Annotated in this window: 192 protein-coding genes, 2 tRNA genes, 3 rRNA genes, 4 pseudogenes and 1 riboswitch (1 of these 202 running past the window's edge); of the genes and pseudogenes, 119 read left to right on the top strand and 82 right to left on the bottom strand. The window is 72.8% G+C overall.

Annotated features, from left to right (window positions below; all coding sequences use genetic code 11):
• The first annotated feature begins 182 nt into the window (after positions 1–182).
• A complete protein-coding gene (locus tag CRP52_RS13760; protein WP_257032462.1) occupies positions 183–1,463 on the top strand; it encodes an extracellular solute-binding protein in 1,281 nt (426 codons plus the stop codon).
• A gap of 28 nt (positions 1,464–1,491) precedes the next feature.
• Here CRP52_RS13760 and CRP52_RS13755 read toward each other — a convergent pair whose 3' ends face one another.
• Positions 1,492–1,854, bottom strand: coding sequence for a cupin domain-containing protein (locus CRP52_RS13755; protein WP_097236670.1), 363 nt, complete (start codon positions 1,852–1,854; stop codon positions 1,492–1,494).
• Between the two features lie 67 nt (positions 1,855–1,921).
• Between CRP52_RS13755 and CRP52_RS13750 the strand changes: the two genes are divergently transcribed.
• Together CRP52_RS13750 and otsB are read left to right on the top strand one after the other, a co-directional pair.
• Positions 1,922–2,185 carry a DUF3263 domain-containing protein gene (locus CRP52_RS13750; protein WP_097240064.1) on the top strand — a complete coding sequence of 88 codons (264 nt, stop codon included), beginning with the start codon at positions 1,922–1,924 and terminating at the stop codon, positions 2,183–2,185.
• A gap of 56 nt (positions 2,186–2,241) precedes the next feature.
• The gene (gene otsB, locus CRP52_RS13745; protein ID WP_306458914.1) at positions 2,242–3,066 is read left to right on the top strand and encodes a trehalose-phosphatase; all 825 of its coding nucleotides are present in this window, start codon (positions 2,242–2,244) and stop codon (positions 3,064–3,066) included.
• Here the strand turns inward: otsB and CRP52_RS13740 are convergent.
• Positions 3,053–4,537: an alpha,alpha-trehalose-phosphate synthase (UDP-forming) gene (locus CRP52_RS13740; RefSeq protein WP_097236668.1), complete on the bottom strand. Its 1,485-nt coding sequence runs from the start codon at positions 4,535–4,537 to the stop codon at positions 3,053–3,055. The genes otsB and CRP52_RS13740 overlap by 14 nt on opposite strands.
• 38 nt (positions 4,538–4,575) lie before the next feature.
• A complete protein-coding gene (locus CRP52_RS13735; RefSeq protein WP_097236667.1) occupies positions 4,576–5,580 on the bottom strand; it encodes a glucosyl-3-phosphoglycerate synthase in 1,005 nt (334 codons plus the stop codon).
• A 148-nt stretch (positions 5,581–5,728) separates the two neighbouring features.
• A riboswitch (SAM riboswitch) is annotated at positions 5,729–5,864 on the top strand.
• Positions 5,865–5,881: 17 nt separating this feature from the next.
• Here CRP52_RS13735 and thrC point away from each other — a divergent pair.
• The 5 genes from thrC (at position 5,882) to CRP52_RS13710 (ending at position 10,694) form a co-directional block, all read left to right on the top strand.
• Positions 5,882–7,162: a threonine synthase gene (gene thrC, locus CRP52_RS13730; RefSeq protein WP_097236666.1), complete on the top strand. Its 1,281-nt coding sequence runs from the start codon at positions 5,882–5,884 to the stop codon at positions 7,160–7,162.
• A 59-nt stretch (positions 7,163–7,221) separates the two neighbouring features.
• On the top strand, positions 7,222–7,500 hold the full coding sequence (locus tag CRP52_RS13725) for a MoaD/ThiS family protein (protein WP_097236665.1): 279 nt from the start codon (positions 7,222–7,224) through the stop codon (positions 7,498–7,500).
• A 540-nt stretch (positions 7,501–8,040) separates the two neighbouring features.
• Positions 8,041–8,244, top strand: a complete 204-nt coding sequence (locus CRP52_RS13720) for a cold-shock protein (RefSeq protein WP_030057071.1) — start codon at positions 8,041–8,043, stop codon at positions 8,242–8,244.
• A 372-nt stretch (positions 8,245–8,616) separates the two neighbouring features.
• Positions 8,617–10,239, top strand: a complete 1,623-nt coding sequence (gene groL, locus CRP52_RS13715) for a chaperonin GroEL (RefSeq protein WP_097236664.1) — start codon at positions 8,617–8,619, stop codon at positions 10,237–10,239.
• A 98-nt stretch (positions 10,240–10,337) separates the two neighbouring features.
• A complete protein-coding gene (locus CRP52_RS13710; protein WP_097236663.1) occupies positions 10,338–10,694 on the top strand; it encodes a hypothetical protein in 357 nt (118 codons plus the stop codon).
• Here CRP52_RS13710 and CRP52_RS13705 read toward each other — a convergent pair.
• Positions 10,691–11,359 carry an HD domain-containing protein gene (locus CRP52_RS13705; protein ID WP_257032461.1) on the bottom strand — a complete coding sequence of 223 codons (669 nt, stop codon included), beginning with the start codon at positions 11,357–11,359 and terminating at the stop codon, positions 10,691–10,693. The genes CRP52_RS13710 and CRP52_RS13705 overlap by 4 nt on opposite strands.
• Positions 11,360–11,426: 67 nt before the next feature.
• On the opposite strand from CRP52_RS13705, the pseudogene CRP52_RS13700 reads away from it, so the two are divergent.
• Together CRP52_RS13700 and CRP52_RS13695 are read left to right on the top strand one after the other, a co-directional pair.
• Positions 11,427–11,735 (top strand): annotated as a pseudogene (locus tag CRP52_RS13700) (PadR family transcriptional regulator); the annotation flags it as partial.
• A 1,177-nt stretch (positions 11,736–12,912) separates the two neighbouring features.
• Positions 12,913–13,599, top strand: coding sequence for a copper homeostasis protein CutC (locus CRP52_RS13695; RefSeq protein WP_097236662.1), 687 nt, complete (start codon positions 12,913–12,915; stop codon positions 13,597–13,599).
• A gap of 50 nt (positions 13,600–13,649) precedes the next feature.
• On the opposite strand, the gene CRP52_RS13690 is transcribed toward CRP52_RS13695, so the two are convergent.
• Positions 13,650–15,734 (bottom strand): HelD family protein, encoded by a 2,085-nt coding sequence (locus CRP52_RS13690; RefSeq protein WP_257032460.1) that lies wholly within the window; start codon positions 15,732–15,734, stop codon positions 13,650–13,652.
• Positions 15,735–16,025: 291 nt separating this feature from the next.
• On the opposite strand from CRP52_RS13690, the gene CRP52_RS38185 reads away from it, so the two are divergent.
• The gene (locus CRP52_RS38185) at positions 16,026–16,187 is read left to right on the top strand and encodes a hypothetical protein (RefSeq protein WP_179852790.1); all 162 of its coding nucleotides are present in this window, start codon (positions 16,026–16,028) and stop codon (positions 16,185–16,187) included.
• Between the two features lie 6 nt (positions 16,188–16,193).
• Here CRP52_RS38185 and CRP52_RS13685 read toward each other — a convergent pair whose 3' ends face one another.
• Positions 16,194–17,831, bottom strand: a complete 1,638-nt coding sequence (locus CRP52_RS13685) for a DNA repair helicase XPB (protein ID WP_097236661.1) — start codon at positions 17,829–17,831, stop codon at positions 16,194–16,196.
• 82 nt (positions 17,832–17,913) lie between these two features.
• Positions 17,914–18,318, bottom strand: coding sequence for a hypothetical protein (locus CRP52_RS13680; protein WP_097236660.1), 405 nt, complete (start codon positions 18,316–18,318; stop codon positions 17,914–17,916).
• Between the two features lie 106 nt (positions 18,319–18,424).
• Here CRP52_RS13680 and CRP52_RS13675 point away from each other — a divergent pair, with 106 nt between their 5' ends.
• Positions 18,425–18,676 (top strand): hypothetical protein, encoded by a 252-nt coding sequence (locus CRP52_RS13675; protein ID WP_097236659.1) that lies wholly within the window; start codon positions 18,425–18,427, stop codon positions 18,674–18,676.
• 16 nt (positions 18,677–18,692) lie between these two features.
• Here the strand turns inward: CRP52_RS13675 and CRP52_RS13670 are convergent, their stop codons facing one another.
• Positions 18,693–21,194, bottom strand: a complete 2,502-nt coding sequence (locus CRP52_RS13670) for a helicase C-terminal domain-containing protein (RefSeq protein ID WP_097236658.1) — start codon at positions 21,192–21,194, stop codon at positions 18,693–18,695.
• A gap of 172 nt (positions 21,195–21,366) precedes the next feature.
• Here CRP52_RS13670 and CRP52_RS13665 point away from each other — a divergent pair, with 172 nt between their 5' ends.
• A complete protein-coding gene (locus CRP52_RS13665) occupies positions 21,367–22,374 on the top strand; it encodes a hypothetical protein (protein ID WP_143685733.1) in 1,008 nt (335 codons plus the stop codon).
• A gap of 212 nt (positions 22,375–22,586) precedes the next feature.
• Here CRP52_RS13665 and CRP52_RS13660 read toward each other — a convergent pair whose 3' ends face one another.
• Entirely contained in the window at positions 22,587–23,237 is a 651-nt protein-coding gene (locus CRP52_RS13660; protein WP_097236656.1) for a TetR/AcrR family transcriptional regulator, read from the bottom strand.
• 100 nt (positions 23,238–23,337) lie between these two features.
• Here CRP52_RS13660 and CRP52_RS13655 point away from each other — a divergent pair, with 100 nt between their 5' ends.
• Together CRP52_RS13655 and CRP52_RS13650 are read left to right on the top strand one after the other, a co-directional pair.
• Entirely contained in the window at positions 23,338–23,997 is a 660-nt protein-coding gene (locus tag CRP52_RS13655) for a hypothetical protein (protein WP_097236655.1), read from the top strand.
• Positions 23,998–24,168: 171 nt separating this feature from the next.
• The gene (locus CRP52_RS13650; protein WP_179852789.1) at positions 24,169–25,218 is read left to right on the top strand and encodes a fatty acid desaturase family protein; all 1,050 of its coding nucleotides are present in this window, start codon (positions 24,169–24,171) and stop codon (positions 25,216–25,218) included.
• Between the two features lie 139 nt (positions 25,219–25,357).
• On the opposite strand, the gene CRP52_RS13645 is transcribed toward CRP52_RS13650, so the two are convergent.
• Positions 25,358–25,726, bottom strand: a complete 369-nt coding sequence (locus tag CRP52_RS13645) for a nuclear transport factor 2 family protein (protein ID WP_097236653.1) — start codon at positions 25,724–25,726, stop codon at positions 25,358–25,360.
• A gap of 70 nt (positions 25,727–25,796) precedes the next feature.
• Between CRP52_RS13645 and CRP52_RS13640 the strand changes: the two genes are divergently transcribed.
• Complete coding sequence (locus CRP52_RS13640; protein ID WP_097236652.1) at positions 25,797–26,672, top strand: LysR family transcriptional regulator; 876 nt, start codon at positions 25,797–25,799, stop codon at positions 26,670–26,672.
• A 73-nt stretch (positions 26,673–26,745) separates the two neighbouring features.
• Positions 26,746–27,168 carry a nuclear transport factor 2 family protein gene (locus CRP52_RS13635; protein ID WP_097236651.1) on the top strand — a complete coding sequence of 141 codons (423 nt, stop codon included), beginning with the start codon at positions 26,746–26,748 and terminating at the stop codon, positions 27,166–27,168.
• Here the strand turns inward: CRP52_RS13635 and CRP52_RS13630 are convergent.
• From CRP52_RS13630 to CRP52_RS13610, 5 genes are all read right to left on the bottom strand, one after another.
• Positions 27,141–27,845, bottom strand: coding sequence for a VC0807 family protein (locus CRP52_RS13630; RefSeq protein ID WP_097236650.1), 705 nt, complete (start codon positions 27,843–27,845; stop codon positions 27,141–27,143). The genes CRP52_RS13635 and CRP52_RS13630 overlap by 28 nt on opposite strands.
• Positions 27,846–27,991: 146 nt before the next feature.
• Entirely contained in the window at positions 27,992–28,966 is a 975-nt protein-coding gene (locus tag CRP52_RS13625) for an ABC transporter substrate-binding protein (protein ID WP_097236649.1), read from the bottom strand.
• Between the two features lie 145 nt (positions 28,967–29,111).
• Positions 29,112–29,951: an ABC transporter ATP-binding protein gene (locus tag CRP52_RS13620; protein WP_097236648.1), complete on the bottom strand. Its 840-nt coding sequence runs from the start codon at positions 29,949–29,951 to the stop codon at positions 29,112–29,114.
• Positions 29,948–31,018, bottom strand: coding sequence for a FecCD family ABC transporter permease (locus tag CRP52_RS13615; RefSeq protein WP_097236647.1), 1,071 nt, complete (start codon positions 31,016–31,018; stop codon positions 29,948–29,950). Before CRP52_RS13615 ends, CRP52_RS13620 begins: the two co-directional genes overlap by 4 nt.
• The gene (locus CRP52_RS13610; RefSeq protein ID WP_097236646.1) at positions 31,015–32,052 is read right to left on the bottom strand and encodes a FecCD family ABC transporter permease; all 1,038 of its coding nucleotides are present in this window, start codon (positions 32,050–32,052) and stop codon (positions 31,015–31,017) included. Before CRP52_RS13610 ends, CRP52_RS13615 begins: the two co-directional genes overlap by 4 nt.
• Positions 32,053–32,151: 99 nt before the next feature.
• On the opposite strand from CRP52_RS13610, the gene CRP52_RS13605 reads away from it, so the two are divergent.
• The gene (locus tag CRP52_RS13605) at positions 32,152–32,787 is read left to right on the top strand and encodes an HAD family hydrolase (protein WP_097236645.1); all 636 of its coding nucleotides are present in this window, start codon (positions 32,152–32,154) and stop codon (positions 32,785–32,787) included.
• An 18-nt stretch (positions 32,788–32,805) separates the two neighbouring features.
• Here the strand turns inward: CRP52_RS13605 and CRP52_RS13600 are convergent, their stop codons facing one another.
• Entirely contained in the window at positions 32,806–33,036 is a 231-nt protein-coding gene (locus CRP52_RS13600) for a hypothetical protein (RefSeq protein ID WP_097236644.1), read from the bottom strand.
• A 471-nt stretch (positions 33,037–33,507) separates the two neighbouring features.
• On the opposite strand from CRP52_RS13600, the gene CRP52_RS40485 reads away from it, so the two are divergent.
• Entirely contained in the window at positions 33,508–33,891 is a 384-nt protein-coding gene (locus CRP52_RS40485; protein ID WP_030057101.1) for a cold-shock protein, read from the top strand.
• Between the two features lie 28 nt (positions 33,892–33,919).
• Here CRP52_RS40485 and CRP52_RS13590 read toward each other — a convergent pair whose 3' ends face one another.
• The 4 genes from CRP52_RS13590 to CRP52_RS13575 all read right to left on the bottom strand — a co-directional run bounded on the left by CRP52_RS13590 (position 33,920) and on the right by CRP52_RS13575 (position 37,509).
• Positions 33,920–34,774, bottom strand: a complete 855-nt coding sequence (locus CRP52_RS13590) for a 1,4-dihydroxy-6-naphthoate synthase (RefSeq protein WP_097236643.1) — start codon at positions 34,772–34,774, stop codon at positions 33,920–33,922.
• On the bottom strand, positions 34,767–35,543 hold the full coding sequence (locus CRP52_RS13585; protein ID WP_097236642.1) for a futalosine hydrolase: 777 nt from the start codon (positions 35,541–35,543) through the stop codon (positions 34,767–34,769). Before CRP52_RS13585 ends, CRP52_RS13590 begins: the two co-directional genes overlap by 8 nt.
• 10 nt (positions 35,544–35,553) lie before the next feature.
• Positions 35,554–36,084, bottom strand: a complete 531-nt coding sequence (locus CRP52_RS13580; RefSeq protein ID WP_097236641.1) for a hypothetical protein — start codon at positions 36,082–36,084, stop codon at positions 35,554–35,556.
• Positions 36,085–36,156: 72 nt separating this feature from the next.
• A complete protein-coding gene (locus tag CRP52_RS13575) occupies positions 36,157–37,509 on the bottom strand; it encodes an MFS transporter (RefSeq protein ID WP_373560557.1) in 1,353 nt (450 codons plus the stop codon).
• Between the two features lie 595 nt (positions 37,510–38,104).
• On the opposite strand from CRP52_RS13575, the gene CRP52_RS13570 reads away from it, so the two are divergent.
• A complete protein-coding gene (locus CRP52_RS13570) occupies positions 38,105–38,986 on the top strand; it encodes a DUF3027 domain-containing protein (RefSeq protein WP_097236640.1) in 882 nt (293 codons plus the stop codon).
• A gap of 157 nt (positions 38,987–39,143) precedes the next feature.
• A complete protein-coding gene (locus tag CRP52_RS13565; RefSeq protein WP_097236639.1) occupies positions 39,144–42,440 on the top strand; it encodes a sacsin N-terminal ATP-binding-like domain-containing protein in 3,297 nt (1,098 codons plus the stop codon).
• 3 nt (positions 42,441–42,443) lie between these two features.
• Here CRP52_RS13565 and CRP52_RS13560 read toward each other — a convergent pair whose 3' ends face one another.
• The 3 genes from CRP52_RS13560 to CRP52_RS13550 all read right to left on the bottom strand — a co-directional run bounded on the left by CRP52_RS13560 (position 42,444) and on the right by CRP52_RS13550 (position 45,598).
• Positions 42,444–42,704 (bottom strand): hypothetical protein, encoded by a 261-nt coding sequence (locus tag CRP52_RS13560; protein WP_097236638.1) that lies wholly within the window; start codon positions 42,702–42,704, stop codon positions 42,444–42,446.
• Positions 42,705–42,774: 70 nt separating this feature from the next.
• Positions 42,775–45,234 carry an HAD-IC family P-type ATPase gene (locus CRP52_RS13555; protein ID WP_097236637.1) on the bottom strand — a complete coding sequence of 820 codons (2,460 nt, stop codon included), beginning with the start codon at positions 45,232–45,234 and terminating at the stop codon, positions 42,775–42,777.
• 52 nt (positions 45,235–45,286) lie between these two features.
• Complete coding sequence (locus CRP52_RS13550; RefSeq protein ID WP_097236636.1) at positions 45,287–45,598, bottom strand: DUF2530 domain-containing protein; 312 nt, start codon at positions 45,596–45,598, stop codon at positions 45,287–45,289.
• Positions 45,599–45,838: 240 nt separating this feature from the next.
• On the opposite strand from CRP52_RS13550, the gene CRP52_RS13545 reads away from it, so the two are divergent.
• Positions 45,839–47,299, top strand: a complete 1,461-nt coding sequence (locus CRP52_RS13545; RefSeq protein WP_097236635.1) for an NCS2 family permease — start codon at positions 45,839–45,841, stop codon at positions 47,297–47,299.
• A gap of 89 nt (positions 47,300–47,388) precedes the next feature.
• On the opposite strand, the gene CRP52_RS13540 is transcribed toward CRP52_RS13545, so the two are convergent.
• Positions 47,389–47,838, bottom strand: a complete 450-nt coding sequence (locus CRP52_RS13540) for a VOC family protein (protein WP_097236634.1) — start codon at positions 47,836–47,838, stop codon at positions 47,389–47,391.
• A 132-nt stretch (positions 47,839–47,970) separates the two neighbouring features.
• On the opposite strand from CRP52_RS13540, the gene CRP52_RS13535 reads away from it, so the two are divergent.
• Together CRP52_RS13535 and CRP52_RS13530 are read left to right on the top strand one after the other, a co-directional pair.
• Positions 47,971–48,894 carry a DUF4231 domain-containing protein gene (locus CRP52_RS13535; RefSeq protein ID WP_097236633.1) on the top strand — a complete coding sequence of 308 codons (924 nt, stop codon included), beginning with the start codon at positions 47,971–47,973 and terminating at the stop codon, positions 48,892–48,894.
• 246 nt (positions 48,895–49,140) lie between these two features.
• Positions 49,141–50,853 (top strand): hydrogenase maturation protein, encoded by a 1,713-nt coding sequence (locus tag CRP52_RS13530; protein WP_097236632.1) that lies wholly within the window; start codon positions 49,141–49,143, stop codon positions 50,851–50,853.
• Between the two features lie 93 nt (positions 50,854–50,946).
• Here the strand turns inward: CRP52_RS13530 and CRP52_RS13525 are convergent, their stop codons facing one another.
• Together CRP52_RS13525 and CRP52_RS13520 are read right to left on the bottom strand one after the other, a co-directional pair.
• Positions 50,947–51,804, bottom strand: coding sequence for an MHYT domain-containing protein (locus tag CRP52_RS13525; RefSeq protein ID WP_097236631.1), 858 nt, complete (start codon positions 51,802–51,804; stop codon positions 50,947–50,949).
• Between the two features lie 293 nt (positions 51,805–52,097).
• Complete coding sequence (locus tag CRP52_RS13520) at positions 52,098–52,547, bottom strand: VOC family protein (RefSeq protein WP_179852788.1); 450 nt, start codon at positions 52,545–52,547, stop codon at positions 52,098–52,100.
• 141 nt (positions 52,548–52,688) lie between these two features.
• On the opposite strand from CRP52_RS13520, the gene CRP52_RS13515 reads away from it, so the two are divergent.
• Both CRP52_RS13515 and CRP52_RS13510 read left to right on the top strand, forming a co-directional pair.
• The gene (locus tag CRP52_RS13515) at positions 52,689–53,123 is read left to right on the top strand and encodes a MarR family winged helix-turn-helix transcriptional regulator (protein ID WP_030235202.1); all 435 of its coding nucleotides are present in this window, start codon (positions 52,689–52,691) and stop codon (positions 53,121–53,123) included.
• A 122-nt stretch (positions 53,124–53,245) separates the two neighbouring features.
• Positions 53,246–54,874 (top strand): MFS transporter, encoded by a 1,629-nt coding sequence (locus CRP52_RS13510; RefSeq protein ID WP_373560487.1) that lies wholly within the window; start codon positions 53,246–53,248, stop codon positions 54,872–54,874.
• A 57-nt stretch (positions 54,875–54,931) separates the two neighbouring features.
• On the opposite strand, the gene CRP52_RS13505 is transcribed toward CRP52_RS13510, so the two are convergent.
• A complete protein-coding gene (locus tag CRP52_RS13505) occupies positions 54,932–55,516 on the bottom strand; it encodes a GNAT family N-acetyltransferase (RefSeq protein ID WP_179852787.1) in 585 nt (194 codons plus the stop codon).
• 53 nt (positions 55,517–55,569) lie between these two features.
• On the opposite strand from CRP52_RS13505, the gene thpR reads away from it, so the two are divergent.
• Entirely contained in the window at positions 55,570–56,160 is a 591-nt protein-coding gene (thpR, locus tag CRP52_RS13500; protein WP_097236630.1) for an RNA 2',3'-cyclic phosphodiesterase, read from the top strand.
• A gap of 54 nt (positions 56,161–56,214) precedes the next feature.
• Here the strand turns inward: thpR and CRP52_RS13495 are convergent, their stop codons facing one another.
• The 3 genes from CRP52_RS13495 to CRP52_RS13485 form a co-directional block, all read right to left on the bottom strand.
• Positions 56,215–57,474 carry a hypothetical protein gene (locus CRP52_RS13495; protein WP_097236629.1) on the bottom strand — a complete coding sequence of 420 codons (1,260 nt, stop codon included), beginning with the start codon at positions 57,472–57,474 and terminating at the stop codon, positions 56,215–56,217.
• A 399-nt stretch (positions 57,475–57,873) separates the two neighbouring features.
• Complete coding sequence (serC, locus tag CRP52_RS13490; protein ID WP_097236628.1) at positions 57,874–58,992, bottom strand: phosphoserine transaminase; 1,119 nt, start codon at positions 58,990–58,992, stop codon at positions 57,874–57,876.
• 176 nt (positions 58,993–59,168) lie between these two features.
• A complete protein-coding gene (locus CRP52_RS13485; RefSeq protein WP_097236627.1) occupies positions 59,169–60,269 on the bottom strand; it encodes a citrate synthase 2 in 1,101 nt (366 codons plus the stop codon).
• Positions 60,270–60,708: 439 nt separating this feature from the next.
• On the opposite strand from CRP52_RS13485, the gene pdxH reads away from it, so the two are divergent.
• The 9 genes from pdxH (at position 60,709) to CRP52_RS13440 (ending at position 73,867) form a co-directional block, all read left to right on the top strand.
• On the top strand, positions 60,709–61,341 hold the full coding sequence (gene pdxH, locus CRP52_RS13480) for a pyridoxamine 5'-phosphate oxidase (protein ID WP_097240057.1): 633 nt from the start codon (positions 60,709–60,711) through the stop codon (positions 61,339–61,341).
• A gap of 199 nt (positions 61,342–61,540) precedes the next feature.
• Positions 61,541–61,732, top strand: a complete 192-nt coding sequence (fxsA, locus tag CRP52_RS13475) for an FxSxx-COOH cyclophane-containing RiPP peptide (RefSeq protein ID WP_030057125.1) — start codon at positions 61,541–61,543, stop codon at positions 61,730–61,732.
• Positions 61,733–61,974: 242 nt separating this feature from the next.
• Positions 61,975–63,369, top strand: a complete 1,395-nt coding sequence (locus CRP52_RS13470) for a TIR-like protein FxsC (protein WP_097236625.1) — start codon at positions 61,975–61,977, stop codon at positions 63,367–63,369.
• Entirely contained in the window at positions 63,359–67,372 is a 4,014-nt protein-coding gene (fxsT, locus tag CRP52_RS13465; RefSeq protein ID WP_097236624.1) for an FxSxx-COOH system tetratricopeptide repeat protein, read from the top strand. The genes CRP52_RS13470 and fxsT (CRP52_RS13465) overlap by 11 nt, the downstream gene beginning before the upstream one ends.
• Before the next feature lie 79 nt (positions 67,373–67,451).
• Positions 67,452–68,711, top strand: coding sequence for an FxsB family cyclophane-forming radical SAM/SPASM peptide maturase (locus tag CRP52_RS13460; protein WP_097236623.1), 1,260 nt, complete (start codon positions 67,452–67,454; stop codon positions 68,709–68,711).
• A 149-nt stretch (positions 68,712–68,860) separates the two neighbouring features.
• The gene (locus CRP52_RS13455) at positions 68,861–69,925 is read left to right on the top strand and encodes an aKG-HExxH-type peptide beta-hydroxylase (RefSeq protein ID WP_179852786.1); all 1,065 of its coding nucleotides are present in this window, start codon (positions 68,861–68,863) and stop codon (positions 69,923–69,925) included.
• A gap of 324 nt (positions 69,926–70,249) precedes the next feature.
• Complete coding sequence (locus tag CRP52_RS13450; RefSeq protein WP_097236621.1) at positions 70,250–70,435, top strand: hypothetical protein; 186 nt, start codon at positions 70,250–70,252, stop codon at positions 70,433–70,435.
• 63 nt (positions 70,436–70,498) lie between these two features.
• The gene (locus CRP52_RS13445; protein WP_097236620.1) at positions 70,499–72,919 is read left to right on the top strand and encodes an FxsB family cyclophane-forming radical SAM/SPASM peptide maturase; all 2,421 of its coding nucleotides are present in this window, start codon (positions 70,499–70,501) and stop codon (positions 72,917–72,919) included.
• A 228-nt stretch (positions 72,920–73,147) separates the two neighbouring features.
• Positions 73,148–73,867: an aminoglycoside N(3)-acetyltransferase gene (locus tag CRP52_RS13440; RefSeq protein ID WP_257032458.1), complete on the top strand. Its 720-nt coding sequence runs from the start codon at positions 73,148–73,150 to the stop codon at positions 73,865–73,867.
• Between the two features lie 73 nt (positions 73,868–73,940).
• On the opposite strand, the gene CRP52_RS13435 is transcribed toward CRP52_RS13440, so the two are convergent.
• The 3 genes from CRP52_RS13435 to CRP52_RS13425 all read right to left on the bottom strand — a co-directional run bounded on the left by CRP52_RS13435 (position 73,941) and on the right by CRP52_RS13425 (position 75,853).
• Entirely contained in the window at positions 73,941–74,714 is a 774-nt protein-coding gene (locus tag CRP52_RS13435; protein WP_097236618.1) for an alpha/beta fold hydrolase, read from the bottom strand.
• A gap of 34 nt (positions 74,715–74,748) precedes the next feature.
• Complete coding sequence (locus CRP52_RS13430; protein ID WP_097240056.1) at positions 74,749–75,414, bottom strand: DUF4097 family beta strand repeat-containing protein; 666 nt, start codon at positions 75,412–75,414, stop codon at positions 74,749–74,751.
• Between the two features lie 244 nt (positions 75,415–75,658).
• Positions 75,659–75,853 carry a DUF397 domain-containing protein gene (locus CRP52_RS13425; protein ID WP_257032457.1) on the bottom strand — a complete coding sequence of 65 codons (195 nt, stop codon included), beginning with the start codon at positions 75,851–75,853 and terminating at the stop codon, positions 75,659–75,661.
• 201 nt (positions 75,854–76,054) lie between these two features.
• Between CRP52_RS13425 and CRP52_RS13420 the strand changes: the two genes are divergently transcribed.
• Genes CRP52_RS13420 through CRP52_RS13410 form a run of 3 tightly spaced genes read left to right on the top strand, consistent with a single transcriptional unit; the run spans position 76,055 to position 82,572 of the window.
• On the top strand, positions 76,055–77,530 hold the full coding sequence (locus tag CRP52_RS13420; protein ID WP_143685729.1) for a TIR-like protein FxsC: 1,476 nt from the start codon (positions 76,055–76,057) through the stop codon (positions 77,528–77,530).
• Positions 77,527–81,534, top strand: coding sequence for an FxSxx-COOH system tetratricopeptide repeat protein (gene fxsT, locus CRP52_RS13415; protein WP_097236616.1), 4,008 nt, complete (start codon positions 77,527–77,529; stop codon positions 81,532–81,534). The genes CRP52_RS13420 and fxsT (CRP52_RS13415) overlap by 4 nt, the downstream gene beginning before the upstream one ends.
• Before the next feature lie 45 nt (positions 81,535–81,579).
• Positions 81,580–82,572, top strand: a complete 993-nt coding sequence (locus tag CRP52_RS13410; protein ID WP_097236615.1) for a 2-hydroxyacid dehydrogenase — start codon at positions 81,580–81,582, stop codon at positions 82,570–82,572.
• A gap of 36 nt (positions 82,573–82,608) precedes the next feature.
• Here CRP52_RS13410 and CRP52_RS13405 read toward each other — a convergent pair whose 3' ends face one another.
• The 3 genes from CRP52_RS13405 to CRP52_RS13395 form a co-directional block, all read right to left on the bottom strand.
• A complete protein-coding gene (locus CRP52_RS13405; protein WP_097236614.1) occupies positions 82,609–83,463 on the bottom strand; it encodes an alpha/beta fold hydrolase in 855 nt (284 codons plus the stop codon).
• Between the two features lie 23 nt (positions 83,464–83,486).
• Positions 83,487–84,422, bottom strand: coding sequence for a DUF4231 domain-containing protein (locus CRP52_RS13400; RefSeq protein WP_179852785.1), 936 nt, complete (start codon positions 84,420–84,422; stop codon positions 83,487–83,489).
• A gap of 218 nt (positions 84,423–84,640) precedes the next feature.
• Complete coding sequence (locus CRP52_RS13395; protein WP_097236612.1) at positions 84,641–85,405, bottom strand: sugar isomerase domain-containing protein; 765 nt, start codon at positions 85,403–85,405, stop codon at positions 84,641–84,643.
• A gap of 221 nt (positions 85,406–85,626) precedes the next feature.
• Here CRP52_RS13395 and CRP52_RS13390 point away from each other — a divergent pair, with 221 nt between their 5' ends.
• Positions 85,627–86,319, top strand: coding sequence for a metal-dependent transcriptional regulator (locus CRP52_RS13390; RefSeq protein WP_097236611.1), 693 nt, complete (start codon positions 85,627–85,629; stop codon positions 86,317–86,319).
• Between the two features lie 427 nt (positions 86,320–86,746).
• Here the strand turns inward: CRP52_RS13390 and CRP52_RS13385 are convergent, their stop codons facing one another.
• Positions 86,747–87,457: a bifunctional DNA primase/polymerase gene (locus CRP52_RS13385; RefSeq protein ID WP_097236610.1), complete on the bottom strand. Its 711-nt coding sequence runs from the start codon at positions 87,455–87,457 to the stop codon at positions 86,747–86,749.
• A gap of 306 nt (positions 87,458–87,763) precedes the next feature.
• Here CRP52_RS13385 and CRP52_RS13380 point away from each other — a divergent pair, with 306 nt between their 5' ends.
• Together CRP52_RS13380 and CRP52_RS13375 are read left to right on the top strand one after the other, a co-directional pair.
• Positions 87,764–89,140 (top strand): transcriptional regulator, encoded by a 1,377-nt coding sequence (locus tag CRP52_RS13380; protein ID WP_097236609.1) that lies wholly within the window; start codon positions 87,764–87,766, stop codon positions 89,138–89,140.
• A 209-nt stretch (positions 89,141–89,349) separates the two neighbouring features.
• A complete protein-coding gene (locus tag CRP52_RS13375) occupies positions 89,350–90,543 on the top strand; it encodes a hypothetical protein (RefSeq protein WP_097236608.1) in 1,194 nt (397 codons plus the stop codon).
• Between the two features lie 37 nt (positions 90,544–90,580).
• Here the strand turns inward: CRP52_RS13375 and CRP52_RS13370 are convergent, their stop codons facing one another.
• Positions 90,581–91,879 (bottom strand): ABC transporter substrate-binding protein, encoded by a 1,299-nt coding sequence (locus CRP52_RS13370; protein WP_097236607.1) that lies wholly within the window; start codon positions 91,877–91,879, stop codon positions 90,581–90,583.
• A 255-nt stretch (positions 91,880–92,134) separates the two neighbouring features.
• Between CRP52_RS13370 and CRP52_RS13365 the strand changes: the two genes are divergently transcribed.
• Both CRP52_RS13365 and purU read left to right on the top strand, forming a co-directional pair.
• A complete protein-coding gene (locus tag CRP52_RS13365) occupies positions 92,135–92,569 on the top strand; it encodes an SCO4402 family protein (protein WP_257032456.1) in 435 nt (144 codons plus the stop codon).
• Positions 92,570–92,685: 116 nt separating this feature from the next.
• Complete coding sequence (purU, locus tag CRP52_RS13360; protein WP_257032455.1) at positions 92,686–93,552, top strand: formyltetrahydrofolate deformylase; 867 nt, start codon at positions 92,686–92,688, stop codon at positions 93,550–93,552.
• 35 nt (positions 93,553–93,587) lie between these two features.
• On the opposite strand, the gene CRP52_RS40480 is transcribed toward purU, so the two are convergent.
• Together CRP52_RS40480 and CRP52_RS13350 are read right to left on the bottom strand one after the other, a co-directional pair.
• Positions 93,588–94,856, bottom strand: a complete 1,269-nt coding sequence (locus CRP52_RS40480) for a zf-HC2 domain-containing protein (RefSeq protein ID WP_097236605.1) — start codon at positions 94,854–94,856, stop codon at positions 93,588–93,590.
• Positions 94,853–95,473 carry a sigma-70 family RNA polymerase sigma factor gene (locus tag CRP52_RS13350; RefSeq protein WP_097236604.1) on the bottom strand — a complete coding sequence of 207 codons (621 nt, stop codon included), beginning with the start codon at positions 95,471–95,473 and terminating at the stop codon, positions 94,853–94,855. The genes CRP52_RS40480 and CRP52_RS13350 overlap by 4 nt, the downstream gene beginning before the upstream one ends.
• A 641-nt stretch (positions 95,474–96,114) precedes the next feature.
• Here CRP52_RS13350 and CRP52_RS13345 point away from each other — a divergent pair.
• Complete coding sequence (locus tag CRP52_RS13345; RefSeq protein WP_097236603.1) at positions 96,115–96,588, top strand: ATP-binding protein; 474 nt, start codon at positions 96,115–96,117, stop codon at positions 96,586–96,588.
• 423 nt (positions 96,589–97,011) lie between these two features.
• On the opposite strand, the gene CRP52_RS13340 is transcribed toward CRP52_RS13345, so the two are convergent.
• Positions 97,012–97,983 (bottom strand): GlxA family transcriptional regulator, encoded by a 972-nt coding sequence (locus CRP52_RS13340; RefSeq protein WP_097236602.1) that lies wholly within the window; start codon positions 97,981–97,983, stop codon positions 97,012–97,014.
• A gap of 120 nt (positions 97,984–98,103) precedes the next feature.
• Here CRP52_RS13340 and CRP52_RS13335 point away from each other — a divergent pair, with 120 nt between their 5' ends.
• From CRP52_RS13335 to CRP52_RS13320, 4 genes are all read left to right on the top strand, one after another.
• Entirely contained in the window at positions 98,104–99,498 is a 1,395-nt protein-coding gene (locus CRP52_RS13335; protein WP_097236601.1) for an MFS transporter, read from the top strand.
• A gap of 10 nt (positions 99,499–99,508) precedes the next feature.
• Positions 99,509–100,033: a GNAT family N-acetyltransferase gene (locus tag CRP52_RS13330; RefSeq protein ID WP_097236600.1), complete on the top strand. Its 525-nt coding sequence runs from the start codon at positions 99,509–99,511 to the stop codon at positions 100,031–100,033.
• Positions 100,034–100,208: 175 nt separating this feature from the next.
• Positions 100,209–100,553, top strand: coding sequence for a DUF4229 domain-containing protein (locus tag CRP52_RS13325; protein WP_257032454.1), 345 nt, complete (start codon positions 100,209–100,211; stop codon positions 100,551–100,553).
• A 44-nt stretch (positions 100,554–100,597) separates the two neighbouring features.
• Positions 100,598–101,701, top strand: a complete 1,104-nt coding sequence (locus CRP52_RS13320; RefSeq protein ID WP_097236598.1) for a LacI family DNA-binding transcriptional regulator — start codon at positions 100,598–100,600, stop codon at positions 101,699–101,701.
• A 238-nt stretch (positions 101,702–101,939) separates the two neighbouring features.
• Here the strand turns inward: CRP52_RS13320 and CRP52_RS13315 are convergent, their stop codons facing one another.
• Positions 101,940–103,151: an MFS transporter gene (locus tag CRP52_RS13315; protein WP_097236597.1), complete on the bottom strand. Its 1,212-nt coding sequence runs from the start codon at positions 103,149–103,151 to the stop codon at positions 101,940–101,942.
• Between the two features lie 441 nt (positions 103,152–103,592).
• Here CRP52_RS13315 and CRP52_RS13310 point away from each other — a divergent pair, with 441 nt between their 5' ends.
• Positions 103,593–104,924: a dicarboxylate/amino acid:cation symporter gene (locus tag CRP52_RS13310; RefSeq protein ID WP_097236596.1), complete on the top strand. Its 1,332-nt coding sequence runs from the start codon at positions 103,593–103,595 to the stop codon at positions 104,922–104,924.
• A 236-nt stretch (positions 104,925–105,160) separates the two neighbouring features.
• Here the strand turns inward: CRP52_RS13310 and CRP52_RS13305 are convergent, their stop codons facing one another.
• Positions 105,161–105,364, bottom strand: coding sequence for a cold-shock protein (locus tag CRP52_RS13305; RefSeq protein ID WP_097236595.1), 204 nt, complete (start codon positions 105,362–105,364; stop codon positions 105,161–105,163).
• A gap of 375 nt (positions 105,365–105,739) precedes the next feature.
• On the opposite strand from CRP52_RS13305, the gene CRP52_RS13300 reads away from it, so the two are divergent.
• From CRP52_RS13300 to CRP52_RS13275, 6 genes are all read left to right on the top strand, one after another.
• Positions 105,740–106,714, top strand: coding sequence for a menaquinone biosynthetic enzyme MqnA/MqnD family protein (locus CRP52_RS13300; protein WP_097236594.1), 975 nt, complete (start codon positions 105,740–105,742; stop codon positions 106,712–106,714).
• A 227-nt stretch (positions 106,715–106,941) separates the two neighbouring features.
• The gene (gene mqnC / locus CRP52_RS13295) at positions 106,942–108,162 is read left to right on the top strand and encodes a cyclic dehypoxanthinyl futalosine synthase (protein ID WP_097236593.1); all 1,221 of its coding nucleotides are present in this window, start codon (positions 106,942–106,944) and stop codon (positions 108,160–108,162) included.
• A gap of 58 nt (positions 108,163–108,220) precedes the next feature.
• Positions 108,221–108,886, top strand: coding sequence for an amidohydrolase family protein (locus CRP52_RS13290; protein ID WP_097236592.1), 666 nt, complete (start codon positions 108,221–108,223; stop codon positions 108,884–108,886).
• A gap of 233 nt (positions 108,887–109,119) precedes the next feature.
• The gene (locus CRP52_RS13285; protein WP_097236591.1) at positions 109,120–109,707 is read left to right on the top strand and encodes a hypothetical protein; all 588 of its coding nucleotides are present in this window, start codon (positions 109,120–109,122) and stop codon (positions 109,705–109,707) included.
• A 128-nt stretch (positions 109,708–109,835) separates the two neighbouring features.
• Positions 109,836–110,531 carry a demethylmenaquinone methyltransferase gene (locus CRP52_RS13280; RefSeq protein ID WP_097236590.1) on the top strand — a complete coding sequence of 232 codons (696 nt, stop codon included), beginning with the start codon at positions 109,836–109,838 and terminating at the stop codon, positions 110,529–110,531.
• Positions 110,532–110,652: 121 nt separating this feature from the next.
• A complete protein-coding gene (locus tag CRP52_RS13275; RefSeq protein ID WP_107474895.1) occupies positions 110,653–111,963 on the top strand; it encodes a geranylgeranyl reductase family protein in 1,311 nt (436 codons plus the stop codon).
• Here the strand turns inward: CRP52_RS13275 and CRP52_RS13270 are convergent.
• The 3 genes from CRP52_RS13270 to CRP52_RS13260 form a co-directional block, all read right to left on the bottom strand.
• Positions 111,960–112,367 carry a MazG-like family protein gene (locus tag CRP52_RS13270; protein ID WP_257032453.1) on the bottom strand — a complete coding sequence of 136 codons (408 nt, stop codon included), beginning with the start codon at positions 112,365–112,367 and terminating at the stop codon, positions 111,960–111,962. The genes CRP52_RS13275 and CRP52_RS13270 overlap by 4 nt on opposite strands.
• Positions 112,368–112,513: 146 nt before the next feature.
• Positions 112,514–113,227, bottom strand: a complete 714-nt coding sequence (locus tag CRP52_RS13265) for a peptidylprolyl isomerase (protein ID WP_257032452.1) — start codon at positions 113,225–113,227, stop codon at positions 112,514–112,516.
• A gap of 101 nt (positions 113,228–113,328) precedes the next feature.
• On the bottom strand, positions 113,329–114,072 hold the full coding sequence (locus tag CRP52_RS13260; RefSeq protein ID WP_257032451.1) for a TetR/AcrR family transcriptional regulator: 744 nt from the start codon (positions 114,070–114,072) through the stop codon (positions 113,329–113,331).
• A 94-nt stretch (positions 114,073–114,166) separates the two neighbouring features.
• Between CRP52_RS13260 and CRP52_RS13255 the strand changes: the two are divergent.
• Together CRP52_RS13255 and CRP52_RS13250 are read left to right on the top strand one after the other, a co-directional pair.
• Positions 114,167–114,831, top strand: a pseudogene (locus CRP52_RS13255) (CatB-related O-acetyltransferase).
• Between the two features lie 257 nt (positions 114,832–115,088).
• On the top strand, positions 115,089–116,084 hold the full coding sequence (locus CRP52_RS13250; protein WP_097236587.1) for a DMT family transporter: 996 nt from the start codon (positions 115,089–115,091) through the stop codon (positions 116,082–116,084).
• Positions 116,085–116,093: 9 nt separating this feature from the next.
• Here the strand turns inward: CRP52_RS13250 and CRP52_RS13245 are convergent, their stop codons facing one another.
• Positions 116,094–116,690, bottom strand: coding sequence for a hypothetical protein (locus tag CRP52_RS13245; protein ID WP_257032450.1), 597 nt, complete (start codon positions 116,688–116,690; stop codon positions 116,094–116,096).
• 202 nt (positions 116,691–116,892) lie between these two features.
• Here CRP52_RS13245 and CRP52_RS13240 point away from each other — a divergent pair, with 202 nt between their 5' ends.
• From CRP52_RS13240 to CRP52_RS13145, 20 genes are all read left to right on the top strand, one after another.
• A complete protein-coding gene (locus CRP52_RS13240; protein WP_143685727.1) occupies positions 116,893–117,957 on the top strand; it encodes a sensor histidine kinase in 1,065 nt (354 codons plus the stop codon).
• 42 nt (positions 117,958–117,999) lie between these two features.
• Positions 118,000–118,746: a response regulator gene (locus CRP52_RS13235; protein WP_097236585.1), complete on the top strand. Its 747-nt coding sequence runs from the start codon at positions 118,000–118,002 to the stop codon at positions 118,744–118,746.
• 488 nt (positions 118,747–119,234) lie between these two features.
• Positions 119,235–119,594, top strand: a complete 360-nt coding sequence (locus tag CRP52_RS13230) for an NADH-quinone oxidoreductase subunit A (protein WP_030060100.1) — start codon at positions 119,235–119,237, stop codon at positions 119,592–119,594.
• Positions 119,595–119,720: 126 nt separating this feature from the next.
• Positions 119,721–120,275, top strand: coding sequence for a NuoB/complex I 20 kDa subunit family protein (locus CRP52_RS13225; RefSeq protein ID WP_097236584.1), 555 nt, complete (start codon positions 119,721–119,723; stop codon positions 120,273–120,275).
• On the top strand, positions 120,272–120,985 hold the full coding sequence (locus tag CRP52_RS13220) for an NADH-quinone oxidoreductase subunit C (RefSeq protein WP_097236583.1): 714 nt from the start codon (positions 120,272–120,274) through the stop codon (positions 120,983–120,985). The genes CRP52_RS13225 and CRP52_RS13220 overlap by 4 nt, the downstream gene beginning before the upstream one ends.
• On the top strand, positions 120,985–122,325 hold the full coding sequence (locus tag CRP52_RS13215; RefSeq protein ID WP_097236582.1) for an NADH-quinone oxidoreductase subunit D: 1,341 nt from the start codon (positions 120,985–120,987) through the stop codon (positions 122,323–122,325). The genes CRP52_RS13220 and CRP52_RS13215 overlap by 1 nt, the downstream gene beginning before the upstream one ends.
• Before the next feature lie 17 nt (positions 122,326–122,342).
• Positions 122,343–123,122 carry an NADH-quinone oxidoreductase subunit NuoE gene (gene nuoE, locus CRP52_RS13210; protein ID WP_097240051.1) on the top strand — a complete coding sequence of 260 codons (780 nt, stop codon included), beginning with the start codon at positions 122,343–122,345 and terminating at the stop codon, positions 123,120–123,122.
• Positions 123,122–124,483 carry an NADH-quinone oxidoreductase subunit NuoF gene (gene nuoF / locus CRP52_RS13205; RefSeq protein WP_097236581.1) on the top strand — a complete coding sequence of 454 codons (1,362 nt, stop codon included), beginning with the start codon at positions 123,122–123,124 and terminating at the stop codon, positions 124,481–124,483. Before nuoE ends, nuoF begins: the two co-directional genes overlap by 1 nt.
• Entirely contained in the window at positions 124,480–127,065 is a 2,586-nt protein-coding gene (locus CRP52_RS13200; protein ID WP_097236580.1) for an NADH-quinone oxidoreductase subunit G, read from the top strand. Before nuoF ends, CRP52_RS13200 begins: the two co-directional genes overlap by 4 nt.
• Positions 127,062–128,393, top strand: coding sequence for an NADH-quinone oxidoreductase subunit NuoH (gene nuoH / locus CRP52_RS13195; RefSeq protein ID WP_097236579.1), 1,332 nt, complete (start codon positions 127,062–127,064; stop codon positions 128,391–128,393). Before CRP52_RS13200 ends, nuoH begins: the two co-directional genes overlap by 4 nt.
• A gap of 6 nt (positions 128,394–128,399) precedes the next feature.
• On the top strand, positions 128,400–129,065 hold the full coding sequence (nuoI, locus tag CRP52_RS13190) for an NADH-quinone oxidoreductase subunit NuoI (RefSeq protein ID WP_257032449.1): 666 nt from the start codon (positions 128,400–128,402) through the stop codon (positions 129,063–129,065).
• Complete coding sequence (locus CRP52_RS13185; protein WP_097236578.1) at positions 129,062–129,946, top strand: NADH-quinone oxidoreductase subunit J; 885 nt, start codon at positions 129,062–129,064, stop codon at positions 129,944–129,946. The genes nuoI and CRP52_RS13185 overlap by 4 nt, the downstream gene beginning before the upstream one ends.
• The gene (nuoK, locus tag CRP52_RS13180) at positions 129,943–130,242 is read left to right on the top strand and encodes an NADH-quinone oxidoreductase subunit NuoK (RefSeq protein WP_030060110.1); all 300 of its coding nucleotides are present in this window, start codon (positions 129,943–129,945) and stop codon (positions 130,240–130,242) included. Before CRP52_RS13185 ends, nuoK begins: the two co-directional genes overlap by 4 nt.
• Before the next feature lie 14 nt (positions 130,243–130,256).
• On the top strand, positions 130,257–132,152 hold the full coding sequence (nuoL, locus tag CRP52_RS13175) for an NADH-quinone oxidoreductase subunit L (protein ID WP_097236577.1): 1,896 nt from the start codon (positions 130,257–130,259) through the stop codon (positions 132,150–132,152).
• A gap of 55 nt (positions 132,153–132,207) precedes the next feature.
• Positions 132,208–133,857 carry an NADH-quinone oxidoreductase subunit M gene (locus tag CRP52_RS13170; protein WP_097236576.1) on the top strand — a complete coding sequence of 550 codons (1,650 nt, stop codon included), beginning with the start codon at positions 132,208–132,210 and terminating at the stop codon, positions 133,855–133,857.
• The gene (gene nuoN / locus CRP52_RS13165; protein WP_097236575.1) at positions 133,854–135,491 is read left to right on the top strand and encodes an NADH-quinone oxidoreductase subunit NuoN; all 1,638 of its coding nucleotides are present in this window, start codon (positions 133,854–133,856) and stop codon (positions 135,489–135,491) included. The genes CRP52_RS13170 and nuoN overlap by 4 nt, the downstream gene beginning before the upstream one ends.
• A 243-nt stretch (positions 135,492–135,734) precedes the next feature.
• Entirely contained in the window at positions 135,735–136,745 is a 1,011-nt protein-coding gene (locus CRP52_RS13160) for a polyprenyl synthetase family protein (protein WP_097240049.1), read from the top strand.
• A gap of 117 nt (positions 136,746–136,862) precedes the next feature.
• The gene (locus CRP52_RS13155) at positions 136,863–137,525 is read left to right on the top strand and encodes a response regulator transcription factor (protein ID WP_030060117.1); all 663 of its coding nucleotides are present in this window, start codon (positions 136,863–136,865) and stop codon (positions 137,523–137,525) included.
• Positions 137,526–137,747: 222 nt separating this feature from the next.
• Positions 137,748–139,754 (top strand): 2-oxoacid:acceptor oxidoreductase subunit alpha, encoded by a 2,007-nt coding sequence (locus CRP52_RS13150; protein ID WP_097236574.1) that lies wholly within the window; start codon positions 137,748–137,750, stop codon positions 139,752–139,754.
• Positions 139,751–140,806, top strand: coding sequence for a 2-oxoacid:ferredoxin oxidoreductase subunit beta (locus tag CRP52_RS13145; RefSeq protein ID WP_097236573.1), 1,056 nt, complete (start codon positions 139,751–139,753; stop codon positions 140,804–140,806). Before CRP52_RS13150 ends, CRP52_RS13145 begins: the two co-directional genes overlap by 4 nt.
• A gap of 126 nt (positions 140,807–140,932) precedes the next feature.
• Here the strand turns inward: CRP52_RS13145 and CRP52_RS13140 are convergent, their stop codons facing one another.
• Complete coding sequence (locus tag CRP52_RS13140) at positions 140,933–141,313, bottom strand: VOC family protein (protein ID WP_097236572.1); 381 nt, start codon at positions 141,311–141,313, stop codon at positions 140,933–140,935.
• Between the two features lie 192 nt (positions 141,314–141,505).
• On the opposite strand from CRP52_RS13140, the gene CRP52_RS13135 reads away from it, so the two are divergent.
• Genes CRP52_RS13135 through CRP52_RS13120 form a run of 4 tightly spaced genes read left to right on the top strand, consistent with a single transcriptional unit; the run spans position 141,506 to position 144,538 of the window.
• Positions 141,506–141,802 (top strand): type VII secretion target, encoded by a 297-nt coding sequence (locus CRP52_RS13135; RefSeq protein ID WP_097236571.1) that lies wholly within the window; start codon positions 141,506–141,508, stop codon positions 141,800–141,802.
• Positions 141,803–141,826: 24 nt separating this feature from the next.
• Positions 141,827–143,419 carry a DUF2515 family protein gene (locus CRP52_RS13130; RefSeq protein ID WP_097236570.1) on the top strand — a complete coding sequence of 531 codons (1,593 nt, stop codon included), beginning with the start codon at positions 141,827–141,829 and terminating at the stop codon, positions 143,417–143,419.
• Positions 143,416–144,042, top strand: a complete 627-nt coding sequence (locus CRP52_RS13125) for a hypothetical protein (RefSeq protein WP_097236569.1) — start codon at positions 143,416–143,418, stop codon at positions 144,040–144,042. The genes CRP52_RS13130 and CRP52_RS13125 overlap by 4 nt, the downstream gene beginning before the upstream one ends.
• Before the next feature lie 13 nt (positions 144,043–144,055).
• Complete coding sequence (locus CRP52_RS13120) at positions 144,056–144,538, top strand: hypothetical protein (RefSeq protein WP_097236568.1); 483 nt, start codon at positions 144,056–144,058, stop codon at positions 144,536–144,538.
• 85 nt (positions 144,539–144,623) lie between these two features.
• Here the strand turns inward: CRP52_RS13120 and CRP52_RS13115 are convergent, their stop codons facing one another.
• Positions 144,624–146,333: an LCP family protein gene (locus CRP52_RS13115; RefSeq protein WP_097236567.1), complete on the bottom strand. Its 1,710-nt coding sequence runs from the start codon at positions 146,331–146,333 to the stop codon at positions 144,624–144,626.
• Positions 146,326–146,676, bottom strand: a complete 351-nt coding sequence (locus CRP52_RS13110; RefSeq protein WP_097236566.1) for a DUF6542 domain-containing protein — start codon at positions 146,674–146,676, stop codon at positions 146,326–146,328. Before CRP52_RS13110 ends, CRP52_RS13115 begins: the two co-directional genes overlap by 8 nt.
• Before the next feature lie 518 nt (positions 146,677–147,194).
• On the opposite strand from CRP52_RS13110, the gene CRP52_RS40475 reads away from it, so the two are divergent.
• Complete coding sequence (locus CRP52_RS40475; RefSeq protein ID WP_306458858.1) at positions 147,195–147,842, top strand: TetR/AcrR family transcriptional regulator; 648 nt, start codon at positions 147,195–147,197, stop codon at positions 147,840–147,842.
• A gap of 106 nt (positions 147,843–147,948) precedes the next feature.
• Here CRP52_RS40475 and CRP52_RS13100 read toward each other — a convergent pair whose 3' ends face one another.
• From CRP52_RS13100 to CRP52_RS13075, 6 genes are all read right to left on the bottom strand, one after another.
• Positions 147,949–148,653 (bottom strand): hypothetical protein, encoded by a 705-nt coding sequence (locus CRP52_RS13100; RefSeq protein ID WP_097236565.1) that lies wholly within the window; start codon positions 148,651–148,653, stop codon positions 147,949–147,951.
• Between the two features lie 186 nt (positions 148,654–148,839).
• Entirely contained in the window at positions 148,840–149,643 is an 804-nt protein-coding gene (locus tag CRP52_RS13095) for a GNAT family N-acetyltransferase (protein WP_097236564.1), read from the bottom strand.
• Between the two features lie 67 nt (positions 149,644–149,710).
• A complete protein-coding gene (locus CRP52_RS13090; protein WP_097236563.1) occupies positions 149,711–150,292 on the bottom strand; it encodes an RICIN domain-containing protein in 582 nt (193 codons plus the stop codon).
• Between the two features lie 66 nt (positions 150,293–150,358).
• Positions 150,359–151,228 carry a peptidoglycan-binding protein gene (locus tag CRP52_RS13085; protein WP_097236562.1) on the bottom strand — a complete coding sequence of 290 codons (870 nt, stop codon included), beginning with the start codon at positions 151,226–151,228 and terminating at the stop codon, positions 150,359–150,361.
• A 70-nt stretch (positions 151,229–151,298) separates the two neighbouring features.
• Positions 151,299–152,198: a CAP domain-containing protein gene (locus CRP52_RS13080; RefSeq protein WP_097236561.1), complete on the bottom strand. Its 900-nt coding sequence runs from the start codon at positions 152,196–152,198 to the stop codon at positions 151,299–151,301.
• A gap of 157 nt (positions 152,199–152,355) precedes the next feature.
• Positions 152,356–155,319 carry an AfsR/SARP family transcriptional regulator gene (locus CRP52_RS13075; protein ID WP_097236560.1) on the bottom strand — a complete coding sequence of 988 codons (2,964 nt, stop codon included), beginning with the start codon at positions 155,317–155,319 and terminating at the stop codon, positions 152,356–152,358.
• A gap of 140 nt (positions 155,320–155,459) precedes the next feature.
• Between CRP52_RS13075 and CRP52_RS36950 the strand changes: the two genes are divergently transcribed.
• Entirely contained in the window at positions 155,460–156,899 is a 1,440-nt protein-coding gene (locus CRP52_RS36950; RefSeq protein WP_179852784.1) for an AfsR/SARP family transcriptional regulator, read from the top strand.
• Positions 156,900–156,961: 62 nt separating this feature from the next.
• Here the strand turns inward: CRP52_RS36950 and CRP52_RS13065 are convergent, their stop codons facing one another.
• A complete protein-coding gene (locus CRP52_RS13065) occupies positions 156,962–157,411 on the bottom strand; it encodes a hypothetical protein (protein ID WP_179852783.1) in 450 nt (149 codons plus the stop codon).
• A 709-nt stretch (positions 157,412–158,120) separates the two neighbouring features.
• On the opposite strand from CRP52_RS13065, the gene CRP52_RS13055 reads away from it, so the two are divergent.
• From CRP52_RS13055 to rrf, 3 genes are all read left to right on the top strand, one after another.
• A 16S ribosomal RNA gene (locus tag CRP52_RS13055) occupies positions 158,121–159,644 on the top strand.
• A 275-nt stretch (positions 159,645–159,919) separates the two neighbouring features.
• Positions 159,920–163,039, top strand: a 23S ribosomal RNA gene (locus tag CRP52_RS13050).
• A 71-nt stretch (positions 163,040–163,110) separates the two neighbouring features.
• Positions 163,111–163,227: ribosomal RNA gene (rrf, locus tag CRP52_RS13045) — 5S ribosomal RNA — on the top strand.
• The 16S, 23S and 5S rRNA genes sit together here, the layout of an rRNA operon.
• Positions 163,228–163,617: 390 nt before the next feature.
• Here the strand turns inward: rrf and CRP52_RS13040 are convergent.
• Together CRP52_RS13040 and CRP52_RS13035 are read right to left on the bottom strand one after the other, a co-directional pair.
• Positions 163,618–164,625, bottom strand: a complete 1,008-nt coding sequence (locus CRP52_RS13040) for a hypothetical protein (RefSeq protein WP_143685723.1) — start codon at positions 164,623–164,625, stop codon at positions 163,618–163,620.
• Between the two features lie 37 nt (positions 164,626–164,662).
• On the bottom strand, positions 164,663–165,670 hold the full coding sequence (locus CRP52_RS13035; RefSeq protein WP_143685721.1) for a hypothetical protein: 1,008 nt from the start codon (positions 165,668–165,670) through the stop codon (positions 164,663–164,665).
• Between the two features lie 221 nt (positions 165,671–165,891).
• Between CRP52_RS13035 and CRP52_RS13030 the strand changes: the two genes are divergently transcribed.
• The 4 genes and pseudogenes from CRP52_RS13030 to CRP52_RS13020 all read left to right on the top strand — a co-directional run bounded on the left by CRP52_RS13030 (position 165,892) and on the right by CRP52_RS13020 (position 168,019).
• Positions 165,892–166,830, top strand: coding sequence for an alpha/beta hydrolase (locus CRP52_RS13030; RefSeq protein ID WP_097236555.1), 939 nt, complete (start codon positions 165,892–165,894; stop codon positions 166,828–166,830).
• Between the two features lie 10 nt (positions 166,831–166,840).
• A pseudogene (locus tag CRP52_RS39505) lies at positions 166,841–166,957 on the top strand (HTH domain-containing protein); the annotation flags it as partial.
• Positions 166,958–167,171: 214 nt separating this feature from the next.
• Positions 167,172–167,564 (top strand): helix-turn-helix transcriptional regulator, encoded by a 393-nt coding sequence (locus CRP52_RS39500; protein WP_257032448.1) that lies wholly within the window; start codon positions 167,172–167,174, stop codon positions 167,562–167,564.
• Positions 167,565–167,569: 5 nt separating this feature from the next.
• The gene (locus CRP52_RS13020; protein ID WP_097236554.1) at positions 167,570–168,019 is read left to right on the top strand and encodes a hypothetical protein; all 450 of its coding nucleotides are present in this window, start codon (positions 167,570–167,572) and stop codon (positions 168,017–168,019) included.
• A gap of 160 nt (positions 168,020–168,179) precedes the next feature.
• Here the strand turns inward: CRP52_RS13020 and CRP52_RS13015 are convergent, their stop codons facing one another.
• From CRP52_RS13015 to CRP52_RS13005, 3 genes are all read right to left on the bottom strand, one after another.
• Positions 168,180–168,695, bottom strand: coding sequence for a DinB family protein (locus tag CRP52_RS13015; protein WP_257032446.1), 516 nt, complete (start codon positions 168,693–168,695; stop codon positions 168,180–168,182).
• Between the two features lie 161 nt (positions 168,696–168,856).
• Positions 168,857–169,528 carry a DsbA family oxidoreductase gene (locus CRP52_RS13010; RefSeq protein WP_097236552.1) on the bottom strand — a complete coding sequence of 224 codons (672 nt, stop codon included), beginning with the start codon at positions 169,526–169,528 and terminating at the stop codon, positions 168,857–168,859.
• A 195-nt stretch (positions 169,529–169,723) separates the two neighbouring features.
• Positions 169,724–170,473: a DUF6215 domain-containing protein gene (locus tag CRP52_RS13005; RefSeq protein ID WP_097236551.1), complete on the bottom strand. Its 750-nt coding sequence runs from the start codon at positions 170,471–170,473 to the stop codon at positions 169,724–169,726.
• Between the two features lie 373 nt (positions 170,474–170,846).
• Here CRP52_RS13005 and CRP52_RS13000 point away from each other — a divergent pair, with 373 nt between their 5' ends.
• Positions 170,847–172,799 carry a hypothetical protein gene (locus CRP52_RS13000; protein WP_097236550.1) on the top strand — a complete coding sequence of 651 codons (1,953 nt, stop codon included), beginning with the start codon at positions 170,847–170,849 and terminating at the stop codon, positions 172,797–172,799.
• Positions 172,800–172,829: 30 nt separating this feature from the next.
• Here the strand turns inward: CRP52_RS13000 and CRP52_RS12995 are convergent, their stop codons facing one another.
• A complete protein-coding gene (locus CRP52_RS12995; protein ID WP_097236549.1) occupies positions 172,830–173,054 on the bottom strand; it encodes a DUF6011 domain-containing protein in 225 nt (74 codons plus the stop codon).
• A gap of 97 nt (positions 173,055–173,151) precedes the next feature.
• On the opposite strand from CRP52_RS12995, the gene CRP52_RS12990 reads away from it, so the two are divergent.
• Complete coding sequence (locus CRP52_RS12990) at positions 173,152–173,919, top strand: TetR/AcrR family transcriptional regulator (RefSeq protein ID WP_097236548.1); 768 nt, start codon at positions 173,152–173,154, stop codon at positions 173,917–173,919.
• Here the strand turns inward: CRP52_RS12990 and CRP52_RS12985 are convergent.
• Positions 173,906–174,322 (bottom strand): winged helix-turn-helix transcriptional regulator, encoded by a 417-nt coding sequence (locus CRP52_RS12985; protein ID WP_097236547.1) that lies wholly within the window; start codon positions 174,320–174,322, stop codon positions 173,906–173,908. The genes CRP52_RS12990 and CRP52_RS12985 overlap by 14 nt on opposite strands.
• Positions 174,323–174,428: 106 nt before the next feature.
• Here CRP52_RS12985 and CRP52_RS12980 point away from each other — a divergent pair, with 106 nt between their 5' ends.
• Together CRP52_RS12980 and rarD are read left to right on the top strand one after the other, a co-directional pair.
• A complete protein-coding gene (locus tag CRP52_RS12980; RefSeq protein ID WP_097236546.1) occupies positions 174,429–175,283 on the top strand; it encodes an SDR family oxidoreductase in 855 nt (284 codons plus the stop codon).
• Positions 175,284–175,465: 182 nt separating this feature from the next.
• Positions 175,466–176,443: an EamA family transporter RarD gene (rarD, locus tag CRP52_RS12975; protein ID WP_097236545.1), complete on the top strand. Its 978-nt coding sequence runs from the start codon at positions 175,466–175,468 to the stop codon at positions 176,441–176,443.
• Positions 176,444–176,449: 6 nt separating this feature from the next.
• On the opposite strand, the gene CRP52_RS12970 is transcribed toward rarD, so the two are convergent.
• The 3 genes from CRP52_RS12970 to CRP52_RS12960 are packed head-to-tail and all read right to left on the bottom strand — an operon-like array spanning position 176,450 to position 179,624.
• Positions 176,450–177,325 (bottom strand): ABC transporter permease, encoded by an 876-nt coding sequence (locus tag CRP52_RS12970; protein ID WP_097236544.1) that lies wholly within the window; start codon positions 177,323–177,325, stop codon positions 176,450–176,452.
• Positions 177,312–178,376 carry an ABC transporter ATP-binding protein gene (locus tag CRP52_RS12965; protein ID WP_097236543.1) on the bottom strand — a complete coding sequence of 355 codons (1,065 nt, stop codon included), beginning with the start codon at positions 178,374–178,376 and terminating at the stop codon, positions 177,312–177,314. The genes CRP52_RS12970 and CRP52_RS12965 overlap by 14 nt, the downstream gene beginning before the upstream one ends.
• 3 nt (positions 178,377–178,379) lie before the next feature.
• Positions 178,380–179,624 carry a LolA family protein gene (locus tag CRP52_RS12960; protein WP_097236542.1) on the bottom strand — a complete coding sequence of 415 codons (1,245 nt, stop codon included), beginning with the start codon at positions 179,622–179,624 and terminating at the stop codon, positions 178,380–178,382.
• A 181-nt stretch (positions 179,625–179,805) separates the two neighbouring features.
• Between CRP52_RS12960 and CRP52_RS12955 the strand changes: the two genes are divergently transcribed.
• Together CRP52_RS12955 and CRP52_RS12950 are read left to right on the top strand one after the other, a co-directional pair.
• Positions 179,806–182,412 carry a bifunctional FO biosynthesis protein CofGH gene (locus tag CRP52_RS12955; protein WP_257032445.1) on the top strand — a complete coding sequence of 869 codons (2,607 nt, stop codon included), beginning with the start codon at positions 179,806–179,808 and terminating at the stop codon, positions 182,410–182,412.
• A gap of 174 nt (positions 182,413–182,586) precedes the next feature.
• Positions 182,587–183,702, top strand: coding sequence for an ADP-ribosylglycohydrolase family protein (locus CRP52_RS12950; protein ID WP_097236540.1), 1,116 nt, complete (start codon positions 182,587–182,589; stop codon positions 183,700–183,702).
• A gap of 130 nt (positions 183,703–183,832) precedes the next feature.
• Here the strand turns inward: CRP52_RS12950 and CRP52_RS12945 are convergent, their stop codons facing one another.
• From CRP52_RS12945 to CRP52_RS12935, 3 genes are all read right to left on the bottom strand, one after another.
• Positions 183,833–184,042 carry a DUF397 domain-containing protein gene (locus tag CRP52_RS12945; protein ID WP_097236539.1) on the bottom strand — a complete coding sequence of 70 codons (210 nt, stop codon included), beginning with the start codon at positions 184,040–184,042 and terminating at the stop codon, positions 183,833–183,835.
• Positions 184,039–184,905, bottom strand: a complete 867-nt coding sequence (locus CRP52_RS12940) for a helix-turn-helix domain-containing protein (RefSeq protein ID WP_097236538.1) — start codon at positions 184,903–184,905, stop codon at positions 184,039–184,041. The genes CRP52_RS12945 and CRP52_RS12940 overlap by 4 nt, the downstream gene beginning before the upstream one ends.
• 608 nt (positions 184,906–185,513) lie before the next feature.
• On the bottom strand, positions 185,514–186,254 hold the full coding sequence (locus CRP52_RS12935) for a GOLPH3/VPS74 family protein (RefSeq protein WP_097236537.1): 741 nt from the start codon (positions 186,252–186,254) through the stop codon (positions 185,514–185,516).
• Positions 186,255–186,864: 610 nt separating this feature from the next.
• Between CRP52_RS12935 and CRP52_RS12930 the strand changes: the two genes are divergently transcribed.
• Positions 186,865–188,781 carry a D-alanyl-D-alanine carboxypeptidase family protein gene (locus tag CRP52_RS12930; protein WP_373560556.1) on the top strand — a complete coding sequence of 639 codons (1,917 nt, stop codon included), beginning with the start codon at positions 186,865–186,867 and terminating at the stop codon, positions 188,779–188,781.
• 124 nt (positions 188,782–188,905) lie between these two features.
• Here CRP52_RS12930 and CRP52_RS12925 read toward each other — a convergent pair whose 3' ends face one another.
• Complete coding sequence (locus CRP52_RS12925; RefSeq protein WP_097236535.1) at positions 188,906–190,441, bottom strand: glycosyltransferase family 39 protein; 1,536 nt, start codon at positions 190,439–190,441, stop codon at positions 188,906–188,908.
• A 206-nt stretch (positions 190,442–190,647) separates the two neighbouring features.
• On the opposite strand from CRP52_RS12925, the gene CRP52_RS12920 reads away from it, so the two are divergent.
• Positions 190,648–190,720 (top strand) — tRNA-Arg (locus tag CRP52_RS12920).
• A gap of 263 nt (positions 190,721–190,983) precedes the next feature.
• Positions 190,984–193,482: an FtsX-like permease family protein gene (locus CRP52_RS12915; protein WP_101948185.1), complete on the top strand. Its 2,499-nt coding sequence runs from the start codon at positions 190,984–190,986 to the stop codon at positions 193,480–193,482.
• A gap of 37 nt (positions 193,483–193,519) precedes the next feature.
• On the opposite strand, the gene CRP52_RS12910 is transcribed toward CRP52_RS12915, so the two are convergent.
• Complete coding sequence (locus CRP52_RS12910; protein ID WP_097236533.1) at positions 193,520–194,395, bottom strand: carbon-nitrogen hydrolase family protein; 876 nt, start codon at positions 194,393–194,395, stop codon at positions 193,520–193,522.
• A 91-nt stretch (positions 194,396–194,486) separates the two neighbouring features.
• Positions 194,487–195,341 carry a phosphatase PAP2 family protein gene (locus tag CRP52_RS12905; RefSeq protein WP_097236532.1) on the bottom strand — a complete coding sequence of 285 codons (855 nt, stop codon included), beginning with the start codon at positions 195,339–195,341 and terminating at the stop codon, positions 194,487–194,489.
• A gap of 421 nt (positions 195,342–195,762) precedes the next feature.
• On the opposite strand from CRP52_RS12905, the gene CRP52_RS12900 reads away from it, so the two are divergent.
• Both CRP52_RS12900 and CRP52_RS12895 read left to right on the top strand, forming a co-directional pair.
• Positions 195,763–196,734: a sigma-70 family RNA polymerase sigma factor gene (locus tag CRP52_RS12900; RefSeq protein ID WP_097236531.1), complete on the top strand. Its 972-nt coding sequence runs from the start codon at positions 195,763–195,765 to the stop codon at positions 196,732–196,734.
• A gap of 189 nt (positions 196,735–196,923) precedes the next feature.
• On the top strand, positions 196,924–197,145 hold the full coding sequence (locus CRP52_RS12895; protein ID WP_257032444.1) for a hypothetical protein: 222 nt from the start codon (positions 196,924–196,926) through the stop codon (positions 197,143–197,145).
• 51 nt (positions 197,146–197,196) lie between these two features.
• On the opposite strand, the gene mscL is transcribed toward CRP52_RS12895, so the two are convergent.
• From mscL to CRP52_RS12870, 5 genes and pseudogenes are all read right to left on the bottom strand, one after another.
• Positions 197,197–197,616 (bottom strand): large conductance mechanosensitive channel protein MscL, encoded by a 420-nt coding sequence (gene mscL / locus CRP52_RS12890; RefSeq protein ID WP_097236530.1) that lies wholly within the window; start codon positions 197,614–197,616, stop codon positions 197,197–197,199.
• 30 nt (positions 197,617–197,646) lie between these two features.
• Positions 197,647–197,919 (bottom strand): hypothetical protein, encoded by a 273-nt coding sequence (locus tag CRP52_RS12885; RefSeq protein WP_097236529.1) that lies wholly within the window; start codon positions 197,917–197,919, stop codon positions 197,647–197,649.
• Positions 197,920–198,206: 287 nt separating this feature from the next.
• On the bottom strand, positions 198,207–198,512 hold the full coding sequence (locus CRP52_RS12880; protein ID WP_097236528.1) for an FmdB family zinc ribbon protein: 306 nt from the start codon (positions 198,510–198,512) through the stop codon (positions 198,207–198,209).
• Positions 198,513–198,672: 160 nt separating this feature from the next.
• Positions 198,673–200,069: pseudogene (locus tag CRP52_RS12875) on the bottom strand (MFS transporter).
• 332 nt (positions 200,070–200,401) lie between these two features.
• Positions 200,402–201,886 (bottom strand): potassium/proton antiporter, encoded by a 1,485-nt coding sequence (locus CRP52_RS12870; RefSeq protein ID WP_097236527.1) that lies wholly within the window; start codon positions 201,884–201,886, stop codon positions 200,402–200,404.
• A gap of 239 nt (positions 201,887–202,125) precedes the next feature.
• Between CRP52_RS12870 and CRP52_RS12865 the strand changes: the two genes are divergently transcribed.
• Complete coding sequence (locus tag CRP52_RS12865) at positions 202,126–204,843, top strand: penicillin acylase family protein (protein WP_097236526.1); 2,718 nt, start codon at positions 202,126–202,128, stop codon at positions 204,841–204,843.
• 47 nt (positions 204,844–204,890) lie between these two features.
• Here CRP52_RS12865 and CRP52_RS12860 read toward each other — a convergent pair whose 3' ends face one another.
• Positions 204,891–205,475 carry a 5-formyltetrahydrofolate cyclo-ligase gene (locus CRP52_RS12860; RefSeq protein ID WP_097236525.1) on the bottom strand — a complete coding sequence of 195 codons (585 nt, stop codon included), beginning with the start codon at positions 205,473–205,475 and terminating at the stop codon, positions 204,891–204,893.
• Positions 205,476–205,537: 62 nt separating this feature from the next.
• Here CRP52_RS12860 and CRP52_RS12855 point away from each other — a divergent pair, with 62 nt between their 5' ends.
• The 10 genes from CRP52_RS12855 (at position 205,538) to CRP52_RS12810 (ending at position 215,145) form a co-directional block, all read left to right on the top strand.
• The gene (locus tag CRP52_RS12855) at positions 205,538–206,449 is read left to right on the top strand and encodes a GGDEF domain-containing protein (protein WP_179852782.1); all 912 of its coding nucleotides are present in this window, start codon (positions 205,538–205,540) and stop codon (positions 206,447–206,449) included.
• A 51-nt stretch (positions 206,450–206,500) separates the two neighbouring features.
• Complete coding sequence (galU, locus tag CRP52_RS12850; RefSeq protein WP_097236524.1) at positions 206,501–207,421, top strand: UTP--glucose-1-phosphate uridylyltransferase GalU; 921 nt, start codon at positions 206,501–206,503, stop codon at positions 207,419–207,421.
• A 25-nt stretch (positions 207,422–207,446) separates the two neighbouring features.
• Positions 207,447–208,784 (top strand): molybdotransferase-like divisome protein Glp, encoded by a 1,338-nt coding sequence (gene glp, locus CRP52_RS12845; RefSeq protein ID WP_097236523.1) that lies wholly within the window; start codon positions 207,447–207,449, stop codon positions 208,782–208,784.
• 149 nt (positions 208,785–208,933) lie between these two features.
• Positions 208,934–209,374: a cyclic pyranopterin monophosphate synthase MoaC gene (gene moaC, locus CRP52_RS12840; RefSeq protein WP_097240045.1), complete on the top strand. Its 441-nt coding sequence runs from the start codon at positions 208,934–208,936 to the stop codon at positions 209,372–209,374.
• 73 nt (positions 209,375–209,447) lie between these two features.
• Positions 209,448–209,966 carry a MogA/MoaB family molybdenum cofactor biosynthesis protein gene (locus tag CRP52_RS12835; RefSeq protein WP_097236522.1) on the top strand — a complete coding sequence of 173 codons (519 nt, stop codon included), beginning with the start codon at positions 209,448–209,450 and terminating at the stop codon, positions 209,964–209,966.
• Complete coding sequence (locus tag CRP52_RS12830; RefSeq protein ID WP_097236521.1) at positions 209,963–210,589, top strand: GNAT family N-acetyltransferase; 627 nt, start codon at positions 209,963–209,965, stop codon at positions 210,587–210,589. Before CRP52_RS12835 ends, CRP52_RS12830 begins: the two co-directional genes overlap by 4 nt.
• Before the next feature lie 150 nt (positions 210,590–210,739).
• Positions 210,740–211,747 carry a divisome protein SepX/GlpR gene (gene sepX / locus CRP52_RS12825; RefSeq protein ID WP_097236520.1) on the top strand — a complete coding sequence of 336 codons (1,008 nt, stop codon included), beginning with the start codon at positions 210,740–210,742 and terminating at the stop codon, positions 211,745–211,747.
• 82 nt (positions 211,748–211,829) lie between these two features.
• Positions 211,830–211,903, top strand: a tRNA-Ala gene (locus CRP52_RS12820).
• A 232-nt stretch (positions 211,904–212,135) separates the two neighbouring features.
• Positions 212,136–213,446: a glycosyltransferase 87 family protein gene (locus CRP52_RS12815; protein WP_257032442.1), complete on the top strand. Its 1,311-nt coding sequence runs from the start codon at positions 212,136–212,138 to the stop codon at positions 213,444–213,446.
• A 79-nt stretch (positions 213,447–213,525) separates the two neighbouring features.
• Positions 213,526–215,145, top strand: a complete 1,620-nt coding sequence (locus CRP52_RS12810; RefSeq protein ID WP_097236519.1) for a DUF2079 domain-containing protein — start codon at positions 213,526–213,528, stop codon at positions 215,143–215,145.
• 72 nt (positions 215,146–215,217) lie between these two features.
• On the opposite strand, the gene CRP52_RS12805 is transcribed toward CRP52_RS12810, so the two are convergent.
• Together CRP52_RS12805 and CRP52_RS12800 are read right to left on the bottom strand one after the other, a co-directional pair.
• Entirely contained in the window at positions 215,218–216,090 is an 873-nt protein-coding gene (locus tag CRP52_RS12805) for a peptidase (RefSeq protein WP_218893085.1), read from the bottom strand.
• 2 nt (positions 216,091–216,092) lie between these two features.
• Positions 216,093–217,433 (bottom strand): VWA domain-containing protein, encoded by a 1,341-nt coding sequence (locus tag CRP52_RS12800; protein WP_373560486.1) that lies wholly within the window; start codon positions 217,431–217,433, stop codon positions 216,093–216,095.
• 166 nt (positions 217,434–217,599) lie between these two features.
• Between CRP52_RS12800 and CRP52_RS12795 the strand changes: the two genes are divergently transcribed.
• From CRP52_RS12795 to CRP52_RS12770, 6 genes are all read left to right on the top strand, one after another.
• Entirely contained in the window at positions 217,600–218,547 is a 948-nt protein-coding gene (locus tag CRP52_RS12795; RefSeq protein ID WP_097236518.1) for an ATP-binding cassette domain-containing protein, read from the top strand.
• The gene (locus CRP52_RS12790; RefSeq protein WP_097236517.1) at positions 218,544–219,227 is read left to right on the top strand and encodes an ABC transporter; all 684 of its coding nucleotides are present in this window, start codon (positions 218,544–218,546) and stop codon (positions 219,225–219,227) included. Before CRP52_RS12795 ends, CRP52_RS12790 begins: the two co-directional genes overlap by 4 nt.
• A 246-nt stretch (positions 219,228–219,473) precedes the next feature.
• On the top strand, positions 219,474–220,805 hold the full coding sequence (locus CRP52_RS12785; RefSeq protein ID WP_097240042.1) for an FtsW/RodA/SpoVE family cell cycle protein: 1,332 nt from the start codon (positions 219,474–219,476) through the stop codon (positions 220,803–220,805).
• Positions 220,805–222,313: a penicillin-binding transpeptidase domain-containing protein gene (locus CRP52_RS12780; RefSeq protein ID WP_097236516.1), complete on the top strand. Its 1,509-nt coding sequence runs from the start codon at positions 220,805–220,807 to the stop codon at positions 222,311–222,313. Before CRP52_RS12785 ends, CRP52_RS12780 begins: the two co-directional genes overlap by 1 nt.
• 247 nt (positions 222,314–222,560) lie before the next feature.
• A complete protein-coding gene (locus CRP52_RS12775) occupies positions 222,561–224,096 on the top strand; it encodes an amino acid permease (RefSeq protein ID WP_257032441.1) in 1,536 nt (511 codons plus the stop codon).
• A gap of 338 nt (positions 224,097–224,434) precedes the next feature.
• Positions 224,435–225,637 (top strand): glycosyltransferase 87 family protein, encoded by a 1,203-nt coding sequence (locus CRP52_RS12770; RefSeq protein WP_101948184.1) that lies wholly within the window; start codon positions 224,435–224,437, stop codon positions 225,635–225,637.
• 25 nt (positions 225,638–225,662) lie between these two features.
• Here CRP52_RS12770 and CRP52_RS12765 read toward each other — a convergent pair whose 3' ends face one another.
• A protein-coding gene (locus CRP52_RS12765) for a penicillin-binding transpeptidase domain-containing protein (protein WP_097236513.1) crosses the window boundary here: on the bottom strand, positions 225,663–226,087 show its end. The gene runs 1,342 nt beyond the window's last position; the window shows 425 of its 1,767 coding nt (coding positions 1,343–1,767); the start codon falls outside the window, past its right edge — the gene reads right to left on this strand; its stop codon occupies positions 225,663–225,665.

Below are 226,087 nucleotides of genomic sequence, written 5' to 3'. Positions count from 1 at the left end.
CCCGGGCGGATGCGGATGCCGGTGTTGCGCATCGTGCAACGACCTCGGGCACTTCGATAACTACTGGGGCGGGGTGGGCCAGTGGTGTGGACCAGTGGTCGGCGTTTTTGACAGTGTGGCGCCTCTCCCCTGCCGGTATCCCTCGTTCCGGCGGTAGTTCTTCCCCTAAGGCGGTACCCGCGTTGAACAGGCGCGTCCACGTTCCCACCCGTGTGCTCGGCAGTGTGCTGGCCGGAGCACTGGCACTCACCGCGGTCGGCGCGTGCAGCGGGCAGGGCGACGGGACCGTCACCCTGAGACTGGTCGCCGCGGACTACGGCGAGAGCCCGGAGACCAACTCCCGGCACTACTGGGACGGCATCGCCAAGGCCTTCGAGGCCGCCAACCCGGGGATCAAGGTCAGCGTCGAGGTGGACAGCTGGACCGAGATCGGCAAGAAGGTCGAGGACATGATCGCGGCCGGGAAGTCGCCCGACCTGCTGCAGACCGGCGGCTTCGCCGACCAGGTCGCCGCGGACCGGCTCTACCCCGCGTCGGACGTCCTCTCGGTGGACACCCAGGCCGAATTCCTGGACACCTTCGCACACGCCGGGCAGGTGCTCGGGAAGCAGTACGGCATCCCGTTCGTCTCCTCGTCGCGGGTGCTCTTCTACAACAAGGCGATGTTCCGGCAGGCGGGGATCGCCCAGCCGCCGGCCACCTGGAGCGAGCTGCGGCAGGACGCCGAGAAGATCAAGGCCAAGGTGCCGGGAGTGACCCCGTACGGGCTCCCGCTGGGGCCGGAGGAGGCGCCGGCGGAATCCATGCTGTGGACGCTGAGCGGCGGCGGGAGCATCTCCGACGACGTGGGCAACTACACCATCGACAGCGCCCAGAACCAGGCCACGTTCGGCTGGCTCAAGGCCAACCTGGTGAGCACCGGGCTGACGTACCCGGACCCCGGAAAGATGAACCGCACGCCGGTGTTCCAGGACTTCGCGGCCGGGAAGGTCGCGATGCTGAACGGGCACCCGACACTGCTGCGGATGGCTGCCGCGGGGAACGTCGACTTCGGGACGGCGCCGATCCCGAAGAAGGACGGGGTCGGGCGGACCGGGAGCCTCGGGGTCGCGGACTGGATGATGGCGTTCAAGGCGAACGGGCACAAGAACGAGATCAAGAGGTTCCTGGCGTTCGTCTACGGCAAGGACAACCAGCTGAAGTTCGACGAGCAGTACAACCTGCTGCCCGTCACCCAGGACGCGTTCGACCAGATGTCGACGGACCCGAAGCACGCGGACCTCAAGCAGTTCGCGGTCGGGCTGACCAACGCGAGCTTCTACCCGTTCGGGGACCCGGCGTGGGGGCAGGTCAGCAGCCGGATCAAGGCGGGGATCGGGCAGGCGGTGACGGGGGATCCCAAGCAGGTGCTCGGGGGGTTGCAGGACGGTGCGGTGAAGGACGCGGCGCAGGTCCGTAAGTAGGGCTGCGCCGCGCGGGTTCTTCGCGGGCTCAGGGGAGGGTGATCGCGTAGGCCTTGCGGAGGGTTTCGTGGACCGTCCAGGTGGTGCGGTCGCCCTCGCGCAGGACTGCGCAGTCGCCGGGGCCGACCTCCAGGGTCGGGCCGTCCTCGATCTCGATGGTGGCCCGGCCGCTGAGGACCACGAACATCTCGTCGGCCTCCACGTCGGTGACCACGCCCGGGGTGATCTGCCAGATGCCGCGCAGGTGGCGGCCGTCTGGGCTCTCGGAGAGGACCTTGCCGGTGACCTCGGGGGTGCCGGAGCGGATCTGGGACGGGTCGAGCGGGTCGGGTTCGAGCTCGGCGTCGGGGATGTGCAGGGCGAAGCTGGGCTCGGGCGTGCGCGCGGTCATGGGGGTGACGTTAGCGGGGGCGCGGCGGGGGTGGGACGAGCAGTGTGTGTCGGGGTTGCGCGGGAGAATGACACTCCGTAGTGGCGGGCGGAGGGTGTCTTCGGTGGGCGAGCTGAGTGAGCGGGACCGGGCGGTGCTGGCGTTGGAGGGGCGGCAGTGGCGTACGGCGGGGGCCAAGGAGCGGGCGATCCGGGAGGAGCTGGGGCTCTCCTCGACGCGGTACTACCAGCTGCTGAACGCCTTGTTGGACCGGGAGGAGGCGTTGGCACACGCGCCGGTGCTGGTGAACCGGTTGCGGCGGGTGCGGGAGGCTCGGCGGGAGGCTCGCTGAGCCGGGCGTTCCCGGGTGGGGCCGGGGGTATGGGGTCGGGTATGGGATTCGAAGAGATGTGGGTGCCGACGACCGTTGCCGGGCGGGAGGGGGTGCGGGCGATTCTGGGGGCGCCCCGGGGGGCGGTGATCGCCTTGGACTTCGACGGGACGTTGGCGCCGATCGTGGCGGATCCGGCTCGGGCCAGGGCGCATCCGGGGGTGGTGGGGGCGTTGCGGGTGCTGGCGCCGGTGGTGGGGGCTGTGGTCGTGGTGACCGGGCGGCCTGCGGCGGTGGCGGTGGAGTACGGGGGGCTGGCGGGGGTGCCGGGGGTCGTGGTGCTGGGGCACTACGGGGCCGAGCGGTGGGAGGACGGGGAGGTGACGGCGCCGGAGGTGCACCCGGGGGTGGCGGGGGTGCGGGAGGCGCTGCCGGAGGTGTTGGCGCGGGTGGGGGCGCCGGAGGGGGTGTGGGTGGAGGACAAGGGGCGCTCGGTGGCGGTGCACACGCGGCGGACGGCGGCGCCGGAGGAGGCCCTGGAGCTGTTGCGGGCGCCGGTGGCGGAGTTGGCGGCCGGGTACGAGCTGGTGGTGGAGCCCGGGCGGTTGGTGCTGGAGTTGCGGCCGCCGGGGGTGGACAAGGGGGCGGCGCTGACCGGGTTCCTGCGGGAGCGGGGGGCGCGGTCGGTGCTCTATGCGGGGGACGACCTGGGGGACGTGGCGGCGTTCGCGGCGGTGGAGGAGCTGCGGGGCGAGGGCGTGGCGGGGTTGTTGGTGTGCAGCGGGGCGGTGGGGGACGCGCCGGTGAAGGAGTTGGCCGACCGCGCGGACCTGGTGGTCGCGGGGCCGGCCGGGGTGGTGGAGCTGTTGGGGGCGCTGGGGGAGGCACTCACTCCACGTTGAGCTGGGCCAGCGCGTTGAGCTGGTCGAGGAACCACTGCTGCGGGGGGAGGGCGGTGGCCGCCGCGGCGAGGCGCTTGGTGCGGTCGGTGCGCTCGGCCTCGGGCATGGTGAGGGCGGTGTGGAGGGCGTCGGCGGTGGCGATGACGTCGTACGGGTTGACCGTCAGGGCGTCGCCGGCGAGCTCGGCGTGGGCGCCGGCCTCCCGGGAGAGGACCAGGGCGCAGCCGCGGTCGGAGACCACGGGGACTTCCTTGGCCACCAGGTTCATGCCGTCCCGGATGGGGTTGACCAGGGCCACGTCGGCGAGGCGGTAGGCGGCGAGGGAGCGCGGGAAGTCGTCGTTGACGTGCAGGATCAGCGGCTGCCAGGTGGGGGTGGCGAACTCGGCGTTGATGTCGGCGGCGAGGTGTTCGACCGCGGCCGTGTAGTCGCGGTACTCGGCCAGGTCGGTGCGGGACGGGTAGGCGAAGGCGATGTGGACCACCCGGTCGTGCCACTCGGGGCGGGTGCGGAGCAGGTGCCGGTAGGCCTGGAGGCCGCGGACGATGTTCTTGCTCAGCTCGGTGCGGTCGACCCGGACGATGGTGCGGCGGTCGCCGACGGCTGCCCGGAGGGCGGCGAGGCGTTCGTCCACGTCGGGGCGGTGGGAGCGCTCGCGCAGGAAGTCGGCGTCGGCGCCGAGGGCGTGCACGCCGAGGTGGGTGGTGCGGCCTTCGTGGGTGACGGTGAGTGCGTCGTGGTCGACGGCGGCGCCGAGGAGGTCCGCGCAGCAGGCGGCGAAGGCGCGCGCCCAGCGCTCGGTGAGGAAGCCGGCCCGGTCGGCGCCGAGGATGCCGGTGAGCACGGATGCGGCGACGTCGTCGGGCAGCAGCCGGTAGTACTCGGGCGGGGCCCAGGGGGTGTGGGAGAAGTGGCCGATCCGCAGGTCGGGGCGGGCTTCGCGGAGCAGGGCAGGGGCGAGGGAGAGGTGGTAGTCCTGGACCAGGACGGCGGCGTTCGGGGCGGCTTCGGCGGCCAGGGCGTTCGCGAAGGCGGCGTTGTAGGCCTGGTAGGCGGCCCATTCGGTGCGGAAGCCGGCGTCGAAGGACGGTGCGGTGGGGGTCGCGTAGAGCAGGTGGTGGACGAACCAGAGGGTGGAGTTGGCGACGCCGTTGTAGGCGCGGGCGAAGGTCTCGGGGTCGATGTCCAGCATCCGGACGGCCTGTCCGCCGACGTCGTGGCCGGCCAGGTCGAGGCGGCCGTCGGGGGCCTCTCGGGCGGCTCTGCGGTCCGCGTCGTTCAGGCCCGCGCAGACCCAGACGGCGTTCGGGTCGTCGATCGCGGAGAGGCCGGAGACCAGGCCTCCGCCGCCGCGCCGGAGGGTCAGCGTGCCCTCGGCGGCGGTGCTGAACGACACCGGTCCCCGGTTGGAGGCCACCAGGATGGGGGCGGTGCCGGTCGCACTCGAACGTTCGGTCGTGAGATCGCCCATGATGGGGATGTTGCCGGGGGGTCGGGACGGCAAACCCTTCAGTGCCGGGTCGCGTACTCGGGGAGGGTGTGCATCGGGGGGCGTTCCAGGGCCGTCACCGGGTGGGTGTGGGCGGTGAAGGCGCGGGTGTCCGGGTCGCGGGCGAACTGGGTGAGGTAGGGGTGGACCAGGTCGGCGGAGGCTTTCAGGCGGTGGGTGCGGGCCAGGCGTTCGAGGGCGGTGCGGTAGATGGTGGCGGCCATCCGGCCGAGGGCCTGACCGTCCTGGTGGCGGTGGTGCCGGACCCCGACGTCCACCTGGGCCAGGGCGTCCAGCCCGGCCAGTTCCAACGCATCGACCAGCAGGCCGAGTTCGACGCCGTAGCCGGTGGGGAAGGGCAGTCGTTCGAGCAGTGAGCGGCGGGCCGCGTACTCGCCGCCGAGGGGCTGGACGAAACCGGCGAGTTCCGGCCAGTGGAGGTTGAGCAGGGGACGGGCGACGAGTTCGGTGACGCGGCCGCCGCCGGCCGGGACGACGGCGCCGCTCTCGGTCTCCAGCGGGCGGTCGTACATGGCCTTGACCAGCTGGATGGACTCGTCGGTCAGCAGCGGGCCGACGATGCCGGAGACGAAGGCCGGGTCGAACTCGCGCAGGTCGGCGTCGACGAAGCAGACGATGTCGCCGTGGGTGACCAGCAGCGAGCGCCAGAGCACCTCGCCCTTGCCGGGGGCGGCGGGCAGCCGGGGCAGGATGGCGTCCCGGTGTTCCACCCGGGCGCCGGCCTCGGCGGCGACGGCGGCGGTGGCGTCGGTGGAGCCGGAGTCGACCACGACGAGCTCGTCGACCAACGGGAGGCGTTCCATCAGCTCCCGGCGGACGGTGCGGACGATGTCGCCGACGGTGGCCTCCTCGTCCAGGGCGGGGAGCACCACGCTGACGGTGCGGCCGGTGCGTTCCTTGGCCGCGAGGAGGGCGTCGACCGGCCGGTCGGCCGCGCTCCAGGAGCGGCGGCGCAGCCAGGACGCCGCCTGCGGGAGGAGCTCGGGAGTCGGTTCGGCGGGCACGGAAGTCTCCTCGGCGGGGTCGGGTGGGACGGGCCATCTCGCGTGGCGGACGGTCCCGTTCAGGGTTGACGCCTTCGGATACAGTCTTCGTACAGCGGTCGGACCTTCGCACGCCGGGGTCGCCGTTGAGCAGCAACACAATTTCACAAGCTCATCCAGAGGGACTGAGGGAACGGCCCGTTGACGTCCCGGCAACCTTCTCGCTCGGCTGTCGTCGACAGGCCCCGGCGGGACAGGTGCCAATTCCGGCCTGTGGCGCGACCGCGCCGCGGGGAAGATGAGGAGAGAGGCCTCCGCCATCATGGCTATCGACCTTGCCGCACCTGTTTCCGTCGACCTGGGCCCGGCCACCGCGCTGTCCTGTCGGGAGTGCGGAACGCGTTTCCCCCTCGGCCCCAGCTTCGCGTGCCTGGAGTGCTTCGGCCCGCTGGAGATCGCCTACGAGTTCGGCGGCGAGGACGCCGAGGAGCTGCGCAAGCGGATCGAGGCCGGTCCGGCGTCCGTCTGGCGTTACGCCCCGCTGCTGCCGGTGCCGGCCGACGTGGCGTCCAAGCCCAACCTGAACCCGGGGTGGACCCCGCTGGTGAAGGCGGACAACCTGGGCCGGGAGCTCGGCTTCACCGCCCAGCTGCACATCAAGGACGACTCCGGGAACCCGACGCACTCCTTCAAGGACCGGGTGGTGGCCTGCGCGATCGAGGCGGCCCGGGCGTTCGGGTACACCACGCTGTCCTGCTCCTCGACCGGCAACCTGGCCGGTGCGGTGGGTGCGGCGGCCGCTCGCGCCGGGTTCCGCTCCTGCGTGTTCATCCCGCACGACCTGGAGCAGGGCAAGGTCGTCATGGCCGGGGTGTACGGCGGCGAGCTGGTCGGCATCGAGGGCAACTACGACGACGTGAACCGCTTCTGCTCGGAGCTGATCGGCGACGCGGCCGGTGAGGGCTGGGGCTTCGTCAACGTCAACCTGCGCCCCTACTACGGCGAGGGCTCCAAGACGCTGGCGTACGAGATCTGCGAGCAGCTCGGCTGGCGGCTGCCGGAGCAGATCGTGATCCCGATCGCCTCGGGCTCGCAGCTGACGAAGATCGACAAGGGGCTGCAGGAGCTGATCAAGCTCGGCCTGGTCGAGGACCGGCCGTACCGGATCTTCGGCGCCCAGGCCGAGGGGTGCTCGCCGGTGTCGGCCGCCTTCAAGGCCGGGCGGGACGTGATCAGGCCGGTCAAGCCGAACACCATCGCCAAGTCGCTGGCGATCGGCAACCCGGCCGACGGGCCGTACGTGCTGGACATCGCGCGGCGGACCGGTGGTGCGGTGGAGGATGTGACGGACGCCGAGGTCGTGGCGGCGATCCGGCTGCTGGCGCGGACCGAGGGCATCTTCGCCGAGACCGCGGGCGGGGTGACCGTCGGCGTGCTGAAGAAGCTGGTCGAGACCGGGCAGCTGGACCCGGCCAAGGAGACCGTCGCGATCAACACCGGCGACGGCCTGAAGACCCTGGACGCCGTCTCCGACGCGGGCATGACCGCCGTCATCCGCCCGACGCTGGAGTCCTTCCGCGCCGCCGGCCTCGCGTCCGCCTGACCACCTCCACCCCGCAAGGCCCCGCCCCCCCCGCAAGGCCCCACCCCGCAAGGAGAGCCATGAGCGCCACCGTCCGCATCCCCACCATCCTGCGCACCTACACCGACGGCGCCGCCGAGGTCACCGCCGAGGGCGCCACCCTGGCCGAGGTCATCGCCGACCTGGAGAAGAACCACGCGGGCATCTCCGCCCGCATCCTGGACGACACCGGCAAGCTGCGCCGCTTCGTGAACGTCTACGTGAACGACGACGACGTGCGCTTCGCCGAGGGCCTGGCGACCGAGATCAAGGACGGCGCCGGCGTCTCGATCATCCCGGCGGTGGCCGGCGGCTGCTGACCCGCCGCGGCCCCGTTTCCGGCCGCCCGCCCGTACGGAATTCCGCTCTCCGTACGGGCGGGCGGCCGCGTGAATTTCGGCGGGAATATTTCCCGGTCGAGTCGGAGTAGAGTGTGGCTCGGCTGGGAACAGGGCCTCCCTTTCGGCCTTCCGCGGTGTTCCACCGGAGGGCGTCCGGCCGGTGAGACCGGCGCGGGAAACATGTCAGGCCGATGTCAGAATTCGCGCGGGCATTTGAGTAATTCGTCCGCTATGTCCGGCGTGAAATGCGGAGATTTTCCCGGTTCACCCTGTCCTGTCCCTTGACAGTGCAGCGGAATTCCCGGCGGCTGACCCTGTTGCAGAGGGCTTCGGTCCGGATACATTCAGCGGCGGTCGACGCAATCAGCCGCCCACCGGAAGCCGTTCGGCATCCCGTGCGGGGGATTGCGGCGTGCACGGCTGCGCTCAGGGGGGTTCCCCGGGCCGGCCTACACAACCAACCCGGGCCCGTGACCTGCGGGCGCGTGAAGGGCCAGCACAGCACTAGGGGAGTTCGGAATGGCTCAGGGCACCGTCAAGTGGTTCAACGCGGAGAAGGGCTACGGCTTCATCGCGGTCGACGGTGGTGCGGACGTCTTCGTCCACTACAGCGCGATCCAGATGGACGGCTACCGCACCCTCGAGGAGGGCCAGCGGGTCGAGTTCGAGATCTCCCAGGGACAGAAGGGCCCGCAGGCGGACATGGTCCGCGCCGCGGGCTGACGCCTTCCGACCCCAGGAGCTCGGCGCGGCCCTACGGCTGGTGACCTCTCGCTTCTCGGCGGGCCCGTACGACACGCGTCGTGCGGGCCCGTCGGCGTTCCCCGGCGGGGGCCGTGTGGCGGGGTGGTCGGCGGGCCGCCTGGTGGGCCGGGTGCGGGCTCCGCGGCGGCTCGCGGATCGGTGATTGGGCTTGCACTCGACCACCGTGAGTGCTAATCATTGGCGTTAGCACTCACAGCGTGAGAGTGACAGCGGACCGGGTCGGTGAGGCCCCCGGGAGCGGTAGGGGAAAAGACCCCCGCACACCAGGGCCGTCCGTCGCGGGCACCCCTTGGTCCGAGCAGTCGACCGTGTCCCGGAGGACCACTTCTGATGGCCAAGATCATCGCCTTTGATGAGGAAGCTCGCCGCGGCCTTGAGCGTGGCATGAACCAGCTCGCCGACGCAGTGAAGGTCACGCTCGGCCCCAAGGGCCGCAACGTCGTGCTGGAGAAGAAGTGGGGCGCCCCCACGATCACCAACGACGGTGTCTCCATCGCCAAGGAGATCGAGCTCGAAGACCCCTACGAGAAGATCGGCGCGGAGCTCGTCAAGGAGGTCGCCAAGAAGACCGACGACGTCGCGGGTGACGGCACCACCACCGCCACCGTGCTGGCCCAGGCCCTGGTTCGCGAGGGTCTGCGCAACGTCGCCGCCGGCGCCAACCCGATGGCCCTGAAGCGCGGCATCGAGAAGGCCGTCGCCGCCGTCTCCGACCAGCTGCTGGCCCAGGCCAAGGACGTGGAGACCAAGGAGCAGATCGCCTCCACCGCCTCCATCTCGGCCGCCGACACCCAGATCGGCGAGCTGATCGCCGAGGCCATGGACAAGGTCGGCAAGGAAGGCGTCATCACCGTCGAGGAGAGCAACACCTTCGGTCTGGAGCTGGAGCTCACCGAGGGCATGCGCTTCGACAAGGGCTACATCTCGGCCTACTTCGCCACCGACCTGGAGCGGATGGAGGCGACCTTCGAGGACCCGTACATCCTCATCGCCAACTCCAAGATCGGCTCGGTCAAGGACCTGCTCCCGCTGCTGGAGAAGGTCATGCAGAGCGGCAAGCCGCTCGTCATCATCGCCGAGGACGTCGAGGGCGAGGCCCTGTCGACCCTGGTCGTGAACAAGATCCGCGGCACCTTCAAGTCCGTCGCCGTCAAGGCCCCGGGCTTCGGCGACCGCCGCAAGGCCATGCTCGGCGACATCGCCATCCTCACCGGTGGCACCGTGATCTCCGAGGAGGTCGGCCTCAAGCTGGAGAACGCCGGCATCGACCTGCTGGGCACCGCCCGCAAGGTGGTCATCACCAAGGACGAGACCACCATCGTCGACGGTGGCGGCGACAGCGAGCAGGTCGCGGGCCGCGTGAACCAGATCCGCGCCGAGATCGAGAACAGCGACTCGGACTACGACCGCGAGAAGCTCCAGGAGCGCCTCGCCAAGCTGGCCGGCGGCGTGGCCGTCATCAAGGCCGGCGCGGCCACCGAGGTGGAGCTCAAGGAGCGCAAGCACCGCATCGAGGACGCCGTCCGCAACGCCAAGGCCGCCGTCGAGGAGGGCATCGTCGCCGGTGGTGGCGTCGCGCTGCTGCAGGCCGGTGTCGCCTTCGACAAGCTGGAGCTGGAGGGCGACGAGGCCACCGGTGCCAACATCGTCAAGGTCGCGCTGGAGGCCCCGATCAAGCAGATCGCGACCAACGCCGGCCTGGAGGGTGGCGTCGTGGTGGAGAAGGTGCGCAACCTCCCCGCCGGTCACGGCCTGAACGCCGCCACCAACGAGTACGTCGACCTGGTCGCCGAGGGCATCATCGACCCGGCCAAGGTCACCCGCTCCGCGCTGCAGAACGCCGCCTCCATCGCGGCGCTGTTCCTCACCACCGAGGCCGTCATCGCCGACAAGCCGGAGAAGGCCGCCGCGGCCGCCGGCGGCGGCATGCCGGGCGGTGACATGGACTTCTGATCCTGATCGGTCTACCGGTCGGATCGGCTGATCCTCGTCCGTGTGGGCGGTTCCCTTCGGGGGGCCGCCCACGCGGCGTTGTGCCGGACAATGGGGGGATGGCTTCCGACGACATCGAGACCGCCCTGCACAACGCGCGCGCCCTGATCCTGGCCGACCTCACCGCACGGGACGTGGCCGACGCCGCCGTCGTCTCGCTGGTGGAGCAGGCCGTCACCCACCGCCGGTGGTGGCTGGAGCAGTGGCCGGACGGCACCGAGTACGTGCTCGGACTGGTCGCGCAGGACGTCCAGGACGCGCTGCTGGAGGCGTACGGGCGCTGGCCGCTGTGTACCGTCTGCGCGGCCGACGGGGATCCGCACGCGCTGGGCGTGGAGCCGGAGCTGGGGCCGGAGCCGCACTGGGTGTGCGGCAAGCAGGGCGCGGTGGTGGCGCCGGTCGGCGAGCTGCGCTAGAGACTTTCGAGTTCGGTCGTCAGGTTGGTGCGGGCGGCGGCGGTGAAGCGCTCGCGGGCGGCGGGGGTGCGGTAGAGCGCCGGGAGCGCCAGGAGCCGGCGCAGCACGGCGGCCCGGCCCGCGCGGAAGTCCGGCTCCGGGACGAAGCCGTACTCCTCCCGGACGGCGGCCGCGTACGCCGCGTACGCCCCGGGGGTGCCGCCGAGGACGGCGAGGTCCGCGTCGCAGAGCACCTCGCCGTCGCGGTCGCCCGGCGCCGGGTCGTGGGCGACGGTGAGCAGCACCAGCCGCTCGACCTCGGCGGTGCGGGCGGCGGGCAGGCCGGCGGCGGTCAGGGCGCGGACGGCCAGGGCGGCGCTGCGTTCTTCGTTCTCGCTGCGGTCGGGGCGGTAGACGGCGTCGTGGAACCAGGCGGCGAGGCGGACGGTGTCCGGGTCGGCGGCGTGCCCGGCGAGGTCGTCGACGTGGCGCAGGACCGCGCGCAGGTGCTCGGGGGTGTGGTAGCGGCGCTGCGGCTCGGACCAGCGGCGCAGCAGCTCGCGGCCGTACGGCCCGGGGTCGGTGGTGGCGCCGCAGCGGTGCAGCAGGGCGGTCCAGGCGGCGAGCAGGTCGTCGGTCGTGGTGGGCGGTGTGTCGGGCATGGTCTCGGGCGTCGTCTCGGGCATGCGGGCCATTGTGGCGGCTCGGCCGGGCGCTGGACCTTATAGGTAGGTTGACGATATATGTAGGCGTATGACGGAACGCTCGATGCAGGAGCCCACGCTGCTCCTGCTCACCGCACTGGCCGACGCGCCGAGACACGGCTACGCCCTCATCCAGGAGGTCGCCGCGATCTCCGACGGCCGGGTCAGGATGCGCACCGGCACGCTCTACGGCGCCCTCGACCGGCTGCTCGGCCAGGGCCTGATCGAGGTCGCCGCCGAGGAGGTGGTCGACGGCCGCGCCCGGCGCACCTACGCGCTGACCGACGCCGGCCGGGGCGCGCTGGCCGCCGAGGCCGAGCGGCTGCTGGCCGTCGCCACCGAGGCGGAGCGCCGGCTCTCGAAAGTCCGGTCGATGCTGACGGGGAAGGCGGGGCCGAACAAGCGGCCCGCGACGGGGGGGAGGCCTCACATGACCACGCCGACGATCGGAGCGCCCTGGCTGTCGCCCGCGCTGCGGGCCGCGCTCCAGCTCTACCCGGCGCACTACCGCCGCGAGCGCGGCGAGGAGCTGGCGGAGGTCTTCGCCGAGACGACGGCGCAGGCCGGCCGCTGCGCCGTCGCCCGGGAGATCCTCGACCTGGCGCTGTACGGGCTGCGGGTGCGGCTCGGGCTGACCGGCGCCTCGATGCCCGGCCGGGTGCTGGCGATGGCCGCCCCGATGGCCGTCGGCGCCGTGATCGGTGCCGTGCTGGCGCCCTGGGTCGCCGACGCGGACCGGGTGGCCTGGAAGCTCACCTGGGACGACTCGCTGCGCACCTACGTCGGGATCCTGGCCGAGCCGGTCACGGCGATGCTGCTCCTGGTGGCGGCGCTGCTCGGCCGGTGGACGGCGGGACGGGGCCTGTCGCTGGCCCTGGGCGCGATGGGCCTGCTCGAACTGGGGCAGGAGGCCCACCGCTCGTACTTCTCCGTGTGGTGGTCCGGGTACGTCGGGATGGCGACCCTGCCGCTGGCGCTCTGCGCGCTGGTGCTGGCCGGCGCCCCGACCGACCTGCTGCCCCGGGCTACCTGGCGGACCCGGGGGCTGGTCCTGGCCTCGGCGGTGACGGGCGGGCTGCTGGCGGCGGGGCAGCGCTGGGACGACACGACGTTCCCGGTGGACCAGGGGTGGTTCGTGGCGATGCTGGTGGTGCCGGCGCTGCTGGCCTTCACCGCGCTGCGCAGCCGGGTGGCGCCCGCCGCCCTGGGGATCGTGGTGCTGGCGCTGACCGGGCCGGCCAGCCTGTTCAACATCTGGCGGGAGTCCCGGGGGGTCTCGCACCTGCTGCCCACGGTGGTGCCGGTGCTGGTGCTGCTGGCGGTGACGGCCGTGGCGGTGCACCGGGTCGGCCGGGGTGGGGCCGGGCGTGGCGGGGCGGCGCGCGCCGGGGTGGGACGCAGTCCGGTGTGACGCGGGGTGCCCGGAACGGCTGGCTGGTGGCCCCGAACGGCTGGCTGGTGGCGCGGAACGGCGGGGTGGCCGGAACGGTGGTGTGGTCTCGCCGGGTTCGGCGGGATGTGGCAGGCTGTCGAATATGTCTAGACCAATTTTCGAAGTCATCGCGCTGACGCCCCAGGACGCCCAGGCCGCCGAGTCGGGCGGCGCCGACCGGCTCGAACTGGTCACCGACATGGCCGCCGACGGGCTCACCCCGTCCGTCGAGGACTTCGCCCGGATCCGGGCCGCCGTCGGCATCCCGCTGCGCGTCATGCTCCGGATCCGGGACGGCTTCGCCCCCGGCGACCTGGACGAGCTGTGCGCCCGGGCCGCCGCCCTGCGCGCCGAGGGCGCCGAGGAGTTCGTCCTCGGCTTCCTCGACGCCGGCGGCGCCGTCGACCTGGCCGCCACCACGGTCGTCGCCGAGGCGGTGGCCGGCTGCCGCTGGACCTTCCACCGGGCGATCGACCACAGCGCCGACCGGGCCGCCCTGCGGGCCGCCGTCGGTGCCCTGCCCGGGCTGGACACCTTCCTCACCTCCGGCGCGGCCGCCGGGGTGGACGCCGGCCGCGAGGTGCTGTCGGCCGAGCTCGCCCGCGCCGGGGAGCCCGGCTACCGGCAGCGGATCCTGATCGGCGGCGGCCTGCGGGCCGAGCACCTGAAGGAGCTGCGGGCGGACGGCTTCGACGCCTTCCACGTCGGCGGTGCGGTGCGGGCCGGCGGCTGGCAGACGCCGGTGGACGCGGCCAAGGTCGCCGAGTGGCGGGCGCTGATCGACGCCTGAGCGGGTTTGCACGAGGGGCCGGCCGTCACGGGCCGGCCCCTCGAAGCGTGTCAGCGCAGCTGCTCGGGCAGCGGAGCCTCGTGCAGCACGGTCAGGCCGGAGACGGCGCGGGTCAGTGCGACGTACAGCCGCCGCAGGCCGGTCCGTTCGTCCGGCTCGCCGGCGATCACCGCGGCCGGTTCGTCCAGCACCACGTAGTCGTACTCCAGGCCCTTGGCCAGCGAGGCCGGGACGAGGGTGAGCCGGGCCTCGGCGGTGGTCTCGGTGCCGGGGGTGAGGTGCGGCAGGCCGGCCGCGGCCAGCGCCTCGGCGAGCTGCGGGATCCGGGCGTCGGCGGCGATCAGGCCGGTCGAGCCCTCGCGCGCCAGTGCCTCCCGGCAGGCGGCGACCACGGCCTCCGGCAGGCCGCCGTCGGCGATGTGGCGGATCGTCAGCGAGCCGGGCGCCTCGCGGACCGAGCCGGCCGGGGCCAGGCCGGGGGCGATCGCCGGGAGCAGCCGGGAGGCGTACGCGATGACCTCCTCCGGCACCCGGAAGCCCTTGGTCAGCTCCTCGATGTGCGCGTCCGGCTTGCCCAGGTGGTGCAGCGCGTCCGGCCAACTCGCCGTCGCCCACGGGGTGGTGCCCTGGGCGAGGTCGCCGAGGACCGTCGCCGAGCCGGTGGTGCAGCGGCGGCCGACCGCCCGGTACTGCATCGGGGAGAGGTCCTGCGCCTCGTCCAGCACCACGTGCCCGAGCGAGGGCGTGCGCTGCACCAGGTCCGTCGCCTCGTCCACCAGGACGGCGTCGGCCGGCGTCCAGCGGGCGGTCTTCACCGAGCGGCCGGGCTTGGGCCAGAGCACCGCTGCCTGCTCCTCGGGCGTCAGCACGCCCTCGGCGCACTCGGCCAGGAACCCGGGGTCGGAGAGCAGCCGCAGGACCAGCTTCGCCGGGTCCACGGCCGGCCAGCACTCCTTGACCACCGCCTTGACCGCGCTGTTGCGGGCCACTGCGTCCTGCACCCGGTCGTCCGGGGCCTCGCCGCCCTGCTCCATCTTCAGCAGCACGGCGTGCGCGATGCGCTGCGGCAGGGCGTCCCTGGCGGCGCCGTAGCGGATCTCGCGGCCCCTCAACTCCTCGATGATCTCCACCAGTTCGTACACCGGGACGCGCCAGCGGCGGGAGCCGCGGATCACCACGCAGGGCTCGGTGGGCAGCGTGATGCCGGCCTGCACGGCCCGGCGCAGCACCTCGGCCATCCGGGCGTCGCCCTTCAGCCGGGCCGCCTCCGGGTCGTCCTCGCCCCGGACCTCGACGTGCCCGACCAGCTGCTGCACGGTGGCCTGGGCGACGTCCAGCTCGCCGAGGGCCGGGAGCACCTGCTCGATGTACGAGAGGAAGGCGTTGTTCGGCCCGATCACCAGGGTGCCGGTGCGGGCCAGCCGGTCGCGGTGCGCGTACAGCAGGTACGCGACGCGGTGCAGGCCGACGGCCGTCTTCCCGGTGCCCGGGGCCCCCTGGACGCAGATGGTGCCCGTCACGTCGGAGCGGACGATCTCGTCCTGCTCGGGCTGGATGGTGGCCACGATGTCGCGCATCGGGCCGACGCGGGGCTTCTCGATCTCGGCGGCGAGCAGGGCGGAGGCGGTGTCCGTCTCGGCCGGGTCGGTGAGGTGCTCGTCCTCGTAGGCGGTGAGTTCGCCGCCGGTGTAGCCGAAGCGGCGGCGGCGCTCGACGTCCATCGGCTCGGTGCGGCTGGCCCGGTAGAACGGCTGGGAGACCGGCGCGCGCCAGTCGATCACCATCGGGTCGCCGGCGGCGTCGTGGACGTGGCGGCGGCCGATGTAGAAGTTCTCTCCCCCTCCGCCCTCGGACAGGCCCTCCTTGCCCGCCTTCGGGCTGGAGGGGCCCGCCTCGCTGACCGCGTGCAGGTAGTCGAGGCGGCCGAAGAAGAGCGGGGTGTGGGAGAGGTCGGCCAGGGCGGCGATCCTGGCCTCGATCTGGTTCTGCAGGACGACGGCGGACACCCAGGTGCCGGTCACGTCGCGCAGGTCGAGCGACTCGACGTCCTCGCGCATCGCTCGCAGCGCGGCCCGGGACGCGGCCAGGTGCTCGCGTTCGCGCTGGAGGGGGTCGGTGGTGGGGGTGGCGGGCACAGCGAACCTTCCCGGCTGCCCCGGTGGCGGGCGCAGCGGATCGATGGAGCTCACGGTGGGGTACAGCCGACCGGTTGCCGTGCGGTCGGCGCCTCCCCCGGCTGCCTGCGGGACTTCAGCAGGTACCACGGTTCGGGAGGGGGCAGACGGACGATCTTAGACCCGTCCGTCTCCGGGTTCCAGCCCCGCAGGTCTCAGGGGCGTGCGTACACCTGGAGGAGGACGGGTGCCTCGCTGGATGCGGCCTTCGGAGTGATGCCCACGGCCGTCCGGGTGCCTACCGTTGAAGACATGAGCACCGAAACCCCCACCCCCCGTTCGGGCCCGGCCGGCGCGACCGCCGTCCAGGGCCGCCACCGCAACCCGCTGAGCACCGTGGTGCGCAACGTCGGCATCGTGCTGGACACCGCCGCGCGCGTGATCTTCCTCGGGCGCGACGGTGTCCGGTACTGACCTCCGCTAGAGCACGTCGTCGGCGTCGATGATGCGGTACGCGTAGCCCTGCTCGGCCAGGAAGCGCTGCCGGTGGGCGGCGAAGTCCTGGTCCACGGTGTCCCGGGCGACCACCGAGTAGAAGTGGGCCGCATGGCCGTCCGCCTTGGGGCGCAGCACGCGGCCGAGGCGCTGGGCCTCCTCCTGGCGGGAGCCGAAGGTCCCGGAGACCTGGATGGCCACCGTGGCCTCGGGCAGGTCGATCGAGAAGTTCGCGACCTTGGAGACCACCAGGACGCTGATCTCCTTGTTGCGGAACGCGTCGAAGAGCTTCTCGCGCTGGGCGTTGCTGGTCTCGCCCTTGATCACCGGGGCGTCCAGGACCTCCCCGAGCTCGTCCAGCTGGTCGATGTACTGGCCGATGATCAGCGTCTGGTCCTTCTCGTGCTTCCTGACCAGCGCCTCCACCACCCGCCGCTTGGTCGCCGTGGTGGCGCAGTAGCGGTAGCGCTCCTCCGGCTCGGCGGTCGCGTAGGCGAGCCGCTCGGAGTCGGTCAGGGTGACCCGCACCTCGCAGCAGTCGGCGGGCGCGATGTAGCCCTGCGCCTCGATCTCCTTCCACGGCGCGTCGAAGCGCTTGGGGCCGATCAGGCTGAACACGTCGCCCTCGCGGCCGTCCTCGCGCACCAGCGTGGCGGTCAGGCCGAGCCGGCGGCGGGCCTGCAGGTCGGCGGTGAACTTGAACACCGGGGCCGGCAGCAGGTGCACCTCGTCGTAGACCACCAGGCCCCAGTTGCGGGCGTCGAACAGCTCCAGGTGCGCGTAGACGCCCTTCCGCTTGGTGGTCATCACCTGGTAGGTGGCGATGGTGACCGGGCGGATCTCCTTCCTGGTGCCGCTGTACTCGCCGATCTCGTCCTCGGTGAGCGAGGTGCGCTTGACCAGCTCGTGCTTCCACTGGCGGGCCGAGACGGTGTTGGTGACCAGGATCAGCGTGGTCGACTTGGCGTGCGCCATCGCGGCCGCGCCGACCAGCGTCTTGCCGGCGCCGCAGGGCAGCACCACGACGCCCGAGCCGCCGTGCCAGAAGCCCTCGACGGCCTGTGCCTGGTACGGGCGCAGCTGCCAGCCGTCCTCGTCCAGGTCGATCGGGTGCGCCTCGCCGTCCACGTACCCGGCGAAGTCCTCGGCGGGCCAGCCGAGCTTGAGCAGCACCTGCTTGATCTGCCCGCGCTCGGAGGGGTGCACCACCACGGTGTCCGGGTCGACCCGGGCGCCGACCAGCGGGGCGATCTTCTTGGAGCGCAGCACCTCCTCCAGCACCGGCCGGTCGGTGGTGGTGAGCACCAGCCCGTGCGTCGGGTGCTTGAGCAGCTGGAGCCGGCCGTACCGGCCCATGGTGTCGGCCACGTCCACCAGCAGCGCGTGCGGCACCGGGTAGCGCGAGTACGTCACCAGGGCGTCCACCACCTGCTCGGCGTCGTGCCCGGCCGCCCGCGCGTTCCACAGCCCGAGCGGGGTGACCCGGTACGTGTGCACGTGCTCGGGCGCCCGCTCCAGCTCGGCGAACGGCGCGATGGCGCGGCGGCAGTCGCCGGCCTTGGGGTGGTCGATCTCCAGGAGGAGAGTTTTGTCGCTCTGGACGATGAGCGGTCCGTCGTTCACGCGGGGAAGTCCTCCACTGGCTGACAGGGTGGTCTGACGCAGACCCTCCAGTGTCGCGCATTCCGCGGAGAACCGGGACGGGCTACTTCCACTCGTACAGCTTGCCGGTGGACGTGCCGTCCGGGGCGGCGTCGAACTCGAAGACGCCGACGGCGGAGTCGAGCCGTTCCAGCTGCGGGGCGGCGGTGGAGAAGAAGATCGCACCGCGGTACTTGACGACGCCTCCCTCGGCGAAGTGGCCGATGCCGCTGCCGTGCCAGGTGACGGTCTGGCCGTCGGCGGTCATGTCGACACCCTGGCCCTCGCCGAACAGCGTGCCGTCGGCGCGGAGCTCGGTCTCGTACGTGCCGAAGCCGGAGACCTCGACGCCGAAGTAGGTGGCGGTGCCCGCGAACGACACCTCGACGACCGCGTGTCCGTCACCGGCCGCGATGACCCGTCGGCCGGTGTCCTTGCCGTTGACCTCACCGATCAGTTCACCGAGCATGATGCCTCCTCTGCGGAACCCCCTGTCCTTCCGGACTACGCCGCGTCCCGGGGCGGCGCAACCGCATGCCGGTGACCGGCGGGGGGCCTGGCTCGTTGAGCCGGTCATGAAGAAGTCGAAGCGCGTTCTCACCGCACTCGCCCTGATGGGCACGGCCTTCGCCGCCACCGCCTCCTCGGCCGGTTCCGCCCACGCCCTGGCGGGCATCGGGGAGGGGCCGGGCGGCCTGCTGGCGGCGCCCGGATTCCTGCTCGCGGACACCGTGACCGGCGGTGAACTTCCGGTCGGGCAGGGGGAGATCGGCAGCCTGGCGGACAAGGCGGTCAAGGAGAAGATGAAGGAGTCGCAGGGGCACTGACGCCCTGCGGCCTGCGTTATTCGTCCAGCTCGGCGACGCCGGTGATGCGGTGGAGGGCGAAGGTCCGGAGTTCGTCGGCGTGGTGGTCGAAGGCGGTGACGAAGCCGCCTTCGACCTTGACCGGGTCGATGATGCGCTGGCTGGCGATGCCCTCGGCGTTGAGGTAGCCGATCCACATCCGCTCGCCGAGGAGGACGGCCGTCTGGAGGGCGGCCAGGGTCTCGGCGGCGGCGGTGCGGGGCAGGTGGCGCGGGTCGGGGGTGGGCTCGCGGCGGGTGGCGGTGGCGGCCCGGTCGCCGGCCCGGATGGCCTTGATGGCGGCGGCGAGCAGGGTGTCGTCGGGGGTGGGCGGGCCGTCGGGGACGGGGGTGGGGGCCGTCCGGGGCGGGGTGCGGTGGCTGTCCGGGCGGGTGATCAGCACGTCGCCCTCGGCGGATTCGGCGGCCGGGGCGTAGCCCATCGTGCGCAGCGTGGCGAGCAGGACGTCCGGGGCGGCCTGGGCGGCGAGGACGGTGGGGGCGAGCAGCCGCAGCCGCAGGTCGGCGGAGCGGCGGTCGGCCAGGACCTCGTTCAGCAGCGACGGGTCGTCGCAGCGCAGGTAGGAGGAGGCGGCGCCGACCCGCAGGATGCCGTGCCGGCGGGCGACGTCGTCGATCAGGTAGGTGAGCGGCTGCGGGACGGGCGTACGGCTGTGCTGCTCCAGGAAAGTCCGCAGGTCGGCGGCGGTGCGTCCGGCGTCGAGGGCGCGGCGGACGGAGGCCGGGGTGAAGCGGTAGACGGTGGCGCCGCCCTTGGACTCGATGTCGGCGCAGAGCGCGAGGGCGTGGGCGAGCGGGGTGAGCAGCGGGCCGGGGGCGACGGCGGTGAGGTCCGGCTGGAGGATCACGTGGTCGAGCGGCCGGGGGAGCAGCGGGGCGAGCACCTCGGCCGGGTCGGCCTCGCCGGTGAGCAGGGCGCGGGCGGGGGAGGCGAGGGCGCCGCGGCCGGTGACGCCGAGGAGTTCGGCCTCGTGGAGGGTCCAGGTGGTGAGCTCGTCGCGCAGGTCGCGGCCGTCCGGGCCGGTCGGGCCGCCGCGCAGCGGGCGCTGCCAGCGCAGGGTGGGGAGCAGTTCCTCGGCGGTGGCCGGGGTGCCGGGCGGCAGTTCGGCGAGCAGGGCGAGGGTGGCGCGGCGCACGGACGGGGCGAGGGTGCGGTCGAGTTCGGGGCCGAGCGCGGCGCGCGGCTTGCCCTTGCCGTCCGGGGTGCCGGCGAGGGCGGGGACGCGGGTGGCGGCGAGCCAGGCGGTGGCGAGCACGGACCAGCGTTCGGCGGTGTCCAGCTGGAGCCAGCTGTCGTATCCGGGGGTGGGGGCCCAGCGTTCGTCCACCTCGCCGTCGGGGGCCAGCAGGCCGGCGGTGTAGGCGAGTTCGAGCCAGAAGGCGGCCTGCTGCTCGGTGGTCTCCAGGGCCTGGGCGGCGCGCTTGAGGTCGCGGACGCCGAGGCCGCCGGCGCGCAGGGTGAGCGGCGGGGTGAGGCCCCAGCCGTCCAGCAGCTCCTCGACGGTCTTGACGGCGGTGTGGGCCTGGCCGGCCGCGGCGCCGTCCACAGCCTGTGGATCGCGCGGGGCGGTGGCGGGTACGGGCTCGGGCTGCAGCGGTTCGACGGTGCGGTGGCTGCGGCCGCCGCGCAGGTGCAGGGCGAGTTCGCGGGGCAGGACGACGCTGCCGGGGCTGGTGGGCAGCAGCAGGCCGCGGGCGAGCAGCCACTCGACGGGGCTCTGCGCGTCCTCGGCGGTGACCGGGCGGGTGGCGTCCGGGACGGTGCCGGTGGGCGGGCCCCAGACCAGCCGGTCCAGCAGCCGCAGCGCCGGCTCGGGGGCGGTGTCGAGCAGCGCGGCGCAGCGGGCGCGGTCGGTGAGCAGGTCGGTGAGCGCGGCGACGGCGGTGACCGGGTCCGGGGTGGCGGCCTGGCCGGCCGAGGCGAGCAGCTGCTGCAGCCGGGCCGGGGACATTCCGACGGTGGCGTCGGCGAGGGTCGGGCCGAGACCGGTGCGGCCGGGGTTGGCGGCGGTCGGGGCGAGTGCTTCGCGGACCGCGAGGACCAGCCGCAGGCCGTTGTCGGGGCCCCAGAGCAGCGCCCGGTCACGCAGGGTGGCGAGCGCGCGGGGCAGTGCGGAGGCGACGGCGGAGCGGTCGGCCGGGGTCAGCGGGGTGGCGCCGGGGTGCGGCTTGACCTTGGCCGGGCCGGTCAGCAGGGTGCGGACGGTGGCCGCGGAGGTGCCGTCCGGGGCGGTGGCCAGGGCCTCGGCGACCTGCAGGGTGAACCGGTCGAGCCGTTCCAGTGCGCGCAGGGCGGAGGCCCGCGAGGAGAGCCGGGCGGACAGCTGGGTGAGGTCCCCGGGCACGGGGTTCAGCAGGTCGGGGCGGGACCGGAGCAGGGTGGCGAGCGCGTCGTCGGGACGGGCGCGCAGCTCCTCGGCGAGCGTGCGCGGGCCGGTGGCGGACCTGGCCCGGCGTTGGGGGCCCTGCTGTGTGGTCATTCGACCTAGGTTAGTCGGGCGGGCCGACGGTGGGGTGTCCCTCGGGCTGCTCCGACCCGGGCCGATGGACTCGCGTGCGCGGGGGCCGGGTGGGTAGCGTCACGCCGAGGGCGGTTCGGTGGGCGGCCGTCGCACTCTCAGCAGGCGGCGCGGGCGAGGCGGGGTGTCGGTGATGACGGACGGCGAGTGGTGGCGCAAGAGCGGGCCGTGGAGCGAGCGCTCGGCGGGCGCCCGGGAGGGCGGCGCTGCGCCGGGGGACGCCGCAGGGGCTGCGGCATCGGCTCCGGGGCCGGGAGCGGCGGACGCTCCGGCCGTACCCGCCGTGGACCCTGACAGCGTGTACGGCCCGTCGGCGCCGGGTGCGGCCGGGATCCCGTCCGTACCGCTGGACCCGCCGGACGCCGTCGCCGCGGGGGAGCGGGACTCGGTGATCCCGCCGCCGATGGTGAGCAGCACCGGGCCGTGGACCATGACCGTGTTCGACTTCTCCGACGGGCCGGAGCCCGCGCCGGGGTCGATCCCCGAGCAGCGGGCGGCGGAGGCGGCGGCGGCCCGGGCGGCCGCACAGGCTGCGGCTCAGGCGGCCGCGCAGCCCGGGGCGGACACGGCGAAGCCGAAGACGTCGATGTGGTCGGTCCTGGGGAAGGCCAAGGGGAAGGCCGGGGGCGCGACCGGGGACCAGGCGGGGGGCAGGGCGGCCTCCGCGGCTCCGCCCGGCCCGCCGGTCCCGGCCGCCCCGGCCGGGGGCAGGGCTGCCGCCGCAGGGAAGGGCGGCAAGGGCAAGGGCGCGGGAGGGGACGTCCGCAGACCGTCCCCGCTGATCCTGCTCTCCAGCACGCTGCTGGTCGGCGGCGCCGTCACGGGGTTCTTCCCGGCCATGCTGGCGGGCTGGGGCCTCGGCTACCTCTCCCGCCAACTCTCCGACCTGATGCGCAAGTTCGTGATCCTCGGGATCCCACTGATCACCATGAGCGCGACCACCCTGTACGCCATGCAGCAGGCCAAGCAGGGCGGCGCCGCCCAGGGCGGCGGCGGGGGCGGCGGCGGTCTGCAGTCCGGCAGTCCGCTGGGCCAGATCAGCTGGTCCTCGGCGCCGAACGTGCTGCGGGTGTCGGCGGTGATCTCCGCGGTCGTACTGCTGCTGATCGGCCTGCGCCGCCGCCCGCCTCAGCAGGGCTGAGCCGGGCGGCGGAAGGCTGCCGTGCCGGAGCCGCCGCCCGTTCATGAGTGGATTCCTCCGAGGGGAGCGGCCCGGGACGGGCGTCGTGGGCGACCGGCGAGGTCGCGCGGGAGGAATCCTGTCGGACCGCTGTCGAACTGTCACGCGGGTACCGGACGGGGTGGGTGGATGGTGCGTGACGTCACTTTCGGGCCGGTGCCCGGCCCGAGCCCTCAGGCCCGGGTCGGCGGGGCAGCGGCCCCGGACGCGGCGAAGCCGGCGCAGAGCAGGCGGACGCTCCGGTGGAACTTCTCGTCCTGGCCGATCCGCGGGATCAGCTCGCCCATGACCAGCGGGAAGCGCTCGCGCAGTGCGTGGTACTGCTCCGGGCCGAGCGACGGCGGTGCGGCCGGCTGGTTCTGCTCCTGGAGGACGAACCCGGTGACGTGGCTGAGCAGGGTGTCGGCGGCGATCCCGCAGGACTCGGCGGGTATGGCGGCGTCGAGGAGGGTGCGCAGGAGCCGCTCCATCAGGGAGAGGCCGCCGGGGCTGAGCACGCCGGGGCTCTCGGCGAGGAGCTGGGCGCCGCCGGGGTGCTGTTTGATGCTCAGGCGCAGGGTGGCGGCCTGGGCCTCGACGCGGTCCTGCCAGGTGGCGTCGGCCGGGAGGGCGGCCAGGGCCTCGCTGCCCGCGGCGTAGGCCTGGCGGCAGACCCGGTCGGCCATCAGGGCGAGCAACTCGTCCTTGCCGCGGACGTGGTAGTAGAGGCTGCCGGCATGGGCGTCGAGTCGGTCGGCGACCTGGCGCATGGACAGGTTCTGGTACCCGACCTCGGCGAAGACGGCCATGCCCGCGTCGACGATGCGCTCCTTGGTGAGCTTCATGCGTTTCACCGTACCCGATTTTTCCAACACCGTTCGAAACTGTGCTAGCTTTCTCTCGTCCGGTTTTCAAACGGTGTTGGAAAAGCGAAGGGGGAGGGCGATGGGGGCGATCCTGTTCAACGTGACCACGGCCGCACTGATGGTCATGATGGTGAACTCCGGTCTCGGCGTGGTCGGCCGGGACACCCTGCGGAGCCGGCCGCTCCCGTGGGCGGCGATCGCGCTCACCGCGGTCGCGGTCGGCGGTGTGCTGCTCCAGCTCGTCTGGTCCGGCGCGATGGACGCGCTCGACGCGGACCCCGCCAAGTCCGGCTGGTGGCGCGAGTTCACCTCGGTGTTCATGCAGAACGGCGGCCTCTTCGGCGGCCTGTGGAACCTCGTCACCCTCGCCGCCGTCGCGGCCCTCGCCCAGTGGTACTGGGGCGGCCCGCTCACCCTCGGCTTCTTCCTCGCCGGCATCCTCCTGCCCGGCCGGATCGACACCCTGCTCGGCTTCGGCGGCGGCCCCAGCACCGACCCGCGCAACTTCGCCGGCAGCTCCGGCGCGACCTACTTCCTCGGCGCCACCCTCGCGCTCGCCTTCCTCACCCGCACCCGCCTCCCCAAGGAGATCGCGCTGGCGGCCGGCGTCCCGGCGCTGGGCCTGGCGATGTGGATCGCCCAGGAGAACGGCCACGGCCTGGTCTCGGTGTACGGCTTCGTGCTGGGCGCGGCGGTCTGGGCGGTCCGCCGCCGGGTGGTGCGGCCGGTCGAAGCCTGACCGGAGTGCTGCGGCGGCCCGGGGTTCCGACCCCGGGCCGCCGCAGCGGCATTTCTGCACGGAGGGTGACCACGGCGGGGTCGGCCCCCCTGCCCGTGCGGGGGATAACACCCGTACGGGAAGGGTGCTTTCCCCGTTCTTCGGGCCGCCCCGCCGCAGCAGACTCGGGGCATGCCCACACAGCCCGTGACGATGACCGCGCCCCCCGCCCCGAAGACGGCCGGCGGCGGCAGCGACTTCGCCCAGTTGAGCCGCCGGATCGCCGCCGAGGGACTGCTCGACCGGCGCCCCGGCTACTACGCCGCCCGTACGGCCCTGGTGCTCGCCGCGTTCCTCGGCGGCTGGTGGGCCCTGTTCGCGCTCGGCGACACCTGGTGGCAGCTCGGCCTGGCGGCGGCGATGTCCGTGGTCTTCGCCCAGATCGGTCTGCTCTCGCACGACCTGGCGCACCGTCAGGTTTTCGACCGGCGCCTGCCGAGCGAGATCGGCGGCCGGATCGCCGCCAACCTGCTGATGGGCATGAGCTACGGCTGGTGGATGAACAAGCACACCCGCCACCACGCCAACCCGAACCACGAGGAACGCGACCCGGACGTCTCCCCGGACCTCGTCGTCTGGTCGAAGCGCCAGGCCCGGCAGGCGAGCGGCCTCGCCCGGTTCATCGGCCGCCGGCAGGCGTACCTGTTCTTCCCGCTGCTCCTGCTGGAGGGCCTCAACCTCAGCTTCAACAGCTTCCGTGCGCTGCGCAGCCCCATGATGAAGCGCCCGCTGCTGGAGGGCGTCCTGCTGGTCGTCCACTTCGCGGCCTACCTCGGGCTCGTCCTCGCCGCGCTTCCGCCGGGCAAGGCGGCCGCCTTCCTCGCCGTGCACCAGGCGCTGCTCGGGGTCTACCTGGGCTGCGTCTTCGCCCCGAACCACAAGGGGATGCTGATGGTGACGCCGGAGATGAAGCTGGACTTCCTGCGCCGGCAGGTGCTCACCTCGCGCAACGTCCGCGGCGGCCCGGTCGTCGACGCGGTGATGGGCGGTCTCAACTACCAGGTGGAGCACCACCTGTTCCCCAGCATGCCGACGCCCGCGCTCGGGCGGGCGGCCCGGATCACCCGGGAGTTCTGCGCGGAGAAGGGCATCCCGTACTACGAGACGGGCCTGTTCCGCTCGTACCGCGAGATCCTGGCCCACCTGCACCGGACGGGCGAGCCGATCCGCTCCGGCGGCTGATCAGGGCGGAAGGCGGGTGCCCGTGACTCCCCTGTGGTCACGGGCACCCGCGTTCCGCCCTGATCGGCCCGTCACCTCGACGCCAGGCCGTCTCCTCGACGCCAGGCCGTCTCCTCGGCGTCAGGTCGTCTCCTCGGCGTCAGGCCTTCTTCTCGAACCCCGCCAGCAGGCCGCGCGGGTCGAAGGTGACCCGGATCCGGGCGATCTTCCCGTTCTCCACGTGCATCCAGTTCGCCGTGGGCGCGGGCGGGGCGACGCTGGTGTGCAGCTCGAACCAGGTGATCACCTCCTCGCCCTCGGCGACCCGGGTCTTCACGTCGATCTTCTCCAGCACCTGCCCGAGCCCCCGCAGTCCGCCCAGGGCCTCGTCGATCCCGGAGGCCGTGCCCAGGGCGCCGACGAAGTCCACGTCGTCGGCCAGCAGGCCCCGGAGGGTTTCGAAGTCGCCCGCCTCCCAGGCGGTGAAGTAGGTCTCGGCAAGCTCACGTGCGGTCTTCGTCGTCGTCATGCCTCCATCCTCCCGGCGCGCTTTCCATACGTCCAACAGATGGATCGGATGCCAGTTATCATCCTGAGTTATGGAGATGCATCAGCTGCGCTACTTCGCGGCCGTCGTGGACGAGGGCTCCTTCACCGCCGCGGCCGGGCGCCTGCACGTCAGCCAGTCCGGCATCAGCACCCAGATCGCCAAGCTGGAGCGGGAGTTGGGGCAGCAGCTGCTCGACCGTACCGGCCGGCGGGTGCGGCTCACCCCGGCGGGCGAGGCCGTCCTCCCGCTGGCGAAGAGCGCACTGACCACCCTGGACGCCATCCGGCACACCGCGGCCGAGTTCGCCGACGCGGTCCGCGGCCGGGTCCGGCTCGGCATGATCATGGGCTGCTCGATCCCGCCCTTCCTCGACGTCGTCGCCGACCTCGGCCGCACCCACCCCGGCATCGAACTCAGCCTGCACGAGGGCCACTCCGACCTCCTCCAGGCGCAGGTCCTCTCCGGAGACCTGGACCTGGCCCTGATCGGCTTCGCCGGCGAGGCGGTCCCCGGCCTGGACGTCGACATCGTCGTGGACGAGCGGATCGTCGCCGTCGTCCCGGCCGGGCACCCGCTCGACCGCGAGACGCTGAACCTCGCCGACCTGCGGACCGAGAAGATCCTCTGCCTCTCCCCGGGCACCGGCCTCCGGGCCGCCTACGAGGACTCCTGCCGCCGGCTCGGCCTCGACCCGCGCGTGGACATTGCCGCCAGCTCCCCGCTCGCCGTGCTCCGCCTCGCCGAACGCGGCGCCGGGGTCGCCGTCCTCAGCGCCTCCTCCGTCGAGGGCGCCGGCCTGCGGGCCGTCCCGCTCGCCGACGCCGCGACGGACGCCCGCCTCGGCCTGGTCGCCCGGCCCGACCAGCACTCCCCGGCGGTGCGCCTGCTGCGGGCCGAGCTCAGGGCCGCGATGCAATCCGACTGATCGTCATGCGGCGCCACGCGGACCTGTGATTGGGTGGCCCTCGCTACTCCGAGTCCAGGGAGGTCAGGCCGTCATGTCCCGAACGCCGCAGGAGATCTTCGAGAGCTACGTCCACGCCGGCGCCATGACCCGGAACGCCGACGCCCTCGCCGAGAACTTCACCGAGGACGGTGTCTTCGAGGCGCCGCTCATGCCCGCCGACGCCCCCTTCCCCAGGAGGCTGGTGGGCCGCGAGGAGATCCGTGCCGCCATGGCGGCGTACTACGAGCGCCAGGCGAAGGGCGACGGGCGCAGGCCCAACATCGCGAAGTCCGGGTACGTGCTGCACACCACCGCCGATCCCGAGGTGTTCATCGCCGAGATCGACACGGTCTTCGACGGGGACGGGGACAGCGGCGGGGAGGACGTCGTGGTCTCCCTGGTGCAGATCTTCCGGGTCCGCGACGGGAAGATCGCCCGACTGCGGGACTACTTCGCGCCCGCGCTGATGAGCTGAGGAGCAGCAGCTTCGGCAGCGGCCCGACCCCGGGCACCGGCCCGCTTGGCGTAGGCGATGGTGAAGTAGACCAGCCCGCCGAGCACCGCGTACGGAAGGACGTTGTTGACCGTCACCACCGTGCCGTGCGACAGGGTGTAGACCAGGACGATCCGCAGCACGGCCTCCAGGACGAACGCCGCGCCCCAGACGATGGTCAGGTTGCGCTGCACCCGGCGGAAGCCCGGGTACTGCCACATGGAGTTCCACCAGGAGACCATCTCCGGCGTGCCGTCCGTGGCGAACTTGCGCCCGAAGTAGAACATGATCGGCTTCGGCGCCGCGAGCGACGCCAGGTAGAACACGCCGAGCAGGCCCGAGACGAAGGAGTCCTTGGCCAGCAGCATCTTCGGGTCCTGCGGCCCGATCAGCGCGACGACCAGGGTCAGCGCGACGAAGACCAGGGAGACCACCGCGAACTCGTCGATCCGGCGGTGCCAGACCAGGTAGATGAGGGTGTCGACCACCGGGCCCAGGCCGGAGAGCAGGATGGCGGTGGATTCGCTGTAGCCGTGGTCGTGCAGCTGGTTGTAGATCAGGATCGGCGCGACGACGTTGAAGCCGATGCTGATCAGCCAGCCGAGCGCGGCGGCCTTCCCCTTGCGGGCAGGAGCCTGTGGAGCGGCGGAAGTTGACACGGTGTTGTCCCCCGAGTGAGCTGGATTTGCCGGCTCATTCTGACGGACCAGCAGGTCAAGCGCCTAACGCCGGCACCGAATCGTGATCGATCGTGCCCGAGCGGGCCCCGGCCCTCCCGCCTGCACCCCCGCTCCGGGAACCCGGCTCACGCCCCGAGGAAGCGCTGCAGTTCGGCCAGCACGTAGTTGGCCCCCGTGTAGCCGATCCCCTGGAACCACAGCTGGTCGTCCACCGGGAACGCCCGGTGCGCCCTGACCGCCCCCAGCGCCTGCCAGCCCGGGCTCGCCAGCGTCGCCTCGGTGCCGGCCCGCCCGGGATCGCCGTACGTCGCGTACAGCAGCAGGTCGCCGTCGGCCTTGCCGAGCTGGTCCGGCGGGATCTCGAAGTCCGACTGGTCGACGTTCTGCGCGTCCGGCCGCCCCACCCCCGCGTCGGAGAGCACCGTCCCGGGGAAGCTCTGCCGACCGGACAGCCGGATCCCGCCGCCCTCGACGAACCGCACCAGGCTCACCTTGCGCCCCGACAGCTTCGCCGCGGACAGCGCCTGCGCCACTTGCCCGGCGTGCTTCTGGTACGAGCCGACGAAGGCCTCCGCGGCCGCCTCCCGGCTCAACGCCTGGGCGTGCAGCTGGAAGTTGGCCTTCCACGGCGCCCCGGTGGTCTGGGTGAGCACGGTCGGGGCGAGCTCCCGCAGCTGGTCGTACCGGTCGCCGTCGCGGGCCTGGTTGGAGAGGATCAGGTCCGGCCGCAGCGCCCGTACGGTCGGCAGGTCCGGCGCGCCGGCCGGGCCGACCAGCCGGATCCCGGTGGTGCGGCCGGTCGGCCAGTAGTCGGGGTAGCGGGTGTCGCGGGCCGGCAGTGCGGCGCCGACCGGGGTGATGCCCAGGGTGAGCGCGGAGTCGAGCACGTCGGTGTCCAGCACGACCACCCGCATCGGCTCGCCCGGCACCAGCACCGGCCCGGTGGCGGCGGTGACGGTCACCGGGGGCACCGGGACGGCGGACGGGGATCCGTTCGCGCCGGTCACCTCGACCGGACGCGGCGTGGCGCCGCCGGTGCACGCCACGAGCGCGGCTCCGCCGAGGCCGGCGAGCAGGGTACGGCGGGCGATCCGGGGCATCGGCGGTCCTCAGGAGGCGAGGCGGGGGTCGGGGCGCCGTCGATTATGTCCGAAATAGTGCCTGAAGTGCCGTCAAACGGGCCGCCGTGCGTGCCGTTGAGGCTGCCCGCCCTGCGTGCCGTCGTGCCTTCCGTCCTGCGTGCCGTCAGGCGTCCAGTGCGTCCACCGCCGCCGGCGCGGCCGCCCAGGGCGCGCCCGGCACGACCAGCGGGGTGCCCGTCACCGGGTCCGGCACGACCACCGAGTCCAGCCCGAACACCTCCCGCACCAGCTCCGCCGTCACGACTTCCCCGGGCGGGCCCTGCGCGACGACCCGGCCGTCCCGCATCGCCACCAGGTGGTCCGCGTACCGGGCGGCCTGGTTGAGGTCGTGCAGCACGGCGACGACCGTCCGCCCGCGCTCGACGTTCAGCCGGCGGACCAGGTCCAGCACCTCCACCTGGTGCGCGATGTCCAGATAGGTGGTCGGCTCGTCCAGCAGCAGGATGTCGGTGCCCTGGGCGAGCGCCATCGCGATCCAGGCGCGCTGGCGCTGGCCACCCGACAGCTCGTCCATGCTCCGCTCGGCCAGCTCCGCCGTCGAGGTCCGCTCCAGCGCCTCCGCGACCGCCGTCTCGTCCTGCGGCGACCACTGCTGCCACCAGCTCTGGTGCGGCTGGCGGCCGCGCGCGACCAGGTCGGCCACCGAGATGCCCTCCGGGGCGGTCGGCGACTGCGGCAGCAGGCCGAGCCGCTGGGCGATCCGCTTGGTGGGGATCCGCGCCAGCTCCTCGCCGTCCAGCAGCACCGCGCCCCGGACGGGCTTGAGCAACCGGCCGAGGGCCCGCAGCAGCGTCGACTTCCCGCAGGCGTTCGGGCCGACGATCACCGTCACCCGCCCGTCCGGGATGCCGACGTCCAGGCCCTCGACGACCGTGCGCGCCTCGTAGGCCAGGGTGAGGCCCCGGGCCTCCAGACGGTGGCCGGAGTGCTGGTGAGCGGTCATCGGGAGCCTCCACGGCGGGATCGGATCAGCAGCCACATCAGGTACGGCGCGCCGACCAGGCCGGTCACCACGCCCACCGGCAGCTCGGTTGGCGCCAGCAGCCGTCGGGCGACCAGGTCGGCGAGGACCACCACCAGCGCGCCGGTCAGCGCCGAGCAGAACAGCGGGACCTGCGCCGAGCGGGCCAGCCGCAGCGCGATCTGCGGGGCCATCAGCGCGACGAAGTCCACCGGCCCGGCGGCCGCGGCCGCGCAGGAGGCCAGCACGATGCCCAGCAGGGCCATGCCCAGCCGGATCCGGTCCAGCCGCAGGCCCAGGCCCACGGCGGTCGCGTCGTCGAAGGAGATCGACCGCTGGGCGCGGGCCGCCCACAGCGCGACCGGCAGCGCGGCCAGCAGCACCCAGGCGAGCCGGCCGGCCTGCTCGTAGCCGGCGCCGTTCAGGCTGCCCGTCATCCAGACCTTGGCGGCCTGGGCCTGGAAGCCGTCGCCCTTGGTCAGGAAGACGGAGGTGAGGGAGGACAGGGCGACGCTGATCCCGATGCCGATCAGCACGAAGCGCTGCGCGTGCAGCCCGCGCCGCCAGGCCAGCGCGTACACCAGCAGCCCGGCCACCAGCCCGCCGGCCACCGCCGCGTACGGCGCCTGGCCGGTCGAGCCGACCACGCCGTACGCCGTCAGTCCGACCACGGTCGCGGTCGCGCCCCAGGTCACGCCGACCACGTCGGGGCTGGCCAGCGGATTGCGGGCGACGGTCTGGATCAGCGCCCCGGCCAGTCCGAGCGCGGCGCCGACCAGCAGCCCGACCACCACCCGGGGCAGCCGGAACTCGCCGACCACCAGCTCGTCCGGGCTCGGCTGCCCGAGCACCACCTTCACCACCTCGGCCGGCGAGACGGTGGACTCGCCCAGGCAGAGCGAGGCCACCACCGTCCCGGCGAGCGCCACCAGCAGCCCGAGGGCGACCAGCGCCGACCGCCGGTGCAGCAGGAAGGAGGACGGCCCGGCCCGCAGCACCGAGTACCCGGGAAGCGCGAGGCCGCTCCTGCCCGAGGAGAGCGGGTTCATGCGGCGACCACCTTCCGACGCCGGACCAGCGCCACCAGCACCGGGACGCCGACCAGGGCGATCATCACGCCCGCCGGCACCTCGGACGGCGGGAACAGCACCCGGCCGAGGGTGTCGGCGAGCAGCAGCAGCGCCGGGCCGAGGACGGCCGAGAAGGCGAGGATCCAGCGGTGGTCGGCGCCCGCGACGGCGCGGGCCGCGTGCGGGACGGCGAGGCCGACGAAGGCGATCGGGCCGGCCGCCGCGACCGCCGACCCGGTCAGCACGGTGGCGCCGAGCGCGCCGACCGCCCGGACCAGGCCGGTCCTGGCACCCAGCCCCTTCGCGGTGTCCTCGCCGAGGGCCAGCGCGTCCAGCCCGCGCGCCACCGCGACGACCAGCGCCGTGCCGACGGCCAGGAACGGCAGCAGCTGCCAGGCCACGTCCGAGTTCCGCCCGGAGAGCGAGCCGACGTGCCAGAAGCGGAACCGGTCCATGGTGGCCGCGTCCGTGGTCAGCACCAGGGTGTTGAGCGAGGCGATGAAGGCGGACGCCGCCGAGCCGGCCAGCGCCAGCTTGATCGGCGTCGCCCCGCCCCGGCCGCGCCCGGCGAGCCCGTACACCAGCACGGTGGCGATCACCGCGCCCGCGAAGCCGAACCAGACGTACCCGGTGAGGGTGGAGACGCCGAAGCCGGAGATGGCGACCACCACACCGGCCGCCGCGCCCTGGGAGACGCCGAGGATGCCGGGGTCGGCGATCGGGTTGCGGGTCAGGCCCTGCATGACGGCCCCGGCCAGGCCGAGCGCCGCGCCCACGGCCAGGCCGACGACCGTGCGCGGCACCCGCAGCTCGCGGACCACCACGGCGTCGGCGGTGTCGCCGCCGTGCAGCAGGGCGTCGAGGGTGGTACCGACCGGGATGGTCCGGCTGCCGACCGCCAGGCTCAGCAGCACCGCGGCCGCCAGGACGGCCAGCGCGGCGGCGAGCCACGGTATTCGGCGCCGCGGCGTGCGGTCCGGCGTGCCGGGCGGGGCGGTGGTGTCGTCGCTCATGGGCCCTCTCCGCAGACAACTCAGGTAAACCTAAGTTCCGCCGCGGAGCCGGGGCAAATCGCCTCGTGGGCCGGGCCGCCCGTTGGATAGCCTGGCGGCATGCCCGTGACCTCACCCGCCCCGCTCACCGTCGGCTTCGACCTCGACATGACGCTGCTGGACACCCGGCCGGGTATCCACGCCACCTTCCTGGCGCTCTCCGCCGAGACCGGCGTCCGCATCGACGCCGACCTGGTCGTCACCCGGCTCGGCCCGCCGCTGCTGGACGAGATCAGCAACTGGTTCCCGGCGGAGGAGGCCGAGCGGGCCGTCACGCGCTACCGCGAGCTGTACCGCGAGCTCGCCTTCGCCCCGACCGTGGCCCTGCCGGGCGCGCACGACGCCGTCGCGGCGGTCCGCGCCCACGGCGGCCGGGTCGCCGTGATCACCGGCAAGTACGAGCCGAACGCCGTCCTGCACCTGGAGCACGCCGGGATGACGGCGGACACCGTGATCGGCGACCTCTGGGCGGAGACCAAGGGCGAGGCGCTGCGCGCGCACGGCGCGAGCATCTACGTCGGCGACCACCTCGGCGACATCCGGGGCGCCCGGCACGCCGACGCCGTCGCGGTCGCCGTGGCCACCGGCCCGTACGACGCGGACGAGCTGCGCGAGGCCGGCGCGGACGTGGTCCTGGCGGACCTCACCGCCTTCCCGGCCTGGCTCGCCGGCCACCTGGCCGGTCAGGCCGGCTGACCGGCCGTAGGGCCAGTCCTAAGCCGCGCTGCGGCGGCGCTGGGCGCGGGCGTTCAGCAGCAGCCCGGTCAGCGCGGCCAGGAAACCGGCCGGCATCAGCATGCTCAGCCAGTACGCGGCCGTCGGCAGCGGCGTCAGGTGCAGGAACAGCGGGACGAAGGTGGCCAGCGTGGCGAGCGCACCGAGGCCGAAGACGATCGCCCCGGCCTTGACGTACACGTCGCCGGGATCGGCGCTCTGGCTGCTCACGTCTGCTCACTCCTCGGGGCGGGGTCGGGCCGCCCCCAGTCTGGCAGAGCGCCCCCTGAGGCCGCCCACCGGAGCAGGCCGGTCACGTTGCGCAGTTTCCCGGCAGCTCAACGTTTTGATCCCTGCTGGGCGGGGGTATGCAGGGGGTGCCGAGGGGCGCTACAGGTGCGTCCCGTGTCCGCAGACCCGGGGGTGTGAGCCGATGGACAGCGCAGGGACGCGACCCGGCCGTGCCAGTACCGGGTCGCCCGTGGCCGCGAGATCCCCTCGCTCCACCGCCCGGAACGGGCAGTGGACCGCGGATCCTTCGCGGAGCGCGGATGAGGCAGTCACGGACCGTTAGTCTGCTCCTGGCAACGTGCTGACCATGAGCGCCCGCGGGCGCCGAGCCGAGGTCGGCAGCGTTCTCCACCACCCAGCGATCCCCGGCCAGGGCCGGGATCCCTCACACCCATTCGAGGACTGTTCGAGATGCCCACCGGCCAGGTCAAGTGGTTCAACGAGACGAAGGGCTTCGGCTTCCTGTCGCGCGACGACGGCGGCGACGTCTTCGTCCACACCAAGGCGCTGCCCGCCGGTGTCACCGTGCTGAAGCCGGGCCAGCGGGTCGAGTTCGGCGTGGTCGCCGGCCACCGGGGGGACCAGGCGATGGGCGTGCAGCTGCTGGACGCGCTGCCCTCGGTGGCCGCCGCCCAGCGCCGGAGCGCGGACGACATGGCGCCGATCGTCCAGGACCTGATCACCACCCTGGACGCGGTGCTGCCGGGCCTCCAGCGCGGTCGCTACCCGGCCAAGCCGACCGGCCAGAAGCTGGCCGGCCTGCTGCGCGCGGTGGCCGACCAGTTCGACGTGTAGGTCCCGTCCGGGGTGGTCCGGGCAGGGACTACCCGAACGCGAGCGCACCCGGGTCGAGCGGGGGCACCAGCCCCTCCGCGGCGGCCCGGGTGAGCAGCGCGCGGACGGCTGCGTAGCCCTCCTCGCCGAGGTCCTCGGTGAACTCGGTGACGTATAGCCCGATGTGCTGGTTCGCGACGTCCAGGTCCATCTCCTGGGCGTGCTCCAGCACGTACGCGCGGCTCGCCTCCGGGCTCGCCCAGGCCTGCCGGACGGAGGCCCGGACCGCGTCGGTGATCGCCCGCAGCCGCTCGGCGCCGAGCGAGCGCTTGGCGACGATCGCGCCCAGCGGGATCGGCAGGCCGGTCTCCTGCTCCCAGGCCTCGCCCATGTCGGCCAGGCTGTGCAGCCCGTACTTCCCGTACGTGAAGCGGGCCTCGTGGATCACCAGGCCGGCGTCCACCCGGCCGTCCCGGACGGCGGGCATGATCTCGTGGAACGGCAGGACGACGATCTCGCCGAAGCCGCCGGGCACCGCCTGCGCCGCCCAGAGCCGGAACAGCAGGTAGGCGGTGGAGCGCTCGGAGGGCACCGCGACGGTCTTCCCGGCGAGGTCCGCGGGGGACGCCACTCCGGGCAGGGTGAGCACCAGCGGGCCGCAGCCGCGCCCGAGCGCGCCGCCGCAGGGCAGCAGGGTGTACTCGTCCAGGACCCACGGCAGCGCGCCGTAGCTGATCTTCAGGACGTCCAGCTCGCCGCGCTCGGCCAGGCCGTTGGTGATGTCGATGTCGGCGAAGGTCACCTCGGGCGCGTCCGCGCCGGGCACCAGGCCGTGCGCCCAGGCGTGGAAGACGAAGGTGTCGTTCGGGCAGGGCGAGTACGCGATGCTCAGCCGTTCAGCCACGGCCGGCCTCCTCGATCAGTTCGTGGACGGGCAGGGCCGCGAAGGCCCGCTCCAGGGCGGCCAGCGCCTCGCCGATCCGCCAGGCGGCGCGGTCGCGCGGGCCCACCGGGTTGGAGACGGTGCGCAGTTCGAGGGCCGGCAGGCCGTACCGGGCGGCGGCCTCGGCCACGCCGAAGCCCTCCATCGCCTCGGCGGCGGCGCCCGGGTGGCGGGCGGCCAGCTCGGCGGCCCGCTCGGCGCTGCCGGTGACGGTGGAGACGGTCAGCACCGGGCCGGTGACGGCGCCCCGGTCATCCGGGCCGGCGGGCCCGCCCAGGGCCTTCGCGAGCAGCGCGACGCAGGCCGGGGGCGGGGTGTGCCGGACGCTGCCGAAGCCCAGTTCGGTGACGTCGGCGAAGCCCTCGGGGGTCTGCGCGCCGAGGTCCGCGACCACGATCGCGTCGGCCACCACCGTGGCGCCGACCGGGGCGTGCGGGGCGAAGCCGCCGGCGATCCCGGCCGAGACGGCCAGGGCGTACGGGTGGGCGGCCAGCGCGGCGGAGGCGCCGGCCGCGGCGGCGGCCGGGCCGACCCCGGCGGCCAGCACGTCCACCGGAGCGCCCTCGGCGCGGTGCAGGGTGCCACCGGGCAGGGGCAGGGCGGTGGCCCCGCCGGGCAGGCCGCGCAGGACGGCCTCGGCCTCGGCGGCCACCGCGACGACGACGAGCAGCCGGGCCCGTGCGGGGCCCGACTGCTCGCCGGGGCCGTCGGTGACGGCGTGCGCGGTCATCGCAGGACCGTCAGCTGTCCTGGGTGTTCAGCTGGAAGTACCAGACGGCGATCGGGTTGTCCGAGTTCTTGTCGCCCTCGACCACGGTGATCAGCGTCTTGCCGCTGGCGTTCAGCAGCTTGTTCGCCTGCTGGGCGCCGGACCAGGTCGGGCCCTTGGCGTACGAGGCCAGGCTGAAGCGCCCGCCACCGCTGGTGGAGCCGCCGTTGGTGAAGGCCCACCAGCCCGACTCGGCGACGTTCGGGGAGACGCCGACGCCCACGCTGTCGCTCGACACCACGTCCTTGGTCGGCAGGGAGCCGGCCGCCAGGGCCTTGGTGGCATTGTCCTGGCACTGCTGCTGGAGGTCCTCGGTGATCGGGCTCCCGTTGTTCCAGCACAGCGGCTGGGCGACGATCGAGGAGTTGCCGACCTTGAGCGTGGCCTGGTGCGAGATGTGCTCGGTCTGGCCGGAGGCGATGGCGACGGAGGTGCCCACCGTGGCGGCGCCGACCACGACGACGGCGCCGAGGGCGGCGATGGCACGGGAATTGAGGCTCATGCGTCAGAATCTACCGGGCCTGGCCGATCACGCTACGCGGGGGTCGGCCACCGCGTGTTGCCGTACCGCTTCTCAGGCCACCCGGGGCGCCGCCGGGTGCCGCCGCAGGCCCACCCGGAAGAGCGAGTGGAAGGTCCACAGCAGCACCAGGCCGACCACCGCGGCGGCGACCGACAGGCCCAGCTTCCCGTTCAGCGGCAGCACGATGCCCACCGCGCCGCCGGCCACCCAGGACAGCTGCATCAGCGTCTCCGAACGGGCGAAGGCCGAGGTCCGCACCGCCTCCGGGACGTCCCGCTGGATCAGCGCGTCCAGCGCCAGCTTGCCCAGCGAGGCCGCCATCCCGGCGATGCCGGCCACCAGAATCACCGTCACCACGCCGTACCAGAGCGCGGCCGCCGCCGTCACGCAGGTCGCCAGCAGCAGCATCGCGGTGACCGTGGCCTCCGGGCCCCGGGTGCGCAGCCAGGAGCCGAACACCGAGCCGAGCGCATTGCCCGTCCCCGCCGCCAGCGCCACCAGACCCAGCGCCAGCGTCGGCCGCAGGCCGCCGATCGGCTCCTCCCGCAGCAGGAAGGCCAGGAACATCACCAGGAAGCCGACCAGCCACTTCATCGCCGACATCGCCCGCAGCGCCAGGATCACCGACGGGCCGACGGTGCGCAGCGAGGCCTTGACCGGCGGCGGCCTGTGGTGGATCAGGTGCGAGCCCTCGCCGTGCACCTCGGCGTGCAGGACGGCGCGCTGCTCGCCCTTGGCGGAGTCCACGGTGTGCGGCAGGTGGAAGGCCATCAGGGTGCCGATCACGAACACCAGGAAGGCGCCGCGCAGCGGCCAGCCCGGGCCGATCAGGTGCAGCAGCCCGCCCACCGCGGCCGCCACGCCGGTGGCCAGCAGCCCGGCCAGGGTGACCCGGGAGTTCGCCTTCACCAGGGACAGCCGGCTCGGCAGCAGCCGGGGCACCACGACGCTGCGCACCACCCCGTACGCCTTGGACGCGACCAGCACGCCGAGCGCCGCCGGGTAGAGCGCCAGGCCGCCGCCGGAGATCACCCCGGCCATCGTCCAGGCGAGCACCGCCCGGGCCAGCATCGCCATCGCCATGGCCGCCCGGCGGCCGTGCGGCAGGCGGTCCAGCAGCGGGCCGATCACCGGGGCCAGGACGGCGAACGGGGCCATCGTGATCAGCAGGTAGAGCGCGACCCGGCCGCGGGCCTCGCCGGTGGGCACCGAGAAGAAGATGGTGGAGGCCAGCGCGATGGTGATCAGCATGTCGCCGAAGGAGTTGAGCGCGTGCAGCTCGATCAGCTTGGCGAGGCCGGACTCGCCCGCGCCCTCGGCGGAGGTGGCCCGGCGGATCCGGCGGCCGGTGCCGTGCACCACCTTGCCGGTGCGGGCGCCGGCGGCGGAGGCGGTGCGGATCAGGAAGGGGCGGCGGGGCTCGGGGATCTCGTCCGCGAGGTCCCCGGCGAGGTCGTCGGTCGGGTCGTCGGCCAGGTCCTCGTCGAGGGCGGCGAGGTGGCGGGTGTGGGCGTCGCCGGGCGCGGGGGAGGCGTGCTTGACGAGGCTGACGCGGGCGGTGGGCGTCTCGGGACGGTCCGCCGGCGGCGGTTCTCCCGCGCCGGGGACCGAGGACTGCAGTCGCGGCACGGACTCCGCCTGGTCGGGGCCGCCGGCCTGCGGGGAGCGCAGTGCGTGCTGCGACGGGTTGTGGTCCGCCACAAGCCCATCCTGCCCCAGATTTGCCGCGCCGACGCGGGATTGCACCCCACTCGGCGCGGCCTCCGGAACCGTCGGGTCCGCCCCGGACTGTGCCGGGGCGCCGACCGGCGGGTAGCCTGCCCCAGGGTCCGCCCGCTGGGCGCCCGGGCGCCGGCAGGCCGGTCGAGCGGCGCGGTCGGTACCCGAGGCGGCCGCCGGTCGCGCAGAATGGATGAGGGACTACCGAGCCGCGACGGAATGGGCAACACGCCGTGGGCGACAGAAGAACTGGGAGAGAATCGACGCCGTGAGTGCTGCGATGCGAAGCCGTACCCCCGACCGGCTCTGTGCCGAGGCCGTCGAACTCGCCCGCCAGGCAGCGGAGGAGGCCGTCGGAGCGGAGGCCGTCGGGCCGCACATCGGCGCCCAGGCGGATGCCGACCGCGTCGTCACCCACACCTTCGAGTGCCTGGACGCCGCCTACCGCGGCTGGCACTGGGCGGTCACCGTCGCCCGCGCCCCGCGCGCCAAGAACGTCACCCTGGACGAGGTCGTCCTGCTGCCCGGCGCCGACGCCATCCTCGCCCCCGAGTGGGTGCCGTGGAGCGAGCGGCTGCGGCCCGGCGACATGGGCCCCGGCGACCTGCTGCCCACCGGCGCCGACGACCCGCGGCTGGAGCCCGGCTGGACCGGCGAGGACGAGCCGGCGCCGAACTCCGCCGTCGCCCTCGCGGAGGCCGAGGACCTGGTCGTCACCGACCCGCACGTCCAGCCCGCGCCGGCCCGCGCCCGGATCAACGCCGTGGCCGAGGAGCTCGGCCTGGGCCGCAGCCGGGTGCTCTCCCGGCTCGGCCTGCACCTGGCCGCCGAGCGCTGGGAGAAGGTGCACGGCGCGCAGACCGCGATGGCGCAGGCCGCCCCGGCCTCCTGCGGGAGCTGCGGCTTCCTGATCCCGATCGGCGGCTCGCTGGGCCAGGCCTTCGGCGTGTGCGGCAACGAGTTCGGGCCGGCCGACGGCCAGATCGTCTCCTTCACGTACGGCTGCGGCGGGCACTCCGAGGCGGCCGTCATCCCGGCTCCGCCGGCGCCGTCCGAGCTGATCCTGGACGAGCTGGTGGTCGAGCCCCTGCAGCTCCACCCGGACCGCACCTCCGGCTCGGTCGAGCCGGACGCCCCGGCCGAGGAGCTCGGCCACTCCTGAGCAGGCACGTCCGGCGGCCCGCCCACTCGCCGAGTGGTGCGGGCCGTCGGCGTTTCCCGGGCGGGGCGGCGGTGATCCCGGGCCGTGGTCGGGAGCAGTCGGTGGGGCAGGGAAGAATGCCCTACGACGTACAGGGCGGCGGAAGGTGGCAGGTCCAGTGGAACCTCGGATCATCGGCAGCAGCACGGACGAGCACCTCGCGGACCCCTTCGGGAGCGCCGCGCTGCGCCGGCGGGTGCTGGACGCCTGGGCCGCCTCGCCGGCCCGGTTCCGGGAGGACGCCAACGCCGAGGAGGAGCTGGCGCTCGGCGGCTACCGGGACCGCCTGGTGGTCGAGTTGGCGCAGAACGCGGCCGACGCGGCGGTCCGCGCCGGGCACGGCCCCGGGCGGCTGCGGCTGACCCTCGCCGACGGCGTGCTGGCCGCCGCCAACACCGGCGCCGCGCTGGACGCGACCGCCGTCGAGTCGCTGTCCACCCTGCGGGCCTCCTCCAAGCGCGGCGAGGAGCCCGTCGTCGGCCGTTTCGGGGTCGGGTTCGCCGCCGTCCTCGCGGTCACCGACGAGCCGGCCGTGCTCAGCGCCGCCGGCGGGGTGCGCTGGTCGCTCGGCGAGGCCCGGGCGCTGGCCGAGGCGCAGCCCGCACTGGCCGACGAGCTGCGCCGCCGGGACGGCCACGTGCCGCTGCTGCGGCTGCCGTTCGCCGCCGAGGGCCCGGCGCCCGAGGGCTACGACACGGTGGTGGTGCTGCCGCTGCGGGACGCCGCCGCCGAGGACCTGACCCGCCGCCTGTTGGCCGGGATCGACGACGCGCTGCTGCTCACCCTGCCCGGCCTCGCCGAGGTCGTGGTGGAGACCCCGGAGGGCACCCGGACGCTCACCCGGGCCGCCGCCGAGCCCCGCCCGGACGGCGTCACCGAGGTCACCGTCACCGACGACGCGGGCGGACGGCTGCGGCGGACGCTCTGGCAGACCGCCGGCGCCTCCGGCGCCCTGGCCGCCGACCTGCTCGCCGACCGGCCCACCGAGGAGCGCGCCCGCCCGTACTGGACGGTGACCTGGGCCGTCCCGGTCGCCGCGGACGGCACCCCGCAGCAGCCCGGCATCGCCTCCGTGCTGCACGCGCCCACCCCCAGCGACGAGCCGATCGGCCTGCCCGCGCTGCTGATCGCCTCCTACCCGCTGGACTCCACCCGCCGGCACGTCGCGCCCGGCCCGCTGGCCGACTTCCTCACCGAGCGCGCCGCCGACAGCTACGCCGATCTGCTGCGCGCCCGCGGCGCCGACCTCGGCTCGCTGGGGCTCGTCCCCGGTCCGCTCGGCCAGGGCGCATTGGACAACGCGCTGCGCGCGGCCGTGCTGTCCCGGCTGCCCGGCACGCCGTTCCTGCCGCACCCGGCGCCGGTCGAGGAGGGCACGCCCGCGCTGCGGCCCCGGGACGCGACGCTGCTGGAGGGCGCCGACGGCTCGGTGGTCGAGGCGCTGGCGCCGATCTTCCCCGGGCTGCTGCCGGCCGGCCTGGAGCGCCGCTCCGAGCTGCGGGTGCTGAACGTGCGCCGGGTGCCGCTGGCGGACGTGGTCGACCAGCTCGGCGGCCTGGACCGTGAGCCCGCCTGGTGGCGCAACCTGTACGCGGCGCTCGGCGGGGCCGACCCGGAGGCGCTGGGCGCGCTGCCCGTACCGCTGGCCGACGGCCGGACGGTGACCGGGCCGCGGCGCGTCCTGCTGCCCTCCGAGGACGCCGACTGGGCGGCCTTCCCGGGCTACCCCGAGTCGCTGGCCGGCGCGCTCGCCGCGCTCGACCTGCGGCTGGCCCACCCCGAGGCCGCCCACCCGCTGCTGGCCAAGCTCGGCGCCGGCACCGCCACCCCGGCCGGGGTGCTGGACACCCCCGAGGTGCGGGCCGCCGTCGCCCGTTCGTTCGAGTTGGCCGAGGACGACCTGGACGCCGCGCTCGAACTCGCCGACGCCGTCCTGGCCCTGGTGAAGGCCGCCGACCCGGAGCCGGGCGAGCACCCCTGGCTGGCCCGGCTGGCGCTGCTCGACGACGAGGGCGAGCCGGCCCGCGCGGGCGAACTGGTGCTGCCCGGAAGCCCGTTCGCCGCGCTCGCGCGCGAGGAGGACGCCGGCTGGGTGGACGACGAGCTGCTGGAGCGCTGGGGCCCCGAGGTGCTGGCGGCCGTCGGCGTGCTGGCCGACTTCGTGCTGGTGCGCGCCGAGGACGTGGTGCTCGACCCGGACGACCTGGAGCGGCTGGACCCCACCGTCCCGGCCGACCGGGCGGCCGGCGGCCACCCCACCGGCCTGCTGGACGAGGCGCCGGACGGGCTCGCCGACTGGGCCGAGGACGCCCTGGAGGCGCTGCAGGCGGACGAGGCGGTCGGCGTCCCGCCGGTGGCCGCCGAACTACTGGCGGTGCGCGACCTCGACCTGGTGGACGACGACGCCTGGCCCGAGGCGCTGGCCGCGCTGGCCCGCCCGCCGTACCGGGACGCCGTGGTCGCCCCGGTGCGCACGCTGCTGCCGGACGGCACGTACGCCGACCTGCCGCCGTACACCGCGTGGTGGCTGCGCGACCACCCGGTGCTGGACGGCCGCGAGCCCGCCGGTCTGCGGGCCGCCGGCGCCGACCCGCTGCTGCGCGGCCTCTACGACGAGGCGCGCACCACCCTGGACGAGCAGTTCCTGCACGCCCTCGGGGTGCGCACCACGCTGGCCGCGCTGCTCGCCGAGCTGCACGGCCCGGACGAGCTGCTGGACCGGCTGACCGACCCGGCCGCCGAGGTCGGCCACCGCCAACTGCACGGCATCCACAGCGCGTTGGCCCGGGTGGACCGCGAGCGGATCGAACCGCTGGACGTGGTACGGGCGTTGCCGCCGCTGGACCCGGACACCGGGCGCCGGCCGGACCACACCGTGGTGGTGGACGCCACCGAGGCGGTCGTCGCGGACGCCCCCGACCTGGTCCAACTGCTGCACCCGTACCCGCTGTTGCCGGTCGCCCCGGCGCTCGCGGCCGACCTCGCCGAGCGGCTGCACGTGTCGCTGGCCAGCGAGGTGGCCGGCGGCCGGGTGCTCTCCGAGGGCGTGCTGCACCGCGTCCCGGCCGTGGTGCGGGAGCTGCTGCCCGGCTGCCCGGTCGCCTACGAGGAGCACGAGGAGCTGCTGGTCGTCGGGCCGGACGGCGCCGAGGCGGCGGTCGACTGGCGGTGGGACACCGGGGCGGACGCCCCGGAGCCGCCGTACGACCCGGAGCTGGCCGAGGCCGACGACGAGGACGACGAGTTCGAGGTCCCGCCGGTGCCCGGGCTGCTGCACGCGGCCACCCCGGAGGGCCTGGCGGCCGGGCTCGCCTGGTCGGTCGGGCAGTGGCACCGGCGTTTCGAGGTGCTGGCCGCGCTCAGCGAGCCGGACCGGGCGTACGAGCTGTCGGCGGCCCGGGACTTCGAGGGCTGAGCCTCAGGCCCGCCCCCGCCGACGACGCTTGAGCCGGAGGTAGACGAGGACGGTGGTGGCCGGCCAGACGGCCGCCACCAGGGCCTTCAGGGCCGTCGGGATCCACGGCCGCGAGGGCGCGGTCAGCTCGTCGGCGTTCATCAGCCAGCTGCCGCCCAGCAGCACCAGCACCGTCAGCCCGGCCGCCAGCAGGCCGGCCAGGAAGGCGGCGAAGGCCTCCACCTGCCCGGTCTCGCGCTCGGAATCCCCGTGTGTGTCCGCCATGTGTGGCACCCCCTCCGTGGCCACGCTACCCGTACTCGGGCCCGCACCCGGGCCGCTCGCGCCGGGCCGCTCACTCCAGGCCGCGGCGCTTCAGGACGAGCCAGGTGACCTCCAGGGCGATGCCGCAGACCACCGCGATGCAGACGCCCACCCAGGGGTCGCGGGTGCCGACCAGGGAGAGCTGGAAGAAGTCGGACAGCGCGGGCACCAGCAGGACCAGCGAGAACGCTCCGCCCATGGCGCCGATCAGCAGCAGCCGCCACCAGCTGTACGGGCGGGCGACGATGGCCAGGACCCAGATGGCGATCAGGAAGAGCGTCAGGGTGGCCACGCTGGTGTCGGCCTTGAGGTCGGTCGTGTGGTTGGCGCGGGCGAGCGCGTAGGCGACGAAGGTGCCCGTCCCGGCGATGGCGCCGCCGGGGATCGCCAGGCGCAGCACCCGCTTCACGAAGCCGGTGCGGGCCCGCTCGTTGTTGGGCGCGAGGGCCAGGAAGAAAGCCGGCACGCCGATGGTGAGCGAGGACAGCACGGTGGAGTGCCGGGGCAGGAACGGGTACGGGGAGTGGGTGAAGATCACCAGCAGCGCCAGGAGCACCGAGTAGACCGTCTTCACCAGGAACAGCGACGCGACCCGCTCGATGTTGCCGATCACCCGGCGGCCCTCGGCGACCACCGAGGGCAGGGTCGCGAAGGAGTCGTTCAGCAGCACGATCTGGGCGACCGCCTTGGTCGCGTCGGAGCCGGTGCCCATCGCCACGCCGATGTCGGCGTCCTTGAGCGCGAGCACGTCGTTGACGCCGTCGCCGGTCATCGCCACGGTGTGGCCGCGGGACTGCAGCGCCCCGACCAGTTGGCGCTTCTGCTGTGGGGTGACCCGGCCGAAGACGCTGGTCCGGTCGGCGGTCTCGGCCAGCTCCTCGGGGTCGGTGGGCAGGGTGCGGGCGTCCAGCGGCCGGTCGGCGCCGGGCAGGCCCAGGTGGGAGGCGACCGCGCCGACCGAGACCGCCGCGTCGCCGGAGATGACCTTGGCCCGGACCCGCTGCCCCTCGAAGTACCGCAGGGTGTCGGCGGCGTCGCCGCGCAGCCGCTGCTGCAGCACCACCAGCGCGAGCGGGGTGAGGCCGGCGGCCGGGTCGGGGGAGTCCAGCGGGTCGGGCGTACGGCCCAGCAGCAGCACCCGCAGGCCCTTGGCGCCCAGTTCGTCCACCTCGGCCAGCGCCGGGTGCCCGGCGGGTAGCAGCACGTCGGGGGCGCCGAGCAGCCAGCTGGCCTCGCCGCCCTGCGGCTCCAGCAGCTGCACGCCGCTCCACTTGCGGGCGGAGGAGAAGGGCATTGCCTCGATCACCCGCCAGCCGTTGCGGCCGCGCGCGTCGTCGCCGTCGCCGCGCCCGTACGCGTCGATGACCGCCTGCATGGACGGGTTGGGGCGGGCGTCGGCGCCGGCCATCACGGCGAGCGCGTGCTTGATGGTGTCCGGGTCGAGGACGGCGGGCTCCCCGTTCGAGAGCACCCGCAGGTCGATCACGTCCATGCCGCCCTCGGTGAGGGTGCCGGTCTTGTCCAGGCAGACGGTGTCCACCCGGGCCAGGCCCTCGATCGCCGGCAGCTCCTGGACCAGGCACTGCTTGCGGCCGAGCCGGATCACGCCGATCGCGAAGGCCACCGAGGTCAGCAGCACCAGGCCCTCGGGGACCATCGGGACGATGCCGGCCACCATGCGGCGCACGGCCTCGCGCCAGTCCCGGCCCTCGACGGCCAGCTGGCTGATGATCAGACCGATCGCGGTGGGGATCAGCAGGTAGGTGATGAACCGCAGGATGCTGTCGATGCCGCTGCGCAGCTCCGACTTCACCAGGGTGAACTTGCTGGCCTCCTCGGCGAGCTGCGCCGCGTAGGCCTCGCGGCCGACCCTGGTCGCGGTGAACGCGCCCGCGCCGGCCACCACGAAGCTGCCGGACATCACCTGGGCGCCGGGCTGCTTGAGGACCGGGTCGGGTTCGCCGGTGAGCAGCGACTCGTCGACCTCCAGGCCCTCCGCCTCGGTGACCTCGCCGTCCACGATCACCTTGTCGCCGATGCCGAGCAGCACGGTGTCGTCGAGGACGATCTCGGAGACGCCGATCTGCTGGACGGTGCCGTCCCGGCGGACCTGCGGGCGGGCCTCGCCGATCAGGGCCAGGCTGTCCAGGGTCTTCTTGGCGCGCAGCTCCTGGATGATGCCGATCGCCGTGTTGGCGACGATGACCAGGCCGAACAGGCCGTCCTGGATCGGTCCGACGACCAGGATGATCCCGAACATCACGCCGATGATCGCGTTGAAGCGGGTGAAGACGTTGGCCCGGACGATCTCCTTGGTGGAGCGGCTGGACCGTACCGGGACGTCGTTGACCTGCCCCTTCGTGACCCGCTCGGCCACCTCGGCGGTGGTCAGGCCGCCGCGCCGGCCGGGCAGCAGCCCGAGGGGGTGGGCTCCGTCCGGGTGCTCGCCGTCCGTCGGCCGCTCTTCCGCTGGCTGGGCAGGCTGCGTCATGGCACCGACTCTACGGGCGCCTTTTGTCCGATGCGTGCTACTAAAGGACTATTCAGTCCGACTGGGTGGCCGGGTCCTGACCGTTGCCCTCCGCCGCGCTCCCGGCCGTCCGGGCCGCCTCGGCGGCGCGGCTGCGAGCGATCGCGTCCCGGCGGGCGCGGCAGTACCAGAGGCCGATCAGACCGAGCAGGCCGCCGGAGAGGCAGATCCACGGCCAGGTGCCGTGGCCGTGCTCGGAGAGGGTGCCCTGGAAGGGGAGCAGGGCGAGGAAGGCGACGAACCACACCACCGTGCCGCCGCCGACGATGGCGACGTCGTTGGCCTCCAGCGGAGGGGGCGAGGGGTGCAGCGGCGTCTTGGGCATGGGGCCTAGCGTACGGGGCGGCGGGGGGGCCTGTCGGATTTTCCCGAGGCCTGCCGGACTTTGGCAGGCCTCGCCGGAGCTTTCCCGGCCCGGCCGCGGACTTTCCCGGGCCCTGCCTGGCTCTACGCGCGAAGATAGCGCGTGTGCGACCGGGAAACCATACTGAATGCTCTGAGCCCGGCCACCGTCGCCCCGGGCGTTCACCACCCTCTCCTCAGCTCCCCCACAGAGGACGCACGCATGCCTGTGGTCCAGCCGACCACCGAGTCGCCCGAACCCGCCGACGCCGCGCCCCAGCCCCCCACCGGCGCCGTCGACCGCTACTTCCGGATCAGCGAGCGCGGCTCCACGCTGCCGCGTGAGATCCGCGGCGGCATCGCCACCTTCTTCACCATGGCGTACATCCTGGTACTGAACCCGATCATCCTGGCCAGCGCCACGGACATGACCGGGGCCCACCTGGACAGCGCCCAGCTGGTCACCGCCACCGCTCTCACCGCCGGGCTCACCACCCTGCTGATGGGAGTCATCGGCAACGTCCCGATCGGCCTGGCCGCCGGACTCGGCGTCAACACCATCGTGGCGCTCCAGCTCGCCCCCAAGATGACCTGGCCGGACGCCATGGGCATGGTCGTCCTGGCCGGCTTCGCGATCATGCTGCTGGTCGCCACCGGGCTGCGCGAGCGGGTCATGAACGCCGTCCCGCTCGGACTGCGCAAGGCCATCGCGATCGGCATCGGCCTGTTCATCAGCCTGGTCGGCCTGGTCGACTCCGGCTTCGTCAGCCGCATCCCGGACGCCGCGCACACCACCGTCCCGCTGCAGCTCGGCGGCAACGGGCACCTGCTCGGCTTCCCCGTCCTGGTCTTCGTCGTCGGCCTGCTGCTCACCCTGATCCTGGTGATCCGCAAGGTACCCGGCGCGATCCTGATCAGCATCGCGGTCTCCACCGCGCTCGCCGTGGTGATCGACAAGCTGGTCGACATCCCGGCGCTCAAGTGGGGCCTGACCGTCCCGACCTGGCCGGGCAACCCGGTCGCCGCGCCGGACTTCGGACTGGTCGGCAAGGTCAGCCTGTTCGGCGGCTTCGAGAAGGTCGGCGTGCTGACCGGCTGCCTCTTCGTCTTCACCGTGCTGATGTCGTGCTTCTTCGACGCGATGGGCACCATCCTCGGCGTGGCCGACGAGGCCCACCTGCTGGACGAGAAGGGCGACCTGCCCGGCATCAACCGGATCCTGATGGTCGACGGCATCGCCACCGCGGCCGGCGGCGCCACCTCCTCCTCCGCCAACACCTGCTTCGTGGAGTCGACCGCGGGCGTCGGCGAGGGCGCCCGGACGGGCTTCGCCTCGATCGTCACCGGCCTGCTCTTCGTGGTGGCGCTCTTCCTGACCCCGCTCGCCACCATGGTCCCCGCCCAGGCCGCCACCCCGGCCCTGGTCACCGTCGGCTTCCTGATCCTGGCCAACTCGGTCAAGGAGATCGACTGGGCCGACTACACGATCGCGATCCCGGCCTTCCTGACCATCGTGATGATGCCGTTCACCTACAGCATCACCAACGGCATCGGCTTCGGCTTCATCGCCTTCTGCGTCCTGCGCCTGGCCGTCGGCCGCGGCCGCACCGTGCCGGTCCCGCTGTACGTGGTGGCCGGGGTGTTCGCCTTCTACTACCTGATGCCGGCCTTCGGCCTGCTCTGACCCGCACCCGGCCCGACCCGGCCCCGCACCCGTTTCGGGTGCGGGGCCGGGGTGGTTTTCGGGGGCGGGCCGGGGCGGTTTTCGGCCGGTCAGTGGACGCAGAACTCGTTGCCCTCGGGGTCCTGCATGACGGTCCAGGCGCCGCCGGGCTGGTCGACGTGGTGCAGGACGGTGGCGCCGAGGGCTTCGAGGCGGGTGACGGTCGCCGTGCGCTCGCCGGGGCCGGGGTGGACGTCGAGGTGCAGGCGGTTCTTGGCCTGCTTGGGCTCGGGGACGGCCTGGAAGAGGATGCGCCGGCCCAGGCCGGTGTCCGAGGCGGGGTCGAAGGGGTCCTCGGGGTGGCGGACGGCGGCGAGGGTGCGCCAGGCGGGGTGGCCGTCCACCTCGGTGGTGGCGTCCGGGCCGACGGCGCCGGCCGCGACCAGGCGGGCGACCAGCGGGCCGTGGTCCTCCAGCGTGTACTCCAGGGCGGCGGCCCAGAAGGCGGCCTGGCGGTGCGGGTCGGTGCAGTCGATGACGAGCTTCCAGTGCAGCGGCATGTAACCGTTTATATCGGTTACAAGATCGGCAAGGCAAGGGCGCGCCGCCGGGAAGGTGTCAAAAAGGCGCCTGTGTAGGCCAGTTGGCGGAGGGAATACTGGCTGGACGGAGAAGGGGGAGGGACTCGACCGATGGTGCAACAGGATCCGCCCGGGGGAGTCGAGGCGCAGCTGCTGCCGGAGCTGTTCCGGACGGCGGACAAGGCCTCGCTGGACGGCCAGCGCGAGACGCTGCGCTGGTACCGCGGACTGATCGCGATGCTGGTGATCGCCGCGCTGATCGGGTCGTTCCCCGGCCCGGAGCACGACGGCGACCCCGACGTCTGGCCGCTGTTCTCGGTGGCCGCCTTCCTGGTGGCCGGCTACTTCTGGTCCCGGCTGCGCCGCAGCAACCCGCAGGGGCGCTGGTACGAGGCCCGGGCGGCGGCCGAGTCGGTCAAGACGCTGGCCTGGAAGTACACCGTCCGGGCCCGGCCGTTCGACGGCGAGGCCGAGTCCGCGGACGTGGACCGCGGCTACCTGCTCCAGGTCGAGGACGTGCTGCGGGCCTTCGAGGACCCGGAGATCGTGCCGCCCGAGACCGTCGCCGAGATCACCCCGGAGATGCGGCGGCTGCGCGCCGAGGGCCTGACCGCCCGGCGCACCCTCTACCTGCGCACCCGGGTCGAGGGCCAGCGCACCTGGTACCGCTCCCGGGCCGAGGCCTGCGACTCGCAGGCGGTCTCCTGGGGGCTCGGCATCGCGGCGCTGATCATCATCGGCGCGGCGGCGGCCGTCGCCCAGGCCACCGGCGCGCTGCAGGTGCACGTCTTCGGGGTCAGCTCCGCCGCGGCGGCCTCGATCATCGCCTGGACGCAGCTCAAGCAGCTCCGTCCGCTGGCCACCGCCTACCAGCTGGCCGCGCGCGAGCTGGAGAACGTCGGCAACCAGCTCTCCGACCTGGACGTCCGGGCGCCCGACGCCGAGGCGCGCTGGGCCCGGCTGGCCGCGGAGGCGGAGGACGCCGTCTCCCGCGAGCACACCACCTGGCGGGCCCGCCGGGCGTTCCCCAAGTAGGTCGCCGAGCAGCCCGGCGCGGGTCGGGCGGGTGCCGGGAGGCCCGCGCGGTGCGCGTCGGTGTGTCCGGCGCCAGTCCAACTCGGGGAAGAGGCTGGGGAGATACCGCGAAGCGCGGACCACGCCGGCATCACAGGTGTGCGGGGTGCGTGAGGGTAGAGCGCCGAGGTACGGACCGTAATCGTTACGTGTCCATGCCCTGGTTTCATCGCCTCCGCGCGACCCCTGTACCGCCGGAGGCCCCCCTTGCGCATTCTCCTGATCGCCAGTGCGTTCAACAGCCTGACCCAGCGCGTCCACACCGAGCTGCGCGAGCGCGGCCACCAGGTCGCCGTCCAACTCGCCCTCGGCGACGAACAGATGAGGGCGGCGGTGGAACGCACCGACCCCGAACTGATCGTCTGCCCGATGCTCACCAAGGCCGTGCCGCGGGACATCTGGTCCACCCGTACCGTCCTGATCGTGCACCCGGGCCCCAAGGGCGACCGCGGCCCCTCCTCGCTCGACTGGGCGATCACCGAGGGGGCGGAGCGCTGGGGCGTGACCGTGCTGCAGGCCGTCGAGGAGATGGACGCCGGCGACATCTGGGCGTCCGTCGAGTTCCCCGTCCCCGACTGCGGCAAGAGCGAGCTGTACCGCGGCGAGGTCGCCGACGCCGCCGTGGAGGCCGTCCTGCTGGCCGTCCAGCGCTTCGAGGGCGGACTGTTCACCCCCGAGCCGCTGGACTACGACCGACCCGACGTGCACGGCGAACTGCGGCCCTTCCTGCGCCAGGAGGTCCGGCGGATCGACTGGGAGCAGGACGACACCGCCACCGTGCTGCGCAAGCTGCGCGCCGCCGACTCCCAGCCCGGCGTGCTGGACGAGCTGTACGGGCGGGAGTTCTTCCTGCACGGCGGCCACCCCGAGGACCGGCTGCGCGGCCCGGTGCCCGGCGCCGTGCTGGCCACCCGGGACGGCGCGATCTGCCGGGCCACCGTGGACGGCGCGGTGTGGATCCCGCAGCTGCGCCCGCGCCGCATCCCCGGCGGGCCCGCCACCTTCAAGCTGCCGGCGGCGACGGTCCTCGCCGAGGAGCTGTACCGGGTCCGCGAGGTGCCGGTGACCGCGGAGGCGGCCGCCCGCCGTGACACCTGGTCGGAGCTGCGCTACCGCGAGGAGGGCGACGTCGGCTACCTCGAATTCGCCCACGCGGGCGGGGCGGTGAGCACCGAGCAGTGCCGTCGGCTGCTCGCCGCCTACCGCGAGGCGGCCGACCGGCCGACCTCGGTGCTGGTGCTCGGAGCGCCCCGGGACTTCTACTCCAACGGGATCCAGCTCAACGTCATCGAGGGCGCGGCCTTCCCGGCGCTGGAGTCCTGGGAGAACATCAACGCGATGGACGACTTCGTCGAGGCCGTCCTGACCACCACGGACAAGGTCACCGTCGCCGCCCTGGCCGGGAACGCGGCGGCCGGCGGGCTGATGGCGGCGCTCGCCGCCGACGAGGTGTGGTGCCGCGACTCGGCGGTGCTCAACCCGCACTACCGCCTGATGGGCCTGTACGGCTCCGAGTACTGGACGTACACCCTGCCGCGCCGGGTCGGCGCGGAGCAGGCCGAGCGGCTCACCACCGAGGCGCTGCCGATCGGCGCCGAACACGCCCGCCGGATCGGCCTGGTGGACCGTACGGCCGGCGGCGACGCGGCGGAGTTCCGTCGCTGGGTGGCCCGCGAGGCGGCCCGGATCGCCGCCTCGCCGGAGCTCACCGGGCGGCTGGTGGACAAGAAGCGGAGCCGGGCCGCCGACGAGGAGGAGAAGCCGCTGGCCGCCTACCGGGAGGCGGAACTGCGGCGGATGCACGCCAACTTCTACCGGGCGGACGAGCCGTACCACGCGCTGCGGCGGGACTTCGTGCACAAGGTCTGCCCGGTGGCCACGCCGGAGCACCTGACCGGGCTGCTGGGGCGGCCCGAGTGACGGAACGGGGGCGGGGACGGTCGTTCCGTCCCCGCCCCCGCTTGCACCCGTGCTCCCCCGCCCGGGTGCTCCCGTGTTCCCCCGCTCCGATGCTCAGCGCCGGGCGCCGGCCTCGTCCAGCCGCGGCCGCCGCTGCGCCTGTCCCTGCCGCCGCTGCCGCTGCTCCGGGACGCGGGGCGCCCGCGGGGGCAGCGGGGCGGCCGGACCGGCCAGCAGGGGCTGCGAGTCGGGGCGGCTCGGGGAGACGGCGAAGGCCAGCGAGCCGAAGAAGACGTAGCAGCCGAGCCCGACCCCGAGCGGGAAGATGAACTGCAGCGCCATCACACCGCCCGCGGTGGAGTGCGAGAGGTCGAGCCGGACGGAGAGCGCCGCCATGCCCGTGTAGTGCATCGCGCAGACCGCCACGCCCATCACCGGCGCCGCCGCCAGCACGGCGAGCGTGCCGCGGATGTTCAGCGCGGCCCAGAGCGCGGCCGTCGCCGCGAACACGGCGATGCCGACCGAGAGGGCCACCGTGACGTGGTCGTAGCCGAGGTGCCCGGGCAGGACCATCGCGGCCATGCCCAGGTAGTGCATCGCGGCGACCCCGAGGCCGGTGGTCAGCCCGCCGGCCAGCAGCGCCAGGACGGGCCGCCGGCGCCAGTACCCGACGGTGAAGAGCCCGACGCCGACCACGGCGACGGCGACCAGCAGGCTGAGCACGGTCAGCCCGGGCTGGTAGCTGATCTCGACGCCGGTCACCGAGAAGCCGAGCATCGCGATGAAGTGCATGGACCAGATCCCGGCGCCGAGCGAGGTCGACGCGAAGAGCAGCCAGACGGCCCGGGTGCGGCCCGTGGAGATGAGCGCCCAGCGGGCGCTGCGCAGGGCCACGAAGGAGCCGAGGCAGGCGACGAAGTACGAGACCGCCGGTGTCACCCAGCCGTGGTCGGCATGGTGGATCGCACCCAATGGAACTCCCTGGACGGGGGGTTGAGGGCGCCAGGGCTGGGACGGACGCGGTCGGCCGAGAGCGGCCGGGGAAGGGCGTGCGGCAACGGGCACGGAACGGGGGCCCGGTCCGCCGAGGGGAGCCTGGCGTGTGGTGCCCCTGACAACGGGGGAGAGTAGCCACAACCCGGCGCTCGCACAATGTTCGTGGTTTTGGTGAACTCCCAGGTCAGGGAGGGCCTTTACGGGGTCTGCATGATCTTGGCACCAAGCCCTGACATCGCCTGCGCATGCCCCACCGGTCCCTTTGTGCCTTACTCCAACGGAGCCAGCCCGAACGGGTGGCCGGCCGGGTCGATCAGCACCCTGAGCGTGCGGCCGTGCTGGTAGGCGGGCTCGGTCGCGCCGAGCGCGAGCGCCTTCGCGGTGGACTCCTCCAGGTCGTCCACGTAGAAGTCCAGGTGGAAGTGCTTGCTGCCGTCCGGCTGCGTCCACGGCTCCGGCCGGTACCCGTTCACCCGCCCGAAGCCCAGCGGGCTGCCGCCCTCCGGGTTGTCGAGGATCGCGAAGTTCTCGTCCGTGTGCCGGGTCTCCCACCCCAGCAGCTCGCCGTAGAACGCGGCCAGCGCGACCGGGTCGGCGCAGTCGATGGTGACCATGGCGAGCCGGGCGAAGCCGGTGTCGCCCTGTGCGTCCCGGTCGGCCGATGCGGACGGCGTGGCCTGCGAGGACGGCGCGGACTGCTCGGAGGCGAGGTCGGACATGGCTGGTCGGCCCTTCTGGGAGTCGAGACCTGAGGCCGGGAGTCGAGACCTGAGTCCCATGACCAATATGGCACCGGGTCGATGCTCCGGCGCGGCGGGATCCCATTTTCCTTAGCGAGAGTAATGACGTAGGCTAAAGAGATGCCCGAGATGTCCGAGCAGGACCTCGCAGCGATCAGTCAGCTGCGGTCGTCCACGATGCGCCTCTCCCGACGACTCAAACACCAGCGGGTGGAGGAGTCGCTCAGTCCCACCGAGATGGGAGTGCTGGGCACCCTCGCCCGGTGCGGGAAGGCGACGCCGGGTGAGCTCGCCCGGAAGGAGCACGTGCAGCCTCCTTCGATGACCAGGATCGTCGCGATGCTGGAGGAGAAGGGGCTGGTGCGGCGCGAGCCGCATCCCGAGGACCGCCGACAGGTGGTCGTCAGCAGCACCGAGCAGGCCGAGACGATCCTCGCGGAGAGTCGTCGACGCCGGAACGTCTGGCTCGCCGAGCTCGCCCAAGGGCTCGACGAGGAGGAATGGGCCGTCCTCCGGGAGGCCGCGCCCGTGCTCTACAAGCTCGCACACCTGTAGCTCGCACACCTGCAGCTCGTACACCTCAGGGGCACACCGAACCCGGCCGGCCGCCGGGAGGAGAAGGAGCCAGCATCACCGCAGGACCGACCACCGACACCAGGAGCGCGACGGCCACCGCCATGGCCGTCGCGCCACGAGGGGAGACCACCGTGACACCGCCGGCCGCAGCCAGCGCCGCCGCCATCCGTACCGACGATCCGACCACCGACCCCGCCGCGGCGAGCACCGCGGCCGCCGACGCCCAGGCACCCGCCCCCACGGGGCTGCCCGGCAGCGGCGACGACGACCCCGACGAACGCACCGCGGCGGACTCCGCCGCTCAGGGCCGAAGCAACGCGTCCCGCCCGTCGCCCGCCACCACCCGTCTGGCGACGATCCCCCAGCCTCCGGCCGGGGGGACCCCCATCGCTCGGCCCCTCCCATCTCCCACAGGCGCCCGTTTCACCAGGCCCGGGGGGATGTTCTCCTCCCTGCGCGTTCGCAACTACCGCTACTACTTCGCCGGCCAGGTGGTGTCCAACACCGGCACCTGGATGCAGCGGATCGCCCAGGACTGGCTGGTGCTGAGCCTCACCGGCAGCCCGCTCGCGGTCGGCATCACCACCGCCATGCAGTTCCTGCCGATGCTGCTGCTCGGTCTCTTCGGCGGCGTGCTCGCCGACCGGATGCCCAAGCGCCGGTTGCTGATTTACACCCAGGGCGCGATGGGCCTGCTCGCCGCGGGCCTGGCCGTGCTGACCATCGGCGACGTGGTGACGCCGTACTACGTGTACGCCTTCGCGCTGCTGCTCGGTCTGGTCACCGTGGTGGACAACCCGACCCGGCAGGCCTTCGTCTCCGAGATGGTCGGGCCCAAGGACCTCGCCAACGCGGTCAGCCTGAACGCCGCCAACTTCCAGACCGCCCGGCTGGTCGGCCCCGCCGTCGCCGGCCTGCTGATCGCCGCGGTCGGCAGCGGCTGGGCCTTCGCCGTCAACGCGCTGTCCTTCGCCGCCGTGATCGGCGGCCTGCTGGCGATGCGGGAGAGCGAGCTGCGCCCGACCGAGCCGATCGCCCGTGAGAAGGGCCAGCTGCGGGAGGGCCTGCGCTACGTCAGGGAACGGCCCGAACTGCTCTGGCCGATGGTGCTGGCCGGGTTCATCGGGACCTTCGGGTTCAACTTCCCGACGCTGCTCTCCGGCTTCGCGTACGACACCTTCAAGGTCGGCGCCGGCCAGTACGGCCTGCTGAACACCGCGATGGCGGTCGGCTCGCTGGCCGGTGCGCTGCTCGCCGCCCGCCGGGGCGCGCCGAGGCTGCGCCGGCTGGTCGGCGCGGCGCTGGCCTTCGGCGCGCTGGAGGTGGTCGCGGCGTTCGCGCCCGACTACTGGACCTTCGCGCTGCTGCTGATGCTGATCGGGGTGTTCGGGCTGACCTTCAACACCTCGGTCAACTCCATGCTGCAGCTGGCCACCGACCCCGAGATGCGCGGCCGGGTGATGGGCCTGCTGGTGCTGGTCTTCACCGGCGGCACGCCGATCGGCGCCCCGATCGTCGGCTGGGTGACCGCCTCGTACGGGCCCCGGCTCGGCCTGCTGGCCTGCGGGCTGGTGTCCGCGCTGGCGGCCGGAGCGGTCGGCCTGGTGCTGGCCCGCAGCGCTGACCTGCGGGTGCGCTTCGACCTGCACCCGGGCCGCGGCGGCAGGGTGGTGGCCTTCGTGCCGCGGACGCGTACGGCCGTCAAGTCCGAACTGGCGCCTGCCTGCTGATGGCTCGTCGGGTTTCCCCGGAGGTCGACGGGACCTCCGGGGAACCCGGAACGGGGCTCAGAGCCGGATCGCGAGGACCTGGCCGGGCCAGACGCCGTTCGGCTGCTCGACCTCGAAGCTCTCGGTCTCGGTGAAGCCCAGCGCCCGGTACTGCGCGACCAGCTCGCGGTCGCCGCCGGCGTAGCAGTCCACCCGCAGCAGGCCAATGCCGCGGCGGCGGGTCTCCTCGACGGCGTCGGCGATCAGCGCGGCGCCGATGCCCGCGCCCTTGCGGGTGCGGTCGGTGACCAGGAGGCGGACGAACAGCTCGGGCTCGTCCACCGCCGGGATGTACTTCCCGCGCTGCTCGGACAGCACGCAGGCGCCGACCGTACGGCCCTCGTCGTCCACGGCGAGGCGGACCAGGAACGGCTCGCGGCCGTACCCTTCGATCTGCTCGACCCGGGCGGGCGTGGTGCTGAACGGCTGGTCGCCCCACTGGCCGGTGCGGCCCCGGCCGACCAGCCAGGCCACGGCGCCGTCGAGCAGGGCGAGGATGTCGGGGACGGACTCGGGGCCTCCGGTGCGGATCCGCAGGGTGCCGGACGGGGTGCCGGACGGGGTGCCGGGCGGCGTGCTGGACGAGGCCTTGGAATCGATCATGGACCTTGTTCTATCCCGATCCGGGTCGTGCGGGAAGAGCGGAAAATGGGGCCATGAGGCTTTTCGTCGCGGTGATTCCTCCGGTCGTGGCGTTGCAGGGGCTCTCCGACGCGGTCGCGCCGGTGCGCAGGCTGCCCGGGGCGGACCGGCTGCGCTGGACCACCGTCGAGGGCTGGCACCTGACCCTGGCCTTCCTCGGCGAGGTGCCCGCCGAGCGGCTGCCGGACCTGGAGGCGGGCCTGGCCGACGTCGCCGAGGTCCACCCGGTGCACCGGCTGCGGATCGCGGGTGCCGGGCGGTTCGGCGACCGGGTGCTCTGGGCCGGCGTCGAGGGCCAGTCCTGGGCGCTGCGCCGGCTGGCCGAGGCCGTCACCGAGGCCACCGCCGAGGTGACCGCGGAGACCGCCGACACCTTCGCCTTCCACGCGCACCTCACGCTGGCCCGGGCCGGCTCCTCGCGCGGCCACCGACGGGCCGTCCAGCGGGTCGCCGCGGCCGAGTTGGAGGGCCTGGCAGCGGCGCTGGCGGACTACCGGGGGCCGGAGTGGGACGCCGCCGAGCTGCACCTGATGAGGAGCGACCCGGGCGGCGGGCACCCGCACTACGCGTCGGTGCGCTCCTGGGCGCTCGCGGACTGGAGCTGACACGCGGAGCCCGGGGAGCGGGTGCTCGCCGCTCCCCGGGCGGGGCCGGGCGGGTCAGTTGGTGTAGTAACCCTGGACGTCGGCCACCAGGTCCACGGTGCCGTGCGGGTTGTACAGCTCGATGAAGCCGTCGGCGCTGACCGGGACGATGGTCATGGCGGCGGTGTCCTGCCGGGCGGCGTAGTTGAGGTTGGACGTCCCCGGGACGGGGTCGCCGGCCTTGAGGGCGGTGATGTGGCCGTCCTGGTCGGCGTTGGTACCGGTCAGGTTGATCACCACGGCGGCGACGCCCTCGGGCACGCCGTTGAGGCCGGTGACCTTCACCCGGGTGGTGGAGCCGGGGCCGGGCTTGGCCTGCGGGGCGCCGAGGCCCTTGCGGGTGTCGAGCACCCGGGTCGGGTTGGCCGGGACGAACAGGCCGTGGGTGCCGGCGTCGCCGCTGAGGCCGTGGTTCTGGAACTGGCCGATGTAGTCGATCACCACGTGCGTCGCACCGGAGTTGGTGTAGAGCGCGAGGCCGTCCCGCCCGGCGTAGACGTAGGAGAGGTTGGTGACCGTCTGCCCGGCGTCGAAGTTGACGTCGGAGGTCCTCCACGGGGCCTGGAGCGCCGGGTACATGGTGAGGTGGGCCGGCTGGGTCGGCTCGGTGACGGTGGCCTGGACGACCAGGTCGCCGCCGCCGGGCGCGACGGAGGAGACGTCCATCTGGAAGACGCCGTCCTCGCCGCCGGTGAGCTTGCCCGGGTGGCCGCCGACCTCGGTGCGGGTGTCCAGCAGGCGGGCGGGGGTGCCCAGGGTGAAGGTCGCGCCCGGGTAGCCGTTGGCGCCCTTGGCGGTGTAGAAGCCCTGGAGGTCGACGACCAGGTGCACGTTGCCGACGTGGTTGTAGAGGTCGACGAAGCCGTCGGTGCCGACCTGGACGGTCACGCGGTTGGTGGTGACCTGGTGCGCCGGGGAGACGTTCAGGTTGGACACCGTCGGGAGGGCGCCGCCGTCGGGGTAGGCGGTGACGAAGCTCTCGTCGGTCGCGCCGACGGCCGTGACGTTCATGACGACGGCGGTGGGCGTGGCGCCGCTGGTGAGCCCGAGGATCTTCCGGATGTCGAGCTTGACGACGCCGTCGGGGCCGACCTTGCCGCTCGGGGCGCCGTTGCCGACGCGGGTGTCCAGGATGCGGTAGTTCGACACCGGGAACCAGGTGCTGTCGACGCCGACCTGGGGGCCTTCGGCGGCAGAGGCGGTGGCGGCCGAGGGCAGGACGGTGCCCGCGGCGAGGACGAGGGCCGCCAGGGCGGCCGCACGGGATGCGCGCATGAGAGTTTCCCCCTGATTTTGTGAAGATCACATGATGGTGATGGGGGTCATGGTAGCGGTGGCCCTCGGAGCGCCGGTCAACGGGATAACTACCGTGCGGCCGTTGCTGGTTCGGGTGCGGACGAGGCGCTCGCCGCCGTCCCCGTCCGCCGCTGCGGGGCGGCCTCGCCGACCGGCCGGGGGTGAGCCGCAGGTACGCTCGTTGACTGTGGATCCCAAGACTCGAATGCGCATCGTCTCCGGCACCCTGGTGCTGCTGCTGGTCGTCGTGCTGATCAGCTCATTGGCCGGCCGGTAGCCCGTGAACGGCCGGTACGCCCTGAACGGCCGGTAGCCCCTGAACGGCGGGAGGGCCACCACCCGGCGGGTGGTGGCCCTCACACATGCCTCGGAGAGTGCTCAGAGCTGCTCGACCACGTAGTCGATGCAGTGGGTGAGCGCCTCGACGTCCGCCGGGTCGATCGCCGGGAACATCGCGATCCGCAGCTGGTTGCGGCCCAGCTTGCGGTACGGCTCGGTGTCCACGATGCCGTTGGCACGCAGTGCCTTGGCGACGGCCGCGGCGTCCACCGACTCGTCGAAGTCGATGGTGCCGACCACCTGGGAGCGCTCCGCCGGGTTCGCCACGAAGGGGGTGGCGAAGGCGGACTTCTCGGCCCAGGAGTACAGCCGGGACGAGGAGTCGGCCGTACGGGCGACCGCCCAGTCCAGCCCGCCGTTGCCGTTCAGCCACTCCAGCTGGTCGGCCAGCAGGAAGAGGGTGGCGATCGACGGGGTGTTGTACGTCTGGTCCTTCGACGAGTTGTCGATGGCCGTCGGCAGCGAGAAGAACGGCGGGATGTAGCGGCCGGAGCCGGCGATCTCGGCGGCGCGCTCCAGGGCGGCCGGGGAGAACGTGGCCAGCCAGAGGCCGCCCTCGGAGGCGAAGGACTTCTGCGGGGCGAAGTAGTAGACGTCCGTCTCGGTGATGTCCACCGGCAGGCCGCCGGCGCCCGAGGTGGCGTCCACCAGGACCAGCGAGCCCTCGTCCGCGCCGGCCGGGCGACGGATCGGCATCGCGACGCCGGTCGAGGTCTCGTTGTGGGTCAGCCCGTAGACGTCCACACCGGCCTCGGCGACCGGCAGCGGGTGGGTGCCCGGGGCGGTCTTGATCACGCTCGGCTCGGCCAGCCACGGGGCGGCCTTGACCGAGGAGGCGAACTTCGAGGAGAACTCGCCGAAGTCCAGGTGCTGGGACTTCTCCCGCACCAGGCCGAAGGCGGCGATGTCCCAGAAGGCGGTGGAGCCGCCGTTGCCGAGGACGACTTCGTAGCCCTCCGGCAGCGAGAACAGGCTGCTCACGCCCTCGCGCACGCGCTTGACCACGTTCTTGACCGGGGCCTGGCGGTGCGAGGTGCCGAGCAGGGAGGTCTGGGTGGCGGCGAGGGCCCTCAGGGCCTCGGGGCGCACCTTGGACGGTCCGCAGCCGAAACGGCCGTCTGCGGGCTTGATGTCAGCGGGGATCTGGATCTGAGCCACCCGCGCAGCCTACCGGCGCAGGGCTGCGCCGGGGTACGGTCGTCCGCCCGCTGAGACTGTGATCTTCATTGCCGGTTCGCATGGCGATCCCCCTTGCCGGAACGCCGACAGCGGGCCCGGCTCGGAGCCGGACCCGCTGGTCAGGGGCGGTGTGGCGGACGACCGTCCGGGGTCGGTCAGCGGGCGATGGCGTCCCAGCCCTCGATCTCCTCGGGGCGGCGCGGGCCGGGGCCGATGTAGCGCGCGGCGGGGCGCACGAGCCGGCCCGTGCGCTTCTGCTCCAGGATGTGCGCCGACCAGCCGGCGGTACGGGCGCAGGTGAACATCGAGGTGAACATGTGGGCCGGGACCTCGGCGAAGTCCAGCATGATGGCGGCCCAGAACTCGACGTTGGTGGCCAGCACGCGGTCGGGGCGGCGGTTGTGCAGCTCCTCCAGCGCGGCCTTCTCCAGCGCCTCGGCGACCTCGAAGCGCGGCGCGCCGAGCTCCTTGGCGGTGCGGCGCAGCACGCGGGCGCGCGGGTCCTCGGCGCGGTAGACGCGGTGGCCGAAGCCCATCAGGCGCTCGCCCTTGTCCAGGGCGTTCTTGACCCAGGCCGTCGCGTCGCCGGTGCGCTCGATCTCCTCGATCATGCCGAGCACGCGGGAGGGGGCGCCGCCGTGCAGCGGGCCGGACATCGCGCCGACCGCGCCGGACAGGGCGGCCGCGACGTCGGCGCCGGTGGAGGCGATGACGCGGGCGGTGAAGGTGGAGGCGTTCATGCCGTGCTCGGCGGCCGAGGTCCAGTAGGCGTCGATGGCCTTGACGTGCTTCGGGTCCGGCTCGCCCCGCCAGCGGATCATGAAGCGCTCGACGACCGTCTCGGCCTTGTCGATCTCGCTCTGCGGGACCATCGGCAGGCCCTGGCCGCGGGCGGACTGGGCGACGTAGGACAGCGCCATCACGGCGGCGCGCGCGAGGTCGTCGCGGGCCTGCTCGGCGGAGATGTCCAGCAGCGGCTTGAGGCCCCAGACCGGGGCGAGCATGGCGAGCGCGGACTGCACGTCGACGCGGATGTCGCCGGAGTGCACCGGGATCGGGAACGGCTCGGCGGCCGGCAGGCCCGGGTTGAACTTGCCGTCCACCAGCAGGCCCCAGACGTGGCCGAAGGAGACGTTGCCGACCAGGTCGTCGATGTCGACACCGCGGTACCGCAGGGCGCCGCCTTCACGGTCGGGCTCGGCGATCTCGCTCTCGAACGCGACGACTCCCTCAAGCCCGGGTACGAAATCGGACATGCGACGGCTCCTTCAGTTCTTTGATCGGCGCTCCGCCGTGGTGGGGCGGCGCGCCAGTGACCGAATCGTGGTTGGCACTCGGTGCCAGGGTGACAGGCACGGGGTGCATTGCGCCATACACCGCCGTGGTGATGTTTGCCGTGGGCCCGCTTGATTTTTCCGTCGAGGGTCGGTCGTGCCCGGGAAAATCCACGGAACCGAACACCCGGTTCCGGACGATTCCCCGTACGACGGGCGGCCAAGCGGTGGCGAGTCACCTTATCTCCCACCGGGGTTTGTCCGGAGGTAGCCGGGGTTTGTCCGGAGGTAGCGGTGCCGGTTGCTTGTCGTACGGGATGATGTTGGCGTGCAGACCCCGGAACGCGCCCAGTCGACACCCCCGAGCCCCGCCACCCGGGCCCTGGCCGAGGAGGCCCGCCCCGGCCCGGACCTCACCGTGATGCGCAAGCACTACACCCACGAGGGCCTGGTCGAGGAGCAGCTCGCGCCCGAGCCCGTCGGCCAGTTCGCCCGCTGGTTCCACGAGGCGGACGACGCCGGGGTGGTGGAACCCAACGCGATGGTGCTCTCCACCGCCGACGCCGAGGGGCGGCCCAGCTCGCGCACCGTCCTGCTCAAGGGCTTCGACGCGCGCGGCTTCGTCTTCTTCACCAACTACGGCTCCCGCAAGGGCGCCGAGCTCGCCGCCAACCCGCACGCCGCCCTGCTGTTCCCGTGGATCGCCCTGGCCCGCCAGGTCATCGTCCAGGGCCGGGTGGAGAAGGTCGGCCGCGACGAGACCGCCGCGTACTTCCGCACCCGCCCGCACGGCTCCCAGCTCGGCGCCTGGGCCAGCGAACAGTCCAGCCCCGTCGACGGGCGCGAGGTCCTCGAACAGCGCTACGCCGAACTGGAACGCCGCTACCCGGAGGGCGAGGGCGTCCCCGTCCCGCCGTTCTGGGGCGGCTACCGGGTGATCCCGGAGAGCGTCGAGTTCTGGCAGGGGCGCGAGAACCGGCTCCACGACCGCCTCCGCTACCTCGCCGACCCGGCGAGCCCGACGGGGTGGCGGGTGGAGCGGCTCTGCCCGTGACCGGGGGGTGGCGTCGGTGGTACCGGTGGGGTTGGGGAGGCCGCCGGGGGCCGTGGGCCGACCGGGTCGACCCGGTCGCGGCGTCCACGCCGAACTGATGGGCCGTCATGCCTCGGGTGTAGGATGCCCGTCGCGGACCTGGGTCGATGCACTTGACGGCCAGCAACGCGCTGTGCCGGCACGATCGAGTGAGGGACTGATGGGCGTCACCGGTGCGGAAACCGCCACTGGACTCGGCTCTGACCTGGTCGACGTCGCCGCCCTGCCGCTCGACGAACTCGACGCCCTGCCCGACACCGTTCTCGGCGACCTGCTGCGCCGGGTGGTCGCGGACGCCCTGACCCCCGGCGCGGAGCCGCTCGCGGCCTTCCAGTCGTCGCTCGACCGGTAGCGCTTCCGCGCGCCTGCGCCGCCGCGCTCCTGCGCTTCCGCACCTCTTCAGTGCTCCCGCGCTCCCACTGGGGCGCTCCCGGGCGCCGGAGCGCCCCCGGTCGCGGGCGTGCGCCCACCACCGGCTAAACCTCCCGAGGCGACCGAAACCGCCAACTCGCCTTCCCTGTCGGTGGAGTTCACGACGCGCCGGGGTATGACACCATCGCGTCGCGGTACCGTCGGGCACGGGGGGAACAGGTGATGGATCAGGAACACCAACGTCCGTACTTCTTCTTCAGCTACGCGCGTCGTGACTACGAGGCCGAGGACGCCTTCGTCAACCAGTTCTTCAACGACCTGCGGGACGAACTCGGCCGGCTCGTCGGGACGGGCGTGCGCGTCGAGGAGCTCGCCTACCGCGACACCGAGCAGCTGCGGCTCGGCGACGACTGGGCCGAGAAGCTGGCGGCGATGCTGGCCCGCAGCCGGACGATGGTCGCGCTCTACTCCCCGGCCTACTTCGCCAGCCTGTACTGCGGCAAGGAGTGGACCGCCTTCCGCGGCCGGGTCCGGCGCCACCACGAGGACACCGGGGAGCTCATCTCGGCACTGGTCCCGGTGCTCTGGGAGCCCGTCGTGCCCGGCGAACTGGCCGACGAGGTCAGCAAGATCCAGTGGGCCCAGCCGGACATGGGCGAGGCCTACGCCCGGTACGGCCTGCGTGCCCTGCTGCGCACCGCGCAGGGCGAGGCGTACGAACAGGTCGTCCGGGTCGTCGCCGAGCGCGTCCGGGACGCGGCCGCGCGGCGGCTCGGCGAGCTGCCCGAGTTCGACCTCGGTGCGGTGCGCGGCTACTTCCCGCCCCCGGCGGCCCCGGAGGCCGTCTCCGCACCCGGGATGGTGCGGCTGTTCATCGCAGCAGGACGCGCCTCGGAGGCCGCCGCCGAGGGCGGCTCGCAGACCGGCGGCTGGTACGGCGCCAAGCCCTGGCACTGGGCGCCCTACCACCCGCCCATCCAGCCGTCGTTGGCGGCGCGCGCCCAGCAGGTGATCACCGCGGCCGGGCACACCACCACGCTGGAGGAGGTCGACAGCGGGCTCGGCGGCAAGCTCGACCAGGCCCGCGAGGACAGCCAGGTCAGCGTCCTGCTGGTGGACCCGTGGGTGGCCGGGGCCGAGCGCTACAGCTCCGCGCTGCGCGAGTACGACGACCAGAACCACCCGGTCACCGGCGTGATGGTGCCCAGCGGCAGCGCCGACCCGCCCGACGGACCGGGGCGCGACGCGCTGTGGGCCGGCGTGCGCGATGTGTTCCGGCGCAACTGGCTGCGCCGGAGCGACATGGAGCACTTGTTCCGGGTCAAAGTGAGCCGGGAGAGCTTCGACAACGAACTCACCATCATGGTGACGGTCGCCCAGAACAAGCTCATGGACGACAACCTGGATTGGGGGGACGATGGCGGCGACGCCTTCGGACTCGGCCCCGGGGGAGCCCCGGCCATGCCCGGGCTGTCCATCCCGGCCGGCCCGCCGGGACCCCGCCAGGGCCCGCCCGCGCGCCTCGATCCGGGCCGGGGCCGTACGCACCTCCCGCACCAGAGTCGTGGCAAGGACAACGCTGTCCCGCTGAGGGGAGACACGGACGATGACCACTGAACCCGGCACGGAGCCGGAGCGCGGGGGACCGGGCTCGGTCGTCACGTTCTACTCCTTCAAGGGCGGCACCGGCCGGACCATGGCCCTCGCCAACGTCGGCTGGATCCTCGCCAGTCGGGGCCTGCGCGTCCTGGTCGTCGACTGGGACCTCGAAGCCCCGGGCCTCCACCGCTACTACCACCCGCTCCTGGTCGACCCCGAACTCCACTCCACCGAGGGCCTGATCGACCTGCTGCGCTCCTACGTCAAACAGGCACTGCCCTCCGCCACCGGGCCGGTCGGTCTCTCCCCGGCGGCCTGGCTGGACGAACCCGGACGTCTCGACGGCTACGTCTGCGGCCTCGCCCTCGACCTGCCGCCCGGCGGCCGGCTCGACTTCCTGCCCGCCGGCCGCCAGAACGCCGCCTACGCCGCCGCCGTCACCAGCTTCAACTGGCGCAGCTTCTACCACGGACGGGACATCCGCGGCGGCGAGTTCCTGCGCGAGCTGCGCGAACGCTGGGCCGACCGGTACGACTACGTGCTCATCGACAGCCGTACCGGCGTCAGCGACACCTCGGGGATCTGCACCGTCCTGATGCCCGACACCGTCGTCGACTGCTTCACCTTCAGCGCCCAGAACATCCGTGGCGGCGTCGACGCCGCCCGCGCCATCGCCGAGGCCGAGGAGCGGGCGATCCGCGTCCTGCCGGTGCCGATGCGGGTCGAGGACGCCGAACAGGAACGCCTGGAAGCCGGCCGGGACTACGCCCGCGAGGCCTTCGCCCCCTACCTCGGCCGCTGGCTGGCCGGCGACCGCAGGGCCGGCTACTGGGCCGACGTCGAGGTGCCGTACAAGCCGTTCTACGCGTACGAGGAGGTGCCGGCCACCGTCGCAGACCGGCCGCAGGAGGCCCGCAGCCTGCTCAATGCCTTCGAACGGCTCGCCGGGTGGATCACCGACGGCCGGGTCCGCACTCTGCGCCCGCTCACCGCGGACACCCGCCGCCGGCTCTACGGCGCCTACCTGCGCTCGGCCCGCGCGGTGCCGCGCCAGGTGTTCGTCAGCTACGCGCCGGAGGACCGGATGTGGGCCGAGTGGGCCGCGGGGACGCTCACCCGCTTCGGCTACCAGACCTCCCTGCACAACGCGGCCGAGCCGTACGCCGGTCCGCGGCCGGTGGAGGTCGCCGGGCCGCTCGACGGTCAGGGCCGGCTGCTCGCGCTGCTCTCGCCCGAGTACACCGCACTGCCCCGCGCCGCCGAGGTCTGGCAGCTCCTGCAGGGCCGCGAACTCAGCTCCGGCTCACCGGCGTTGGTCGCCCTGCGGCTCCAGGACTCGGACGAGCCCGTGCCCCGCCCGTTCGCCGGACAGGCCGCCCCCGACCTGGTCCGCTCCTCCGCGGTCGGTGCCGAGGCCCAGCTCTACGGCGAACTCGGCCCGCCGCCCGGCAGCAACCGCCAACTCGACAACGACAGCGGCGAGTTCGCCGCACCCGCGCGCTTCCCCGGAACGGCCCCGCAGGTCCAGGAGGCGCCCTCGCGCAACGCCGCCTTCATCGGCCGTGGCAAGCTGCTCGAACTGCTCCGCAACCGCTTCACCGGCGGCCCCGCCGCTGTGCTCAGCCAGGTGCTCTACGGCTTCGGCGGCGCCGGCAAGTCCCAGATCGCCGCCGAGTACGCGCACCGATTCAAGGCCGCGTACGACGTGGTCTGGTGGGTGCCCGCCGAGGAGCCCGCCAACATCCCGCAGAAGCTCGCCGAACTCGCCCCCCGGCTCGGCGTGCCCACCAGCGACGACGTCGCGCACACCGCCGCCGCCGTGCTCGACGCACTGCGCCGCGGCCAGCCGTACCGCCGCTGGCTGCTGGTCTTCGACAACGCCGGCACCCCCGAGGAACTCGCCCCCTGGCAGCCGGCCGGTTCCTCCGGCGGGCACGTGCTGATCACCTCCCGCAACCAGGGCTGGGCCCGGCACGCCGGCCTGGTGGAAGTCGACGTCTTCCTCCGGGAGGAGAGCATCCGGCTGCTGCGCCGCTTCAACAGCGGCCTCTCGCCGGAGGACGCCGAACAGGTCGCCCACCGCCTCGGCGACCTGCCGCTCGCCGTCGGCCAGGCCGCCGTCTGGCTCCAGGAGACGTCGATGCCGATCGCCACCTACCTCGAACTGCTCGACGAAGAGCTCACCGAGATGCTGGAACGCACCCGGCTGCGCACCGCCGACTACCCGCACTCGGCCGCCGCGACCTGGCGCATCTCGGTCGAGGAACTGCGCCGGATGAACGCCCCGGCCGCGCAGATCCTGGAGATCTGCGCCTTCTTCGGCCCCGACGCCATCCCGATGCGGCTGCTCTACAGCCGCGCCGTCACCCGCGCCCTGCGGCTGCCTCCGCGCGCCCCCCGTGACAAACTTGCGATCGGCGAATTCCTGCGCGCCATCAACCGGTTCGGGCTCGCCCGCACCGACCAGGGCAGCGAGACCATCACCGTGCACCGGCTGGTCCAGGCCGTGCTGCGGGACCAGGTCGAGGAGGAACGGCGGGCCGAGCTGCGCGGTGTCGTCCACGCCGCCCTCGCCACTGCCAACCCCGGCGACCCGGACGTGCCCGCCAACTGGGCCGAGTACGCCGAACTCCTGCCCCACCTCTGGCCGTCCGGGGCCGTCGACAGCGCCGACGAGGACGTCCGCCAGTGGATCATCGACTCGGTCCGTTACCAGTGGAAGCGCAGCCTGCACGAATCCGGCCGGGAACTGGCCGAGCGGACCCTGGAGCACTGGCGCCAGGACGGCTACGGCGGGCCCGGCTTCGACGCCGACAACGACGCCCAGACGCTCATGCTGCGCACCCAGCTGAGCAACATCCGCCGCTCCCAGGGCGCCCTCCAGGAGGCGTACGAGATGGACCGGGACATCCTGGAGCGCTTCACCGCGACCTTGGGCCCCGAGCACTCGCACACCCTCGCCGTCGCCAACAGCCTCGGCGCCGACCTGCGCTTCCTCGGCCGCTACGACGAGGCCCGGGCGCTCGACCGCCGCACCCTGGACGCGGCCCGGCGCACCCTCGGCCCGGACCACCCGCGCACCCTGATGATCACCAACAACCTGGCCGTCTCCGACTACCTGGCCGGCGACCGCAGGGCCGCCCTGGAACGGCACCGCAGCAACTACCTCCAGCAGCGCGACGCGCTCGGCGCGCACAGCCTCTACGCGCTGTCATCCGCCTCCAACTACGCCCGCGACCTGCGCGAGACCGGGCGGCTGCGGGAGGCCCTGGACCTGCTGGAGGACACCGTCCGGATCTATCAGCAGACCATCGGCGACAGCCACACCGACACCCTGCGCGCCCGCAAGAACCTCGCCGTGGCGCTGCGCCGGGCCGGCCGCTACCACGAGGCCCTGGAGATCGACGAGGACATCTACCAGCGCTACCTCGACATCATCGGCCCCGAACACCCCGACACCCTGGCCGCCGCCACCAACCTGGCCAGCGACCTCAGCGCCCTGGGCGACACCGGCCGGGCCATCCCGCTGGCCGAACGGGCGTTGGCGCGGTACCGCGACTACCTGGGCGAGAACCACCCGGTGACGCTGGCCGGGGCCAACAACCTGTCCGTCTACCTGCGGCTGGCGGGGCGCACCACGGAGGCGCTGGAGCTGTCCGGGCGCACGCTGTCGCAGTTCCGGACCGTCCTCGGCGCCCACCACCTGTACATCCCGATCGCGATGATGAACCACGCCAACGACCTCGCGCTGTCCGGGCAGACACAGGCCGCGCTCGACCTGGAGGAGGAGGCCGCGCCGCTGATGACCGAGGCCCTCGGCCCGGACCACTACGACTCCATCGGCATCAACTCCAACCTCTCGCTCTCGCTGGCCACCGCCGGACAGGCCGAACGGGCCGCCGAGCTGCGGGCGGACTGCATCCGGCGGGCGCGGGTCACCCTGGGGGAGGAACACCCGACAACGAAGGCGGTGCGGGCGGGAACGCGGCTGGACTCGGACGTGGAGCCGCCGCACGTGTGAGGGCGGGTGACGGCGGCTCAGGAAGCGCCTCGGCTCGGAGCGGCGATGGGCCGGGGGCGGCGGTGCTAGGTTCGGCCGCATGGTGGCGTTCCGGCAGTTCCTGCTGAAGATCCACAGTCGGTGCAATCTGGCTTGCGACTACTGCTACGTGTACGAGGGTGCGGACCGGAGTTGGCGTGGGCGGCCGCGGCGGATGGAGCTCGCGACCGTCCGCCGTACGGCTCGGCGGATCGCTGCGCACGCGGCCGAGCACGGGCTGGACGAGGTGTCGGTGGTGTTGCACGGAGGGGAGCCGTTGCTGGTCGGGGCGGCTCATCTGGAGGCGCTGCTCGGCGAGTTGGCCGGAGTGTCGGAGGCGGGCGGGCCGCGGGTGCGGTTCGGGCTGCAGACCAACGGGCTGCGGCTGCTGGAGGAGTCGGCGCTGCTCGACGTGCTGCACCGGTACCGGGTCGCGGTCGGGGTCTCGCTGGACGGCACCCGGGCCGACCACGACCGGCACCGCAGGTTGCCCTCCGGTGCGGGGAGTTGGGCGCGCACGGCGGAGGCGGTGCGGCTGCTCGGCTCGCAGCGGCACCGGGAGCTGTTTGCCGGCCTGCTGTGCGTGGTCGACCTCGCGGCCGACCCGGTGGGGACGTACGAGGCGCTGCTGGAGTTCGCGCCGCCCCGGATCGACCTGCTGCTGCCGCACGCCACCTGGCAGGCCCAGCCGGCGGGCGTGCACCGGGTGCTCCCCGGGGCGCCGCCGGTCGGCTCCGGGCCCGGTTCGGCTTCGGGTGGAGAGCCCGCGCCATACGGGGAGTGGCTGATCGCCGCCTTCGACCGCTGGTTCGACGCGCCGCGGCGGGAGACCGGGGTGCGGCTGTTCGAGGAGCTGGCCGTGCTGCTGCTCGGCGGACGAGCGGCCAGCGAGGCGGTGGGGCTGGCGCCGGTCGACCTGGTGGTGGTCGAGGCGGACGGCACCATCGAGCAGGCGGACAGCCTCAAGGTGGCGTACGACGGCGCCCCCGGGACGGGCCTGGACGTGTGGCGGCACGACTTCGCGGCCGCCGCCGCGCACCCGGCCTTCCGGGCCCGCCAGCGCGGCCTCGCCGGGCTGGGGCCGGTCTGTGCCGCCTGCCCGCTGGCCCCGGTCTGCGGGGGCGGCCTCTACGCGCACCGGTGGGCGGGGGACGGGTTCGGGTACCCGTCGGTGTACTGCGCGGACCTGGACCGGCTGATCCGGCACATCGCGGAGCGGCTGCGGGCGGGGGTGGCCGGGCTGGGGGTCGGTGCGGCGGGCGGGGTGCCGGTCGAGGCGGCGGGGCTTGCGGGTCTGGTCGGGGTCGGGCGTGTGAGGTGACGGCGTTCGGCTCACTCGTCCGGGTCATGCCCGGGCCCGGCGCGGCTGACCCGTACCGGCTCGGGGAAGGTGCGGCGGCGGATGCGGTCGGTGCGGCGGATGCGGCCGGTACGCCAGTGCGGTCGGCCGTACCGGCAGGAGGAGGAGCGGTGGCGGATTCGGGCGAGGCCGTGGCGGACGGGCTGCCCCGGCACGGTATGGACCGGGCGACGTTCCGGGCGATCGCGGCGGCGCGCGGCGGGCCGGAGGCCGTTCGGCTGCTGCGCGCAGGGCAGTTGAGCAAACGCGCCCTGCTGCTGCTCGCGTTGCGCAGGGCGGCACCCGGGCACGAGGGCTACCGAGAGGCGTACGCGCGGGTGCGGACGCTGCAGCGGGACGACCGGGCGCGATGGGAGGAGGTACTGCTGCGGCCGGAGCTGGACGCCTGGGCGGCGGACTCTCTGCGCGCCGTCGCCGGAGGTGAGGACGTTCGGCTGGGCGGGCTGAGCGAGTTCATCCCCGAAGGGGCAGGGGTGCGCGTTCGGGCGGGCCGGGTGGTGGAGCTGGAGTGCGACGGGCTGCGCTGGGCGCCGTCGATCGACCATGCCGGGCCACGCCGGGTGGACTACGGCCGCCCTCCGGCCGGGCCGCTCGGCGACGCCGAACTCGCCGCCTGGGAGCAGCGCTTGGCGGAGGCCTGGCGGGTTCTGGTGCGCCGCCATCGCCACCATGCGGAGGCGGTCGCGGCCTGCGTCGCCACGATCGTCCCGTTGCACCCCGCCCCCGGCGGGGAGGCGGTCAGTGCCGCCGCGCGGCGGGCCTACGGTGCGGTGGCGGCCTCGCTGCCGGCCGATCCGGTGCTGTTGGCGCTGGCGTTGGTGCACGAGTTCCTGCACGTCCAGCTCGGCGCCCTGCTCGACCTGGTGCCCCTGCACCGCCCCAACGGGCCAGCCGTCTACCACGCGCCCTGGCGGCCCGATCTGCGTCCGGCCGGTGCGCTGCTGCAGGGGGCGTACGCCCACCTGGGCGTCGCGGACTTCTGGGGTGGGGAGGTGGCCGCCGGTTCTGGTGAACGGGCGCGGGCGGAGCGGGAATTCGTGCACTGGCGGACGAACACCCTGACGGCGGGCCGGACTTTGCTGGAGTGCGGTGAACTGACGCCGTACGGGCTGGAGTTCACCGAGGAGTTGGTGGCCGCCGTGCGGGGGTTGCGGGTGCCGGCCGGGCGGGCCTGAGCGGTCGGCGGGGTGGGGGCGCGGCCGGTGGGGCGGCGTGCTCCGGGGTGGGTGCGGACGGCGGGAATCAACCGGCGGATTCGTACGCTTAGCCAGGTGTCGGGCCTGGCAACGCGCTTCGGCGTGCGCCAGGGCGAAGTGCGCGACCGCTGAACGGGTGAATTCCACGGGTTCTGGGCGCCGTCGTACGACGTCGGCCGCTCGGTGAGCCCAACGTGAGTCCGCAAGGTGCCGCGTGAAGTCGTCGCTGGCACTACGATCTGGTCTCAACCAGGTGGGCCTACCCCTCCGCGGATGGTCCTAACCGCGTCTAAGGACACGAATATGACACCGGTAACCAGCATCAGGCCGGCCGGCGAGCTCACTGACACTCAGGAGACGCCGGAACGCCCGTCCCTCGCCGATCTCGCCGCACTGGGTGCGGAGGAAATCGCCGCCCGACTCCAGCGCGCGCTCCCCGGCGCGGAATCCGGCCTCGTGCCGGTGGCGGCCTTCAACTCCTCGATCTGACCGGCCCGGTACACCGGGCAGGTCCCAGGCCGAGCCGATCCGAACGGATCTCCGAACAGTTCCATGACGACGTCGATCCCGGTGCCGTTGACGCAGTTCGTGGTCAAGATGCACAGCAGGTGCGACCTGGCCTGCGACCACTGCTACGTCTACGAGCACGCGGACAGCAGCTGGAGCTCCCGGCCGAAGGTGATCTCGGACGGGATCCTGGCCAAGGCCGCCGAACGCATCGGCGAGCACGCGGCCGCCCACCGGCTGCCCGCCGTCCGGGTCGTCCTGCACGGGGGAGAACCCCTGCTCGCCGGCCCGGACCGCTTGCGCCGCGCCGCCGAAGCGCTCCGCTCGGCGCTCCCGCCCGGCTGCGCGCTCGACCTGCGCATCCACACCAACGGGGTGCTGCTCAGTCGCGCCTTCTGCACGCTGTTCGCGGAGCTGGACGTCAAGGTCGGCATCTCGCTGGACGGCGACAAGGCCGCCAACGACCGCCACCGGCGCTACGCCGACGGACGCAGCAGCCACCCCCAGGTGCTGCGGGCGGTCGCCCTGCTCGACGAGCCCGAGTTCCGGCACCTCTTCGCCGGGCTGCTCTGCACGATGGACGTCGAGAACGACCCGGTCGCCGTGTACCGGGCACTGGCCGAACTCCGGCCCCCCGCAGTCGACTTCCTGCTCCCGCACGCCACCTGGGACGAGCCGCCCAAGCGCCCCGCCGCCCTCGGCACCACCCCGTACGCCGACTGGCTGCTGACCGTCCACGGGCTGTGGGAGGCGGACGGGCGCCCGTTCGCCGTACGGACCTTCGAATCCGTCCACCGGACCCTGCGCGGATTCTCCAGCCTCACCGAATCGCTCGGCCTGGAACCCTCCGACCTGGCGGTCCTGGAGACGGACGGCACCTTCGAGCAGGCCGACAGCCTGAAGACCGCGTACGACGGCGCTCCCGCCACCGGGATGAACGTCTTCGCGCACAGCCTCGACGACCTCGCCCGCCACCCCGGCATCGCCGCCCGCCAGTCCGGCCTGGCCGGACTGTGCGAGGCCTGCCGCGCCTGCTCCGTGGTCCGCTCCTGCGGTGGCGGGCTGTACGCCCACCGCTATCGGAGCGACGATGGAGGAGGCAGCTTCGACCATCCGTCCGTCTACTGCGGTGATCTCATGACCTTCATCAAGGATGTTGCGGGGAGCGGGAGTTCTTCCGCTGCTGCCGCCGCCGTGCCGTCTCCGGCGGGGGAGCCCGTCCCCACGGACGGTGCGGAACCGCTGCTGCCCGGCGCGCTCACCCCGGCGCAGCTCGACGAACTCGCCCGGGGATACGGGAGCGCCGACACCGTCGCCGCCCTCGGACGCTCCCAACTCGCCCTCACCCGCGCCATGTTGGCCGCCGCCTGGGACGCCTCCGGGCAGGGCCGGGCCGAGGCGTGGGCGCTGCTGTCGGCGCTCGACCTCGCCGCCCCCGCCGCCGTCGACGCCGTCCTCGCCCACCCGTACGCCCGTGCCTGGGCGGCCCGCCGGCTCGCCGGCGACCTCTCCGTCGGCCTCGGGCCGCTGGCCGCGCTGGCCGCCGCCGCGGCGGTCCGGGCCGGCCGGGGCGATGCGGTGGCCGTACCCGTACGGGGCCGCCGGCTGTACCTGCCGACGCTCGGGAGCCTCGCCGTACCCGACGGGGAAGCGGTGGTCACCGGACGGCCGGACGGCTTCGAGGTGCGGGCCGCCGACGGCTCGGTCCGCACGGCGCTGGACGAGCCGCTGCGGCGGGTCCGGCCGGCCGGCGGCTGGACGGTCGCCCTGGAGGACGTCGACCCGCTGCGCGGCTGCCACGACCACCCCGTCGCGGACCGGCTCGGCGACGGCGAACTGCTCGACTGGACGGGCGCGTTGCGCGAAGCCTGGGAACTCCTCGGCCGGGACCTGCCCGGCTACGCGGAGGGCATCCGGGCCGGCCTGACCACGATCACCCCGCTGCGGCCCGGCCCGGCCGGCCGGGACGTCAGCTCGGCCGCCCGTCAGGCGTACGGCGCCGTCGGCATCGCCCGCCCCGCCACCGCGCCGACCCTCGCCCTGCTGCTCGCGCACGAGTTCCAGCACGTCAAACTCGGCGCCGTGCTCGACCTGACCGACCTGTACGACCGCACCGATTCCGCCCTGTACTTCGCGCCCTGGCGGCCCGACCCCCGGCCGCTCGAAGGGCTCCTCCAAGGCACGTACGCCCACCTGGCCGTCACCGAGTACTGGGGCACCCGCACCCTGACGTACGACGGACTGCCGGGCGAAGCCGCCGACCGGGCGCGCGCACAGTTCGCGCTCTGGCGGCGGTACACCGCCGAAGCCGTCGAACGGCTGGCCGAATCCGGGGCCCTGACCGGCACCGGGCTGCGCTTCACCGACGGCATGCGCACCACCGTGGCACCCTGGCTCGCCCAACCGCTGCCCGCCGCCGCCGAACAGGCAGCCGACCGGGCACGGCGGGAACGGGCCAGGGCCTGACCCCCCCACCCAGGGCCTGACACCCAGGGCCTGCCCCTCACCCGCCCCGCTCCGGGAGCTCCCTCGCCCGGGGCCCTCCACCCCCGGGGAGCCGTCATCCTCATCGAATCCCGCGCCGGCCGCGTCGCCGTCGCTGACGACGTCCGCTCTCCCGAGCGCTCTCCTGCCCGCCCCCTCGTCCGTCCGCTTCGCCGTGAGCTCGCCGACCTCGGCGTCCGCGCCGGCACGGTGCTGCACGTCCAGGCGTCCCTGCACGCCCTCGGCCCGGTGCCGGGCGGGGCCGCCGGTGTGATCGACGCCCTGCTCGACACCCTCGGCCCCGACGGCACCCTCGTCGCCTACACGGCCACCCCCGAGAACTCCGCCACCTCGCGCATCCACCAAGCCGCGACCGCCGGTCTCTCCCCGGCGGAAGCAGCCGACTACCAGGCCCGAATGCCCCCCTTCGACCCGGCCACCACCCCGGCCTCCCCCACCATGGGGGCCCTGTCGGAGGCCATCCGCACCCTCCCCGGCGCTCACCGCAGCCGCCACCCGCAGACCTCCTGGGCGGCGGTGGGCCGGCTCGCCGGGGAGATCACCCGCCGCCACCCCGACGACTCCCACCTGGGCGCCGACTCCCCGCTGGGCCGGCTCTACGACCTGGATGCCCGAGTCCTGATGATCGGCGTTCCGATGGACCGCTTCACCGCCTTCCACCTCGCCGACCTACGGATGCCCGACGTGCGGCTACGCGAATACCGCTGCGTCGGGGAGCACGGCTGGACCTCCTTCCGAGCACCCGACCTGGACGACCTCCACTTCGGCGCCCTCGGAGAGGAGGTCCTGCGGGCGGCCCGGGGGATCACCACCGGCCGCATCGGCGGCGCGGACTGCCGCCTCGTGCCGGTTCGCGAGGCGGTCGACCTGGCGGAGCAGTTCCTGCGGAAGTCCCGCTTCCGCACCTGAGACCCGGGCTTCCCCCGGAGCGGGCCCGGTTCGGGTCGGACGGCCTGGCGTGAACGTCAGGTGCGCCTGCGGGTCAGCCGAGCTCGCGGACGGCGGCGGCGACGGCGGCGTAGTCCTTGCGCAGGATCTTGGAGTGGTTGCTCGGGACCTTCGCGCTGAGCTTGATGTTGGGGTTTCGGGCGAGTACGGGGGCGAGGCCGGCGCGGATCTGTTCCATCACCTTGGGGTCGCCGCCCAGGTTTCCCCCGGTGGCGAGGACGTACCGGGTCGGGACGGTGACGCGGTCGAAGACCGGGTCGAGGGCGGCGGGTGCGCAGAGCTCGTTGAGCTCGATGTTGATCTCCGCGTGCTGGGTGGCACTCATCCGGGCGGCCAGGCCCAGGCGGCGGCAGAGGGGGAAGAGTGGGCTCAGGCGGCGGAAGAGTGTGCGGATCCGGTCCTTGGTGGCGTCGTTCAGCCATTCGTGGGACATCGCGCCGTCCACGGAGACCGCCCCCAGCACGCGGTCCGGGTTCCGGGCGGCCCAGTGGATGGCGAGCATGGCGCCGTAGGACCAGCCGACCAGGATCGGCCGTTCGACTCCTCGTGCGGTGAGGACGGCGTCGAGGCTGCGGACGGAGGACTCGAAGGAGTAGTCGGCGGAGGTCCCGGACTTGCCGCGGGCGCGCTCGTCGTAGCTGATGTGCCGGTAGCCGTCGCCGAGTTCGGCGATGACGCGCTTCCAGTGGGACTGGTCGGCGTAGGAGCCGTTGAGGTAGACGACGGGCCGGCCGGGGCCGCCGGTGTCAGTGACGGCCAGGGTGGTGTCGTCGACCGGGACCCGGCCGGTCCACGTCGGGGTGTTCATTGGGTGCCTTTCCGTGGCGGCTGGGTGAGGGGGCTCAGAGGCTTCGGGCGGTGATGTCGCCCTGGTGGGTGGTGGCGCGGATGTGGAGGGTGGTGGTGCCGTCGTTGCGCAGGGCGTTGCTGATGCGGCCGTGGCCGGTGGCGGCGTCGAGGGCGGCGGAGGTACCGGGGGCGGCGCCGACGGTGATGTTGCCGGACTGGGTGGTGAGGGCGAGGGTGCCGCGGTCCGCCTGGGTGATGCGGATGTCGCCGCGGGCGGTGGTGAGGGTGGCGGGGCCGGTGAGGCGGCCGATCTCGATGTCGCCGTCGACGGCGGTCAGGCGGACGTTCGCGGCTTCGTCGATCTTGGTGTGGCGGTGGGCGCCGGTGAAGGCGAGGTCGCCGAGGCGGCCGACGACGCGCAGTTCGCAGGCTTCGGTGGTGGCTTCGACGGCGGAGCCGGCCGGGAGCTGGACGGTGATCTCCAGGCAGCCGGCGCCGAAGAGGGGGCTGCTGCCGGCCTTGGCGGTGCGGATGGTCAGCAGGCCGTCGGTGTAGTCGGCGGTGGTCTGCTCGGCGGTGCGCACGTCGCGGTTCTTGCCCGGGTCGGCGGGGCGGATCTCGACGGTGGTGTCGACGCGGTCGGCGGCGATGAACCGGACGTTGCCGGCCGGGACGTCCAGGACGGCGGTGATCGGGGCGGGGGTGGCGAACTGCTGCATCGTGCTCTCCATCGGTGAGGTGCGCGTCCGTGGTGCGCGCTCGTCGTTTCTGACGATGGAAAAGCTACGTTGCGTTCATGGATGCGGCAACGAGCTTGTTGCTTCAAGTCGCCATCCCTGCAGGTGAAAGCCGGGAAATCGTTGCGGTGGGCGCAGCCTTAACGCAACAACCCCCACTCCCGGTGTTGCAATGGAGTGGGGGTGAACGCTACTGGGCGAGGGGCGGGCGAGGGGTGGGCGAGGGTCAGGCGACGAAGTGGTCGAACTCGCCGGCCTTGGCGCCGCGGACCCAGGCGTTGAACTTGATGCGGGTGGTGGTGACGATGTGGGTGGGGTCGTCGGACTGGCGGATGTACACGAGGTCGCCGTCGGAGGCGATCTCGATGTACTCCGCCTTGTCCCCGCTGAGGCTGGACTTCTGCCACTTGAGGTGTTCCACGGGCGGTGCCCCTTCTGATCGTGTGCGGCGGCCGGATCGAGGGTACTGCTCCCGCGAAAGAGGCGGCGGCATCGTTTCGGTCATGTCAATTCGTGCGAGTCGTTGTGCTATTCCATTGGGGTGTCAGTCGTTCCTACACTGAAGCCCCGCCGCACGGGGGCTGCGGGAGGCAGGTTGCCGACGGGCCCGGGGGAGGCACGTGTGACTGACCGGGGCTGGGACGAGGACGACACCCGGCCGTACTTCTTCCTCTCCTACGCGCACACCCCGAAAGCCGGTGCGCGGGGCGCCGGCGACCCCAACCACTGGGTCCGGCAGTTGTACCGGGACCTCTGCGAGGCGGTGCTGCAGATCACCACCGTCCCCGACGGGGTGCCGGTGGGCTTCATGGACGAGTCCATGCACCAGGGCGAGTTGTGGGCCGATCGGCTGTCCGATGAGCTGGCCTCCTGTCGGGTGTTCGTCCCGCTGTACTCCCCGCGGTACTTCAACAGCGTGCCGTGCGGCCAGGAGTGGCACGCCTTCACCCGCCGCCCGGTGTACCCGGCGAACCTCGACTCCGAGCGCACCAGCGGCATCGTCCCGGTGCTGTGGGCGCCGATGAGCCGCTACCGGCTGCCGAAGGTGGCCAGCGAACTCCAGTTCAACCACGCGAGTTTCGGGCCCGACTACGCCACCGAGGGCCTGTACGCGCTGATGAAGCTCAGCTACTTCCGTTCCGCGTACGAGCTGGCCGTGCACCGGCTGGCGGCGCGGATCGTGCAGGTCGCCGAGGAGACGGTGATCCCGGTCGGGCGGCGCCTGGAGTTCAACGGGCTCCCCAGCGCGTTCAACGTCACCGCCCCGACCAAGCAGCTGCGGATCTCCGTCCTCGCCTACCACCAGGGGGAGTTGCCCGCCGACCGCAACCCCGACTACTACGGCGAGCGGCGCACCGACTGGCACCCGTACCGGCCGGTCGGCTCGCCCATCGCGCAACACGCGGTCCGGCTGGCCCGGCAGTTGGGGTTCCAGCCGACCGTGCACGAGTTCGACGACGAGGCCGAGTCGATCATCGAGGGCACCGCCGAGGCCCCCGGCCTGCTGCTGCTCGACCGCTGGGCGCTGCGCGACCCGCACCGCCGCGAGCTGGTCCGGCGCTTCGACCGTTCGGACACCACCTGGGTCAGCGTCCTGGAGCCGTGGAACGCCGACGACCCGGAGTGCGAGGAACGCGCCGGTGAGATGGGGGAGTTGAGCGACGAAGCGCTGCGCACCACCCGGCGCGCGGGCCGTCCGAGCTTCCTCGGTGCGACCGGCCCGACCGGGCTGCACACCCTGGAGGACTTCGACGACGCACTGCCCCGGGCGGCGATGAAAGCCAAGTACGCCTTCGAGGGCCGCGCCAGGGCCGAGCCGGAGGAACCACCGCCGCCCCGGCCGAGCCTGCGGGACGCGTTCCGCCGCCCGGGCGGCGGAACGCCCGCGGGCCACGGCGACGGCCACGGCGACGCCCCTGGCAACGGCAACGTCCATGGCAACGGCAACGGCAACGGCAACGGCAACAGCCACGGCAACGGCAGCGGCCACGACGACGGCACCCACCACGACCCGTACCGCGAGCACGACCCGTACCGCGACGACGGCGATGACCCCGATGACGGGATGGCGCCCCTGGGAGGACGAGGAAACCGATGAGCGAGAACCGCACCAGGAACCTCCGCCTCGGCGGCCTCACCGCCGCCGAGCTGGTCGCCCAGCGGGAGGCCGAGCGGCAGGCCGCGGATCAGGACCGCGACGGCCGGATCATCACCTTCTACTCCTACAAGGGCGGCACCGGCCGCACCATGGCCCTCGCCAACACGGCCTGGATCCTGGCCGCCAACGGCTTCCGGGTGCTCACCGTGGACTGGGACCTGGAGGCGCCGGGCCTCGCCAAGTTCTTCCACCCCTTCCTCGACCCGGCCTCCCTGGCCGGCACCACCGGGATGATGGACCTGATCGCCGAGTACCGGGAGGAGGCGCTGCGCCCGGTCGAGCACGCCGAGGGCTGGCACCTGGACTTCGCCCGGGTGTCCCCGCACGCGATCTCGCTCGCCTGGCCGCACTTCCCGGCCGGCGGCAGCCTGGACTTCCTCTCCGCGGGCCAGTTCAACCGGGACTACTCCGAGGCCGTCACCCACCTCGACTGGGACATCTTCTACGACCGCTTCGACGGCGGGCAGTTCTTCGACGCCCTCAAGGCCGACATGGCCAAGCGCTACGACTACGTGCTGATCGACTCCCGCACCGGTCTGTCCGACATCGCCGAGATCTGCACCGTCCAGATGCCCGACGACCTGGTGGTCTGCTTCACCCTGAGCGACCAGTCCATCGACGGCGCCTCCCGGATCGCCCAGCACATCCACGACCGCTACCGCGACCGCGGCATCCGCATCCTGCCCGTCCCGATGCGCATCGACGAGGGCGAGAAGGAGAAGGCGGACGCCGGCCGCGCCCTGGCCCGGGTCCGCTTCGACGGCCTGCCCGCCGGCCTGGGCAGCGAGGAACTCGCCCAGTACTGGGGCTCGGTGGAGATCCCGTACCGGCCGTTCTACGCCTACGAGGAGATCCTGGCCACCTTCGGCGACCAGACCGGCAGCCCCACCTCGATGCTGGCCGCCTGCGAGCGGCTGACCTCGATGATCACCGAGGGCCGGGTCTCCGGCCTGCCGACGGTGGACGAGGAGGTACGGCTGCGCTACGTGGACGCGTTCACCCGACGCCGCCCGTCCGTCCCCGCCGACCTCTACCTCTCCTACGTCCCCGAGGACCGGATGTGGGCGGACTGGATAGAGTCCGTCCTCACCCGGGCCGGCTTCCGGGTGCTGCCCCGCGACCTCAGCGCCGGCACCGACCCGCGCGAGGAGACCGAGCGCGGCATCGATTCCGCCTACCGGACGGTCGCCGTGCTCTCGCCCGCCTACCAGCGCTCCCCGCAGGCCCGGGCGCTGTGGGAGTCGGTGGTCAGCTCCGACCCGTCCGGCACCCGGCGCCAGCTGTTGCCCGTCCGGGTCGGCGACGTGCGCCTCACCGCGCCGTTCAGCAACCGCAACCCGGTCGACCTGGTCGGCCGCGACGAGACCCAGTCGATCCAGAGCCTGTTGCGCGCGCTCGGCCGCGGCGACGTGGCGCTCGACGACGCGCCCAGCGGCGGGCCGCGCTTCCCCGGCAGCAAGCCCTCGGTGTGGGACGTCCCGCCGCGCAACCCCTCCTTCACCGGCCGCGCCGCCGTCCTGGAGCAGCTGCGCAACCAGCTGCGCGGCGGCATGGCGGCCGTCCTGCCGACCCCGCAGACCCTGTACGGGCTCGGCGGCGTCGGCAAGACCCAGGTGGCGCTGGAGTACGCCCACCGCTTCATGTCCGACTACGACCTGGTCTGGTGGATCGACGCCGAGCAGACCGAGCTGGTCGCCCCGGCGCTCGCCGAACTCGCCCGCCGGCTGGGCCTGCGGGTCGGCGACTCGGTGACCGAGGCCGCCGAGGCCGCCCGGGAGGCGCTGCGCCGCGGCGTGCCGACCCCGCGCTGGCTGCTGATCTTCGACAACGCCGACGAGCCCGCCGAGATCCGCCGCTTCTTCCCCGGCGGCTCGGGCCACATCCTGGTCACCTCCCGCAACCAGGCCTGGACCGGGCACGCGGAGGCGCTGGAGGTCGACGTCTTCACCCGAGGCGAGAGCGTCGAGCACCTGTGCCGGCGCGCCCGCAGCCTCTCCCGGCCGGACGCCGACCGGGTCGCCGAGGCGGTCGGTGACCTGCCGCTGGCCGTCGAGGTGGCTGCCGCCTGGCTGGACACCACCGGCACCCCGGTGGAGACCTACGTCGCCCAACTGCACGCCGAGGCGGCCCGCGCACTGGCCGTCGGCCGGCCGGCGGACTACCCGACCCCGGTCGCGGCGACCTGGAACGTCTCCATCGGACGGCTGCGCCAGCAGTCCCCGGCGGCGGTGCGGCTGCTGCAGCTGTGCGCGTTCTTCGCGCCCGAGCCGATCTCGATGAACCTCTTCTACAGCGACCAGATGATCCGGGCGCTGGTGCGGTTCGACGCCGACCTCAGCGACAAGTTCATGCTGGGCAAGGTGATCCAGGCGATCGGCCGGTACGCGCTGGCCAAGGTCGACGCCGGCAGCAACAGCTTCCAGGTGCACCGCCTCGTCCAGGCGGTGATCCGGGCCGGGATGACCGCCGACGAGCAGGAGATCGCCGTCCACGAGGTGCACCGCATCCTCACCGGCGCCCGGCCAGTCCTCGGCGACACCGACGACCCGGCCAACTGGCCCGCCTTCGACGAGATCTGGCCGCACCTGTCGCCGTCCAAGGCGCACAACTGCGACGAGGCCGACACCCGCCAGCTGCTCATCGACCGGGTCCGCTACCTGTGGAAGCGCGGCGAGCTCGACCGCGCCCGCGACCTCGGCCACGCGCTCGACGCGGAGTGGACCAGCAAGCTCGGCGAGGACGACCGGCAGACCCTGCTGCTGCGCTTCCAGCTCGCCAACGTGCTGCGCTCCCAGGGAAATTACGCCGAGGCGCTGGCCCTGGACGAGGCCACCCTGGAGCGCCAGCGGGCGCTGCTCGGCGAGCACCACCCGTACACCCTGATGACGGCCGGCTCGCTCGGCGCCGATCGCAGGGCGCTCGGCCGGTTCCAGGCCGCACTCGACCTGGACCGCGAAATCCTCGACCAGTTCCGTGAGTTGTTCGGCGACGACAACCCGCGCACGCTCTCCATGGCGAACAACCTGGCGATCGACTACCGGCTGGTCGGCGACAGCGAGGCCGCCCGCGAACTCGACCAGGAGACCCTCGACCGGCGCACCGCGGTGCTCGGCCCCAAGCACCCCTACACCCTGTCCACCAAGTCCAACCTGGCCCGCGACCTGCGCGAACTCGGCGACTACCGCGGCTCGGTGGACCTGCTCCAGGAGGTCACCTCCGACCTCGGCGACGTGCTCGACCCCGACCTGCCGGAGAACCTGCGCAACGCCAAGTCGCTGGCCGTCTCGCTGCGCCGGATCGGCCAGCTCGCCGAGGCCCGCCGGATCACCAAGGAGACCTACGAGCGCTACCTGGAGCGCTACGGCGCCGACGCCCCCGACGCGCTCGCCTGCGCGCTCAACCTGGCCGCCGACCACAGCGCCTCCGGCGACAAGGAGGCCGCCCGCGACCTCTGTGCCACCGTCTTCGAGGGCCACCGGCGGCTGTTCGGCGACGAGCACCCGTTCACCCTGGCCTGCGCCAACAACCTCGGCATCTACCTGCGCGGCAGCGGCGACGTCCCGGGCGCCATCGAGCGCGGCCGGCTCACCGTCGAGGGGCTGACCAGCTCGGTCGGCCCGGAGCACCCGTACACCCTCAACGCGATGATCAACCTGGCCAACGCCTACGGGGACGACGGGCAGCTTGCCCTCGCCGAACAGCTCGGCCGGGCCGCCTACCAGGGCCTGTGCGCGCGCTACTCGCCGCAGCACCCGGACGCGGTCGCCTGCGAGGCCAACCTGGCGGTCACCCTGCGGACGGCCAACCGGCACACCCAGGCCGCCGAACTGCGCGCGCGGGCCATCGCCGAGCTGATCCGGCAGTTCGGCGAGGAACACCCCAACACGGTCTCGGCGCGCGGCTGGAAGCGGATCAACCGCGACCTGGAGCCGCAGCCGGTGTGAGCCGTCGGTCCGGCCGCCAGGGGGCGGGGGGTACGCTGCGGCACCATGAGCGAGCGCAGCGAGCGAACGATCCACGGGCGCACCCCGCCCCCGGTCCTGGTCACCCGGCGCCTCGCGCCCGGCGTCATCGAACGGCTCACCGCCCGGCACGCCGTCACCTGCCACGACTCCGACCTGGCGATGGACCGGGCCGAACTGCTCGCCGCCGTCCGCGGCCGCCGGGCCGTGCTCACCACCCTGGACGACCGGGTGGACGCCGAGTTCCTGGACGCGGCCGGCCCCGGGCTGCGGATCGTCGCCAACCACGCGGTCGGCTACCACAACGTCGACCTCGCCGCCTGCGCCGAGCGCGGCGTGCTGGTCTCCCACACCCCCGGAGTGCTCACCACCGCCACCGCCGACATGGCCTGGGCGCTGCTGCTGGCGGCCACCCGCCGGCTCGGCGAGGGCGAGCGGCTGCTGCGCTCCGGCACGCCCTGGACCTGGGCGCCGAACTTCCTGCTCGGCCTGGAGCTGTCCGGCACCCCGCTGGGCGTGCTCGGCATGGGCCGGATCGGGCAGGCGGTGGCCCGCCGGGCCCGCGCCTTCGAGATGCCCGTCGGCTACCACAACCGCCGCGCCCTGCCGCCCGAGCAGGCCGAGGGTGCCGAGTGGAAGCCGCTGGAGGAACTGCTCGCCACCTCCACCGTGCTGGTCGTCACCTGCCCGCTCAGCGACGCCACCCGGCACCTGCTGGACGCCCGCCGGCTGGCGCTGCTGCCGCGCGGCGCGGTGGTGGTCAGCATGACCGCCGGGGTGGTGGACGAGGAGGCGCTGGCCGCCGCGCTGGAGTCCGGGGCGTTGTTCGCCGCGGCCGTGGACAACTTCGAGCACGAGCCGGCCGTCCCGTCCGCGCTGCTCGCCCAGGAACGCGCGGTGCTGGCCCCGCACCTGGGCAGCGCCACCGTCGCCACCCGGCAGGCGATGGGCGGCCTGGCGGTGGACAACGTCCTGGCGGTGCTCGGCGGGGGCGAGCCGGTGACGCCGGTCCGGGCCTGAGCCGGCCGGCCCGGGGCGGGCCCGACCCCGGACGGACTACCCCGCGGCCCAGGCCAGGGCGGTGGTCATCACCCGGAACGCCCCGAAGTGCGCGGCGCCGGGCTCCAGGAACAGTTCGGCGCCCGGGATGTGGTCGGCCAGCCAGCGGGAGTGGTCGACCGGTGAGAACTGGTCGTCCGCGCCGTGCCAGAGCCAGGTCGGCACCCGGATCGTCCCGACCTCGAAGCCCCAGTCGGCGGTGAAGGCCAGCACGTCGTCGATCCAGCCGTCCGCGCCGTGCCGGAACGCCTCCCGGTAGTTGCTCTGCAGCATCCGCCGCAGCCCGCTGTCGGCCACCACCTCCCGGTCGGCGGGGGAGAGTTCGGTGCGCAGCCCGTTCAGCAGCCGGACCGGGTCGTCCTTGATCTGGCGGGAGCGGAACTCCATCGCGTCGGCGATCCGGCCGTGCCCGCGCTCGGCCTCCTTGTAGGCGCGGACGTTGGACGGGGTCATCCCCGCGTACCAGTCCAGGCCGGTCGCGGTGCGCGGCGCGAGGCCCACCAGCACGGCCACCCGGCTGACCCGCTCGGGCAGCAGCGCGGCGCAGGCCAGCGCGTGCGGGCCGCCGCCGGAGCGGCCGAGCACCGCGAAGCTGTCCAGTCCGAACTCGTCGGCGATGGTCCGCACGTCGGCCGCCGCCGCGCTCACCCGGCGGCCGAACAGCCGGGTCGAGTCGCCGTAGCCGGGCCGGTCGTACGAGATCAGCCGCACGCCGAGCCGGTACAGCACGGTGCTGCGCGGGTGCGGGCCGACCCGGCTGCCGGGCATCCCGTGCAGCAGGAACACCGGACGGCCGCGCGGGTCGCCGAGGGACTCGACCGCAAGCGCGCGGTCGTCCGCCGTCTTGACCATCCGTAACGACACCTGCGGCCTCCTCAGTGCTCCGGGTGGGTTCCGTGCTCCGGGCCCGTGTCGTGCTCCCGGTCGGTGGTGGTGCGGACCTCCCGGCGGGCCTGCCAGGTGGTGTGCTCGCGGGAGATCGCGTCCTCCGCGTCCCGGGCCAGCCTGGCCCAGACCTCCTCGGCGTCCGGCGAGTCCAGGTCCAGCCGGGCGAGTTGGCGCTGGATCTGCCCCAGCTCCACGGCGGCCAGCCCGTACGCGGCGGCCAGCGGGCGGTACTGGCGCAGCTGCGCCCAGGCGGTGACCGAGGCGGCCACCGCCGAGACGGTGCCCAGCGCGTCGTAGGTGAACGCGCCGAGCGCCCGCAGCACCGCCAGCACCAGCCCGAGTGCGGGCAGCAGCACGCCCAGCACCCCGGCCCAGTACCCGGCCCGGGCGCAGTAGCGGGCCTTGGCGCGGTACCAGTCGTGCTGCACCTGGATCCGCTCGCCCAGGTACACCTCGCGGCGCACCGCCAGCGGCTGCTCGCGCAGGTCGTGCATCGCCGCGGTGACCTCGACCCCGCTGCCGGGGACGGCGGCCGGGCCGTCCCGGAAGGCGCCGAGCACCCGACCGAGCTGGAAGCGGTACAGGCCCTCGGCGTCCGGCAGGGCGCGCGGCGGCGGCTGGTAGGCGTCGGCCCGGACGGCGTACTTCCAGGCCAGGGTCTTGACCGACTCGGCGGCGGCCCGCCCCTCGTACCAGAGGCCCTGCGGGTTCTGCCGGCTGATCACCACGGCCAGCGCGATCGCGCCGAGGTAGGCGCCGGCCGCGGGCCAGGCCCAGGGCTCGCCGTCGGCCGAGCCGGTCGCGGCGGCCAGCACCAGCAGGACCAGCTCCCAGGCGCAGAGCAGCACCGAGCGCTGCTGCCCGCGCAGCGAGGCCGCGTCGGCGGCCCAGAAGAACTCGGGCAGCAGGTCCCGCTCGCGCACCCACCCGGTCCGTCCCGCACCAGACGCCATGTTCGGCCCCCACCTGTCGCTCCGGTCGCACCGCTCTCCTGCCCCGGTGGCCTTCCCGGTACGCCTGGGGACGGCCGGGGCGGCCCGCAATGGCCGGGAAGGCGCGGTGGATTGTCCGGTACGCCCCGTGTTCGATCCGGCACCGAGCGTGTCCGGCTCCGGGGGAGCAGTGGGCGGCGGCGGGCGGGTCAGTAGGTGTAGAAGACCCGGTCGGCGTTGTCGGCCATCTGCTTGGCGTTCCACTCGGTGCCGCCGGGGACGTTGCCGGAGCGGAACAGCGGCGGGGCGGGGGCGTCCCCGGCGGCCGCCCGGTCGGCGAGCCGGCCGACCGCGGAGGCGACCACGGCCTGCATCAGTGCACTGGTCACGACGGTGGAGACCGGGCCGAAGGTGGTCTCGGCGCCCGGGTGGGTCAGCTCCCCGTCGCCGACCGCGATCTTGCTGTCCAGCACCACGTCGCAGTGGTCCTTCAGGTAGGTGCCGGACGGGTGCGCCGAGGGCACCTCCTCCGGATAGGCCAGCGAGGTCACCCCGATCACCTTCAGCCCGCGGTCCCGGGCGTGCCGGGCGAGTTCGACCGGCATGGTCTGGCGGCCGGAGAGCGAGATCACGAACAGCAGGTCGCCGGTGGTCGCGGGGGTCAGGTCCAGGGTCGCGGTGGCCAGCCCGGAGACCCGCTCCAGTGCGCTCGACAGCGGCGCGGGCATCACCGTCACCCCGGTCGTCCCCGGCACGTTCAGCAGGTTCACCGGGACCAGCCCGCCGGCCCGGTAGACCACGTCCTGGGCCGGCAGTGCGGAGTGTCCGGCACCGAAGGTGAACACCCGGCGACCTTCGGTGACCGCCTCCGCCAGCAGCGCGGCGGCGGCCTCGATGGTCTCGGCCTCCTCCTCGCGGACCCGCCGGAGGTGGGCGATCGCAGCATCGAAGTAGCTGCCGACCAGGTCGTTCATCCGGTGCCTTCACTCTCTGCCGGTGGGGGAGCCGGCCGGGCGGGGCGGTCGCAGTGGTCCGGACCGCCGGTGGAGAAAGCTACGGCGAGCACCGTCGCGTCCCGGTGCCACCGCTGTCAACAGCGACGAAAACCGGCATCCGACGCCCCTGGGCGGGCCCGGTTGCGGCCCGGGTACGTCAGAATTGGCGGTGAGGACACCGAAGAACGGAGCCAGCGGCGATGTCTGGGCTGATCGACACCACTGAGATGTACCTTCGCACCATCCTGGAGCTGGAGGAGGAGGGCATCGTCCCGATGCGTGCCCGCATCGCCGAGCGCCTGGAACAGAGCGGTCCCACGGTCAGCCAGACTGTCGGCCGGATGGAGCGCGACGGGCTGCTCCAGGTCGCCGGGGACCGGCACCTCGAACTCACCGAGGACGGCCGTCGGCTCGCGGTGCGCGTCATGCGCAAGCACCGCATCGCCGAGTGCCTGCTGGTCGACGTGATCGGCCTGGAGTGGGACCAGGTGCACGAGGAGGCCTGTCGCTGGGAGCACGTGATGAGCGAGACGGTCGAGCGCAAGGTGCTCGCCATGCTCGGCCACCCCACCCAGTCCCCGTACGGCAACCCGATCCCGGGCCTGGACGAGCTGGGGGACACCAAGGCCGAGGGTGAGGGCTTCGACGCCGGGCTCGTCCCGCTGGACACCGTCAAGCCGGGCGAGGCCGGGGCCGACGTGGTGGTCCGCCGGATCGGCGAGCCGATCCAGACCGACAGCGTGCTGATGAGCACCCTGCGCCGGGCCGGCGTCCGGCCGGGCTCGACGGTCAAGGTGACCGCAGGCGTCGGCGGCGTGCTGGTCGGCACCGGGGACAACGCGGCGGAGCTGGGCAAGGACATCGCCCAGCACGTCTTCGTCGCCCAGGCCTGACCGGCACCGCAGACGTCGGAGTGGGGCCCGCTGCTTCCCGTGCAGCGGGCCCCGCTCGTCCTCCCCGTCCCTCCCTGCTCCCCTCCTTTTCCCTCCCGTCCCCTCCGTCCCCTCCGTCCCTCCCTGCTCCCCTCCGGCGCCTCGCCCGGCTTCCCCGTCCGAGCTCCCCTTGCGGCGCCCCCTCGCACCGCAAATCCTCCCCTCGGCCGATCATGGCAATCCTTGAGTGCTGTCACCCGTACGGGGGGCTTTTCCGGTTGACCAGCGGGTACATGGAAGCCTTATCCGGACATGCGTATGACGGGCCCCGTCTCCGGTGGGAGACAAGGCCCGTCACTCGTGCGCGTTGTGTCGCGCGGTGCGCGCCCTCGCCCGATAGGCGTAGGGCGGCCGTTCGGGGGAGGGTGAACCCGCCGGGCGGCCCCGGTCAGCCCACCGGCGCCGGCTGGGCGGCCTGGGCGGTGTGGTGGGCGGGCGCCTCGCGGCCGCAGGCGTAGGCGAGCGGGCTGATCAGCTCGGCGGCGTCGGGCAGCCAGCGGTTGAGCGCGGAGGGGGAGCGGGCCCACTGGGCGTAGCCGGTGGAGCCGATCCGGGACGGCGGGGCGACCGTCCAGTCCCCCTCGCCGCGGGCGACCAGGTCCAGCCGCCCGGGCGGCCAGCCGAGCTTGCGCAGCATCTCCGGGAGCTTGGCCGCGACCCCGGGCAGCACCAGGAAGTGCAGCCGCCGGCCGACCCGCCCCGGCGCGGCGGGCAGCACCGCCACCGGGCCGAGCTGGAGGTCCATCCGCTCCATCCGGGCCAGCGCCAGGCAGCCGGCCGTCTCCGGCACGTCCAGGACGTCGAAGGACCGGCCGGTGGGCAGCAGGATCGAGGCCTGCGGGCGTTCGGTCCACCAGCGCCGCACCGCGCCCGGCCCGGCGCTCGCCTTGCGGGCCCAGTCCGCGTCGAGCGGGTGGGCGCCCGGGAGCGCGCAGCGCGGGTCGCCGCAGGAGCAGTGCGCGGGCCCGTCGCCGTCGACCAGCCAGGCGCCCGGGGCCACCTCCCAGTGGCGGTTCTCGGCGTAGCCGACGGCTTCGATGAGCAGCGGGGGCAGACCGGCGTTCTTGTCCTGGCCGGAGGCGTCGGGGATGTCTTCCACGCGCTGCTCAACTACCGTGCGTGAGGCGGGTTACGGCCCGACGGTGCCCGGTTGGGCGCATCCCGGCAATGTCACCCGTTCCGGTTACTCATCCGTGTTGGTGCGGTCGGGAGCGGGCGCAGCGGGGGCGCACGGGAGCATTTCCCAGGGCGCAGGGGGGGTGCGGATCGTCACCGTGGGTATCCCGCTGGCGTCGCTGATCGCTAACCTGGTGTCAGATTCCTTGGACGGTCGGACAGTCGGCAACAGATCAGCAGAATCGTCGCCCGCCGGCCGGGACCGGAGGGTGTGGGGAGGCGAAGCCCAATGGCCGCGAGACCACTCGTCGCACGACAGCCCAACGAGCGTCTGCAGCAACTGATCCAGGAGGCCAGCTGCTCCAACGCCGGCCTGGCCCGGAGGGTCAACCTCTGCGGCGCCGAGCACGGTCTGGACCTTCGGTACGACAAGACCTCCGTCGCCCGCTGGCTGCGCGGGCAGCAGCCGCGCGGGCAGGCGCCGGCCGTGATCGCCGAGGCCCTGGGGCGCAAGCTCGGCCGCAGCGTGTCGGTCGAGGAGATCGGCATGGCGGACGGCAAGAACCTCAGCTCCGGCATCGGGCTGCAGTTCGCGCCCACCATCAACGCGGCCCTGGAGCAGGTCTGCGAGCTGTGGCGCAGCGACGTCGGCAGGCGGGACTTCCTGACCGGGGCGACGGTCGCCGCCTCCGCGCTGGTGGAGCCCAGCCGGGACTGGCTGATCACCCCGCCGGACCCGGTGGTGGCGCGCGCCGGCGGCCCGCGGGTCGGTCCGACCGACGTGGCCGCGATCAAGGCGACCACCGTGATGCTGGTCGACCTGGACCACCGCTTCGGCAGCGGCCACGTCCGCCCGGTCGTCGTGCACTACCTCAACTCGGTGGTCTCCGGCCTGCTCGGCGGAGCGTACCGGGAGGAGACCGGGCGCCAACTCTTCGCCGCGGTGGCCCGGTTGACCGAACTGGCCGGCTACATGGCGGTGGACACCGGCCAGCCCGGGCTCGCCCAGCGCTACTACATCCAGGCGCTGCGGCTCGCCCAGGCGGCCGACGACCGCGGCTACGGCGGCTACGTGCTGGCCGCCTCGATGAGCCATCTGGCGGCCACCCTGGGCAACCCGAGGGAGATCGCCCAACTCGCCCGCGCCGCCCAGGAGGGCGCCCGCTCCGTGGCCACCCCGACGGCGATGGCGATGTTCTACGCCGCCGAGGCCCGCGGCCACGCCCTGCTCGGCGACGCCCGCTCCTGCGAGGCGGTGTCGGCCAAGGCACTGGAGATGATGGAGAAACGCCGCCCGGAGGACGACCCGGACTGGATCGCCCACTTCGACGACGCCTACCTCGCCGACGAACTGGCCCACTGCCACCGGGACCTGGAACAGGCCGGCCAGGCCGAGCACTACGCCCGCCGGGCCCTCGACCTGCACCCGCCGACCCGGGTACGGCGCCGCGCGGTCGACCTCGTGCTGCTGGCCACCGCGCAGTTGCAGCAGCGGGACCTGGAACGGGCCTGCGAGACGGGCACCCAGGCCGTCCGGCTGCTGAGCGGGCTGCGCTCCAACCGGGGCGTGGAGTACCTGGACGAGTTCCGGCGCCGGCTGGAGCCCTACCGGGAGCAGCGGGTGGTCCGCGAGTTCCACGCGCGGGCGGACGCGGAGGCGGCCTGACCGCGGGAGCGGCCTGACCCGGAGCGGCCTGACCGGGAGCGGCCCGTGATCGTCCGGACAGGGAGCGTGACGGATGTCCCGCCCACGTGGTCACCCGGTGAGGCGAACCGGTAGCGTGGGCGCGACGTCCAAGGAACTGTGATGCTCCCAAGAACCGACGAGATGTGGTCCGCCGTCAGCGCGCGGTCCTGCACAGGTGAGGAATCGCGTTGAGTCAGCGCCGCTCGTACCCCAACTCGGGTGACTTCAACCTGGACGACCTGTTCCGCCCCGAGCCCGGTCAGCCGCAGGGCCAGCCGGGCCAGCCGCAGTTCCCGGGCCAGCCGCCGTACCAGGGGCAGCCGGGCCAGCCGGGCCAGCCGCAGGGCCACTCGGCCGTGCCGCCGGTGGGGCAGCCGTCCGGTCAGCCGGAGTACCTCGGGGAGGGCGGGCACGCGCTGCCGACCCAGGCGATGCCCGCGCAGCCGATGCCGGGCCAGCCGATGCCCGCGCACAGTGCCCCGTGGGGCGGGCCGCAGCAGGGGTACGGCGGCCCGCAGGCGGAGCAGCCCGCTCCGGAGACCCAGCACCTGCCGCCCTACCCGGTCGCCGACCCGCAGTCCGGCGGCTACCCGCAGCAGCAGGTCGCGCCCGGGTACCAGGCGTACCCGCCGGCCGCGCAGCCCCAGCCGGCCTACCCGGTGCAGGACTACGGCCAGGGCTACGCCCCGGACCACGGGCAGGGCTTCGACGCGACCCAGGCCGGTGGCTCCGCCCGGCGCGGCCGCCCCTCCAGCAAGCTGATCATCGGCGGGGTGGTGGCGGGCTGTGCGGCGGCCGGCATCCTGGTCGCCGTCCTGATGAGCGGCGGGGGCACCCCCAAGGACGACAAGAAGACCACCCCGGTGGCCGCCACCGGCAGCAGCTCCGTCCCCGGCGCGGGGGGCACCAGCGGCTCCGGCGCCGCCGTCGACCCGGAGGTCAAGGCGCAGGCGCAGCCGCTGTCGGACCTGCTGGGCACCGCGAGCGACAGCCGCAATTCGGTGGTCTCCGCGGTCGCCTCGGTGCAGAAGTGCGACAAGCTCCCCGACTCCCAGCAGGCCCTCACGGCCGCGGCCGGCAAGCGGCGCGAGCTGCAGACCAAGCTCGGCCAGCTGAAGACCGACAAGCTGCCGGGCGGCCAGCAGCTGGTCGAGCAGCTGAACGCGGCCTGGACGGCCTCGGCCCAGGCCGACGACGAGTACGCGGCCTGGGCGCAGGACGCGCAGGGCTCCTGCGACCCGAAGAAGCAGGACAACCAGCACTACAAGAACGCGGTCCAGGCCAGCGGCACCGCGACCACCGCGAAGAAGCAGGCCTCCACGCTGTGGAACGCGATCGCCGTCCAGACCGGCCTGCCCAGCCGCAGCGACGGCGACCTGTAGCGGTGGGGCGGCGCCGAGGCGGCGCCACCCCACCGCGTCACGCCGGCGGGCGGCCCCCGGTGAGCACCCAGCGGACGTCCACGAAGCCCGGCTGCTGCAGGGTCATCCGCCCGTTCTTGACCACCTGGTAGGTGACCCAGGTGTTCACCAGCCGCGGTGAGGCGGTGCTGGGCAACATGTTGGTGGCGCCCCAGTTCAGCGGCGGGGTGAGGCCGACGTCGATGCCCTCGCCGCTGTCCAGCAGCCCGGCGATCGACTTCGCGGTGACCGGCTTGCCGGCCTCCGACAGCTTCTGCGTCACCATCTTGAACACCTCGTACGCGACCCAGGTGGTCTGCACCCCGGGGTCGGAGACGTCGATGGTGCTCCCGCCGGTGGTGTCGGCGCGGACCACCCCGCGCAGCCCGTCCCAGATCTTCGCCGACTCCGGCGGGTACCAGCTGGTGACGTAGGCGCCGTTGAGCGGGCCGGAGTCGCCGCCGGTGGAGTCGACCACCGACTGCTGCACGCTGCCGATCACCGAGGCGATCCGGGTGTTCTTCGGGGTCAGCCGCCGGTAGGAGTCCAGCAGGTTGCCGGTGGGCTCGGCGGCCAGCGCGCTGGTGACGCAGTTGCCCGGCTCGTCCTTGCCGATCGCCTTGCGGGCCACCGGGGCGTAGTCGGAGGACTGCTCGGGCGCCTTGACGTCCTGCAGCCTGATCCCGGCGGGGCGCAGCGCGGTGCCCAGGTAGCCGATCAGGTTGTCGCCGGCCGGGGTGTCCGGGCGGACCAGCGACACGGTCTTGCAGCCGGCGTCCACCAGCTGCCGTCCGTTGCCCGCGATCAGGGCGGGCAGGCCGCCGTCCACCGGGTAGGACAGCGGGCTGGAGAACTCGGGCTGGGAGAGGCCGTAGCCGCCGATCAGCGGGATCCCGGCGCGTTCCAGGACGGGCATGAAGGCCTCGCCCCACTGGCTGTAGGAGCCGATCACGGCGGCGGCCCCGGCGTCCACGGCCTGCTGGGCGCAGGCGCGGGCGCCGTCGGCGGAGTTGTGCTCGTTGCAGGTGATCACCCGCAGCCGGCGGCCGTTCAGTCCGCCCTTGATGTTGACGTCCTGGCCGATGGCGGAGGCGAGCGCGGTCATGCCCGGCCGGTCGGCGGAGCCGGTGCCGGACGGCGCCCAGGTCATCACGGTCAGGTCGTTTCCGCCGGAGGCGTCGGCAGCTCCGCCGCACGCGGACGCCGAGAAGAGGGTGGGGAGCAGCGCCGCGGCGGTGACGGCGGCGGCGACGGGGCGTCGGCGGCGGCGCCGCGCGACGGGGGGACGGCCCTGGAACGAGTCCCTTCGGCTGGTCATCGGTCTTCCCTCTCTGGGGCGCACTCCGGCGCACCGGAACCAGCCAAGCCCCGGCGCCACAAGCCGAGAGGGCAGAAATGCGAACGGTCGGCAAACGGCAGCTGAAATCCGGCGGGGGACGCGTGTAGATCGCGAGTGGAGTACGAACAGAAGGGGAACGTACGATCGTTCACCATGTCCGTCAGCACAGATTCTTCGCACCGGTCCGCCCGAAACCCTTCTCGTCCGGGCCACCGCTCCAGCACGATGGGCGGCATGCCGCTCAACGACCTGCCCTGGTGGCGCTGGCGAGCCCGACTGCGCTCGGCGCTGCACATGCTGTCCGACCCCGCCTTCCAGCAGGAGGCCTGGCTGACCGGCCGGGAGGGGTACGGGGACGTGACCGACGCCGTCTACCGGCTGGTCGAGGACACCTGGCTGGACCGCTGGTCGGCCGAGAAGTACGTGGGCACGATCCTCCGGGACTCCGCCGAGGCCGCGCTGGTCGACGTCGCGGTGCTGCGGGCCGTGCAGATGCTGCACGAGGTGGGCGCGGACGCCCCGGCCTCCGCCTACCTCGGCCACCCCGGCTGGCCGGAGACCGTCCGGGCCGCCCGCGAGGCGCACGTCGCGCTGGCCACGGGCGACGGGGACGACCCGGACGCGGCCCCCAAGTCGCTGGACGTGCTGCGCATCCTCACCCAGGTCTGACCCACGCGGGTCCGGACGGTGCCGTCCCGCAGTACGGGCAGCGGGGCGGCGGATGTCCAGGATGTGACACGCTGGACCGTCCACGCACGTCACGAGCTCAGAACGGGATACCCCCAGTGGAACAGCAGTCGGCCGGCGCCCAGTACGTCCTCACGCTGTCCTGCCCCGACAAGCAGGGCATCGTCCACGCGGTCTCCAGCTACCTCTTCATGACCGGCTGCAACATCATCGACAGCCAGCAGTTCGGGGACGGCGACAGCGGACTCTTCTTCATGCGGGTGCACTTCTCCGCCCCCGAGCCGGTCACCGCCGACAAGCTGCGGGCCAGCTTCGCCGCGATCGGCGCCTCCTTCGCGATGGACTGGCAGATCCACCCGACCGAGCAGCGGATGCGGATCATCCTCATGGTCAGCAAGTTCGGGCACTGCCTGAACGACCTGCTCTACCGCACCCGGATCGGCGCCCTGCCGGTGGAGATCGCCGCGGTGGTCTCCAACCACACCGACCTGCAGGACCTGACCGAGAGCTACGGGATCCCCTTCCACCACATCCCGGTCACCAGGGACACCAAGGCGGAGGCCGAGCAGCAGCTGCTGGACCTGGTCGCCAAGGAGCAGGTCGAACTGGTCGTGCTGGCCCGCTACATGCAGGTCCTCTCCGACCAGCTGTGCACCGAGCTGTCCGGCCGGGTGATCAACATCCACCACTCCTTCCTGCCGAGCTTCAAGGGCGCCAAGCCGTACCACCAGGCGCACGCCCGGGGTGTGAAGCTGATCGGGGCCACCGCGCACTACGTCACCGCCGACCTGGACGAGGGCCCGATCATCGAGCAGGAGGTGGCCCGGGTCACCCACGACGTCAGCCCCGACCAGCTGGTCGCGCTCGGCCGGGACGTCGAGTGCCAGGCGCTGGCCCGCGCGGTGAAGTGGCACAGCGAGCACCGGGTGCTGCTCGACGGCACCCGTACGGTCGTCTTCGCCTGAGCGGGGCGAGCGGGCGCTGACAGCCGCTGCCGGCCTTACGGCCGCGACAGCAGCGGGAGCGCGTGCAGCACCTCGCGGATCGCGGCCCGGTCACCGTGCTCGCCGACCGGCAGCCGGTCCGGGTCGCGGTGCGCGGCGGCCAACTGGCAGAGCTCCAGGCCGTCCACCGCCATCGAGGCCACCGGCTCCCCGCCGGGCGGGCCCGACTCCGGGCCCACTGTGCCGACCGTGCCGCCCGGGCCGGCCGTGACGTCCCCGCCGTCCAGCGGGACCAGCCACTCGCCGCCGCCCGGGCCGTCGACCACCAGCCGCAGCCGCCGGGCGGTCGGACCGTTCCCGGCCGGTGCCCCCACCGGTTGGGGCTGCGCCGCGCGCAGGCCGGCCAGCGCCCGGGGCAGCAGCCGGACCACCAGCTCCACCATCTGCCGCAGGTGTTGCGGCGCCGGCGGGTCGTACGGGTAGGCGACCGCCCGGGCCACGTCCTCGCCGTGCACGTAGCACTCGAAGGCGCGGTCCACGAAGGCGTCGCGCAACGGCAGCACGGTGAAGCCGTAGTCGACCGGGGTGTTGCCCTGCGGGGCGAGCGCGGCGCTGCGCACCAGGTCGTGGCTCTGCTGCCGCCACCGGGCGCGCACCGACTGCGGCGGCAGGGCGCTCTGCCCGGCGATCATCCGGGCGGTGCGGGCGGAGATCGCGGCGTACGGGCCGCCCTGCGGCGGGACGCGCGGCGTCGGCCACGGCCACGGACCGGCCGGATCCTGCGGCGGCACCCGGCGTTCGGCCGGCACGGCGGATGCGCCCGGAGTGCGCGAGGCGACCGGTGTGCCCGGTGCACCCGGAGCGGCCGGCACCGGGTCGGGCAGACCGAGGGCGAGCGCCAGGAAGCCGTCCACGGCGGTCAGGTGGCCGAGCACCTCGGCCGGGCGCAGCCGGCCGGAGCCGCCGTGCCACGGCAGTTCGGCCACCTCCTGCCACTCCTCCGGGCCGAGGTCGCGCAGCAGCGCGTCGAGCTTGGCGGTCTCCGCCGTGTACGGCATGCCCCAGGCGGGGACGGGCAGTTCCGCCGGGCGGCGGGCCAGGCACCAGTCGAGCACCTGCTGGCGCAGCGAGCCGGGCTGGTCCAGCGGTTCGTCCAGGGAGAGCCAGCCGGCCGCCTCGTGCAGCCGGGCCGCCTCCTCGGCGCACTCCGGGCAGCCGCGCATGTGCAGCTCCAACTCGGCGGCCTCGCGGGTCGGGCAGGCGCCGAGGGCCCAGGCGCCGAGCAGTGAGCGCAAGGCGTCGTGCTGCTCCTCCGTGCTGCTCACGTCTCCCCGTCCCCGGCCTCGTCACCCGTTGGTTCGTCGAGCGGCCCGTCGAGCGGCCCGTTGACCGGCTGCTGGACCGGTTCGTCGGCCAACTCGGTGGCCAGCAGGGCCAGGCCGAGCCGCATCCGCTGCTTGGCGGCCTGCTCGCTGATGCCGAGCAGCCGGGCCGTCTCCCGGTAGGTGCGGCCGTCGTAGTACGTCACCGCGATGGTCTCACGCAGGGATCGGGGCAGGGAGTCGACCACGTACTGCATCCGCGCGGCGGTGGCCACGGCGCGGATCTCCGCCTCGGCGCCCAGGAGGTCGTCGCCCGGCGGTCGTTCGGCGGCACGCCGCGCCCGCAGCCGCTCGACGGCGCGGCGGTGGGTGAGCGTGCCCAGCCAGGAACGCAGCGTGCCGCGGGCGGGGTCGAAGTCCTCGGGGTGCTCCCAGGCGTGGGCGAAGATCTCCCGGGTGAGCTGCGCGGCGGCGGCCTGGTCGGCGAGTATCCGCCCGGCCAGGCCGTGCACCATCGGTGCGAGCTGGTCGTAGAGTTCGCCGAGCGCGGTCTCCTCGCCGCGGGCGAGGCGGCGCTGCAGCTGCTCGTCCCAGCGCGGGGTCCGCTCCGGGGTGGCCATCGGGAACCACCCTCCTGCCCGGGTTCGCTGGCTTACCCAACGGTATCTTGCGGTCGGCGCGCGGCGGAGGGATTCGGGCAAGAACGGAATCCTTCCCCACGGATCCGCCGGTGCGGCAACGGGCCGTCAGGCAGCCGCTGTTCGAGCGCCGCTGGACATATGTCGCACGGGTGGTTCGTGAGTGGCGGACGGGGCTCCCGGGGTGTCCGGCGGTAGGTTCCCGACTGCGGAACCGCGGCGGGCCGCGGCGGGTCGTCGCCGGTCGCCCCAGGCCGGCCGGGTCGTCCCGGGTCGTTCCGGGTCGTTCCGGGTCGTTCCGGGTCGGACGAGCGCCGGTGCGAGGCTCGCGAGAGTGAGCGGGACAGTATGCACTGCGCTGTCCCCCGATCGCCGGAATATGCCCGAAGCGCTTGCTGCGGTCCGCCGGCCCGCCCATCCTGAGGCGTATTCGTGTCGCGGCCGGTGCGCGACCGACGAGTCGGCGCGGACGAGTGGGCGCGGACGAGTGGGCGCGGGTGGACGGACCGGGCGGACGCCCGGGTGCGGCTCGGGTGGCGCCGGGCGGAGTGCGAGGGCCCGCCGGCCGGTCGATCCGGCACGATCGGGACTTAGGCCGAACTGCGAGTGCAGGTGGTGGAGCGGTGCAGGTTCTTCAGGTACAGCTGGCGGTGCAGGCGGACCCCGCCGAGGTCGGCCGGGCCCGTCGGTGGGTGCGCTCGCGGCTGTTGAACCACGGGGTGGACCCGGATGCGCCGATGGCCGAGACGGTGGTGCTGGTGGTGTCGGAGCTGGTGACCAACGCCGTGGTGCACACCGGCTGTCCGGCCGTGCTGCGGCTCTGCCTGCCGATGGCCGAGGACGCGCCGCAGGGCTGCCCGGCCGTCCCGCTGCGGGTGGAGGTCGCCGACGCGAGCGAGACGGCCCCGGCCCCGCGGCACGCCGGGGCGGACCAGGAGGCGACCAACGGGCGCGGCCTGGAGCTGGTCGAACTGCTCTGCGAGCGCTGGGGCTGGTACCCGGACGGCTCGGGCAAGCGGGTCTGGTGCGAGATCGGCGCGGACGCCCGGCCGGCCGACCCGCTGGCAGACGTGGACTGGGCGGCTTTGGCGCAATAGCGGCTTCCGCGGCGGCCGGTGGCCCCTGGCGATCACCGGCCGAAAGGTGACGCAACCATTCCGAATTTCGGACTACCCATTGACGTGACGTATCCGACTGATCACGCTTGGGTGCGGCTCTCCGTCGCGAGGGGACGCCGAGGGGACGTCCGTCCACCGCCGCGGTGCCGCTGTCCAGGGGGATCGTGTCAGCGAAGGGGCCGCGGACGGTCGGTCGCGGACCGCTCCTCGGCGAGTGCGGAGGCCGCGGCGCGGGGTCAGGGCCCGCGCGTCGCGGTTGGATGGCGGCCTGCCGTGCCGTGCTCGGGGTGCACACGGTGTGCCGCCATCCACTGCGCCGCCCGGCGCGCCGCCGGGCCACGGCGATATCCGGCCACCGGTGGCCGGCGTTTCGTCGTTCGGCGCCGCTGAGCAGATACGGACCTACTGCGGGACGGTGCGGAAGGTGCGCCGGTAGGCGCTCGGCGCCACGTCGAGCCGGCCGCGCAGCTGCAGCCGCAGTGAGGCGGCGGTGCCGAAGCCGGACTCCCGGGCGACCTGGTCGATCGTCAGATCGGTCCGTTCCAGCAGCTGGCGGGCCCGTTCGGTGCGCTGGGTGGTGATCCACTGGCCCGGGCTGGCGCCGGTCTCCTCGCGGAAGCGCCGGGTGAAGGTCCGTACGCTCATGCCGGCCCGGTCGGCGAGCCGGCGCAGCGCGAGCGGCTGGTCCAGGTGCTCCACCGCCCAGGCGCGCACCGCGGCGGTGCCGGTGCCTTCGGCGTCCACCGGGCTCGGGGCCTCCACGTACTGCTTCTGGCCGCCCTCGCGCCACGGCGGCACCAGGCAGTTGCGGGCCACCGCGTTGGCCACCGCGCTGCCGTGGTCGCGCCGCACCACGTGCAGGCAGAGGTCCACCCCGGCGGCCACCCCGCCGGAGGTGAGGATGTCGCCGTCGTCGGTGTAGAGCACGTCGGGGTCGAGCAGCACCCGGGGGAACAGCCGGGCGAAGCGCTCGGTGTAGCGCCAGTGGGTGGTGGCCGGGCGGCCGTCCAGCAGGCCGGCGGCGGCCAGGATGAAGGAGCCGGTGCAGATCGACAGCAGCCGGGTGCCGGGCCGGATCCGGGCCAGCGCGGCGGCCAGCTCCGGGGTGAAGCAGGCGTCGGCGACGGCCGGGCCGGAGTCGGCGGAGGCCGGGATCACCACCGTGTCGGCCCGTTCCAGCAGTTCGGGCCCGTGGTCGACCATGACCCTGAAGTCGGCGCTGGTGGCGACCGGTTGGCCGTCCAGGGTGCAGGTGGCCACCTCGTAGAGGGGTTGCCCGGCCGGGCCCTTGGCGCCGCCGAAGATGCGGGCGGGGATGCCGAGTTCGAAGGCGATCACGCCGTCCAGGGCGAGTACCGCGACCAGGTGTGCCATGGGCTCCCCTCGGGTGTCGGTGGGTCCGGGCCAGCGTACGCCCGGTTGTGGCCCGAATCTTGCGAAAGCTGTCATTCAGGCCACTCGTCGGGGCCCCGGCCACCCGGAACACTCGTTCGCGTGACCGAACGCAGCGCCCTCACCCCCACGCCCGTCCCCGATCCGACCGGCCCCGACCAGAACGGCTCCGACTCGAACGGCTCGGCCCCGACCGACTCCGAGCGGCCCGCCGCGGCCGGGCGTGCCCGGGTGCACTACGCCTGGGTGGTGGCCGGGGTCTCCCTGCTCGTCCTGCTCGGCTCGGCCGGCTTCCGCTCCACGCCGAGCCTGATGATGGACGCCCTGCACAACGAGTTCGGCTGGTCGCTCGGGACGATCTCCAGCGCCACCTCCGTCAACCTGACCCTCTACGGCCTCACCGCCCCCTTCGCCGCCGCCCTGATGGACAGGTTCGGGGTGCGCCTGGTGGTGGTCTGCGCGCTGCTGACCATCTCGGTCGGCTCCGGGCTCACCATGCTGATGCGCGAGCCCTGGCAACTGGTGCTCTGCTGGGGCGTGTTGGTCGGCCTCGGCAGCGGCTCGATGGCCGGCGCGTTCGCCACCACCATCACCGGGCGCTGGTTCCGGGCCCGCCAGGGCCTGGTCACCGGGGTGCTCACCGCCGCCGGCGCGGCGGGCAACCTGGTCTTCCTCCCGGTCGGCGCCTGGCTGGTGGAGCAGCACGGCTGGCGCTCGGCCGTGGTCGTGGTCTCGCTCGCCGCCAGCGCCGTCGCCGTCCCCGTCCTGCTGCTGATGCGCGAGCGGCCCGCCGACATCGGCCTGCTCCCGTACGGTGCGACCGAGGAGCCTCCCGCCCCCGCTGCCGACGGCCGCGCCCTGGCCCGCTCGCTGCGGGTGCTGCGCGACGCCGCCCGCAGCCGGGCGTTCTGGCTGCTGGCAGGCTCCTTCGCGATCTGCGGCGCCACCACCGCCGGCCTCGTCGGCACCCACTTCATCCCGGCCGCGCACGACCACGGCATGCCGGTCACCACCGCCGCGAGCCTGCTCGCCCTGATCGGCGTCTTCGACGTGCTCGGCACCATCTTCAGCGGTTGGCTCACCGACCGGGTCGACTCCCGGCTGCTGCTGACCGTCTACTACGGACTGCGCGGCCTGTCCCTGCTCCTGCTGCCGCAGCTGCTGGCCGGCTCGCTGCAGCCGCCGATCCTCGCCTTCGTGATCTTCTACGGCCTGGACTGGGTGGCCACCGTGCCGCCGACCGTCGCGCTGTGCCGCCGGCACTTCGGCGAGGACGCCCCGATCGTCTTCGGCTGGGTGCTGGCCAGCCACCAGATCGGCGCGGCCGTCGTCGCCGGGCTGGCGGGCCTGGCCCGCGACGCGCTCGGGAACTACGACCTGACCTGGTACGGCGCCGGCGCGCTCTGCGTGGTCGCGGTCGGGCTCTGCCTGGCGCTGCGCAGCGACCGGCCGGGTGGCGCCGGTACCGCGGTGAAGGCTGTCGGTGCGGAGGCCTAGGCTCCACCCCATGGTGCTCACCTTCACCCTGGACCCGAAGCTCGACCCCGACCTGCGGACGGAGATCGTCCGGCTCTGGGCTGACGTCACCAACGCCGGCGGAGCGGTCGGCTTCGTGGCGCCGGTGACCGAGGACGAGGTGTGGGACACCGCCGACCGTCAGTTCGCCGGGGTCGGGCCGGACGGCCCGAACCGGCTGCTGACCGCCCACGACGACACCGGCCGGCTGGTCGGCGTGCTGTTCTTCGAGTCCATGCGGTTCGAACCCATGGAGCACTGGCGGATGCTCAAGCGGGTCATGGTGCATCCGGACTTCCAGGGCCTCGGCCACGGCGCCCGGCTGCTCGCCGAGGCCGAGCGGGTGGCCCGGGAGTGGGGGCTGGAGGCGCTGCGGCTCACCGCGCGCGGCGGCCTGGGGCTGGAGCACTTCTACGCCCGCAGCGGCTACCGCGAGGTCGGCCGGGTGCCGGCCGCGATACGGGTCGCCCCCGGGGACGACCGCGACGACATCACCATGTGGCTCGACCTGCGCTGACCCCGGACGGGGCGGACGGGTGACCGCGCGGGAGCGGCCGGGGCGGGCGACCCGTCCCCCTTGCCCGACTTCGGGCAGGAGGGGGGACGGTCCGCGCCGCCCGTCAGGCATGCTTGACTGGAGCACCCACCCCCGCGCCAGGACCCGCCCCGCGCAACGAGAAGGATGTGTTCCAGTGAGCAGCAACGGCCCGGATAAGTCGCACGCCACGCTCCGCTACACCTCCCTGCGGGTCAGCATCTTCCTCGGCTGCCTGCTGGTGGCCCTGCTGCTCGGGCACTTCCAGGTCATCCCGGTCAGCGGCGAGGCCGGCGTGATCTTCCTCTTCCTGCTGGCCGCGGTCGCCTCCGCGCCGATCAGCTACGCCCTGCTGGGCAGGCAGCGCGACGAGATGTCGGCCCAGATCAGCGGCAAGGTCTCCGGGCTGCGCAGCCGTACCGCCGAGCGGATCGCCGCGCAGAACGCCGAGGAGGACGCCGCCGACGACGCCGCCCGCGCGGCGGCCGCCGGGCAGAACTGATCCCGGCCCCACCCCCCGCCCGCCGAGTCCCCGCCGCAGCCGCCGTGCCCGCCACCCGAGACTCCGTGCCGCCGCCCGAGGCGCCTCGTGAGCAGACGCCCGAGCTGTTGCCCGAGCCGCCGCCCGCCGAGAGTGCGCTCGGCACCTGGCCGGCCCCCGTGCGCCGGCCCACCGGGCGGGACGTGGCCCGGCTCGCCGGGGTCTCCCAGGCCACCGTCTCCCTGGTCTTCTCCGGTGCCGAGGCCGGCCGCCGGGTCTCCGAGGCCACCCGCCAGCGGGTCCGGGAGGCCGCCCGCAGCCTGGGATACCGCCCGCAGGCGGCCGGCCGACAGCTGCGGCTCGGCCGCAGCGGGATGATCCTGCTCGCCGTGCCCAATCTCCAGGGCCCGTTCTTCGGCCGGGTGCTGGAGGGCGTCCACGAGGAGGCCGGCCGGCACGGCCTGGCGGTCGTGGTCAGCTCCGGCTGGGGCAGCGCCACCCTCGCCGAGGCCGCCACCGCCGGCCGCTTCGACGGCCTGCTGATCTGCTCCCCGGACGACAGCCAGCTCGGCGAACTGCCCGCCGACACCCCCGCGGTCTTCCTCGACGCCGACCCGGGCACCGACCGCACCCGCCCGACCGTGGAGCTCGACGTGGCCGGCGGGATGCGCGCCGCCGTCGAGCACCTGGCCGCCCTCGGCCACCGCCGGATCGGGCGGCTGCGCTCCAGCCACGCCGCGTACACGTTCCGGGTGCGGCAGGCCGCCTTCGAGCGGGTCGTCCGGGAACTCGGCCTGGAAGTCGTGGAGTTGGGCGTGAGCCTGAACGACGGTCACCGGGCCGCACGAGCCGTCGCGGACCGGCTGCTGTCCCGGGCGGACCGGCCGCGTGCGGTGATCTGCGACGACGACGTGGTCGCCTCCGGGGTCTACCAGGCGGCCGCCGAGCGGGGGTTGCGGGTGCCGGAGGACCTGTCCGTGGTCGGCATGGACAACGTGGCGGTGGCCGCGCTGCTCGCTCCGCCGCTGACCACCGTCGACCTGCCGGGCGAGGAGCTGGGCCGGGCGGGCGCGGCCGCGCTGGCGGGCCTGCTGCGCGGGGAGCGGGTGGAGCCGGTGGCGCCGCTGGCCACTTCGCTGGTGCTGCGCTCCTCCACCGCGTCGGCGTAGCGCGTTCGGCGCCGCCAGGACCACCATCGCCGGAGTACGCGGTGCGCTTCGACCTGCCCACGATTCCGGCGGGGGCGTGCTGCCGGCCGCGCTCGGCATCGCCGTCCTCGGCTGCGGCGTGCTGTTGACCGTGATCGCCTGGGGCTGCCGGGGCCGCCACAGCTGATCACCCGTAGGAAGGAATGACTGCGCCCGCCGACCAGACCCCCGGCGGGCGCAGTCGTCTGTGGGGCCGGGCTCAGCCCACCGGGACGGGCTGGGCCAGGCGGGGCGCGACGGGCGCCGCGCGGAACCAGCGCCGGGCGCCGAAGAGCAGCAGCCCGCCGAGCGCGATCCCGCCGGCCGCGCACAGCGCGACCGCGCGCAGCGAGCCCTCGGCGAGGTTGCCGGAGACGGCGTAGCCGAGCGAGTTGCCGGTGGCGAACAGGGTCACCAGCCAGGCGAATGCCTCGGTGACCGTCCCGATCGGCGCCAGTTCGGCGACCAGCACGAAGGCCGCCGCCAGCAGCGGAGCCAGCATGACGCCGGACAGGAAGGCCAGTGCGGCCATCGGGTACGGCCCGGGCAGGGTGACCAGCGGCAGGTAGGAGGCGGCCATCGCAAGCGCCATCACCCAGGTGCGGGTGGCGGTGGTCTGCCGCCACTTGACCGCCCCGTAGGCGAGTGCGCCGAGCAGGCCGCCGAGCGCCGCCAGCGCCAGCAGGGTGCCCGCGCCGCCCGGGAGCGCACCGGTGTGGTGCTCCGCGTAGGCGATGAACAGCACGTTCTGCGCGCCGACCGCCCAGCCGGCCCCGGCCAGCCCGACCAGCAGCAGCACCAGGCCGGGGGAGCGCAGCGGCCCGAGCAGTCCGGCGGACTCCGCGCGGACCGGGGCGCGCCAGGCCTGGGCCGGTGCGGCGGTGGCCACGATCAGTGCCCCGGCCAGGCCGAGTCCGGCGGCCACCCAGAGCGCGGCGACCGGGCTGAAGAGGCCGGCGATCCCGGCGACGGCCAGCGGCCCGGCGACGTAGAGGATCTGCTGGGAGGCGGAGTCGAAGGCGTACGCGGTGTCGAGCTGCTCCTCCTCGACGACGTCCGGCCAGAGCGAGCGCAGGCAGGGCTCCAGGGGCGGCATCGCCAGGCCGGCGATCGCGGCGCCGACCGGGGCGGCGAGCGGGGAGCCGGGGGCGAGGGCGAGCAGCGCGTACCCGCCGCCGGCCACCACGGCCGAGGCGAGCAGGACGCGGGGCTGCCCGGTGCGGTCCACGATCCGCCCGAGCACCGGGCCGCCGACGGCCGCCGAGATCGCGTACGCGGCGGTGGCCAGCCCGATCCGTCCGTACGGCGTGCCGGCCTCGCGCAGGGCGAGGGCGATCACCAGGGCGGTCATGCCGGCGGGCAGGCGGCCGAGCAGGGTGCCGAGGAGCAGGCGGGTGACGTGCGGGGCGCGGAGCAGGGCGAGGTAGCCCATCGGCGTCTTCTCCGGTCTGGGCAGGCGGGGGCGGGGACGTCGTCAAAGTTATACGTATAACTGCTCGCCGGTCAATCGGACCGGTCGGTGCGAACTGATGGGGCGTCAGCCTGGTTCGTGTCCGGATCTCGCCTTGACCTCAAACAAGTACTTTGAACATCTCAAACCTTTACTGCTAACGTGTCGGCCATGACCACCTCAGACGCACTGCGGATGCACGGCCCGGGCCAGCTGCCCGGCGCCGCCCGCCCCTGCGCTCTGACCGGTGCTGTGGACAGCCCGCGCCGTTGTCGCGCCCTGCGCTGTACTGCCCCGAGCTGTATTGCGGCGGCACGCCCCTGACCGGGGGCCGACCTCTCCTGTCCGGCCCGCGCGCCGTGCCGCCTTCTCCGCCCCGCTCGCCCCACCGTCAGCAACGCCCTCCCCGGGAGCCGCACCCCCATGTCCACAGCGCCCGAGGCGACCTCGTCGCCCTCCGTGCTCGCCCGTATCCGCAAGACGCCGTTCTGGGTGCAGATCGTCGCCGGCCTCGTGCTCGGCGTCGGCCTCGGCTACCTGGCCCGGACCGCCGACATCTCCTGGCTGGCCACCACCCTGGAGACCATCGGCAAGATCTTCGTCCAGCTGCTGAAGCTGGCCGTCCCGCCGCTGGTGTTCACCGCGATCGTGGTGAGCGTCGCCAACCTGCGCAACGTCACCAACGCGGCCCGCCTGGCCACCCGGACGCTGCTCTGGTTCATGATCACCTCGCTGATCGCGGTCGCCATCGGCCTGGGCCTGGGCCTGCTGACCAATCCCGGCCAGGGCACCAACCTCAAGACCGACGGCCTCAAGGCGCTCGACTCCAAGGGCACCTGGATCGACTTCCTGACCGGGATCTTCCCGACCAACATCGTCGACGCCTTCGCCAAGGTGAACGTGCTGCAGATCGTCTTCATGGCGGTCGTGGTCGGCGCGGCCATCATCAAGCTCGGCGCCAAGGCCGAGCCGGTCCTCAAGCTCAGCGAGTCCGTGCTGGAGCTGACCCAGACCGCGCTGTGGTGGGTCATCCGGCTCTCCCCGCTCGGCACCCTCGGCCTGATCGGCAAGTCCGTCGCCAAGTACGGCTGGGACCTGCTCAAGCCCTTCGCCACGCTGACCCTCGACATCTACGTCGGCTGCGCGCTGGTCCTCTTCGTCGTCTACTCGCTGCTGCTGCGCTTCGCCGCCGGCCTCAACCCGCTGCACTTCTTCAAGGGCGCCTGGCCCGCGATCCAGCTGGCCTTCGTCTCGCGCTCCTCGGTCGGCACCCTGCCGGTCACCCGCCGTGTCACCGAGAAGCTCGGCGTCCCCAGCGAGTACGCGTCCTTCTCGGTGCCCTTCGGCGCCACCACCAAGATGGACGGCTGCGCCGCGATCTACCCGGCGATCGCCGCGATCTTCGTCGCCCAGGTCTACAACATCGAGCTCGGCATCAAGGACTACATCCTGATCGCCTTCGTCTCGGTGGTCGGCTCGGCCGCCACCGCGGGCCTCACCGGTGCGATCGTCATGCTGACGCTGACCCTGTCCACCCTTGGCCTGCCGCTGGAGGGCGTCGGCCTGCTGCTCGCCATCGACCCGATCCTGGACATGATGCGCACCGCGACCAACGTCGCCGGGCAGGTGCTGGTGCCGGTCGTGGTCGCCGCGCGGGAGAGGATCCTCGACCGCGCCGCGTACGACAACCCCTCGGGCGACCTGTACGACGCGGACGTCCCGTCGGCTGCCGTCCGGGAGCCGGCCGCGGCCTGATCGCCGCCCGAGGACGACGGAAGGGCCCTTCCCCGGCACCGGGGAAGGGCCCTTCCGTGTTCTCCGTCCGAATCTGCGCCGGGCTCGGGGCAGGGCTCGGCCGGGAGGAGAAAAGGCAGGGGGCCCACCACACGGGCGGGCCCCCTTGGGTACTGCTCTTGTGCTCATGGTGACGGCTGTCGGGAGCCGCCGGTGGACCCGTCGGGGTCCCGAGCGATCAGATCATCAGAGGATGGTCAGACAGCGGTGACGTTCTCCGCCTGCGGGCCCTTCGGGCCCTGGGTGACGTCGAAGGTGACCGTCTGGTTCTCCTCCAGCGAACGGAAACCGTTCGCATTGATGGCGGAGTAGTGAACGAAGACGTCCGGGCCGCCGCCCTCCTGGGCGATGAAGCCGAAGCCCTTCTCAGCGTTGAACCACTTGACGGTTCCCGTGGCCATGCCGTTCTCCTTGCGATGCGTGTCGGGGACCACACCGTGTGGCTCCCAGTCCGCTGCGCTGATCGCCCTGCCTCCGGACGAGTCCGAAGTTTTTCGATATTGCTGAAAAACTACAAAAAGCCTGCGGTTACATGCTCCGCAGGCTTCAAGTACTGCAAGGGGAATCAAACTGCAACTGAGGGCAACGCTAGCATGCGGCAGCTGTGACGACCAGAGGTCACTTGCGGCTCCCAAGGCGCGTGTCGTAAGCGCGGGAGCGGGCGTGGAAAGGCGTGTTGGGGGCGCGTGAGGGCGTGTCGGGTGGCCGGTGCGAGCCGTCGTGACCAGCGGGCATACCCTGCGGAGGAAGCGCACGAACAGCAAGGGAGCGGCGCAGTGGCAGCACCGGACGCACAAACACCGGACGCGCGAACGCGGGAGCCCCGGAACGCCCCGGCCGCAGAGAACCCGCCGGTCAGGCCGAGGGTCGGCCATATTCAGTTCCTGAACTGCGTCCCCCTCTACTGGGGACTCGCCAGGACCGGCAATCTGCTCGATCTGGACCTCACCAAGGACACCCCCGAGAAGCTGAGCGACCAGCTCGTCGGCGGCGCCCTGGACATCGGCCCGATCACCTGCGTGGAGTACCTGCGCAACGCCGACGACCTGCTGGTCCTGCCCGACATCGCGGTCGGCAGCGACGGCCCGGTGATGTCCTGCCTGATCGTGAGCAAGGTGCCGCTCGCCGACCTCGACGGCCGCCGGGTCGCCCTCGGCTCCACCAGCCGCACCTCGGTCCGGCTCGCCCGGCTGCTCCTGGAGGAGCGCGAGGGCGTGCACCCGGAGTACTTCAGCTGCCCGCCGGACCTCAGCGCGATGCTCGCCGAGGCCGACGCCGCCGTGCTGATCGGCGACCCCGCGCTGCGCGCCTACCTCGGACAGGCCGCCGAACTCGGGCTGACCGTCCACGACCTCGGCGAGATGTGGAAGGAGTGGACCGGCCTGCCGTTCGTCTTCGCGGTCTGGGCGGTGCGCCGCGAGTTCGCCGAGCGCTGCCCCGAGCTGACCGCGGCCGTGCACCGGGCCTTCCTGGAGTCCCGCGACCTGTCGCTGGTGGAGGCCGCCAAGGTCGCCGAGCAGGCCGCCCGCTGGGAGGCCTTCGGCGCGGACGTGCTGGAGCGGTACTTCAGCGAGGCGCTCGACTTCTCGCTCGGCGAGCGGCAGTTGGCCGGCGTCGCCGAGTTCGCCCGGCGGGTCGCGCACGACAGCGGCTTCGCGTCGGACGTGGCGGTGCGGCTGCTGGAGCCGGCGGAGCTGCCGTTGCTTCCGGCGGACTCGCCGCTGGTGTCGGCGGAGTCGACGCTCGACTGAGCGGGGCGGGGACCGGGGCGGGGCGGACCGGGGCGGGGCGGGGCGGGGCGGTCGCGGTCGCGGCCGGGGCCGGAGCCGTGGGCAGCGGTGGCCGGGTGCGGTGGGACGCGGCCTGCCGCGGGCGGCGGAATGTGCTGGCGTAGGCTGGTTCGGCCGTACCCGGACGCCCCGTTGTCCGGGCCGGCGGCGCAGACAGCAGCAACACCCGAGAGAGAGAAGGCCGCCAGGTGACCGAGCTCGCAGCGACCACCCTCGATGCGTCCAGCACCGATCTGCAGGCCGTGCTCGACCGGGCCGCCACCGGCGGCCGGATCACTCCGGAGGAGGCGCTGGAGCTCTACCGCTCGGCGCCGCTGCACGCGCTCGGCTCCGCCGCCGACGCGGTGCGCCGCCGCCGTTACGCCGGTACCGAGCACATCGCGACGTACATCATCGAGCGCAACATCAACTACACCAACGTCTGCGTGACGGCGTGCAAGTTCTGCGCCTTCTACGTGCCGCCGAAGAGCGACAAGGGCTGGTCCCGCGAGCTCGACGAGATCCTGCGCCGCTGCGCCGAGACCGTCGAACTGGGCGGCACCCAGATCATGTTCCAGGGCGGCCACCACCCGGACTACGGCGTGGAGTACTACGAGCGCGCGTTCTCGGCGATCAAGGCCGACTTCCCGCAGCTGGTGATCCACTCGCTGGGCGCCTCCGAGGTCGAGCACATGGCCCGGATCTCCGGCGTCTCCATCGAGGAGGCGATCACCCGGATCCACAAGGCGGGCCTGGACTCCTTCGCCGGCGCCGGCGCCGAACTGCTGCCGGAGCGCCCGCGCAAGGCGATCGCCCCGCTGAAGGAGTCCGGCGAGCGCTGGCTGGAGATCATGGAGGCCGCGCACGGCCTCGGCGTGGAGTCCACCTCCACCATGCTGATGGGCACCGGCGAGACCAACGCCGAGCGGATCGAGCACCTGCGGATGATCCGCGAGGTGCAGGACCGCACCGGCGGCTTCCGGGCCTTCATCCCCTACACCTACCAGCCGCAGAACAACCACCTGAAGGGCTCGACCCAGGCCACCGTCTTCGAGTACCTGCGGATGATCGCGATCGCCCGCCTGTTCCTCGACAACGTCGCCCACATCCAGGGCTCCTGGCTCACCACCGGCAAGGAGGCGGGCCAGCTGTCGCTGCACTACGGCGCGGACGACCTCGGCTCGGTCATGCTGGAGGAGAACGTCGTCTCGGCCGCCGGTGCCAAGCACCGCTCCAACCTCACCGAGCTGATCCACCTGATCCGGGCCGCCGACCGCGTCCCGGCCCAGCGCTCGACCACGTACGAGCACCTGCGGGTGCTGGACGACCCGGCCAACGACCCGGTCGACCCGCGGGTCGCCTCGCACATCGCCTCCACGGCGATCGAGGGCGGCACGGCGCACCCCGAGCTGAAGATCCTGGACAACTGAGGCCGGCCGTTCTGCCGTCCTTCTTCGTTCTGCCGTCGCTCCTCGTGAAGGCGCTCTCGTGCTGACCCTGCACCGGGCGGCATTCGTGCTGCCCGACCCGGCCGATCCCACCGCCCCGTCCCACCCGGACGGGGCGGTGGTGGTGCGTGGCGAACGCGTCGACGCGGTCGGGCCGTACGGCGCGCTGGCGGCGGCGCACCCGGGCGCGCGGGTGCGGGACTGGGGCTCGACCGCCGTGCTGGCGCCCGGGCTGCGCAATCCGTACGGGCACTGGCTGTTGGAGCGTGCCTACCACCCGGATCCGCGGGAGGAGATCGGCGTCGAGCCGGTCGTGGACGGGCTGGTCGGGTCGACGGACGAGGCGCGGTGCGGGGCGAGTGCGCGGCGGGGGCTGCAGCGCATGCTCGGGTTCGGGGTGACGGCGGTGGCCGGGCCGTTCGAGCGGGCCTCGGTGCGGACGGCGGTGGCGCGGTCGGGGCTGGTGGCGTCGGTGGGTGCGGGTGCGGGTGCGGGTGCGGGTGCGGGGTCGGACGGGGAGGGTGGCGGGGCGTTGGACCCGCTGGCCGTGCTGCCGTTCGCGGAGGCCGTGTACGGGCGGCTGACGGTCGGGGGTCGGGCGGACTTCGCGGTGTTCGCGGCCGCGGGGGAGGGGAGCGCCGAGCCGGCGGCGGGCGGGTGCCTGGCCACCGTGCTGGGCGGACGGTTGGTGTACCGGCGGCGCTGAGTGTGACGTACTCGTCAGTAGCCGGAATTCCTTGCGGCGCACGGGACTTCCTTCGTGTGCACCCGAACTCCGGTTCCGATGACGGGGGGTGATTGTCCCTTCGCCGTGACCTGAGGGCCCGCCAGCGGATACGATCCCGGACAGCTCACTCCGTACCCTCACCACACCACCGTCCGTGCCCGCGGGCGGCGGGGCCGGCAACCGGGCCCCGACGGCAAGCCAGGACAGGAACCATGCGAACCGCGACCGTTCCCCCACCGCGCACCCCGCGGATGGGCCGTGGTTGGTACCTCGCCGCCGTGCTCAGCGCCGTGCTGGCCGTCGGCATGTGCCTGCTCGGTTGGCGCCAGGCCGACCAGGCCGACCGGATCGAGGCGCACCCGGTGAGAGTCGAGGGAGTCGTCACCCAGCTCCCGACCGGCGGCGGCACCTACAGCGCCGTCAGCTACCGGGCCGACGGACAGGCGCACACCGCGGCCGCGCTGCCGCTCTCGGACAGCGCCAAGGTCGGCGACAAGGTCTGCCTGGAGCACGCCGCCGACGACGCGGGAGCGGTTCGGATCTGCGGCGACACCTACCCGCAGCCGGTCGGCGTGGGCCTGGCCCGGTTCAGCGTGCCGGTCGCCGTGGTGCTCTTCGTGATCTGCCTGCTGCGCATCCGGCAGTACCGCAAGGCCGTCGCGATCCGCGACGGGCAGGGGCGGCTGGCCGCCAACCTCGCGCTGGCCACCGAGGCCCTGGCGGACGGGATGCCCGCGATAACGCACGGCAAGCGCTCCCGCCGCAAGCGGCGCGCGGGCGGGCGGCGCGGGCAGCACTGAGCGCAGCGGTGACGGGGGCGCTGAGGGCAGCACCGACGGTGGCGTGCTCCGCCGTGGTCCTCCGGTCCGGGGCCGGCCCGGTGTGCCCCGTTGGTCGGGGTGTCCGTGCGAGGGTGAACAATGGGTGCGTGACCCGAGCCTCTCTGGACAAGCAGCCACACGAAGTCGCCGCCATGTTCGACGACGTCGCGGCCAAGTACGACCGCACCAACGACGTGCTCTCCCTCGGCCAGGCCCGCGCCTGGCGCCGGGCGGTGGCCGAGGCGGTGTCCGCCGGACCGGGGGACCTCGTGCTCGACCTCGGGGCCGGCACCGGCACCTCCTCGCTGCCCTTCGTCGAGGCCGGGGCCCAGGTCGTCCCGTGCGACTTCTCGGTCGGCATGCTCGCCGAGGGCAAGCGCCGACACCCCGAGCTGGCGCTCACCGCCGGGGACGCCACCAGGCTCCCGTTCGCGGACGACACCTTCGACTCGGTGACGATCTCCTTCGCGCTGCGCAACGTCCAGGACACCGACGCGTCGCTGCGCGAGATGCTGCGGGTCACCAAGCCCGGCGGCAAGCTGGTGATCTGCGAGTTCTCCACGCCGACCTGGACGCCGTTCCGGACGGTCTACACCGAGTACCTGATGCGTGCGCTGCCGCCCGTCGCCACCGCCGTCAGCAGCAACCCGGACGCGTACGTCTACCTCGCCGAGTCCATCCGCGCCTGGCCGGACCAGCCCGGGCTGGCCGCCAAGCTGCAGGAGAACGGCTGGTCGAAGGCCGCCTGGCGGAACCTCACGGGCGGGATCGTCGCGCTGCACCGGGCGTACAAGGTCGCGTAGCCGCGTGGCCGGGCCGGCTGCGCGTGCGGTGGGGCGCGGGCGTCTGCGGTGGCGTGAGCGGAACTAGACTGCCGGAGACAAAAGCCGCCGTCCCCCGCCGCAGCTCCAGGAGTGTGTCCACGTGTCCGAGACCGCAGCCGATCTGACGAAGCCGGACAGCCCGGTGGAGAGCACGGCCGACGTCATCGTGGTCGGTGCGGGCCCGGCCGGCTCCACCACCGCGTACTACCTGGCCCAGGCCGGGCTGGACGTGCTGCTGCTGGAGAAGACCGCCTTCCCGCGCGAGAAGGTCTGCGGCGACGGCCTGACCCCGCGCGCCACCAAGCAGCTGGTGGACATGGGCATCGACGTCTCCACCGAGAACGGCTGGCTGCACAACAAGGGCCTGCGCATCATCGGCGGCGGCGTCCGGCTGGAGCTGGACTGGCCCGAGCTGTCCTCCTTCCCCGACTACGGCCTGGTCCGCAAGCGCGCCGACTTCGACGAGCTGCTGGCCCGTCAGGCCGAGAAGGCCGGTGCGCGGCTCTACGAGCGCTGCAACGTCAGCGGGCCCGTCCTGGACGACCGCACCGGCCGGATCGTCGGCGTCACCGCCAAACTGGGCGACGAGAAGCGGCCGGTCACCTTCCGGGCCCCGCTGGTGGTCGCCGCCGACGGCAACTCGACCCGGCTCTCGCTCGCCATGGGCCTGCACCGGCGCGAGGACCGCCCGATGGGCGTCGCCTACCGCACCTACTTCACCTCGCCGCGCCACGACGACGACTACCTGGAGTCCTGGCTGGAGCTGTGGGACACCCGTGGCAGCCAGCGCAAGCTGCTGCCGGGCTACGGCTGGGTCTTCGGCATGGGCGACGGCACCTCCAACGTCGGCCTCGGCATCCTCAACTCCTCGCCGGCCTTCGGCGAGCTGGACTGGCGCGAGGTGCTCAAGGCCTGGTGCGCCGGCATGCCGGAGGAGTGGGGCTACACCCCCGAGAACATGACCGAGCCGATCCGGGGTGCCGCGCTGCCGATGGCCTTCAACCGGCAGCCGCACTACACCCGCGGTCTGCTGCTCGTCGGCGACGCGGGCGGAATGGTCAACCCGTTCAACGGCGAGGGCATCGCCTACGCGATGGAATCCGGCCAGATCGCCGCGGGCGTCATCGTGCAGGCACTCGCGCGAGTCACCGACGGCGGGCGGGAGCGCGCCCTGCAGGCCTACCCGCGGGTCCTCAAGGACGTGTACGGCGGCTACTACACCCTGGGCCGCGCCTTCGTGAAGCTCATCGGCAACCCGAAGGTGATGCAGATCGCCACCCAGCGCGGCCTCACCCACCCGATGCTGATGCGCTTCACCCTCAAGCTGCTCGCCAACCTGACCGACCCGCAGGGCGGTGACGCAATGGACCGCGTCATCAACGGCCTCGCCAGGGTCGCGCCGAACGCCTAGGCCTCTTCCGGGCTCTTGTCGGGGGCCCGGTCCGGGGCCTTCTCCGGGCTCTTCGCCGCCGTCTCCCGGGGTCCGTCGATCGGGCGCCGGGAGGCGGCGGAGCGCTGTTCGACGTAGGCGAGGCGGTCGGCGAAGACCCGGGCCGCGTCGGGGGTGAGCGTCCGCAGGGCGACGAGCGCGGAGAAGACCACGTCGCAGAGCTCGTGCTGGACGTCCTCCCAGGTGTGGGTGACCCCCTTGCGCGGGTTCTGGCCGGTGGCACCGATCACGGCCGCGCCGACCTCGCCGACCTCCTCGGACAGCTTGAGCAGCCGCAGTAGCCGCTCCTCCCGGGGAGACTGCGTGCTCTGCTCGTCCAGCCATGCGACCAGGTGGTCGACGCTCTCCCAGGTCCGGCTGTCCATGCGGTGCTGCTCCCCTGCGTGTCGTTGGTGCTGCCACCGTACGGGAGCGGGGAGGGGCCCGGTCGGTGCGATCGGGCCGGGGACGGGGAGGGGGCTCGGGTTGGGGTCGGGGTCGGGACCGGGACCGGGGTCGGGGAGGGGTTCGGTCAGCGGGTGCTGATCTTCACATGGCGGATGTTCACGGGGAGCGTGGGGAATCCGTCGCCGGGGTTGTTCTGGTCGTCCTCGCCGCCGGCGGCGATCTTCTGCAGCACGTCCAGGCCGGCCGTGATCCGGCCGAACGGGGTGTAGGCGGGGGAGAGCTTGGTGTCCTTCCAGACGAAGAAGAACTGGCTGCCGTTGGTGTTCGGGCCGGCGTTGGCCATGGCCACCGTGCCGGCCGGGTAGGTGGCGCCGGTCAGGTTCTCGTCCGGGAAGGAGTAACCGGGCCCGCCGCTGCCCGTACCGGTCGGGTCGCCGCACTGCAGGACGTAGATCCGCTGGGTGGTGAGGCGGTGGCAGTGGCTGCGGTCGAAGTAGTCGTGCTCGGCGAGGAAGCGGAACGAGAAGGTGGTGCAGGGCGCCTTGTCGGTCAGTGCCTCGAAGGTGATCTGGCCCTGACCGGTGCGCAGCGTCGCGCGGTAGGGCTGGGCCGCCTTCTTGGCGTCGAAGACCGGGATGCCCTTGAAGTTGTCGGCCGGTACGGCCGGTGTGTAGGTGCAGCCGGCGGCGGGGGTGGCCGCCGCAGGGGCGGAGGTGTCCGCGACGGCGGTGCCGGTGCTCGCCACGAGCGGGAGAACGGTGGCGGCGGCGACCAACGCCCAGTGGGTGCGCTTCACGTGACGGGCCTTCCGGGGGGTGGTGGACGGCTGGATTGTCATGGAGGCATCATCCACGGCCGGGTGGGGATGCGGTAGGGGGCGGGGCAGGGTGGGCAGGGCGGGACGGTGCCTCCCTTGTGACGGATGGTGCTGGTGCTCGGTCAGGCGGGGGTCTCGGGGGCGGCCGGAGCTTCCGTGCTGGTCGGGCTGGTCGGGCTGGTCGGAGCTTCCGGGCTGGTCGGGCTGGTCGGGGTTTCCGGGGCGGGGGCGAAGAGTCCGGCGCGGGCGGCCAGGGTGGCGGCGTCGGCGGCCCGCTCGGCGGTGCGGGCATCCAGCGGCTCGCCGGAGACGAACAGACGGTAGTAGAGCGGAGCGGTGGCGGCCCGGACCACCTCGGCCCCGTCCGTTCCGGTCGGCAACTCACCGCGGGCGGCGGCTCGTTCGGCAACCTCGGCGGCCTGCCGGTGGCGGGCCGAGAAGAAGGCGCGCAGGGCGGCCGCGCCGATGTCGGAGCGCTGGGCGGCGGAGATCAGCGCGATGGGCGTGAGGCCGAGGTCGGGGTCGGTGAAGACGTCGAACACCTCCTGGGTGATCCGGCGGAGGTCCTGCTGGAGGTCGCCGGTGTCGGGCAGCGGCCAGGGCTGGTCGGCGGAGGCGGTCAGGGCGTCGGCGATCAGACCGTCCACCCCGCTCCACCGCCGGTAGAGCGTTGCCTTGTGGACGCCGGAGCGGGTGGCGATCGCTTCGACGGTGAGGCCGTCGTACCCCTTTTCGGTGACCTCGGCGAGCGTGGCGGCGACCACGTTCGCCCGCACCCGGGCGCTGCGGCCGCCCGGCCGAGGGGTGGGCGTGCGGGGTGGCTGCTCCGGGCGGGCGGCTCCGGACGTAGGGCTGGCTCCGGTCAAAGTCGACTCCAGTCGCATTAAGGCTTGCCGTGAGGTGGCGATCATGCCATGCTCATCGTAATGCGACTTGAGTCGCATTACGAGAGGAGCCTGTGTGACCACCACTGCCATCCCCGACCCCACCCTGCTCCACCCGCTCGCGGGCCACGACCGGGTCGTCCTGCTGCGACCGCTCGTCACCGATCCGCGGATCGAGGTCGGCGAGTACACCTATTTCGACGATCCCGACGGCGCCACCCGCTTCGAGGAGCGCAACGTCCTCTACGCGTACGGCCCGAGCGGCTGGTGATCGGGAAGTACTGCGCGATCGCCACGGGGACTCGCTTCCTGATGGCCGGCGCCGCCCACCCGGCTATCGGCGTCTCCACCTTCCCCTTCACGATGTTCGGCGGCAGCTGGACCGAGCGGACCCTCGACATCGTCACAGGCCTGCCCAGCCGGGGCGACACCGTGATCGGCAACGACGTCTGGTTCGGCTTCGGGGCCACCGTCCTGCCCGGGGTCAGGATCGGAGACGGTGCGATCATCGCGGCCGGCGCGGTGGTCACCTCCGATGTCGAGCCCTACACCATCGTCGGGGGCAACCCCGCCCGTCCGATCCGCCGACGCTTCGACGAGGCCGACATCGAGCGCCTGCTGCGCGCCGCCTGGTGGGACTGGCCGGTCGAGCTGGTGACCGAGCACGTCCGCGCCGTCATGTCCGGAACTCCGGCCGACATCGAGGCGATCGCGGCGGCGAACGGCCTGCTCGCCACCTGAGCGTTCGCCACCTGGGCGTTCGCCGGCTGGCCATTCGCGACCTGATCATCCGTGGCCAGGCCATCCAGTGTTCGGACGGGCATTGATCATCAGCGCGCCGGTTTGCGAAGATGGCGCACCCCGCGCTCCGCTCCACGCTGCGCCCCGCTCCATGCTTCGCCCCGTTCGCCGCCGGGCCTTCCGTCCGGCTCCGGGTCCGTCCGACGCCGTACGGTCCTCGTGCCCGTCGGTTCCGTTCGCTCGGAGGGATCCTCCTCATGCCTGCCTCGTGGTCCAAGGGCCCCTCCTCGTCAATCCTTCGCGATCTTCCGGTGCTGCTCGTGGCCGTGGTGTGGGGGTCGAGCTTCCTCGCCGTCCAGCGGGTGGCGGAGCCGGGGACGGTCGTGGCGATGCTGGTGTTGCGGTTCGGGCTGGTGCTGCCGCTGCTCGGGGCGGTCGCCTGGCGGGCCCTGCGGAGGCTGAGCCGCGCCGAGTGGATAGGCGGCGCCGCACTCGGAGCGGTGCTCAGCGGGATCTTCCTGCTGGAGACCTACGGCGCCGTGCACACCTCTGCGACCAATGCCGGGCTGATCATCAGCCTCGCGATGGTGCTCACCCCGCTCGGCGAGAGCGCCCTCGGCCGGGCCGCACCGCCGCGGGCCTTCCTGGCGGCCGCGGGGCTGGCCGTCCTCGGCGTCGCCCTGCTCACCGGCGACGGAGGGCTGCGCGCTCCCTCGCTCGGCGACCTGCTGGTGCTGGGCGCCGCCCTCGTCCGCTCCGGGTACGTCCTCGCCATGGCCCGCACCCGGGCGCTGCGCGACACCGACATGCTCGCCGTGACCTGGGTCCAACTCGCGGTGGCCACCGGCGTGTTCGCCGTCGTCGCGCTGGCCGTGGGGCCGTCGCCGTGGACCGTCGCCCGCTCGTACGGGGCCGGCCAGTGGGCCTGGCTGCTGCATCTGTCCTTGTTCTGCACGCTGTTCGCCTTCTTCGTCCAGATGTGGGCGGTGCGGGCCACCTCGCCCTCCCGGGTGAGCCTGGTGCTCGGCACCGAGCCGCTGTGGGCCGCCGTCTTCGGCATCACGGTGGCCGGGAACCGGATGGGCCCGCTCGCCCTGCTCGGCGGAGCCCTGGTGCTGGTGGCGACCGAGTGGGGCCGGCGTACCGCTCCCGCGCCCGCACCGGCTCCCGCTCCCGCGCCATGCCCGGCCGAGGACGACGGCGGCGGTGTGTCCGACGCGGTGGGGCCGAGCCCGGAGCCGGCCTCGGTGTGACCGCCGCCCTCATGACCGGCGCCGCCGCAAGGTCCGGCGGGCGTAGTCGACGGTGACCGCGCCGAGCAGCGGGCCCCAGGCGACCAGGGGCAGGTAGGCCAGCGTCATCACGACGGCGGCGAGGCCGTGCGGCGAATCCGGCTCGGCCAGGTTGTCGGCCCAGCGGCCGAACAGGCCTTCCATGCCGAGGACGGTGAGCACCACCGAGCCCAGCAGCGCCGGGACGATCGCGGCGAGCGGCCGGACCCGGCGGCCACCTATCAGCGGGATCCACTGGGGCACCACCAGCCCCCAGGGGCGGACCAGGCCGAGGGTCAGGAAGGCCAGGGCCTCGGCCAGCAGGCTCAGCACCACGCAGTAGACAGTGCCCCAGCCCGGCTGGTGCTCGGCGTACGCCGCGGCCGTCGCTCCGGTGAAGCCCATCGGGATGCCGAAACCGAAGGCGATCCGCCACAGCCCCGAGGGGACGGTGGTGAGGACGGCGGCCTTGGCGGCGAGCCGCGCCCAGCGCGGGGCGGGCGGGACGGCCGGGGCCGACAGGACGGCCGGGGGCGCCGCCTCCGCGCGGCGGGTGGTGCTGCGGGCGTTGATCACGAGCTTCGACATGGTGGTGGGCTCCCTTCGGCTCCGGCCTCCGTGGCCGGTGCGGTGACTCAAGACTGGAGGTCCGCCAGGGGGTCGCGGCAGTGCCGATCGGGCTGTTCCTCCTGCTCAACCGGCCTTTGAAATATGCCGATCGGCACAGGCGGGTGGCCTGGGCGGCGTCGTAATGTGACGGCAGTCGAAGAGTCGAGGAGAGGCGGTGACGATGACTCGGATCCTGTCGCTGGTCGTTCCGGTCCTGCTGCTGCCGGCCTGGAAGTTCCGCGGGCGCCACGGGGCGGCTGCCATGACGACCGCGCTCGGCGCGGTGTCGGTGGCGGTCTCGGCTGCCGTCTGGTTCGCCGGCCCCTGGACGGAGTCGGCCCGCTGGACGGGGCTGGTCGGTCTGGTCGAACTGGCCGCCCTGCTCCTGGCGGTGGTCCTCACCCTGCGGGCCGGGGACGGCCCGCGAACCGCGGTGGCGGCCTGGACGGCGTGCGGAGCGGTCGCGCTCTGGCCCTCCCGCTTCGACGGGCCCGCGGACGTGCTCACGCTCTTCGGGTTCGGCTCGATGCTGTCCCTGCCGACGGTGCTGATAGGGCTCTACCTGCGGGGCCTGGACGAGGGGCGCCACAAGGCGGTGGTCGAGGCCAGGCGCGCACAGCGGCTCGAACTGGCCCATGACCTGCACGACTTCGTGGCACACGATGTGAGCGGCATGGTCGCCCAGGCCCAGGCGGGGGCGTACCTGGCCGGGATCGATCCGGCTCGGGCGGCCGAGATGTTCCAGCGAATAGAGCAGGCCGGGCAGCGAGCGCTGGCCTCGCTGGACCGGACGGTACAGCTGCTGCGAAGCGAGGAGGGCGGCAGTCGGGATCCGCAGCCCGGGCTGGCCGAACTCGCCGAAGTGGCCCGGCAGTTCACTGCCACCGGCGGCGCCGAGGTCCGGTTGGAGCTGCCGCAGGGGCCGGTGCCGCGCGAGGTGGAGGGCACCGTCCACCGGATCGTGGTGGAGTCCCTGACCAATGTCCGGAGGCACGCTCCGGCCGCGCGGGCGGTCGAGGTCCGAGCCCGTCGCAGTGGAGGGCGGTTGGAGCTGACGGTGACCAACGACGGTCGGGCGCAGGGGCCGGCGGGGCGGCCGCGCCGGGGTGGCGGCAGCGGACTGCCGGGGCTGGCGGCCCGGGTGGAGGCCCTCGGTGGTTCGCTGGAGGCGGGCCCGTACGAGCGTGAGGCCTGGCGGTTGACGGCGGTGCTGCCGTTGGAGGAGTCCGGCGCGGAGCCGGCGTGATCGTAGCGACCGACGCGGGTCGGTGACGGGGAGGTGCAGGGCATGGGCAGTGGCACGGGGCCGGTTCGGATCCTGATCGCGGACGACCAGGCGGACGTCCGCAGTGCGTTCCGGATGATCCTGGACGCCCAGCCGGACATGGTCGTGGTCGCGGAGGCGGCGGACGGCGCCGCGGCGGTGGCGGAGGCGAGGAGGCTGCGGCCGGACGTGGTGCTGGCGGACATCCGGATGCCGAAGCTCGACGGCCTGGAGGTCACCCGGCAACTGGCCGACGCGTACAAGGTGATCGTGGTGACCACCTTCGACCTGGACGAGTACGTGCACACGGCGCTGCGGCACGGTGCGGCCGGGTTCCTGCTGAAGCGCTCGGGGCCGGTGCTGCTGATCGAGGCGATCCGGGCGGCGATGGCCGGGGACGCGTTGATCAGTCCGCAGGTGACGGTGCGGCTGCTGCGACACATGGCCCTTCCCGGAGCGACCCTCCCGGGAGCGGGGCCGAAGCACGGGCCGAAGCCGGGACCGGGCAGCGGTGCGGGCCCCCGCGCGGGCTCCGGTGCGTCGGCGGCGGGCCCGCTGATAGCCGGGCCGGTGGAGGAACTGACCGCACGGGAACGGGAGATCGCCGAGCAGGTGGCGGACGGGGCGACCAACGCCGAGATCGGTGCGGGGCTGTTCATCTCGCCGGGGACGGTGAAGAACCACCTCGCCAGCATCCAGCGCAAGCTCGGCGCCCGTAACCGGGTGGGCATCGCGGCCTGGGTGTGGGAGCAGGCGGCCGGCAAGCGGTAACCGACGCTGGTCCGCAGGGCGGTTTCCGAGGGCGGAGGTTCGAGCGGCGAGCGGTTGCCGGTGCGCTTGTGAACGAAGGGTCAAGCGAGCGTTCGGGCCCCCGCCACCCCTGCGAGTGAGCCGCTATAACACGTCAACATGACGCCGCTAAATTTGCCTCCGGCGACGCATAGTTGATATAGGAATGCGCCCCTGACCAGCCGCTTCACAAGTGAATGCGACTACTTGTGATCATTTGACTCCTTTGCGTCGACATATCTGGGCATGTTCACATTCGCCACCATTCACATGGTGTCGTAGATCACAAAGATCGCGGTGAACTGCGTGTCGCAGATCACAAGCCGACAGGCATAGGATGCGCTCGTTCCAGGGTTTGTGAACTGCCTCACATGAGGTGGATCTCGGGAACTGGGACGCGGGTTCACCTCAGCGTGACCCGCCGGTTCCGATCTGCAGTCAAGGACGACTGGACGGAGGGAGCGGGGGCTATGAATGCCTACGCGCCGATCCTCGTACTCGGTGCCATCGCGGCGGCGTTCGCGGTCGGCTCCGTCGTGATGGCCTCACTGACCGGCCCCAAACGCTACAACCGGGCCAAGTTGGAGGCGTACGAGTGCGGCATCGAGCCGACCCCGCAGCCCGTGGGCGGCGGTCGGTTCCCGATCAAGTACTACCTGACGGCGATGCTCTTCATCGTCTTCGACATCGAGATCGTCTTCCTCTACCCCTGGGCGGTGACCTTCGACGCCCTGGGGATCTTCGGGCTCGTCGAGATGCTGCTCTTCATCGCCACCGTCTTCGTCGCGTACGCGTACGTGTGGCGCCGCGGCGGCCTGGAGTGGGACTGACCCCGGGGTGGGGCTGAGCCCGGACGCGGGGTGACCGCCGTCGGCCTTGTGAACGAGCGGACAAGCGGACGAAGCCCCGGACGGGTCGGACGTACCAGAGGACTTGAGGGCATTGAGAGGGATCTGATGGGAATCGAGGAGAAGCTGCCGAGCGGCTTTCTGCTCACGACCGTGGAGACGGCCGCCGGCTGGGTGCGCAAGGCGTCACTCTTCCCGGCCACCTTCGGTCTGGCCTGCTGCGCGATCGAGATGATGACCACCGGTGCCGGCCGCTACGACCTGGCCCGGTTCGGTATGGAGGTCTTCCGGGGCTCACCCCGGCAGGCCGATCTGATGATCGTGGCGGGTCGGGTGAGCCAGAAGATGGCCCCGGTGCTGCGCCAGGTGTACGACCAGATGCCCAATCCCAAGTGGGTCATCTCGATGGGCGTCTGCGCCTCCTCCGGCGGGATGTTCAACAACTACGCGATCGTGCAGGGCGTCGACCACATCGTCCCGGTGGACATCTACCTGCCCGGTTGTCCGCCCCGTCCGGAGATGCTGATGGACGCCATCCTGAAGCTGCACGACAAGATCCGTCACGAGCCGCTGGGAGCGAACCGGCGCCGGGCTGAGGAACTCGGCGAGGCGCTGGCCCTCCAGGCCACCCCGATCAGCGAGATGCGGGGGCAGCTGCGATGAACGAGCAGGTGCCCGAGACCCGCCGCGAGCGGCCGGTCCGCGAGATCCCGGTCGAGGTGGTCGGCCGCCGCCAGGGCATGTTCGGCGCCCAGGGCAGCGGCGACACCTCCGGGTTCGGCGGCCTGGCCGCCCCGATCGTGCTGCCCGGCGCGAGCGAACGCCCGTACGGCGGTTGGTTCGACGAGGTCGCCGACGAGCTGGAGGGCGCCCTGGAGGAGCAGGGGCTGGACCCGGCCGAGGTGATCGAGAAGACCGTGGTCGACCGCGGCGAGCTCACCTTCCACGTCGACCGCGCCCACCTCCTGCAGACCGTCCGCGTCCTTCGTGACGACCCGGCGCTGCGCTTCGAACTCTGCCTGGGCGTGAGCGGCGTGCACTACCCCGGCGACAAGGGCCGTGAGCTGCACGCGGTCTACCACCTGCGCTCGATCACCCACGGCCGGCTGATCCGGCTGGAGGTCACCGCGCCCGACGCCGATCCGCGCGTCCCCTCCGTGGTGAGCGTCTACCCGACCAACGACTGGCACGAGCGCGAGGTCTACGACTTCTTCGGCCTGGTCTTCGACGGCCACCCGGCGCTCACCCGGATCATGATGCCGGACGACTGGCTGGGCCACCCGCAGCGCAAGGACTACCCGCTCGGCGGCATCCCCGTCGAGTACAAGGGCGCCCAGATCCCGGCTCCCGACCAGCGGAGGTCGTACAGCTGATGAACACCCGGCACTACGAACAGGCTGAGGAAGCGGACGCCCGCGAGACCACCGAGGGCCGGGTCTTCACCGTCACCGGTGGCGACTGGGGAGAGGTGGTCGAGGCGGTAGGCCGGGCCGACGACGAGCGCATCATCGTCAACATGGGCCCCCAGCACCCGTCCACCCACGGCGTGCTGCGGCTGATCCTGGAGATCGACGGCGAGACGGTGAAGGAGGCCCGCTGCGGCATCGGCTACCTCCACACCGGCATCGAGAAGAACATGGAGTTCCGCAGCTGGGTCCAGGGCACCACCTTCGTGACCCGCATGGACTACCTGACCCCGCTGTTCAACGAGACCGCCTACTGCCTGGCGGTCGAGAAGCTGCTCGGCATCACCGACGACGTCCCGGACCGGGCCAACGTCATCCGCGTCATGATGATGGAGCTCAACCGGATCTCCTCGCACCTGGTCTGCCTGGCCACCGGCGGCATGGAGATCGGCTCCACCACGCTGATGATCTACGGTTTCCGGGACCGCGAACTGATCCTGGACGTCTTCGAGTTGGTCACCGGCCTGCGCATGAACCACGCGTACGTGCGCCCCGGCGGCCTCGCCCAGGACCTGCCGCCCGGCGCCGTCGACCAGATCCGCGAGGCGGTCAAGGTCTTCCGCTCCCGGATGCACGAGTACGACAAACTCGCCACCGGCAACCCGGTGTTCAAGGCCCGCCTGGTCGACGTCGGCTTCCTGGACCTGCCCGGCTGCCTGGCCCTCGGTGCCACCGGCCCGATCCTGCGTGCCACCGGCCTGCCGCACGACCTGCGCAAGACCGACCCGTACTGCGGGTACCAGGACTACGACTTCGAGGTCGCGATCGCCGACAGCGCCGACTCCTACGGCCGCTTCCTGATCCGCCTGGAGGAGATGAAGCAGTCCCTGAGGATCGTCGAGCAGTGCCTGGACCGGCTGCGCCCGGGCCCGGTCATGGTGGCGGACAAGAAGATCGCCTGGCCCGCCCAACTGGCCGTCGGCCCGGACGGGATGGGCAACTCGCTCGACCACATCCGCAAGATCATGGGCGAGTCCATGGAGGCCCTGATCCACCACTTCAAGCTGGTCACCGAGGGCTTCCGGGTCCCGGTCGGCCAGGCGTACGCGGCGGTCGAGTCGCCCAAGGGCGAACTGGGCGTGCACGTGGTCAGCGACGGCGGGACGCGCCCGTACCGGGTCCACTTCCGGGATCCGTCGTTCACCAATCTGCAGACGATGGCGGCGATGTGCGAGGGCGGCCAGGTCGCCGACGTGATCGTCGCGGTGGCCGGGATCGACCCGGTGATGGGAGGCGTGGACCGGTGACCAACGTCGAACTCGGACTGCCGGCGCTGCCGGCCGCACCCTACCCCGAGGAGGTGCACGCCCGGCTGGCCGCCGACGCCGCCGAGCTGATCGCCCGCTACCCCCAGGCCCGTTCGGCGCTGCTGCCGCTGCTGCACCTGGTGCAGGCCGAGGAGGGCTTCGTCAGCCCGACCGGGATCCGGTTCTGCGCCGAGCAGTTGGACCTCACCACCGCCGAGGTCACCGCCGTCGCGACCTTCTACACCATGTACCGGCGCCGCCCGGCCGGGAAGTACCACGTCGGGGTCTGCACCAACACCCTGTGCGCGGTGCTCGGCGGCGACCAGATCTTCGACGAGCTCCAGGAACACCTGGGCGTCCGCAACAACGAGACCACCGAGGACGGTGCGATCTCGATCGAGCACATCGAGTGCAACGCGGCCTGCGACTACGCGCCCGTGGTGATGGTCAACTGGGAGTTCTTCGACAACCAGACCCCGGAGAGCGCCCGGCAGCTGGTCGACGACCTGCGGGCCGGCCGGGAGGTCAGGCCCACCCGCGGCGCCCGGCTGTGCGGCTTCAAGGAGACCGCCCGGATCCTGGCCGGCTTCCCCGACGAACGCCCCGGCGCCAACGACGAGTCCGGCGCCGGCGGCGCGCCCTCCCTGGCCGGCCTGCGGCTGGCCCGCGGCGAGGCGCTGCCCGGCACAGCCAGGGTTGTCTCACCCCGCAACGAGCCGCCCCGCAGCGACCAGCCCCGCAACGATCAGCCCCGCCCCGAGGGCACGGGCACCGGCCAGGAAGGGAGCGAGGCGTGATGACCGCCGCCGAGCCGGCCGAGAAGCTGCTCACCCCCGTCCTGTCCGACTCCTGGGACGACAGCCGCCCCTGGACGCTGGACACCTACCGCCGCCACCACGGCTACGAGGGCCTCAAGGCGGCCCTGGCCATGCCCCCGGACGACGTGATCGCCCTGGTCAAGGACGCCGGCCTGCGCGGCCGCGGCGGCGCCGGCTTCCCCACCGGGATGAAGTGGCAGTTCATCCCGCAGAACGACGGCAAGCCGCACTACCTGGTGGTGAACGCGGACGAGTCCGAGCCGGGCACCTGCAAGGACATCCCGCTGCTGTTCGCCAACCCGCACTCGCTCATCGAGGGCATGGTCATCGCCTCCTACGCGATCCGCTGCGACCACGCGTTCATCTACCTGCGCGGCGAGGTCGTCCCCGTGCTGCGGCGGCTGCACGAGGCCGTCGCCGAGGCGTACCGGGCGGGCCTGCTCGGCCGGAACATCCTCGGCTCCGGCATCGACCTCGACATCACCGTGCACGCCGGCGCCGGCGCGTACATCTGCGGCGAGGAGACGGCGCTGCTGGATTCGCTGGAGGGCCGCCGGGGCCAGCCCAGGCTGCGGCCGCCGTTCCCGGCGATCGCCGGCCTCTACGCCTGCCCGACGGTGGTCAACAACGTCGAGTCGATCGCCTCGGTGCCGCCGATCCTGGCCCGGGGCAAGGAGTGGTTCAAGGGCCTGGGCACCGAGAAGTCGCCCGGCTTCACGCTCTACTCGCTCTCCGGCCACGTCACCAACCCCGGCCAGTACGAGGCCCCGCTGGGCATCACCCTGCGCCAGCTGCTCGACCTCAGCGGCGGCATCCGCCCCGGGCACCGGCTGAAGTTCTGGACCCCGGGCGGCTCCTCCACCCCGATGTTCACCGAGGAGCACCTCGACGTCCCGCTGGACTACGAGGGCGTCGGCGCGGCCGGCTCGATGCTCGGCACCAAGGCTCTGCAGGTCTTCGACGAGACCACCTGCGTGGTGCGGGCCGTCACCCGCTGGACGGAGTTCTACGCCCACGAGTCCTGCGGCAAGTGCACCCCCTGCCGGGAGGGCACCTACTGGCTGGTCCAGCTGCTCAAGCGGATCGAGGCGGGCGGCGGCGTCGAGGGGGACCTGGAGAAGCTCCTTGACATCGCCGACAACATCAACGGCAAGTCCTTCTGCGCGCTGGGCGACGGCGCGGCGAGCCCGATCGTCTCCTCGCTCCAGCACTTCCGGGCCGAGTACGAGCAGCACCTGGCCGAGCGCCGCTGCCCGTTCGACCCGGCCGCCTCCACCGTCTGGGCCGACGGCCCCCGCCCCGGCCACCAGTCCGCCACCGAAAGGGAGGTGCACGCGTGACGATCACAGAGCCCACCGCCTCCACGGGAGACAAGCCCGCGGTCGAACTGGTCACGCTCACCATCGACGGCGTCGAAGTGCAGGTCCCCAAGGGGACGTTGGTGATCCGGGCGGCCGAGACCATCGGCACCCAGATCCCGCGCTTCTGCGACCACCCGCTGCTCGACCCGGCCGGCGCCTGCCGCCAGTGCATCGTGGAGATCGAGGGCCAGCGCAAGCCGGTCGCCTCCTGCACCATCCCGGTCGCCGAGGGCATGGTGGTGCGCACCCAGCTCAGCTCGCCGGTGGCCGAGAAGGCCCAGCGCGGCGTGATGGAGCTGCTGCTGATCAACCACCCGCTGGACTGCCCGGTCTGCGACAAGGGCGGCGAGTGCCCGCTGCAGAACCAGGCGATGTCCAGCGGCGCCGCCGACTCCCGCTTCGAGGGCATGAAGCGCACCTTCGAGAAGCCGCTGCCGATCAGCAGCCAGGTGCTGCTGGACCGCGAGCGCTGCGTGCTGTGCGCGCGCTGCACCCGCTTCTCGCAGCAGATCGCCGGCGACCCGTTCATCGACCTGGTGGAGCGCGGGGCGCTGCAGCAGGTCGGCACCGGCGAGGGGGACGACTTCGAGTCCTACTTCTCCGGGAACACCATCCAGATCTGCCCGGTGGGCGCGCTGACCTCAGCGGCCTACCGGTTCCGCTCGCGCCCCTTCGACCTGGTCTCCTCGCCCAGCGTGTGCGAGCACTGCTCGGCAGGCTGCGCCCAACGCACCGACCACCGGCGCGGCAAGGTGCTGCGCCGGCTGGCGGGCGAGGACCCGGCGGTGAACGAGGAGTGGAACTGCGACAAGGGCCGCTTCGCCTTCCGCTACGCCCAGCAGCGGGACCGGCTGACCACCCCGCTGGTGCGGGTGGACGGCGAACTGGTCCCGGCCTCCTGGCCGGAGGCGCTGGCCCGGGCCGCCGAGGGCCTGCGCGGCGCCCGGACGGGCGTGCTGGCGGGCGGCCGGGTGACGGTCGAGGACGCGTACGCGTACGCCAAGTTCGCCCGGGTGGTGCTGGGCACCAACGACGTGGACTTCCGGGCCCGCCCGCACAGTGGCGAGGAGGCGGACTTCCTGGCCGCGGCCGTGGTCGGGCGGGGCGTCGACGTGGACGGCGACGGCCTGACGTACGAGCTGCTGGAGCAGGCGCCGGCGGTGCTGCTGGCGGGCTTCGAGCCGGAGGAGGAGTCGCCGATCGTCTTCCTGCGGCTGCGCAAGGCGGTCCGCGGCCGCGGTCAGCGGGTGTTCTCGGTGGCGGCGTTCGGTTCCCGGGGCCTGGCCAAGCTGCGCGGAGCGCTGTTGCCGGCCGCGCCGGGCACCGAGCCGGAGTGGTTCGGGGCGCTGGCGGCGGACGAGCCGCTGAACGACGACGCGGGTCGGGCGGCGGAGCTGCTGCGCACGCCGGGCGCGGTGATCCTGGTGGGCGAGCGGCTGGCCGCGGTGCCGGGCGCGCTGACGGCGGTGCTGCGGTTGGCGCACGCGACCGGTGCCCGGCTGGCGTGGGTGCCGCGCCGGGCGGGTGAGCGCGGTGCCGTGGAGGCCGGCGCGCTGCCGGGCCTGCTGCCCGGCGGCCGTCCGGTGGCCGCTCCGGCGGCGCGGGCGGAGGCGGCAGCGGCGTGGGGCGTGGCGGAGCTGCCGTCCCGGCCGGGCCGGGACACCGACCGGATCCTGGCGGCCGCGGCGAGCGGCGAGCTGGACGCGCTGCTGGTCGGCGGCGTGGACCTCGACGACCTGCCGGACCCTGCGCTGGCCGACGAGGCGCTGGCCGCAGTGCCGTTCGTGGTCTCGCTGGAGCTGCGGCCCTCCGCGGTGACGGCGCGCGCGGACGTGGTGCTGCCGGTGGCGGCGGTGGCGGAGAAGGCCGGCACCTTCCTGGACTGGGAGGGCCGGGTGCGGATGTTCGAGTCGGCGCTCAAGCCGGACCAGCAGATGGGCCGTCACGTGCAGTCGGACCTGCGGGTGCTGACCATGCTGGCGGACGCGCTGGGGCACCGGCTGGGCCTGCCGGACGTCCGGGCGGCCCGGCTGGAGCTGGACGCCTTCACCCCCTGGGAGGGGGACCGCGCGGCCGACCCGGCGGCGCACCCGGGCGTGCTGGCCCGTCCGGCCACCGGCCAGGCGGTGCTGGCGGGTTGGCGTCAGCTGCTGGACAACGGCGTGCTGCAGCAGGGCGATCCGCACCTGGCGGGCACCCGGCACCGGGCGGTGGCGCGGATCTCGGCCGAGACGGCCAAGGAGATCGGCGCCGAGGCGGCCACCGCGCTGCGGGTGACCGGCCCGGCCGGCTCGCTGACCCTGCCGCTGGAGGTCACCGGCTCGATCCCGGACCGCACGGTCTGGATCCCGCTCAACTCCACGCCGGGCGGCGCCCACCGCACGCTCGGCACCACCGTCGGCCACCTGGTGACGATCGCCGCGGCCGAGGTCGAGGCAGCCGTCGAGCCGACAGGGCAGGCCCCGGCGGCACAAACTCCGGTGGCGCAGACTCCGACGGCACAGGCCTCGGCGGCGCAGGCCCCGGCCGGGTCGACCGCGGGTGAAGGGGAGGACCGATGACAACTCCGCAGCCGTACGAGACGCTCCACTTCTTCGGCCAGGACCCTTGGTGGCTGGTCCTGTTGAAGGCGGTCTTCTGCTTCGCCTTCCTGGTCCTGACGGTGCTGGTGGCGATCGTCTGGGAGCGCAAGGTGGTGGCCTGGATGCAGCTGCGCATCGGGCCGAACCGGCACGGCCCGTGGGGCATGCTGCAGTCGCTGGCGGACGGCGTGAAGCTGGCGCTGAAGGAAGACCTGGTGGTCAAGGGCGCGGACAAGGTGGTCTACATCCTGGCCCCGATCGTCTGCGCCATCCCCGCGTTCATGGCCTTCGCGGTGATCCCCTTCGGTCCGGCCGGCAACGAGGTGTCGATCTTCGGCACCCGGACGGCGATGCAGTTGACCGACTTCCCGGTCGCGCTGCTGTACATCCTGGCCACCGCCTCGATCGGCATCTACGGCATCGTGCTGGCGGGCTGGTCCTCCGGGTCGACGTACCCGCTGCTGGGCGGGCTGCGGTCGGCCGCGCAGATGATCAGCTACGAGATCGCGATGGGCCTGTCCTTCGCGGCGGTGTTCATCTACTCGGGGTCGATGTCGACCTCGGAGATCGTGGCGCACCAGCAGCCGACCTGGTTCGCGGCGCTGCTGCCGGTGTCCTTCATCGTGTACGTCATCGCGATGGTCGGCGAGACAAACCGGGCGCCGTTCGACCTGCCCGAGGCCGAGGGCGAGCTGGTCGGCGGCTTCAACACCGAGTACTCCTCGCTGAAGTTCGCGATGTTCATGCTGGCCGAGTACGTGAACATGGTGACGGTCTCGGCGGTGGCCTCGACCCTCTTCCTGGGCGGCTGGCGGGCGCCGTGGCCGGTGTCGACCTTCTGGGAGGGCGCCAACCACGGCTGGTGGCCGCTGCTGTGGATCACGCTGAAGATCCAGCTGCTGCTGTTCTTCTTCATCTGGCTGCGCGGCACGCTGCCCCGGTTCCGCTACGACCAGTTCATGAAGCTGGGCTGGAAGGTGCTGATCCCGGTCTCGCTGGTGTGGCTGGTGCTGATCGCGAGCGTGCGGGCGCTGCGCAACGAGGGCTACGGCTTCGGCGAGGTGGTGCTGTACGTGGGCGCCCCGGTCGGGGTGGTGCTGCTGCTGGTGCTGCTGCGGGACTTCCTGCGCAAGCAGCCCGAGGTCGAGGAGGCGCCCCCGCAGGGCGAGTTCGACCCGATGGCCGGCGGCTACCCGGTCCCGCCGCTGCCCGGCCAGGAGCTCCCGCCGGTGCCCCGCCGGCGCAGCCGCGCCCCGAAGCAACTCCAGGACGCCCTCAACGGGGCCGACCATTCCGAAGGGAGCTGAACCGAGATGTCGTCCGACCAGTCCGACCAGTCCGACCGCACGAGCCTCACCGGCCGTGGCGGCCGCACCGGCCGTACCGACCGCACGGACCGGCCCGAGCGGGCCGACCGGCCGTCGGTGCTCGGCCCGGCCGCCGGCTTCGGCGTGACCTTCAAGGCCATGTTCAAGAAGCGGCTCACCGAGCAGTACCCGGAGCAGAAGAAGCCCACCGCTCCGCGCTTCCACGGCCGCCACCAGCTGAACCGGCACCCGGACGGCCTGGAGAAGTGCGTCGGCTGCGAGCTGTGCGCCTGGGCGTGCCCGGCCGACGCCATCTACGTGGAGGGCGCGGACAACCGGGACGACGAGCGTTACTCGCCCGGCGAGCGCTACGGCGCGGTGTACCAGATCAACTACGCCCGCTGCATCCTGTGCGGGCTGTGCATCGAGGCCTGCCCGACCCGCGCGCTGACCATGACCAACGAGTACGAGCTGGCCGACTCCTCCCGGCGGGACCTCATCTTCACCAAGGAGCAGCTGCTGGTGGGCCTGTCCGAGGGCATGGTCGACACCCCGCACGCGATCTTCCCGGGTGCGGACGAGGGCGCGTACTACCGGGGCGAGATCACCGCGGCGGAGCCGGGGACGGTCCAGCAGGAGCGCACCGACCGGGAGAAGGAGGCGCGACCGTGACCTCGTACCTGGCGGAAGCGACCGGGACGACCTCCACGGGTGAGGCCGTCCAGTTCTGGGTGCTCGCGGTGATCGCGGTCGGCGGCGCGCTCGGCATGGTGCTGATGCGCCGGGCCGTGCACAGCGCGCTCTGCCTGGCGGCCACCATGCTGGCGCTGGCGGTCTGTTACATGGCGCAGGGCGCGGTGTTCCTGGGCGTGGTGCAGATCGTGGTCTACACCGGCGCGATCATGATGCTCTTCCTGTTCGTGGTGATGCTGGTCGGCGTCACCAGCGAGGATTCCCTCAAGGAGCAGTTGAAGGGCCAGCGGGTCGCTGCGGCCCTGTGCGGGCTGGGCTTCGGCGTGCTGCTGATCGCCGGGATCGCCAACGCGAAGCTCAACCACTTCACCGGGCTGTCCGAGGCGAACGCCGAGGGCAACGTGCCGGGCCTGGCCAGGCTGATCTTCACCCGCTACGTGTGGGCCTTCGAGGTCACCGGCGCGCTGCTGATCACCGCGGCGATCGGCGCGATGGTGCTGACCCACCGCGAGCACGTGAAGCCGCCGAAGACCCAGCGCGAGCTGGCCGCCCAGCGGGTCAAGGACAACATCCAGCTGCCGCCGCTGCCGGCGCCGGGCGTGTACGCGCGGCACAACGCGGTGGACGTGCCGGCGCTGCTGCCGGACGGCACCGTCGCCGAGGACTCGGTGATGGCGACGCTGCGCGAGCGCGGCCAGATCCGGGACGTCAGCCAGGCGATGCTGCAACGGATGGCGGAGCTGGAGAACAGCACCGCGGACTGGCTGGGCCGTCCGTCCTCGGAGCGGCCGGCGGTGACCGGTCCGCGCAAGTCGCTGGAGCCGGTCCCGAACCACGAGGCCGAGGAGGGCGAGCAGTGAATCCGGTCAACTACCTCTATCTCGCAGCCCTGTTGTTCACCATCGGGGCGGCCGGGGTGCTGATCCGGCGCAACGCGATCGTGCTGTTCATGTGCGTGGAGCTGATGCTCAACGCCTCGAACCTGGCGCTGGTGACCTTCTCGCGGCTGCACGGGACGCTGGACGGCCAGATCATCGCGTTCTTCACGATGGTGGTCGCGGCGGCCGAGGTCGTGGTCGGCCTCGCCATCATCGTCTCGATCTTCCGGACCAGGCACTCCGCTTCGGTCGACGACAGCAACCTGATGAAGCTGTAGGCGGAGGGCCTTCGGTGAACTCTCTCATTCCGCTGCTGGTGGCGGCTCCACTGGCCGGCGCCGCCCTGCTCCTGCTCGGCGGGCGGGCGCTGGACCGGTACGGCCACTGGCTGGCCACCGCGCTCGCTGCGCTCTCGTTCGGCTTCGGCCTGGCGCTGTTCTCGGACATGCTCGGCCGCGACGCCGAGCACCGGGCGGCCACCGAGCACCTGTTCAGCTGGATCCCGGTGAACGGCTTCCAGGCCGACTTCACCTTCCGGCTCGATCAGCTGTCGATGACCTTCGTCCTGCTGATCACCGGCGTCGGCACGCTGATCCACCTCTACTCGGTCGGCTACATGGCGCACGACGAGCGCCGCCGCCGCTTCTTCGCGTACCTGAACCTGTTCCTGGCCGCCATGCTGCTGCTGGTGATCGCCGACAACTACCTGCTGCTGTACTTCGGTTGGGAGGGCGTGGGCCTGGCCTCGTACCTCCTGATCGGCTTCTGGCAGCACAAGCCGACTGCGGCGACGGCGGCGAAGAAGGCGTTCATCGTCAACCGGGTCGGCGACATGGGCCTGTCGATCGCGATCATGCTGATGTTCGCCGAGTTCGGCTCCTTCGCCTTCGACCCGGTCTTCGGCGGCGCCCACCAGGCGAGCGAGGGCAAGCTGACGGCGATCGGCCTGATGCTGCTGCTGGCGGCCTGCGGCAAGTCGGCGCAGGTGCCGCTGCAGTCCTGGCTCGGGGACGCCATGGAGGGCCCGACCCCGGTGTCGGCGCTGATCCACGCCGCCACCATGGTGACCGCCGGCGTCTACCTGATCACCCGCTCCGCGGCGATCTTCGACCTGGCGCCGGACGCGCAGACCGCCGTGGTGGTGGTCGGTACGGTCACGCTGCTGTTCGGTGCGATCGTCGGTTGCGCCAAGGACGACATCAAGAAGGCGCTGGCCGGCTCGACCATGTCGCAGATCGGCTACATGGTGCTGGCGGCCGGGCTCGGCCCGATCGGCTACGCCTTCGCGATCATGCACCTGGTGACCCACGGCTTCTTCAAGGCCGGGCTGTTCCTCGGTGCCGGGTCGGTCATGCACGGCATGAACGACGAGGTGAACATGCGTCACTACGGCGGCCTGCGCAGGTACATGCCGGTCACCTTCGTCACCTTCGGCCTCGGCTACCTGGCGATCATCGGCTTCCCCGGCCTGTCCGGCTTCTTCTCCAAGGACAAGATCATCGAGGCGGCCTTCGCCAAGGGCGGCACCGAGGGCTGGATCCTCGGCCTGTGCGCGCTGGTCGGCGCCGCCGTCACCGCGTTCTACATGACGCGGGTGATGGTGCTGACCTTCTTCGGCGAGAAGCGCTGGAAGCCGGACGAGGAGGGGAACGCCCCGCACCCGCACGAGTCGCCGAAGACGATGACCGTCCCGATGGTCCTGCTGGCCTTCGGCTCGGTCTTCGCCGGCGGGCTGTTCGCCTTCAACGACTCCTTCCTGAAGTGGCTGGAGCCGGTCACCGGGCACGAGGAGGGCAGTTCACCGCTCGCCCCGCTGACCGTCACCCTGCTGACCACGGCCTGCATGCTGGCCGGCGTCGCCCTGGCGTACCTGATGTACGGGCGCTCGCCCGTCCCGGTGGTGCCGCCGGTCGGCTCCCCGCTCACCCGGGCCGCCCGCCGCGACCTGCTGCAGGACGACTTCAACCACGCCGTGCTGGTCCGGCCGGGCTCGGCGCTCACCGCGACGCTGGTCTTCTTCGACAGCCGCGGCCTGGACGGCTTCGTCAACGGACTGGCCGCCGCGATCGGGGGCCTGTCCGGCCGGCTGCGACGGGTCCAGAACGGCTTCGTCCGCTCGTACGCGCTCTCCATGTTCGGCGGCACGCTGGTGCTGGTCGCCACGACTCTCCTGATGAGGTCCGTGTGATGACTGTTGTTCGCCCTCGTCGCGGGGAATCCACGACCGGCAGGGGAGGAAGGCCATGAGCGCCCTGCTGAGCGTCACCTGTGCCGTCCCGGCGGCCGGTGCGGTGCTGACCGCCGCCATGCCGGCCGGGTCGTCCGAGTCCCGGCGCCGCACCACCAAGGCCGTCGCCCTGGGCGTCTCGGCCGTCACACTGGTGCTGGCCGCCGTGGTGGCGGCGCGGTTCGACCCGCACGGCGCCCGCTACCAGCTGACCGAGTCGTACAGCTGGATCCGCTCCTTCGGGATCACCTTCTCGCTCGGCGTGGACGGCATCGGCGCCGTCCTCGCCCTGCTCACCGCCGTCCTGGTGCCGATGGTGATGCTCGCCTCCTGGCACGACGCCGACCCGAGTCCGGCCGACCCGGGCCCGGCCGACCCGGACGGCACCCTCGCCGCTGACACCTTCGAGCGGCGCCGGCGCACCCAGGGCTTCTTCGCCCTGATCCTGGCGGTGGAGGCGATGGTGATCGTCTCCTTCTACGCCACCGACGTCTTCCTGTTCTACGTGTTCTTCGAAGCCATGCTGATCCCGATGTACTTCCTGATCGGCGGCTTCGGGGACCGGGCCGGCGGCCCCGAGTCGGCGCGGCAACGTTCCTACGCGGCCGTGAAGTTCCTGCTCTACAACCTGCTCGGCGGCCTGGTGATGCTGGCCGCCGTGATCGGCCTGTACGTGCTCGCGCAGGACCAGGGCCTCGGCACCTTCGACCTGCCGACCCTGGCCTCGGCCGTCGCCGACGGGAAGCTGCAGCTGAGCGGCACCGCCGAGAAGGCGCTGTTCCTCGGCTTCTTCTTCGCCTTCGCGGTCAAGGCCCCGCTGTGGCCGCTGCACACCTGGCTGCCGAACGCGATGGGCGAGGCCACCGCCGGCACCGCGGTGCTGATCACCGCCGTGGTGGACAAGGTCGGCACCTTCGCGATGCTGCGCTTCTGCCTCGGACTGTTCCCGCACGCCTCGAAGACCTTCGCCCCGGCGATCCTGGTCCTGGCGCTGATCGGGATCGTCTACGGCGCGCTGCTGGCGATCGGCCAGAAGGACATCAAGCGGCTGGTCGCCTACGCCTCGATCTCGCACTTCGGCTTCATCATCATGGGCATCTTCGCCCTGACCAGCCAGGGGCAGAGCGGCGCGACCCTCTACATGGTCAACCACGGCCTCTCCACCGCCGCGTGGATGCTGGTGGCCGGCTTCCTGATCTCCCGCCGCGGTTCGCGGCTGATCGCCGACTACGGCGGCGTGCAGAAGGTCGCCCCGGTGCTCGCCGGGACGTTCCTGATCGGCAGCCTGGCGACCCTGTCGCTGCCCGGCCTCGCCCCCTTCGTCAGCGAGTTCCTGGTGCTGGTGGGCACCTTCACCCGCTACCCGGCGATCGGGATCGTGGCGACCTTCGGCATCGTGCTGGCCGCGCTGTACGCCCTGCTGCTGTACCAGCGCACCATGACCGGCCCGGTGAAGGACGGGGTCCGGACGATGCCCGACCTCAAGGCCCGCGAACTCGCCGTGGTCGCCCCGCTGGTGGCGCTGACCATCCTGCTCGGCGTCTACCCCAAGCCGCTCACCGACCTGGTCAACCCCTCGGTGAACGCGACGCTGTCGCAGGTCCACGAGACCGACCCGGCGCCGGCCCACCCGGTCGCCGCCACCTCAGGAGGTGAGCAGAAGTGAGCGCGACCGCAGTGCTCGCCGCCGCCGGCGGCAACACCCCCAGCATCCCGGCGCCGCACATCGAGTACGGCCAACTCTCCCCGATGCTCGTGGTGTTCGGCGCCGCCGTGGCCGGCATCCTGGTGGAGGCCTTCGTGCCCCGCCGGTTCCGGCACTGGACACAGGTGACGCTCGCCCTGGCCGGGCTGGTCGGCGCCTTCGCGGCGGTGGTGGTGCTGGCCGTGCAGAGCCACGGCTTCACCAGGATCGACCTGCTGGCCATGGAGTCGGTGGCGCTGGACGGCCCGGCGCTGTTCCTGCAGGGCGTGATCCTGCTGGCCGCGGTGGTCGCGGTGCTCACCTACGCCGAGCGGAAGCTGGAGCCCAGGGCCGGTGGACGGCCGGCCGACGCCTTCGCCGCCCAGGCCGCCGCCACCCCCGGCGGCGAGCAGGAGCGGGCCGCGCTCCGGGCCGGCTTCGCCACCAGCGAGGTCTTCCCGCTCACCATGTTCGCGGTCGGCGGGATGCTGCTGTTCCCCGCCGCCAACGACCTGCTGACGATGTTCGTGGCGCTGGAGGTCTTCTCGCTGCCGCTGTACCTGCTGTGCGCGCTGGCCCGGCGCCGCCGGCTGCTCTCCCAGGAGGCGGCCGTCAAGTACTTCCTGCTCGGTGCCTTCGCCTCGGCGTTCTTCCTGTTCGGCACCGCGCTGCTGTACGGCTACGCGGGCAGCGTGAAGCTCGGCGACATCGGGGACGTCATCTCCGGCAAGGCGATGACCACCCCCGCGCAGCTGAGCACCACCCAGAGCGACGTGCTGGTGCTGACCGGCCTGGCGATGCTGGCGGTCGGCCTGCTGTTCAAGGTCGCCGCGGTGCCCTTCCACTCCTGGACCCCGGACGTCTACCAGGGCGCGCCCACCCCGGTGACCGGTTTCATGGCGGCGGCCACCAAGGTCGCGGCCTTCGGCGCCTTCCTGCGGCTGTTCTACGTGGCCTTCCCCGGCCTGCGGCTGGACTGGCGGCCGGTGATGTGGGGGGTGGCGATCCTCACCATGGTGGTGGGCGCGGTGCTGGCGGTAACGCAGCAGGACGTGAAGCGGCTGCTGGCCTACTCGTCGATCGCACACGCCGGGTTCATCCTGACCGGCGTGATCGCCGTCAACAAGCAGGGCATCTCCTCGGTGTTGTTCTACCTGCTGGCGTACTCCTTCGTGACGCTCGGCGCGTTCGCCGTGGTCACCCTGGTGCGCGACTCCAAGGGCGAGGCCACCCACCTGTCCAGCTGGGCCGGGCTCGGGCGGCGCTCGCCGCTGGTGGCGGCGGTGTTCGCACTCTTCCTGCTGGCCTTCGCCGGGATCCCGCTGACCTCCGGCTTCACCGGGAAGTTCGCGGTCTTCCAGGCGGCGGCGAGCGGCGGGGCGATCCCGCTGGTGATCGTCGGTGTGCTCAGTTCGGCGGTGGCCGCGTTCTTCTACATCCGGGTCATCGTGCTGATGTTCTTCTCGGACCCGCAGCCGGGCGGGCCGACGGTGGCGATCCCGAGCGCCTTCACGGCGACCGCGATCGGGGTCGGGGTGCTGGTGACGCTCGGTCTCGGTCTGCTGCCGCAGTACTTCCTCGACCTGGCCTCCAAGGCCTCGCTGTTCGTGCGCTGACCCTTTCCGAGGAGCCGGGGCGGGGGAGTTCGGAAGGCTCCCCCGCCCTTATGTCCGTCCGGATCGGCCCGCACCGCCGGACGACCCGCGCAGCTGCCCTGACCAGGGCGTCCGGCCCGATCATGACAGGATCCGCACGCCCGTGCAGTGATCCACTCGCGACCGGATACCCTGCCTGTATGGCCAGCGGCGGCACTCAGGGACCAGGCCGCTAGATCGACCAGGGACAGAGGAGTGGTCTTCGTGACCGTCGTGGAACCCTTCGGGCTCAGCGTGCAGGACCGCGACCTGACCCGGGACGTCCAGGCCGGACTTGAAGCGGTGGAGGCGGCGCTCGGCGAGGCCGTCAAGAGCGACGTCCCGTTCATCACCGTCACCGCCAGTCACCTCCTCGAAGCCGGCGGCAAGCGCTTCCGTCCGCTGCTCCTGCTGCTCGCCGCCCAGTTCGGCGACCCGGGGGCGCCCGGCGTGGTGCCGGCCGCGGTGGTCGTCGAGCTGACCCACCTGGCCACGCTGTACCACGACGACGTCATGGACGAGGCCCCGGTGCGCCGCGGCACCCCGAGCGCCAACTCCCGCTGGGACAACTCGGTCGCCATCCTCACCGGCGACTTCCTGTTCTCCCGCGCCTCCCAGGTGCTGGCCGACCTCGGCCCGGAGGCCGTGCGGATGCAGGCCGAGGCCTTCGAGCGGCTGGTCACCGGCCAGATCCTGGAGACCCGCGGCCCCGGCCCGGAGATGGACCCGCTCCTGCACTACCTGGACGTCCTGGAGGGCAAGACCGGCTCGCTGATCGCCGTCTCCTGCCGGATGGGAGCGCTGACGGCCGGCGCCGGGCCCGAGCTGGTGGACACCCTCGGCGAGTTCGGCGAGCGGATCGGCATCGCCTTCCAGCTGGCCGACGACGTGCTCGACATCTCCAGCGACGGCCACGAGTCCGGCAAGACCCCCGGCACCGACCTGCGCGAGGGCGTACCGACCCTGCCGACCCTGCTGCTGCAGCAGATGCCGGCCGACCCGGCGGACCCGGACGACGCCCGCCTGCGCGAACTGCTCTCCCAGGACCTCTCGGACGATGCGCTGCACGCCGAGGCGCTGCGCCTGATGCGCGCCCACCCGGCGCTGGAGCGCGCCCGCGCCGAGACCCTGCGCCGGGCCGAGGAGGCCCGGGCGCTGCTCGCCCCGCTGCCGGACTGCCCGGCGAAGGCCGCCCTGGAAGGGCTCTGCGACGCGGTGGCGATCCGCACCGTCTGACGGCCGGGCCGCCCGCCGTGGGTGCCGCGGCGGGCGTCCGGCCGGTTCGGATGGGGGAGACTGGCTCCCGTCAGCTCGCCGGAGCTCACCCGAGCTCGCCCCAGCCGGAAGGTCGCCATGCGTCGCGTCGTCATCGCCGAGGACTCCGTACTGCTGCGGGAGGGACTGACCCGGCTGCTCACCGATCGCGGCCTGGAGGTCGTCGCGGGCGTCGGGGACGGCGAGGCCCTGGTGAAGACCATCCACGACCTGGCCGCGGCCGACGCGCTGCCCGACGTCGTGGTCTCCGACGTGCGGATGCCGCCGACCCACACCGACGAGGGCCTGCGCGCCTGCGTCGAGCTGCGCGGCCGCTACCCGCAGCTGAACGTGTTGGTGCTGTCGCAGTTCGTGGAGGAACGTTACGCCTCGGAGCTGCTGGCCGGATCCACCCGGGGCGTCGGCTACCTGCTCAAGGACCGGGTCGCCGAGGTGCGCGAGTTCGCCGACGCGGTCGTCCGGGTCGCCGACGGCGGTACGGCGCTGGACCCGGAGGTGGTGCAGCAGTTGCTCAGCCGCAGCCGCAAGGGTGATGTTCTGGCCAATCTCACGCCGCGCGAGCGCGAGGTGCTCGGGCTGATGGCCGAGGGCCGCACCAACGCCGCGGTGGCCAAGCAGCTGGTGGTCTCCGACGGCGCGGTGGAGAAGCACGTCAGCAACATCTTCCTCAAGTTGGGCCTGGCCCAGAGCCCGGAGGACCACCGGCGGGTGCTGGCCGTGCTGACCTACCTCAACTCCTAGCACCTGTCCCAGCCGTCCCACCCGGCCCCCGGCCGCGGAATGATCTCCGGCGGACGGACGTTCTCCCTCACGTGCGGTACGGACGCAGGCCGGTGATTTCCCGCCGCATGCGGGAGTTCCGTCCCAGGCCGACTCCACCCGCATAGGATGCGGGAGGTGCACCAGGCGGACGGGGCACGGGGCCGCGCCCGCGGTGGTGTGCCGTCGAGGAGGTCCGCGGCAGTGACCAGTCAGGTCGATCAGTCAGAGGCAGTGGACGGCTCGGACGGCCAGGACGGCGCCCAGGTCCGGGCCGGGGGCGGCGAACCGCGCCCCGGTCCGACCACACCCGCCGACCCGCCCGCCCCGGGCGGCGCGCCACCCGGGCGCGCCAAGCCGATCCGCAGACTCGACCGGGTCATCATCCGTTTCGCCGGGGACTCCGGTGACGGCATGCAGCTCACCGGTGACCGGTTCACCTCGGAGACGGCGTCCTTCGGCAACGACCTGTCCACGCTGCCGAACTTCCCCGCCGAGATCCGGGCCCCCGCCGGCACCCTGCCGGGCGTGTCGTCCTTCCAGCTGCACTTCGCCGACCATGACATCCTGACCCCGGGTGACGCGCCGAACGTGCTGGTCGCGATGAACCCGGCCGCACTGAAGGCGAACGTGCCGGACCTGCCGCGCGGCGCCGAGATCATCGTCAACACCGACGAGTTCACCAAGCGCGCGCTGGCCAAGGTCGGCTACCCGGCGGACCCGCTGGGCGACGGCTCGCTGGACGGCTTCCACCTGCACAAGGTGCCGCTGACCACGCTGACGCTGGAGGCGCTCAAGGACAGCGGCCTGGCGCGCAAGGACGCGGAGCGGGCGAAGAACATGTTCGCCCTGGGCCTGCTGTCCTGGATGTACCACCGGCCCACGCACGGAACGGAGTCGTTCCTGCGCAGCAAGTTCGCGAAGAAGCCGCAGATCGCCGAGGCGAACATCCAGGCGTTCCGGGCGGGCTGGAACTTCGGCGAGACCACCGAGTCCTTCGCGGTCTCCTACGAGGTGCCGCCGGCCAAGCTCCCGGCCGGCCGCTACCGCAACATCTCCGGCAACCTCGCCCTCTCCTACGGGCTGATCGCCGCCGCGCAGCGCTCCGGACTGCCGTTGTACCTGGGCTCGTACCCGATCACCCCGGCCTCGGACATCCTGCACGAGCTGAGCAAGCACAAGAACTTCGGCGTGCGCACCTTCCAGGCCGAGGACGAGATCGCCGGCATCGGCGCGGCGCTCGGCGCGGCCTTCGGCGGGGCGCTCGGCGTCACCACCACCTCCGGGCCCGGCGTCGCGCTCAAGAGCGAGACGATCGGCCTGGCGGTCTCGCTCGAACTGCCGCTGCTGGTCGTGGACATCCAGCGCGGCGGCCCCTCCACCGGCCTGCCGACCAAGACCGAGCAGGCGGACCTGCTGCAGGCGATGTTCGGCCGCAACGGCGAGGCGCCGGTGCCGATCGTCGCCCCGGCCACGCCCGCGGAGTGCTTCGACGCGGCACTGGAGGCGGCCCGGATCGCGGTCACCTACCGCACCCCGGTCTTCCTGCTCTCCGACGGGTACCTGGCCAACGGCTCGGAGCCCTGGCGGATCCCCGGCGTCGACGAACTCCCCGAGATCGACCCGCAGTTCGCCACCGGCCCGAACCGCGAGGACGGCGCCTTCTGGCCGTACCTGCGGGATCCGCGGACGCTGGCCAGGCCCTGGGCGCTGCCCGGCACGCCCGGTCTGGAACACCGGATCGGCGGCATCGAGAAGCAGGACGGCACCGGGAACATCTCCTACGACCCGGCCAACCACGACTTCATGGTCCGCACCCGGCAGGCCAAAGTCGACGGCATCACCGTGAAGCCGGTCGAGGTGGACGACCCGACCGGGGACGCCCGCGTGCTGGTCCTCGGCTGGGGCTCGACGTACGGGCCGATCACCGCGGCGGTGCGCCGGGTGCGCGCGGACGGCGGCGAGGTCGCCCAGGCGCACCTGCGCAACCTCAACCCCTTCCCGGCCAACCTGGGTGCGGTGCTGAGGAGTTACGAGAAGGTCATCGTGCCCGAGATGAACCTGGGGCAGCTCGCCCTGCTGCTCCGGGCGAAGTACCTGGTGGACGCCGAGTCCTACAACCAGGTGCGCGGACTGCCGTTCAAGGCGGCGCAGTTGGCGGACGTGCTGTGGGCCGCGATCGGCACCCTGGACGAGGAGGACCACCGATGAGTGAGAACGGCTTCCCGTCCCTGCGGCTGGTGCCGAAGGCCGAAGCGCCGCAGAGCGCACGGGATTTCAAGACCGACCAGGAGGTGCGCTGGTGCCCCGGCTGCGGGGACTACGCGATCCTGGCGGCGGTGCAGTCCTTCATGCCGGAGCTGGGCATCAAGCGCGAGAACACGGTGTTCGTCTCGGGCATCGGCTGTTCCTCGCGCTTCCCGTACTACATGAACACCTATGGAGTGCACTCGATCCACGGGCGGGCGCCGGCGATCGCGACCGGGCTGGCGAGTTCGCGCCAGGACCTCAGCGTGTGGGTGGTGACCGGTGACGGCGACGCACTGTCGATCGGCGGCAACCATCTGATCCACGCCCTGCGGCGGAACGTCAATCTCAAGATCCTGTTGTTCAACAACCGTATCTACGGCCTCACCAAGGGCCAGTACTCACCGACCAGTGAACTCGGCAAGATCACCAAGTCCACGCCGATGGGCTCGCTGGACGCGCCGTTCAACCCGCTCTCGCTGGCGATCGGCGCCGAGGCCACCTTCGTCGCGCGCACCATCGACTCCGACCGCCAGCACCTGCAGTCGGTGCTGCGGGCGGCGGCCGAGCACCAGGGCACGGCGCTGGTGGAGATCTACCAGAACTGCAACATCTTCAACGACGGCGCCTTCGAGGTGCTGAAGGAGCCCGGCACCCGCGACGAGGCGCTGATCCGGCTGGAGCACGGGCAGCCGATCCGCTACGGCGCGGACGGCTCCGGCGGCGTCTTCCGCGGCCCGGACGGCGAACTGTTCACCGCACCGGTCACCCCGGAGAACGAGGCGGACCTGCTCGTCCACGACGCCCATGCGGCCGGCCCGGCCGCCGCCTTCGCGCTCACCCGGATCGCCGACGCGGACACCCTGCACCACACGCCGATCGGCGTGCTGCGCAGCGTGGAGCGGCCCGTCTACGACGAGCTGATGGCGAGCCAGCTGGCCACCGCCACCGCCCACCGCGGCCCGGGCGACCTGGCCACGCTGCTCGCCGGCAACGACACCTGGACGGTCGACTGACCGCCGGGTCGGCACACGGCGGAGCGCCCCTCGTCCAGGTCCGGACGAGGGGCGCTCCGCCGTTGCGGCTGCTGTCCGTCCTTGCAGCTACTGCTCGTCGTTGAGGCTACGGCCCGTCGAGTGGTGTCACTGCTCGACCCACTCGACCAGTTCGATCACGACCCCGTTCGGGTCGGCGACCTGGAACAGCTTCTCGCCCCAGGGCTCCTCGCGCAGTGGCAGGGTGACGGCCACCCCCTCGCCGCGCAGCCGTCGCTCCTCGGCGGCGACGTCCGCCACGACGAACGCCAGCAGCACCCCGTCCGCGGTGCGGTGCCGCTGCTCCTCGGGCAGCACCTCCAGCCCGCGCCGCAGGTAGACGACGTTCACCCCGCCGCCCGGGTGCCCGAGCGAGACGAAGCCGTCGGCCGACATCTCCTCGCGGTAGCCGAAGTGCCGCTTGAGGAAGGCGGCGGAGGCGGTGACGTCCTCGACGGTCAGGGCGACGGTGGTCTTGGTGATCTGCAAGGTGAGAGCCCTCTCGTCGGCAGCCGGGACAGCCGGGCGATTATCCCGTACGCAGTACACTATACATAGTACGGAGAATCTTGCCAGGGGAATCCGGCGGCCGATCGCGCCCGTGTTCGAGAAAGTCCGGCGGCGAACCGCACGGCGCGGCTAGGGTCGGGGCATCGCATCGAGCATTGGGGGGTCGATCCGATGTCGGACGCCGGATTCGAGGTCTCGCCCGAGCAGTTGAGGGCCTCGGCGGCAAACGCCTCGTCCATCGCCACCGGTCTGGCCGCGCCCGTCCAGACCGCCGGTACCGCCTCGGGGACCGCCGGGACGGCCCTGGGGGGCTGGCAGGTGGCCGGGCAGCTGGCCGCCGTGGTGACGGCTTGGACACAAGGGGTGGAGAAGATCCGCACCGCCCTCGGAACGGACGAGGAGTCGCTCCGCAAGGCCGCCGAGAACTACGGCAGGACCGAGAGCGGGAACGCCGGGGCCCTCCAGTAGCGCAACAGGGGAAGGGGGGCTCCCGTGGTGGACTTCGCGCGCCTGCGCGACGTGAAACTGGAGTCGGTGACGGAGGCCGGCAAGGACTGGCAGGCCGTCGCCAAAGCGCTCGACCAAGCGCGGCAGCACATCGAGGAGTCGGTGCTGAAACCGCTCGGCACCTGGACCGGCCCCGCCGCGACCGGCGCCCGGCACTCCTTCGGTCAGCAGGAACTGCAGCTGCAGGTCGCCGCACTGGAACTCCAGGCGGTCGAGCAGGTGTTGGCCGGCTTCGTCCTGGCGGTGACCACCGCCCAACAGGAGCTGCAGTACGCGCTGACGGAGGCGAGCAGGCACGGTCTCACGGTCGACGCGAACGGCACGGTCACCGCGACGCCGACGCCGGTCGACCAACTGCCCAAGAACGCGGCCCTGCGCCAGGAGGCCGCGGACTCCTACCGGGCCGAGGCCGCCTACGCCGCGACCCTCACCGCCGACATCGCCGCCGCCGTCCAGGCCGCCACCCAGGCCGACGCCACGTGCGCGGCCGAACTCGGCAAGCTGGCCGAGGAGTCCAAACTCCTCGACGGGTCCGGGCGTACGGGCCTGGCGGGCGCGCTCCAACTCGCCGCCAAGGACCTCGGCGAGGCCACCCGGCTCGCCGGGACGGTCGAAGGCGACACCATCCCCACCGACCCGGCCGCCCGGGCGGCCTGGTGGGGAGCCCTGACCCCGGACCAGCGGAACCAGTTCCTGGACGCGGCGCCGTGGAAGGTCCAGGGCCTGCCCGGCGTGCCGAAACTGCAGGACTACTACAAGCAACTCGCCCTGAAGAAGGCCGGGATCGACCCGTCGAAGTGGGACCCGGAGAAGGGCCTGGACTTCAACGACGAGACCGTGCAGAAGGTCTACGCCTGGTACCAGAAGCTGTGGGACGAGAACCGGGACTTCCAGTGGGCCGGAATGGCCAAGCTGGCCGGCGCACCGGTGTACGGGGGGCTCCACGACCTCAACGAGGTGATCAAGGGTGCGGACATCGCCGGGTTGGCCGTACCCATCCCCGGCGGGCTGCTGAGCAGCCTCAGCACGGACGAGGTGCAGTGGTTCCAGAACAAGTTCCTGCACATGCAGAAGGACATCTTCGATGATGTCGGTGCCATGCACGCCGCGTACCAGCAGTACGGCATCGCCGGAATCGAGGCGTTGCAGAAGCAGAACCCGGACAATTACCCGAAGGAACTGACAGATGCCTGGCGGGACATCGACTCGGGCGACCCGAAGCGGGTGGCAGCCGGCAATGCCGCTCTGCTGGAGCGGGAGCAGACCAAGGTGCTGCCGGGCTCCTACCGGGAGGTGGAGAAGTACCACGGCCCGGTCGGGGACACGTTCGCCCAGGTGTTGTCGGCCATGACCGAGTCACCGATCCCGGGCGGCAGGTCCTTCAACGGCTACTACGGCGGTGAGTGGTCCACCTGGTGGGACGACCGCTACGTGACCGACACGAATGACCGGATGGACTGGATCCGCAAGGACATGCTGCCCAAGTACCAGCAGCTCCTGGCGAATCCGGTGCAGGCGAAGGCGCTCATCGACACTCCACTGCTCGATCGGGCCGACGAGTACGAGGTCGTGCCGTGACGCGGTCCTGGCGGATCCGGATCCTCGGGGCTCTGCTCAGCCTGGTTCTGGTGGCGGCCGGGTGCTACCTGGTGGGCGGGAGGACGCGTGCCGTCCACTGGGACCTCCGGAACTCGCACCGGGGCGCCGATCTCGGGGTCAAGCTGAATCCGCACAGTGGTCACGACTTCGAGGACCTGGGCCCCCTGGACATCGACCTGCCCGGTGGTCAGCGATTCCACGCAGACAAGATGAGCCTCGTCGTGGCGGCCACCCACGATGACGCCGAGAACATCGACGAACTCATCTGTTGGTACCCCGAGATGTCGCTCGACGAGGCGTATCGGAAAGCCATGGAACTCACCCGGCAGTTCGGTCTGAAGTCCGACGGAATCGTCGACTTCCGGCAGACCGTCCTCGATGACCTGGCGAAGGGCGACCGGCAGCATCTCGACGGGCAGGACGGCGGCTCGGACTTTCCTTTGCTGACCCCGGCCGGACCGCTCTTCGGGGTCGGCCTCAAGTACGCGACCGTCAACAGCGGACAGCCTGTGACTCTGAAGGTCAACATCGCCTGGGGCGACAACCTCAGGCTCACCCTGCAGGACCAGGCCACCGCGTCCGCCACCCCGACCGCCCCCTGATCCGGAGGCCCCGTTGTCGTACGAGCAGCCCGTCCAGCCGACGGCCGTCACCTGGAACCTCCGCAGCAGCCACGCCCGCAGCGATGTCGGCTGGCCGGAGGGTGTCCGCCGGCACTGGCGCTTCCCTGCAGTCGCCGCGACGATCGCGTTGCCGGGCGGGCGCTGGTTCACCGGGCGGGTGGAGCTGTCGGTCGCGGCCGAGGGGGAGGCGATCGACCTGGTCAGCGCCATCTTCCCGGCCGCCACGGTGGAGGACGCCTACCGGTTGTCGGGAGAGCTGGCCGCGTACTGGGAGCTGCCGGCCGAGCCGCTGGAGGCCTGGTACCGCGAGGTCCGGGCTGGGCTGGCGGCGGGGCGGCGGATCAACGACTTCGGGTTGAGCATCCGCGGTCCGCGGCTGGAGGAAGCGTTCGGGCCGACGGTGAACCTGGTGTTCCTGTTCGCGCCGGGAGGCCCGCGGCCGGTGCGGCCGGCGCTCTACTTCGAGTGGTCCTGAGCGTTCGGGCGGTCCTGAACGTTCGGGTGGTCCCGAGCGCTGCCCCGCCGGGGTCGGCGGGGCAGCGGGCGCGGCACGGGGTGGGTCAGTAGACGCAGGGAATGCCGCCGTCGGACTGGGCGTCGACGCCGGGGCCCTGCATGGGGAGGTTGGCGGCGGGGTCGACGGAGGCCGGGCCGGTGGGGGTGGTGGGCGTGTCGCCGGCCACGCCGGTGAAGGTGGTGCCGAGGGTGACGACGACGTGGTCGGCCGGGGTGGAGGCGGACTCGGTGGCGGTGACGCCGTAGCGGGCGGCGATCTGGTCGGCGGCCTCCTTGGCGCCCTTGCCGTAGGTGACGGTGGTGGTCTTGGGCCTGGTGGCCGCGGAGCCGGTCCGACCCTCCTTGAAGCCCAGGCCGGTCAGCGCCTTGGCTTCGGCGGTGGAGGTGACCCCGGCGGCCGAGGAGGCGTTGAAGACGTCCACGGTGACGGCCTTGGCGGCGGTCGGCGTCGACGTCGATGTCGGGGTGGGCGTGGCGGGTGCGGGCGGCGGGGTGGCGGCGTCGGTCGTGTCGTCGGCCGGGGCGGAGGGGGCGGCGGCGTCGGCGTAGCCGAACAGCTGCTTGACCACCTTCTGGATCTTCGCCGGGGTGACCAGGTTGACGTCCTGGCCGTTGCGGGTGGCGAAGCCGTCGAAGGTCAGGGTGTTGAACTCGACGTTGCCGCCGGTCAGCGCCGGGGCCTGCTGGGCGAAGTCGAGGATGTTCCACTCGTTGTCGATGACGAGGTCCTTCTGTATGACGCTCATCAGTTCCTGCATCTTGCCGAGGTCGCCGACGATGCCCTTCTGCTTCAGGTTGTGCACCACGGCGGAGATGAACGCCTGCTGGCGGTGGGTGCGGGCGAAGTCGCCGGAGTTGCCGTCGGGGCCGTCGAGGTTGTGGCGCTGGCGGACGAAGGAGAGGGCCTGGGAGGCGTTGAGGGTGTTGATGCCCTTCTTGAAGTCGGCTCCCGAGCCCTGGCCCTCCATGGCCGGGTCCTTGGTGTCGTGGGTGAGGCAGACCTGGATCGGCTCGACCGCCTTCGCGATGTCGTAGAAGCCCATCAGGTTGACCTCGGCGATGTGGTCGATGGGCTGGTCCAGGAACTTCTGCACGGTGCGGATGGTGGCCGCGCGGCCGATGTCGCGTCCGGCCTTCTCCAGGTCCGCGCCCTTGAGGCCCTTGGCCCGCAGGCCGGCGTCGGCCTTGTCCTTGGCGTTGCCGTAGGCCTCCTTGATCTTGCCCATGCCCATCTGGGAGCCGTCGGCGTTGTAGGTCATGACGTAGTCGTCGCGCGGGACGGACACCGCCTGCACCTTGCCGCCGCCCGCCGGTATGTGCAGCAGGATCAGGGAGTTGGTGTTGTAGCCGCCGACGTCGGAGCTGTAGCCGGCGTGCAGCTGGTCCTGGATGAACTGCGGCGGCAGGTCCGAGCCGTCCATGTTCTTGCGGCTGTCCAGGCCGATCAGCAGCAGGTTCACCGAGTTGTCGAGGTGCTTGGGGGCGTCCTTCTTCGTCTGGGCGATGACGTTGGAGGTGGTCATCCCGTCGGTGAGCTGCTTGTACTCGTACCAGACCACGCCGCTCGCCGCGAACACCGCGATCCCGGCCGTGCAGGCCACCACCCGGCCCGCGACCAGCAGCGGGGACCGGGTGCGGGCCGGGGGCGCGGGAGTGCGGCGGGCGGCGCGGCCGTCGGGCGGCGTGCCCTGGGGGCCGGGGCCCTGGCCGTGGCCGGGGTTCTGGCCGGGGGTGTGCTCGGCGTTGTCAGCCACGGTGCCTCCTCCGGTCCCGGACGACCCGGACCACGATCACCAGGAGGGCCGCCACCGCGGCCTCCGCCATCACGGGAAAGCCGTGCACCACCCATTTCGCGCCGCCGGTGGCCAGGCCCTTGCCCTGGTACAGCTCGCGGTTGGCCAGCAGCTCGGCGGCGGCCGTCACGCCCAGGACGACCAGCGGGGAGGCGGCGAGCACCCACCACCAGCCGTTGCGGGTACTCAGCGCGGCGGCCAGGCCGGTGCCGAGCACCGCGCCCACCGTGAACGCCAGGCCCATGCCCGGGCCGGAGAGTTCGCTGATCGCCGCGCCCACGATCGGCAGGCCGACGGCGGCCAACGCCGGGAGGGCGGGCCCGCCGGAGAAGGGGCGTTTCGGGCGGGTCGTCGGGCGGGCTGCCGAGCGGGCCGCCGGTCGGTTCGCTGCGGCCCGTCGCCGTGAGCCCTGGTCGGGCTGCCTCCGCTGGTCGGGCTGCCGTCCGTGGTCCGGCTGCTGCCGCTGGTCGGACTGTCGTCCACGGTCGGGTGACCGTCCTCGTTGCCCCGCCACGCACTCACCCCCGGTGTTCCCGTGTTCCCGGGCGCCACGGTGGCGCCCGCGCTGGTTGCCCGTCCGTAAGTTCGGTCGTGGCGCTGCCAGTTCTGGACGCCGGTGCCGCTCGGCTGGTTCCCATGGTGGCCCGGGCGGCCCGTGAATCGGGGCCGGCGCTTCCGTTTTGCCTCTACACCGGTGTAGAGATCGTAGGCAGCATAGATCACGTGCGTCCGGTCGCAAGTCCGTTCGTAGTGGGGCCAGGATAAACTACACCGGGTAGTTTCTGAGAGTCGGCCGGTGGGCCGGCGGATGAGGAGTGGGCCGTGGCGGCGACGGGCGGAACGGGGCGGCCGGAGAAGCGCAACGCGATCACGCAGGCCGCGATGACGGTGTTCGGGCGCGAGGGCTACGTACGGGCCAGCATGGACGCGATCGCGGCCGAGGCCGGGGTGTCCAAGCGCACGGTCTACAACCACTTCGCCGACAAGGAGACCCTCTTCCTGTCGGTGGCCCTGCAGAACTCGGCGGAACTGACCGAGACCGTCCGGGCGTTGATGGCGAAGTACCTCGACCGGGTGGTGGACCTGCGCCGGGACCTGACCGACCTCGCCGTCGAGCGGGCCCGCGCGGTGCTGTCCGCCGGGGAGCACGGCGCGCTCGGCCGGGCGATCCGCGCCGAGGTGGCCAACATTCCGGCGGACGTCCTGGAGGCGTGGCTGGAGGCCGGTCCGATCGCCTCGCTGCGCGACCTCGCGGCGCACTTCGAGGCACTGGCCGGCCGGGGGCTGCTGGTGGTCGAGGACCCGGCGCTGGCCGCCGAGCAGTACACGCTGCTGACCTTCCACGGCATCGCCGAGCGCTCCTTCTGGGGCGCCGTCCCGGTGGCGGACGAGGAGGTGGAGCGGATCGCGGCGGTCGGCGTCGACGCCTTCCTGCGGATCTACGGCGCCCCGGCGCCGCCCCGGGCCTGACGGCAGGGAGCGGCTGGACGGGCCCGACGGCCGGGAAAGCCGGGAAGGCCGGCCGGGGCCCGGGCGGGAACGGCAGCGCGCCGCCCCCGCCCGGGGCCCGTACGGGTCACTTCCAGTTGACGCCCTTGCCGAGGGTGTACGGGTCGCCCCAGTACTCGGCGCCCGCGACCTTCGACGCCTCCGGGGACATCGCCACCGCGCAGGAGGTGGCCGACTGGCCGTTGGTGAAGCCCTTGGGCAGCGAGTCGCTCTTGCACTTGGGGAAGGAGCCGATGATCAGCAGGTCCTGCGCCTCGGTGCCGTCCGCCAGCAGGCCCTTCATGTGGTCGACGCTGGTGAAGGACAGGTCGGTGCTGCCGGCGTTGGTGACCTTGTAGTGGATGTAGTACGGCACCAGGCCCTTGGCCTTGTCGCCCAGGTTGAGCGAGGCGAGGTCGGCCGGGTCGCCCTTCTCGATCGAGGTGACCGAGAGCGCGATGGTGCCCTTGGTGCTGCCCGAGCTGAACGGGATGGTCACGGCGTCGCCGACCTTGACCGTGGTGCCGGGCGCCGCGGTGGGGCCGGCCGGCGCGGGTGCGGCGGCCGAGCCGGAGGCCGCGCCGCCCGCCGGGGCGGAGGTCGGGGCGGCCGGGGTGATGGCGCCGCTGCTCGGCGACGCGGCGCCGGTGGCGGGCGCGGACGGCGCGGTCGACGGGGTCGTCGCGGTGTCCGAGGACGAGGCGTCGTCGTTGCAGGCGGTCAGGGTGAGCGTGCCGACCGCGGCCAGCGAGGCCAGCGCCAGGGCATGGCGATGGGTGCGGATGAGCTTCATGAGACGTCCCCCGTGTTCGCGGACCACCGTCCGGCGGTCCTACCGAAGGATGTTCATAGCGCAGTCCGGAGGTCGGGTGCCATCGCTTTGGCGCCGCCTTGACTCCACCGTGACGAGTTCCGCGCGGGTCCGTGACAAGGGATATCGAGCCGTGATCCCGGACAGGCCCCCAGGGCCCGGCCGGCCCTACGCCGTTCCGGACGCGCGGGCGCTCAGCACCAACTCGTTGTAGGTGGCGACGGTGGTGAAACCGAGTCGCCGGTAGAGCCGGATCGCCGGGGCGTTGTCGGTGCGGACGTTGAGGCCCAGGTGGTCGGTGTCGGCGGCGAGCCGGTGGCACAGGGCGGTGACGCAGGCCCGGGCGAGGCCGCGGCCGCGGGCCTCGGGGTGGGTGGCCACGTTGCCGAGGACGGCGACCCGCTGGGCGGGGGAGTGGACGTGCACCCCGGCGGCCGCCAGCAGCCGGCCGTTCTCGCGGACGCCGACGTAGCCGCCGCCGGACAGCATCCGCGGGTCGAACCAGGACTCGGGGTAGGCCGCGGCCAGCAGGGTCCGCAGGTCGGCGAGGTCGGCTGTCGTCAACGGCTGTGCCTCGTACGGGACGTCGCGCACAAGGTCGGCTGCAGCCCGGTCCGGGAGGAGCATCCGGAGCAGCGGGGTGCGGCGCTCGACCGCGTAGTCCGGTGCGAGGGCCCGTTCGGCGCCGTCCGGCAGTCCGGCGGTGAAGCGGCGCGGCAGGAACGGCCGCAGGTCGCCGAGCAGGGCCTCCAGCGGCGGTACGTCGGCGGGCCGGGCGAAGGCGAGCAGGACGGGGGTGTCGCCGCCGCTGTAGAGCAGGGCGACCGGACCGTGGTCGGCGGAGACGGTGTACCACGCGGTGTTGGGCCAGTGGGTGTCGTCCAGGTCGCCGAGCTCGAAGAGGTGCAGCGCCGGATCGGTGCGGAACCGGGCGGCGAGTGCGGCGCGGTCGTGCAGGCTGATGAGGGGCACCCGGTCGAGGATACGGAGCGGCCCGTCCGCTCGTCGGCGCCGACGAGCGGACGGGCCCGATGGTGGCTCAGCCCAGCAGCCAGCGCTGGGCCGGGTCGGCGGTGTTGCAGCCGGCCGTCGTGGTGTACTGGGCGACCCCGGCGGAGGTGAGGCACTGCCCGGTGGCCGCGTTGCGGATCAGGTACCAGCCGCGGTCCTCGTCGGTCAGCCGCCACTTCTGGTTGGCCTGCATCCAGTCCCCGGCCGGGCGGTTGAGACCGTCCCAGCCGCCGGGGGTGTCCCACAGCTGGACGGCGCCGGAGCGGGTGTCGAGGTCGACGACCTTGCCGTTGCCGCCGTGCGAGATGGCCGTGGTGCCGTCGCAGTAGGCCCAGAACGACCAGGTCTGGGCGGTGGACTGGTCGTTCGCCGTGTAGACGCCGATCCGCTGGCCGTTGGCCTCGTTGTTGCTCGGCAGGTCCAGCACACCGGCGGAGCCGTTGTAGACCTTCTGGGGCGTCTGCAGCCCGGGCGCCAGGTCGCACGCGGCGGCCTGTGCCGCCTGCGCCGCCGGTGCACCGACGACGGCCGCCCCCGCGACGGCCGCGACGGCGCCCAGCGAGGCGAGGAGCCTGCGGGTACGGGTGGTGGTGTTCTGCGCGGTTCTCATCGTGGTTCTCCTTCTGGTGTGGTGGGTGGACGGTCCCGCGTCAGCCGCGCGGGACGGGGGTCGGCGTCAGCCGCGCGGGACCTGGAGCGCGGCCCACTGCTTGGGGCCGGGGATGCCGTCGGCGTCCGAGCCGGAGTCCCCGAGCTTGTGCTGCCAGTTGCGGAAGGACTCGCGGTCGGCGTCGGACCACTCGGGGCCGGGGCCCTCGGCGTAGGCGGAGCAGCCTTCGGCGACCAGCCGCTCTCCCATCCGGGTGATCACGTCGCTGTTCTGGCCGTCGTGGAAGAACTCGGCGCCGGGGAAGGGCTCGTAGCCGTCACCGGCGTCGCCGCCGCCACTGCCGCCGTCGGCCGCCGGAGCGCTGCCGCCGGCCGCGCCGTCGCTGGGGCTGTCGGTCGGGGAGGCCTCCTGCCCGAAGTAGAGCGCCCCGGCCCGGTCCTTCCACTCCGGGTCGGCGAGGACGACGCCCTCGGAGAACTCCGGGATGCCGTAGCCGTAGACCCAGTCCGAGCGGCGCTCACGGGTCTTCATGTAGACGCCGTCGCCCTCGGAGCTGCCGCCGTCGTTGGTGTTCGCCTCGACGGTGGTGATGGTGGAGGCGGTGTAGGCCACGCAGATGCCGGTGTGGCTGCCGCCGCCCGGGCCGAAGAAGACCTGGCCGCCGATCACCGGGTACTCGGTGAAGCGGTCGCGCTCCTTGAACCAGGCGACGCCCTCCGCGCAGGAGGCGGTCACCGGGAAGCGGCCGGCGTTGCCGGACTCCTGGGCGCACCAGGCGACGAAGGTGGCGCACCAGGCCTCGCCCTGGGACCACTCCAGGCCGGGGACGGCGGGTGAGAACTTCTGGATGTTGTTCCAGTGCCCGCCTTCGCGACCCTCGTGGTAACCGACCTGGTCACGGGCGACGTTGATCAGGTCCGCCGCGTTCGAGGACATGGGTGTGGACTCCTTGCTGCTGGAAGGCTGGAAGGGTGCCGAATGGCGCCGAAAGGCGCCGGGCGGGGGCTCAGCCCTGGCCGAAGGTCTGCACGTAGCGGCCCCAGTTGCCGCGCTGGCGCGGCGCGTAGCCGATGCCGATGGCGTTGTAGGCGGTGCCCAGGATGTTGTCCCGGTGGTGCGGGCTGTTCATCCACATCTGCATGGCCTCGGCGACGCTGTTGCCCGGGGTGACGTTCTCGGCGGAGGCGCGGGAGACGAAGCCGGCGTCACGGATGCGGTCCCAGGGGGAGCTGCCGTCGGTGCCGTCGTGCTGGGTCAGGTCGTGCGAGGCCATGTCGTTGGCGTGGCGCTGGGCGGCCGCGCTGAGGCGGTCGTCCAGGCGCAGCGCCGGGGCGCCGACGCGGCCGCGCTCGGCGTTGACGGCGTTCAGCATCTCGGTGCGGAAGTCAGCGCCGCCGGGCTGCGGCTGCGGCTGCGGCTGGGGCTGCTGCTGCTGGCCGCCGCCGCTGATGCCGCCGGCCGGGACGAGCTGCCAGCGCTGCGCCGGGTTGCCGTCGTCCTGCCGGGTGAGGGTGAGCGGGGAGCCGGGGGCGGAGGCGGTGAGGAAGAGGGTGCCCTCGTCGCCGCGGGTGGTGCGGATGCGGATCCAGTCGTTGTCGACGGGCTCGAAGCACCAGTGCTGGTTGGGCTGGTTGTGCTCGTTGAACAGCCAGGCCTGGCCGATCGAGTAGTTGTAGTCCATGACCATGGCCTGGCCGCCGGGGTGCTTGCCGGTGGTCAGCTGGGTCTCCAGAAGGAAGCTGCCGTTCTCCTTGGCCCAGAAGGTCCAGCCCTGGGCGGTGGTGCCGTTGGAGCCCCAGGACTGGATGGCGGTGCCGACGGCGGTCTGGCTGGAGCGGACGTCGGCGACCGTTGCGTTGGCGGACTTGAGGGTCCAGGTCTGGCCGTGCTGCGGGAGCGTGGGCATGGGGTGCACCTCTCGTCTGAAGGTGCCCCGGGCCGGGGACACATGGCGACCCGGGGCCTGACGAGGAAGACGTTCCTTCAATGCGGTAGACGGCCGGTCAACGCGCGTAGCGAGTCGGCCCGTTGACGTGCCGTCTACCGGTCCGGGGAGACTCTGCCTACCGGTTCAGCAACCCCCTGACCTGCGCCGATTCCTCGGCGATCCCCAGCCGCTCGTACAGCTCCAGGGCGTCCGCCAGACAGGCCCGGGCCTGGCGCGGCCGGCCTAGGCCGTCGAGTGCCGTGCCGAGGGTGCGCAGCAGGCCGGCCTCCAGGGCGGCGCTGGTTCGGCGGGCGAGCGGGAGGACGGCTTCGGCGGCGTCGACGGCGAGCAGCCAGCGGCCGGCCTCGGCGTGGATGCGGGCGGCGAGGTCACCGGACGCGGCGGCGAAGACGGTGACCTGGAGGGCGACGAACTCCTCGCGGGCGCCGACGGCGTGGTCGAGCGCCGCCTCCGGGTCGCCGCACAGCCGCAGCACCCGGGCCAGGTAGTAGCGGCCGATCGCGGCCGAGACCGGCCCCGAGGCGCTCATCAGGCGGGCGCTGCGCTCGGCGGCCTCCCGGGCCTCGTCGACCCGGCCGGTCTGGGCGGCGCTGAAGGCGAACTCGCCGAGCGCGCTGCCCTCGGCGCGCTGGGCGCCGAGGCGGTGGAAGAGGGCGGCGGCGCGGCCGGCGTGTTCGGCGGCCTCGGCGTAGCGGCTGTGGGTGCGGGCGTTGCTGCCGAGGGTGATCAGGGCCTTGGCGAGGACGCGTTCGGCTCGTGGCCGCCCCTCCGACCCCTGGGTGCCCGACTCGTCCGCGTCCTCCCCGTCCGACAGGGCGACGGCCCGGCGGATCTCCTCCTCGGACTCGGCGTAGCGGTTGATGTGCCAGAGCATGCTGCCGCGCAGGTAGTGGGCGAGGGCGAGCGGCCCGTGCTCGCCGCGGGCGGCGGCCTCCCGGCCGATGCGTTCGGCGAGGTCGACGATGACGCCGGTCTGGGTGCGTTCCGGGAGCACGGCGCCCATCCGGTCGGCGAGTTCGGCGGCGCGGTCGAGCGGCAGCGCCGGGTCGTCGCAGCCGAGCGCGATGGCGGCGGCGTGCACCTCGGCCTGGTCGCGCATCCAGCGCACGGCTTCCGCGCCGTCGGCGATGGCCCGGCCGGGGGAGGCCACGGTGGCGCCGAGCAGGCAGAGTTCGGCCGGTTCGGCCTTGCGGGCGGCGAGGTCGGCGTTGCGGGCGGTGGCGAGGCAGAAGTCGAGCAGCCGGTCGGTGGCGGCGGTGCGTTCGGCGGCGTCGTCCTCGGCGGCGAGCCGGCCGCGGGCGTAGGCGCGGACGAGGTCGTGGAAGCCGTAGCGGCCGAACCGGGGGGAGTGCAGCAGGTTGAGGTCGACGAGGGTTTCGAGCAGTTCGTCGGCCTCGTCCTCGGTGCGCCCGAGCAGGGCGGCGGCGCAGGGCAGCGGCAGGTCGGGGGCGTCGGGCAGCGACAGCAGGCGGAAGGCCCGGGCGAGTTCGGGGTCGAGGCGGCGGTAGGAGAGCGCGAAGGTGGCTTCCACCGTCCGTTCGCCGTCGCTGAGTTCGGCCAGCCGGTGTTCGTGTCGCAGCCCTTCGGCGAGCGCGGCGAGGGTGAGCGCGGGGTCGGCGGCGAGCCGGGAGGCGGCGATGCGGACGGCGAGCGGCAGCAGCCCGCAGGCCCGGACGACCTCCTCGGCGGCGTCGGCTTCGGCGGCGACGCGTTCGGCGCCGACGATGCGGGTGAGCAGTTCCAGCGCCTGCTCGGTCGGCAGGGTGTCCAGGCGCAGCTGGTGGGCGCCGGCGAGGCCGGCCAGCCGGTGGCGGCTGGTGATGAGGACGGCGCAGCCGGCCGAGCCGGGTAGCAGCGGTTCGACGTGGCCGGGTGTGGCGGCGTTGTCGAGGACGACGAGGACGCGCCGGCCGGCGAGCGCCGAGCGGTAGAGGGCGCTGCGTTCGCCGGTGTCGGTCGGGATCTCGGTGGGGTCGACGCCGAGGGCGCGCAGGAAGCCGACGAGGACGGTGCCCGGGTCGGGCGGGGTGTGGTCGGCGCCGCGCAGGTCGGCGAAGAGTTGCCCGTCGGGGAAGCGTTCGCGGACGTGCCGGGCGACGTGCACGGCGAGGGTGGTCTTGCCGACGCCGCCCATGCCGTCCACCGCGGAGACCACGACGGCGCGCCCGCCGGCCGCGGCGAGGCGGTCCAGGAGGGTTTCGACCTCCTCGGTGCGGCCGGTGAAGTCGGGCAGGCCGGAGGGGAGTTGGTCGGGGGCCTGCCAGGTGTCGGTGGCGGCCTCGGCCGGGGCGGCGGGGGTGGCGGTGGGCAGCAGCGAGGCGTCCTCGCGCAGGATGCGCAGCTGGAGTTCGGCCGGGCCGCGGTCGTCCGGCGGCAGCGACGGCCGGGCGTCCTCGTACACGGCGAGCGCTTCGGCCTTGCGGCCCGCCTGGTAGAGGGCGCGCATCAGGACGCTGGTGAGCCGGGGCCGCCCGGGGTGTTCCAGGGCGAGTGCTTCGGCCTCCGCGGTCAGGTCGGTGCGGTCGCCGAGTTCGGCGTCCAGCTCCAGCTCGGTCTCCTTGGCCGAGATCCGCTGCTCGGCGAGGCGGGCCCGGACGGCCTCGGCGTGCGGCCCGGGCAGGCCGGCGAGCGGTTCGCCGACCCAGAGCCGCTGGGCGCTGCGCAGCACCTCCCGGACGTCCCGGGGCGGTGCGTCCGACTCCCGCAGCCGCCCGGCCTCGGCCAGCAGCTCCTCCCAGGCGGCGGCGTCCACCTCGGCGTGCGGCGCCCGGAACGCGTAGCCGTCGCCGACCCGCACCAGCGGCATCCGATCCGGGTCGCCGCCGGTGTACGGCCGGAACGCACTGCGCAGCCGGGAGACGGCCAGCTGGACTGCCTTGCGCGGGTCGGCGGGCTCGGCCCCGCCCCACACGCCCTCGACCAGGACCGGGACGGCCACCGTCCGTCCGGTGGCCTGCAGCAGGACGGCGAGCACGGCCCGCTGCTGCGGCCTGCCCAACTCCAGCTCCTGCTCCCCGTACCAGGCCCGCAGCGGCCCCAGCAGTCCGAACCGAAGCCCGGCTCCCCCCATGTCACCCATGTCCCGTCCCGAAAGTCGTTCTGCGCCGGTATCCCGCCACTTCCCCGCCACTTCCGTCCGGACAGCGGCGCCCCCGTGCGCCGGCGGCCTATGCTCTGTCACTGATTGTGCACCGGAACGGGGGTTTCGAGAGGGGGGCTGTGCGGCTCGAATTCCGCGTGCTGGGGCCGTTGCGCGCCCGGTGCGACGACCGTGAGGTAGAACTCGGCCGGCCGCAGCAGCGGGCCGTGCTGGCCGCGCTGCTGCTTTCTCCGGGGCAGCTGGTGCCGACGGAGCGGCTGGTCGAGGGCTTGTGGGGCGAGGACGATACGCGTTGGCCGAAGGATCCGGTCGGCCAGATCGGCACCCATGCGCACCGTTTGCGGCGGGCGCTGGGCGCCCCCGGGCTGCTGGTGGCGGCGGCCGGCGGGTACGGGTTGGCGGTGCCGCGCGAGTCGGTGGACCTGTTCCGTTACGAGGCCGCGGTGGCCGAGGCCGTCGCGCTGCGTCACCAGGATCCGGTCCGGGCTCGGGAGTTGCTGGTGGCCGCGCTCGGGGCGTGGGAGGGCGACCGCGCGCTGGACGGCGTGCCGGGCGCGTTCGCCGAACGGGCGCGGGAGCGGCTGGCGGCCGGCCGCTTCGCGGCGGTGAAGGCGCTGCTCGACCTGGACGTGGTGCTCGGCCGGCACACCGACGCGGTGGAGCCGCTGGCCGCCCTGGCCGCCTCGCACCCGCAGGACGAGGAGGTGCACCGGCTGCGTCTGCTGGCGCTGCACCGGTGCGGCCGGACGGCCGAGGCACTGGCGGTGTACGAGGAGCTGCGGGAGCGGCTGGACCGCGAACTGGGGCTGGAGCCGGCGGCCGCGGTGGTCGAGCTGGCCGATCGGATCCGGCGGGGACAGCCGCCGGTGCCGCTGCGGCGGCTGCCCAGGCCCGGCCAGCTCCCGCCGGACATCCCCGACCTGGTCGGCCGGGCCGCGCTGGCCCGGCAGGCGGAACGGGTGCTGCGAACGGCCGGAGGTGCGCCGGCGGTGGGTTCGCCGGTGGTGGGGCTGTCGGGCCCGGCGGGCAGCGGCACTTCGGCGTTGGCGGTGCACGTCGCCCACGCCGTCCAGGACGGCTTCCCGGACGGCCAGCTGTACACAAAGGGCGGGGAGCCGGGCGCCGTGCTGGCGGCCTTCCTGCGGGCCCTGGGCGAACGACCCGCCGACGGTGCCCCGGCCGACGAGCTGAGCGCCCACTACCGGGCGGCGCTGGCCGGGCGGCGCGTCCTGGTGGTGCTGGACGGGGTGGCTGACCCGACCCCGCTGCTGCCCCTGGCCGCGGGCTGCGCGGCCGTGGTGACCGGGGCGGACCCCGGGGTGCTGCCCGTCGACGCGGTCCGGCTGGCGGTCGGACCGCTGGAACCGCACGACGCCCACGAGCTGCTGGCGCGGATCGTGGGCGTCGAACGGATCAGCCGGGAGCCGGCCGCGGCGGCCGAGCTGGCCGGCCTGTGCGGCTACCTGCCCGTGCTGCTGCGGACGGCGGCGACCCGGCTCGCGGCCCGGCCCTGGTGGTCGGTGGCGGACCTGGTCAGGTGGTTCACCGAACGGGGGTGAGGGCCGGGGCGCGGAGTCTGTCGGTACGGGCTCTTCCGTACGGGTTCTTCAGTACGGGTTCTTTAGTACGGGTCCGAGCTGCGGATCGTGAACCGGCCGAAGCTCTCGAAACGGGTGTCCTCGAAGACGATGTCGACTCCGCCGTGGTCGGAGAGCGACACGGAGGCCCGCTCGGTGGAGCTGGACTTGAAGCTGTTGCTGGCCCAGCAGACGCGGTTGTTGGCGCCGTAGACGACGAAGTTGCCGTCGCCCTGCATGATCGCCTTCTGGCCGCAGCCCCAGGTGCCGGGGGCGGCCCACACCGCCGTCGGGTACGAGTAGCCCTTGTAAATGACGAGGTTGCCGTCGCCCTGGAGGATCAGCTTGGTGTCGTTGTAGCTGAGGTAGCCGCCCTGGTAGAGGATCCCGGGCTCGTTCAGCGTCGATCCGGCCGAGTAGTCGGCCTGCGCGGTCCCCGCCGACACCATCGTCCCGACCAGTGCCAGCACGCCGGCCGCCGTTCCGACCGCCATGCGTCGCAGCGTCTTCGTCGTCTTCATGTCCCCGTGTCGCCTCTCTCGTACGTTGACGCCCACGAGGTGTCCGGGGCGCCGTGGGAACGATCATGGCTGGCGTCGGTAGACAGACGATAAACGCCGCGTTGAGGGGCGAGGCCGGGCGAGGCCTGGCGGTGAGGCCGACAGGGGCGTTTGGCGTGGAGGCGAAGTGGGAGTAGTGTTCTCTAGTCGCTCGACAGGGAGCACCGGACACGCATCGGCGCGGACGGTCCCGGAGTGGCCAATCCCTTGAAACACCACTTTCCGGCTAGAGCTGGGTCGTGTCTGCGTTTTATCGGATTGCGGCTGGATTCGCTTTTCGAAGCGGGGATCGGCTAGAGTTTGAAACGTCGGACGGGGCGTCAAACCCCGGAAGGCACCAGCGAGTTGGATGAACGAAGCCCCGGAAACGGAGCGGAAGTCATCTGATAAGCTGGGAACACGAAAGAACGAAGCCCGGAGGGTCCGCTGGAAGGCGGTCCGAAGGAAGCATCCGTTCCTTGAGAACTCAACAGCGTGCCAAAAGTCAACGCCAGATATGTTGACATCCCCGGCCTCGGTCATTCTGATCGGGGTTGGAGATTCCTTTTGAAATAACACTAGCGAGGACGCAGTGCGCGGGATCACCCTATTCCGGTGGTTGCCGTGCCGCTCAACGCGAGTGCCGCCCGATTACGGGTAGACATTCACGGAGAGTTTGATCCTGGCTCAGGACGAACGCTGGCGGCGTGCTTAACACATGCAAGTCGAACGGTGAAGCCCTTCGGGGTGGATCAGTGGCGAACGGGTGAGTAACACGTGGGCAATCTGCCCTGCACTCTGGGACAAGCCCTGGAAACGGGGTCTAATACCGGATATGACCTTCCTCCGCATGGGGGTTGGTGGAAAGCTCCGGCGGTGCAGGATGAGCCCGCGGCCTATCAGCTTGTTGGTGGGGTAATGGCCTACCAAGGCGACGACGGGTAGCCGGCCTGAGAGGGCGACCGGCCACACTGGGACTGAGACACGGCCCAGACTCCTACGGGAGGCAGCAGTGGGGAATATTGCACAATGGGCGCAAGCCTGATGCAGCGACGCCGCGTGAGGGATGACGGCCTTCGGGTTGTAAACCTCTTTCAGCAGGGAAGAAGCGCAAGTGACGGTACCTGCAGAAGAAGCACCGGCTAACTACGTGCCAGCAGCCGCGGTAATACGTAGGGTGCGAGCGTTGTCCGGAATTATTGGGCGTAAAGAGCTCGTAGGCGGCCTGTCGCGTCGGATGTGAAAGCCCGGGGCTTAACCCCGGGTCTGCATTCGATACGGGCAGGCTAGAGTGTGGTAGGGGAGATCGGAATTCCTGGTGTAGCGGTGAAATGCGCAGATATCAGGAGGAACACCGGTGGCGAAGGCGGATCTCTGGGCCATTACTGACGCTGAGGAGCGAAAGCGTGGGGAGCGAACAGGATTAGATACCCTGGTAGTCCACGCCGTAAACGTTGGGAACTAGGTGTTGGCGACATTCCACGTCGTCGGTGCCGCAGCTAACGCATTAAGTTCCCCGCCTGGGGAGTACGGCCGCAAGGCTAAAACTCAAAGGAATTGACGGGGGCCCGCACAAGCAGCGGAGCATGTGGCTTAATTCGACGCAACGCGAAGAACCTTACCAAGGCTTGACATATGCCGGAAACGCCTGGAGACAGGTGCCCCCTTGTGGTCGGTATACAGGTGGTGCATGGTTGTCGTCAGCTCGTGTCGTGAGATGTTGGGTTAAGTCCCGCAACGAGCGCAACCCTTGTTCTGTGTTGCCAGCATGCCTTTCGGGGTGATGGGGACTCACAGGAGACTGCCGGGGTCAACTCGGAGGAAGGTGGGGACGACGTCAAATCATCATGCCCCTTATGTCTTGGGCTGCACACGTGCTACAATGGTCGGTACAAAGGGCTGCGATGCCGTGAGGCGGAGCGAATCCCAAAAAGCCGGCCTCAGTTCGGATTGGGGTCTGCAACTCGACCCCATGAAGTTGGAGTTGCTAGTAATCGCAGATCAGCATGCTGCGGTGAATACGTTCCCGGGCCTTGTACACACCGCCCGTCACGTCACGAAAGTCGGTAACACCCGAAGCCGGTGGCCTAACCCGTAAGGGGAGGAGCCGTCGAAGGTGGGACCAGCGATTGGGACGAAGTCGTAACAAGGTAGCCGTACCGGAAGGTGCGGCTGGATCACCTCCTTTCTAAGGAGCACATAGCAGCTTCGGGCGAATGTCCCGGAGTGCTCGCTCATGGGTGGAACGTTGACTATTCGGCACACTTGGTTGGCATCCGTTAGTACTGCTTCGGCGTGGAAGGCGGGTTGTTGATCGGGTGTGTCGGGCACGTTGTTGGGTCCTGAGGGAACGGGTAACCGTTGTCTCAGTGGTTGCCGGCCTCACTTGAGGTGGTCTTCGGATCATTGAGGGTGTGTGACTGGTCGTTGTTTGAGAACTGCACAGTGGACGCGAGCATCTGTGGCCAAGTTTTTAAGGGCGCACGGTGGATGCCTTGGCACCAGGAACCGATGAAGGACGTGGGAGGCCACGATAGTCCCCGGGGAGCCGTCAACCAGGCTTTGATCCGGGGGTTTCCGAATGGGGAAACCCGGCAGTCGTCATGGGCTGTCACCCGCTGCTGAACACATAGGCAGTGTGGAGGGAACGCGGGGAAGTGAAACATCTCAGTACCCGCAGGAAGAGAAAACAACCGTGATTCCGGGAGTAGTGGCGAGCGAAACTGGATGAGGCTAAACCGTTTTGGTGTGAGACCCGGCAGGGGTTGCCATTGCGGGGTTGTGGGAATGAGCTTCAGTCGTCTGCCGGCGGCTGGGCGAGTCAGAAACCGTATGGGTAGTCGAAGGACATGCGAAAGGTCCGGCGTAGAGGGTAAGACCCCCGTAGACGAAATCTGTACGGCTTGCTTGCTCATCTCCCAAGTAGCACGGGGCCCGAGAAATCCCGTGTGAATCTGGCGGGACCACCCGCTAAGCCTAAATATTCCCTGGTGACCGATAGCGGATAGTACCGTGAGGGAATGGTGAAAAGTACCGCGGGAGCGGAGTGAAATAGTACCTGAAACCGTGTGCCTACAAGCCGTGGGAGCGTCGTCGTGGTCTTCGGATCACGGCCGTGACTGCGTGCCTTTTGAAGAATGAGCCTGCGAGTTTGCGGTGTGTAGCGAGGTTAACCCGTGTGGGGTAGCCGTAGCGAAAGCGAGTCCGAATAGGGCGTTTGAGTTGCATGCCCAAGACCCGAAGCGGAGTGATCTAGCCATGGGCAGGTTGAAGCGCGGGTAAGACCGTGTGGAGGACCGAACCCACCAGGGTTGAAAACCTGGGGGATGACCTGTGGTTAGGGGTGAAAGGCCAATCAAACTCCGTGATAGCTGGTTCTCCCCGAAATGCATTTAGGTGCAGCGTCACGTGTTTCTTGCCGGAGGTAGAGCACTGGATAGGCGATGGGCCTTACCGGGTTACTGACCTTAGCCAAACTCCGAATGCCGGTAAGTGAGAGCGTGGCAGTGAGACTGTGGGGGATAAGCTCCATGGTCGAGAGGGAAACAGCCCAGAACACCGACTAAGGTCCCTAAGCGTGTGCTAAGTGGGAAAGGATGTGGAGTCGCAGAGACAACCAGGAGGTTGGCTTAGAAGCAGCCACCCTTGAAAGAGTGCGTAATAGCTCACTGGTCAAGTGATTCCGCGCCGACAATGTAGCGGGGCTCAAGCACATCACCGAAGTCGTGTCATTGCAGCAATACTCCCAACGGAGGCTGTGATGGGTAGGGGAGCGTCGTGTGCCGGGTGAAGCGGCGGTGGAAACCAGTCGTGGACGGTATACGAGTGAGAATGCAGGCATGAGTAGCGATACAAGAGTGGGAAACTCTTGCGCCGATTGACCAAGGGTTCCTGGGTCAAGCTGATCTGCCCAGGGTAAGTCGGGACCTAAGGCGAGGCCGACAGGCGTAGTCGATGGACAACGGGTTGATATTCCCGTACCCGCTTTGAAGCGCCAACGCTGAACCTCTTGATGCTAAGCCCGTGAAGCCGGCCCGGAGTCTTCGGACAAAGGGACGTGGTGGAGCCGGTGACCCAACGGGGTAGTAGGTGAGCGATGGGGTGACGCAGGAAGGTAGTCCAGCCCGGGCGGTGGTTGTCCCGGGGTAAGGGTGTAGGACGAACGGTAGGCAAATCCGCCGTTCACATAGTCTGAGACCTGATGCCGAGCCGATTGTGGTGAAGTGGATGATCCTATGCTGTCGAGAAAAGCCTCTAGCGAGTTTCATGGCGGCCCGTACCCCAAACCGACTCAGGTGGTCAGGTAGAGAATACCGAGGCGTTCGGGTGAACTATGGTTAAGGAACTCGGCAAAATGCCCCCGTAACTTCGGGAGAAGGGGGGCCATTCCTGGTGACGGGCCTTGCGCCTTGAGCTGGGGGTGGCCGCAGAGACCAGCGAGAAGCGACTGTTTACTAAAAACACAGGTCCGTGCGAAGCCGTAAGGCGATGTATACGGACTGACGCCTGCCCGGTGCTGGAACGTTAAGGGGACCGGTTAGCTTGGATTCGTCCAGGCGAAGCTGAGAACTTAAGCGCCAGTAAACGGCGGTGGTAACTATAACCATCCTAAGGTAGCGAAATTCCTTGTCGGGTAAGTTCCGACCTGCACGAATGGCGTAACGACTTCTCGACTGTCTCAACCATAGGCCCGGTGAAATTGCATTACGAGTAAAGATGCTCGTTTCGCGCAGCAGGACGGAAAGACCCCGGGACCTTTACTATAGCTTGATATTGGTGTTCGGTTCGGCTTGTGTAGGATAGGTGGGAGACTTTGAAGCGGCAACGCCAGTTGTTGTGGAGTCGTCGTTGAAATACCACTCTGGTCGTGCTGGATGTCTAACCTGGGTCCGTGATCCGGATCAGGGACAGTGTCTGGTGGGTAGTTTAACTGGGGCGGTTGCCTCCTAAAGGGTAACGGAGGCGCCCAAAGGTTCCCTCAGCCTGGTTGGCAATCAGGTGTTGAGTGTAAGTGCACAAGGGAGCTTGACTGTGAGACTGACGGGTCGAGCAGGTACGAAAGTAGGGACTAGTGATCCGGCGGTGGCTTGTGGAAGCGCCGTCGCTCAACGGATAAAAGGTACCCCGGGGATAACAGGCTGATCTTCCCCAAGAGTCCATATCGACGGGATGGTTTGGCACCTCGATGTCGGCTCGTCGCATCCTGGGGCTGGAGTAGGTCCCAAGGGTTGGGCTGTTCGCCCATTAAAGCGGTACGCGAGCTGGGTTTAGAACGTCGTGAGACAGTTCGGTCCCTATCCGCTGTGCGCGTAGGAGTGTTGAGAAGGGCTGTCCCTAGTACGAGAGGACCGGGACGGACGAACCTCTGGTGTGCCAGTTGTCCTGCCAAGGGCATGGCTGGTTGGCTACGTTCGGGAGGGATAACCGCTGAAAGCATCTAAGCGGGAAGCCTGCTTCGAGATGAGCACTCCCACCTCCTTGAGAGGGTAAGGCTCCCAGTAGACGACTGGGTTGATAGGCCGGATATGGAAGCCCTGTGAGGGGTGGAGTTGACCGGTACTAATAGGCCGAGGGCTTGTCCTCAGTTGCTCGCGTCCACTGTGTTGTTCTGAAACAACGACCGCCCTGTCGGCGGGTCGATAGTTTCATAGTGTTTCGGTGGTCATAGCGTGAGGGAAACGCCCGGTTACATTCCGAACCCGGAAGCTAAGCCTCACAGCGCCGATGGTACTGCAGGGGGGACCCTGTGGGAGAGTAGGACGCCGCCGAACAATTCTTCTGAAGAACCCCCATCCGGATCCCGGATGGGGGTTCTTCGCATTTCCGGACCCTAGTGAGTAGGGCCGGTTCGATGGCAATTCGCGGCAGGAGGCCCGATCGGCAGGGTCCGCCCCGGTCACCCCGCCCGTCCCCGACGACTTCGACTGGTCCGACCTCGAAACCTTCATCCACCACCTGGGCTTCGCCGCCGACGACTCCGAGACCGCCCTCAACCTCTACCGCCTGCTCTTCGCCGTCCAGCGCATCGCCTACCGCGAGGCCGCCGGCCGTAACTCCCCCTGGAACCCCGCGCGCCTCAACCCGCGCCCCCGGTAGGCCTGCACAACGGAAACGCAGCCCCGGGCGGGAAGCCCGGGGCTGCGTACCGATCACGCGATGGATCAGGAGCAGGTGTAGCTGCTGGGGTAGCCGGCGTCGTTCCCGATGAGCTTCTTCTCGTCGGTGCTGATCGCCGCGATCTGGAAGTTCTGCGAAACCGAGGACAGCGAGTCCGAGACCACGCCGTTGCTCCACAGGACCGACCGGGAGACCGAGTTGACGAAGGCGAGGCCGCCCACGGTGCCGTTGCCGCCGATGGCCCGCGCCTCGATGGCGCCGTTGGTGATGGTCCTGACCAGCGTGCCCTGGGCGTCCCATTCGGCCTCGGAGTAGGACGTGTCGCTGTTGATGCTGCCGACGATGCGGCCGTCCCGGATCGCCGTCGGCTCACCCGTGGCGTTGGTGCCCTTCGCGGCGAGCGTGTGCCACTGGCCGTTGAGGTCCGTGACGAAGCCGCCCGCGTCGGTGTACCCGACGGTCCTGCCCTGCTCGTCGATGTCGGTGAGGATGAGGGTACTGGTCGAGGGGGTGGGCAGTTCGCGGTACGTTCCCGGCGCGCTGGCCGGCCACACCACCACGAAGCTCTTCGTGCCGATCGAGGCGACCCCGGCGATGTCACCGGCGTTGTTGATCACCTTGGCCTCCGCGCCGCTCCAGGTCGGGTTGGACGGCAGTGCCGTCTTCGTCCCGGTCGGGCTCACCTTGACGGCCGTGAACTTGTTGTTGACGATGCTGCTGCCCGCCATCAGGCCGGACGAGTTGACGTCCGACGCGTTGGTGCCCGAGGGAAGCCGCAGGACGACCTTCCCGTTGTCCCACAGCGTCGCGAGCCCGTTCTTGATGCCGTACGGGAAGGTGGTGGACATGGTTCCGGTGAGGCCGACTCCGTAGCGGCTGCCGTCGCTTCCGTACAGGATGCCGTCGTTGGTGCCGGTCGGCAGTTCCCATGCCGTCTTCTGCCACACGCAGGCCGCCTGGGTCGCCGCCTGGGCGGTGCCGACCGGGACGAGGCCGAGTGCCGTCGTGATCGCCGCTGCCGCGAGCACGGAGGCGCTTCGTCGGTTGAACAAGGGATCCGCCCTTCTTGGTGGGGAATGAACCTGGAGCTCAGGAGCAGGTGTAGCTGCTGGGGTAGCCGGCGTCGTTGCCGATGAGCTTCTTCTCGTCGGTGCTGATCGCCGTGATCTGGAAGAACTGCGAGGTAGCGGACAGCGAGTCCGAGACCACGCCGTTGCTCCACAGGACCGAGCGGGGAGACGAGTTGACGAAGGCGAGGCCGCCCACGGTGCCGTTGCCGCCGATGGCCCGCGCCTCGATGGCGCCGTTGGTGATGGTCCTGACCAGCCTGCCCTGGGAGTCCCATTCGGCCTCGGAGTACGCCGTGTCGCTGTGGATGCTGCCGACGATGCGCCCGTCCCGGATCGCGTTCGGCGAGCCCGTGCCGTTGGTGCCCTGCGCGGCGAGCGTGTGCCACTGGCTGTTGAGGTCGATGACGAAGCCGCCCGCGTTGGTGATCCCGACGATCCGGCCCTGCTCGTCGATGTCGTCGACGGCGGGTATGTAGTTCGAGGGGACGGGCAGCTCGCGGTACGTGCCCGGCGCGCTGGCCGGCCAGACCACCACGACGTTCTTCGTGCCGATCGAGGCGACCCCGGCGATGTCGCCGGCGTTGTTGATCACCTTTGCGTTCGATCCGTTCCAGGCGGGGTTGGACGGCAGTGCCGTCTTCGTCCCGGTGGAACTCACCTTCACGGCCGTGTACGTGCCGTTGACGTAGTCCGTGCCCACGATCAGGCCTGACGAGTTGACGTCCGCCACGGTGGTGGACGAGGAGAGCCGCAGGACCGGCTTCCCGTTGTCCCACAGCGTCGCGAGCCCGTTCTTGATGCCGTAGGGGAAGGTGGTGGACATCGTGCCGGCGATGCCGACTCCGTACCGGTTCCCGTCGCTTCCGTACAGGACGGCGTCGTTGGTGCCGGTCGGCAGTTCCCATGCCGTCTTCTGCCACACGCAGGCCGCCTGGGGCGCCGCCTGGGCGGTGCCGACCGGGACGAGGCCGAGTGCCGTCGTGATCGCCGCAGCCGCGAGCACGGAGGCGCTTCGTCGCTTGAACAAGGGGTCTGCCCTTCGTCGTAAGGAATGAACCTTGCGCCGATCGACCCTGACAGGACGTACGGGCTGCGGGAAGCAGTTTGCGTGAGGAGGAAACAACTCAGGTGTGGTGTAGGCGAGTTGGGGATGATCTCCGCTGGCCTGATATCGACGGACAGGTGTGACGCGGGTCACGGCAAAAGGGTGACAGCACGCTGTCGCGGACGGCTGCGACGCTCGACCGCATGACGATCACCGATGAGGACTGCCTGCCCGAAACCCTCGCCTTCAACGCGCAGTTCGAGGCCGCCGCCGCGAGCCGCCCGGCTCGCGGACGGGGGCTCGACCCGGCCACCCTGGCGCTGCTGCGGCGCAACCGGCTCGCCGGGGACGCACCGCCGCTGCGGCTGCCGCAGGGCCGGGACCGCACGGTCGGGGGCGGGGTGAAGGTGCGGGTCTTCGTGCCGGAGCGCGTCGAGGGCGTGTACCTCCACATCCACGGCGGCGGTTGGGCGTTCGGGTCCGCGGACGGGCAGGACGAGCGACTGTGGCACCTCGCCGAGCAGGCGCGGCTGGCCGTGGTGAGCGTCGACTACCGCCTCGCTCCGGAGCACCCGTTCCCCGCCGGGCCCGACGACTGCGAGGCCGCCGCCCGGTGGCTGGTGCAGCACGCGGCGGCCGAGTTCGGCACCGAACGGCTGCTGATCGGCGGGGAGTCGGCCGGCGCCCACCTCAGTGTCGTGACGCTGCTGCGGCTGCGCGACCGGCACGGCATCACCGGCGCGTTCCGGGCCGCCCAGCTGCTGTTCGGCCCCTACGACCTGTCGATGACGCCGAGCCAGCGCGCCTTCGGACCGCGCCCGTTGCTGAGCAACACCGATGCCCTCCACGGCAGTTACGCCCTGTTCACGCCCGGGATGGGAGAGGAGGAGCGCCGCAGCCCGGAGGTCTCGCCGCTGTTCGCCGACCTGACGGGGCTGCCGTCCGCCCGGATCGTCGTCGGCACCGAGGACCCGCTGCTGGACGACTCGCTGTTCCTGGCCGCCCGGTGGGAGGCGGCCGGCGCGCCCGTGCAACTCGGCGTCGTCGCGGGCGCGATGCACGGCTTCACCCTGTTCCCGCTGGCCGTCACCGAGCGGGAACTGCGGCGGGAGCGGGACTTCCTGGCCTTTGCAGGACGGTAGCGTCCGCGGCATGAACCGAACCGCTCGGCTGTACGCGTTGGTGGAGGAGCTGCGGGCGGCGGCGCCACGGCCGGTGACGGTCGCGGCGCTCGCCGCGCGGTTCGAGGTCAGCACCAGGACCGTCCAACGCGACCTCCAGGCACTGATGGCGGCCCGGATCCCGGTCCGTGCGGTACCCGGGCGGGGCGGCGGCTGGTCGATCGACCCGGGGATGACCCTGCCCCCGATCCACCTCACCGCCGGCGAGGCCTCGGCCCTGACCACCGCACTCGCCGCCGTCGACGCCGCCACCCCCGTACGCCGACGCGGCCCGCAGCGCGGCCCAGAAGATCGAGGCCGCCATGGCCGGCCCCGCGGCAGCGGCGGCCCGGGAACTCGCCCGGCGGATCGTCACGCTGCCCAGGCCGGGCGACTCCGCGATCCGTACGGCCGTGGAACGGGCCCTCGCCGAGGGCACGGTGCTGCTGCTGTCCTACCGCGACGCGGCCGGGCACGAGAGCGACCGGGCCGTCGAACCGGCCGGGCTGCTCGCCGCCGACGGCCGCTGGTACCTCATCGCCTGGTGCCGCACCCGCCGGGCCGGCCGCGGCTTCCGGCTGGACCGGATCACGGCCGCGGCCCCGACCGGCGAACGGGCGCAGCCCCACGACCTGGCCGAACTGCTCAGCGGCTCGGCCGCCGCGGGTGCCGTACGGCCCACCGCGCTGGGCCCGCTCCCGGTGGCAATAGCCTGACCCGCATGGACGCCTTCGAGACCCGTCTGCACAGCGCCTGGGAGTGGTGGGACGCCGCCATCGAGGACGCCCAGGAGGGCCGGTGGACCCGGACGCCCCTCGAACGCCGGGCGACGGACGAGATCGCCGCCGCGGTCCCGGCGTACCTGGATCCCTCCGCCGACATCCCCTGGCCCGCCCGGCTCGACCGGCTGGCGTCCTGGGCGGGCACGATCCGGCGCGCGGCCCGGGCCGGGGGCTGGCAGCTCCGGCCCGTCGACGGCGTGACCCCGCCCCGGCCGGCGGGCATGGCCGAACTGCTCTGCGCCATCCACGCGGTCGGCGAGCAGGCGGAGGCCTGGCTGCGGCGACTGCCCGTGGACGGCCCGCCGCCCGCCCGGGAGGTCGTCAAGGTCGAGGCCTTCCTCAGCGGACCCGGCTCGGCGGAGGACCTGCGGCAGTTCTTCTACGACTAGCAGACCGGCAGAAGACCGGAGGCCTGCCCGCGCCGACGCCGGGCAGGCCGATGGACCCGTGTCGCGACCGGTGCCCCGGGGGCGGCCCGGAGCAGGAAGTCGGCCGGTCCGACTTCCTGTTCACGGGCGGCGGCGGGCTGGCGAGGTTCCGCGGCTCCGGCTACCCGGCGGGGTGGGGCGCCCCCGAACCGAGCTCGTGCACGATGTCGAGATGGCCCGAGTGGCGTGCGTACTCCTGCAGGACGTGGAAGAGGATCCAGCCGAGCGTCGGCGGCTGCGCCTGGCCGTCGGCGGGGAAGCGGCCCCCGGTGGCGCTGTCGGTGGCGAGGGGCGTTCCGGTGACGATGGCGCGGGTCTGCTCGCCTCCGGCGTGCAGGGCCGCGATCAGCTCGGCCGCGGTCTCGTCCGGGCCGACGTGCCACCGCCCGGAGGCGTCCTTGTCGCCGTGCGGTGCCGGTACGGGCTCGCCGAGGAAGCCCCAGCGCAGCCATCGCCGTTCCATGTGGACCAGGTGCTTGAGCAGTTCGAGCGGGCTCCAGCCCGAGGGCAGGAGGCTGGTGCGCAGGTCGGCCTCGGGCATGGCCGCGATCTTGGCGGCGATCATCGCGCGGAGGTGGTCGAGGTAGCCGAGCAGGAGGTCCTGGGGGTCGGACAGGCGCGGGCTCGGTGCGGGCACGGCTGGTGTCGCGGGCACGGCTGGTGTCGCGGGCACGGCTGGTGTCGCGGGCACGGCAGGTGTCATCGGCGAGGCAGGTGTCATGGGGCGGAATTCTGTCAGCCGGGATCAGCCCCGGAGCAGGAAGTCGGACGGGCCGACTTCCTGCTCCGAGCCCGTCGTCACTGCTTCGGCGTGAGGGGCGTCAGCGGCGCCGTGACGCGGCTCTCCCAGGCCTGCTCCAGGGCCCGGGTGAACGTTTCCGCAGGCTGGGCGCCCGAGACGCCGAGCCGCCGGTCCAGGACGAAGAACGGCACGCCCGTCGCCCCCATCGCGCTCGCCGTGGTCTCGTCCTCGCGCACCGCCTCCGCGTAGGCCTCCGGATCGGCCAGGACGGCGGCCGCCGCCTCGCCGTCCAGGCCCGCCTCGACGGCCAGCTCGACCAGCCGCCCCTCCTCGAACGCCGAGCGCTCCTCGGCGAAGTTCGCCCGGTACAGGGCGTCCAGCAGCTGCGCCTGCCGGCCGTGCTCCTTGGCGAAGTGCAGCAGGCGGTGCATGTCGAAGGAGTTCGCCGCGTCGCGCCCGCCGCTCAGGTACGGCAGGCCCTCGCCGCGGGCGTTCTCGGCGATCCGCGCCTCCGCCGCCTCGGCCTGCTCCAGGCTCATCCCGTACTTGGCGGCGAGCAGCGGGATGACCGGACGGGCCTGGCGCGGGGCGCGCGGGTCCAGCTCGAAGGAGCGGTGGACGACCTCGACCTCCTCGCGGTGCGGGAACGCCTCCAGAGCCTGCTCGAACCGGGCCTTGCCGATGTAGCACCACGGGCAGTTGATGTCACTCCACACTTCGACGCGCACGGTGCAGGGCTCCTTCCGTCGCGCGGGTCCTTCCCGCGTCGACGGCCGGAACAACACGCTCCGGAACCTGAATATTTCTCGTCATGAAATGTTCAGGCGTGGGCCCCGCCGCCAGGTCCCCCGCCGTGGCCGCTCCCGAGCAGGAAGTCGGCCCACCCGACTTCCTGCTCCGGAGCGCTGTCCTGCGGGCTCGTCCTACGGTGCCGGGATCCAGCCGGGGAGGGTGGGCAGGATCGTTTCGGCGAGCCGGTTGAGGGCCGCTTCGTCGGGAGAGCGGCCGTCCTGGCGGAAGACGACGAACTCGTAGGCCCGGCCGCCGGGAGCCTTGGGATCCTGCGCGACGACCAGGTTCCGCGTCGCGGGGCCGGCCTTCGCGTCGGGGCCGGGGATGAGTGGCATCGCGTTGGACCAGTAGGTCGCGGCGGGGTGGCCGAGGACGGTGGCCGGCTTGGCGAAGAACTGCGGCATGCCGAGCATGTCCTCGACCGAGGTGTTGCCGTCCATCAGGGTGGCGACGGTGGACTTGAGGCGCACCTCCACCATGACGTCGTTGCCGAAGACGATGGGCGCCGGGTGCGCGGTGGTGACGCGGTCCTCCGGAGTGCCCAGCAGGGCGGGCAGGTCGGGGCGGTTGAGCGCGGCGCACAGCGCCGGGTACCCGGGCCGGTCCGTCGGCCGGGCGGCGTCACAGGCGACCGGCTTCTCGTCCTCCGCCGGGGGAGTGCCGAGGAGGCCCATCCCCCACAGGCCGGCCATCACACCGGCGACCAGCACCACCGCGGCCGCCAGCTGCAGGCCGGCCCGGTCCTTGCGCCGGGCGCCGTCCCGGCCGGCGTCGTCGACGTGGTCGGCGACCTGGCCGGCGCCTTGCGTGGGCTCCGTGCCTTCCGTGTCCGCCGTGACCTGGTCGACGTTGTCGGCCGCGCCGGCCGTGTCGCTTTCCACCGTGGTTCCCCGTTCGAGACGCTCGCCCCCGACCATCCGAGGGCCCCGTGAGCGGGGCTGATCGTAGCGTCGGCCCGGCGGCAGCGAATCCGCGCCCCCGTGTCCGTGACCTGCGCAGACGCTGCCCGACTCCTCCGTACGGCCGGGTCTGCGGAGCAGGAAGTCGGCTCGCCCGGCTTCCTGCTCCGGCGCTCGACGGAGGTGGGCGGCAGGAGAGCCGCGATCCGTGTCCTTCGGAGGCCGGAGCCACCCCTAAGAGTCGTATCCGATCCGGAAGTTGGCGGCGACCCGCCGTCGGGGTGAACGCGGGACATCGGCCCGCACCGGATAGCCTCCTTCGGAGCGGGGGGACGCGACCGGGGGGAACGGGGACATGAACGTCAGTCACACGGACGGGGACGACGAGCGGCTGGCGGCCGAGGGGGAGGTCGCGGTCGCCCGGCTGGCGATCGACTCCGGGGACCTCGCGCACGCCGCCGACCACCTCGCCGACGCGATCCTCAACGACCCGCAACTGCCCGAACTGCACGAGGCGCTGGCCGAGTTGTGCGCCGCCGCCGGCGGCCCCGCGGCCGCGCGCGACCTGTTCCCGCTGGACGGCGAGGTGTACCTCGGCACGGTCGCCTGCCGGGCCCATGTGGAGGCCGCCGCCGGGGACTGGGACGCGGCGGTCGGCCTGCTCGCCTCCGCCATCCAGTACGAGCCGGCCCGCCCCTGGGCGCACACCGTCTGGCTCGCCCGCGAGGACCTGCCCGGCCTGGTCGACCCGGACGCCATCGCCCAGGCGGTGGCCCGCGCGGCCGGCGCACTGCCCGACCCGCTCCCCGACGAACTGGCGGACGCGGTACGGCCCTTCGACACCTTCGTGCAGGCCGTCCTGGCCCGCCACGGCGACCACGCGATGCTCCCGGCGATGGCCTCCGGTCTGACCCGCCGCCTCGGTGCCACCGCCCGGGCCGTCGAACTCGCCGAACGGTCCCACCGGTTGGCCCCCGGCTACCTGCCCGCCGTGATGCTCGGCAACGCCCTGCGCGCGGACGGTCGGCCGGAACGGGCGCTCGCCGTCTGGGAGGCCGAACTGGCGCGCTCCGGGCGCGAGATGGACGACTCCGGCAGCTACCTCGCCGTCGACGTCGCCGAACTGTACGGCGCCCTCGGCCGCGCCGCCGAAGGCCTGCCCTGGCTGGACCGGGTGCTCGCCACCGAGCCCGACCACCCCAAGGCCGCCCCGGCCCGGTACGGGCTGCGCCACGCGCTCGACGGCGACCCGGCCCACCTGCTCGGCCTGGCCGACCACCACCGCGCCCACCCCGACCACCAGTACGCCCAGGACCTGCTGGCCCGGCTGAGCCACCAGGAGCCGTGGCTCGGCATGGTCCCCGGCACCTCGGAAGCCACCGTCAACCTGCTGCACCAGGTGCTCGCAGCGGCCGACACCGACCGCGACACCGAGATCGACTGCACCGTCTCCACCCTCGAACCGCCCAGCTCACAGCTGGCCCTGCAGCTCGCCCTGCCGCGCTGCACCGTGGTCTACCAGTCCGTCGGCACGCCCGACCCCCGGCAGCCGCTGACCGAGACCGCCACCCGGATCTGGACCTGGGACGGCACCGACCCGCGGCCCGCCGTCGCCCCGCCCGCACCCGAGAGCGCCGAACTCGTCCGCGCCATCACCGGGATCGTCTGGCCGAGCATCCCCGCGGCCTACGACGAGGCCGTCCGCCTCGCGGGGCTGCCGCTCGCCGACCTGCTCGGCGTCCTCGCCCACCCGCCGCAGCCGCGCGAGGACGAGCTCGGCCGGGCCCTGCTCGCCCACCAGCCCGAACTCTGGGTGCGCGCCGTCCAGGCCTTCACCTGCCTGGGCATCGCCCACCACCGCACCGACCAGCCCTGGCGGGGCTCCGACCGCCGCCGCGTGCTGCGCGACCTGTTGCTCGGGCCCGAGGACTGGGTCGCCGAGGCGGCCGGCTTCGCGCTCGTCGCGATCGGCTGGACGCACCCGGAGACCCGCGGCGACATCGCCGCCCAGCTCCGGACCCTGCTGAACCACTGCGTCGACGCCCGGCACACCCGGGTGGTGACGGTCCTGCGCTCGGTCTGCCGGCTGGTGCTCGCCGCGCCCTGGCTGCCGCTCGCCGACCTCGACCTCGCCCGGGCGGCCATCCGCGCCGAGGACGCCGTCGACGACCGAGCGGCCGACGAGACCGAGGAGGCCGATACGGCCGCTCCCGAGCCCGAACCCAAGCCGGCTGCCGCACCCGAGCCGGAACCGGCCCGAGCGCCGCAGCGCCCCGGCTTCCTCGGCCGGCTCCTCGGCCGCGGCTGACACCCCACCGGGGAGCCCGGCGCCCCCGCGCTACCCGACGCCCGGCAGCGGGTCCTGGTCGACGTCGAACCGGGCGACCCGCTCCGCCGGGTCGCGGCACTCCGGCCCCAACCGCAGCATCCGCGACTCCGGGTCGTGCAGCGGCCGGTGGCAGCGGCGGCAGGTCACCCGGGTCCGGAGGGTCCGCGCGGTGTCCGTGCCGGGGAGCGGGTCCGGGAGCGGGGCCGGAAGAGGGGCCGGGTCGGGGCTCGTCATACCGGAGACGGTAACGGGGCACACCGGGGACGGTGACGGCCCTGCGCCGTGCAGGCCCCGGGCCGGTAGGCCGGCGGCTGCGTGAAACCATGGCCCCATGGCCACCGACCGCAGCAGCGCAGGAGATCCGGCGCGTACCCTCGCCCTGCTCTGGGGGCTCACCGCCGAGGAGAAGCCCGGTCGGCGCGGGCCCCGGCAGGCGCGTTCGACCGGTGAGATCGCCGCCGTCGCCATCGCCCTCGCGGACGCCGAGGGCGTGGACGCCGTCACCATGCGCCGGGTCGCGCAGGAGCTCGGTCTCTCCCCGATGGCGCTCTACACCTACGTGCCCGGCAAGGCCGAACTGCTCGACCTGATGCTGGACACCGTCTACGCCACGATGCCCCGCAGCACCCCCGCCGACCAGGGCTGGCGGGCCCGGGTCACCGCCGTCGCGGACGACAACCGCGCGCTCCACGCCGCCCACCCGTGGGTCGCCGCCGTCTCCACCAGCCGGCCGCCGCTGGGCCCCGGCCTGATGGCCAAGTACGAGTACGAGCTGCGCGCCTTCGAGGGCACCGGCCTGCCCGACGTCGAACTCGACGCCGCGCTCACCCACCTGCTCGGCTTCGTGCAGACCTGCGCCCGGATGGCCGCCGACGAGCGCGGCGCCCGGCAGGACAGCGCGATGACCGACGAGCAGTGGTGGGCCGCCAACGCCGACCTGCTCGCCCGGGTCTTCGACCCCGAGCGCTACCCGGTGGCCGCCCGCGTCGGAGCCGCCGCCGGCGCGGCGCACGGCGGCGCGTACAGCCCGGACCACGCGTACGCCTTCGGCCTGGCCCGCGTCCTGGACGGCCTGGCGGCCCTGGTCAAGGAGCGGTAGGCCGGCCGTCGTACTCCTCGCGGGCCTCGGCGACGGCGCACATCCGCGCCTCCACCCAGTGCGCGAGCGCCGAGACGTGCTCGGCGGCCTCCTGCCCGAGCGGGGTGAGGCTGTAGTCGACCCTGGGCGGGATCACGGGGTGGGCCACGCGCAGCACCAAGCCGTCCCGCTCCAGGTTCTGCAGGGTCTGCGCGAGCATCTTCTCGCTGACGCCCGACACCCGGCGGCGCAGTTCGCTGAAGCGGTACCCGCGCTCGCGCAGGGCCACCAGCACCAGCACCCCCCACCGGCTGGTGACGTGCTCCAGCACTCCGCGCGAGGGGCAGTCGCGGTCGTAGACGTCGGGCACCCGGTCCAGCAGGGGCCGCTCCTCCTCGACGACGTCGGCGATGACCTCTTCCATTACCTCCATGCCAGTACCGTACTTCAAAGTGCGTACTATCCAGAAGTAAGTGCCGTTCCTAGGGTGAGTGTCGAAGCAGATCGACAACCCCGCAGGGAGCAGCAGCATGTACGTCGTCACCGGAGCCACCGGACAGCTCGGCCGACTGGTCGTGGAGGGCCTGCTGGCCACCGTCCCGGCGAGCGAGATCGCCGTCCTGGTCCGCTCCGCCGCCAAGGCCGAGGAGTGGGCGAAGCAGGGGGTGCGGGTCCACGAGGCGGACTACAACCGGCCCGAGACGCTTGCCGGGGCCTTCGCGGCCGGCGACCGGGTGCTGCTGATCTCCGGGAACGAGCTCGGCAGCCGGGAGTCCCAGCACGGCGCGGTGATCGACGCGGCGAAGGCCGCCGGGGTCGCGCTGCTCGCGTACACCAGCATCCTGGGCACGGCGACCTTCCGGCTGGGCGACGAGCACAAGGCGACCGAGGACCTGCTGCTCGCCTCCGGCCTGCCGTACGCGCTGCTGCGCAACGGCTGGTACACCGAGAACTACCTGGGCGACGTGTCCGGCACGCTGGAGCGGGGCGTGGTGCTCGGCAGCGCGGGGGACGGCCGGGTGGCGACCGCCCCGCGCCGGGACTACGCGGACGCGGCCGTCGCGGTCCTGACCGGCGCGGGCGACGGCCACGAGAACGCGGTGTACGAGCTGAGCGGCGACGCCGCCTGGAGCCTGTCCGAGCTGGCGGCCGAGCTGGCGCAGGCCTCGGGCAAGCCGGTCGTGCACCGGGACGTCACCCCGGCCGAGCACCGTGCGGTGCTGGTGGGCGCGGGGGTGCCCGAGGGCTTCGCCGACGTGGTCGTGGACGTGGACGCCGGCATCGCGCGCGGCGAGCTGGCCGCCACCCCGGGCGACCTGGCCCGGCTGATCGGCCGCCCGACCGTGCCGCTGGCCGAGTCCGTCCGCACGGCGCTGAGCTCCTGAAACACCCGGCAGGACACCCGGTAGGGCGCCCGGCAAGGCACCCGGAAAGCGCCCGGCCCGGACCGTCCGGAGTCCAGCCTTCGGGCAATGTCATGACCAAAATACGGAAACGGATATGACAGCCTGCCCTCCCGCCGGTTACCGTCACCTGACGACACGCGCGCGCGGGAGGGCACTCGGCCATGCCACAGACAGACCAGCAGGACAGCGGCCGAGGCCTCTGGTACGGCTTCGCGGCCTACGGCATCTGGGGGCTGTTCCCCCTCTTCTGGCCGCTACTGGAGCCCGGCGCCGCCGACGACATCCTGGCCAACCGGATGGTCTGGTCCCTCGTCGCGGTGGTCCTGCTGCTCGTCGCGCAGCGGCACTGGGGCTGGATACGCCCGCTGCTGCGCCAGCCCCGCCGGATCGCCATGCTGGCCTGCGCGGCCGCCGTCATCTCGGTCAACTGGGGCGTCTACATCTGGGCCGTCAACGCCGGCCACGTCGTCGAGACCAGCCTCGGCTACTTCATCAACCCCCTGGTCACCATCGCCTTCGGCGTCCTGGTGCTCAAGGAGCGGCTGCGCGTCGCGCAGTGGACGGCGGTGGGCGTCGGCGCCCTCGCCGTCGCCGTGCTGAGCGTCGCCTACGGGCGGCTGCCGTGGATCGCGCTGACCCTCGCGTTCTCCTTCGCCACCTACGGCCTGCTGAAGAAGAAGGTCGGGCTGAGCGGGCTGGAGAGCCTGGCGGCGGAGAGCGCCTTCATGTTCCCGTTTGCCCTCGGCTACCTGGTCTACCTGGAGGTCAGCGGGCGCGGCACCTTCGGGCACACGGTGGCCGGCTCGTACGGCTGGGGGCACTCCGGGCTGCTGATGCTCAGCGGGGTGGTCACCGCGATCCCGCTGCTGCTCTTCGGCGCCTCGGCCGTCCGGGTGCCGCTGACCGTGCTCGGGCTGCTGCAGTACCTGGCGCCGGTGTTCCAGTTCCTGATCGGGGTCGCCGTCTTCCACGAGTCGATGCCGCCCGCCCGCTGGGCCGGGTTCGGCCTGGTCTGGGCCGCGCTCGCGGTGCTCACCTGGGACGCGCTGCGCCAGGTGCGGACCGACCGCGCGGCGCGGGCCGCGGCGCTGCCGCAGCCCGTACCGGCGGAGACGACCCAGGCAGCCGTCACGCGCTGACGGCCCTCACGCGCTGATGTCCCGGCTGGTGAAGCGCGCCCAGGCCGCCGAGCCGAACACGGCGACGTAGGCGGCCTGCAGGCCGAGGTCCTTCAGCACGCCGTCCCAGTACATCGGCTCCCGCAACAGGTCCGAGAAGCTGAGCCAGTAGTGCGTGAACAGGAACGGCCTGACCGCGTCCAGCTGCGGGAAGGCGTCCAGGATCTGGACGGTGATCACCAGCCCGACGGTGGCCGCCATCGCCGCGATCCCGCTGCCGGTGAGGGTGGAGACGAACAGCCCGATCGCCACCAGTCCGGCCAGCGAGAGCGCGACCACCCCGGCGACCAGCAACGCGCGCAGCAGCGCGTCGGCGAGGCCGATGGTGTCCCCGGAGAGCAGCGTGACCTCGCCGAGCGGGAAGAGCGCGGCGCCGGTGGCCAGGGCCGCCAGCGCGACCGCCGCCGTCGCGGCCAGGCAGAACACCAGCCCGGCGGTGAACTTGGCGGCCAGCAGCCGGGTCCGCCCGGCCGGGGCGACCAGCAGGTAGCGCAGCGTCCCGGTGGCCGCCTCGCCCGCCACCGAGTCCCCGGCGACCACGCCGACCGTCATCGGCAGGAAGACCGGCAGCGCCACGGCCAGCGCCGTGAACACCAGGAACAGCCCGTTCTGGGTGGTCTGCGCGATGAAGCTCGGGCCACCGCCGCCCTCGTGCGGGCTGTCGGTGTTGAGCTTGACGACCACCCCGATCAGGACCGGCAGCACCGCCAGGATCCCCAGCAGCACCTTGGTGCGCAGCCGGCGGAAGGTCAGGTGCAGCTCGTTGCGGAACAGCGCCAGGAACCCGGCCGCGGTCTGCGGCCGCCGGCCCGTGCGCAAGGGAAGCGCCTCAGCCTGCGACATCGAAACCCTCCCCGGTCAGCGCCACGAAGGCGTCCTCCAACGTGCCCCGCTCCAGCCCGAAGCCGTGCACCCGTACCCCGGCCTCGACCAGCGCCGCGCACAGCCTGGGCAGCGCCTCGTCGCCGCGCTCGCCCACCTCGCCGTCCACCCGCTCCTCGCCGGGCACCAGGCCGGTGACCTGGTGGGCCGCCAGCACCTCGGCGGCCCGGGCCACGTCCGGGGTGCGGACCACCAGCCGGCCCTGCGCCCGGGCGGCCAGCTCGGCGACGGTGCCCTGTACCACCAGCCGGCCCCGGGACATCACCGCCGCGTGGGTGCAGACCTGCTCGATCTCGTCCAGCAGGTGCGAGGAGAGGAACACCGTGGTGCCCTCCGCCGCGACCTCCCGGACCAGCGCCCGGATCTCCCGCATGCCCTGCGGGTCCAGCCCGTTGGTGGGCTCGTCCAGCACCAGCAGCTCGCGCGGCTGCAGCAGTGCGGAGGCGAGGCCCAGGCGTTGCTTCATGCCCAGCGAGTACGCGCGGGCCTTCTTGCCCGCCGCCGCGGCCAGGCCGACTCGCTCCAGCGCCGCGTCGACCCGCCGGCGCCTTGTGCGCGGATCGGCGGTCGGGTCGGCGGCGTCGAAGCGGGCCAGGTTGTCCCGGCCGGAGAGGAAGCCGTACAGCGCCGGGCCCTCGATCAGCGCGCCGACCCGGGGCAGCACGGTGGCGACGGACTGCGGCATCGACTCGCCGAGGACGGTGGCCGTGCCCGAGGTGGGGGCGATCAGGCCCATCAGCATCCGGATGGTGGTGGTCTTGCCGGAGCCGTTGGGGCCCAGGAAGCCGAAGACGGAGCCGCGCGGCACGGACAGGTCCAGGCCGTCCACGGCGAGCTGGCCGCCCCGGAAGCGCTTGGTCAGGCCGCGGGTCCTGATCACGTCATCGGCGGTGGAAGCGGAGGGAGAGGCAGCGGGAGAGGCGGGAGGAACGGGAACGGGGGCCGGGCGCGGCTCGGCGCCCGGACCCCCGGCCGACTCCGTAACGTCCCCCGTTACGGGAGCCTTGGTCATCCGTCAGTTCACCCCGGCGGCGTGCTGCAGGACCGGCAGGGTCACCGCGCCGGCGAAGACCCGGCCGTCGTCGGTGAGCAGGACGTTGACGACCTTGGTGCCGATCAGGGTGCCGCCGTCGACCGGCTTGCCGAGCGACTTGATCAGCCCCTGCGGGTTCACCGACCCGCGGCCGCCGTGCTTGCCGTCGCCCTTCGGCGCCTCGACGCTGCCGGGCAGTCGGGTGGAGACCACGGTCGTCCAGCCCTCGCCGATCACGTTCGCGTCCCCGTTGCCGCTCCCGTTGCCGTGCGCCTTGGCCTCGGAGCCCGCCGCCGTGCCTTCCTTGATCGCGTCCTCCGCCTTCTTCTCCGTCACCTTGGCGCCCTTGGGCACGGTGAAGTCGAAGGTCTTGGCGGCCGGCTCGGCGAAGGAGACGTCGGTGAAGCGGACGTCCAGGACGGTGCTGCCGTCGGTGGACTTCACCGCCACCGCGAGCGGCACGCCGTTGTCGGCGGCCACCGCGATCCGGACCTCGGCGACGGTCGAACCGGACTGGGTCGGCTTGACGCTCAGCTGGTAGGCCTTCTGCCCGGCCACGCTCGCCGTCCCGGCGACGGTGACCGAGGTGGTGCCGGCGCTCGCGGCCAGGAACTGCCGGGCGGCCTCCTGCGGGGTGGTGGGCAGCTCGGTCAGCGGCGCGCCGGGGTGCTGGTCGGCGTGCTTGCGGGCGAGCTGGGCCGCCGCTCCGCTCAGGTGCACGGCGCTGTTGGTGGAGCTGTCCCAGGCCCAGGACTGGTCGCCGTTGCGGACCACGGTGTAGCCGGCCATGTTCTCCATGACGTCCACCCGCTGGCGCTCCGGGCCGTCCACCGCGACCCGCAGGGTCCGGTCGCCGCCCAGCAGGCCGAGCAGCTTGGTCTGCGGGTCCGCCGAGGAACCGGCGCTCTGCCCGCCCTGCCCGGCCGCCGAGGTGATCCCGCCGACCCCGCTCAGCAGCTGGGTGGGCAGGCCGAGGTCGGTGCTGATCGAGACCGTCCCGGACAGGGCCTGGGCCTGGGAGCCGAGCGCCTTGGCGACCACCTGCTCCGCCGTCAGCGACGGCAGGTCGGGGGCGGAGTCGGCGGCCAGCGCGGGCACCAGCCCGACCCCCGCGGCGATCACCGCGCCCACCGCCAGCGGCACGCCGGCGCGCATCAGTACGCGCCGGCGCGAGCGGTACGGCACCCCGCCGTCCGGGCCGTCACCCGTCACCGTCTCATTGGTCATGGCGTCCTCAACTCCTCTGCGAACACGTGCGGTTGCGCCTGCCCCTCCATTAGAGGCCGTCGTGCCCGCGCCGGCATCGCCCTGTGGGGCCAGATCGGGTTGGCCTTCTCGGGTACATCGACCCTGAGACGGCCTCAGGGTTGCTCCTCCCGGCGTACGACCGCTGGCGTAGGGTCGCGCCATGGACGGAACCGCCATGGACGCAAGCAACCCCCCGACCGCGAACGCGATGCGCCGCGCCCTGCGCCGCGCCCGGGACGGCGTCGCCCTCGACCTGACCGAGGCCGCCGTACTGCTGCAAGCCCGAGGCGAGGACCTGCGCGAGCTCTGTTCGAGCGCCGCCCGGTTGCGCGACGCCGGCCTCGAAGCGGCCGGCCGCCCCGGCGTCATCACCTACTCCAAGAGCGTCTTCATCCCGCTCACCCGGCTGTGCCGCGACAAGTGCCACTACTGCACCTTCGCCACCGTCCCCGGCAAGCTGCGCCGCGCGGGCCACGGGCTGTACATGTCCCCGGACGAGGTGCTGGAGGTCGCCCGGCGCGGGGCCGAACTCGGCTGCAAGGAAGCCCTGATCACGCTCGGGGACAAGCCCGAGGACCGGTGGCCCGAGGCCCGCGAGTGGCTGGACGCACACGGCTACGACGACACCATCGCCTACGTCCGGGCGATGTCCATCCGCATCCTGGAGGAGACCGGCCTGCTGCCGCACCTCAACCCCGGGGTGCTGAGCTGGACGGACTTCCAGCGGCTCAAGCCGGTCTCCGCCTCGATGGGCATGATGCTGGAGACCACCGCCACCCGGCTGTGGAGCGAGCCCGGCGGCCCGCACCACGGCTCCCCGGACAAGGAACCGGCCGTCCGGCTGCGGGTGCTGGAGGACGCGGGCCGCAGCTCCGTCCCCTTCACCAGCGGCCTGCTGATCGGCATCGGCGAGACGTACCGGGAGCGCGCCGAGTCGCTGTTCGCGCTGCGCAAGGTCTCCCGCGCCTACCACGGCATCCAGGAGCTGATCCTGCAGAACTTCCGCGCCAAGCCGGACACGGCGATGCGCGGCATGCCGGACGCCGAACTGGACGAGCTGGTGGCCACGGTGGCGGTGGCCCGGCACCTGATGGGCCCGACCGCCTGCCTGCAGGCCCCGCCGAACCTGGTGGACGGCGAGTACGGGCGGCTGATCGCGGCCGGCATCGACGACTGGGGCGGCGTCTCCCCGGTCACCCCGGACCACGTCAACCCGGAACGCCCCTGGCCGCAGATCGACCGGCTGGCCGAGGAATCGGCGGCGGCCGGCTTCGAGCTGCGCGAGCGGCTGGCCGTCTACCCCGAGTACGTGCGCCACGGCGAGCCCTGGCTGGACCCGCGGGTGCTGCCGCACGTCCGCGCCCTGGCCGACCCGGCCACCGGGCTCGCCGATCCGGACGCGCCGGTCGTGGGCCTGCCCTGGCAGGAGCCCGAGGACCTGCCGGAGTCGTACGGGCGCACCGACCTGCACGCCACCATCGACACCGAGGGCCGTACCGGCGACCGCCGCGCCGACTTCGAGGACGTGTACGGCGACTGGGAGGTGCTGCGCGAGCAGGTGCTCGCCAAGGGTGCCCCCGAGCGCCTCGCCGGGGACCTGCGCGGAGCCCTGGCGGTGGCCGCCGACGACCCGACGCAGCTGACCGACGACCAGGCACTGGCCCTGTTCCACGCCGACGGCCCGGCCCTGGACGCGCTCTGCCGGATCGCCGACGAGGTGCGCCGCGACGCCGTCGGGGACGAGGTCACCTACTGCGTCACCCGGAACATCAACTTCACCAACGTCTGCTACACCGGCTGCCGGTTCTGCGCCTTCGCCCAGCGGCGCACCGACGCGGACGCCTACACCCTGTCGCTGGAGCAGGTCGCCGACCGGGCCGCGCAGGCCTGGGAGGTGGGCGCCACCGAGGTCTGCATGCAGGGCGGCATCCACCCGGACCTGCCCGGCACCGCCTACTTCGACATCGCCCGCGCGGTGAAGGAGCGGGTGCCCGGCATCCACGTGCACGCCTTCTCGCCGATGGAGGTGGTCAACGGCGCGACCCGCACCGGGCTCTCGATCCGCGACTGGCTGCAGCGGGCCAAGGAGTCGGGCCTGGACACCATCCCGGGCACCGCCGCCGAGATCCTGGACGACGACGTCCGCTGGGTGCTCACCAAGGGCAAGCTGCCGGCCGCCACCTGGGTCGAGGTGGTCAGCACCGCGCACGAGCTGGGCATCCGCTCCTCGTCCACGATGATGTACGGGCACGTGGACACCCCGCAGCACTGGCTCGGCCACCTGCGGTTGCTCGCGGAGATCCAGCAACGCTCGCTCGGATCCGACGGCAGCGGCGGCTTCACCGAGTTCGTGACCCTGCCGTTCGTCCACACCAACGCCCCGGTCTACCTGGCCGGCATCGCCCGGCCCGGCCCGACCGCCCGGGACAACCGCGCGGTGGTGGCGATGGCCCGGCTGCTGCTGCACCCGCACATCCCCAACATCCAGACCAGCTGGGTCAAGCTGGGCGCCGAGGGCGCGGCCGAGATGCTCCGCTCCGGCGCCAACGACCTGGGCGGCACGCTGATGGAGGAGACCATTTCGCGGATGGCCGGTTCGGCGTACGGGAGTTACAAGTCGGTGCGCGACCTGCAGGCGATCGCCGAGCTGGCGGGCCGCCCGCACCGCCAGCGCACCACCACCTACGGCGAGGTGCCGGCCGAGCGCCAGGCCGCCGCCCGGGCCTCGGACGGACACCTGCCGGAGCTGCTGCCCGTACTGGACTGAGGACGCCAGGGCCGAGGGGCCACGGGCACGGAGGGGCACGGAGAAGGAGGGGCAGGGGGCACTGAAGTTCGAGGGAGCGCGTTGACGCGTTCACACCTTCGAATACAGTGCGAGGGCGCGCGCCGGCCGAGGGCCGCGCGGCCCCCCTACCCCGACGAAAGGCGCCCCGTCGTGATGCCACTGTGGTCACGCGCCCAGCAGCAGGACTACCGCAGCCGGGTGCGGGGCTGCCTGCTCGGCGGGGCCATCGGCGACGCGCTCGGCGCCGGCGTCGAGTTCGAGGCGCTGGAGAAGATCCGGGCGCAGCACGGCCCGCAGGGCGTCACCGGCTACGTCCCTGCGTACGGGCGCACCGGCGCCGTCACCGACGACACCCAGCTCAGCCTGTTCACCGTCGACGGGCTCATCCGCGCCCACATCCGGCGCGACACCGGCAGCTGGCACCCGCCCACCGACCTGCACCTGGCCTACCTGCGCTGGGCCGCCACCCAGCGCGACTGGGGCCCGGACGAGCGCCGCCCGGACCTCGGCTGGCTCGGCCGCGAGGAGTGGCTGTACGCCCAGCGCGCCCCCGGCCAGGGCAGCCTGTCCGGCCTCACCGGGCCCGACGCGGATCGGCTCGGCACGCTGGAGCGGCCCAAGAACCCGCACTCCAAGGCCTGCGGCACGGTGGTGCGCTCGGCCCCGTTCGGGCTGCTCACCACCTGGGAGCCGGGCCTGGTGTTCCAGCTCGCGGTGGAGTGCTCGGTGCTCACCCACGGCCACCCCACCGGCTACCTGGCGGCGGGCGCCTTCGCGGTGATCGTCCAGTCGGTCGCCCGCGGCGGCACCCTGGAGGAGGGCGTCCACCTGGCGCTCGCCCTGCTCTCCGAGCGGCACGCGCACGAGGAGACCACGGCCGCGCTGCGGGCCGCGCTGGACGCCGTCCGGGCCGGTGAACCGTCCGCGGACCGGGTCGAGGCACTGGGGGAGGGCTGGGTCGCCGAGGAGGCGCTGGCGATCGCGGTCTACTGCGCGCTGGTCGCCCACGACGTCCGCTCGGGCCTGCTGCTCGCCGTCAACCACTCCGGGGACAGCGACTCCACCGGCGCGATCTGCGGCAACCTGCTCGGGGTGCTGCACGGGGACACCGCGCTGCCGCCGGGCCTGGTGGCCGGGGTCGAGGGGCGCGCCGCGATCCTCGAACTCGCCGACGACTTCGTGCTGGAGCTGATGCACGGCAGCGAGCTGCACGACCGGCGGACCCCGGAGGGCGCCACCTGGGCCGCCCGCTACCCGGTGACCGGCTGAGGCAGGGCCCCGAAGCAGGCCCCGAAGCAGTCCCCCGACAGGGCAGTTGCCCGTAGCGTCGACCGTCGCCGGGGGTGGCGACGGGCACCGCTACGGGCAACTGGCCCGAGTACGGTACCTTCGCGTCGGTTCAGGGGCTGCCGAAGGCGCCCGAGGCCGCCGCGGCGGCGAAGGCGTTCCAGGCCTCGGTCGAGAAGGACAGCTGCGGGCCGTGAGGGTCCTTGGAGTCCCGGACGGCCACCACCCCCGCTCCGGGGACGGCGACCTCCACACAGGCGCCCTGGCCGCCGCTGTGACTGCTCTTCCGCCAACGGGTTCCGTACTCGGGTGGGGTGATCATTTTTCGTGCAGTTCCTTTTCGATGTCGGCTATCAGCGACCGGCTCTCCGCGACACCGAGTGCGGCCGCTCTCAGGTAGTCGTAGAGACCGGTATAGCGGCGCACATCGGCCTCCTTCTCCAGGTAGAGATCGCTCGTCACACCTTCGAAGTAGACAACCGTGGAATCGGCTGACTCCGGGAACTCCAGCAGGGAGAATGTCCCGGTCATGCCGGGGTGGGCGCCGTGCGCGAACGGGATCACCTGGATGGTGATGTTGGGGCGCTGGCTCAGCTCCAGCATCTGCCGCAGCTGCCGGGCCATCACCTCCTTGCTGCCGACCTCGCGGCGCAGCACCGCCTCGTCTATGACGGTCCACAGGCTGCCCAGCTGGTTCTCGCCGTGGACGCGCTCCTGGCGCTTCATCCGGACCTGCACCCGGCGCTGCACGGCGACCGCGTCGGTGTCCGGCTGGGTGCCCTCGACCACGGCCTGGGCGTACTGCTCGGTCTGCAGCAGGCCGGGGACGAAGGAGGACTCGTACGCGCGGATCGAGGAGGCCTCGGCCTCCAGCCCGATGTAGACGCTGTACGGGGTCGGCATGTCGTTGAAGTCGTGCCACCAGCCGCGCTGGCGCGACTCCTTGGCCATCTCCATGAGGCTGGAGCGCATCTGGTCGTCGGCCACGTTGTACACGTCGCAGAGGTCGCGCACGTCCCGCTGGCTGATGCTGCGGCGGCCGTTCTCCAGCCGGCTGATCTTCGACTGGGAGACCATCAGCCGGCCGGCGACCTCCTCCGCCGTCATGCCGAGCCCCTCGCGGAGCTTGCGGAGCTCGGACCCGAGGCGTCGGCGACGCACGGTGGGATTGACGTTGGCGGACACTTCGACCTCCGGCCGGACCTCTGGTGTTCGTTGGAGCGGCAGCCCTCGGAACACTTCGGACATTGGGACCAACCCCCCTGACTCGGAGCAGCATGTCACCTTGGGCCAGGTCGGCGCCGGGGAATCACAGCAGCGCGGTAGAACAGATCATCGGAAAAGTGCTTCCGCGAGACAGCGAAAGACCCCAGGTGGTAATGCGGCTCGGTGACTGGATCAGTGACTGGATCAGTGACTCGGACTGACAGTGCGACGGGTGTCCCCGGGAGTCCCGCGCAGCTGCCCCTGGCATGTGCGGGGGCGGGCTGCTGCGGGCTTCGGGGACGGCAGAGGGGCGGTCGCCGGGCGACTTGCGTCGCGGGGCGACCGCCCCTCGGTGCTCTTGGTGCCTCTGGCGGTTCGGGTGGTTCCGGCGGTTCGGGGTGGTGCTTTCCGGCGGCGCTCTCCGGTGGTGCGTCGGGTCGCTCAGCGCCCCCGTGGGGCGTGGGCGGGGCGGTGTGCGCCGTCGGGCGGGCCGTCAGGGGCGTCGGGCGGTGTATCGTGCCCCGGCCCCCGCGCCGGACCCTCCCCGAGCCCTCCGGTCGGGCCTGCTCCGGTCGGGCCCGCTCCGGTCATCGGACGCCGACCCGGGAGGCGGCGACCCGCCCGCCCGAACCGCGCCCCGCCGTACGGCTGCCGGAGCGGCCGGTGGCGGTCCCGGAGCCCTGGGCGGAACGGTTCTGCTGTGCCGGCAGGCCGTTCTGCACATCCATCACGGCGTGCGCGACCATCCCACCGAGCGGGTCGTACCGGATCAGGTCGCGCAGCCGGGACCGCGAGGACCGGCCCTCGTTGCCCGGGTACAGGTGCTTGCCCAGCCCCACCGAGTGGGCGAGCGCCGCCAGCGCGGCCGTCCGCGGGTCCGGCGGCACGCCGGTGCGGATCGCGGCGTCCAGCCGTTGCTTGATCGCGGCGTTGGTGCAGTCGTCGGACGCCTGGTACCGGATCGTCGGCAGCACCCCGCACACCTGGCCCGGCACGGCCGTGACCATGCCGCAGCGCTCCAGGTGCGCCAGGTACGTCTGCCGCAGCCCCAGCCGGGGCCCGCCGATCCAGTGCGCCGCGCGGACCGGACTGCCGCGTCGGCGCAGCAGTTCCAGTGCGTGGTCGAGGGTCGGGTCACCGGTCGGTCGTGCCAGTACGACGGCGATCCGGTCTCCCTCCGGTACGATCCGTCCGGCCAGGGACAGCTCGACGAGCTGCGCCCCGGCGAGTCCGAGGTCGAGGGTCTGCGGCTGCGCCGTGGTACCCGTGGTCGGGTCCAAGGCGAGCAGCAAGAGTTCCTCGGGAACAGTTCTGCGGCTCTTGCCCATCCAAGCCTCCCCGCGTGGATGAGAGACAGGGTGACGCCTCTCACACGGGCTTGTCGAGTACGCCTCCGAATCGTGACCTTGCGCTGGAGGCGCGGAACCGGCGGCCGCAGGCCCGGCGTCTGACCGGTGAACAGGCCGCAGTGCGTCCGTGCGACGGCAATAAGCGCCGGTCGGGCGGGGTGTGCGCGATGGGATCGGCCGTCGGTGGCGGAAACTGTACAGATACACGGGGCGGGGCGTCGGCTTCCCGAAATCGGGTTCGCCGGTGCCCCGCCGGGCGTTGAGGAGGCTGGGATACGTGGGCGAGTCCCCCGACAGGGTGCTGAGGGACGGCGAGCGGGAGCAGGACCGGGAACGCGAACGGACCGGCACGGACGCCGCTGCGGCCGAGTCGGCCACGTCCGCCGCGTCCGCCACCGGGACGGCCGACGCCGAGACCGCGGCCGAGACCGGGGCTGAGGCCGAGAGGGCTGACGAGACCCCCCGGGACGACTCCGCGGAGACCACCGGCGAGAAGCCCGCGAAGGCGTCCGCCGACGCCCCGACGGCGGCGGCCAAGGGCGGCTCGACCGTACAGCTCCGTGTCCAGGATGTGGACAGCAAGACGACGATGCTGCGGCTCCCGGTGGACAACAAGACCACCGCACTGCGGCTGCCCGAGGAGCTGCTGAAGGCTGCCGGTAACGGGAGTTCCGGTGGTGAGGGGAAGAAGGCGGAGGCCTCGTCGGTGACCGACGGGGTGAAGGAGCCCGCCGAGCGCCCGTCCGGCGCCGACCCCCGTCTCGCGATTCGGACGGCGGTGGCGAAGGCTGTCGAGGAGCCCGAAGACGCCGGGAAGACCGAACGCGCCGAGAAGACCGCCCCGGCCGAGAAGGCCGAAGAGGCCGGGGGCGGCGCGGACAAGAAGGACAGTAAGGACGGCAAGGCCGCCGAGGCCGCTGCCGAGGACTCCTCCGAGGCCTCCGAGGCCGACGCCGACGCTGCCGACGCCGTCGAGTCCGCCGCCCCGGCGGCCGGCTCGGTGCCCGAGCCCCCGGCGCCGCGCCCGCTGCCCGAGCCCGAGCCCGAGCCCATCCCGGACCCCGAGCCCGAGCCCGAACCGCGTCCGAAGCCCCGCCCCCTCCCCACGCCGACGCCCGGCCCGAAGCCGCTGCCCGAGCCGGACCCGCGGCCGGTGCCGCCGGCCCCGCCGCTGCCCCGGCCCGAGCCGATGCCGGAGCCGGCGCCGGAGCCGCTGCCCTCGCCCGAGAACACGGCCGAGGCGATGGAGGTCCTGGCCTCCCTCAACTCCCGCCCGGTCTCGCCGCTGCGCCGCGCCCTCAAGCGGGCGACCATCTGGACGGTCTTCCTCGCCCTGGTGCTCGGTGCGGTCGTGGTGGCCCAGCTGCTGCGCCCGCTGCCGGACGCCAGGGTGAAGATGACCGCCACGGCCAGCTACAGCTTCGGTGGCGACCAGCTCGACCTCGCCTGGCCGGCCAAGGGCCAGTCCGCCGCCGAGGTGGTCGGCATCGGCAGCCTCGGCAGCTCGGGCCAGGAGGCACCGGCCTCGATCGCCAGCGTCACCAAGGTGATGAACGCCTACCTGATCCTGCAGAAGTTCCCGCTGAAGAAGGGAGAGAGCGGCCCCAAGATCACCGTCGACAAGCAGGCCGCCCAGGAGTCCGGCAACCTCGACGAGTCCCGGGTGACGCTCACCGAGGGTCAGGTCATCACCGAGTACCAGGCGCTGGAACTGCTGATGCTGCCCTCGGCCAACAACGTGGCCCGGCTGCTCGCCCGGTTCCACTCCGGCTCCGAGGACGCGTTCGTCAAGCAGATGAACGACACCGCGGCCAAGTTCGGCATGACCAACACCATCTACGCCGACCCGGCGGGCTACAACGCGGACACCAAGTCCACCGCCAAGGACCAGCTGAAGCTGGCCGAGCAGGTCATGCAGGACGAGATCTTCCGGCAGATCGTCTCCACCCCGGAGACCAACTTCAACAACGTGAAGATCTCCAACACCAACAACCTGATCAACCCGAAGACCGGCGTCATCGGCGTCAAGACCGGCTCCAGCACCCCGGCCGGCGGCTGCCTGATGTGGGCCGCGTACAAGGAGATCGACGGTGTGCGGCGGCTGATCCTCGGCGTCACCCTCGGCCAGCCGGCCGCGTCGCCCAACAAGGGCGACGACATCCTGGCGACAGTGCTGAGGGTCAGCGGCAAGCAGATCCAGGCCGCGCAGAGCGGCGTGACCGGTCAGACCGTGGTCAAGAAGGGCGATGTCGTCGGCTCGGTGGACGACGGGCTGGGAGCCAAGGTCCCGCTCGTCGCGACCAAGGACCTGGTGGTGGCGGGCTTCCCCGGCATCTCCGGCACGATCACCCTGGACGCGGCGAAGATCGGCCACGACGAGCCGGCCGGCAAGGAGGTCGGCGTGCTGCGCGTCGGCACCGGCGAGAACACGTCGGAGGTCAAGGTGGCGCTCCAGTCCGACCTCAAGCCGGCGTCCATCCAGTCCCGGCTGCTGCGCATGCTGTGAGCCGGTGAGCAGCTGACCCGGTGCACCGCCGAGCCGCTGAACCGATCCATTGCCGAACGCCGAAGGGGAGCCGGTCCGCACCGGCTCCCCTTCGGCGTTCGGCCCCTCCAGGCCGCCACGCCCCCTACATATCGCGGTCGAGCAGCGCGACCGTGAACCCGCCGAGCGGCGTCACCTGGTCCGGGTCGCCGTACTGGGTGCGGAGCACCTGGGCCTGGTCCGAGGGCACGGCGGCCAGCGGGTCGGTGGTGTCCCCGAGGACCACCAGCCAGATCCGCGACACGGAGCCCAGGCAGTCCTCCGGCTTCGGGCAGGGCGTCGGCGACAGGTCCTCCGCGTCGTCGGCGCTCTGCGCGACGAACACCGGGTACGGGTGCACGTCCGACGGCAGGTAGTGGCTGACGCCGGGCCAGGCCATCGCCCAGGACTGGTCGCCCAGCGGCGCCGCCAGGCCGTCCCCGGAGCGGTAGCCGGACGCTATCGTCCGGGCCGCCGCCTTGAACGGCTCCTCCGAGCCGTTGTGCGAGCCGACGTACCGCACCGCGGGCTGCTTGGGCAGCGCCGCCACGGCCGGCACCGCGAGCAGGCCCGCCGCCAGCAGCCCGGCCAGCGCGCCGGCCCGGCGGGGCGCCAGGCCGCGTCGTGCCAAGGTCGCGGCCGCGCCGTACGCCGCCCCGACCCCGCCCCCGGCCAGCACCGCCCAGGCCGGCACCGTGAACAGCAGGTACCGGTCGATGAAGTACGAGGTGTCGGTCAGCCGCGACACCAGCCAGACGCCCACCACCGGCAGCTCGGCGAGCAGCAGCACCTGCCAGGCCTGCAACCGCCGGCCGGGCAGCACCAGGGCCGGGAGCGCCAGCAGGAGGAAGGCGTGGAACACCCGGTCCGAGCCGAGCAGGTGCTCGCCGAACCAGACGAGGCCGCGGAAGGACGGGGTGGGGATCCAGCCCAGCTGCCGGTCCGACTGCCGGCTGCCGAGCAGCATCACCGGCAGCACCGGCAGGGCAGCCACCGCGACCGCCAGCAGGTACTGCCACAGCAGCCGCCGATCCGCCGCCGACCGGGTGCGCCACAGGTGCAGCGCCACCAGGGCGACCTGCCCGGCCACCGTGCTGAAGGAGATCAGGTGCCCCGCGCCGGCCAGCGTCATCGCCACGCAGTACGGCGCCCAGCGGCGCCAGGTCGGCCGCTCCAGCGCCCGCAGCAGGAAGTACCCGGCGCCCGCGATCGCGCAGGTCACCAGCGCGTACGAGCGGGCCTCCTGGGCGTACCGGGAGACCTCCGGCGGCACCGCGAACAGCAGGCCCGCGCCGACGGCCGCCACCCGGCTGCCGAACAGCCGCCGGGCGGTCAGCGCCACGAACGCGGCGGCCCCCGCCATGGCCAGCACGGAGGGGACGCGCAGGGCCACCGTCGAGTCGCCGAACACCGCCGTCCAGGCGTGCATCAGCAGGTAGTAGGCGCCGTTGCTGGCGTCGATGTGCTGGAGCAGCCGCAGCAGGTCGCCCAGCGAGCGGGTGGCCACCGTCGAGGTCGCTATCTCGTCCCGCCACAGGTCCGGTGTCCCCAGCCGGTACCCGCCCACCGCGAGCATCACCACCGCCGGCCACCACCACACCTGCCCCGACAGCCGGACGACCGGGCGTATCGCAGGTCTCATCGGGTCCTTCGTCTCCTTCACACGGCGTGCCAGGGTGGTCCGGGGCGGGCCAGGGCGGGGCGAGCGCGGCCGAACACGGCCGAGCACTTCCCGGCAGGCTACTTGACCCGCCCTGACACCCCGTCGGCACCCGCACCCCCGTCCGCCAGCCCCCTCTCCACGCCCGATCCGGTACGCTGTGAACGGCCTCGGCACAGCCCGGCCACGCCTCAGTAGCTCAGGGGATAGAGCACGGCTCTCCTAAAGCCGGTGTCGCAGGTTCGATTCCTGTCTGGGGCACGAGAACACGCAGGTCGCAGGCCCCCGCCCCACCCGGGCGGGGGCCTGCGGCCGTTTCCGGAGCCGGCCTCCGCGGAAAGTCGGGGCGGGCGTGCTCAGGGGTGCCGTACCCCTCCGGGAGGAGGCGGCGGGGGCGTTGGTCCGTCCACGGAGTGATCATGGAAGCGACCTGGTGCCGACGGCCGGGACGGCCGTGGTTCCTAGGCTCGGAGCAGTCCCTGCCGGAGCGTCGTGCCCGACCAGGGCGGACGAGCCGGGGAACGATGACGACCTACCGATACACCGTGGCCGAGCTGCGCGGGCAGCTGCGCCAACTGCTCCTGAGCGGCGCCGCGATCGCACTGGGGGTGGCCTTCCTGATCGCCTCCGTCAGCGGCAGCGGGGCGCTGGTGGACTCCTTCAGCCAGACCGCGGCGGCCGAGGTCGGCCCCGGCGACATCCAGGTGACCGGAACGGCCGCGGCCGGTGCGCCGGATGCGGCCGCCGTCGAGCGGGCGCGGGGGACCGCCGGGGTGGCGGCGGTGGCGCCGCGGCTGACCGGCACTGGTGCGGTCCTGGCCGCCGACGGCCGTCCGCTCGACCGGACGGCCGTGGTCAGCGCCGTCGCCGAGGACCCGGCGCTGCGCTGGCAGCTGCTCCGGGACGGCCGCTGGCCGGCCGGACCCGGCGAGGTGCTGCTGGACACCGACACCGCGCACCGGCTCGACGCCGCCCCCGGCACCGAGGTGCAGCTGGCCCGGGCCGACGGCTCCGCGACCACCGCCCGTCTGGTCGGCACCCTGGACGGGCGGGGCGCGCCGAGCTTCGCCGGACGTCCGGTCATCGGCGTCCCGGCGGGCGCGCTCGCCCAGTACGCCACCGGCGTCACCGCCGCCAGGCTCGACGTCCGGCTCGGCCCGGACGCCTCCCGCACCGGCACCGCCGAGGCCCTGCGGGCCGCGCTCGGCAGCGGCGCCGAGGTGCACACCCGCGAGGCCTCGGTCCGCGAGGCGACCCGGCAGAGCGGCACCCTCTACGGGGTCGTGCTGATCGCCTCGCTCTCCTTCGTACTGATCGCGCTCGCCGTGGCGCGGATGGTCGGCGGCAACACCTTCTCGGTGATGCTGGCCCAGCGGACCCGCCAACTCGCCCTGCTGCGCTGCGTGGGCGCCGACCGGCAGCAGCTGCGGCGGCTGATCCGCCGCCAGGGGCTGCTGCTCGGAGCGGGCGCCTCGGCGGCGGGCGTGCTGCTGGGGGTCCTGCTCTGCGCGGTCGGGACGGCGGTGGCCGGCACGCTCGACCTCGGGCCGGTGCACCTCTCTCTGCTGCCCGCGCCGCTCACCTGTGCGCTGGCCGGGCTGTTCGGCATCCTGCTCACCCTGCTCGCCGTCCGCGGACCGGCGAAGGCCGCGGCTGCCGTGCCGCCGGTCGCCGCGCTCGGCGGCACGCCCGCGCCGACCGGCGGGGCGGCCCGGGTGCGGGCCGCGGTCTGGATCTCCGGGCTGCTGCTCGCCGGGACGACACTGCTGGTGACCGGTGCCCTGGCGCCGCCGCCGCTCTCGCTGCTCGCGGTCACGCTCGGGGCGATCGCCAGCTTCTTCGGCGTGCTGCGACTCGCCGACCGGGTGCTGCCTGCGGTCGTCGGCCTGCTGGGCCGGCCCGCCCGGCGGCTCGGCGGCACCGCCGCACGGCTCGCCGCCCAGCAGCTGCGGCTCAACCCCGGCCGCACCGGGGCGACCGGCGCGGCGCTGCTGCTCGGCGTGACCGTCATGGTCGGCGCGGTCACCGCGCTGGAGGTCACCTCCGGCTCGCTGGTCCCGGCGGTGTCCGCGCGTCAACCCGGCGTGTTCTCGGCGGCCGCCGGCAGCGGCGGCGCACTGCCCGCCGGGGCGATCGGCTCGCTCGCGGCCGAACGCGGCCTGACCGTCACCCCGGTCCGGTCCGCCACCGTCGACCTGGACGGCCGGCCCACCCTGGTCGCGGCCGCCGACCCCGCCCGGCTCAACCCCTCGACGGACGGCCTGGACCGGGCCCGGACCCTCGCCGACGGCGCCGCGCTGAGCGGGCTCGGCGAGTCAGGGTCGCGCCGCGTCGGCGGCAGCGGCGGCTCCGGCAGCAGCGCCGGCGGCATCGAGCTGCGGCTCGAACCAGGGCACAGCAGCCTGCCGTTCACCCTGCAGAGCGGCGCAACCCTGCTGGTGACCCCCGCGACTCTGGACCGCCTCGCCCCCGGCGCGCCCGTCACCACGGTGTGGATCACCCCGGCCGACGGCGAGGACCGCCCGACCGCCCGCCGGGCCCTGGACCGGGCCCTCGCCGACCACCCCCAGGTGACCGTCACCGACACCGCCGCGCAGGCCGACACCCTGCGCTCCCTGCTGGACCGGCTGACCACCGTCAGCATGGCCCTGCTGTCCTTCTCCGTCGCCATCGCCGGCCTCGGCGTCGCGGCCACCCTGATGCTCAGCATCAGCGAACGCTCCCGCGAGATCGGCATGCTGCGCGCCATCGGGATGTCACGCCGCCAACTTCGCCGGATGCTCACCCTGGAGGCCGTCCTGCTCTCGCTGGCCGCCGCCCTGGTCGGCACCGCCCTCGGCATCGGCTACGGCTGGGCCGCCGCCCGATCTGTCACCTCCACGGTCGGCACGGTGGGCGGCCCGCCGGTCCTGCCGGTGCTGGCGGCGCTGGCCCTGACCGTGCTGACCGGCCTGGCCGCCGCCGTCCTGCCGGCCCGCCGGGTCGGCAGGATGACCGCGGTTGCGGCCATGCGGGCCACCTGACGGGCCGTGGCGGCGGTACGGGCCGTACGGGCCGGGTTCAGGCCAGCTTTACTTGCGCGCGCGGCTCGGCCGGGCGGGCGGCGGCAAGGGCGAGGTCGGCGAGCAGGGTCTCGGTCTCGCGGGCGGTGCGCAGGACGGTCGGGTCGAGGTCGACGACGATCACCTCGCGCCGGTCCTCGCTCGCCTCGGCGATCAGGCGGCCGTCCGGGCCCCAGACCGCGCTACCGCCGCAGGTGTGCCAACCGCCGGTGTGGCCGACGTGGTTGGCGAGCACCGTGTAGAGGGTGTTGTCGAGCGCGCGGGCGGGGAACCAGGTCCGGGACTCGTGGTGGCCGTGGCCCACGCTGAACAGGGCTCCGACCAGGTAGGCGTGGCAGCCGTCGAGGGCGGCGGCGCGGGCGTGCTCGGGGAAGCCGGAGTCGTAGCAGACGCCGAGGCCGAGCCGCCAGCCGTCCAGCTCCACGGTGCAACCGGCCGTCCCGGGGCGGTAGTAGTCGCGTTCGCTCTTGAAGAGGTGCTGCTTGTCGTAGCGGGCGACGAAGCCGCCGTCCGGGCCGAGGACGAGCGCGGAGACCCGCAGGTCCGCACCGTCCTGGACGGCGGCGCCGACCACGGCGGCGGTGCCGGTCTCACGGCAGGCGTCGGCGATCGGGGCGAGGCGCGGATCGCCGGGCTGGACGGCGTACTTGAGCGGGTCGGTGCGGATCAGCTCGGGCTCGTAGCCGGAGAGGAACTTCTCCGTGAAGAGCACCAGGCGGGCGCCGGCCGCGGCCGCCTCGCGGATCAACTCGGCGGCCTGGGCGGCGTTGGCGGGTATGTCGCCGGCGACGGCCTGGGCCTGGACGGTGGCGATCCGCAGCGGGCGCTCGGGGTATCCGGCAGGGGCGGCGGCGAGAACGGGGTCAGTGGACACGGCCGTCACGCTAGCGGACGGCCCCGAAGCGGTGACCGGGCGCCAGCGGAGGTCAGCGGAGGGTCGGGGAGGTCAGCGGAGGGCCGGGGGGTCAGCGGACGGTCTCGTCGGGCCGGTCGGCTGCCTCGTCCGGAGTGGGGTAGTCAAGATCGGCCTCGTCCGGATCGGCCTCGTCCAGCAGGCCGGCGGGGACGGGCGGCCGCGCGGAGGACACGATGACCCGCTGAACCCTCGGTCTGGTGCGCCAGTTGACCCGCCGTACGTCCCGGGCCAGCGCGCCGGGGCGCCAGAGCTCGATCACGGCGGTGACGGTGCCCAGCACGAATCCGGCGGCCAGCCAGCCGGCCAGCACGTCGCTGGGCCAGTGCACGCCGAGGGCGATCCGGGTCCAGCCGATGGTCAGCACGCTCGCCGCCGCCACCGCGCAGGCGGCGGTCCGGCCGCGCCGGTGGACCCGGTACCAGAGCAGGCCGACCAGGACGGCGCAGGTGATCGCCGAGGCCATGGCGTGCCCGGAGGGAAAGGCCGGGCCGCCGGCGTGCGAGACCGGGTCGGTGAAGGCGGGCCGTCCGCGGTCGAAGGCCGCCTTCAGTGCCCACAGGGCGCCCCAGCCGACCAGGGTCTGGGCGGCCACCCAGCCGGCCAGCACGCGGGCGCCGATCAACCAGAGCCAGACGGCTGCGACGCCCAGGAGTGCACGCATCGTGACGGTGCCGCCGATGTCGGAGAGCGTCTGCACGGCGGCGGTCCACGCCCGGTGTTCCCGGGCGTAGTCGTGCAGTTCGCCGATCCACTCCTGGTCGAAGCGGTCCAGTGGTTGCCAGTGGCTCGTCACCAGAGCCGCCAGGACGCCGAACAGCGCGGCACAACCCAACGCGAGCGCTGCGTCCCGAAGGAGACTGCGGTAACGCGCAGTGACGGAGGTCGTGCTGTTGGTCAGGTGCATGGCTGACACCTTCCCAGTGTCCCGCACCGATCAGGAGCTGGGCCGATAGCGATTTGGCATCTTTTGTGGGGAGGTCCTGCGTGCGCCGGGGCGTTTGCGCGGGCGGAAAGCGGGGGCGTGCGGGAACGTGTGCGGCCGTTCGCGGGTTCAACGGAAGGGCGACCTCCGCGTGAGGGTCGAGTGAAGAAATCGCTCCCCGAACGGTCGTGTCGGGAAGCGGACCGTGCCCGGGCGGTCACCGAGCGTCCAAAGTCGGTGTGAAAACCGGCAGGATACTGCATCGCGCGGAAGAATCGGAGTGACTTGGGAATGTTGTCCGGATTCTGTTCGTTGGATCGTTACGTGTGAGCCCCAAGGGCCCGCACTTCTTGCCCTCATGGCAGGCAGGCAGACCTCGGCAACACCAGCAAAGGGAGCAAGCATGGCCACCCGTGCCGTCGTTCGCGACAGGGCCGACCGGACTCGCGCGGCCCGCCCGACCAACCTTGAGGCCGACCGCGACCTGGTCGGCATGTACCTCGACGAGATCGCCAGGACGCCCCTGCTCGATGCCGCCGAGGAGGTCGAGCTCTCGCTGCGGATCGAGGCCGGCGTGTACGCCCAGCACCTGCTGGACGAGGGCGAACTCCCCGACGGCAGCACGCGCGAGGAGCTGGAGGCGATAGCCGCCGACGCCGAGCGCGCCAAGGACGTGTTCATCCGTTCCAACCTCCGTCTCGTCGTCGCCGTCGCCCGCCGCTACCCGCGCAGCGGCCTTCCACTGCTGGACCTCATCCAGGAGGGCAACGCGGGCCTGGTGCGCGCCGTCGAGAAGTTCGACTACGCCAAGGGTTTCAAGTTCTCCACGTACGCGACGTGGTGGATCCGGCAGGCGATCACCCGGTCCATCGCCGACCAGTCCCGCACCATCCGGCTGCCCGTGCACCTGGTGGAAGAGCTGGGGCGGATCCGGCGGGTGCAGCGGGAGAAGTCCAAGGAGCTGGGCCGCGAGGCCGAGCCGGCCGAGATCGCGGCCGACTTGGACACCACCGAGGCCCGGATCAAGGACGTGCTGGACTGGGCGCGGGATCCGGTCAGCCTCAACATGTCGGTGGACGACGAGGGCGAGACGCAGTTCGGGGACCTGGTCGAGGACACCGGGGCGACGTCCCCCGAGGACGCCGTGATGGTGATGCTCCGCCGTGAGGAACTGGACGACCTGATCGGGCGGTTGGACGACCGCACGGCCTCGATCATCCGCTCCCGGTACGGCATGGAGGACGGCCGCGAACGCACCCTCACCGAGGTGGGCAAGCAGCACGGCCTCACCCGTGAGCGGATCCGCCAGATCGAGAAGCACGCGCTGGCCGAGCTGAAGAAGATCGCCGACCACGCGGGCTTCGAAGCCGCCTGACCGGCCCGTCGGCGAACTTCCGGCGAACCGGAACTGGCTGCAGAGCCCCACCCGGGCCCTGGTGCGGAGCGCTCCGCAGCAGGGCCCGAGGCGTGCCACGGGACTCTTAGGCTGGAGGGGCGGGACGAGGTGGACCGGGACCGGGACCGGGACCGAGACCGAGTGGACGGAGTGGACGGAGTGGACGGAGTGGACAAGGTGAGCGAGCAGGGGCAGGACGAGCCGGGGCAGGAACAGGACCAGGCCTCGGAGAAGAAACCCGCGGCCAAGGCCCGGCTGGTCTTCCGGGATCCGCTGGACCAGCAGTCCGGGGACGACACCGACGCCGGCTGGGGCGACGGCCCCGGGGCGGGCGGCGGGCGGGGGCTGGACTGGTACCTGAGCCAGCGCCCGCCGCACCACGGGGGCTGAGGGAGAACCGGGAGTGAGAAGCGAACGGGGGCAGGAGCCGGACCGCGACGGTCAGCGCAGCGGCGCGACCAGTGCGTCGCGGATCTCGGTGAGCAGTTTGACCTCCTTGGCCTCGGCCTCCGCCGCCTCCTCGGCGAGGGACTTGCGGCGGGCCGCCATCCTGTTCATGGGCACGATCAGAACGAAGTAGACGACCAGCGCGGTGATCAGGAACTGCAGGGCGGCGCTGAGCACCGATCCCCACAGGATGAGGACTCCGGACGTGACCTCACCGGCCGGACCCGTCTCGCAGGGCCCCTTGAGGCAGGAAGTGTAGGAAGCCAGGTCCTTCGTCCCGAAGGCGCCGACGATCGGATTGATAACGCCCTTGACGAAGGTGTTGACGATGTTGGTGAATGCCGCGCCGATGACCACGGCGACGGCGAGTTCGACGACATTTCCACGCAGCAGGAATTCCTTGAAGCCCTTCATGCCGCCTCGAACGACGAAGTCGCCACCGGGTTACGGGTGATCTTCCGCAGCCCCGGATTGACAACCCGTCCGGCCCAGCGCGCCCCCGACGGGCGGCGGCAGTCCGGCCCGCGCGGGCCCGAGCGCCAGCGCCGCCGCCACCGCCAGCAGGACCAGGACGGGCACCCCGGCCCGCCGTCGGACGGCGCTGCGCCAGCGGTGCCACCCGCCGCAGCCGCGCCGGATCGGCGGGAAGCTGGGCACCTCCTGCCGGGGCGGCACGGTGGGGGCGGGCAGCGGGACGGAGAAGCTCACGGTGGTCATGGACGCACCTCCGGATCGGTCGGCGGGCCGGCCCCGGTGGACCGGCTGGGCCCCACCGTGCACGCTCCGGCCGACGCCGGAAAGCCTCTTTCCCCAGCCTGTGGATAACTCCGCCCCTGTGGACAAATTCGTACACTCACACGAGTGAGTCGACCCTGCCCGAGCTGACAACGGCACCGAAACGGGCCTGGAGCACGCGGAAAGGCCCGCCGCCCCCGCGTGATGCGGGGCCGACGGGCCTTGCCGAGGTCTGCTTGCCGGGCGTCCGGGAGGATCCGGCGCCCGGGTCAGCTCGCGGCCGGAGCCGGGCTGGACGGCGCCGAGGAGCCGGAGCCGGCGGAGCCGGACGCGGCGGGCGTGCCGGACGACGTCGAGGTGGTCGACGACGAGCCGGAGCTCACCGAGCTGCTGGAGGAGGAGCGGCTGTCGGTCCGGTAGAAGCCGGAGCCCTTGAACACGACACCCACGGCCGAGAAGACCTTGCGAAGCCGTCCCTGGCAGTCGGGGCACGTGGTCAGCGCCTCGTCGGTGAACTTCTGCACCGCCTCCAGGCCGTTGCCGCACTCGGTGCACTGGTACTGGTACGTGGGCACTTGTCTTCCTCCTGGCACTCTCGCCTGATGAGTGCTAACGATGGTCAATGATGCGGCATTCCGCTGGATCAGTCCAGCGACTCCGGTGTGACATCGGCCCCGCTTCGGCCCAAGCCCGGCCCGAGCCCGGCCCGGGCCCGCCCGTCGGAACGCCGCCCGCTCAGCCCTTGGCCGCGCCCACCAGCTCGCGCTCCACGAAACCGTCGGCAGCGCCGGCGGCGGAGTCCGGGACGGAATCCTTGGCCGCTCCCCGGGCCACCAGCAGGTGCCGCAGCGAGGCCAGCACGACCAGCCCCAGGCCGGCGCCGATCAGCGGTACCAGGAACCCGGTCGACGGCCCGTGCCCGTCGATGAGCTTGCCCGCCGCCATCGAGCCGACCGCCAGCCCCAGCCCGATGGCGCCGGTCAGCCAGGTGAAGGCCTCGGTCTTGGCGCCGTCCGCGACCAGCGTCTCGACCAGGGTGTAGCCGCTGATCAGGGTCGGCGCGATGGCCAGGCCGCAGACCAGGCCGGCGACGGTGAGCGCGACCAGGTTGGGCATCGCCCACAACGTCGAGCAGCCGAGCACCAGCAGCGTGTAGCTCATCAGCATCCGCTGCTGCACGGGCCGCCGCCAGGCGATCACGCCGTACAGCACGCCGGCCAGCATCGAGCCGCCCGCGAAGATCCCGTACACGGTGCCGCCCGCGTCGTGCTGCCCGACCGAGTCGGCGAAGGCGTTCACCGAGACCTGCATGCCGCCGAAGACCGCGCCGACGCCGAGGAAGGTCCCGGCCAGCAGTCGGACGCCGGGGGAGGCGAGCGCCGAGGCGCGCTTGGTGCCGGGCTGCGGCAGGATCCGGGCGGGGGCGGTGCGCCGCTGGGCGGCGAAGGCCAGGCCGCCGACGAGGGTCAGCGCGGCCTCGGCGACCAGGGCGGCCGCCGGGTTGGCGAGGGCGGCGATGCCGGAGGCCAGGATCGGGCCGATCACGAAGGTGAACTCGTCCGTCACGGACTCGAAGGCGAAGGCGGTGCTCACCCGGGCCGCGGAGCTCTCGGTCGGGCCGTCCGCGGTGAACCGGGCCACCCAACGGGCCCGGACCATCGCGCCGATCTGCGGCACGCTCGCACCGGCCGGGACGGCGGCCAGGAACAGGCTCCAGGCCGGCGCGTGGCCGAGCGCCAGCACGATCAGCGCGCCGACCGAGGCGGCGTGCACCAGGACGGTCGGGACGAGCACCGCGGCCTGACCGTAGCGGTCGGCGAGCCGTCCGGTCTGCGGCCCGATCAGGGCCTGGGAGACGGCGGCGACGGCGGTGACCGTACCGGCGGTGCCGTACGAGCCGTGGGTCTGGGTGACGAGCAGCAGGATGCCCATGCTGAGCATCGCGTACGGCAGTCGGGCGACGAGCGCGGGGACAGGAAGGTCCAGGCCCCGGGGGTGCGCAGCAGTTCGCCGTACCCGACGCGGGCGGGGGCCTGGGCTGCGGTGGTGTCCGCGGTGTCCGCGGAGGTAGCGACCGTTCGGCGGGCCGTCACGGTCGGTCCTTCCTGCTGCCTGGTAGCGCGGCAGGGCATGGGGTGGCCCCGACGGCGCCGAGAGTCGTCCTCTCGCGCGTCGACCGGGGTAGATACCGGGTCGGCCCGGCGTGGTTGCCGGGGGCCGGACCGCGGCCGCCGAGCGGTCGCGCCAACTCTGCGTCAGGCAGATGCTGGGGTGGTCTAGCGATGGTTATGCGGCGTGGTCCTATCAGCATACAGTTACGCGCGTAGATCCCGCCAACCCACCCCTTGTTCGCAGGCCCTACTAGCCTCGCAAGCCCCACGAGCCTCGCAGAGCTCGCGAGACTCGCAGGCCCCACGAGCCTTTACAGAGCTCGCGAGCCCCACGGCCCCACAGGCCCCCCGCCTCACCGCCCGTCGAGCCACCCCGCGAGCTTGCCGCCCCGGTCCACGGCCCGCAGCCGCCGCTCCGCCGCCTCGCCGACCTCGTCCGTGGTGACCACCAGCAGCTCGTCCCCGGCCCGCAGCACCGTCGCCTTGTCCGGCACGAAGGAGTTGCCCTCGCGCACGACCAGGGTGACGGCCGCGCCCTTGGGCAGCCGCAGCTCGCTGATCTCCACGCCGGACATCCGGGAGGTGGGGGAGAGCGCGACCGAGAGCAGGTGTCCGTGCAGCTTCTCCAGCGGGGCGGACTCGATGCCGAGGTCCTGGCCCATCGCGCCCTCGCCGATCCGCAGCCGCTTGGCCACCCACGGCAGGGTCGGCCCCTGGAGCAGGGTGAAGACGACGACCAGGATGAAGACGATGTTGAAGACGTCCTCGGCCTCGTGGGCGCCGGACACCACCGGGATGGTGGCCAGCACGATGGGCACCGCCCCGCGCAGCCCGGCCCAGCTCAGCAGGGCCTGTTCGCGGGCGGGCACCTTGAACGGGGTCAGCGAGAGCACCACCGACAGCGGCCGGGCCAGGAAGACCAGCACGCCGCCGATCACCAGCGCGGGCACCACCGAGGAGCCCATGGTCGCGGGCGTGCAGAGCAGGCCGAGCAGGACGAACATGCCGATCTGGCCGATCCACGCCAGGCCGTCGGCGAAGCCGCGGACGGCGGGCCCGTGCGGCAGCTTGGAGTTCCCGAGGATCACCGCGCTGATGTAGACGGCGAGGAAGCCGGAGCCGTGCAGCAGCGCGCCGCCCGCGTAAGCGAGCACGGTGAGCGCCATCACGGCGATCGGGTAGAGGCCCGAGGAGGGCAGTGCGACGTGCTTGATCCCGAAGGCGCCGAGCTTGCCGACGGCGAAGCCGACCGCGGCGCCGATCGCCAGTTCGGCGAGGATCGTGCCGATCATGACGTACCAGGGGTCCAGCTCGCCGGCGGTGGCGAAGGCGACGACCAGGATGACGACGGGCGCGTCGTTGAAGCCGGACTCGGCCTCCAGCAGGCCGGTCAGCCGGTGGGGCAGCGGGACCATCCGCAGCACCGAGAAGACGGCCGCCGCGTCGGTCGAGGAAACTATCGCGCCGAGCAGCAGTGAGGTGCGCCAGTCCAGGCCGACCAGCCAGTGCGCGCCGGCCGCGGTGGCGAACACGCTGACTCCGACGCCGACGGTGGCGAGCACGGTGGCCGCCGGCATCACCGGCTTGATCTCCCGCCAGCTGGTCTTGAGGCCGCCCTCGGCCAGGATCACCACGAGCGCCGCGTAGCCGATCACCTGGGTCAGCTCGGCGTTGTTGAAGGTGACGCCGATCCCGTTCTGCCCCAGCGCCACGCCGATCCCCAGGTAGATCAGCAGGCTGGGCAGCCCTGACCGGGTGGAGATCCGTACGGCGACCACCGCGAAGAGCAGGATCACGGAGGCTTCGAGGAGGAGCTGGTTCAGATGGGAGACGTTCACGCAGGGGCACCTCGGGCAGGCAGGGGCGGACGGGGTGTCTGGTGGTGCTGGGGGCCGACCCGTTAAGGAGGCGTCAATGCTCCTCTTGCGGATCGTTACTCAGTCTAACATTTTGCCATATCTTTAGCTTGGTCCCCCGTTCACGGCTCCCGGCCGACTCGGCCTAATGTGGTGCCCTGTCACGGCCGCAGGCCCTGGACACGCCCGCCCGCCCCGAAGTCAGGACCGCAAGGACCCAGATGCCCCGCTCGAAGAAGTTCCGGCGCGCCCGTCTGTTCGTGATCGTGCTGGTCGTGCTGCTGGTGGCCGGCGTCGGCTACGGCGGCTACCGCGGGGTCACCGCGGTCCGCGCCTCCTTCCCGGAAGTGGACGGCAGCGTCAAGGTGGCGGGCCTGAGCGCGCCGGTCGACGTGAAGCGGGACGCCAACGGCATCCCGCAGCTGTACGCCGACACCTCCGAGGACCTGTTCCGCGCCCAGGGCTACGTCCAGGCGCAGGACCGTTTCTGGGAGATGGACGTCCGCCGGCACATCACCGCCGGCCGGCTCTCCGAGATGTTCGGCGACGGCCAGGTCGACACCGACACCTTCATCCGCACCATGGGCTGGCGGCAGGTGGCGCAGAAGGAGTACGACACCAAGCTGTCGCCGGAGACCAAGAAGTACCTGCAGGCCTACTCGGACGGCGTCAACGCCTGGCTCGCCGAGCACCCCGGCGGTGAGAAGGCCTCGCTGGAGTACGCCCTGCTCGGCGCCGTCAACAGCGGCTACACGCCCGAGCAGTGGAGCCCGGTGGACTCGGTGGCCTGGCTCAAGGCGATGGCCTGGAACCTCTCCGGGAACCTCCAGGAGGAGATCGACCGCTCGCTGCTGACCCAGGACTTCGGCCCGGACAAGATCGCCGAGCTGTACCCGGACTACCCGTACGCCCGCAACGGCACCATCGTGAAGACCGGCACCGTCAACGGCGACAACTACCGCCCCGCCGACGGCTCCCCGCAGCCCGGCGCGGGCAACGGCACCGCCACCGCCCAGGGCGCGGCCACCACCAAGGCGCTGCTGCAGGGCCTCACCGACCGGATCGACGGGATGCCGCAGCTGCTCGGCCGCCCCGGCCAGGGCATCGGTTCCAACTCCTGGGTGGTCGCCGGCAGCCACACCACCACCGGCAAGCCGCTGCTGGCCAACGACCCGCACCTCGGCCCCGGCCTGCCCTCGGTCTGGTACCAGATGGGCCTGCACTGCCGGACCGCCTCCCCGGCCTGCCAGTTCGACGTCTCCGGCTTCACCTTCGCGGGCATGCCCGGCGTGGTGATCGGCCACAACAAGGACGTCGCCTGGGGCTTCACCAACCTCGGCGCCGACGTCACCGACCTCTTCCTGGAGAAGGTCACCGGCCCGGACACCTACCAGGTGGACGGCAAGGACGTGAAGTTCGACCTGCGCAAGGAGACCATCAAGGTCGCCGGCGGGGACGACCGCACCATCACCGTCCGCACCACCCAGACCGGCGCCCCGCTCATCTCCGACCAGAGCAACGAGCAGCAGAACGTCGGCAAGTACGCCCCCAACGGAACCTCCGCCCCCGACCGCGGCACCGGCGGCTACGGCGTCGCCCTGCAGTGGACGGCGCTCAACCCCGGCAAGACCATGGACGCCGTCTTCGAGCTCGACAAGGCGAAGAACTGGGACGACTTCCGCGCAGCCGCCAAGGACTTCGCCGTCCCCGCGCAGAACCTGATCTACGCCGACGCCAAGAACATCGGCTACCAGGCCCCGGGGGACGTCCCGGTCCGCGGCAAGGGCGACGGCACCTACCCGGCCCTCGGCTGGGACTCCGGCTACCAGTGGAAGAGCTCGATCCCCTTCACCGCGCTGCCGTGGAGCCTCAACCCGTCCTCCGGCTACATCGTCACCGCCAACCAGGCCGTGGTCGACCCGAGTTACAAGTACAGCCTGACCAAGGACTGGGAGTACGGCACCCGCGCCAAGGAGATCACCGACCAGATCGAGGGCCTGCTCAAGAACAACGGCAAGATCTCGCCGGACGACATGCAGACCCTGCAGCTGGACAACACCAACGTGATGGCCAAGACGCTGGTCCCGCTGCTGCTCAAGCAGCAGATCGACGACCCGTACGTGCGCCAGGCGCAGGACCTGCTGAAGGACTGGAACTACCACCAGGACGCCGACTCGGCCGCCGCCGCCTACTACAACGGCGTCTGGCGCCAGCTGCTCACCCTCGCCTTCGGCCAGAAGTTCCCGGCCGACCTCCGGGCCAAGGACAACTGCCTGCTGGTGCGCCAGCAGGACGACCCGACCAAGCCGGACAGCACCACCAGGATCGTCACCGAGTGCGGCACCCGCGACCCGGGCAAGGCCCAGCCGGACGGCGGCGACCGCTGGACCGAGGTGGTGCGTGCGCAGCTGGACAAGCCCGACAGCTCGTGGTGGACGTACATCGACTCCCAGCACACCGTGCAGAAGGGCCTGGACAACCTCCTCAAGGAGGCGATGAAGAACGCCCGCCAGGAGCTGACCTCGCTGCTCAGCAAGGACATCTCCACCTGGAGCTGGGGCCGGCTGCACAAGCTGGAGCTGCGGGAGCAGACTCTCGGCACCGACGACTCCTCGATCGCCTCCCCGGTGCTCCACAAGCTGCTCAACCGCGGCCCGTACCGCCTCTCCGGCGGCTCGGCGGCGGTCGACGCGGCGGGCTGGAACGCGGCGGCCGGCTACCAGGTGGACTGGATCCCGTCGATGCGGATGGTGGTCGACCTGAACGACCTGGACTCCTCGCGCTGGATCAACGTCGGCGGCGCCTCCGGCCACGCCTTCCACGCCAACTACAACGACCAGACCGACCTCTGGCTCAAGGGCAAGCTGCTGACCTGGGCCTTCGGTCCGGACGCGGTCGAGAAGGCCACCACGCACAAGCTGGTGCTCACCACCGGCTGACGCCGGTACTCGCCGGCGGCCCCGTTCCCCTCAGGGAGCGGGGCCGTTCACCCCTCCGGGCCCAGCCGCCGGACCCCCGAGGGCGTGACCGCCAGGTCCACCGGCCGGTCGTGCGGCTCGGCCGGCACCCGGTCCAGCAGCTCGTGCTCGTACAGCAGCACCGCCAGCACCGGCCGTACGCCCGCCCGCCCCAGCCGGGCCAGTACCCGGTCGTAGCTGCCGCCGCCCCGGCCCAGCCGCAACCCGTCGCGGTCCACCGCCAGGCCCGGCAGCAGCACCACGGAGGCCTCCGTCACCGCCTCCGGCCCGAGCCGCGGGCCGACCGGCTCCAGCAACCCGCGCCCGGCCGGGGCCAGTTCCCCGGGCCCTGCGTACTCGGCCCAGTCCAGGTCGTTGTCGGCCAGCAGCACCGGCAGCAGCACCCGCACCCCGCCGGCCCGCAGCGCGTCCAGCAGCGGCCGCGTTCCCGGCTCGGTGCCCACCGAGACGTACGCGGCCACGGTGGCGCCCGGACCGGCCAGCTCCCCGGCGTGCCCGGCCAGCGCGCGGGCCGCCGCCACGCGCCCCTCAGCGGAGAGTGCGCGCCGTTCCGTCAACAGCCGTGTCCTCAGGTCGCTCTTCTCGTTGTGCATCGGATCCTCCACGTGTCCAGACCGTCGACGCGCAGAGCCTGCCACGCGAAAGGGCGCCCCGATTGTCCACCCCGCTGCTGGTCCAGGCCCTGGCCGCGCTGAGCGCCCCCGCGGTGGCCGGCGCCACCGTCCTCGGACTGCGGGGCCGCCGGGCCCGGGCCTCGGCCGCCGCCGGCGCCGAGCGGCTGAAGGTCCGGATCGCCGAACTGGAGGAGCGCTGCGCCGAGCTGGAACGCACCGCCTCCTGCGATCCGCTCACCGGCGTGTGGAACTACCGCCACCTGCAGCTCACCCTCGACCGGGAGATCGAACGGGCCCGCCGCGCGGAGCAGACCGACCAGGCCGACGGCCCCCGCCCGCTCGCCGTGCTGATGCTGGCCATCGCCGGCTTCGACGCGGTCGTCGCCGAGCACGGCCGCGGCCGTGCCGGTGCGGTCCTGCGGGACCTCGCCCAGCGCCTCGCGATGGAGATCCGCCGGGCCGACACCCTCGGCCGCTACAGCGGCGAGGAGTTCCTGGTGGTGCTGCCCGACACCGGCGCCGAGGGCGCCGCACAGGTCGCCGAGCGGCTGGTCTGGTCGGTCCGCCGGCACCTGCTGCTCGACTGGTCCTTCGGCACCCGCGCGCCCCGCCCGGCGCACGGGAACGGCCTCACCGCCGCCGTCGGCATCGCCGTCCTGCCCGAGGACGGCACCCACGCCGCCGTCCTGCTGCGCGCCGCCGACGCCGCGCTCGCCGAGGCCCGGGCGGCCGGCGGCGACTGCTGGCGGAGCACCGCGGGGGCCCCCGAGCGGGCCGCCGCCGGGCGCCCCGCACCGGTCGCTTCGGGCGCCGGACAGGGGCCGACTGCCGAACGTAACCGTTCGGAAAAGCCGGGTAGTCTGTCGGCCTGTGCCGGCGGGGACCCCCTCGCCCAGCCGGTCACGTCCCATACGCCAGCCAGTGTGGCCGTGCCCCGCGACGTGCTGTCCTAGCCGTCCCCGCGCGTGCGGCCGGGCGAAAACGTGCCTGAGTAAGGTAAACGCATGACGACGACCAACTCCCGAGTTCCGGTAACCAAGGCCGTGGTACCCGCGGCCGGACTGGGCACCCGCTTCCTCCCGGCGACCAAGGCCACCCCGAAGGAGATGCTGCCCGTCGTCGACAAGCCGGCCATCCAGTACGTCGTCGAGGAGGCCTCGGCCGCGGGCCTGTCGGACATACTGATGGTCACCGGCCGCAACAAGCGCGCGCTGGAGGACCACTTCGACCGCGCCTACGAGCTGGAGGAGCTGCTGGCCCGCAAGGGCGACGAGCAGCGCCTCGCCCGGGTCCGGGAGTCCGTCGAGCTGGCCAACATGCACTACGTCCGCCAGGGCGACCCCAAGGGCCTCGGCCACGCCGTCTCGGTCGCCGAGCAGCACGTCGCCGGCCAGCCCTTCGCCGTCCTGCTCGGCGACGACCTGATCGACCCGCGCGACCCGCTGCTCTCCCGGATGATCGAGGTGCAGCAGGAGCTCGGCGGCTCGGTCGTCGCCCTCATGGAGGTCGAGCCCTCCCAGATCCACCTCTACGGCTGCGCCGCCGTCAAGGCGAACGGCTTCGGCGAGGACGTCTTCCAGGTGACCGACCTGATCGAGAAGCCCGAGCCCGGCGAGGCCCCCTCGAACTACGCCGTCATCGGCCGCTACGTCCTCGACCCGCTGGTCTTCGACGTGCTGCGCGAGACCCCGCCCGGCCGCGGCGGCGAGATCCAGCTCACCGACGCCCTGCGCGAGCTCACCGCCCGTGAGCCGGAGGACGGCGGCCAGGTCCACGGCGTGCTCTTCACGGGCCGCCGCTACGACACCGGTGACCGCGCCGACTACCTGCGCGCTATCGTCCGTCTGGCCGCCGAGCGCGAGGACCTGGGCCCGGAGTTCCGCTCCTGGCTGCGGGAGTTCGTCGGCTCCGAGATGCAGGACTGACCGCACGACAGAGAGCGAGCCGCCGATGACCGGGTCCACCGAGCACAGCACCACGCCCGCAGCCTGCTGCGACGCAGGAGCGGACCCGGCACCGGCGGCGCCCCGCCTCTGGACCGTGGACGAGCACCTCGCCGACGTGCTCTCCGCGGTCGGCCCGCTGCCCGCGATCGAACTCCAGCTGCTCGACGCCCAGGGCTGCCGGCTCGACGAGGACGTCGTCGCCGACGGCGACCTGCCGCCCTTCGACAACAGCTCGATGGACGGCTACGCGCTCCGCACCGCCGACACCACCGGCGCCACCGACGCCTACCCCTCGGTCCTCTCCGTGGTCGGCGACATCGCCGCCGGCGCGGGCGAGCTGCCCAGGGTCGGCCCCGGCCAGGCCGCCCGGATCATGACCGGCGCCCCCCTGCCGCCCGGGGCCCGGGCCGTCGCCCCGGTCGAGTGGACCGACGGCGGCACCGGCACCGGGGTGGCCGCCGCCGCGATGACCGCGCCCGTCCCGGACGAGGAGGTCCGCGTCCTGCGCCCGGTCGCCGACGGCGCACACATCCGCCGCCGCGGCAGCGACGTCGCGGCCGGCACGAAGGTCCTGGAGGCCGGCACCCGGCTCGGCCCCACCCAGCTCGGCCTGCTCGCCGCGATCGGCCGGGCCACCGTGAAGGTCCGCCCGCGCCCGCGGGTCGTGGTGCTGTCCACCGGCAGCGAGCTGGTCCAGCCCGGCGAGCCGGTCGGGCCCGGGCAGATCGCCGACTCCAACAGCTTCACCCTCACCGCGGCCGCCCAGGAGGCCGGCGCCATCGCCTACCGGGTCGGCGCCGTCCCGGACGACGCCGAGCGGCTGCGCGCCGTGCTGGAGGACCAGCTCGGCCGCGCCGACCTGATCGTCACCAGCGGCGGGGTCAGCGTCGGCGCGTACGACGTGGTCAAGGAGGTCTTCGAGACCTACGGCGGGATGGACTTCCGGAAGCTGCGGATGCAGCCCGGCAAGCCGCAGGGCTTCGGCCGGATCGGTGGCGCGAGCGGGGTGCCGCTGCTCGCCCTGCCGGGCAACCCGGTGAGCGCCTACATCTCCTTCGAACTCTTCGTCCGCCCGGTCATCCGCACCATGCTCGGCGCCGCCGACGTGCACCGCCCGGTCGTCCGCGCCCTCTGCCCGACGGCGCTGCGCTCCCCGGCCGGCCGCCGGCAGTTCCTGCGCGGCCGCTACTCGGCGGCCGACGGCACCGTCGAGCCGGTCGGCGGCGCCGAGTCGCACCTGGTCGGCGCACTGGCCCGGGCCGACTGCCTGATCACCGTCCCCGAGGACGTCACCGACCTGCCCGCCGGCAGCGCGGTGGACGTGGTGCTGCTGGACTCCTGAGCGCGCCGGGTCAGGAGTGCCCCGGAAGCGGGCGGGCGAACAGCAGCGGTACGGTAGCGCGGTATTCGACCTGCGCGCCCCTGGAGTTACCCGTGACGACACCCCCCGGCGACCGCCTCACCCACGTCGACGACCAGGGCGCGGCCCGGATGGTCGACGTCTCCGAGAAGGCCACCACCGCGCGCACCGCCGTCGCGGCCGGGCGGGTGACGGTCTCCCCGAAGGTGGTCGAGCTGCTGCGCGGCGAGGGCGTGCCCAAGGGGGACGCCCTCGCGGTGGCGCGGATCGCCGGCATCATGGGCGCCAAGAAGACCCCGGACCTGGTCCCGCTCTGCCACCCGATCGCCGTCTCCGGCGTCAAGGTCGACCTCGCGGTCGTGGACGACGCGGTCGAGATCACCGCCACCGTGAAGACCGCCGACCGCACCGGCGTCGAGATGGAGGCGCTGACGGCCGTCGCGGTCGCCGGGCTGACCGTGATCGACATGGTCAAGGCCGTGGACAAGGGCGCCGCCATCGAGTCCGTCCGGGTGCTCAGCAAGACCGGCGGCAAGAGCGGCGACTGGTTCGCGCCGGAGGTGGGCGCGTGAGCGGGCGAAGCGAGCTCACCATCGAGAGGTGCGGGTTGCGCGAAGCGCCTGCCGAGCGAAGCGAGGCGGGCGCATGAGGGCGCTCGCAGTGACGGTCTCCAACCGCGCCTCGGCCGGGGTCTACGCGGACAAGGGCGGCCCGCTGCTGGTGGCCGGCCTGACCGCGATGGGCTTCACGGCCGACGGCCCCCGGGTCGTCCCGGACGGGGAGCCGGTGGAGGCAGTGCTGCGCGAGGCCGTGGCGGCCGGTTACGACGTGGTGCTGACCACCGGCGGCACCGGCATCTCGCCGATGGACCTCACCCCCGAGATGACCGCCCGGGTGATCGACCGGCCGGTCCCCGGCATCGCCGAGGCCATCCGCGCGTACGGCCGGGAGAAGGTGCCCACCTCGGCGCTCTCCCGCGGGCTCGCCGGGCTCGCCGGACGTACCCTGATCGTCAACCTGCCGGGCTCGACCGGCGGCGTCAAGGACGGCCTGGCCGTGCTGGAACCGCTGCTCGCCCACGCCGTCGACCAGCTCGGCGGTGGGGACCACCCCCGGCCCGACGCCCCGGCCTCCGGGGCTCCAGCATCCGGGAGAGGGCACTGAACGCCGGCTGGCCGGTAGAACTCCACGAGGGGGAGGTCACGCTGCGCCCGATCCGGGCCCGTGACCAGCGCGAGTGGCAGGAGGTGAGCCGGCGCAACCGCGACTGGCTGCGGCGCTGGGAGGCCACCGTGCCGCCCGGCCCGGCCGGTCAGGTCGCCGGTCCCCGCCCGACGTACCGGCAGATGGTCCGCTTCCTGCGAGGCGAGGCCGCGGCCGGCCGGATGCTGCCCTTCGTGGTGCTCCACAAGGGCCAGCTGGTCGGCCAGTTGACCGTCGGCGGGATCACCTGGGGCTCGATGTGCTCGGCGAACGTCGGGTACTGGGTGGACGAGGCGGTGGCCGGCCGGGGCATCATCCCGACCGCCGTGGCGCTTTCGGTGAACTACTGCTTCCGCACGCTCGGACTGCACCGGATCGAGGTCTGCATCCGCCCGGAGAACCTCCCGAGCCGACGGGTGGTGGAAAAGCTCGGCTTCCGCTCGGAGGGAATCCGCCCGCGCTATCTCCACATCGACGGCGACTGGCGCGACCACCTGGTGTACGCGCTGACCGACGAGGAGGTGCCGGAGGGGATGCTGGAGCGCTGGCGGGCACTCAGCTCGGGCCGCGAGCCGAGAAATTGAATATATGTTCGAAAGAAATATCGATATGGCATCGACGCGATGGCGGACCGTCACAAATGCCGGCAAAATAGTCGGAGAATCAGCTTGATCACACGACACGCCGCGCCAAATTGCTGCCAGGCCTTCCCCGGCGCCCGTACGGTGTGAATCGTGAGCAGTAGCGGCCTTATCTACGCCGTCATCGTAGGGGCCTGGGCCGCCTATCTGGTGCCGATGTGGCTCCGCAGGCAGGACGAACTCAACGAGGCGCGCCCGACGGAACGCTTCAGCACCGCCATCCGCCTGCTGGCGGGACGTTCGGCGCTGGAGCGACGGGCAGCCCGGGCCCTGGGCGACGAACCGCGTGACGACGAGCACAGCAACGACGGCCCTCCCGGACGGGACGAGGCCGCCTCCGGCGACCCCGTCGCGCGGGAGCCCGAACCCCCGGTGGAACGCCCGGCCGAGCGGCCGGTGCCGGTGTCCGCGCCGGGAGCCGGGGGCGAGCGCCGGGCGCGGCTGCTGGCCCGCCGGCGCCGGATGGTCACCGCCCTCTTCCTCGCCTTCGCGCTCGGCGCGGTCGTCGCGGCGGTCGCCGGACTGGCCTTCCTCTGGGTCCCGGCCGTCCCGGCGACCCTCCTCACCTTGTACATCGGGCACCTGCGCAAGCTGGAGCGCCAGCGGTACGAGGTGAAGCTCGACCGCGTCCGGGCCGCCCAGGCGGCCGAGCGGCTGCGCAAGCGCGAGCAGCAGCGCGCCCAGGCCCCGGCCGACGGCGGCCCGGCCGAGACCGCCGCGGCCGCGCAGCCGGCCCCGGCCGCGCCCGCCGAGGAGTGGACCGGACGCCGCCCGCACCTGCGGCTGGCCGCGGATCCCGAGGAGGCGACCGTCTCGGTGCCCTCCGCCTCCGCGGTGGCCGAGGCGACCGAGCACGAGGAGTGGGTCGACGGCATGCGCGAGCGCGGTGCGGCCGGCCCGGACTCGTGGGAGCCGGTGCCCGTCCCGCTGCCGACCTACGTGACCGCGCCGGTCGCCCCCCGGGTCTCCCGCGGGCTCGACCTGTCGGCCCCCGGCACCTGGACCGCGGGCCGCCCCGCCGAGCCCCGCACGACCCCGCTCTTCGACCAGTACGCCGAACCGCAGGGCCCCGAGACCCGCCCGCGCGCGGCCAACGAATGACCCGGGCCGCCCCCCGACCAGCACCGCATCCCGGGGGGTGGTCACGGACCCCCTCCGAAAGGTGCTAGAGTTTCTTCTCGTTGGGGCTGTGGCGCAGTCCGGTAGCGCACCTCGTTCGCATCGAGGGGGTCAGGGGTTCGAATCCCCTCAGCTCCACCCAACGGACCGGCTCCGGCCGGTTCACCGAATCCCGCCGGGAGGCAACTCCCGGCGGGATTTCGCGTTTTGTGGCACCGGGCCCGCTCCGGGGCGCACTGTGGCTGGGATCACAACCCCTTCCGGGGGCGGTTTCTGACGCGGTTTGAGCCTCAGGGGGGTCGGTTATGGTGGGTGGGCCCAGACGCTGACGACGGAACGATCTGGTCTATCTCAACGGGGTGCCATCGAGGTGCGCGAGTTCGGTCTGACACGGTGGGCGCGGCAGTCCGGCCCGGAGGGATCCGGCGACGGCCCGGCACCCGGTAGATCGAACTCCTGGACCATCGCGGCGACCTGTGCGGCGGCGGTCTCGCTGGCGGTGTTCACCGTCTTCCGGCACGGCCACGCGGCCACCATGGTCGACATGCTGGTCTACCGGGCCGAGGGCCAGGCCGTCGTCCGGGGCGAGGACCTGTACGCGATGCGGCTGCCCGGCTGGGACCTGCCGGCCACCTACCCGCCGTTCGCGGCGATGCTCTTCGTGCCGAGCACCTGGTTCGACGTGAGCACCCTGCGCGTCCTGGTGATGCTCCTCAACTACGCGCTGCTCGCCCTGGCCGTCCACCTGTCGCTCAAGCTGGCCGGGTGGGGCAAGCAGCACCGCACGGCCGTCGTGATCCTGGCGGCCGGCCTGGGGATCTGGCTGGAGCCGGTCTTCACCACCTTCCAGTACGGCCAGGTCAACCTCGGCATCCTCTGCCTGGTCCTGTGGGACCTGACCCGCTCGGACCGCAACCGGTTCAAGGGCGTGGGGATCGGCCTGGCCATCGCCATCAAGATCACCCCAGGGCTGTTCGCCGTCTACCTGCTGCTGACCGGAAGGATCCGGGCCGCGCTGGTCTCGGGCGGCACGTTCCTGGCGGCGGGCCTGATCGGCTGGGCCGCGCTTCCGGACGCCTCGTACGGGTTCTGGACCAAGTACCTCTGGGACCCGAGCCGGGTCGGGGTGACCGTCCTGGTGGACAACCAGTCGCTGCGCGGCGCCGTCTGCCGGCTGCTCGACGTCAACGACCCGGGGCTGGTCGGGCTGATCGCCTCCGCGCTGGTCGGCGCCTTCGGGCTCGGGGTGGCCGTGCTGGCCGGGCGCTCCGCGCGGGTGCTGCGCCGGGCCGACGCCTGGGGCGGGGTCTGCACCGCGTTCACCGCGCTGCTGGTCTCGCCGATCAGCTGGACCCACCACTGGGTCTGGTGCATCCCGCTGATCGCCCTGCTGGTGGTGGAGGCCAGGACCAGGGCGCGCCGGGTGCTGCTCGGCGTGACCGTGGTGGTGTTCTTCTCCCACGTCATGTGGACCGTGCCGCACCGGTGGGGACGCGGGGTCGCCTGGTACTGGCAGCTGCCCGGCGCGCTCTACGCACCGCTGGGCATTGCCGTCCTGGTCGTCCTGGGAGTGCGGCTGTACCGCGCCCGGCGGCAGGCCGTGGACGACAGCGGTGGCGGAGCCTGGGCGCTCCTCGCCGCCAAGCTCGACCGCGATCCCGCACTGACCAACCGCACCTGACGGAACGGACCCGACGGCCCAGGACCCGACGGCCCCGGACCGGACCCGACCGACCCCGACCGGACGGACCAGAGCTCACGTGACCACCCAGACCGCACCCCCGTCGCCTCCCGCTGCCGGGCCCGCCGCCCGGACGTCGGCCGCGGCCCTGCTGATCGGCCCGGCCCGGCGCACCGTGCTGCTCACCGCGCTCTGCTTCGCGGTGACCTGTGCCATCGGCCTGCAGGGTTGGACGTCCGTGTCGCTCGGCGGTTTCGACCTCGGCATCTTCGACCAGGGCGTGCGCGGCTACGCCCACTTCGGGCTGCCCGTCTCCACCCTGAAGAGCTTCCACCACGAGTTCCCGCCCGGCTTCTCCCTGCTGGGCGACCACTTCTCGCCCGTCCTGGCGCTGCTGGCGCCGCTGTACTGGATCTGGGACGACCCGCGCTCGCTGATCGTCGGCCAGTCGCTGCTCTTCGCGGCCGGGGTGCCGCTGATCCGGCGGATCGCCGTGCACAGCTTCGCCGGGGCCCAGCCGCGCACCGCCCGGCGGGCCGCCGACCTGGCCGGCCTGGTCTACGCGCTCGGCTGGCCGCTGCTGGTCGCTGCCCGGGTCGGGTTCCACGAGGTCGCCTTCGCCGTACCGCTGACCCTGCTGATGCTGGAGCGCGGACTGGTCCGCCGGTACGGCACGGTGGTGCTCGCCGCCGTGCTGCTGTGCTGCACCAAGGAGGACCTCGGCCTGATGGTCGGGGCGTACGGGCTGGTGCTGCTACTGCGCACCCGCCGCACCCGGGACCGGGCGGGCCGGTACACCGGCCTCGGCCTGCTGCTGGGCGGGCCGATCGCCTCGGCGGTGGCGATCACGTGGCTGATCCCGGCGATGGGCGGGGAACCGGGCTACTACTGGAACTACGGCTCCCTCGGCACGGACGGCGGGGACGCGCTGAGCAACCTGCTGCACAACCCGTTCCTGCTGGTGCAGGCCGCCTTCGACCAGCCGCTCAAGCCGCTGCTGCTGCTCTGGCTGTTCGGCACCACGCTCCTGCTGCCGCTGCGCTCGGCCACCGTGCTGTGCGCGGTGCCGCTGCTGGCCGAGCGGATCCTCTCCAGCAACCCCAACCACTGGTCGATCGCCCGGCACTACGACTCGATGCTCTGGCCGATCCTGCTCACCGCCGCCGTCGAGGTGCTGGGCCGGCTGAGCAGCGCCGAACGGCCCGCGCGGACCGTCCGGCGGGCCCGCCTGCTGGGCCTCGGCACGGCCGGGATCGCGCTGGTGGCCGCCGTACCGATCGGGCTGCTGCACCTGGCCATGCCCTCCTCGTGGGAGGCCAAGCCGAGCGAGGCCGCGCTGGTGCGGGCGGCCGCGCTCATCCCGGACGGCGCCTCGGTGGAGGCGGACAACCAGATCGCGCCGCGGCTGACCGCCCGGACGGACGTGGTGCTGGTGGACGGCACGCCGCGCGGGCGCGCGTACGTGCTCACCCGGGCGGACAAGCGGTCCTTCCCGTTCGCCGCGGACACCGAGCAGGCCGCGCGGATCCGACTGCTGCTGGCGCACGGGTACCGGCAGCTGTGGGCCGAGGACGGCGTGGTGCTGCTGCACCGGGAGAGCAGCGAGCCCGTCCCCGGCGAACAGGTGCCGGGGCCGGGCAGCAAGCCCGTCCAGGACAAGGTCCCGTCCGACGTGGGGCACGACCTCTTCCGCGGCTGAGCCGCACGGCCCGGGACGGCCGAGGGCCGACCGGAGACGCTGCTCCGGCCGGCCCTCGGGTCGTGCCGACGGTCAGGGACGGTCGGCGTAGGAGCCGCTGTGGTGGCTGCCCTGCGGCGGCACGGAGCCGTGGTGGCCGGGGCGCCGGCCGTGCGGGTGCCGGGTCAGGTTGTAGCCGAGGACGCCCGCCAGCGCGGCCAGGAAGCCGCCGCCGATCGTCCAGTACCAGCGGCTGTTCCAGCCGGAGAACCAGCCGGTGTACCAGTGCTCCTCCTCCGCCACCGGGGCGGCCGCCTTGGCCGTGCTCGCACCGCCGCCGACCGGCGGGACCAGCGGGGCCTTCAGCTCCCCGCCCTCCGGCTGGGCGTTGTCGGCGTTGCCCTTGGCGGCGACGTGCAGCCGGACGGCGGAGGCCAGGCCGAGGTCCGGCTGCGGGACGTCGGTGACCGACAGCCGGACGTAGTAGGTGCCGGGCAGCGGGTCGCCGGACCACGGCTCGGCCCAGGTGCGGACCTCGCGCAGGGTGCAGTCGAGCGTCAGGGCGGTGGTGTTCTGGTCACCGGTGGCGTTCTGGGTGCCGGCCGTGCAGGACTGGCGGCGGCGCAGCCCGTCGAAGACCTCGACGGACCAGGTCTGCGGGCCGTGCCGGTCGGTCGCCGGGGCCAGGTCGACGGTCAGGCCGACCGTCGGGGTCTGGCCCTCGGAGGCGCCGAAGGCCCAGTACAGGTAGTCGCCGGTGGAGACGGAGACCTTGGCGTCCTGGCCGGGGGAGAGGTTGACCGCGGTCAGGAAGGAGGTGCCGGCCTTGGTGGCCGGGGCCGGGGTGCCGCTCGCGCTGGGCGAGGGCGAGGGCGCGGCCGAGGCGGCCGGGGCACCGAGCGCCCCCACGGCGAGGGCGGGCAGCAGGGCGAGGGCGGCGAGGGCGCCGCGAATCGTCGTACGCATGGTCAGTTCTCCCGCCAGACGGCGATCCGCCAACGTGCGATCCAGCCGAACAGCAGGCCGAAGACCAGGCCGGCCAGGGTGAGGGTGAGCAGCAGGATCCAGCCGCGGCCGAGGCCCATCGCGGCGCCCTCGGGGGCGGGCGAGGAGGAGGCCAGGTCCACGGTCAGCTCCAGCGGCAGGCCGGGGTCGGCCTGGACGCCGGCCTGCGGGGCCAGCGAGTTGCTGACGACCAGGCAGACGGTCGTCTCCGGCTTGTCCTTCGAGTCCTTCGCGGAGCCCGAGGAGGCGGTCGGGCTCGCGGTGACGTAGCCCGTGGAGTCGGCGGTGGACCAGCGCAGGCCGGTGGAGACCAGGTCGGTGCGGCTGCTGCCGGCGTCGGTGCCGCGGACCAGTTCCTGGCCGGTCGCGCTGGTGGCCTGCAGCAGGACGCCGTAGTCCCGGGCCACCGGGCGGTCGAGGCCGACGCTGACCGAGGCGCGCAGCTCCTGGCCGGCCTTGACCGGGACCTTGTAGACGCGGTGCTCGGAGAACTTCTCGCGGTCGGTGTAGACGCCCGGGGCGAGGACCGGGGCGCTCTCGCACTTGTCGGTGCCGGCGGTCTTGACCGGGGTCACCGTGTAGGTGTCGTTGGAGCGGTCGACCAGCTGCTTCACCTTGTCGGTGAGCTGCTCCTGGGTGCGGACGTCGGTGTAGGTGCCGCCGGTCGCGTTGGCGATGCAGAGCAGCTGCTGGCGGGTCTTGTCGTCGTGGGCCAGGCCCAGGGTGTCGACCACCAGGTGGATGCCCTGGGAGGCGAGCTCGCGGGCGACGTCGCACGGGTCGGGCGGGGTGCAGGTGTCCTCGCCGTCGGTGATCAGCACCACGCGGCGGGTGGTCTCGCCCTTGCCGAGGTCCTGCGCGGCGCCGCGCAGGGCCAGGCCGATCGGGGTCCAGCCGGTCGGGCGCAGGGTGGCGACGGCGGTCTTGGCCTCGACCTTGTTGGTCTTTCCGACCGGGAACAGCTGCTTGGTGTCCTGGCAGCCCTGGTTCTTGTCGTTGCCGGGGTAGTTCGCGCCCAGGGTGCGGATGCCGAACTCGGTCTCCGCGGGCAGGGCGTCGATCACCTCGTTCAGCGACTGCTGGGCCACCGAGATGCGGCTCTTGCCCTGGATGTCGGTGGCGGTCATGGAGCCGCTGACGTCCAGGACCAGGTCGACCCGGGGGGCCTCCTTGGGCCCGGGGGCGGCACCGGCTGATGGTTCGTCGGCGTGGGCGGGCAGGCCGAGGAGCAGCGAGGCGCCCGTTATCGCCAGGGCGGCCAGCAGGCTGCCGAGCCTGGTCTGTGGTCGTCGTCCGGTAGTCACCCGGCCGATCCTAGGGATCATCAGTTCGTCGTGGCGAAACGAGTCCGGATCGTGCACCGGCCAGCCCCGGCGTGAACTCCGGCGCGCGGGACCGGAATCCGGGACTCACGGCGGCCTTACGCGGGCTGGATAGCCTTCGTATCCGGTGGGCGGAGACGGGGGCGCGATGGAGCTGGCGGCGGTCGGCAAGCGGTACGGGCGGGGCGGGAGGTGGGTGCTGCGCGGGGTCGACCTGGCCGTCGGGCCGGGGGAGTTGGTGCGGATCGCCGGGGCGAACGGGAGCGGCAAGTCGACGCTGCTGCGGCTGGCCGCCGGGATCGAACGGCCGAGTACGGGTCGGGTGGCGCGGCCCGGTGCGACGGCGTACGTGCCCGAACGCTTCCCGCCGGCGCTGCCGTTCGACGCGGCCTCGTACCTGCTGCGGGTGGGCCGGGTGCACGGGCTGTCGGCGCGGACGGCGCAGCGGCGGGCGGGGGAGTGGCTGGACCGGTTCGGCATCGCGGACCGGGCGGGCACCCCGCTGAGCCGGCTGTCGAAGGGCACCTGCCAGAAAGTCGCGGTCGCCCAGGCGCTGCTCGCCGAGGCGCGGGTGCTGCTGCTGGACGAGGCGTGGACCGGGCTGGACCCGGAGGCCCGGGCGGTGCTGGACGAGGCCGCCGCCGAGCGGGCGGCGGCGGGCGGCACGGTGCTGTTCGTCGACCACGACCCGGCCCGGCTGGCCGGGCTGACCAGCGCCGCGTACCGGGTGGGGGCGGACGGCGGCCTGCGGCCCGTCGAGGACGTGGCTGCGGCGTCGGAGGAGCGCGGCCCGGTGATGGAGGTGGAGGTGGACGTACCGGACGGCGCGCCGCTGCCGGAGCGGCTGCCCGGCGCGCCGGAGCGCACCTCGCTGGCCGGGACGGCGGTGCGGCTGGCCGTGCCGGCCGCGCACTCGGACGCGCTGCTGCGTCGGCTGCTGCTGGGGCGCCCGGCCGTGCGGGTGCTGGCGGTGCGGGCGCGCGGGGAGGCCGTGGCGGGGGAGCCGTCGTCCGGGAAGTCCTTGGAGGGGAAGTCCTCGGCGGGGGAGGCCTCGGTGGGACGACCCGGGCCGGGGGAAGCGGAGGGGGAGCGGTGAGGCAGCTCGGCTCGCTGACGCGGTACCACCTGGAGCTGCTGGTGCGCTCGCACGCCTGGCTGCCGCCGTTCCTGGCGTACGTGCTGCTGCTGGTGATCGGGGTGACGGCGGGCGACCCGCTGCTGGGCGCCCTCGGCTTCGGCGCCGGGGTGCTGCTGCCGGTGAGCGCCTGGTACGTGCGCAGCGTGCTGGCCGCGGAGCCGCCGGCCTCGCGGGCCTGCCTGGTCGCGGTGGCCGGACCGGCCCGGGTGCACCTGGGTGCGCTGCTGGCGGCGCTGACGGTCTCGCTGCTGCTGGCGGCGGGTCAGGTGGCGGCGCTGTGGTGGGCCGGTGGTGCGGTGGCCGACCCGGGAGCGGGGGCGACGCCCGGGGTGGGGACGGCGCTGCTGGCCGGGCTGCTGACCTCGGTGGTTTGCGCGCTGCTCGGGGTGCTGGCCGGGGCGCTGACCAACCGTCCGCTGGCGGCCCGCGGGCCGTACGGCATCCCGGCGGCGTTGGCGCTGGCCACGCTGCTGCTGGTGGTGCCGGTCTCGCCGGCCAACGCGGCCCTGCGCGCCCTGGTGAGCGCCGGGCGGACCGGCCGGGTCGCCCTGCCGTGGCTGGAGCTGCTGCTCGCCGTCGTGCTGCTGGCCGCGGGCTGCGCGGGTGCGGCGGCGCTGGCCGGGCGCCGGCCCGAGTGAGCAGCCGGGTCGGTCCGGGTGGGCGCCGGAGGCTGGTGCGGGCGAGCACCGGGGCAATCAGGGCAATGGACGACACACCACGACGAAGAGCGAATCCTGGCGGATAGCACTCGTTAGGGTGCGGAACCAGGGCATCGGGCGCCGCTGCCGGTCCGCCCCGAGCGGTATCCCCTGATCGGCATCGCCCGGACGGCGGCATCGGGCTCCCCGCGATTTCCAGGACGGTCCGTGGCGACACCCTCCGCCGTGACGCGATCCGCCGCCGGGCCGAGCCGGCCGGTGGCGACCGGACGCACCACCGAGCTCGTCCTGCTGCTCGCTGCCGTCCTGACCGCCGTGTTCGGTTACGTCGAGGTCGGCGTCAACCTGGACGGCGAGGTCCCGGCCGACGCCGCCGAGTACGGCGGCGCGCTCGGGGTGCTCGCCCTGGCGGCGCACGCCGTGGTGCGGTGGCGGGCCCGGTGCGCGGACCCGCTGCTGCTGCCGATCGCGGTGCTGCTCAACGGGATCGGCCTGGTGGTGATCTACCGGCTCGACCGGGCCACCCCGGGCCGCGGCGCCGCCTCCACGCAGCTGCTCTGGTCGGCGCTCGGGGTGGCGCTGTTCATCGCGGTGGTGCTGCTGGTGCGCGACCACCGGCGGCTGCAGCGCTACGCCTACCTCGGGGCGCTCGCGGCGCTGGTCCTGCTGGTGCTGCCGATCTTCTTCCCGCCGGTGTACGGCTCGCGGATCTGGATCGTGATCGGGCCGCTCTCCTTCCAGCCCGGCGAGTTCGCCAAGGTCCTGCTGGCCGTCTTCTTCGCCGCCTACCTGGCCGTGCACCGGGACGCGCTGGCGCTCACCGGCCGGCGGGTCTGGCGCCGGCAGCTGCCGCGCGGGCGGGTGCTCGGTCCGGTCCTGCTGATCTGGGCGGCCTTCGTCGGCGTGCTGGTGCTGGAGACCGACCTCGGCACCTCGCTGCTGTTCTTCGGCCTGTTCGTGGTGATGCTCTACGTGGCCACCGCGCGCACCGGGTGGATCGCGATCGGGCTCGGCCTGGCCGCGGTGGGGGCGGTGACGGTGGGCTGGCTCTCACCGCACGTGCACAGCCGGGTCGCGGACTGGCTGGACCCGCTGGGCTCGATCGCGGCGGGCCGGGGCGCCAACCAGATCGCCCAGTCGCTGTTCGCCTTCGCCTGGGGCGGCGAGCTGGGCACCGGGCTCGGCAGCGGGCACTCGGTGCTGATCGGCTTCGCTGCCAAGTCGGACTTCATCCTCGCCACCATCGGGGAGGAGCTGGGCCTGACCGGGCTGATCGCGGTGTTCCTGCTGTACGCGGCGTTGGTCTCCCGGGGCTTCCGGACCGGCCTCGCGCTGCGCGACCCGTTCGGGCGGCTGCTGGCGATCGGGCTGGCCTCGATCGTCGCCCTGCAGGTGTTCGTGGTGGCGGGCGGGGTGCTCGCGCTGATCCCGCTGACCGGGATGACCATGCCGTTCATCGCCCAGGGAGGCTCCTCGGTGGTCACCAACTGGATCATCGTCGCGCTGCTGGTACGGATGAGTTCCGTCGCGCGGCAGCCGGCGCCGGAGGCGGAGTGATGGCGCGGGTGCGGCCGCGCGGCAACGGCCCCCAGGGGCTGCCCGGCATCTCGGTCACCGGGCGCCGGGCGGGCACCTTCTGCCTGCTGCTGGTCGTGGCGCTGTGCGTCCAGGCCACCCGGGTGCAGGTGTTCCAGGCCAGGGAGCTCGACCGCAACAGCGCCAACCAGCGGCTCACCATCGAGCGGTACGCCCGGCCGCGCGGCGACATCCTGGTGGGTACCGAGCCGGTCACCGGCTCGGTACCCACCGGCGGCCGGTACGCCTACAAGCGCAGCTACCCCGAGGGCCCGACCTACGCGGCCGTCACCGGCTACGCCTCGCAGGCGTACGGCACCACCCAGCTGGAGGGCACCGAGGACGAGCTGCTGACCGGCACCGACGGCCGGCTGGCGGGCTGGTCGCTCCGGGACGCCGTGGCCCGTCGGCAGAACCCCGGCGGGGACGTGCACACCACGCTGAACCGGGCCGCCCAGGAGGCCGCGATGCGCGGACTCGGCGAGCAGAAGGGCGCGGTCGCCGCGATCGAGCCGGCCACCGGGCGGATCCTGGCGCTGGCCAGCACGCCCTCCTACGACCCGGGCAGCTTCGCCGGCCACGCCGCCGACGACCAGGAGGCCTGGAACCGGCTGCAGGCCGACCCCGACCAGCCGATGCTCAACCGGGCGCTGCGCCAGACCTACCCGCCGGGCTCGACCTTCAAGGTGGTCACCGCCGCGGCCGCGCTCGCGAACGGGGTGGTCACCGACATCGACGCGCCGACCGGGGCGCCCTCCCCGTACGTCCTGCCCGGGACGACCACGCCGCTGGTCAACGACACCCCGGCCTGCGACCGGCCCGGCCTGTCGCTGGACGCCGCGATGACCGCCAGTTGCAACAGCGTGCTCGGCTGGCTCGGGGTGCGGACCGGGCTGCACCGGATGGCGGCGATGGCCGGGAACTTCGGCTTCGACGACGCCAGGCTGGACGTCCCGGTGCGCGCGGCCCGCTCGGCCTTCGACACCCGGATGGACGAGTCGCAGCTGGCGCTCTCCTCGATCGGGCAGTTCGACACGGCGGCCACCCCGCTGGTGATGGCGATGGTGGCGGCCGGGGTCGCCGACAACGGGACGGTCATGCGTCCACAGCTTGTGGACAGGCTCACCAGGAGCGACGGGACCGTGGTGCGGCAGACGGCGCCGGTGACGTACCGGCAGGCGATGGCGCCGGCGGTGGCCGCGCAGCTGCAGAAACTGATGACCGACGTGGTGGAGAACGGGACCGGCGGCAACGCCCGGATCGCCGGGGCCGTGGTCGGCGGCAAGACCGGGACGGCCCAGCACGGGGTGGAGAACAGCGGGACGCCGTACGCCTGGTTCGTCTCCTGGGCCAGGCCGGCCGGCTCGACCGGGGTGCCGCCGGTCGCGGTGGCCGTGGTGGTCGCGGACAGTGACGCCACGGATGTCACGGGTGGCGCCCTGGCCGCGCCGATCGCCCGCTCGGTGATGCGGGCGGTGCTCGGCCTCTGACCGTCGCAGGGGCGCTGAGCTGCTGCTTTAGCTGCTCGGTGGCAGATGCGCCGTTTGCGAAGTGTCCGGTTTGTACAGCGATATGTGCCAATTCGGACAATGCGCCGATCCGGACTGTTCGTTTGCGACACTGGTGCTTTCGCCGGGTACTGTCCCATGTTTGTTCGGTTGGTCCCTGATGACACCCCACCGAGTGTCGGGCGGCCAGCCGCTAGGACACCCTCCCCCGCCTAGAAGGACCGCAGTTTTGGCCAGCAACACCCTTGGTGCGCGTCTGCTGCGACGCAAGCCCGTCTCGTCACTGATCGCGGAGAGCGAGGGCAAGGACGCCCTCCCGGCCGGCGCGCCCGAGGAGGGCGGACGCTCCGGCATCCACCTGCGCCGCTCCATCGGGCTCTGGCAGCTGTCCGCGATCGGCATCGGCGCCACCATCGGCACCGGGATCTTCTTCGTGCTGAACACCGCGGTGCCCTCCGCGGGTCCGGCCGTCATCCTGTCCTTCGTGATCGCCGCGGTCACCGCCGGACTCACCGCGCTCTGCTACGCCGAGATGGCCTCCGCGATCCCGGTCTCCGGCTCCTCGTACTCCTACGCCTACGCCACCCTCGGCGAGGGCGTGGCCTTCGGCGTCGGCATCTGCCTGCTGATGGAGTACGGCGTCTCCGCCTCCGCGATCGCCGTCAGCTGGGCCGAGTACCTGAACAAGTTCCTCGACCTGGCCTTCGGGTTCAAGATCCCCGAGCAGCTGTCCGGCGCGCCGGACAGCACCCACTGGTTCAACCTGCCGGCGCTGCTGCTGGTCGCGATGGTCTGCTTCCTGCTGATCCGCGGCGTCAGCGAGTCGGTGAAGGTCAACGCGGCGATGGTCGCGATCAAGATCGTCATCCTGCTGCTGTTCATCGGCGTTGCGTTCACCGGCTTCCACTCCGGCAACCTGACCCCGTTCATGCCGCTCGGCATCGGCGGCGTGCAGGTCGCCGCGTCCAGCATCTTCTTCTCCTTCATCGGCCTGGACGCCGTGTCCACCGCCGGTGAGGAGGTCAAGAACCCGCGCCGCACCCTGCCGATGGCGATCATCATCTCGCTGGTCGTGGTGACCCTGCTCTACATCCTGGTCGCCCTGGCCGGCATCGGCGCCCAGCCCTGGGACAAGTTCGACGGCCAGGAGGCCGGCCTCGCCCAGATCCTCCAGGACATCACCGGCCAGAGCTGGCCCGCGATGGTCTTCGCGATCGGCGCGATCCTCTCGATCTTCAGCATCACCCTCGTGGTGATCTACGGCCAGACCCGCATCCTGTACTCGATGGGCCGCGACGGCATGCTGCCCAAGCGCTTCGCCGAGCTCTCCCCGCGCACCGGCACCCCGGTCTGGAACACCATCGTGGTGGGCCTCGGCGTGGGCGCGCTGGCCGCCTTCGTCCCGCTGAACGTCCTGGCCGACATCACCAGCCTCGGCACGCTCATCGCCTTCTCGGTCGTCTCGCTCGGCGTGATCGTCCTGCGCCGCACCCAGCCCGACCTGCCGCGCGGCTTCAAGGTGCCCGGCTACCCGGTCGTCCCGCTGGTCAGCGTCGCCTTCTGCATCTACCTGATCACCGGCCTGCACGCCGACACCTTCCGGGCCGGGGCGATCGCCCTCGCCGTCGCCGTGGTCGTCTACTTCGGCTACAGCATCAAGCACTCCAAGCTGGAGCGGGCCGCGCAGGCGGCAGAGCCGGTGGACTCGGCGGAGTCGGCGGAGTCGGCGGAGCACGCCGACCGCACCGACCGCACCGCCGGCTGACCGGAAGACGAACCAGACGTGAAGGGCCGCCGACCGCAACGCCATTCGGCGGCCCTTTTCGTGCCATCCCCCGCCCAGTGCCCCACGCCATGGCGACAGGGCCGGGCCCGCACCCCTAACCTTCCACCATGGTGAGCACCCGCACGCCCGGCTTGACCCGCCCGCGCGGCCGCTTCACCGGCCGCAGCAGAACGCCGGCCCAGACCATCGCGACCGAGACGTCGTCCAGACCCGGACGACCGCCGAGAGGCTTCTCCGTCCGCCCGTTCCCCCGTCAGCGTGGCGAGAGCACCTTCCCGCCCACGCACGATCGGCTGAATCCCGCCAAGCTCGCCTCGATGCGGAGCGTCCAACTGTTCGGCTGCCTCATCGCGGCCGGCTGGGCCGGCGCCTTCCCGCTCGTCTCCGACCTGGACAACCAGCGGGTCTGGGGCCTGATCGCCGCCCCCGCCTACCTCCTCGCCGGACTGCTCTGCCTGACCCTGCCGCGCCGATTCGCGGCCCACGCCGCAGCCGCCGTCGCCCTCGTCGGCGCCGTCCTCGCCCCGCTCGGACTGCTGGCCCTGCACGGCCGCCACCAGTCCGAGGTCATGGTGGTCGAACGCTCGGCCCACCTGCTGCTCACCACCGGTGACGCCTACCTGCCGCACCCGGCGGTGGTCACCGACTACAACCCCTACCTGCCCGCGATGGCCCTGTTCGGCCTGCCGCGCCAGCTGCTCGGGGACTCCACCGCCTTCGCCAGGGTCGCCGGGGACGCCCGGATCTGGTTCGCCCTGACCTTCTTCGCCTGCCTGCTGGCCGCCTGGCGGCTGCTGCGCCCGTCCAGGGACCGCGCACCGCTGCTGCCGCTGGCCGTCCTCACCGCGTCGCCGCTGATAGCGCTCGCCCTGGCGGTCGGCGGGGTCGACCTGCCCCTGATCGGGGTCTGCTGCCTGGCCATGGCGCTCGCCGAGCGCGACCGCACCGTCGGCGCCGGGCTGGTGCTCGCCCTCGCCTGCAGCCTCAAGTGGACCGCCTGGCCGGCCCTGCCGGTGGCCGTCCTGCTCCTGTGGCGGCTGTACGGGCGCCGGCCCGCCGCCCGGACCGCGCTGATCGGGGTCGGGGTGAGTGCGGCGGTGATCGTGCCGTCCGTGCTGACCCAGGCGGACGCGCTGGTCGAGCAGGTGGTGCGCTTCCCGCTCGGGATGACCGCGATCCGCACCCCGGCGGGCAGCCCGCTGCCCGGCAAGGTGCTGGCCGGCTTCGGGCCGACCGGGCACAGCATCTCGATGGCGCTGATGACCGTGGCCCTGATCGGGGTGGCGATCTGGCTGCTGGCCCGCCCGCCGGTGTCCGCGATCGCCGCCGCCGACCTGCTGGCCGCGGGGCTGGCGATCGCCTTCATGCTCGCCCCGGCCGGGCGGTTCGGGTACCTGGCGCTGCCGGCCGTCCTGGTGATCTGGCCCCGACTGGCGGCCCGGCGCTGGAGCAGCCGCCTGCCGGTGCCTCCGCTCGGGCGGGTGCCGGACGAGCCGGAGCCCGCCCTGCCGAGAGGCTGAGGGCGGGCTCCGTACGGCGGCGCCGCTAGCGGCCCGCGGCGGCCTTCAGGAGGGAGGCGACCGCCGGGCCGGCCGCGTCCACGCCGTGGCCGCCGCCCTGGACCTCGGCGGCGACCGCGAGGTTGCCGCGGAAGGCGGTGAACCAGCTGTTGGTGGTGGACGCGCCCTGGACCTCGGCGGAGCCGGTCTTGGCGCCCGCGTTGTCGGTGATCCCGGCCATCACGGCCTGGGCGGTGCCACCGGTGGCGGTGGCGTTCATCATCGCGCGCAGCTTGGCGGCGACATCCGGCGAGATCTGGCGGGCCGCGGTCTGCTGCGGCAGGCCGGCGACCAGGATCGGCTGCTTGAAGGCGCCGCTCTGGACGGTCGCGGTGATCGAGGCGATGGCCAGCGGGTTCATCTGGACCTTGCCCTGGCCGATGTAGTTCATGGCCTGCTCGTCCTTGCTGC

Source organism: Streptomyces sp. 1331.2 (assembly GCF_900199205.1).
Classification (GTDB): domain Bacteria; phylum Actinomycetota; class Actinomycetes; order Streptomycetales; family Streptomycetaceae; genus Kitasatospora.
Note: the sequence above shows the minus strand (reverse complement) of the source record. Positions and strands in the feature narration are given on the sequence as shown.

What these genes read in the sequence shown, in the direction of transcription:
- CRP52_RS13720 (WP_030057071.1), top strand. Translation starts at nt 8,041, where the DNA reads ATGGCTCAGGGCACCGTCAAGTGGTTCAACGCGGAGAAGGGCTACGGC.
- CRP52_RS13645 (WP_097236653.1), bottom strand. Translation starts at nt 25,726, where the DNA reads ATGACGACGACGAAGACCGCACGTGAGCTTGCCGAGACCTACTTCACC.
- CRP52_RS13635 (WP_097236651.1), top strand. Translation starts at nt 26,746, where the DNA reads ATGTCCCGAACGCCGCAGGAGATCTTCGAGAGCTACGTCCACGCCGGC.
- CRP52_RS13145 (WP_097236573.1), top strand. Translation starts at nt 139,751, where the DNA reads ATGAGTGAGAACGGCTTCCCGTCCCTGCGGCTGGTGCCGAAGGCCGAA.
- CRP52_RS13710 (WP_097236663.1), top strand. Translation starts at nt 10,338, where the DNA reads ATGGCTTCCGACGACATCGAGACCGCCCTGCACAACGCGCGCGCCCTG.
- CRP52_RS13365 (WP_257032456.1), top strand. Translation starts at nt 92,135, where the DNA reads ATGCCGCTCAACGACCTGCCCTGGTGGCGCTGGCGAGCCCGACTGCGC.
- CRP52_RS12805 (WP_218893085.1), bottom strand. Translation starts at nt 216,090, where the DNA reads ATGCGTACGACGATTCGCGGCGCCCTCGCCGCCCTCGCCCTGCTGCCC.
- CRP52_RS13240 (WP_143685727.1), top strand. Translation starts at nt 116,893, where the DNA reads ATGACTCGGATCCTGTCGCTGGTCGTTCCGGTCCTGCTGCTGCCGGCC.
- CRP52_RS13065 (WP_179852783.1), bottom strand. Translation starts at nt 157,411, where the DNA reads ATGGCGGTCGGAACGGCGGCCGGCGTGCTGGCACTGGTCGGGACGATG.
- CRP52_RS13395 (WP_097236612.1), bottom strand. Translation starts at nt 85,405, where the DNA reads ATGAACGACCTGGTCGGCAGCTACTTCGATGCTGCGATCGCCCACCTC.
- CRP52_RS13435 (WP_097236618.1), bottom strand. Translation starts at nt 74,714, where the DNA reads ATGAACACCCCGACGTGGACCGGCCGGGTCCCGGTCGACGACACCACC.
- CRP52_RS13755 (WP_097236670.1), bottom strand. Translation starts at nt 1,854, where the DNA reads ATGACCGCGCGCACGCCCGAGCCCAGCTTCGCCCTGCACATCCCCGAC.
- CRP52_RS12955 (WP_257032445.1), top strand. Translation starts at nt 179,806, where the DNA reads ATGGACGGAACCGCCATGGACGCAAGCAACCCCCCGACCGCGAACGCG.
- rarD (WP_097236545.1), top strand. Translation starts at nt 175,466, where the DNA reads ATGCCACAGACAGACCAGCAGGACAGCGGCCGAGGCCTCTGGTACGGC.
- CRP52_RS13680 (WP_097236660.1), bottom strand. Translation starts at nt 18,318, where the DNA reads ATGCTCGGTGAACTGATCGGTGAGGTCAACGGCAAGGACACCGGCCGA.
- CRP52_RS13330 (WP_097236600.1), top strand. Translation starts at nt 99,509, where the DNA reads ATGGTGCTCACCTTCACCCTGGACCCGAAGCTCGACCCCGACCTGCGG.
- CRP52_RS12985 (WP_097236547.1), bottom strand. Translation starts at nt 174,322, where the DNA reads ATGGAAGAGGTCATCGCCGACGTCGTCGAGGAGGAGCGGCCCCTGCTG.
- otsB (WP_306458914.1), top strand. Translation starts at nt 2,242, where the DNA reads ATGTGGGTGCCGACGACCGTTGCCGGGCGGGAGGGGGTGCGGGCGATT.
- CRP52_RS13230 (WP_030060100.1), top strand. Translation starts at nt 119,235, where the DNA reads ATGAATGCCTACGCGCCGATCCTCGTACTCGGTGCCATCGCGGCGGCG.
- CRP52_RS13220 (WP_097236583.1), top strand. Translation starts at nt 120,272, where the DNA reads ATGAACGAGCAGGTGCCCGAGACCCGCCGCGAGCGGCCGGTCCGCGAG.
- CRP52_RS13640 (WP_097236652.1), top strand. Translation starts at nt 25,797, where the DNA reads ATGGAGATGCATCAGCTGCGCTACTTCGCGGCCGTCGTGGACGAGGGC.
- CRP52_RS13135 (WP_097236571.1), top strand. Translation starts at nt 141,506, where the DNA reads ATGTCGGACGCCGGATTCGAGGTCTCGCCCGAGCAGTTGAGGGCCTCG.
- CRP52_RS12965 (WP_097236543.1), bottom strand. Translation starts at nt 178,376, where the DNA reads ATGACCAAGGCTCCCGTAACGGGGGACGTTACGGAGTCGGCCGGGGGT.
- CRP52_RS13235 (WP_097236585.1), top strand. Translation starts at nt 118,000, where the DNA reads ATGGGCAGTGGCACGGGGCCGGTTCGGATCCTGATCGCGGACGACCAG.
- CRP52_RS13545 (WP_097236635.1), top strand. Translation starts at nt 45,839, where the DNA reads ATGCCTGTGGTCCAGCCGACCACCGAGTCGCCCGAACCCGCCGACGCC.
- CRP52_RS13610 (WP_097236646.1), bottom strand. Translation starts at nt 32,052, where the DNA reads ATGAGCGACGACACCACCGCCCCGCCCGGCACGCCGGACCGCACGCCG.
- nuoH (WP_097236579.1), top strand. Translation starts at nt 127,062, where the DNA reads ATGACAACTCCGCAGCCGTACGAGACGCTCCACTTCTTCGGCCAGGAC.
- CRP52_RS13520 (WP_179852788.1), bottom strand. Translation starts at nt 52,547, where the DNA reads ATGTCCGACCTCGCCTCCGAGCAGTCCGCGCCGTCCTCGCAGGCCACG.
- groL (WP_097236664.1), top strand. Translation starts at nt 8,617, where the DNA reads ATGGCCAAGATCATCGCCTTTGATGAGGAAGCTCGCCGCGGCCTTGAG.
- CRP52_RS13100 (WP_097236565.1), bottom strand. Translation starts at nt 148,653, where the DNA reads ATGAAGCTCATCCGCACCCATCGCCATGCCCTGGCGCTGGCCTCGCTG.
- CRP52_RS13620 (WP_097236648.1), bottom strand. Translation starts at nt 29,951, where the DNA reads ATGACCGCTCACCAGCACTCCGGCCACCGTCTGGAGGCCCGGGGCCTC.
- CRP52_RS40485 (WP_030057101.1), top strand. Translation starts at nt 33,508, where the DNA reads ATGCCCACCGGCCAGGTCAAGTGGTTCAACGAGACGAAGGGCTTCGGC.
- CRP52_RS13310 (WP_097236596.1), top strand. Translation starts at nt 103,593, where the DNA reads ATGTCCACAGCGCCCGAGGCGACCTCGTCGCCCTCCGTGCTCGCCCGT.
- CRP52_RS13390 (WP_097236611.1), top strand. Translation starts at nt 85,627, where the DNA reads ATGTCTGGGCTGATCGACACCACTGAGATGTACCTTCGCACCATCCTG.
- CRP52_RS13585 (WP_097236642.1), bottom strand. Translation starts at nt 35,543, where the DNA reads ATGACCGCGCACGCCGTCACCGACGGCCCCGGCGAGCAGTCGGGCCCC.
- CRP52_RS13090 (WP_097236563.1), bottom strand. Translation starts at nt 150,292, where the DNA reads ATGAGAACCGCGCAGAACACCACCACCCGTACCCGCAGGCTCCTCGCC.
- CRP52_RS13560 (WP_097236638.1), bottom strand. Translation starts at nt 42,704, where the DNA reads ATGGCGGACACACACGGGGATTCCGAGCGCGAGACCGGGCAGGTGGAG.
- CRP52_RS12980 (WP_097236546.1), top strand. Translation starts at nt 174,429, where the DNA reads ATGTACGTCGTCACCGGAGCCACCGGACAGCTCGGCCGACTGGTCGTG.
- CRP52_RS13670 (WP_097236658.1), bottom strand. Translation starts at nt 21,194, where the DNA reads ATGACCACACAGCAGGGCCCCCAACGCCGGGCCAGGTCCGCCACCGGC.
- CRP52_RS13410 (WP_097236615.1), top strand. Translation starts at nt 81,580, where the DNA reads ATGAGCGAGCGCAGCGAGCGAACGATCCACGGGCGCACCCCGCCCCCG.
- CRP52_RS13315 (WP_097236597.1), bottom strand. Translation starts at nt 103,151, where the DNA reads ATGGGCTACCTCGCCCTGCTCCGCGCCCCGCACGTCACCCGCCTGCTC.
- CRP52_RS13485 (WP_097236627.1), bottom strand. Translation starts at nt 60,269, where the DNA reads ATGTCCGATTTCGTACCCGGGCTTGAGGGAGTCGTCGCGTTCGAGAGC.
- CRP52_RS12950 (WP_097236540.1), top strand. Translation starts at nt 182,587, where the DNA reads ATGCCACTGTGGTCACGCGCCCAGCAGCAGGACTACCGCAGCCGGGTG.
- CRP52_RS13265 (WP_257032452.1), bottom strand. Translation starts at nt 113,227, where the DNA reads ATGACAATCCAGCCGTCCACCACCCCCCGGAAGGCCCGTCACGTGAAG.
- CRP52_RS13550 (WP_097236636.1), bottom strand. Translation starts at nt 45,598, where the DNA reads ATGCCCAAGACGCCGCTGCACCCCTCGCCCCCTCCGCTGGAGGCCAAC.
- CRP52_RS13650 (WP_179852789.1), top strand. Translation starts at nt 24,169, where the DNA reads ATGCCCACACAGCCCGTGACGATGACCGCGCCCCCCGCCCCGAAGACG.
- mscL (WP_097236530.1), bottom strand. Translation starts at nt 197,616, where the DNA reads ATGAAGGGCTTCAAGGAATTCCTGCTGCGTGGAAATGTCGTCGAACTC.
- CRP52_RS39500 (WP_257032448.1), top strand. Translation starts at nt 167,172, where the DNA reads ATGGCCGGCCCCGCGGCAGCGGCGGCCCGGGAACTCGCCCGGCGGATC.
- CRP52_RS12925 (WP_097236535.1), bottom strand. Translation starts at nt 190,441, where the DNA reads ATGAGACCTGCGATACGCCCGGTCGTCCGGCTGTCGGGGCAGGTGTGG.
- CRP52_RS13695 (WP_097236662.1), top strand. Translation starts at nt 12,913, where the DNA reads ATGTCTAGACCAATTTTCGAAGTCATCGCGCTGACGCCCCAGGACGCC.
- CRP52_RS13215 (WP_097236582.1), top strand. Translation starts at nt 120,985, where the DNA reads ATGAACACCCGGCACTACGAACAGGCTGAGGAAGCGGACGCCCGCGAG.
- CRP52_RS13470 (WP_097236625.1), top strand. Translation starts at nt 61,975, where the DNA reads ATGGATCAGGAACACCAACGTCCGTACTTCTTCTTCAGCTACGCGCGT.
- thpR (WP_097236630.1), top strand. Translation starts at nt 55,570, where the DNA reads ATGAGGCTTTTCGTCGCGGTGATTCCTCCGGTCGTGGCGTTGCAGGGG.
- CRP52_RS12930 (WP_373560556.1), top strand. Translation starts at nt 186,865, where the DNA reads ATGCTGCGGCTCCCGGTGGACAACAAGACCACCGCACTGCGGCTGCCC.
- CRP52_RS13080 (WP_097236561.1), bottom strand. Translation starts at nt 152,198, where the DNA reads ATGCCCACGCTCCCGCAGCACGGCCAGACCTGGACCCTCAAGTCCGCC.
- CRP52_RS13030 (WP_097236555.1), top strand. Translation starts at nt 165,892, where the DNA reads ATGACGATCACCGATGAGGACTGCCTGCCCGAAACCCTCGCCTTCAAC.
- CRP52_RS13705 (WP_257032461.1), bottom strand. Translation starts at nt 11,359, where the DNA reads ATGCCCGAGACGACGCCCGAGACCATGCCCGACACACCGCCCACCACG.
- fxsA (WP_030057125.1), top strand. Translation starts at nt 61,541, where the DNA reads ATGGGCGTCACCGGTGCGGAAACCGCCACTGGACTCGGCTCTGACCTG.
- CRP52_RS13370 (WP_097236607.1), bottom strand. Translation starts at nt 91,879, where the DNA reads ATGACCAGCCGAAGGGACTCGTTCCAGGGCCGTCCCCCCGTCGCGCGG.
- fxsT (WP_097236616.1), top strand. Translation starts at nt 77,527, where the DNA reads ATGAGCGAGAACCGCACCAGGAACCTCCGCCTCGGCGGCCTCACCGCC.
- CRP52_RS12945 (WP_097236539.1), bottom strand. Translation starts at nt 184,042, where the DNA reads ATGATCACCCCACCCGAGTACGGAACCCGTTGGCGGAAGAGCAGTCAC.
- CRP52_RS12915 (WP_101948185.1), top strand. Translation starts at nt 190,984, where the DNA reads ATGACGACCTACCGATACACCGTGGCCGAGCTGCGCGGGCAGCTGCGC.
- glp (WP_097236523.1), top strand. Translation starts at nt 207,447, where the DNA reads ATGACCGGGTCCACCGAGCACAGCACCACGCCCGCAGCCTGCTGCGAC.
- CRP52_RS13580 (WP_097236641.1), bottom strand. Translation starts at nt 36,084, where the DNA reads ATGAGCCTCAATTCCCGTGCCATCGCCGCCCTCGGCGCCGTCGTCGTG.
- CRP52_RS13285 (WP_097236591.1), top strand. Translation starts at nt 109,120, where the DNA reads ATGCGAACCGCGACCGTTCCCCCACCGCGCACCCCGCGGATGGGCCGT.
- CRP52_RS13245 (WP_257032450.1), bottom strand. Translation starts at nt 116,690, where the DNA reads ATGTCGAAGCTCGTGATCAACGCCCGCAGCACCACCCGCCGCGCGGAG.
- CRP52_RS13535 (WP_097236633.1), top strand. Translation starts at nt 47,971, where the DNA reads ATGGTGCAACAGGATCCGCCCGGGGGAGTCGAGGCGCAGCTGCTGCCG.
- CRP52_RS13510 (WP_373560487.1), top strand. Translation starts at nt 53,246, where the DNA reads ATGGCCGTCGCGCCACGAGGGGAGACCACCGTGACACCGCCGGCCGCA.
- CRP52_RS12960 (WP_097236542.1), bottom strand. Translation starts at nt 179,624, where the DNA reads ATGACCAATGAGACGGTGACGGGTGACGGCCCGGACGGCGGGGTGCCG.
- CRP52_RS13380 (WP_097236609.1), top strand. Translation starts at nt 87,764, where the DNA reads ATGGCCGCGAGACCACTCGTCGCACGACAGCCCAACGAGCGTCTGCAG.
- CRP52_RS13555 (WP_097236637.1), bottom strand. Translation starts at nt 45,234, where the DNA reads ATGACGCAGCCTGCCCAGCCAGCGGAAGAGCGGCCGACGGACGGCGAG.
- CRP52_RS12970 (WP_097236544.1), bottom strand. Translation starts at nt 177,325, where the DNA reads ATGTCGCAGGCTGAGGCGCTTCCCTTGCGCACGGGCCGGCGGCCGCAG.
- CRP52_RS13615 (WP_097236647.1), bottom strand. Translation starts at nt 31,018, where the DNA reads ATGAACCCGCTCTCCTCGGGCAGGAGCGGCCTCGCGCTTCCCGGGTAC.
- CRP52_RS13625 (WP_097236649.1), bottom strand. Translation starts at nt 28,966, where the DNA reads ATGCCCCGGATCGCCCGCCGTACCCTGCTCGCCGGCCTCGGCGGAGCC.
- CRP52_RS13445 (WP_097236620.1), top strand. Translation starts at nt 70,499, where the DNA reads ATGACGACGTCGATCCCGGTGCCGTTGACGCAGTTCGTGGTCAAGATG.
- CRP52_RS13540 (WP_097236634.1), bottom strand. Translation starts at nt 47,838, where the DNA reads ATGCCGCTGCACTGGAAGCTCGTCATCGACTGCACCGACCCGCACCGC.
- CRP52_RS12780 (WP_097236516.1), top strand. Translation starts at nt 220,805, where the DNA reads ATGGCGCGGGTGCGGCCGCGCGGCAACGGCCCCCAGGGGCTGCCCGGC.
- CRP52_RS13405 (WP_097236614.1), bottom strand. Translation starts at nt 83,463, where the DNA reads ATGGTCAAGACGGCGGACGACCGCGCGCTTGCGGTCGAGTCCCTCGGC.
- CRP52_RS13250 (WP_097236587.1), top strand. Translation starts at nt 115,089, where the DNA reads ATGCCTGCCTCGTGGTCCAAGGGCCCCTCCTCGTCAATCCTTCGCGAT.
- CRP52_RS12770 (WP_101948184.1), top strand. Translation starts at nt 224,435, where the DNA reads ATGCGGAGCGTCCAACTGTTCGGCTGCCTCATCGCGGCCGGCTGGGCC.
- CRP52_RS12935 (WP_097236537.1), bottom strand. Translation starts at nt 186,254, where the DNA reads ATGGGCAAGAGCCGCAGAACTGTTCCCGAGGAACTCTTGCTGCTCGCC.
- CRP52_RS13155 (WP_030060117.1), top strand. Translation starts at nt 136,863, where the DNA reads ATGCGTCGCGTCGTCATCGCCGAGGACTCCGTACTGCTGCGGGAGGGA.
- galU (WP_097236524.1), top strand. Translation starts at nt 206,501, where the DNA reads ATGACGACGACCAACTCCCGAGTTCCGGTAACCAAGGCCGTGGTACCC.
- CRP52_RS13725 (WP_097236665.1), top strand. Translation starts at nt 7,222, where the DNA reads ATGAGCGCCACCGTCCGCATCCCCACCATCCTGCGCACCTACACCGAC.
- CRP52_RS13570 (WP_097236640.1), top strand. Translation starts at nt 38,105, where the DNA reads ATGCGAAGCCGTACCCCCGACCGGCTCTGTGCCGAGGCCGTCGAACTC.
- CRP52_RS12795 (WP_097236518.1), top strand. Translation starts at nt 217,600, where the DNA reads ATGGAGCTGGCGGCGGTCGGCAAGCGGTACGGGCGGGGCGGGAGGTGG.
- CRP52_RS13430 (WP_097240056.1), bottom strand. Translation starts at nt 75,414, where the DNA reads ATGCAGCAGTTCGCCACCCCCGCCCCGATCACCGCCGTCCTGGACGTC.
- CRP52_RS13350 (WP_097236604.1), bottom strand. Translation starts at nt 95,473, where the DNA reads ATGGCCACCCCGGAGCGGACCCCGCGCTGGGACGAGCAGCTGCAGCGC.
- fxsT (WP_097236624.1), top strand. Translation starts at nt 63,359, where the DNA reads ATGACCACTGAACCCGGCACGGAGCCGGAGCGCGGGGGACCGGGCTCG.
- CRP52_RS12995 (WP_097236549.1), bottom strand. Translation starts at nt 173,054, where the DNA reads ATGACGAGCCCCGACCCGGCCCCTCTTCCGGCCCCGCTCCCGGACCCG.
- CRP52_RS13340 (WP_097236602.1), bottom strand. Translation starts at nt 97,983, where the DNA reads ATGGCACACCTGGTCGCGGTACTCGCCCTGGACGGCGTGATCGCCTTC.
- CRP52_RS13020 (WP_097236554.1), top strand. Translation starts at nt 167,570, where the DNA reads ATGGACGCCTTCGAGACCCGTCTGCACAGCGCCTGGGAGTGGTGGGAC.
- CRP52_RS13655 (WP_097236655.1), top strand. Translation starts at nt 23,338, where the DNA reads ATGGGGGCGATCCTGTTCAACGTGACCACGGCCGCACTGATGGTCATG.
- pdxH (WP_097240057.1), top strand. Translation starts at nt 60,709, where the DNA reads ATGCGCAAGCACTACACCCACGAGGGCCTGGTCGAGGAGCAGCTCGCG.
- CRP52_RS12865 (WP_097236526.1), top strand. Translation starts at nt 202,126, where the DNA reads ATGCCCCGCTCGAAGAAGTTCCGGCGCGCCCGTCTGTTCGTGATCGTG.
- CRP52_RS12905 (WP_097236532.1), bottom strand. Translation starts at nt 195,341, where the DNA reads ATGCACCTGACCAACAGCACGACCTCCGTCACTGCGCGTTACCGCAGT.
- CRP52_RS13605 (WP_097236645.1), top strand. Translation starts at nt 32,152, where the DNA reads ATGCCCGTGACCTCACCCGCCCCGCTCACCGTCGGCTTCGACCTCGAC.
- nuoI (WP_257032449.1), top strand. Translation starts at nt 128,400, where the DNA reads ATGTCGTCCGACCAGTCCGACCAGTCCGACCGCACGAGCCTCACCGGC.
- CRP52_RS12885 (WP_097236529.1), bottom strand. Translation starts at nt 197,919, where the DNA reads ATGACCACCGTGAGCTTCTCCGTCCCGCTGCCCGCCCCCACCGTGCCG.
- CRP52_RS13665 (WP_143685733.1), top strand. Translation starts at nt 21,367, where the DNA reads ATGACGGACGGCGAGTGGTGGCGCAAGAGCGGGCCGTGGAGCGAGCGC.
- CRP52_RS13270 (WP_257032453.1), bottom strand. Translation starts at nt 112,367, where the DNA reads ATGGACAGCCGGACCTGGGAGAGCGTCGACCACCTGGTCGCATGGCTG.
- nuoF (WP_097236581.1), top strand. Translation starts at nt 123,122, where the DNA reads ATGACCGCCGCCGAGCCGGCCGAGAAGCTGCTCACCCCCGTCCTGTCC.
- CRP52_RS13305 (WP_097236595.1), bottom strand. Translation starts at nt 105,364, where the DNA reads ATGGCCACGGGAACCGTCAAGTGGTTCAACGCTGAGAAGGGCTTCGGC.
- CRP52_RS13505 (WP_179852787.1), bottom strand. Translation starts at nt 55,516, where the DNA reads ATGATCGATTCCAAGGCCTCGTCCAGCACGCCGCCCGGCACCCCGTCC.
- CRP52_RS12835 (WP_097236522.1), top strand. Translation starts at nt 209,448, where the DNA reads ATGAGGGCGCTCGCAGTGACGGTCTCCAACCGCGCCTCGGCCGGGGTC.
- CRP52_RS13675 (WP_097236659.1), top strand. Translation starts at nt 18,425, where the DNA reads ATGAAGAAGTCGAAGCGCGTTCTCACCGCACTCGCCCTGATGGGCACG.
- CRP52_RS12860 (WP_097236525.1), bottom strand. Translation starts at nt 205,475, where the DNA reads ATGCACAACGAGAAGAGCGACCTGAGGACACGGCTGTTGACGGAACGG.
- CRP52_RS13660 (WP_097236656.1), bottom strand. Translation starts at nt 23,237, where the DNA reads ATGAAGCTCACCAAGGAGCGCATCGTCGACGCGGGCATGGCCGTCTTC.
- CRP52_RS13075 (WP_097236560.1), bottom strand. Translation starts at nt 155,319, where the DNA reads ATGGGTGACATGGGGGGAGCCGGGCTTCGGTTCGGACTGCTGGGGCCG.
- CRP52_RS12900 (WP_097236531.1), top strand. Translation starts at nt 195,763, where the DNA reads ATGGCCACCCGTGCCGTCGTTCGCGACAGGGCCGACCGGACTCGCGCG.
- CRP52_RS13225 (WP_097236584.1), top strand. Translation starts at nt 119,721, where the DNA reads ATGGGAATCGAGGAGAAGCTGCCGAGCGGCTTTCTGCTCACGACCGTG.
- CRP52_RS13170 (WP_097236576.1), top strand. Translation starts at nt 132,208, where the DNA reads ATGAGCGCCCTGCTGAGCGTCACCTGTGCCGTCCCGGCGGCCGGTGCG.
- CRP52_RS13740 (WP_097236668.1), bottom strand. Translation starts at nt 4,537, where the DNA reads ATGGGCGATCTCACGACCGAACGTTCGAGTGCGACCGGCACCGCCCCC.
- CRP52_RS13000 (WP_097236550.1), top strand. Translation starts at nt 170,847, where the DNA reads ATGAACGTCAGTCACACGGACGGGGACGACGAGCGGCTGGCGGCCGAG.
- CRP52_RS13515 (WP_030235202.1), top strand. Translation starts at nt 52,689, where the DNA reads ATGCCCGAGATGTCCGAGCAGGACCTCGCAGCGATCAGTCAGCTGCGG.
- CRP52_RS13495 (WP_097236629.1), bottom strand. Translation starts at nt 57,474, where the DNA reads ATGCGCGCATCCCGTGCGGCCGCCCTGGCGGCCCTCGTCCTCGCCGCG.
- CRP52_RS13750 (WP_097240064.1), top strand. Translation starts at nt 1,922, where the DNA reads ATGACACTCCGTAGTGGCGGGCGGAGGGTGTCTTCGGTGGGCGAGCTG.
- CRP52_RS13460 (WP_097236623.1), top strand. Translation starts at nt 67,452, where the DNA reads ATGGTGGCGTTCCGGCAGTTCCTGCTGAAGATCCACAGTCGGTGCAAT.
- CRP52_RS13085 (WP_097236562.1), bottom strand. Translation starts at nt 151,228, where the DNA reads ATGTCCTCGAACGCGGCGGACCTGATCAACGTCGCCCGTGACCAGGTC.
- thrC (WP_097236666.1), top strand. Translation starts at nt 5,882, where the DNA reads ATGGCTATCGACCTTGCCGCACCTGTTTCCGTCGACCTGGGCCCGGCC.
- CRP52_RS38185 (WP_179852790.1), top strand. Translation starts at nt 16,026, where the DNA reads ATGAGCACCGAAACCCCCACCCCCCGTTCGGGCCCGGCCGGCGCGACC.
- CRP52_RS12990 (WP_097236548.1), top strand. Translation starts at nt 173,152, where the DNA reads ATGGCCACCGACCGCAGCAGCGCAGGAGATCCGGCGCGTACCCTCGCC.
- CRP52_RS13450 (WP_097236621.1), top strand. Translation starts at nt 70,250, where the DNA reads ATGACACCGGTAACCAGCATCAGGCCGGCCGGCGAGCTCACTGACACT.
- moaC (WP_097240045.1), top strand. Translation starts at nt 208,934, where the DNA reads ATGGTCGACGTCTCCGAGAAGGCCACCACCGCGCGCACCGCCGTCGCG.